Source organism: Sulfitobacter pontiacus, from assembly GCF_040790665.1.
GTDB lineage: Bacteria > Pseudomonadota > Alphaproteobacteria > Rhodobacterales > Rhodobacteraceae > Sulfitobacter > Sulfitobacter pontiacus.
On record NZ_CP160849.1, the window covers coordinates 1,945,548 to 2,174,653 of the forward strand.

General features: G+C 61.3%; 221 protein-coding genes, 2 tRNA genes, 1 other RNA gene and 2 pseudogenes (2 of these 226 cut by a window edge). 144 read left to right on the top strand and 82 right to left on the bottom strand.

The annotated features are described in order from the left end of the window. From AB1495_RS09520 to doeA, 4 genes are all read right to left on the bottom strand, one after another. A protein-coding gene (locus AB1495_RS09520) for a class I adenylate-forming enzyme family protein (RefSeq protein WP_074635272.1) crosses the window boundary here: on the bottom strand, window positions 1-144 show its beginning. The gene continues 1,458 nt to the left of window position 1, outside the view; 144 of the gene's 1,602 nt are visible here — the first part of the coding sequence; the start codon lies at window positions 142-144; its stop codon lies off the left edge, out of view. 138 nt (window positions 145-282) lie between these two features. Then, entirely contained in the window at window positions 283-1,656 is a 1,374-nt protein-coding gene (locus AB1495_RS09525) for an aspartate aminotransferase family protein (RefSeq protein WP_074635273.1), read from the bottom strand. Between the two features lie 27 nt (window positions 1,657-1,683). Further along, the gene (gene doeB / locus AB1495_RS09530; protein ID WP_074635274.1) at window positions 1,684-2,676 is read right to left on the bottom strand and encodes a N(2)-acetyl-L-2,4-diaminobutanoate deacetylase DoeB; all 993 of its coding nucleotides are present in this window, start codon (window positions 2,674-2,676) and stop codon (window positions 1,684-1,686) included. A 4-nt stretch (window positions 2,677-2,680) separates the two neighbouring features. Further along, the gene (gene doeA / locus AB1495_RS09535) at window positions 2,681-3,856 is read right to left on the bottom strand and encodes an ectoine hydrolase DoeA (RefSeq protein WP_074635275.1); all 1,176 of its coding nucleotides are present in this window, start codon (window positions 3,854-3,856) and stop codon (window positions 2,681-2,683) included. Window positions 3,857-3,974: 118 nt separating this feature from the next. Here doeA and AB1495_RS09540 point away from each other — a divergent pair, with 118 nt between their 5' ends. Beyond that, window positions 3,975-4,430, top strand: a complete 456-nt coding sequence (locus AB1495_RS09540; protein WP_005852003.1) for an Lrp/AsnC family transcriptional regulator — start codon at window positions 3,975-3,977, stop codon at window positions 4,428-4,430. Window positions 4,431-4,451: 21 nt separating this feature from the next. Here AB1495_RS09540 and AB1495_RS09545 read toward each other — a convergent pair whose 3' ends face one another. Further along, on the bottom strand, window positions 4,452-4,892 hold the full coding sequence (locus AB1495_RS09545; RefSeq protein WP_074635276.1) for a PACE efflux transporter: 441 nt from the start codon (window positions 4,890-4,892) through the stop codon (window positions 4,452-4,454). 279 nt (window positions 4,893-5,171) lie between these two features. Here AB1495_RS09545 and AB1495_RS09550 point away from each other — a divergent pair, with 279 nt between their 5' ends. The 4 genes from AB1495_RS09550 to AB1495_RS09565 all read left to right on the top strand — a co-directional run bounded on the left by AB1495_RS09550 (window position 5,172) and on the right by AB1495_RS09565 (window position 10,383). Next, window positions 5,172-6,689, top strand: coding sequence for an ATPase domain-containing protein (locus AB1495_RS09550; RefSeq protein ID WP_074635277.1), 1,518 nt, complete (start codon window positions 5,172-5,174; stop codon window positions 6,687-6,689). Window positions 6,690-6,697: 8 nt separating this feature from the next. Then, window positions 6,698-8,155 (top strand): sensor histidine kinase, encoded by a 1,458-nt coding sequence (locus AB1495_RS09555; RefSeq protein ID WP_074635278.1) that lies wholly within the window; start codon window positions 6,698-6,700, stop codon window positions 8,153-8,155. Window positions 8,156-8,203: 48 nt separating this feature from the next. Continuing rightward, on the top strand, window positions 8,204-8,584 hold the full coding sequence (locus AB1495_RS09560; RefSeq protein ID WP_037954204.1) for a response regulator: 381 nt from the start codon (window positions 8,204-8,206) through the stop codon (window positions 8,582-8,584). A 128-nt stretch (window positions 8,585-8,712) separates the two neighbouring features. Then, complete coding sequence (locus AB1495_RS09565; RefSeq protein ID WP_244268879.1) at window positions 8,713-10,383, top strand: mechanosensitive ion channel family protein; 1,671 nt, start codon at window positions 8,713-8,715, stop codon at window positions 10,381-10,383. Between the two features lie 104 nt (window positions 10,384-10,487). Here the strand turns inward: AB1495_RS09565 and AB1495_RS09570 are convergent, their stop codons facing one another. Continuing rightward, complete coding sequence (locus AB1495_RS09570) at window positions 10,488-10,982, bottom strand: ferritin-like domain-containing protein (RefSeq protein ID WP_037954206.1); 495 nt, start codon at window positions 10,980-10,982, stop codon at window positions 10,488-10,490. Between the two features lie 316 nt (window positions 10,983-11,298). On the opposite strand from AB1495_RS09570, the gene AB1495_RS09575 reads away from it, so the two are divergent. From AB1495_RS09575 to AB1495_RS09585, 3 genes are read left to right on the top strand one after another with little or no spacing between them, the layout of a single operon-like run. Next, window positions 11,299-11,859 (top strand): hypothetical protein, encoded by a 561-nt coding sequence (locus AB1495_RS09575; RefSeq protein ID WP_074635279.1) that lies wholly within the window; start codon window positions 11,299-11,301, stop codon window positions 11,857-11,859. Further along, the gene (locus tag AB1495_RS09580; RefSeq protein WP_074635280.1) at window positions 11,856-12,254 is read left to right on the top strand and encodes a phage holin family protein; all 399 of its coding nucleotides are present in this window, start codon (window positions 11,856-11,858) and stop codon (window positions 12,252-12,254) included. The genes AB1495_RS09575 and AB1495_RS09580 overlap by 4 nt, the downstream gene beginning before the upstream one ends. Continuing rightward, the gene (locus tag AB1495_RS09585; RefSeq protein WP_074635281.1) at window positions 12,244-13,467 is read left to right on the top strand and encodes a DUF3618 domain-containing protein; all 1,224 of its coding nucleotides are present in this window, start codon (window positions 12,244-12,246) and stop codon (window positions 13,465-13,467) included. The genes AB1495_RS09580 and AB1495_RS09585 overlap by 11 nt, the downstream gene beginning before the upstream one ends. A gap of 234 nt (window positions 13,468-13,701) precedes the next feature. Here AB1495_RS09585 and AB1495_RS09590 read toward each other — a convergent pair whose 3' ends face one another. From AB1495_RS09590 to AB1495_RS09605, 4 genes are read right to left on the bottom strand one after another with little or no spacing between them, the layout of a single operon-like run. Then, window positions 13,702-15,912, bottom strand: a complete 2,211-nt coding sequence (locus AB1495_RS09590; protein ID WP_074635282.1) for a xanthine dehydrogenase family protein molybdopterin-binding subunit — start codon at window positions 15,910-15,912, stop codon at window positions 13,702-13,704. Then, window positions 15,909-16,883 carry a xanthine dehydrogenase family protein subunit M gene (locus AB1495_RS09595; protein ID WP_074635283.1) on the bottom strand — a complete coding sequence of 325 codons (975 nt, stop codon included), beginning with the start codon at window positions 16,881-16,883 and terminating at the stop codon, window positions 15,909-15,911. The genes AB1495_RS09590 and AB1495_RS09595 overlap by 4 nt, the downstream gene beginning before the upstream one ends. After that, window positions 16,880-17,386 carry a 2Fe-2S iron-sulfur cluster-binding protein gene (locus AB1495_RS09600; protein ID WP_005852029.1) on the bottom strand — a complete coding sequence of 169 codons (507 nt, stop codon included), beginning with the start codon at window positions 17,384-17,386 and terminating at the stop codon, window positions 16,880-16,882. Before AB1495_RS09600 ends, AB1495_RS09595 begins: the two co-directional genes overlap by 4 nt. Window positions 17,387-17,441: 55 nt before the next feature. Beyond that, the gene (locus tag AB1495_RS09605; RefSeq protein WP_074635284.1) at window positions 17,442-18,383 is read right to left on the bottom strand and encodes a LysR substrate-binding domain-containing protein; all 942 of its coding nucleotides are present in this window, start codon (window positions 18,381-18,383) and stop codon (window positions 17,442-17,444) included. A gap of 117 nt (window positions 18,384-18,500) precedes the next feature. Between AB1495_RS09605 and AB1495_RS09610 the strand changes: the two genes are divergently transcribed. Together AB1495_RS09610 and AB1495_RS09615 are read left to right on the top strand one after the other, a co-directional pair. Further along, on the top strand, window positions 18,501-19,205 hold the full coding sequence (locus AB1495_RS09610) for an SDR family oxidoreductase (RefSeq protein ID WP_037943629.1): 705 nt from the start codon (window positions 18,501-18,503) through the stop codon (window positions 19,203-19,205). Continuing rightward, window positions 19,195-19,443, top strand: a complete 249-nt coding sequence (locus AB1495_RS09615; protein ID WP_009826291.1) for a DUF6552 family protein — start codon at window positions 19,195-19,197, stop codon at window positions 19,441-19,443. Before AB1495_RS09610 ends, AB1495_RS09615 begins: the two co-directional genes overlap by 11 nt. Window positions 19,444-19,792: 349 nt before the next feature. On the opposite strand, the gene AB1495_RS09620 is transcribed toward AB1495_RS09615, so the two are convergent. From AB1495_RS09620 to AB1495_RS09650, 7 genes are all read right to left on the bottom strand, one after another. Further along, window positions 19,793-19,867, bottom strand: a tRNA-Gln gene (locus tag AB1495_RS09620). 295 nt (window positions 19,868-20,162) lie between these two features. Then, window positions 20,163-20,762: a zinc-binding dehydrogenase gene (locus AB1495_RS09625; RefSeq protein WP_342005654.1), complete on the bottom strand. Its 600-nt coding sequence runs from the start codon at window positions 20,760-20,762 to the stop codon at window positions 20,163-20,165. Between the two features lie 292 nt (window positions 20,763-21,054). Next, window positions 21,055-21,891, bottom strand: coding sequence for a three-Cys-motif partner protein TcmP (tcmP, locus tag AB1495_RS09630; RefSeq protein ID WP_159431865.1), 837 nt, complete (start codon window positions 21,889-21,891; stop codon window positions 21,055-21,057). A gap of 59 nt (window positions 21,892-21,950) precedes the next feature. Continuing rightward, window positions 21,951-22,784, bottom strand: a complete 834-nt coding sequence (locus AB1495_RS09635) for a DUF5131 family protein (RefSeq protein ID WP_074635286.1) — start codon at window positions 22,782-22,784, stop codon at window positions 21,951-21,953. An 83-nt stretch (window positions 22,785-22,867) separates the two neighbouring features. Further along, window positions 22,868-23,668, bottom strand: a complete 801-nt coding sequence (locus AB1495_RS09640; RefSeq protein WP_074635287.1) for a hypothetical protein — start codon at window positions 23,666-23,668, stop codon at window positions 22,868-22,870. Between the two features lie 28 nt (window positions 23,669-23,696). After that, window positions 23,697-24,230, bottom strand: coding sequence for a YbjQ family protein (locus AB1495_RS09645; RefSeq protein WP_244268882.1), 534 nt, complete (start codon window positions 24,228-24,230; stop codon window positions 23,697-23,699). Next, the gene (locus AB1495_RS09650; protein WP_074635288.1) at window positions 24,221-24,970 is read right to left on the bottom strand and encodes a S24 family peptidase; all 750 of its coding nucleotides are present in this window, start codon (window positions 24,968-24,970) and stop codon (window positions 24,221-24,223) included. Before AB1495_RS09650 ends, AB1495_RS09645 begins: the two co-directional genes overlap by 10 nt. Before the next feature lie 95 nt (window positions 24,971-25,065). Between AB1495_RS09650 and AB1495_RS09655 the strand changes: the two genes are divergently transcribed. The 48 genes from AB1495_RS09655 to AB1495_RS09890 all read left to right on the top strand — a co-directional run bounded on the left by AB1495_RS09655 (window position 25,066) and on the right by AB1495_RS09890 (window position 59,608). After that, window positions 25,066-25,308 (top strand): hypothetical protein, encoded by a 243-nt coding sequence (locus AB1495_RS09655; protein WP_074635289.1) that lies wholly within the window; start codon window positions 25,066-25,068, stop codon window positions 25,306-25,308. Then, the gene (locus AB1495_RS09660; RefSeq protein WP_367581960.1) at window positions 25,308-25,535 is read left to right on the top strand and encodes a hypothetical protein; all 228 of its coding nucleotides are present in this window, start codon (window positions 25,308-25,310) and stop codon (window positions 25,533-25,535) included. Before AB1495_RS09655 ends, AB1495_RS09660 begins: the two co-directional genes overlap by 1 nt. Continuing rightward, window positions 25,526-26,047 (top strand): hypothetical protein, encoded by a 522-nt coding sequence (locus AB1495_RS09665; RefSeq protein WP_074635291.1) that lies wholly within the window; start codon window positions 25,526-25,528, stop codon window positions 26,045-26,047. Before AB1495_RS09660 ends, AB1495_RS09665 begins: the two co-directional genes overlap by 10 nt. A gap of 249 nt (window positions 26,048-26,296) precedes the next feature. Continuing rightward, window positions 26,297-26,533 (top strand): hypothetical protein, encoded by a 237-nt coding sequence (locus tag AB1495_RS09670; RefSeq protein WP_074635292.1) that lies wholly within the window; start codon window positions 26,297-26,299, stop codon window positions 26,531-26,533. Continuing rightward, complete coding sequence (locus tag AB1495_RS09675) at window positions 26,533-26,802, top strand: hypothetical protein (RefSeq protein WP_367581961.1); 270 nt, start codon at window positions 26,533-26,535, stop codon at window positions 26,800-26,802. Before AB1495_RS09670 ends, AB1495_RS09675 begins: the two co-directional genes overlap by 1 nt. After that, window positions 26,799-27,686: a ParB/RepB/Spo0J family partition protein gene (locus tag AB1495_RS09680; protein ID WP_074635294.1), complete on the top strand. Its 888-nt coding sequence runs from the start codon at window positions 26,799-26,801 to the stop codon at window positions 27,684-27,686. The genes AB1495_RS09675 and AB1495_RS09680 overlap by 4 nt, the downstream gene beginning before the upstream one ends. Next, complete coding sequence (locus AB1495_RS09685; RefSeq protein ID WP_074635295.1) at window positions 27,686-29,827, top strand: DDE-type integrase/transposase/recombinase; 2,142 nt, start codon at window positions 27,686-27,688, stop codon at window positions 29,825-29,827. The genes AB1495_RS09680 and AB1495_RS09685 overlap by 1 nt, the downstream gene beginning before the upstream one ends. Before the next feature lie 59 nt (window positions 29,828-29,886). Beyond that, complete coding sequence (locus AB1495_RS09690) at window positions 29,887-30,630, top strand: AAA family ATPase (RefSeq protein ID WP_074635296.1); 744 nt, start codon at window positions 29,887-29,889, stop codon at window positions 30,628-30,630. After that, a complete protein-coding gene (locus AB1495_RS09695; RefSeq protein WP_083350877.1) occupies window positions 30,627-31,238 on the top strand; it encodes a hypothetical protein in 612 nt (203 codons plus the stop codon). The genes AB1495_RS09690 and AB1495_RS09695 overlap by 4 nt, the downstream gene beginning before the upstream one ends. Next, window positions 31,235-31,606: a hypothetical protein gene (locus AB1495_RS09700; protein ID WP_074635298.1), complete on the top strand. Its 372-nt coding sequence runs from the start codon at window positions 31,235-31,237 to the stop codon at window positions 31,604-31,606. The genes AB1495_RS09695 and AB1495_RS09700 overlap by 4 nt, the downstream gene beginning before the upstream one ends. Beyond that, entirely contained in the window at window positions 31,603-31,956 is a 354-nt protein-coding gene (locus AB1495_RS09705) for a helix-turn-helix domain-containing protein (RefSeq protein ID WP_074635299.1), read from the top strand. Before AB1495_RS09700 ends, AB1495_RS09705 begins: the two co-directional genes overlap by 4 nt. Beyond that, window positions 31,953-32,177 (top strand): hypothetical protein, encoded by a 225-nt coding sequence (locus AB1495_RS09710; protein ID WP_074635300.1) that lies wholly within the window; start codon window positions 31,953-31,955, stop codon window positions 32,175-32,177. The genes AB1495_RS09705 and AB1495_RS09710 overlap by 4 nt, the downstream gene beginning before the upstream one ends. Further along, window positions 32,174-32,353, top strand: a complete 180-nt coding sequence (locus AB1495_RS09715; protein ID WP_074635301.1) for a hypothetical protein — start codon at window positions 32,174-32,176, stop codon at window positions 32,351-32,353. The genes AB1495_RS09710 and AB1495_RS09715 overlap by 4 nt, the downstream gene beginning before the upstream one ends. Continuing rightward, entirely contained in the window at window positions 32,340-32,990 is a 651-nt protein-coding gene (locus tag AB1495_RS09720) for a DUF3164 family protein (RefSeq protein ID WP_074635302.1), read from the top strand. Before AB1495_RS09715 ends, AB1495_RS09720 begins: the two co-directional genes overlap by 14 nt. Before the next feature lie 4 nt (window positions 32,991-32,994). Next, window positions 32,995-33,396 carry a helix-turn-helix domain-containing protein gene (locus tag AB1495_RS09725; protein ID WP_074635303.1) on the top strand — a complete coding sequence of 134 codons (402 nt, stop codon included), beginning with the start codon at window positions 32,995-32,997 and terminating at the stop codon, window positions 33,394-33,396. Then, on the top strand, window positions 33,393-33,845 hold the full coding sequence (locus tag AB1495_RS09730) for a gp16 family protein (RefSeq protein WP_074635304.1): 453 nt from the start codon (window positions 33,393-33,395) through the stop codon (window positions 33,843-33,845). Before AB1495_RS09725 ends, AB1495_RS09730 begins: the two co-directional genes overlap by 4 nt. Then, a complete protein-coding gene (locus tag AB1495_RS09735; protein ID WP_074635305.1) occupies window positions 33,842-34,096 on the top strand; it encodes a hypothetical protein in 255 nt (84 codons plus the stop codon). Before AB1495_RS09730 ends, AB1495_RS09735 begins: the two co-directional genes overlap by 4 nt. Next, a complete protein-coding gene (locus tag AB1495_RS09740) occupies window positions 34,093-34,464 on the top strand; it encodes a hypothetical protein (protein ID WP_074635306.1) in 372 nt (123 codons plus the stop codon). Before AB1495_RS09735 ends, AB1495_RS09740 begins: the two co-directional genes overlap by 4 nt. Window positions 34,465-34,566: 102 nt before the next feature. Beyond that, entirely contained in the window at window positions 34,567-35,433 is an 867-nt protein-coding gene (locus AB1495_RS09745) for an N-acetylmuramoyl-L-alanine amidase (RefSeq protein WP_074635307.1), read from the top strand. 18 nt (window positions 35,434-35,451) lie between these two features. Then, the gene (locus AB1495_RS09750) at window positions 35,452-35,670 is read left to right on the top strand and encodes a hypothetical protein (RefSeq protein ID WP_074635308.1); all 219 of its coding nucleotides are present in this window, start codon (window positions 35,452-35,454) and stop codon (window positions 35,668-35,670) included. A gap of 6 nt (window positions 35,671-35,676) precedes the next feature. After that, the gene (locus AB1495_RS09755; protein ID WP_074635309.1) at window positions 35,677-36,087 is read left to right on the top strand and encodes a hypothetical protein; all 411 of its coding nucleotides are present in this window, start codon (window positions 35,677-35,679) and stop codon (window positions 36,085-36,087) included. Further along, window positions 36,087-36,482: a hypothetical protein gene (locus tag AB1495_RS09760; protein ID WP_074635310.1), complete on the top strand. Its 396-nt coding sequence runs from the start codon at window positions 36,087-36,089 to the stop codon at window positions 36,480-36,482. The genes AB1495_RS09755 and AB1495_RS09760 overlap by 1 nt, the downstream gene beginning before the upstream one ends. Beyond that, the gene (locus tag AB1495_RS09765; RefSeq protein WP_074635311.1) at window positions 36,482-36,784 is read left to right on the top strand and encodes a hypothetical protein; all 303 of its coding nucleotides are present in this window, start codon (window positions 36,482-36,484) and stop codon (window positions 36,782-36,784) included. Before AB1495_RS09760 ends, AB1495_RS09765 begins: the two co-directional genes overlap by 1 nt. 20 nt (window positions 36,785-36,804) lie before the next feature. Next, complete coding sequence (locus AB1495_RS09770) at window positions 36,805-37,098, top strand: hypothetical protein (protein ID WP_074635312.1); 294 nt, start codon at window positions 36,805-36,807, stop codon at window positions 37,096-37,098. A 1-nt stretch (window position 37,099) separates the two neighbouring features. Beyond that, window positions 37,100-37,672, top strand: a complete 573-nt coding sequence (locus tag AB1495_RS09775; RefSeq protein WP_074635313.1) for a DUF3486 family protein — start codon at window positions 37,100-37,102, stop codon at window positions 37,670-37,672. Next, window positions 37,665-37,988: a DUF6527 family protein gene (locus tag AB1495_RS09780; RefSeq protein ID WP_074635314.1), complete on the top strand. Its 324-nt coding sequence runs from the start codon at window positions 37,665-37,667 to the stop codon at window positions 37,986-37,988. Before AB1495_RS09775 ends, AB1495_RS09780 begins: the two co-directional genes overlap by 8 nt. Further along, window positions 37,985-38,305, top strand: coding sequence for a hypothetical protein (locus AB1495_RS09785; protein ID WP_074635315.1), 321 nt, complete (start codon window positions 37,985-37,987; stop codon window positions 38,303-38,305). Before AB1495_RS09780 ends, AB1495_RS09785 begins: the two co-directional genes overlap by 4 nt. Then, entirely contained in the window at window positions 38,305-38,580 is a 276-nt protein-coding gene (locus AB1495_RS09790; protein WP_139283797.1) for a hypothetical protein, read from the top strand. The genes AB1495_RS09785 and AB1495_RS09790 overlap by 1 nt, the downstream gene beginning before the upstream one ends. Next, complete coding sequence (locus tag AB1495_RS09795; RefSeq protein WP_074635317.1) at window positions 38,577-40,274, top strand: hypothetical protein; 1,698 nt, start codon at window positions 38,577-38,579, stop codon at window positions 40,272-40,274. The genes AB1495_RS09790 and AB1495_RS09795 overlap by 4 nt, the downstream gene beginning before the upstream one ends. A 432-nt stretch (window positions 40,275-40,706) precedes the next feature. After that, window positions 40,707-42,350: a DUF935 domain-containing protein gene (locus tag AB1495_RS09800; protein ID WP_074635318.1), complete on the top strand. Its 1,644-nt coding sequence runs from the start codon at window positions 40,707-40,709 to the stop codon at window positions 42,348-42,350. Next, the gene (locus AB1495_RS09805; protein ID WP_244268885.1) at window positions 42,343-43,497 is read left to right on the top strand and encodes a phage minor head protein; all 1,155 of its coding nucleotides are present in this window, start codon (window positions 42,343-42,345) and stop codon (window positions 43,495-43,497) included. Before AB1495_RS09800 ends, AB1495_RS09805 begins: the two co-directional genes overlap by 8 nt. Before the next feature lie 4 nt (window positions 43,498-43,501). After that, complete coding sequence (locus AB1495_RS09810) at window positions 43,502-44,002, top strand: phage virion morphogenesis protein (protein ID WP_074635320.1); 501 nt, start codon at window positions 43,502-43,504, stop codon at window positions 44,000-44,002. Window positions 44,003-44,142: 140 nt separating this feature from the next. Continuing rightward, window positions 44,143-45,192, top strand: coding sequence for a phage protease (locus tag AB1495_RS09815; RefSeq protein WP_367581962.1), 1,050 nt, complete (start codon window positions 44,143-44,145; stop codon window positions 45,190-45,192). Further along, complete coding sequence (locus AB1495_RS09820; RefSeq protein WP_074635322.1) at window positions 45,192-45,629, top strand: hypothetical protein; 438 nt, start codon at window positions 45,192-45,194, stop codon at window positions 45,627-45,629. The genes AB1495_RS09815 and AB1495_RS09820 overlap by 1 nt, the downstream gene beginning before the upstream one ends. Window positions 45,630-45,641: 12 nt before the next feature. Beyond that, on the top strand, window positions 45,642-46,535 hold the full coding sequence (locus AB1495_RS09825) for a Mu-like prophage major head subunit gpT family protein (RefSeq protein WP_074635323.1): 894 nt from the start codon (window positions 45,642-45,644) through the stop codon (window positions 46,533-46,535). A gap of 12 nt (window positions 46,536-46,547) precedes the next feature. After that, on the top strand, window positions 46,548-47,102 hold the full coding sequence (locus tag AB1495_RS09830; protein WP_074635325.1) for a hypothetical protein: 555 nt from the start codon (window positions 46,548-46,550) through the stop codon (window positions 47,100-47,102). 81 nt (window positions 47,103-47,183) lie between these two features. Beyond that, window positions 47,184-47,612 carry a DUF1320 domain-containing protein gene (locus AB1495_RS09835; protein WP_074635712.1) on the top strand — a complete coding sequence of 143 codons (429 nt, stop codon included), beginning with the start codon at window positions 47,184-47,186 and terminating at the stop codon, window positions 47,610-47,612. After that, window positions 47,612-48,040, top strand: a complete 429-nt coding sequence (locus tag AB1495_RS09840) for a hypothetical protein (protein ID WP_074635326.1) — start codon at window positions 47,612-47,614, stop codon at window positions 48,038-48,040. The genes AB1495_RS09835 and AB1495_RS09840 overlap by 1 nt, the downstream gene beginning before the upstream one ends. Next, a complete protein-coding gene (locus tag AB1495_RS09845; RefSeq protein WP_159431869.1) occupies window positions 48,040-48,186 on the top strand; it encodes a hypothetical protein in 147 nt (48 codons plus the stop codon). Before AB1495_RS09840 ends, AB1495_RS09845 begins: the two co-directional genes overlap by 1 nt. Beyond that, window positions 48,187-49,119 carry a hypothetical protein gene (locus AB1495_RS09850; RefSeq protein WP_074635328.1) on the top strand — a complete coding sequence of 311 codons (933 nt, stop codon included), beginning with the start codon at window positions 48,187-48,189 and terminating at the stop codon, window positions 49,117-49,119. 19 nt (window positions 49,120-49,138) lie between these two features. Beyond that, window positions 49,139-49,468 carry a hypothetical protein gene (locus AB1495_RS09855; protein WP_074635330.1) on the top strand — a complete coding sequence of 110 codons (330 nt, stop codon included), beginning with the start codon at window positions 49,139-49,141 and terminating at the stop codon, window positions 49,466-49,468. An 86-nt stretch (window positions 49,469-49,554) separates the two neighbouring features. Then, window positions 49,555-49,821, top strand: coding sequence for a DUF1799 domain-containing protein (locus AB1495_RS09860; RefSeq protein ID WP_280137089.1), 267 nt, complete (start codon window positions 49,555-49,557; stop codon window positions 49,819-49,821). Further along, the gene (locus AB1495_RS09865) at window positions 49,818-52,592 is read left to right on the top strand and encodes a phage tail length tape measure family protein (RefSeq protein ID WP_074635335.1); all 2,775 of its coding nucleotides are present in this window, start codon (window positions 49,818-49,820) and stop codon (window positions 52,590-52,592) included. Before AB1495_RS09860 ends, AB1495_RS09865 begins: the two co-directional genes overlap by 4 nt. Next, window positions 52,589-53,011 (top strand): hypothetical protein, encoded by a 423-nt coding sequence (locus AB1495_RS09870; RefSeq protein WP_074635337.1) that lies wholly within the window; start codon window positions 52,589-52,591, stop codon window positions 53,009-53,011. Before AB1495_RS09865 ends, AB1495_RS09870 begins: the two co-directional genes overlap by 4 nt. Then, window positions 53,008-53,532, top strand: a complete 525-nt coding sequence (locus AB1495_RS09875) for a hypothetical protein (protein ID WP_074635340.1) — start codon at window positions 53,008-53,010, stop codon at window positions 53,530-53,532. The genes AB1495_RS09870 and AB1495_RS09875 overlap by 4 nt, the downstream gene beginning before the upstream one ends. Further along, the gene (locus tag AB1495_RS09880; protein ID WP_074635342.1) at window positions 53,529-53,945 is read left to right on the top strand and encodes a C40 family peptidase; all 417 of its coding nucleotides are present in this window, start codon (window positions 53,529-53,531) and stop codon (window positions 53,943-53,945) included. The genes AB1495_RS09875 and AB1495_RS09880 overlap by 4 nt, the downstream gene beginning before the upstream one ends. After that, complete coding sequence (locus AB1495_RS09885; protein ID WP_083350879.1) at window positions 53,942-57,250, top strand: hypothetical protein; 3,309 nt, start codon at window positions 53,942-53,944, stop codon at window positions 57,248-57,250. Before AB1495_RS09880 ends, AB1495_RS09885 begins: the two co-directional genes overlap by 4 nt. Before the next feature lie 9 nt (window positions 57,251-57,259). After that, window positions 57,260-59,608, top strand: coding sequence for a hypothetical protein (locus AB1495_RS09890; protein ID WP_074635344.1), 2,349 nt, complete (start codon window positions 57,260-57,262; stop codon window positions 59,606-59,608). 86 nt (window positions 59,609-59,694) lie between these two features. On the opposite strand, the pseudogene AB1495_RS09895 reads toward AB1495_RS09890, so the two are convergent. Both AB1495_RS09895 and AB1495_RS09900 read right to left on the bottom strand, forming a co-directional pair. Then, window positions 59,695-60,171, bottom strand: a pseudogene (locus AB1495_RS09895) (alcohol dehydrogenase catalytic domain-containing protein); the annotation flags it as partial. Between the two features lie 70 nt (window positions 60,172-60,241). Further along, window positions 60,242-60,748, bottom strand: a complete 507-nt coding sequence (locus tag AB1495_RS09900) for an SH3 domain-containing protein (RefSeq protein WP_005852039.1) — start codon at window positions 60,746-60,748, stop codon at window positions 60,242-60,244. 126 nt (window positions 60,749-60,874) lie between these two features. Between AB1495_RS09900 and AB1495_RS09905 the strand changes: the two genes are divergently transcribed. Then, window positions 60,875-61,861 (top strand): D-glycerate dehydrogenase, encoded by a 987-nt coding sequence (locus AB1495_RS09905; protein ID WP_037954222.1) that lies wholly within the window; start codon window positions 60,875-60,877, stop codon window positions 61,859-61,861. Between the two features lie 476 nt (window positions 61,862-62,337). Here the strand turns inward: AB1495_RS09905 and AB1495_RS09910 are convergent, their stop codons facing one another. Next, the gene (locus AB1495_RS09910) at window positions 62,338-63,369 is read right to left on the bottom strand and encodes an IS110 family transposase (RefSeq protein WP_074637878.1); all 1,032 of its coding nucleotides are present in this window, start codon (window positions 63,367-63,369) and stop codon (window positions 62,338-62,340) included. A gap of 201 nt (window positions 63,370-63,570) precedes the next feature. On the opposite strand from AB1495_RS09910, the gene ggt reads away from it, so the two are divergent. From ggt to AB1495_RS09930, 4 genes are all read left to right on the top strand, one after another. Then, a complete protein-coding gene (ggt, locus tag AB1495_RS09915; protein WP_367581963.1) occupies window positions 63,571-65,235 on the top strand; it encodes a gamma-glutamyltransferase in 1,665 nt (554 codons plus the stop codon). A 30-nt stretch (window positions 65,236-65,265) separates the two neighbouring features. Then, window positions 65,266-66,678: an FAD-binding oxidoreductase gene (locus AB1495_RS09920; RefSeq protein ID WP_074635347.1), complete on the top strand. Its 1,413-nt coding sequence runs from the start codon at window positions 65,266-65,268 to the stop codon at window positions 66,676-66,678. A gap of 206 nt (window positions 66,679-66,884) precedes the next feature. After that, window positions 66,885-69,377 carry an FAD-dependent oxidoreductase gene (locus AB1495_RS09925; protein ID WP_074635349.1) on the top strand — a complete coding sequence of 831 codons (2,493 nt, stop codon included), beginning with the start codon at window positions 66,885-66,887 and terminating at the stop codon, window positions 69,375-69,377. Window positions 69,378-69,439: 62 nt separating this feature from the next. After that, on the top strand, window positions 69,440-69,928 hold the full coding sequence (locus AB1495_RS09930) for a hypothetical protein (RefSeq protein WP_197145929.1): 489 nt from the start codon (window positions 69,440-69,442) through the stop codon (window positions 69,926-69,928). 42 nt (window positions 69,929-69,970) lie between these two features. Here the strand turns inward: AB1495_RS09930 and AB1495_RS09935 are convergent, their stop codons facing one another. The 13 genes from AB1495_RS09935 to xdhA form a co-directional block, all read right to left on the bottom strand. Continuing rightward, on the bottom strand, window positions 69,971-70,753 hold the full coding sequence (locus AB1495_RS09935; protein WP_074635351.1) for a GH25 family lysozyme: 783 nt from the start codon (window positions 70,751-70,753) through the stop codon (window positions 69,971-69,973). 4 nt (window positions 70,754-70,757) lie between these two features. Next, on the bottom strand, window positions 70,758-71,408 hold the full coding sequence (locus AB1495_RS09940; protein ID WP_074635352.1) for a DUF938 domain-containing protein: 651 nt from the start codon (window positions 71,406-71,408) through the stop codon (window positions 70,758-70,760). Further along, a complete protein-coding gene (locus AB1495_RS09945) occupies window positions 71,405-72,490 on the bottom strand; it encodes an FAD-binding oxidoreductase (protein ID WP_074635354.1) in 1,086 nt (361 codons plus the stop codon). Before AB1495_RS09945 ends, AB1495_RS09940 begins: the two co-directional genes overlap by 4 nt. A gap of 104 nt (window positions 72,491-72,594) precedes the next feature. Beyond that, window positions 72,595-73,209, bottom strand: coding sequence for a glutathione S-transferase family protein (locus AB1495_RS09950; protein WP_074635356.1), 615 nt, complete (start codon window positions 73,207-73,209; stop codon window positions 72,595-72,597). An 87-nt stretch (window positions 73,210-73,296) separates the two neighbouring features. Beyond that, window positions 73,297-74,682, bottom strand: coding sequence for a PepSY domain-containing protein (locus AB1495_RS09955; protein ID WP_074635358.1), 1,386 nt, complete (start codon window positions 74,680-74,682; stop codon window positions 73,297-73,299). Window positions 74,683-74,750: 68 nt separating this feature from the next. Next, window positions 74,751-75,116: a hypothetical protein gene (locus tag AB1495_RS09960; protein ID WP_074635360.1), complete on the bottom strand. Its 366-nt coding sequence runs from the start codon at window positions 75,114-75,116 to the stop codon at window positions 74,751-74,753. A 132-nt stretch (window positions 75,117-75,248) separates the two neighbouring features. After that, a complete protein-coding gene (locus tag AB1495_RS09965) occupies window positions 75,249-76,322 on the bottom strand; it encodes a BMP family ABC transporter substrate-binding protein (RefSeq protein WP_005852062.1) in 1,074 nt (357 codons plus the stop codon). 52 nt (window positions 76,323-76,374) lie between these two features. After that, window positions 76,375-77,295, bottom strand: a complete 921-nt coding sequence (locus AB1495_RS09970) for an ABC transporter permease (RefSeq protein WP_074635361.1) — start codon at window positions 77,293-77,295, stop codon at window positions 76,375-76,377. Then, window positions 77,295-78,377 (bottom strand): ABC transporter permease, encoded by a 1,083-nt coding sequence (locus AB1495_RS09975; RefSeq protein WP_009826323.1) that lies wholly within the window; start codon window positions 78,375-78,377, stop codon window positions 77,295-77,297. The genes AB1495_RS09970 and AB1495_RS09975 overlap by 1 nt, the downstream gene beginning before the upstream one ends. 87 nt (window positions 78,378-78,464) lie before the next feature. After that, entirely contained in the window at window positions 78,465-79,985 is a 1,521-nt protein-coding gene (locus AB1495_RS09980) for an ABC transporter ATP-binding protein (RefSeq protein ID WP_074635363.1), read from the bottom strand. Beyond that, the gene (xdhC, locus tag AB1495_RS09985; RefSeq protein WP_074635365.1) at window positions 79,982-80,953 is read right to left on the bottom strand and encodes a xanthine dehydrogenase accessory protein XdhC; all 972 of its coding nucleotides are present in this window, start codon (window positions 80,951-80,953) and stop codon (window positions 79,982-79,984) included. The genes AB1495_RS09980 and xdhC overlap by 4 nt, the downstream gene beginning before the upstream one ends. After that, window positions 80,943-83,348, bottom strand: coding sequence for a xanthine dehydrogenase molybdopterin binding subunit (gene xdhB, locus AB1495_RS09990; RefSeq protein WP_074635367.1), 2,406 nt, complete (start codon window positions 83,346-83,348; stop codon window positions 80,943-80,945). The genes xdhC and xdhB overlap by 11 nt, the downstream gene beginning before the upstream one ends. Then, window positions 83,345-84,763: a xanthine dehydrogenase small subunit gene (xdhA, locus tag AB1495_RS09995; protein ID WP_074635368.1), complete on the bottom strand. Its 1,419-nt coding sequence runs from the start codon at window positions 84,761-84,763 to the stop codon at window positions 83,345-83,347. The genes xdhB and xdhA overlap by 4 nt, the downstream gene beginning before the upstream one ends. Before the next feature lie 224 nt (window positions 84,764-84,987). Between xdhA and dnaE the strand changes: the two genes are divergently transcribed. Beyond that, window positions 84,988-88,521 carry a DNA polymerase III subunit alpha gene (gene dnaE, locus AB1495_RS10000; protein ID WP_074635370.1) on the top strand — a complete coding sequence of 1,178 codons (3,534 nt, stop codon included), beginning with the start codon at window positions 84,988-84,990 and terminating at the stop codon, window positions 88,519-88,521. Between the two features lie 45 nt (window positions 88,522-88,566). Here the strand turns inward: dnaE and AB1495_RS10005 are convergent, their stop codons facing one another. Beyond that, window positions 88,567-88,761: a SlyX family protein gene (locus AB1495_RS10005; RefSeq protein ID WP_037943646.1), complete on the bottom strand. Its 195-nt coding sequence runs from the start codon at window positions 88,759-88,761 to the stop codon at window positions 88,567-88,569. Window positions 88,762-88,919: 158 nt separating this feature from the next. On the opposite strand from AB1495_RS10005, the gene hisS reads away from it, so the two are divergent. The 3 genes from hisS to hisG are packed head-to-tail and all read left to right on the top strand — an operon-like array spanning window position 88,920 to window position 92,193. Further along, window positions 88,920-90,428, top strand: a complete 1,509-nt coding sequence (hisS, locus tag AB1495_RS10010; RefSeq protein WP_074635372.1) for a histidine--tRNA ligase — start codon at window positions 88,920-88,922, stop codon at window positions 90,426-90,428. Further along, on the top strand, window positions 90,428-91,507 hold the full coding sequence (locus tag AB1495_RS10015) for an ATP phosphoribosyltransferase regulatory subunit (protein WP_074635373.1): 1,080 nt from the start codon (window positions 90,428-90,430) through the stop codon (window positions 91,505-91,507). The genes hisS and AB1495_RS10015 overlap by 1 nt, the downstream gene beginning before the upstream one ends. Continuing rightward, window positions 91,504-92,193 carry an ATP phosphoribosyltransferase gene (gene hisG / locus AB1495_RS10020; protein WP_037963380.1) on the top strand — a complete coding sequence of 230 codons (690 nt, stop codon included), beginning with the start codon at window positions 91,504-91,506 and terminating at the stop codon, window positions 92,191-92,193. Before AB1495_RS10015 ends, hisG begins: the two co-directional genes overlap by 4 nt. Window positions 92,194-92,328: 135 nt before the next feature. Here hisG and AB1495_RS10025 read toward each other — a convergent pair whose 3' ends face one another. After that, complete coding sequence (locus AB1495_RS10025) at window positions 92,329-92,760, bottom strand: DUF1489 family protein (protein WP_005852088.1); 432 nt, start codon at window positions 92,758-92,760, stop codon at window positions 92,329-92,331. A 123-nt stretch (window positions 92,761-92,883) separates the two neighbouring features. Here AB1495_RS10025 and AB1495_RS10030 point away from each other — a divergent pair, with 123 nt between their 5' ends. Beyond that, complete coding sequence (locus AB1495_RS10030) at window positions 92,884-95,166, top strand: adenosylcobalamin-dependent ribonucleoside-diphosphate reductase (RefSeq protein WP_064217329.1); 2,283 nt, start codon at window positions 92,884-92,886, stop codon at window positions 95,164-95,166. A gap of 182 nt (window positions 95,167-95,348) precedes the next feature. Here the strand turns inward: AB1495_RS10030 and AB1495_RS10035 are convergent, their stop codons facing one another. Continuing rightward, a complete protein-coding gene (locus AB1495_RS10035) occupies window positions 95,349-96,128 on the bottom strand; it encodes a 3-keto-5-aminohexanoate cleavage protein (RefSeq protein WP_074635376.1) in 780 nt (259 codons plus the stop codon). Then, window positions 96,125-97,453, bottom strand: a complete 1,329-nt coding sequence (locus AB1495_RS10040; protein WP_074635378.1) for an aspartate aminotransferase family protein — start codon at window positions 97,451-97,453, stop codon at window positions 96,125-96,127. Before AB1495_RS10040 ends, AB1495_RS10035 begins: the two co-directional genes overlap by 4 nt. Before the next feature lie 174 nt (window positions 97,454-97,627). Here AB1495_RS10040 and AB1495_RS10045 point away from each other — a divergent pair, with 174 nt between their 5' ends. Then, the gene (locus tag AB1495_RS10045) at window positions 97,628-98,482 is read left to right on the top strand and encodes a MurR/RpiR family transcriptional regulator (protein ID WP_074635380.1); all 855 of its coding nucleotides are present in this window, start codon (window positions 97,628-97,630) and stop codon (window positions 98,480-98,482) included. A 191-nt stretch (window positions 98,483-98,673) separates the two neighbouring features. Here AB1495_RS10045 and AB1495_RS10050 read toward each other — a convergent pair whose 3' ends face one another. Then, window positions 98,674-99,579 carry a LysR family transcriptional regulator gene (locus AB1495_RS10050; RefSeq protein WP_074635381.1) on the bottom strand — a complete coding sequence of 302 codons (906 nt, stop codon included), beginning with the start codon at window positions 99,577-99,579 and terminating at the stop codon, window positions 98,674-98,676. 101 nt (window positions 99,580-99,680) lie between these two features. Between AB1495_RS10050 and AB1495_RS10055 the strand changes: the two genes are divergently transcribed. From AB1495_RS10055 to rlmF, 7 genes are all read left to right on the top strand, one after another. Next, window positions 99,681-100,676, top strand: a complete 996-nt coding sequence (locus AB1495_RS10055; protein WP_074635382.1) for a zinc-binding alcohol dehydrogenase family protein — start codon at window positions 99,681-99,683, stop codon at window positions 100,674-100,676. A gap of 161 nt (window positions 100,677-100,837) precedes the next feature. Further along, window positions 100,838-101,170 carry a helix-turn-helix transcriptional regulator gene (locus AB1495_RS10060; protein ID WP_005852102.1) on the top strand — a complete coding sequence of 111 codons (333 nt, stop codon included), beginning with the start codon at window positions 100,838-100,840 and terminating at the stop codon, window positions 101,168-101,170. A 103-nt stretch (window positions 101,171-101,273) separates the two neighbouring features. Further along, window positions 101,274-102,341, top strand: coding sequence for an ACR3 family arsenite efflux transporter (gene arsB, locus AB1495_RS10065; protein ID WP_074635383.1), 1,068 nt, complete (start codon window positions 101,274-101,276; stop codon window positions 102,339-102,341). Continuing rightward, a complete protein-coding gene (gene arsC, locus AB1495_RS10070) occupies window positions 102,338-102,760 on the top strand; it encodes an arsenate reductase (glutaredoxin) (protein WP_074635384.1) in 423 nt (140 codons plus the stop codon). The genes arsB and arsC overlap by 4 nt, the downstream gene beginning before the upstream one ends. Continuing rightward, a complete protein-coding gene (gene arsH / locus AB1495_RS10075; protein ID WP_074635386.1) occupies window positions 102,753-103,463 on the top strand; it encodes an arsenical resistance protein ArsH in 711 nt (236 codons plus the stop codon). The genes arsC and arsH overlap by 8 nt, the downstream gene beginning before the upstream one ends. Before the next feature lie 182 nt (window positions 103,464-103,645). Beyond that, the gene (locus AB1495_RS10080; protein WP_074635388.1) at window positions 103,646-104,188 is read left to right on the top strand and encodes a cytochrome b; all 543 of its coding nucleotides are present in this window, start codon (window positions 103,646-103,648) and stop codon (window positions 104,186-104,188) included. A 133-nt stretch (window positions 104,189-104,321) separates the two neighbouring features. Further along, window positions 104,322-105,248 (top strand): 23S rRNA (adenine(1618)-N(6))-methyltransferase RlmF, encoded by a 927-nt coding sequence (gene rlmF / locus AB1495_RS10085; RefSeq protein WP_074635389.1) that lies wholly within the window; start codon window positions 104,322-104,324, stop codon window positions 105,246-105,248. Between the two features lie 33 nt (window positions 105,249-105,281). Here rlmF and AB1495_RS10090 read toward each other — a convergent pair whose 3' ends face one another. From AB1495_RS10090 to AB1495_RS10105, 4 genes are all read right to left on the bottom strand, one after another. Then, on the bottom strand, window positions 105,282-106,061 hold the full coding sequence (locus tag AB1495_RS10090) for an ion channel (protein ID WP_037943672.1): 780 nt from the start codon (window positions 106,059-106,061) through the stop codon (window positions 105,282-105,284). Window positions 106,062-106,166: 105 nt separating this feature from the next. Then, window positions 106,167-107,051, bottom strand: a complete 885-nt coding sequence (locus AB1495_RS10095) for a hypothetical protein (RefSeq protein ID WP_074635391.1) — start codon at window positions 107,049-107,051, stop codon at window positions 106,167-106,169. 148 nt (window positions 107,052-107,199) lie between these two features. Continuing rightward, window positions 107,200-108,258, bottom strand: a complete 1,059-nt coding sequence (locus AB1495_RS10100; protein WP_005852113.1) for an ABC transporter ATP-binding protein — start codon at window positions 108,256-108,258, stop codon at window positions 107,200-107,202. 13 nt (window positions 108,259-108,271) lie between these two features. Continuing rightward, entirely contained in the window at window positions 108,272-109,057 is a 786-nt protein-coding gene (locus tag AB1495_RS10105; protein WP_074635393.1) for an IclR family transcriptional regulator, read from the bottom strand. A 177-nt stretch (window positions 109,058-109,234) separates the two neighbouring features. Between AB1495_RS10105 and AB1495_RS10110 the strand changes: the two genes are divergently transcribed. From AB1495_RS10110 to AB1495_RS10155, 10 genes are all read left to right on the top strand, one after another. Further along, a complete protein-coding gene (locus tag AB1495_RS10110; protein WP_181358628.1) occupies window positions 109,235-110,494 on the top strand; it encodes an ABC transporter substrate-binding protein in 1,260 nt (419 codons plus the stop codon). A gap of 113 nt (window positions 110,495-110,607) precedes the next feature. Next, complete coding sequence (locus AB1495_RS10115) at window positions 110,608-111,540, top strand: carbohydrate ABC transporter permease (RefSeq protein WP_005852117.1); 933 nt, start codon at window positions 110,608-110,610, stop codon at window positions 111,538-111,540. Next, window positions 111,540-112,388, top strand: coding sequence for a carbohydrate ABC transporter permease (locus AB1495_RS10120; protein ID WP_005852118.1), 849 nt, complete (start codon window positions 111,540-111,542; stop codon window positions 112,386-112,388). The genes AB1495_RS10115 and AB1495_RS10120 overlap by 1 nt, the downstream gene beginning before the upstream one ends. A 6-nt stretch (window positions 112,389-112,394) precedes the next feature. Further along, window positions 112,395-114,476 (top strand): alpha-galactosidase, encoded by a 2,082-nt coding sequence (locus AB1495_RS10125; RefSeq protein ID WP_074635395.1) that lies wholly within the window; start codon window positions 112,395-112,397, stop codon window positions 114,474-114,476. After that, window positions 114,473-116,182, top strand: a complete 1,710-nt coding sequence (locus tag AB1495_RS10130) for an IlvD/Edd family dehydratase (protein ID WP_074635396.1) — start codon at window positions 114,473-114,475, stop codon at window positions 116,180-116,182. The genes AB1495_RS10125 and AB1495_RS10130 overlap by 4 nt, the downstream gene beginning before the upstream one ends. Then, complete coding sequence (locus AB1495_RS10135; protein ID WP_074635398.1) at window positions 116,182-116,952, top strand: SDR family NAD(P)-dependent oxidoreductase; 771 nt, start codon at window positions 116,182-116,184, stop codon at window positions 116,950-116,952. Before AB1495_RS10130 ends, AB1495_RS10135 begins: the two co-directional genes overlap by 1 nt. An 11-nt stretch (window positions 116,953-116,963) precedes the next feature. Then, a complete protein-coding gene (locus AB1495_RS10140; protein ID WP_074635400.1) occupies window positions 116,964-117,878 on the top strand; it encodes a 2-dehydro-3-deoxygalactonokinase in 915 nt (304 codons plus the stop codon). Next, a complete protein-coding gene (locus tag AB1495_RS10145) occupies window positions 117,875-118,483 on the top strand; it encodes a 2-dehydro-3-deoxy-6-phosphogalactonate aldolase (RefSeq protein WP_074635401.1) in 609 nt (202 codons plus the stop codon). The genes AB1495_RS10140 and AB1495_RS10145 overlap by 4 nt, the downstream gene beginning before the upstream one ends. Beyond that, window positions 118,480-119,325: an SMP-30/gluconolactonase/LRE family protein gene (locus tag AB1495_RS10150; RefSeq protein WP_074635403.1), complete on the top strand. Its 846-nt coding sequence runs from the start codon at window positions 118,480-118,482 to the stop codon at window positions 119,323-119,325. The genes AB1495_RS10145 and AB1495_RS10150 overlap by 4 nt, the downstream gene beginning before the upstream one ends. 6 nt (window positions 119,326-119,331) lie before the next feature. After that, window positions 119,332-121,233, top strand: a complete 1,902-nt coding sequence (locus AB1495_RS10155) for a beta-galactosidase (RefSeq protein WP_074635404.1) — start codon at window positions 119,332-119,334, stop codon at window positions 121,231-121,233. A 65-nt stretch (window positions 121,234-121,298) separates the two neighbouring features. Here AB1495_RS10155 and AB1495_RS10160 read toward each other — a convergent pair whose 3' ends face one another. From AB1495_RS10160 to AB1495_RS10175, 4 genes are all read right to left on the bottom strand, one after another. Next, complete coding sequence (locus AB1495_RS10160; RefSeq protein ID WP_064217347.1) at window positions 121,299-122,075, bottom strand: MetQ/NlpA family ABC transporter substrate-binding protein; 777 nt, start codon at window positions 122,073-122,075, stop codon at window positions 121,299-121,301. A 49-nt stretch (window positions 122,076-122,124) separates the two neighbouring features. Beyond that, entirely contained in the window at window positions 122,125-122,799 is a 675-nt protein-coding gene (locus AB1495_RS10165) for a methionine ABC transporter permease (RefSeq protein ID WP_009826399.1), read from the bottom strand. Next, the gene (locus AB1495_RS10170; RefSeq protein ID WP_074635406.1) at window positions 122,789-123,844 is read right to left on the bottom strand and encodes a methionine ABC transporter ATP-binding protein; all 1,056 of its coding nucleotides are present in this window, start codon (window positions 123,842-123,844) and stop codon (window positions 122,789-122,791) included. Before AB1495_RS10170 ends, AB1495_RS10165 begins: the two co-directional genes overlap by 11 nt. 118 nt (window positions 123,845-123,962) lie before the next feature. Beyond that, complete coding sequence (locus AB1495_RS10175) at window positions 123,963-127,106, bottom strand: 2Fe-2S iron-sulfur cluster-binding protein (RefSeq protein ID WP_074635408.1); 3,144 nt, start codon at window positions 127,104-127,106, stop codon at window positions 123,963-123,965. 96 nt (window positions 127,107-127,202) lie between these two features. Here AB1495_RS10175 and AB1495_RS10180 point away from each other — a divergent pair, with 96 nt between their 5' ends. Then, a complete protein-coding gene (locus AB1495_RS10180) occupies window positions 127,203-127,676 on the top strand; it encodes a MarR family winged helix-turn-helix transcriptional regulator (RefSeq protein WP_074635410.1) in 474 nt (157 codons plus the stop codon). Between the two features lie 6 nt (window positions 127,677-127,682). Here AB1495_RS10180 and AB1495_RS10185 read toward each other — a convergent pair whose 3' ends face one another. Beyond that, window positions 127,683-128,141, bottom strand: coding sequence for an Lrp/AsnC family transcriptional regulator (locus tag AB1495_RS10185; RefSeq protein WP_074635411.1), 459 nt, complete (start codon window positions 128,139-128,141; stop codon window positions 127,683-127,685). A gap of 114 nt (window positions 128,142-128,255) precedes the next feature. Between AB1495_RS10185 and AB1495_RS10190 the strand changes: the two genes are divergently transcribed. Both AB1495_RS10190 and AB1495_RS10195 read left to right on the top strand, forming a co-directional pair. Continuing rightward, entirely contained in the window at window positions 128,256-129,176 is a 921-nt protein-coding gene (locus AB1495_RS10190; RefSeq protein ID WP_244268888.1) for a DMT family transporter, read from the top strand. Between the two features lie 5 nt (window positions 129,177-129,181). Continuing rightward, on the top strand, window positions 129,182-130,360 hold the full coding sequence (locus AB1495_RS10195; protein WP_074635413.1) for an aromatic amino acid transaminase: 1,179 nt from the start codon (window positions 129,182-129,184) through the stop codon (window positions 130,358-130,360). 35 nt (window positions 130,361-130,395) lie between these two features. Here AB1495_RS10195 and AB1495_RS10200 read toward each other — a convergent pair whose 3' ends face one another. The 4 genes and pseudogenes from AB1495_RS10200 to AB1495_RS10215 form a co-directional block, all read right to left on the bottom strand. Beyond that, entirely contained in the window at window positions 130,396-131,478 is a 1,083-nt protein-coding gene (locus tag AB1495_RS10200) for an SMP-30/gluconolactonase/LRE family protein (protein WP_074635414.1), read from the bottom strand. 166 nt (window positions 131,479-131,644) lie between these two features. Continuing rightward, window positions 131,645-132,802 (bottom strand): trans-acting enoyl reductase family protein, encoded by a 1,158-nt coding sequence (locus AB1495_RS10205; protein ID WP_074635416.1) that lies wholly within the window; start codon window positions 132,800-132,802, stop codon window positions 131,645-131,647. A gap of 163 nt (window positions 132,803-132,965) precedes the next feature. Then, window positions 132,966-134,398: pseudogene (locus AB1495_RS10210) on the bottom strand (alanine/glycine:cation symporter family protein). Window positions 134,399-134,553: 155 nt separating this feature from the next. Then, entirely contained in the window at window positions 134,554-135,504 is a 951-nt protein-coding gene (locus AB1495_RS10215) for an asparaginase (RefSeq protein ID WP_074635417.1), read from the bottom strand. 205 nt (window positions 135,505-135,709) lie between these two features. On the opposite strand from AB1495_RS10215, the gene AB1495_RS10220 reads away from it, so the two are divergent. Then, a complete protein-coding gene (locus tag AB1495_RS10220) occupies window positions 135,710-136,786 on the top strand; it encodes an alpha/beta hydrolase (RefSeq protein WP_074635419.1) in 1,077 nt (358 codons plus the stop codon). Here AB1495_RS10220 and AB1495_RS10225 read toward each other — a convergent pair. From AB1495_RS10225 to AB1495_RS10240, 4 genes are all read right to left on the bottom strand, one after another. Further along, a complete protein-coding gene (locus tag AB1495_RS10225; protein ID WP_074635420.1) occupies window positions 136,770-137,378 on the bottom strand; it encodes a poly-gamma-glutamate hydrolase family protein in 609 nt (202 codons plus the stop codon). The genes AB1495_RS10220 and AB1495_RS10225 overlap by 17 nt on opposite strands. Before the next feature lie 3 nt (window positions 137,379-137,381). Further along, complete coding sequence (locus tag AB1495_RS10230) at window positions 137,382-138,332, bottom strand: class II glutamine amidotransferase (RefSeq protein ID WP_074635422.1); 951 nt, start codon at window positions 138,330-138,332, stop codon at window positions 137,382-137,384. A gap of 110 nt (window positions 138,333-138,442) precedes the next feature. Then, window positions 138,443-138,748 (bottom strand): DUF6525 family protein, encoded by a 306-nt coding sequence (locus AB1495_RS10235; RefSeq protein ID WP_074635423.1) that lies wholly within the window; start codon window positions 138,746-138,748, stop codon window positions 138,443-138,445. A 66-nt stretch (window positions 138,749-138,814) separates the two neighbouring features. Further along, complete coding sequence (locus tag AB1495_RS10240; protein WP_139283799.1) at window positions 138,815-139,507, bottom strand: metal-binding protein ZinT; 693 nt, start codon at window positions 139,505-139,507, stop codon at window positions 138,815-138,817. 191 nt (window positions 139,508-139,698) lie between these two features. On the opposite strand from AB1495_RS10240, the gene AB1495_RS10245 reads away from it, so the two are divergent. The 11 genes from AB1495_RS10245 (at window position 139,699) to AB1495_RS10295 (ending at window position 149,578) form a co-directional block, all read left to right on the top strand. After that, window positions 139,699-140,829, top strand: coding sequence for a TRAP transporter substrate-binding protein (locus tag AB1495_RS10245; RefSeq protein WP_037943698.1), 1,131 nt, complete (start codon window positions 139,699-139,701; stop codon window positions 140,827-140,829). A 73-nt stretch (window positions 140,830-140,902) separates the two neighbouring features. After that, window positions 140,903-141,487 carry a TRAP transporter small permease subunit gene (locus tag AB1495_RS10250; protein WP_074635426.1) on the top strand — a complete coding sequence of 195 codons (585 nt, stop codon included), beginning with the start codon at window positions 140,903-140,905 and terminating at the stop codon, window positions 141,485-141,487. Beyond that, window positions 141,484-142,902: a TRAP transporter large permease subunit gene (locus tag AB1495_RS10255; protein ID WP_074635428.1), complete on the top strand. Its 1,419-nt coding sequence runs from the start codon at window positions 141,484-141,486 to the stop codon at window positions 142,900-142,902. The genes AB1495_RS10250 and AB1495_RS10255 overlap by 4 nt, the downstream gene beginning before the upstream one ends. A 4-nt stretch (window positions 142,903-142,906) precedes the next feature. After that, entirely contained in the window at window positions 142,907-144,253 is a 1,347-nt protein-coding gene (locus tag AB1495_RS10260; protein ID WP_074635718.1) for an amidase, read from the top strand. 12 nt (window positions 144,254-144,265) lie between these two features. Continuing rightward, entirely contained in the window at window positions 144,266-144,427 is a 162-nt protein-coding gene (locus AB1495_RS10265; protein ID WP_005852160.1) for a hypothetical protein, read from the top strand. Window positions 144,428-144,430: 3 nt separating this feature from the next. Continuing rightward, complete coding sequence (locus AB1495_RS10270) at window positions 144,431-145,390, top strand: D-glycerate dehydrogenase (RefSeq protein WP_074635430.1); 960 nt, start codon at window positions 144,431-144,433, stop codon at window positions 145,388-145,390. Between the two features lie 107 nt (window positions 145,391-145,497). Continuing rightward, entirely contained in the window at window positions 145,498-146,268 is a 771-nt protein-coding gene (locus AB1495_RS10275) for a GntR family transcriptional regulator (protein ID WP_074635432.1), read from the top strand. Next, the gene (locus AB1495_RS10280) at window positions 146,265-147,095 is read left to right on the top strand and encodes a tryptophan 2,3-dioxygenase (RefSeq protein WP_074635434.1); all 831 of its coding nucleotides are present in this window, start codon (window positions 146,265-146,267) and stop codon (window positions 147,093-147,095) included. The genes AB1495_RS10275 and AB1495_RS10280 overlap by 4 nt, the downstream gene beginning before the upstream one ends. Before the next feature lie 11 nt (window positions 147,096-147,106). Next, window positions 147,107-148,282: a kynureninase gene (gene kynU / locus AB1495_RS10285; protein WP_074635436.1), complete on the top strand. Its 1,176-nt coding sequence runs from the start codon at window positions 147,107-147,109 to the stop codon at window positions 148,280-148,282. A gap of 48 nt (window positions 148,283-148,330) precedes the next feature. Beyond that, window positions 148,331-149,083, top strand: coding sequence for a transcriptional regulator FnrL (fnrL, locus tag AB1495_RS10290; protein ID WP_083350880.1), 753 nt, complete (start codon window positions 148,331-148,333; stop codon window positions 149,081-149,083). A gap of 87 nt (window positions 149,084-149,170) precedes the next feature. After that, a complete protein-coding gene (locus AB1495_RS10295; RefSeq protein ID WP_037963283.1) occupies window positions 149,171-149,578 on the top strand; it encodes a universal stress protein in 408 nt (135 codons plus the stop codon). A 20-nt stretch (window positions 149,579-149,598) separates the two neighbouring features. Here AB1495_RS10295 and AB1495_RS10300 read toward each other — a convergent pair whose 3' ends face one another. Further along, window positions 149,599-150,483: a LysR family transcriptional regulator gene (locus AB1495_RS10300; protein ID WP_208856539.1), complete on the bottom strand. Its 885-nt coding sequence runs from the start codon at window positions 150,481-150,483 to the stop codon at window positions 149,599-149,601. Window positions 150,484-150,576: 93 nt separating this feature from the next. Between AB1495_RS10300 and AB1495_RS10305 the strand changes: the two genes are divergently transcribed. The 3 genes from AB1495_RS10305 (at window position 150,577) to AB1495_RS10315 (ending at window position 152,460) form a co-directional block, all read left to right on the top strand. Continuing rightward, window positions 150,577-151,074 (top strand): lactoylglutathione lyase family protein, encoded by a 498-nt coding sequence (locus AB1495_RS10305; protein ID WP_074635437.1) that lies wholly within the window; start codon window positions 150,577-150,579, stop codon window positions 151,072-151,074. 143 nt (window positions 151,075-151,217) lie between these two features. Next, entirely contained in the window at window positions 151,218-151,694 is a 477-nt protein-coding gene (locus AB1495_RS10310; RefSeq protein WP_074635439.1) for a DUF305 domain-containing protein, read from the top strand. A 7-nt stretch (window positions 151,695-151,701) separates the two neighbouring features. Next, window positions 151,702-152,460 carry a glutaredoxin family protein gene (locus AB1495_RS10315; protein WP_074635441.1) on the top strand — a complete coding sequence of 253 codons (759 nt, stop codon included), beginning with the start codon at window positions 151,702-151,704 and terminating at the stop codon, window positions 152,458-152,460. A 135-nt stretch (window positions 152,461-152,595) separates the two neighbouring features. Here the strand turns inward: AB1495_RS10315 and AB1495_RS10320 are convergent, their stop codons facing one another. Continuing rightward, a complete protein-coding gene (locus AB1495_RS10320; protein WP_244268890.1) occupies window positions 152,596-158,421 on the bottom strand; it encodes a GEVED domain-containing protein in 5,826 nt (1,941 codons plus the stop codon). A 267-nt stretch (window positions 158,422-158,688) separates the two neighbouring features. Between AB1495_RS10320 and AB1495_RS10325 the strand changes: the two genes are divergently transcribed. The 11 genes from AB1495_RS10325 (at window position 158,689) to AB1495_RS10375 (ending at window position 168,673) form a co-directional block, all read left to right on the top strand. Next, window positions 158,689-159,570, top strand: coding sequence for a hypothetical protein (locus AB1495_RS10325; RefSeq protein ID WP_244268892.1), 882 nt, complete (start codon window positions 158,689-158,691; stop codon window positions 159,568-159,570). Next, window positions 159,567-160,508, top strand: coding sequence for an adenosylcobinamide-phosphate synthase CbiB (cbiB, locus tag AB1495_RS10330; RefSeq protein ID WP_074635447.1), 942 nt, complete (start codon window positions 159,567-159,569; stop codon window positions 160,506-160,508). The genes AB1495_RS10325 and cbiB overlap by 4 nt, the downstream gene beginning before the upstream one ends. 12 nt (window positions 160,509-160,520) lie before the next feature. Further along, window positions 160,521-161,498 carry a threonine-phosphate decarboxylase CobD gene (gene cobD / locus AB1495_RS10335; protein WP_074635449.1) on the top strand — a complete coding sequence of 326 codons (978 nt, stop codon included), beginning with the start codon at window positions 160,521-160,523 and terminating at the stop codon, window positions 161,496-161,498. Then, window positions 161,495-162,349 (top strand): ABC transporter substrate-binding protein, encoded by an 855-nt coding sequence (locus tag AB1495_RS10340; protein ID WP_244268894.1) that lies wholly within the window; start codon window positions 161,495-161,497, stop codon window positions 162,347-162,349. The genes cobD and AB1495_RS10340 overlap by 4 nt, the downstream gene beginning before the upstream one ends. A gap of 3 nt (window positions 162,350-162,352) precedes the next feature. Then, window positions 162,353-162,976, top strand: coding sequence for a cob(I)yrinic acid a,c-diamide adenosyltransferase (cobO, locus tag AB1495_RS10345; protein ID WP_037943712.1), 624 nt, complete (start codon window positions 162,353-162,355; stop codon window positions 162,974-162,976). Between the two features lie 54 nt (window positions 162,977-163,030). After that, complete coding sequence (gene cobU / locus AB1495_RS10350; protein WP_074635451.1) at window positions 163,031-163,567, top strand: bifunctional adenosylcobinamide kinase/adenosylcobinamide-phosphate guanylyltransferase; 537 nt, start codon at window positions 163,031-163,033, stop codon at window positions 163,565-163,567. A gap of 50 nt (window positions 163,568-163,617) precedes the next feature. Then, window positions 163,618-164,643 (top strand): nicotinate-nucleotide--dimethylbenzimidazole phosphoribosyltransferase, encoded by a 1,026-nt coding sequence (gene cobT / locus AB1495_RS10355; protein WP_074635452.1) that lies wholly within the window; start codon window positions 163,618-163,620, stop codon window positions 164,641-164,643. Further along, window positions 164,643-165,395, top strand: a complete 753-nt coding sequence (locus AB1495_RS10360; RefSeq protein WP_074635454.1) for an adenosylcobinamide-GDP ribazoletransferase — start codon at window positions 164,643-164,645, stop codon at window positions 165,393-165,395. Before cobT ends, AB1495_RS10360 begins: the two co-directional genes overlap by 1 nt. A gap of 55 nt (window positions 165,396-165,450) precedes the next feature. Then, window positions 165,451-166,878 carry a DUF6880 family protein gene (locus AB1495_RS10365; protein ID WP_074635455.1) on the top strand — a complete coding sequence of 476 codons (1,428 nt, stop codon included), beginning with the start codon at window positions 165,451-165,453 and terminating at the stop codon, window positions 166,876-166,878. A gap of 67 nt (window positions 166,879-166,945) precedes the next feature. After that, window positions 166,946-167,419, top strand: a complete 474-nt coding sequence (locus AB1495_RS10370) for a CreA family protein (protein ID WP_074635457.1) — start codon at window positions 166,946-166,948, stop codon at window positions 167,417-167,419. Between the two features lie 93 nt (window positions 167,420-167,512). Beyond that, window positions 167,513-168,673, top strand: a complete 1,161-nt coding sequence (locus AB1495_RS10375; RefSeq protein WP_074635459.1) for a lytic murein transglycosylase — start codon at window positions 167,513-167,515, stop codon at window positions 168,671-168,673. Window positions 168,674-168,701: 28 nt separating this feature from the next. On the opposite strand, the gene AB1495_RS10380 is transcribed toward AB1495_RS10375, so the two are convergent. Next, entirely contained in the window at window positions 168,702-169,583 is an 882-nt protein-coding gene (locus AB1495_RS10380) for a hydrogen peroxide-inducible genes activator (RefSeq protein ID WP_074635461.1), read from the bottom strand. A gap of 164 nt (window positions 169,584-169,747) precedes the next feature. Between AB1495_RS10380 and katG the strand changes: the two genes are divergently transcribed. Further along, window positions 169,748-171,964, top strand: a complete 2,217-nt coding sequence (gene katG / locus AB1495_RS10385; RefSeq protein ID WP_074635462.1) for a catalase/peroxidase HPI — start codon at window positions 169,748-169,750, stop codon at window positions 171,962-171,964. Between the two features lie 81 nt (window positions 171,965-172,045). Here the strand turns inward: katG and AB1495_RS10390 are convergent, their stop codons facing one another. Beyond that, on the bottom strand, window positions 172,046-173,062 hold the full coding sequence (locus AB1495_RS10390) for a glycosyltransferase family 2 protein (protein ID WP_244268896.1): 1,017 nt from the start codon (window positions 173,060-173,062) through the stop codon (window positions 172,046-172,048). Window positions 173,063-173,276: 214 nt separating this feature from the next. Here AB1495_RS10390 and AB1495_RS10395 point away from each other — a divergent pair, with 214 nt between their 5' ends. From AB1495_RS10395 to AB1495_RS10415, 5 genes are all read left to right on the top strand, one after another. Continuing rightward, window positions 173,277-174,083, top strand: a complete 807-nt coding sequence (locus tag AB1495_RS10395; protein ID WP_074635464.1) for a hypothetical protein — start codon at window positions 173,277-173,279, stop codon at window positions 174,081-174,083. Between the two features lie 75 nt (window positions 174,084-174,158). Beyond that, window positions 174,159-175,913, top strand: a complete 1,755-nt coding sequence (locus AB1495_RS10400; RefSeq protein ID WP_074635465.1) for a glycosyltransferase family 2 protein — start codon at window positions 174,159-174,161, stop codon at window positions 175,911-175,913. A 118-nt stretch (window positions 175,914-176,031) separates the two neighbouring features. After that, complete coding sequence (locus tag AB1495_RS10405; protein WP_074635467.1) at window positions 176,032-177,477, top strand: hypothetical protein; 1,446 nt, start codon at window positions 176,032-176,034, stop codon at window positions 177,475-177,477. Then, entirely contained in the window at window positions 177,477-178,286 is an 810-nt protein-coding gene (locus AB1495_RS10410; RefSeq protein WP_244268898.1) for a hypothetical protein, read from the top strand. The genes AB1495_RS10405 and AB1495_RS10410 overlap by 1 nt, the downstream gene beginning before the upstream one ends. Continuing rightward, entirely contained in the window at window positions 178,283-180,583 is a 2,301-nt protein-coding gene (locus AB1495_RS10415) for a sulfatase-like hydrolase/transferase (RefSeq protein WP_074635470.1), read from the top strand. Before AB1495_RS10410 ends, AB1495_RS10415 begins: the two co-directional genes overlap by 4 nt. A gap of 43 nt (window positions 180,584-180,626) precedes the next feature. On the opposite strand, the gene AB1495_RS10420 is transcribed toward AB1495_RS10415, so the two are convergent. From AB1495_RS10420 to pcaC, 4 genes are read right to left on the bottom strand one after another with little or no spacing between them, the layout of a single operon-like run. Then, window positions 180,627-181,457, bottom strand: a complete 831-nt coding sequence (locus AB1495_RS10420; protein ID WP_074635472.1) for a 3-keto-5-aminohexanoate cleavage protein — start codon at window positions 181,455-181,457, stop codon at window positions 180,627-180,629. Next, window positions 181,450-182,055: a protocatechuate 3,4-dioxygenase subunit alpha gene (pcaG, locus tag AB1495_RS10425; RefSeq protein WP_074635474.1), complete on the bottom strand. Its 606-nt coding sequence runs from the start codon at window positions 182,053-182,055 to the stop codon at window positions 181,450-181,452. Before pcaG ends, AB1495_RS10420 begins: the two co-directional genes overlap by 8 nt. Then, window positions 182,055-182,786 (bottom strand): protocatechuate 3,4-dioxygenase subunit beta, encoded by a 732-nt coding sequence (gene pcaH / locus AB1495_RS10430; RefSeq protein WP_074635476.1) that lies wholly within the window; start codon window positions 182,784-182,786, stop codon window positions 182,055-182,057. The genes pcaG and pcaH overlap by 1 nt, the downstream gene beginning before the upstream one ends. Then, window positions 182,783-183,163 carry a 4-carboxymuconolactone decarboxylase gene (gene pcaC, locus AB1495_RS10435; protein WP_037963220.1) on the bottom strand — a complete coding sequence of 127 codons (381 nt, stop codon included), beginning with the start codon at window positions 183,161-183,163 and terminating at the stop codon, window positions 182,783-182,785. Before pcaC ends, pcaH begins: the two co-directional genes overlap by 4 nt. Window positions 183,164-183,397: 234 nt before the next feature. Between pcaC and AB1495_RS10440 the strand changes: the two genes are divergently transcribed. From AB1495_RS10440 to AB1495_RS10455, 4 genes are all read left to right on the top strand, one after another. Further along, window positions 183,398-184,510, top strand: coding sequence for an S-(hydroxymethyl)glutathione dehydrogenase/class III alcohol dehydrogenase (locus AB1495_RS10440; RefSeq protein ID WP_005852224.1), 1,113 nt, complete (start codon window positions 183,398-183,400; stop codon window positions 184,508-184,510). 176 nt (window positions 184,511-184,686) lie between these two features. Next, window positions 184,687-185,145, top strand: a complete 459-nt coding sequence (locus AB1495_RS10445; protein ID WP_005852225.1) for a (2Fe-2S)-binding protein — start codon at window positions 184,687-184,689, stop codon at window positions 185,143-185,145. 1 nt (window position 185,146) lies between these two features. After that, on the top strand, window positions 185,147-187,387 hold the full coding sequence (locus tag AB1495_RS10450) for a xanthine dehydrogenase family protein molybdopterin-binding subunit (RefSeq protein ID WP_074635478.1): 2,241 nt from the start codon (window positions 185,147-185,149) through the stop codon (window positions 187,385-187,387). Beyond that, a complete protein-coding gene (locus AB1495_RS10455) occupies window positions 187,384-187,995 on the top strand; it encodes a hypothetical protein (RefSeq protein ID WP_074635480.1) in 612 nt (203 codons plus the stop codon). The genes AB1495_RS10450 and AB1495_RS10455 overlap by 4 nt, the downstream gene beginning before the upstream one ends. On the opposite strand, the gene AB1495_RS10460 is transcribed toward AB1495_RS10455, so the two are convergent. Beyond that, the gene (locus tag AB1495_RS10460; protein ID WP_074635481.1) at window positions 187,996-189,510 is read right to left on the bottom strand and encodes a malonyl-CoA synthase; all 1,515 of its coding nucleotides are present in this window, start codon (window positions 189,508-189,510) and stop codon (window positions 187,996-187,998) included. Window positions 189,511-189,665: 155 nt separating this feature from the next. On the opposite strand from AB1495_RS10460, the gene AB1495_RS10465 reads away from it, so the two are divergent. The 5 genes from AB1495_RS10465 to AB1495_RS10485 all read left to right on the top strand — a co-directional run bounded on the left by AB1495_RS10465 (window position 189,666) and on the right by AB1495_RS10485 (window position 195,212). Continuing rightward, window positions 189,666-189,739, top strand: a tRNA-Gly gene (locus AB1495_RS10465). A 137-nt stretch (window positions 189,740-189,876) separates the two neighbouring features. Further along, entirely contained in the window at window positions 189,877-191,676 is a 1,800-nt protein-coding gene (locus tag AB1495_RS10470; protein WP_074635483.1) for an ABC transporter transmembrane domain-containing protein, read from the top strand. 67 nt (window positions 191,677-191,743) lie between these two features. Further along, window positions 191,744-192,175 carry a peptidoglycan-binding protein LysM gene (gene lysM, locus AB1495_RS10475; RefSeq protein ID WP_197145941.1) on the top strand — a complete coding sequence of 144 codons (432 nt, stop codon included), beginning with the start codon at window positions 191,744-191,746 and terminating at the stop codon, window positions 192,173-192,175. Window positions 192,176-192,393: 218 nt separating this feature from the next. Beyond that, window positions 192,394-194,271: an acyl-CoA synthetase gene (locus tag AB1495_RS10480; protein ID WP_009826457.1), complete on the top strand. Its 1,878-nt coding sequence runs from the start codon at window positions 192,394-192,396 to the stop codon at window positions 194,269-194,271. Beyond that, a complete protein-coding gene (locus AB1495_RS10485) occupies window positions 194,268-195,212 on the top strand; it encodes an alpha/beta hydrolase (protein WP_083350881.1) in 945 nt (314 codons plus the stop codon). Before AB1495_RS10480 ends, AB1495_RS10485 begins: the two co-directional genes overlap by 4 nt. 9 nt (window positions 195,213-195,221) lie before the next feature. Here the strand turns inward: AB1495_RS10485 and AB1495_RS10490 are convergent, their stop codons facing one another. The 6 genes from AB1495_RS10490 to AB1495_RS10515 all read right to left on the bottom strand — a co-directional run bounded on the left by AB1495_RS10490 (window position 195,222) and on the right by AB1495_RS10515 (window position 203,413). Beyond that, the gene (locus AB1495_RS10490) at window positions 195,222-196,058 is read right to left on the bottom strand and encodes an alkaline phosphatase family protein (RefSeq protein WP_074635487.1); all 837 of its coding nucleotides are present in this window, start codon (window positions 196,056-196,058) and stop codon (window positions 195,222-195,224) included. A 69-nt stretch (window positions 196,059-196,127) separates the two neighbouring features. Further along, entirely contained in the window at window positions 196,128-197,765 is a 1,638-nt protein-coding gene (locus AB1495_RS10495; RefSeq protein ID WP_367581964.1) for an ABC transporter ATP-binding protein, read from the bottom strand. Then, window positions 197,762-198,577, bottom strand: coding sequence for an ABC transporter permease (locus AB1495_RS10500; protein ID WP_009826461.1), 816 nt, complete (start codon window positions 198,575-198,577; stop codon window positions 197,762-197,764). The genes AB1495_RS10495 and AB1495_RS10500 overlap by 4 nt, the downstream gene beginning before the upstream one ends. A 133-nt stretch (window positions 198,578-198,710) precedes the next feature. Next, window positions 198,711-199,667 (bottom strand): ABC transporter permease, encoded by a 957-nt coding sequence (locus AB1495_RS10505; protein ID WP_005852247.1) that lies wholly within the window; start codon window positions 199,665-199,667, stop codon window positions 198,711-198,713. A 14-nt stretch (window positions 199,668-199,681) separates the two neighbouring features. Beyond that, window positions 199,682-201,286 carry an ABC transporter substrate-binding protein gene (locus AB1495_RS10510; RefSeq protein ID WP_074635491.1) on the bottom strand — a complete coding sequence of 535 codons (1,605 nt, stop codon included), beginning with the start codon at window positions 201,284-201,286 and terminating at the stop codon, window positions 199,682-199,684. A gap of 132 nt (window positions 201,287-201,418) precedes the next feature. Beyond that, window positions 201,419-203,413: a CocE/NonD family hydrolase gene (locus AB1495_RS10515; RefSeq protein WP_074635493.1), complete on the bottom strand. Its 1,995-nt coding sequence runs from the start codon at window positions 203,411-203,413 to the stop codon at window positions 201,419-201,421. Window positions 203,414-203,780: 367 nt separating this feature from the next. Between AB1495_RS10515 and AB1495_RS10520 the strand changes: the two genes are divergently transcribed. The 4 genes from AB1495_RS10520 (at window position 203,781) to AB1495_RS10535 (ending at window position 212,104) form a co-directional block, all read left to right on the top strand. Beyond that, a complete protein-coding gene (locus tag AB1495_RS10520; protein WP_074635496.1) occupies window positions 203,781-207,254 on the top strand; it encodes an Ig-like domain-containing protein in 3,474 nt (1,157 codons plus the stop codon). Window positions 207,255-207,360: 106 nt separating this feature from the next. Then, a complete protein-coding gene (locus AB1495_RS10525; RefSeq protein ID WP_244268900.1) occupies window positions 207,361-208,698 on the top strand; it encodes a TolC family protein in 1,338 nt (445 codons plus the stop codon). Then, window positions 208,695-210,917 (top strand): ATP-binding cassette domain-containing protein, encoded by a 2,223-nt coding sequence (locus AB1495_RS10530; RefSeq protein ID WP_074635500.1) that lies wholly within the window; start codon window positions 208,695-208,697, stop codon window positions 210,915-210,917. Before AB1495_RS10525 ends, AB1495_RS10530 begins: the two co-directional genes overlap by 4 nt. Next, on the top strand, window positions 210,914-212,104 hold the full coding sequence (locus tag AB1495_RS10535; protein WP_074635503.1) for an HlyD family type I secretion periplasmic adaptor subunit: 1,191 nt from the start codon (window positions 210,914-210,916) through the stop codon (window positions 212,102-212,104). Before AB1495_RS10530 ends, AB1495_RS10535 begins: the two co-directional genes overlap by 4 nt. Window positions 212,105-212,166: 62 nt before the next feature. Here the strand turns inward: AB1495_RS10535 and dtd are convergent, their stop codons facing one another. The 10 genes from dtd to AB1495_RS10585 form a co-directional block, all read right to left on the bottom strand. Continuing rightward, window positions 212,167-212,613 carry a D-aminoacyl-tRNA deacylase gene (gene dtd, locus AB1495_RS10540; protein WP_074635505.1) on the bottom strand — a complete coding sequence of 149 codons (447 nt, stop codon included), beginning with the start codon at window positions 212,611-212,613 and terminating at the stop codon, window positions 212,167-212,169. A 1-nt stretch (window position 212,614) separates the two neighbouring features. Next, window positions 212,615-213,289, bottom strand: a complete 675-nt coding sequence (locus AB1495_RS10545; RefSeq protein ID WP_074635507.1) for a nitroreductase family protein — start codon at window positions 213,287-213,289, stop codon at window positions 212,615-212,617. Continuing rightward, window positions 213,286-214,416, bottom strand: a complete 1,131-nt coding sequence (locus tag AB1495_RS10550) for a TFIIB-type zinc finger domain-containing protein (protein ID WP_074635509.1) — start codon at window positions 214,414-214,416, stop codon at window positions 213,286-213,288. The genes AB1495_RS10545 and AB1495_RS10550 overlap by 4 nt, the downstream gene beginning before the upstream one ends. Window positions 214,417-214,482: 66 nt before the next feature. Continuing rightward, window positions 214,483-215,037: a cytochrome b/b6 domain-containing protein gene (locus AB1495_RS10555; protein WP_074635511.1), complete on the bottom strand. Its 555-nt coding sequence runs from the start codon at window positions 215,035-215,037 to the stop codon at window positions 214,483-214,485. Between the two features lie 42 nt (window positions 215,038-215,079). Next, window positions 215,080-216,198 (bottom strand): SPFH domain-containing protein, encoded by a 1,119-nt coding sequence (locus AB1495_RS10560; protein WP_005852267.1) that lies wholly within the window; start codon window positions 216,196-216,198, stop codon window positions 215,080-215,082. A 33-nt stretch (window positions 216,199-216,231) separates the two neighbouring features. Beyond that, window positions 216,232-217,191, bottom strand: coding sequence for a DUF2927 domain-containing protein (locus AB1495_RS10565; protein ID WP_074635512.1), 960 nt, complete (start codon window positions 217,189-217,191; stop codon window positions 216,232-216,234). A 26-nt stretch (window positions 217,192-217,217) separates the two neighbouring features. Beyond that, window positions 217,218-218,393 (bottom strand): toxic anion resistance protein, encoded by a 1,176-nt coding sequence (locus AB1495_RS10570; RefSeq protein WP_005852269.1) that lies wholly within the window; start codon window positions 218,391-218,393, stop codon window positions 217,218-217,220. A 36-nt stretch (window positions 218,394-218,429) separates the two neighbouring features. After that, entirely contained in the window at window positions 218,430-219,317 is an 888-nt protein-coding gene (locus AB1495_RS10575; protein WP_009826473.1) for a 5-bromo-4-chloroindolyl phosphate hydrolysis family protein, read from the bottom strand. 3 nt (window positions 219,318-219,320) lie between these two features. After that, window positions 219,321-219,551: a hypothetical protein gene (locus tag AB1495_RS10580; RefSeq protein WP_005852271.1), complete on the bottom strand. Its 231-nt coding sequence runs from the start codon at window positions 219,549-219,551 to the stop codon at window positions 219,321-219,323. Between the two features lie 97 nt (window positions 219,552-219,648). Continuing rightward, window positions 219,649-220,656, bottom strand: coding sequence for a pseudouridine synthase (locus AB1495_RS10585; protein WP_005852272.1), 1,008 nt, complete (start codon window positions 220,654-220,656; stop codon window positions 219,649-219,651). A 64-nt stretch (window positions 220,657-220,720) separates the two neighbouring features. Here AB1495_RS10585 and AB1495_RS10590 point away from each other — a divergent pair, with 64 nt between their 5' ends. The 3 genes from AB1495_RS10590 to AB1495_RS10600 are packed head-to-tail and all read left to right on the top strand — an operon-like array spanning window position 220,721 to window position 222,234. Further along, window positions 220,721-221,176, top strand: coding sequence for a nucleoside deaminase (locus tag AB1495_RS10590; RefSeq protein ID WP_074635513.1), 456 nt, complete (start codon window positions 220,721-220,723; stop codon window positions 221,174-221,176). Window positions 221,177-221,182: 6 nt separating this feature from the next. Then, window positions 221,183-221,803 carry a DUF5671 domain-containing protein gene (locus AB1495_RS10595; RefSeq protein WP_074635514.1) on the top strand — a complete coding sequence of 207 codons (621 nt, stop codon included), beginning with the start codon at window positions 221,183-221,185 and terminating at the stop codon, window positions 221,801-221,803. Next, entirely contained in the window at window positions 221,800-222,234 is a 435-nt protein-coding gene (locus tag AB1495_RS10600) for a hypothetical protein (protein WP_074635516.1), read from the top strand. The genes AB1495_RS10595 and AB1495_RS10600 overlap by 4 nt, the downstream gene beginning before the upstream one ends. Before the next feature lie 6 nt (window positions 222,235-222,240). Here AB1495_RS10600 and AB1495_RS10605 read toward each other — a convergent pair whose 3' ends face one another. Continuing rightward, window positions 222,241-222,933 (bottom strand): metal-dependent hydrolase, encoded by a 693-nt coding sequence (locus AB1495_RS10605; protein WP_074635518.1) that lies wholly within the window; start codon window positions 222,931-222,933, stop codon window positions 222,241-222,243. Between the two features lie 188 nt (window positions 222,934-223,121). Here AB1495_RS10605 and gatC point away from each other — a divergent pair, with 188 nt between their 5' ends. The 7 genes from gatC (at window position 223,122) to AB1495_RS10640 (ending at window position 228,034) form a co-directional block, all read left to right on the top strand. Continuing rightward, window positions 223,122-223,409 (top strand): Asp-tRNA(Asn)/Glu-tRNA(Gln) amidotransferase subunit GatC, encoded by a 288-nt coding sequence (gene gatC, locus AB1495_RS10610; protein ID WP_005852277.1) that lies wholly within the window; start codon window positions 223,122-223,124, stop codon window positions 223,407-223,409. Further along, window positions 223,409-224,896 carry an Asp-tRNA(Asn)/Glu-tRNA(Gln) amidotransferase subunit GatA gene (gene gatA / locus AB1495_RS10615; RefSeq protein ID WP_064217402.1) on the top strand — a complete coding sequence of 496 codons (1,488 nt, stop codon included), beginning with the start codon at window positions 223,409-223,411 and terminating at the stop codon, window positions 224,894-224,896. Before gatC ends, gatA begins: the two co-directional genes overlap by 1 nt. Before the next feature lie 38 nt (window positions 224,897-224,934). Further along, window positions 224,935-225,681, top strand: a complete 747-nt coding sequence (locus tag AB1495_RS10620; RefSeq protein ID WP_074635520.1) for a hypothetical protein — start codon at window positions 224,935-224,937, stop codon at window positions 225,679-225,681. 5 nt (window positions 225,682-225,686) lie between these two features. Then, on the top strand, window positions 225,687-226,355 hold the full coding sequence (locus tag AB1495_RS10625) for an N-acetylmuramoyl-L-alanine amidase (RefSeq protein ID WP_074635521.1): 669 nt from the start codon (window positions 225,687-225,689) through the stop codon (window positions 226,353-226,355). A gap of 101 nt (window positions 226,356-226,456) precedes the next feature. After that, window positions 226,457-226,868, top strand: an RNA gene (rnpB, locus tag AB1495_RS10630) — RNase P RNA component class A. Window positions 226,869-227,049: 181 nt separating this feature from the next. After that, window positions 227,050-227,217: a 50S ribosomal protein L33 gene (gene rpmG, locus AB1495_RS10635; protein WP_005852281.1), complete on the top strand. Its 168-nt coding sequence runs from the start codon at window positions 227,050-227,052 to the stop codon at window positions 227,215-227,217. Window positions 227,218-227,344: 127 nt separating this feature from the next. Continuing rightward, a complete protein-coding gene (locus tag AB1495_RS10640; RefSeq protein ID WP_074635523.1) occupies window positions 227,345-228,034 on the top strand; it encodes a VIT1/CCC1 transporter family protein in 690 nt (229 codons plus the stop codon). Window positions 228,035-228,367: 333 nt separating this feature from the next. Here AB1495_RS10640 and AB1495_RS10645 read toward each other — a convergent pair whose 3' ends face one another. Continuing rightward, window positions 228,368-229,106 carry the 3' portion of a Bax inhibitor-1/YccA family protein gene (locus AB1495_RS10645; RefSeq protein WP_005852283.1) on the bottom strand. The gene runs 38 nt beyond the window's last position, so only the last 739 of its 777 coding nucleotides appear in the window; its start codon lies beyond the right edge, outside the window — the gene reads right to left on this strand; the stop codon is at window positions 228,368-228,370.

Below are 229,106 nucleotides of genomic sequence, written 5' to 3' on the forward strand. Positions count from 1 at the left end.
CTCTTGATCGGGGGCGCGGGCAAGGGCCGCGGCGAGCATGGCGTTCAGGTCGGCGGGGCGATCCTTGAAGCATTTGATCTCGCGACCGTCAAAATGGGTTTCTGTTTGTATGCGATCCGTGATCGCCTGTGACCAATGTGGCATCTGCGCTCCTCCCGTAGCTTGGGGTAGTCATTGCGCAAACAATCAGGGGCTGCAACGGCCAAGCGCCGTGTTAGCGCCCGCATTATGCCCCACCTGTTGGGGTCGGTTCGCCCTGCGAAACAAGGCGAACCGGGGCGTTTATCCCAGCACGGTTTTTACCGCATCCGCGGTCGCGGCGACGACGGTATCGACCTCTGCGCGGGTGATGCAGAAGGGCGGGGCAAAGCCGGTAATGTCGCCTTGGGGCATGGCACGGGCGATCACGCCGCGTTCCAGCATCGCGGCAGAGATCGCGGCTCCCACCTTGGCACCAGGATCAAGCGGGGTGGCGTCTGCCTTGTCGGCAACATACTCAACCGCGCACAGCAGCCCTTCGCCACGGATGTCCCCCACATTCGGATGATCGCCAAGCGCCTCTTTCATCGAGGCGTTCAGATATCCGCCCACCTCGGCCGCGTTGCTGACAAGGTTCAGGTCGTCGATCAGCTTGAGGTTCGCGACACCGGCCGCTGCACAGATCGGATGCGCCGAATAGGTCCAGCCGTGACCGATGGGGCCGTTCTCGTCCGTGCCCTGTTCCAGCACCTTCCACATCCGGTCCGATACGATCGACCCCGACAGCGGCGCATAGGCCGATGTCAGCCCCTTGGCGATGGTGATCAGATCGGGTTTCAGCCCATAGTGATCCGACCCGAACATCGTCCCCAGACGGCCAAAGCCGGTCACGACCTCATCCGCGATCAGCAGGATGTCGTGGCGGTTCAACACCTCTTGGATCGCGTCCCAATACCCGGCGGGCGGGGGCACGATGCCGCCGGTCCCCAAAACGGGTTCCCCGATAAAGGCCGCGATGGTGTCCGGCCCTTCGGCTTGGATCAGCGCCTCAAGCGCGTTGGCGCATTGCGCGGTGAATTCGGCTTCGGACTGGGTGCGGTCCTTGCGGCGGTAGTAATAGGGCGCGTCCGTGTGGATCACGGGGTTCATCGGCAGGTCGAATTTATCGTGGAACAGCGACAGGCCGGTCAGCGATCCGGTCATCAGCCCCGACCCGTGATAGCCGCGCCAGCGCGAGATGATTTTCTTTTTCTGCGGGCGACCAAGGATGTTGTTGTAGTACCAGACGAGCTTGATGTTCGTCTCGTTCGCGTCCGAGCCGGACAGACCGAAATAGACCTTGGACATATGCGCCGGTGCGCGGTCCATGATCATCTTGGCCAGCGTGATAGACGTCTCGGTCCCGTGGCCCACATAGGAATGGTAATAGGCCAGCTGATGCGCCTGTTCGGCGATGGCGTCAGCGACTTCGGTCCGGCCATAGCCTGCGTTCACGCAATAGAGCCCGGCAAAGGCGTCCAGCATCCGGTTGCCATCGCGGTCCTCGATATGAACGCCCGACGCCCCTGTGATCACCCGCGTCGCGGATTCACCCCGCGCATGCTGTGCCAGATGCGTAGAGGGATGGAAAAAGTTTTCGCGGTCCCATGTGGCGAGTTGATCATCATTGCGAAGCATAGGTCAGGCTTTCTGTTTAGGAGAGTTTCAGGTGAGTTCGGTGGCCAGCACGGCAAGGCAATCGCCCGGCTGTGCCAGTCCGGGGTGATGGCGGGCGATCACGATGCCCCCCATCTGGGCGCGGATTTCACGCGGGGGCAGGCCCGTATGCTGGCTGTCCCATAGACGCGCGATCAGGTCGCCTTCCGCCACTGTGTCGCCAAGGGTGACGTTGAAATCGACCAGCCCACCGTGGTTGGTGACGTGAAAACAACGGTCGTCGTCTTGCGACAGCATGCGCGATGGCGCAGTGACGGGCTGGCCTTGCAGGATACCGGCGTGGATCAGCAGGTTGCGCACGCCTTTGCGGGCGATCTGCGCGGTTTCAGGCGTGGCAGTGCCGCCGCCGCCCAATTCGGTGGTGACGAATGTCTTGCCCATCGTCTCAGCCGCGTCGTCATACATGCCAAGCGCGTCGATCTCGCGCATCTCTACACTGAAAGGCGCGTTGAACGCATCGCGCGCGGCGCGGCAGCGGGCCTGCTGGTCCGCATCCTCGAGCGTGTGACAGGCGGCGAAGGGCAGAAAATCCAGCGTCTTGCCGCCCGAATGGAAATCAAGCACGACATCCGCCAGCGGCAGCAGCACCCGTTGAAAGTAATCCGCGATCTTCTGGGTGGGGGTGCCATCGGGGCGGCCGGGAAAGCTGCGGTTCATGTTCACCCCGTCCAGCGGAGACACCCGCGTCCCCGCCATAAAGGCGGGGTGGTTCATGAAGGGGAGGATGATCACGCGACCCGTGACATCCTTGGCCTCCAAGGTCTGGGCGAGCTCGACCAAGGCCAGCGGCCCTTCGTATTCGTCGCCGTGGTTGCCGCCGGTCAGCAAGGCAGAGGGGCCGTCGCCGTTTTTCACGTGGGTCACCGGAATCTGGATCGCCCCCCAAGCGCTGTCATTGCGGCTATAGGGCAGGCGCAGATAGCCATGCTGCACGCCGTCGCAGTCAAAATCGATGGTGGCCGAGATAGGATTGTCCCGCATGGCGCTATTCCTTGATCACAAGCGCACGCGGGGTGGTGCACAGGCATTCGACACCGGTTTGCGTGATGACAATCGGCTCTGTGATCTCGATCCCGCCGTCGTCAAGCCAAAGGGCGGGCATGAAGTGAAAGGTCATGCCGGGTTCCAGCACGGTGGTATCTCCTGCGCGGAACGACATGGTGCGTTCGCCCCAGTCCGGAGGGTAGGACAGGCCGATCGCATACCCGCAGCGGCTGTCCTTCTCGAACCCGCGGTTGCGCAGGGTGGTGTTGAAGGCGCGGGCGATGTCTTCGCAGCGGTTGCCGGGTTTGGCCTGCTCTAGCCCGGCATCAATCGCTTCGAGCACGGCATTCTCTGCATGAAGATACTTCTGCGGAGGCTTGCCCAAGAACAAGGTACGCGACTGCGGACATTGATAGCGTCGGTGCGCGCCCGCGATTTCAAAGAACGTGCCTTCGTTGTTGCGCAGGGGAGCATCGTCCCATGTGATATGCGGCGCGGTGGCATCCAGACCCGAGGGCGTCATGGGCACGCAGGCGGGGTAGTCGCCCCAATGCCCTTCGGCCCCGCTGACCGAGGCGTGATAGATGTCCGCGATCAGGTCGTTCTTGCGCATCCCGACCTCGGCCTTTTCGCGGATCACCTCGTGCATCCGTTCAACGATCCGCGCGGCGCGGCGCATATATTCAAGCTCTGTCGGGGATTTCACCGCACGTTGCCAGTTCACCAGTGCCGTGGCGTTCTGGATATTGACGCCCGGCAGCCGCGTTTGCAGCGTCAGAAACGCCGAAGCGGTAAAGTAATAGTTGTCCAGCTCGAACCCGATGCGTGCATTCTCTAGACCGCGGTCCGCGATGAGACGGGCGAGTTCCTCCATCGGGTGTTTGTCGGGGTTCTGGACGTAGGTGTCATCGTAGCCGACGATATTGTCATCATCCAGATAGGTGGTGCGCTGGGCACCGGCGCTGTCCATGGCGCGACCCCACCAGACGGGCTGGCCTTCGTGGGTCAGCAGCACGCCTTGATGCACGTAGAACGACCACCCGTCATAGCCCGCCAGCCACGCCATATTGGACGGATCGGTGACAAACAGCGCGTCCAGCCCGCGGTTGGCCATTTCGGCGCGTGTTTTCGCCAGACGTGCTGCATATTCGTGCTGTGTAAAAGAATGGTCGATCATGTGGGGATTCCTGCCAGGGTATTGTGCGAGTTTAGCTTTTTCGCGCTGTGCATTTATGCGAATAATGCGGCTACGCGGGTAAAAGCTGCAAACTTGTGTAAGATATGGGGAATTTAGGATGATTGACGCGATAGACCGGAAAATCCTGCATCACGTGCAACGCGACAATCTGCTCACCAGCGCGCGCCTTTCCGAACTGGTCGGGCTGTCGCAAACCTCGGTCCAGCGGCGCCTTGCGCGGTTGCGAGCGACCAAGGCGATCGAGGCCGATATCGCCGTCGTCTCGCCCGAGGCCGTGGGCCGTCCCCTGACCATGCTCATCGCGGTGGAACTGGCGCGGGAACGGTCCGATATCATCGACCGTTTCAAGCGAGCGGTGCGGGAGCGGGCAGAAGTAATGAGCGCCTACTACGTGACCGGAGAGACCGACTTTATGCTGATCGTCAGCGCCAAGGACATGCAGGATTACGAGGCGTTCACCCGCGATTTTTTCTACAACAACCCCGATATCAAAGGGTTCAAAACCACCGTGGTGATGGACCGGATCAAGGCGTCATTCACCTTGCCGGTCTGATCACCACAATGGGTTGGTGGGCTAGGCGCTTTCCGCCTGCTTTTGCGACCACTCGGGTAGCGGAAAAAGCGTGTCGTAGATCAGGTTAAACACGTAGGAATAAACGAGGTAGAATGCCGCCAGTGCGATATCCAGCACGAAGGCATCCCACAGGCTGATCCCCAGATACCACGCGATGAAGGGCAACAGAACCATCAGCAGCCCCGCCTCGAACACCAGCGCGTGCAGCACCCGGACGATGCGCGATTTCAGGGTGGTTCCAGTCAGCCGTTGTAAGGCCAAGTCGAAAAGCACGTTATAGCCAAGGTTCCAAAGCGTCGCGAGCGTGGCGCTGACAATGCCCACGACACCAAAGTCATGTAGGGGCACGTCAAACAGGATCGCGCCTGCGGGGATCACAAGGATCAGCGCGATGATTTCAAAACTGATGGCGTGGCGAAGACGGTCAAATGCAGAGCGCATGTTATACCTCATTGAAGGGCCGGGTCGTCCCGACAGTTTTCCATTCAGGGGAGGTCGTCCTCACACTGCCATAGGTGGCAAAGCCGCGCGGGTTTTTCAAGAGCAATCGGGCCACCGCCCCTTTACCGAACAGTCCCGCGGGGCATCCGGCACTCTGGCGTTCTATCGATACAAATCGATTTGCTTGAATATTCATCATTGAGTAAAATACGGCGGATACATGGGCCCACTGCTGAAGTAAGGGCACCGTAAGAGTATGATACGAGTGGGGTGCAAGTAATGGGCGATCGTACCACTGGGGCGGCGCAGACGCGGCTGTCGACAGGGACGTCTGGTTTGGATGATGTGCTGTGTGGCGGGTTGACCCCGCATCGGCTGTATCTTGTCGAGGGGACGCCGGGGTCCGGCAAAACAACGCTTGCGTTGAAGTTCCTCATGAATGGTCGCGAAAATGGTGAGCGCGGGCTTTATATCACGCTTTCCGAAACGGTAGACGAGCTCACCGCTGTCGCACAGTCCCACTCCTGGACGCTAGACGATATTGATCTGTACGAGCTGGTCGCGGAAGACGAGTACAGCTCTGATCGGGAGCAATCCTTGCTGCACCCAAGCGAAGTCGAACTTGGGGAGACCGTGCGTGGTATCATCAATCTGGTGGAAGAGAATAATCCGACCCGTGTCGTTCTCGACAGCCTGTCAGAGCTGCGCTTGCTGGCGCAGAACCCCCTGCGCTACCGTCGGCAAATCCTAGCGCTAAAGCATTTCTTTGCGCGGCGTAATTGCACGGTCTTGATGCTGGACGACCGCACGGCTGAACCGGGGGATCTACAGCTTCACTCCATCGCGCATGGCGTCGTCTCGCTTGAACAACTGGCCAATGATTTCGGGTCGGAACGGCGCAGGTTGCGTGTGATCAAGATGCGCGGCCTGAAGTATCATGGCGGCTACCACGATTTTACCATCGAAAAGGGCGGGTTGTGCGTCTACCCGCGCCTGATCGCGGCGGATCACGCGCGCGATTTTTCGGCTGATGCGGTGACAACGGGGCTGGACGAGCTCGACGCTTTGCTGGGCGGGGGGCTTGTGCCCGGCACCAATGCGCTGCTGGCCGGTCCTGCTGGCGTGGGCAAGACAACGACGGCGGTGCGCTGCATGCTGGCCGCGCTGAACCGAGGCGAGAAAGCCGCGTATTTCCTGTTCGACGAGCGGCTGTCGACGTTGCTTACCCGCTCGCGGGCGCTTGGCATGGATGTGCAGCCGTTCATCGACAACGGGCAGTTGGAAATCCGGCAGATCGATCCGGCGGAACTGTCGCCCGGTGAATTCGCCAGCGCGGTGCGCACGACGGTCGAAAAGGACGGGGTAAGCGTTGTCGCGATCGACAGCCTCAACGCCTATTTGCACGCCATGCCAAGTGACAATTTCCTTGTGCTACAGATGCATGAACTGCTCAGCTATCTCGCGCAGCAGGGCGTGGTGTCGCTGATGATCCTTGGGCAACATGGTGTCACAGGGGAACTGCGGACCGACATCGATATCAGCTATCTTGCCGATACCGTCATGATGCTGCGGTTTTTCGAGGCCGAAGGCGAGGTGCGCAAATCCATCGCGGTGATCAAGACCCGTACGTCTGACCATGAACGCAGCATCCGTGAATTCAAGATCGACGCGACTGGTATCGTGATCGGCGAACCTATCCGCAGTTTCTCGGGTGTGTTGTCGGGGACGCCGGTGTTCACGCAGCGCACAGACGCGCTTTTGCAGCTCGATCCTCAAACCAGCGACGGTGCAAAGTGACACCACAAATGGCATCGTCATCCGAGCCAGAGACCCCGGATGATGCGCTTTTGGTCTCTGTCGGTATTCTCGCGCCACGCGGACGGGATGCGGCTGTCGCCGGGCAGTTGCTCGACCAGCATGATATTGCATCGACATCCGTCGCCTCCCTTGGGGAGCTTGCAGGCCTCATCGGGCGGCAAATCGGCGCGATTTTGGTGACCGAAGAGGCGCTGGCAGGCGTCGGGGTCGATACCTTGCAAGAGGCGTTGGCCGCGCAGCCCCCTTGGTCGGATGTCCCGTTTATCGTGCTGGCCAATGGCACGTCCTCCAGCCGCAGCAACGACGCAGCGGCAAGGATTGACCAGCTGAGCAACGCGGTGCTCTTGTCGCGCCCTTTGCACGCAGAGGAGCTGGTACGCTCGGTGCGCTCCGCGCTCAAGGCGCGGCGGCGGCAGCATGAGGCGCGCAAACATCTGGAGCAGCTTGAACTGCGGGAACGTCAGCTGTTCGAGAGTGAGGCAAAGTTCCACGCGATTGCGAATTCGGTCGATCAGATGATCTGGTCCACTTTGCCGGACGGGTTTCACGATTATTACAACGACCGCTGGTATGAATTCACCGGTGTGCCCGAAGGATCGACCGACGGCGAGGGCTGGAACGGCATGTTCCATCCCGACGATCAGGAAAAAGCCTGGGCGCGTTGGGGTCACAGTCTTGAGACCGGCGAGCACTATGAAATCGAATATCGCCTGCGGCACCGCACGGGGCAGTATCGGTGGGTGCTGGGGCGTGCCCAGCCTGTGCGCGACGAGGCCGGCCGGATCACGCGCTGGTATGGCACCTGCACGGATATACACGAGATCAAGGTCGCCGAAGAACAGCGGCAGTTGATGCTGGGCGAGATGAACCATCGGGTGAAAAATACCCTTGCGATGGTCAATGTCATGGTGTCGCAGACGCTGCGCCAGTCCGAAAACCTGAAGGATGCACAGGTCGCTATCCAATCGCGGATTGGCATGATGGCGCAGGCGCATGACCGTTTGATCAAGGCCGCATGGGCACAGACGCGCATCCTCGAGGTGATCGAGGCCGCGTTGGCCCCTCATCGGACGGGTGAGGGACGGTTCGCGATAGAGGGGCCGGACGTGCCCATCGGGTCCAAACAGGCGCTGGCCTTAACGATGGCGTTGCACGAACTGTCGACCAACGCCACGAAATACGGCGCTTTGTCCGGTGACGGGGACAACGGCAAGATTGCGGTGCGGTGGAAGGTCGCTCGGGCAAGCGATGGGGCAGAGGTGTTTCACCTTAGCTGGACCGAAAGCGGGGGCCCATTGGTGACACCGCCAAGCCGCAAAGGCTTTGGCAGTCGGATGATAGAACAAGCGCTCGCCGGATATTTTAACGGATCGGCGGAACTAAATTACGCGCCAGAGGGTTTGAGCTTTATGCTACAAGCTCCACTGGCAGGTTTGACGATCTAAGAATGGTGCTCTGCAAGCCCATTGATCATTAATGAAAGCTGTCCAAACGTGGATTATCAGAACCTACCCGCCGTGCTGATCGTAGAAGATGAACCGCTGATCCGTATGGGGGCCGTCGATATGATCGAAGAGGCCGGCTTTAAGACCTATGAAGCCGGATCGGCCGACGAAGCCATCGAAGTGATGCAGACGCATTCTGATATTGGCATCCTATTTACCGATATTGATATGCCCGGCACCATGAACGGGCTCAAACTGGCGGCCTATGTGCGCACAACCTGGCCTCCGGTGGTGATCATGATTGCGTCGGGCGTGATCGAGCTTGACGAAGCGGACGTGCCAAGCGGGGCTGCCTTTGTGCCCAAGCCCTATGCCACGAACCATGTGACCAAGATGTTGCACGAAGCCACAGGGCAGGTGGGGGCCTGATCTTGCGGTCACAGGCGTCTGGCTGCACGAATTCCCCGGATCAAAACTGGTAGAATGCGATAGCTGCGCTAGCTCAGTCACAACCCCGACATGTCACGTGATTTCGTGACGCCGGAATGGAGAGTGATTTGAGCAAACTACGATACCTCGCGGGTCTGATGGCCACCCTTCTGATTTTTGCGGCACCGCTTTGGGCGCAGGAGGAAGAGGAGGCCTGCGACACCGCCCGCTGGTATTGCGTCGAGGCATTGAACAGCGGTCTGCCCGCGGTCACGCCAGAAATCGACCGCGAAACACCCCGTGCGACGATGGAAAGCCTTGTGCGGGCCGTGCGCCGCGATGATTGGGTCGGTGCCGCGCATCTGCTTGACCTGTCCGATATCCAGCAGGATCGCCAGCAGGACGTGGGGACATCGCTGATCCGACAGCTTGAAACCGTGATCAGCCGGAAAACTGTGATCAACTGGGACAACCTGCTGGACCGGCCCGATGCGCTGGATGCGACATCCACCTCTGACAAGGCGATGGCGGGCACGCCGCGCAAATCGCTGTTGCTCTGGACGCTTGATATGGACGACTACCCCGCGTCCATCCGCCTGAACCGGATCAAGCCCGAAGGGGGCGACCCTGTCTGGGTGTTCTCGCGCCACACGGTGCAGAATATTCCGCGGCTCTACACCCGTTACGGGCCCGGCCGGCTTGAAACCATGCTGCCCGATGTGCTGACAGAAAACACGGTCGTTGACCTTGCGCTGTGGGAACTCATCGGCCTGCCGGTGCTGATCGCGCTGGCGATTTACGTGGCGCGACTGGTCTGGTTGCTGACAGGGTGGATCGCGGAGCGTGTGCCGTCGCAGCTGGCACGGCAGATATTCCGATCGGTACGCGGGCCCGCCTGCGTGGGCGTGTCGACCCTGTTCGTCATGGTGGTCGAGGCCAAGATTTTCTCTTTCTCGGCAGAGCTTACGACAGTGCTGGTGCCGACCGCATGGCTGGGGCTGATCGGGGCGGGGCTGTGGTTTGTGGTCAATTGCGTCGAGGTTATCCTGGATCACCTGACGCAGGTCGAGGAAACCGATCTGACCCTCAAGGAAGAGGTGCACAAACGTACCACCGCAACGCGGATCTCGGCGGCGCGTCGGGTCTTTGTTGTAGCTGTCGTGCTGGTCGGCGGCGGTATATTCCTGTCGCAGACCAATGTGTTCCAGAACCTCGGGCTGACGTTGCTGGGGACGGCTGGGGCGGTCACCCTTGTCTTGGGCTTTGCCGCGCGCAGCATATTAAGCAATATCATGTCGTCGTTGCAGATCGCCTTGAACGGGTCAGCCAAGATCGGCGACCGTATCGTGTTCAACGACGCGCTATGCCACGTGGAGCGGATCCATTTCACCTATGTGCAACTGCGCGACTGGGATGGCACGCGGCTGGTCGTGCCGGTGACCGAATTCGTCTCTACCCCGTTCAAGAACTGGACCATGCAGGAGCCGGAAATGTTGCGCATCGTTAAGATCAAACTGTCTCACACCGCAGATGTGGATGCATTGCGCGACGCTTTCGACAAGGTGATCGACGCGCTGGACGAGAACTACGTGGGTAATCGAGATGATGTATGCGTGCGGGTCGCGGGGCAGGACGTACTGGGCAAGGACGTCTGGTTCCTCGTGCCCTGTGCCGACCCCAACACGTCGTGGGAGGCCGCCTGCGACGCGCGTGAAGGCATCATGGCAGAGATCCACAAGCTCGCCGAGAAAGAGGGGGTCGATTACTTCCCCCAAGCGACCGCGGCAGAGGCAAGCTGAAGCCGCGACACGGTTTTTCGAGGTAGGCAGACATGAGAAAAGCCCCGCTGATCCAGCGGGGCTTTTGCATATTGAGTGGGGGCTACGCCCCAACTGTCGCAAACTTAGGCTGCGGCTTTGTTCACGCCACCTGTCGCGATGTCTGTCATGCGGCGGTCACCGTCATAGGTCTGGTCCAGACATTCCTGTAGGATGGCACCGTCTTCGTCTTTGCCCAGACGGTTGGCAAAGGCGACAAGGCAGCCGTATCCGGCCAGCGCGTAATGCACCATGCGCTGATACTGTGTGATGATCATGGCGTCGCGTACGTCGTCGTCGCCATAGTCTTCTTCCAGCGCGTGGGCCTTCGCCTCGGCCACAAGCCCTTCCATCCCTTTGCAATGTTCACCAGTAGGCGAAATACCGTGGGCGTTGCAGATCTCGGCAATCTTTTCCATGCCGTCGCTGATGCCGTTCGATCCGGCGATCAGGGCTTCGGAAAGCTCTTTATCCTTGGCGGCACGGCCTAGGGCGACGACCACATCCAGCGACTGTTTGTTCGCGCTGTACAGGTCTTGGAGTTGGTCATGGTACACGTCTTTAAGGCTGTTCATCGGCATGTCGATCTCCTTTGCGATGTGATTTGTATTCCCTGTCCAACGCGGCGATGCGCCAATGCGTTCCACGCTGTCTGCGTGCGCGGCGACTTCGCGCGTGCCTTTATATGCACCCCAAAATCACACCTGTTCCGACGCGAGTTTTATCGCCCCCAACGTCGGAAGCGGGGAACGAAATTCAACTCTGACGGTTGGGTCTTCAACAGCAGGAACGTGACAAAAAAGGAGAAATTGAATGCATGGAATTTTCTACCTCATCGGCCTGATCGTGGTCGTTCTCGCCGTTCTCAACCTCATCGCCTAACAAAAGGAGCGCATCATGACTGATACAAAAAATAGCAATCCTGCCGGCGCGCAGGACCTGAATGAAAAAGTAAAAGCCACCGCCGCTTCCGCTACGGATGAAGCCAAAGCGCGGGCGAAAGACGTGGCCGACACCGTTGCCTCCGATGCTGCGCGCTATGCAGACGAAGCCAAAGGTGCCGCTGCGAGCGAAGTCAAAGGCGTGGCCAGCGCATTGCGTACCGCCGCCGACGAATTGCGCAGCGGGTCGCCGCAAGAACGCACCTTTAGCCAGCTTGCAGACGGGCTTGCGGATGCTTCTGACTCCATGCGCGACAAGGATCTGGGCGAGATGGTCGACGCGGTAACTGACTTTGCCAAACGCAACCCCTTCGTGTTTCTGGGCGGTGCTGCCTTGGTCGGCTTTGCCGCAACACGGTTTGCCAAAGCGTCGAACACGGGCGCACGCGGCGAACGCTACGCCTACGAGGGCCGCGAGATGGAACGCCCCGTACCGGCAGAGCGCGCGCATAACCTTGATACAGGTGATGTCGCCAGCCCCGCCGTAAACACCACACCAAAAGGGAGCACAGTATGACCACCGATCCCAATAAATCCACCGGCAGCCTGCTGAGCGATGCGCTGACCCACGTCAGTTCGCTGGTCCGCAGCGAGGTCGATCTGGCCCGTGCCGAAGTAAACGAAAATCTGAAATCTGCGGGTGCGGCCATCGGTCTGATCGTCGGCGCTGTCGTCGTTGCCCTGACCGCATTGAACGTGCTGTCCGCGGCATTGGTCGCAGCGCTCACCGAAGCAGGCATCTCTGCGGGGTGGTCGGCCCTGATCGTCGGCGTTGCCTTTGCACTGATCGCTTATGTGATGGTCAACAAAGGGACCAATGCGCTGAAGCTCAGCAGCTTGGCACCGACCCGCACCACCAAAAACGTAAAACGTGACGCGCAAGCCGTGAAGGAGGTTTACGATGACAAGTAATAACCGCAGCCCCGAAGAAATCGAACGCGAGATCGAGCGCGAGCGCGCCGGATTGACCAGCACGCTGGATGATCTGCAAGACAAGTTTTCGGTCGAAACCATCGCCCGCCAATTCTCGGATCAGTTCCGCGAGCACGGGGGCGACATTGGCCGCTCTGTCACGGATGCGGTAAAGCGCAATCCGATTGCGCTGGCGCTGACCGGTGTTGGCCTCGCGTGGTTGATGGCCGGCGACAAGATGCCAAGCCGCGACCGCTATGTCTCGCGCGATGATCGCGATTATCGCGACACCCGCGGGCGTGCAAACTATTACGGTGTCCGCCACGACGACCACGACCTTCCGGTCAGCGCAGAACAGCATGGCGTTGTTCCCGTGGGCCAGCGTCGTGATTTGGGGCCACAGCCCGGCGATCCGTCCAAGCCATATTACTCGGGCGATGTTGCGCGGACGGGTGATGTGCCCTCATGGGCGCTTACCGAAGATGATGATCAGCCCGGTATCGCACAGCGTGCGGGCGACGCGGCATCGCGCGCCGGTGACCGTGTCTCGGGCGCGGCGTCCAGCGTAGCGGGGTCCGCCCAAAACGCAGGCTCTGCCGTGGCAGATAAAGCCAAGGGTGCAGCAGGTGCGGTGTCCGACGCTGGTCATTCCGTCGCATCGGGTGCCCGCGACTTTGCATCCTCCGCTTCCGAGCGCGCAGCGCAGTTGCGCCGCCGTCTGGCCGAGGGCACCGAAGACCTGTCAGAGCAAGCCCGCGAGCGCGTCATCGCCGCCCGTGAAAGCGCCGTTCGCGCCCGTGCGACAGCCGCCTCATATGGCCGCGAGGGTCGGGATCGTGCCGTTGATATGTATGAAGAGCAGCCGCTGATTGCCGGTGCGCTTGCGCTCGCCGTTGGGGCCGCTATCGGGGCCGCACTGCCCCGCAGCCGGACCGAGGACCGCTACATGGGGCAGCATAGCGACCAGCTGATGGCCGACGCTGAACGTATCTTCGCCGAAGAAAAGGCAAAGCTCGGCAAGGTTGCTCAGGCGGCCTCTGAAGAGGCGAAGAAGGTGTTGCGCGAAACCAAAGAGGACGCGGACGCCGCGGCCCCGGGTGATACAGCAGCAGATGCGATTGTTGAGAAGGCCAAAGCCTCTGGCCAACGTGTTGTCGACGCTGCCGAAGCCGAGGCGGATAAACAGGGTGTCGGAGAGGTCAAGAAGTCCTGATACTGCCGATATAGCTGATAAAAGCCCGCGCTTCATCGCGCGGGCTTTTTTGTGCCTTGTTGCTGGCGAAGGGGGCGGTAGGAACCGCAGATGCCCGACATGCTGAGATTGGTCGGTGCACAGTCCGCGGGTCTCTTTTCTTGCTGGGGCGGGTCCAGCCGTGATGCAGAAGCCCACAAAAAAACCGGCGCAAGCTTCCGCCGCGCCGGTTGCTCTGTTTGCGGATGCCGCCGCTTACATCTCTGGCAGGTCCGACAGGATCTTGTCCATCGTCGCGGGCAGGTCACGCACCCGCACACCGCAAGCGTCGTAGATCGCGTTGATGATGGATGCGCCTGCGCCGCAGATGCCCAGCTCTCCGATGCCTTTGGCCTGCATGGGGTTCGCCCAAGGGTCACGTTCCTGCACGAAGTTCACGGTCAGCTGTGGCACGTCAAGGTTTACCGGCACGTGGTATTCAGCCAGATCGTTGTTCACCAGATGGCCGTCGCGTTTGTCGAACATCAGCTCTTCGGTCAGCGCCATGCCGATGCCAAAGGTCATGCCGCCCAGACATTGCGAGCGCGCTGTCTTGGCGTTCAGGATGCGACCGGCGGCAAAGCTGCCGTGCATCCGGCGCACGCGCGTCTCGCCGGTGACGCTGTTGACACCGACCTCGGCAAAGAATGCACCGAAAGTGGCCTGGCGGCGGTCGGTCTGGGTGTCACCCTTCTTGATCGTGCCCCTGACCGTGAGCGGGCCATCCTTCGTGAATTCCGGCAGATCGGCGCGACGGTTGTTGGCGGTGGCGACACCATCTTGCAGGGTCAGGTCACATTCCTCTACGCCCATAGCCTTGGCGATCTTTTTGCGCAGGGCTTCGCAGGCGACAAAAACCGACCCGCCCGAGGATGCGGCCCCCCAGCTGCCACCGGATCCGGCGGCTTTGGGCAGGCTGCTGTCGCCCAAACGCACGGTCACACGGTCCGAGGGCACGCCCAGCATCTCGCCCGCAATCTGGGTGAGGATCGCATAGGTGCCCGTGCCGATGTCGGTCATATCGGTTTCAACGAGCAGGCTACCGTCCTGGTTCAGGGTCACGCGGGCGTGGCTTTCGCCCAGCATATTGACGCGAGTGGCAGAGGCCATGCCGTAGCCGATCAGCCATTCACCATCCGTCTTGCCGACCTCGCGGCTGTCCCAGCCAAAGGTCTTGGCCCCATCATCCAACGCCTCGGCCAGTTTGTGGGACGAGAATGCGCGCCCGTCTGACGGGTCGACATCCGGAATGTTGCGTTTGCGCAATTCGACAGGGTCGATGCCACTTGCGACCGCCAGTTCGTCCATCGCGATTTCAAGCGCGGTGATCCCAACCGCTTCCCCCGGCGCGCGGACAGAGCCTGCACACATGCGGTTGATCCGCTTGATGTGCATCCCGATCTCGCGGTTCTCACCACGGTAAAGGAATGGCGTGGCCTGGGCTACCGGCTCTGCAAAGCTTTCGTCCATCAGTTGTGACACGGTGGAATCGTGCCCGATGCCGGTCATGCGCCCGTCGGCATCCGCGGCGAGCTTGATGTGCTGCACGGTCTCGGATCGACGCATTGTCGCTTCTAGCACCTGCTGGCGCGTCAATACGACAGCCACCGGTGCCCCCAGCTCGCGCGCGGCGAGCGCCGCGGCCACGGCCTCGTGGCTGATCCCCAGTTTGGAACCGAAGCCCCCCCCCACGAACGGGGCCAGAATATGGACATTCTCTGGGTCGATCCCAAGGGCGTCGGCCAGTTCATTCACATTGTATTTGAGCATCTGGTACGACCCGCGCAGGGTCAGCTTGTCGCCGTCCCATTGCGCGATCGCGGCGTGGGGTTCCATCGCCGACGAGCTATGCCCGCCGGTGCGATAGGTTTCGTCCACGGTATAGGCAGCCTGCGACAGGGCGGCGTCCAGATCACCTTGGGAGGATTGTTTTTCCTTCGGTGTCTCGATCTCTGCCGTTTCCAGGTCGGTGACCGCATCGTCGGGCGTGATCTGAAGCTCGACCATATGGGCCGCGTGGCGGGCCTGCTCGAACGTATCGGCGACCACCAAACCCACGGGCTGACCGACATAGGAGATCTTGCCGTCTGGCTGCACCGGTGCTTCGTTCGCGGTGCCTTGGGCGGGATTACGCAGGAAGGTCTTGCCGTGGAACACACCGCGCACCCCATCCAGCTTGCGGATCGCCTCGGCGTTCAGGCCGGTGACCTGACCGCCCGCGACAGGGGCGCGGACCAAAACGCCTGTCATCATGCCTGTCGGCTGATCCTCATGCGCATAGGTGGCGCGGCCTGATACTTTCAGCGGGCCGTCAGGACGGTCCATGCCAGTGTGGATCAACCCCTGAACCGTGGCATCCAGCCGGTTGCGGTCATCGGGTTCATCCATCGTCAGTTCGGCGGTCGAAATATTGCTACCGTCGGTCATTGCTGTACCCCCGTGAGTTCCTTGAGTGTGGCGATAAGCGTGCGTCGCGCCAGCGGCACCTTGAACGCATTGCCCTCTTTCGGTGCGGCCTCCGCGACCAGAATATCGGCGGCTTTGCCGAACACCTCGCGCGCGGGTTCTTGCCCGATCAACGCGTCCTCGACCGCCGGATCGCGCCATGGCATTGATCCGATACCACCGCAGGCAATCGCGGCTTGGGTGATCTTGCCATCCGTCACCTTGATCCGCGCCGCGACCGATACCATCGCAAAGGCGTAGGACGCGCGGTCGCGTACCTTGCGGTAGGTTTGGCGACCCTCGGCGGGGGCGGGGAGGATCACGGCGGTGATCAACTCGCCCGGTTGCAAGACGGTTTCGACGGCGGGGTCGGTGGGGATCAGATAGAAGTCGGACAGCGGCACAGTGCGGGTCAAACCATCGGTGGTCTCGATCTCGACCTCGGCCCCTAACATCTGCATGGCCACCGCCATATCGCTGGGGTGGCTGGCAATACATTTGTCGGTCACACCAAGGATCGCGTGCAGACGGTTGGCCCCCTCCATCGCACTACAGCCGGAGCCGGGGTCGCGTTTGTTACAGGGCTGATCAGTGTCGTAAAAATAGTAGCAGCGGGTGCGTTGCAGCAGGTTGCCACCCGTGGTCGCCTTGTTGCGCAACTGGCCGGACGCGCCCGCCAGCAGAGCGGAGGAGAGTGCGGCATAATCCGACCGTACGGTCATATCCGCCGCCAGATCAGAGTTGGTGACCAAGGCACCTATGCGCAGCCCGCCGTCGCGGGTTGGGGTGATCTGTTTGAGGGCCAAACGCGAGATATCGACCAGCCGGTCCGGGGTCATCACCTCTAGCTTCATAAGGTCCAGCAGATTGGTGCCCCCGGCGATGATCGTGGCATCTGGGGTGCCGGTGACATCGCTATTCGCACCGGCGCGGATGTAATCGAACTGTTTCATGACTGCCCCTTCGCCGTTTCGCGGATCGCATCGACAATGTTGGGGTAGGCGGCGCAGCGACAAATATTACCGGACATCCGCTCTGATATCTCGTCGTCGGTCAGCTCGGGCGAGGCTGTCAGACTGCCGGATACGTTAGAGGGCCAGCCGGCTTTGAACTCTTCGAGCATGGCGGTGGCTGAGCAGATCTGACCCGGTGTGCAATAGCCGCACTGGAAACCGTCGTGTTTGACAAAGTTCTGCTGCATGTCAGACAGGTTGCGTTCGTCGCCCAGACCCTCGATCGTGGTGATCTCGTCGCCGTCATGCATACAGGCGAGCGTCAGGCAGGAATTGATGCGGCGGCCGTTGACCATGACGGTGCAGGCACCGCATTGGCCGTGGTCGCAGCCCTTTTTGGTGCCGGTGAGGTTCAGGTGGTTGCGCAGCGCATCCAGCAGCGACGTGCGGGTGTCGGCGTCAAGACTATGGTCTTCGCCGTTAACGGTCAGTGTCGTCTTCATGAGGAGGGGGCCCTTTGTCTTGTGACATCTATGAAGAAGAACCCCCGCCAGCGGGTCAGGGTTCCGCTATGGGAAGGTTGCTTTCGTCGTTTGGACGTAGGGCGGCCTCTGCCACGTCGTCGCGGGCGCGGCCCAGTAGCCAATCGCGGACATGGGCGGCACCGCTTGGGGAGCCTTGCCGTGGGGACAAAAGGTAAAACCCGCTACCACCGCTCAATGCGCCTTCAATCGGTTGCACCAGCCGTTTCGCACGCAGATCACGCTGGACAAGAAACCGGTTGGCAAGGGCGATCCCCTGACCGGCAAGCGCCGCATCAAGGCTAAGCGTCGTCTGGTTGAACCGCAGACCTCGCGCCGTCGGGACATCGCGCCCAAAGGCCGTTTTGATGAACTGCGGCCAAAGATCGTGCGTGTCATGCAGCAGTGTCGCCACTGCGATACCTGCCGCGTCCATCGGCGTGTTCAGCGCTTCTGCCAAATGGGGGGCGCAGACGGCGACGATCTGCTGCTCGAACAACAGATCAGCGCGCAGGCTCGCCCCGAACGGCGGATTGCCCTGCCGCACGGCAAGGTCGATACCATCCGCGTGAAAGCTGGACACTCTTTCGGTCGCGGTGATGCGCAGATCAATGCCGGGGTGCGCTTGGGTAAAGGCAGCCAGTCGGGGGATCAGCCATTTCGACGCAAAGGTCGGGGTGACACTGATCGTGACGTGGGACGGCGCGGTGCGCAGCGCATCTGTTGCATCGGCCATCTGGTCGAAGGCGCGGGAAATCGCGATGTGATAGGCGCGCCCCTCTTCGGTAAAGGCCAACCCGCGCGGCTCTCTGAGAAAGAGACGCAGGTTCAGGTGGTCTTCTAGCCCGCGCACCTGTTGGGCCACGGCACCTTGAGTCACGCCCAATTCATCAGCTGCGGCGCGAAAGGTAAGATGGCGGCCCGCCGCTGCAAAGGCGCGCAGCCCGTTCAGAGGGGGGAGGTCGTTCGAGGTCGGCACAGTAGAAATCCTATCGTCATGCAGCAGTATGTCTGGCTGGTCGAAGCATTGCAAAGCGCTTACCTGCTGTGAAGCAGACGCGCTAGCGCTGTCTAACACATATAGGAGGCAAACGTCATGAGTGTAGAAAAAGTAGCGTTAATCACAGCGGGCGGCAGCGGCATGGGGGCAGGGGCTGCCAAAAAGCTTGCCGCCGATGGGTTCAAGGTCGCGATCCTGTCGTCCTCTGGCAAAGGCGAAGCACTGGCCAAAGAGCTTGGCGGCTTCGGTGTCACCGGCACCAACCAGTCGGTTGATGATCTGGCGCAATTGGTCGATGGCGCTATGGAGCGGTGGGGGCGCGTGGATGTGCTGGTGAACTCGGCCGGTCACGGACCCAAGGGCGACATCTTGGAGATGACGGATGACGATTGGCATCAGGGCATGGACGTGTACCTGATGAACGTGATCCGACCCACGCGACTGGTGACCCCGATCATGGCAGCACAGGGCGGCGGCGCGATCATCAACATCTCTACCTTCGCGGCGTTCGAGCCCGACCCGCTATTCCCCACATCAGGGATTTTCCGCGCGGGGCTTGCAGGGTTCGCCAAGCTTTACGCCGATCAATACGCAGACAAGAACATCCGCATGAACAATGTCTTGCCGGGGTTCATCGACAGCCTGCCCGAAACAGACGACCGCCGCGCGCGCATCCCCATGGGCCGGTATGGCACCGAGGCAGAGGTCTCCTCCCTCATCGGGTGGTTGGCGTCCGACCAAGGCGGCTATGTCACCGGTCAGAACTGGCGCATCGACGGAGGGCTGACCCGTGCCGTCTGATCTGATTGCCTTGCGCAGCAGCACCCGACTTGCGTTCTGGATCAAATGGGCCGCGTCGATCGTGCAGATCCTCGGATACGCCGCAACGGGATTCGGCTGGACGCCATGGAACCTCTATCTGTTCATCGTCGGCGTCATCGGTTGGTTCATCGTGGGCACCCTGTGGAATGACAGGGCGATCATGCTGATCCACCTTGTCGCACTGGGGTCGATGATGGTTGGCATGGCCAGCCAATAGCGCGTTTGGCATCGCCCCTGCTGGCCGCATCGCCACCTGAGTATGTGAAGCCGTTGGGGCCATGCTAGCTACACAGACTTAAGACCCCTCCCCAAGGGTTCTTTATGCTGCCGCTCGGCCACCTTGGGTGGCTGGGTACGGCAGAGACTTCGAGGGGGGCGGGTGCCCCTGATCTCTTTCGGATGGTTTACCGCGACCAATGCCTATCTCCGGTAGCTCTCATCACCTCTGTCTCCCGTCGAGAACGAAGATTAGCCTGCTTGGGTATCGATCACGCTGGGGCGGAAACGGGGGCAATAATACCACCACCGGATGGGCCAAGTGCTTACGCTATTCATCTAAAGTGAAGTGGCTGGGATGGTAGGATTCGAACCTACGGTACACTGTACCAAAAACAGTTGCCTTACCACTTGGCTACATCCCAACGTGTGGGCGTAATTAGTCCGGAGTGCGGGGGGGTGCAATACCTTTCTGGAGAAAAAGTGGGGAGAATCTCGGAATTTATTCTTGAGCCGTGTTTGGGGCAGAGCAGGCTGTGTTCTATTGGGGAGGATCAGCGGGGTCGCTCGGCCGCAGGGGGCCTATTGCCGCTGTATGTCTTGCTGCTGATATCGTGCATCCGAGCTAACACGTGATTGCGCGAAAGGGGGGACGTGGGGGCGCACCGCCGCCGTCCTCCCTCGCTTCAACGGGGCGGTATGTGTCGCGTGCTAGGGCTGTCAGCCTTCGCAGTTGATCAAGATCGCACCGGCGCGGGCACCGGCTTCGACGGCTTCATGGGCTTTGACCGTGTCTGACAGCGCGAATGTCTGCTCGACCGGGCAGTGCAGCGCACCTTCGGCCAAGGCTTGATGGGTTTTCTTGATCGCGAGGGCACGTTCGGCCTCGGTCAGCAGGTAGACGAGGATGATGTCGATGGTCACCGCCTTAAAGAGCAGGGGCAGGAAGGGGAGCGTCGGCTCCATCACCTTGGCAGAGCCATAGGCCGCGATGCGCCCGTTGGGTTTGATCACTTCGGCATCCAGCGCGATATTGGCACCGAATTCGACCTCAATGATCTGGTCGATGGGGGCACCACCGTTGGCATTAAGCACCTGTTGCGCCAGATCTGGGGCGCTATAGTCCAGCACGACCTGCGCGCCTGCGGATTTTGCGCGCTCGACCCCGTTGGCTCCGGTGGTGGCGATAACGCGCGCCCCTGCCCAGGCGGCGAATTGCACGGCGAGATAGCCGACGTGTAGAGCGAAGGAAATGCTGGCAGAAACAGGGCTTTTAATCCGGAAGACCCAAGATGTGCCCGGAAGTTGCCGGATGACTATGCAGCCTTAAAAATATGGCGATTGAAGCGGGCGCGTTTAAAATCGTGAGATTGTCGCACTGCCAAATAAGCTTCGCACCCAAAGCGAAGAAGCAGATGGTGACAAAATGAGGTCCATAAAAATAAGGGATTCGCTGCATTAAGGTGGGACGGAGGTGGCGGTGGCACCTAGAAACGTCTCACCTTGTTCAAACCCCTGTTAAACATCGCTTCAACAGCGATCGCCGCGCGGAGTGCTCATATTAAGGTGGGACGTTTTAGGAAGATCGTTCAGTGGTAAAAATTGCTGCTTCTCACCAGGGCAGGTTCGCCTGTCCATCAGCGATCGTGCCCTCGACGGATCCGACTGTCTTCAAGTAGGCCCGCGTCATCAGCTTAGGTGCTTCTGGATGATCGCTGGCGTGAATAAGGTAAAATGATCTTTTCTTGCCTGTGTCTCTTTGGAAGATGGGAAACGCGTTGACGTGCTTGTATCCGAGTTCAAAGCTGAAGCGGGCAGCAACTTGGTCGACCATCCCGATCTGGGTCAGGTTCTTCAGCGAGGTCCACTCCGGTCCTCCCCACCATCTATCAATTTCTGCGATCCGATCAGGAGTTTTGGACTGGGTAAGTGATCGGTGCAGCCATGAAGCGCCGAGAAAATACATCAGTTCGATTTTTGTGCGACCGCCACGACCAGCCAATGCCTTGACTGTCGACCAATGGCACTCAGTATTTCGTTGATCCAACAGAGCGAAGATCGCCGCCCTTGGCGTAAAGCGGTCGCTCTTGAGTATGTCGTGGACAATCTCATTGAAATCACCTTCGTGGACAAAGACCCTTCTCGAACGCGGATCCCTATGATGCTGCGCCTTGAGAGTTCGAAGTTGCTTTATGCCTTCTGGATCAATGTCGCACAGCCAGAAATTTCTGATCCGCTTGGGTTCAATCTCCAATACGCGCCGCGCTGTCCAAGCCTCTTCGTGCCCACGGCTCTGTGGTGCGGCGAAGCCGTCGATGTACATGCCGCCGTTGGTCACTCTTTGGAAGTTGGACAAATACTCAGCGATTAGCTTGCTTTTCGAATTTGTCTGGCTGGGCGGCGGGCCAATGCCCCTCTCTGGAATCCTTCCCCCTTTGAAGACAAACACGCTCTTCGGGGCCTTCCCACCCAGTAGATCTATGGGGAAGAGTTCTGGCTGGTCTGAACTCAGGTCGCGACCCACTGTGGCAGTTGATCCCATTCCTGGCCATCCAATTTCCTGCCGGCAAGTTTTTTGCCGATGCGGATCATCTCTGTACCGTCAGCGGCCTTCGCCGTAGCCGTGCGTTTAGCGGTAAGCAGATTGATGCCATCACCAGGAGCCCAGTCGCCCCACTGCTTGAAGTGGAAAGCAACCTCTCGCTCCATGCACTGGGCGTGGAGATCGCGGAACCACAGCGGTGAAGCTGGACGCGCCTTTGGGCCACTTTCACCGCCGGTGATGACCCAGTCGATTGTGGAACCAAGCCATTTCTTCAGATTTAGCGGCCCTAGCAACGGCTCTGCCGAGATAAACCGAACCTTGGCAGGAATGCTCTCCAAGTACGGCAACAGCTCATCCGCGCGGGTCTGCAGCTCTACCGTTGTTCCAAGCCAGACGTTGTCGGGCCAGTTGTCCGTCCACCGCGCAAGGCGTGCGACATTCTGGGGACGCTTCGTGAGAAGAAGCCAGTCAAGATTGGGTGTTGCTTCGATCAGATCGAACAGCCGATCCCGTGTCTCAAGCAGTTCATCGCGGTCCTCGAACACATCCGCCATGGAGGCACAGAACACGCGCGGGCGCTCGGCTGCACCTTCTGCATCCCGGTTCCATTTCAAGGGCTGTCGCCAGTGGTTGTCACTGAGAAATCGACGTTCTGGCTTCGGTCCCCAGACATTTTGACCAACGCGCTTGGCCCATGCCTCGGCATAACAATGCTTGCAAGCCTCTGAGACCTTCGTGCAACCCCACCAGGGATTAAACGTATGCGTGGTCCATTCGATCTTGGAATTCGCGCCCATGGTGTTCTCCTTTGCGAAAGTTCTCGCATAGATATGCTTGCCTGGAAACCTTCGTTTGATCTGCAACAAACGAGCGGTTCTGCCTATGCATTCTTAATTTTAAGACACCAGTCCTGCTTCGCAACGGAAGTCACTCCACACGAGCATTCAAACTCATCACCCTCTTTAAGCACTTTCGCAGGGAAACTGTTGGTCTTGCCGCAACTCGGGCAGACTGAGTTATGCACCGCAGGTTCTCTCCGCCAAACTTCCCCAGTTTTCTCTACAAGCCAAATTCGGCCACAGTTCCCGCATTCTATTTGTCCGGCGCACTGAAGAAGCTCGACCCTGCGCTTCATTGGGGCACCACATTCGCATGAGAAAGTGATACCAACATTTAGGTTTATTGCATGGATGCTTGAGTCCAGAACCCGAGATATCTCGCCTGATATCTTGACCATTTTAATTCTAGCAGCTTCTGGGTCAAAGAAATTTTGGTCCCTGTGCTGGCGGACGGTCGGTTCGTGCAGGTAACTACCCAGTGCATTATAGCTTGCATTGAGCCACGAACCTTTGACCCGTTGGTCTACTCCAAGCGAATGCATTTCTTTAGCGGGCTCGTCCTGATTTTCCTGCCAGCCAATGGAGATATGGTGATCGCTTTCGACACCGCGGTCAATTTCTTTGAGTTCTTTGATCAGTTTTCCTGGCTGCCAAGTCTCCATACGCTCTTTGATCACATCTTCTTCAAAGGATTGGAGAATTTCGTATGCAATGCATTCAAGCGCCATTCGCAGCTTGAGTGCAGCAAAAAGAAGCAAATCGTCCTCATCTTTATCCATCAGCTCGAGCGCTGCCTTATGCTGCGCTTTCGCCCGCTTTCGAAATTCTACCTTCTTGTTCATTTTTCTTGGTCCCCACTGAAGACAAGACTTAGGCGGCGGCTGGTTTCTCGATCTTAACGGCCGTTCCAGACGCTACCAGCATAACCATGCTCCAACCGCCGTCGCCGATCTGCACATAGTCCAGGTCAACGGCCACGACTGCATCTGCACCAAGCAGGGACGCTTCCTGCTTCAGCTCATAGAGCACAGTCTCCCGCGCATCTCGCATGGTCTGCTGGATGGCCTTTGAGCGGCCACCAACGATGTTTCGAATGCCCGCAAAAACGTCCTTGAAGACATTCATGCCGTAGGCACATTCGGCGGTTACGATCCCAAGCCGAGCTGAAATGCCAATGTCTGGGTGGGTCTCAGTCGTGACCATGATCGCTTCGATCGAGGCTTTACGTTCTTTCTCAATGGCCTCTTCTTCTGAAATCTGTGGCTTGATAGCCGCTACGCGGTTGGGGTCTCTGTTCTCAAATTCAACCTTCGCGCAAGGGTAACACCTCTCTGCGGTCGATTTGTTCAGAAGTGTAAGTTTGGTGCCGCAATCAACGCAATTTGCCATCGTGATTAAATCCATTCATGCTTCATTGTGCGTCTTCGAGGAGTCTGACGGCTCGGGGTTTGACGGGATGTATCATAGCTGTGGCCAGACCAAGCCAAGGAACCGATGATCCGCACGCGGTTGGCGTCATCTCCGTGCCTCAGTTCAGTGCGGCAATCGGGGTTTTCTGATCTCAGCAACAACCCATCGTCGATCAGCTCAATCCTTTTGATCCTGGTATCGCCTTCGATATCAACGACGCCATAAATCTGCCCATCTCGGACATCCGTTTGCCGTCTGTCTAAGAGAACCAGATCCCCATCAAAAAGCATGGGTTCCATGCTGTTCCCCCGTACACTGCAAACAACGCATTTTTCGGCAACCAGTCCTCTTTCTATCATCCAGTCGCGTCTGAAGGCCACCGGGGCAAGCTGCTGGGCGTTTTCCCCGCTGGTACCCGGACCAGCTGAGAGACTGACATCAAAACGCTCAACAAATGCGAAGTCTTGAAAGAGTTCGACTTTCCGATGGCTGCTAATGTGGTCTGGCTCATTACTTGACCGTGGGGGGCCGATATACAGCTCCAATCCAAGGGCTTCACAAATTTTTAAAGCTTTATCTATCCGTGGCAGGGATCTCTTGCTGTCAGGACGGATCACACTTCGGATGGCGTCCTTGGTCAAGTTTGCAGATTGCTCGACCGCAAAGGCGTTCGTGCCAAGCTCTTCAAGCCTGTCAGCAATAATCTTCTCAAAGGATTTTTTCTCGAAGTCCATATTCGGGAAAATGCCCGATAAATTTATGTTTGACAATCGGGTAATCATCCGAATATAAATTCGGAAGAAAGCCCGAACAATCAAGAGGCGAGAGCATGAACACCGATACCCTCAATAGTCTTGCAAAAGCCTACGCAGCTCACAGCGGTCTCACTTTGGCGACCGTATCCACTTACGCCGCAAACGATGGAAAGTTCTTTCGGCGATTGGATGAGGGCGCAGGCTGCACGCTCAAGACTGCCGAGCGAGTTGTCGAATGGTTCAGCGAAAACTGGCCAGCAGACCTTGAATGGCCTGCTGATATTCCCCGCCCCCGCAAAAAGAAGGACGCCGCATGATGCGCGATCATCCTCCACTTCCGCTGGACGGGGTCGAAGTCGCCCGTGCAGCGCTTGGTCAGTTGACCGAGGCTCAGCGCCTTGCCCTGGCCATCGAAATTACCATCGGCGCGTCAGACCCGGCGTCGACCTTTCATCTGGTTCGTCTCGAACGGACAGCCGCAACCGCCGCCCAAGATCTGACCCGTGTTCAGTTCGTCAACGAGGAGATGCGCAAATGCCTGTGACCCGTGAAGAAGCCACAGAGATGCAAAATCAGATCAAGAAGGCTTACGCCGAGTTGCGCGCCTTCGGCTGGTTGAGAGAGGATTTTGGCCCGCTGCCACATCTCGCGCCTCAGGAACAGAAGGCGAAAGCCGTCTTGGCGCAGTTCGATCTTTATTATCTGCCCGGTGTCAGCAGCTTGACCGAAGGAATGAATATGGAGCCGTCGGAGCAGCCCCGTCCGTACCAAGCTGTGCGCCGTCATCGTGATGATGGTGAACGGGCTTGCCAGCGCATTGCACAGCTTGAAAAGCGCGTTGCGGGGATTGAGGTCGACCTAGTCAGTTTGCTCCGTGACCTCGCCACCAGCGGTGGTTACGAAGACAGGGGCGAGAAGATTGGAGAGATGCACCGCCAGTTCGAGATCCCTGGTGCCTTGAACGAGCGGCAGGCGCGCGTATTGCGCGCACTCCTTGCTGATTTCACGCAAGTCTACGACCTGCTCGTTTCCCAGTTTCAAGAGGAGGCTTCCTAAGATGACCTCCAAAGCTTTTATCCTCGCATGCAGTTCCGCGATTTCTGGGGGGTCGTCGTTCATAGTTTCTCTCCGTCGGTTGGTTTGCGTCTCCGACGGTAGGGGAGCGTCCGATGCGGTGCCAATGAAATCGGCACCGCGTCGTGACAGCTTCAAGTTGCCTCCGACGATTGTCGAAGATGCCATCGCAGGCATCGCGTTCGTCGTCATCTGCGTGGCGGGATACTTTCTTGCCTGGGGAGGTCTGACATGAGCCGCTCCCCGGTACAATCCTTTGCGGCGCTCAAGGATGCGCTGGCCCAGATGGTGTCGCTGAATGATGCGATGGATGATGACACGCTCGGCCAAGAGGTGGGGCTGATCAACAAGTGGGACGATCAGGCCAATCTCGCCATGGCGTCGTTTTCAGAGCTGGTTCAGCACGAGGATGCCTTGCGCGATATCGAAGCGCTGTTGGCGGCAACCTATGACGGGGTGCCCAGCTGATGCATGCCGCCACGATGTCCTCGGATCGATTGCGCCGGGTCAACAAGCTGTTGTCTGATCGCAAGCCGCATTCGACGCGAGAAATCACGCGCCGCGCCCATGTTTGCGCGATCAACAGCTGCGTGGCCGAGCTTCGCCAGCTTGGGGCCGAGATCGTCTGTGAGCGCCAGCATATCAACGGCAAGTTCATCTTCTTTTACACGATGCTCACCCCACCGGATGACGCCCCCGAGAACGACCAAACCCTAGATTTTACGGATGACGTATGACTGAGACACCCGAAAACCAGAATACCGACCAGCTTCGGAATATCGCGTTGGCGCCTGCGCAAATTGAAGTCGGGGACCGGCTTCGGCGGGCAAAATCGTCCCGTGTTGAGGCATTGGCCGCGGACATGCAGGTCCAAGGCCAATTGCAGCCAATCTTGGTTGTTGAGTCGGAGAAGCCAGGGAAGTTTCTTCTGATTGATGGTGGCCAAAGGCTCGCCGCGCTGCTGGTCTGCAAAGCTGCATTCGTAGACGCTGTCGTGTTGCCAAGCACTCACGGCCCAGAGCTTCGCAAGTACGCAGAGATTATGGCGAACGTAAATCGGCAGGAGCTCACTAAGCTTGAGCGAGCGGAATACCTGTGTGAATTGCGCGACGTTTGGCAGAAAATGAACCCTACGGCAAAACACGGAGGTGACCGTCGGAGTGCCCAGGTCAGAGCCGTTAAAGAGCTTAGATCTGAGGCAGAAAACAAGAGTCCCATTTTGGGACTTTCAGCGCAGGTCGCTGAAGAAGTTGGTCTTTCCCGCAGCGCTTTCTTCCGCGCAATCGAGATCGCCAACGGCCTTTTCCCCAAGACCAAAGACCGTATCCGCGATACGTGGATTGCCGACCATCAGGCGGGTTTGCAGGCGCTGGCCAAGGTTGCAGCGGATGTGCAGGAGCGCGCTTGCGATGCTCTTTTATCGGATCCGCCCCAAGCGACCAGTGTCGCCGACGCTCTACTGCTGGCCGAGGGCCGCGCCCTGCCGCGTAACGACGACAAGCATTATCACCGCGTCACGGCTACCTGGTCGCGCCTGTCCACCAAGAGCCGTCGCGCCTTCATTGATGAGCATAAGCGCGAGATCCTCGAGCATGCACGCGCACAGGGGTGGAGCCTCTGATGCTTTGGGTTTCGGCACAGCAGATTGCGGACGCGGCGGCGGCGGGGCTCATGCCCGGTCTGCCGACGTCCAAGCGGCGGGTGAATGCGCTCGCCGCGCGCGACCGCTGGGCTGAAACCGGACTTGCACGGGTCCGCGAAGGCCGCGAGGGCGGTGGCGGGCTTGAGTATCACGTCGATGCCCTGCCAGCCCCCGCACGGGCCGCTTGGCTGGCCAGCCATCTGACCCTCGAAGCGCGGGATCTTCGCCCCGTCGTTGCGGATGCCCCGATGGATCAGTCAGCGGATGCCCGCGCCCTGATACTCAGCTTGGTTCACAAGTTTCAGGCAGACAACGCTCTGCCGCAAACCGCTGCCGACGCGATGTTTGCAGAAATGTTTACGGGCGGTTCAATAGAACTTCCAACCTGGATTAAAACCGCTGTTCCGAGTGTGTCAGCGCGCTCTATCGCCCGCTGGCGCAAGGCGGCGCACGAAGGCACGGCGACATCCCGTAGGGGCCGTCCCAAAGGGTCAGGCGTGCTGGATGTGGCACATGACGGGCAGGTTCGCGCAATGATGCTGGCCGCAATCGCCAAGCAGCCGTTCCTTTCCGCCAAGCATCTGCGGATCCTGGTGAAGGACAAGTTCGGCAAGACGCTGGACGTCACCTGCGCCAAGACCGGTGAAATCAAGACAGCGCCGCTGCCCACCATCCGCATGTTCCAGACCGTCATCACGCGCTGGAAGACCGAGTATCGCAACGAGCTCATGCGCCTGACCAACCCGGATGGATACCGTTCCCATGTCCGCTTCGCCGCGACTGGAAGCCAGCGTGCGCAGCGCCTGAACGAGGTCTGGCAGGTAGATGCGTCGCCTGCAGATGTCATGCTCAAGGGCGGACGGCACTCGATCTACATGGCCGTCGATGTCTACTCCCGGCGCGCCATCGTGCTTGTGAGTAAGACACCGCGCGCCTCTGCCGTTGGCCTGTTGGTTCGCAAGTGCATTATGGCTTGGGGTGTGCCCGAGAAAATCCACACCGACAATGGATCGGATTTCGTCGCAAAGCAGACGAAGCGCCTGTTTGCAGCCTTGGAAATCGAGGTGGAGCTCAGCATCGCTTATGAGCCTACCGACAAGGGGATCGTCGAGCGCACGATTGGAACCTACCAGCGCGATATCGCGGTCTGCCCTGGCTTCATTGGCCACTCGGTCGCTGATCGCAAGATCATTGAGCAGCGCAAGGCATTCGACAAGCGCCTCGGTGCCACGGATGAGGCGCTCTACGACGTCGATATGGATTTCGCCGAGTTTCAGGAGTGGAGCGACATCTGGGCCCAGGACATGTACGGGCGGGATCAGCATTCTGCACTCAAGAAGCGAACCCCCTTCGAGGTTGCTGCGGCCTATGCAGGCCCGATCCGCAAGATTGAGCATGAGGCCGCGCTGGATGTGCTGCTCGCGCCGATCGCGTCCAACGGCGGCATGCGGACGGTAACCAAGCAAGGCGTGCGGGTCGATGGTGCATATTACCTGCCCATGTCCGCGATGCCAGGGGATGAAGTTCTCGTTCGGATGGATCCCGCAGATATGGGCCGGGTCATGCTCTTTGATCCGGAAACGGAGGCCTATCTCGGCGAGGCGTTGAATGCTGATCTTGCGGGTCTGAACCCTGCGGAAGTTATCGCCAAGGCCAAGGCAATGCAGCGCGCTTTCGAGGACGAAAAGCTTACGGATATCCGCCGCGCGAGCCGCAAGATCGGCAAGCGTGATGTCGCAGATGCGATGCGCCGTGATGCCGCCGAAAAGGCTGGCGTGATGGTCGCCTTCCCCAGGGCGCGCGAAGTCTACACCACACCGGCGTTGGAAGCTGCCAGAGACGCATCGGTTTTGGCACCTAAGGAAGCCTCCAAGAGCCGTGTGTCTGATGATCGTTTGGCGACGATGCGCGCCGAACATGAGCGCACAGCCGAGGTGGTGATCAAGCCGGAGACACCCAAGGAAAGGTTCCGTCGGTTCCTTGTCCTGGAGCAGCGGATCAAGGCGGGTGAGCCTGTCTTGCCCGAAGAGCAGAAGGCGCTCGCGGCCTATCAGCGCCAGCCTGAGTACATCGGGCACATGAAGATTTTTGAGGATTTCAGCTGGGCAATGTTCGGCTGATTTAGGTGCCCCCGGCAACGTTGCAGGCTGACCGGGGGCGATAACGAAGTGAGGATAGAATGACAGAAGAATTCAGGCATAACAACTCTGTTGCACCGCTGCGCAATGTCGTGGCTTTGGTGGAACTTATCGAGCGGGTCAATCAGCGTGGTCCGGGGCTTCCGGGGCTGGGCGTCTTCTACGGATGGTCCGGATACGGCAAGACGACAGCGGCAGTGTATGCGGCGAACAAGTTTCGGGCGTATCAGGTCGAAGTCAAATCGGTCTGGACCAAGAAGAAGCTTTGCACCGAGATCCTGCGCGACATGGGCGTACTGCCCGCCAAGACCATCTCGGATATGGTTGACCAGATCGCCCAGGAGCTCGCCCGCAACAGCCGGCCGCTGCTGATCGACGAAATCGATCACCTGGTCGACCGCAACATGATCGAGATCGTGCGTGACATTCATGAAAGCTCCGGCGCCACGATCATCCTGATCGGTGAAGAGAAGCTGCCGCGCAAGCTGATGGCTTGGGAACGGGTGCACGGGCGTATCCTTGACTGGGTCGCTGCTGAAGAAGGTCAGATCGACGATGTCGGCTATCTCGCGGCGATCTATTGCCCCGGTGTGTCGCTGGAAGAGGATCTGAAGCTCCAGGTGCTTGAGGAATCACATCGGTCAATCCGGCGTATTTCCATCAACCTCGAGCGGGTCAAGGAATTCGCCCAGACCCGGAACCTCAAGTCCGTCGGACGGAAGGATTGGGACAATCGTCCCTTCTTCACTGGCGAAGCACCCACGCCGCGGAGGGCTCCGAAATGAGCAGGATTTCAGCAACCGAAGCGGCCACGTCCCGTGAGCCACAAGGCCGTCAGCCGCTCTGGGATGAGATGGTGAAGTTCAAGGGTGCACCGTTCACGATCACCGATATCTTCGATCAAACATATATCAATCGCCACACAATCCGCAGCTATCTCAAGTCCCTGGCGCTGGCGAAGTATGTCGAGCGCATCGAACCTGAAGAAGGCGCTATCCGCGAGGACGCCGCGATCAAGTTCCGGATTATCGCGGATCCTGTCCCGTATCACGCTCCGCGCCTGAACCGGGACGGCAAGCCGGTCTCGCAGGGCGGTGGCGTCGAAAACATGTGGCGGACTATGCGCATGATCGGACAGTTCACACCCCGTGATATCGCAGCACATGCCACGACCGACATCGTGAGCGTGACAGACAACACGGCGAAGGCCTATTGCACCAAGCTGCTCAAGGCAGGCTTCCTGAAAGTCGTCAGCAAGGCCCAACCCCCGGCGAAACAGGCAGTGTATCGCCTGATCCGGAATACGGGGCCACAACCACCGATGATCCAGCGGACCCAGCAGGTGTTCGATCCCAACACGCGCAAAGCCTATCCGGTGGGAGGGCAATCATGAACGGACCCGTCGATATCGCAAGAGACGCCTGGGGCGATGACTTGCCGGACTGGGTGCTCGCTTTGGCCCAGGCGTGCGCCCTTACCAGCCAGAACCGCGTAGCCGAGGATCTCGGGAGATCAGCTTCCTTGGTCAGCACGGTGCTGCGCAAGAAATATCCAGGCAACATGGAGGCCATCGAAGAGCGGGTGCGCGGCGTCTTCATGTCGGCTGTCATCTCATGCCCGGTTCTCGGCGATCTGCCGACGGATGTCTGCCAGATGTGGCGACAGCGGGCCAATCGTTTGCAGACGCACAACACACACCGGGTGCGGATGTTTCGCGCCTGCAGAAAGTGTCCCCGCTACATCGGAGAGGAGCAGTCATGACCAACCGAGCCGCTGAAATCGTTTCGCTGGCATTGCAGCGCGTACCGCCAAAGGTCATTGCTCAGCGCCTCTGCGTGCATCCCAACACTGTCTACCAGCGGATCAGGGAAGCGCGTCAAGCCGGGGAGGTTATTCCCACGTTCAAGGCATCGTCAAAGGGGGCTGCTGGCGGATCTGAACATGTGGAAAGGTCTCAGAAGACCGAGGCGTCACCATCAACCAAGCAGATCGTGGTTCCGGTCCGTCTTTACTCCTTGCTGGCGTCTGATGCGGCACGCCGCGGCTTGACCCCAACAGAAGCGGCACAGCGGCTGCTGGAGAAGGCCCTTTTGGGCACGGTGGTGACATGACGGATCAGGTCGAACGGTTTTCAGGAGCCGAGATGGTCCGGCTTGCGGCCAGCGGCGTTGCCAAGGTGGATCTGCTGGGCCCGCGCGGAACGACCCTCTGCACAATGGATGAAATCGAGGCGATGGCTGCCATGATCGTGGCAGCAGGCGTTTTACCAGGGCATCCGTCCGATCCGGCACGCCAACCCTACTTTGTCGAAGTCGAAGGGAGCATCCGATGATCGACCCAACGCATTTCGCCGAAGGGCGACACGTGAAATTTCTGGCCGAGAACGGGGTCGTATTCGAGATCTGCACTGCTGACCCCAATCTCCCTTTTCCAGAGATTGTGGCTGCGACGATCGCAGACGCCCTCAACGCAAAATCCAAACAGGAGACATTCCATGACGAAGTTTGAACCGGCAGCACTTACCGATGGCCGCAAGGAGATCGACGGCAATGTCTTCATGCGTGATGGCAAAGGCGGTCTGCAGCCGATCGAGAATATCGCCGCGCGTGATTTGCTTCAGGATGAAACCACTCGCAAAATCATAGGCCACGCCATTCCGCTGTCTGACCAGGTGGCGCGGTTCAAGGAGCATACCTTTGATGACATCGGTGCTTTCGAGGCAATCCTTGCACAAGAATACGGCGCGACCTTCGGCGGCAAGAAGGGCAACAAGACACTGATGACCGTGGATCAACTCTACAAGGTTGAGGTCCGGATTGCGGATCAGATCAACTTCGGGCCTGAACTGCAGATTGCCAAGCAGCTGGTCGATGAGTGCCTCAATGAATGGTCCGCCGAGAGCCGTCCGGAGATCCGCTCGATCGTGACCCGTGCGTTCAACACGGACAAGGCCGGTCAGATCAATCGCGCCGAGATCTTCATGCTGCTGCGTCTCGAAATCACGGATGCCCGCTGGCAGGAAGCGATGCGCGCCATCAAGGATGCTATTCGCATTGTTGGGTCCAAAACCTATGTGCGCTGTTCCAAGCGTGACAGCCACGACGCGCCTTGGCAGGCAATCACGATCGATCTGGCCAAGGCTTGAAGCGATGTTTTACGAGCGATCATCACCCCCTCGGGACGTCCAGATACGGGACATCCGGTCCCACGTGGCCAAACATTTCGGAGTAACCGAGGAAGAACTGCTGGCACGATCGCGTAAGAGCGAGTTCGTGAACCGCAGGGCCATCTGCTACCAGCTGTGTCGGGAAATGTCGGATGCCAGCCTGGCACGGATCGGCAGGTACATGGCCAATCGCGATCACACGACAATCATTGCAGGTCTGAAGCGCAAGCTGCCGTTGGAAATGCAGGTCGCAAAAAACCATATCCGCTTTGCATTGGAGCAAGGATCACCACACTCACTTACGTTCGTGCGTGCTGCGCCGTTTCAAACCCGGCGGACCAAGTCAGAGCCTGTGTTCCGGTCCAGAAGAGGCACCACAGAATGAGCCGGGCGTTGCAGAGAACCATCCATGTCGCTTGCCGGGAACTCGGTATCGAGAGCGATGACCGGCGCGCACTTCAGCTTGAGGTATGCGGTAAAACATCCATGTCGGACATGACCGCCGCCGATCTGAAAAAGGTTCTCGAGCGTCTCAAGAAGGACGGGTTCAAGGGGGCTTCAACCAGCCCAAAAAAACGCCCTGCGGCGTCCCGGGCGGATCTGCGACTGATCCATGTGCTCTGGGGAAAGCTTGGAGCTGCAGGCGTTCTGGACAGGCCCGGCCGAGATGGTCTGAACGCCTTTATCCGAGCACGTTTCGGGGAAACATGGGAAATGGTGCCTGCTGACGTGGACATGTTGCGGGATCATTCGCAGATCGATGCAGTGATCTCGGCTTTGAAGGACTGGGGCAAACGCGCCAATATCGAATTTGACTGGAGCGGACGGAAATGAGCCGCCGCTCTGACATCGTCACTGATCACGCGGTGGTCCGTTATCTTGAGCGGGTATACGGCGTGGACGTGAAGTCCCTGAAGCGCCGGATCGAGCTGGTGACGCGAGAAGGCCGCGACCAGGGCGCGAATGCGGTCAACAGCGGCGGCGTCCATTATGTTTTGAGCAAGAGTGGCAAAGTCACCACGCTCTATGGCTGCAATGACACCGTCTCAAGACGCGGTCAGCGGTGGAGGGCGCGCCACAAATGACAAAGGCCCCCAAGACCCCTGCAAACGTCCAGGTCTACGAAGACATTCTCGGCACGGATGGCGCAGTCGAGTTCCTCCTGACCTTTGGCGGCGCGGAGCTCTACATGCCCACCGATCCAAAGGGTGGATCGAAGGTTGCTCAGCTGGTCGGTATCGAAAAGGCCCGCGCATTGGCCGATGCATCGCACGCCATGAAGGCCCGCATTCCGACCGCGAAAAGGTGGATCGCTCAGGTCCTTAAATCAAAAGGCTTGCCCGTTGCAGAAATTGCACGCAAATTGCACATGACCGATGTGACCGTGCGAAAGTATCTCGCGGACGAGTTCACATCGGAAGAGACCTTTTCCAAACAAATGAAGCTGTTCTGACGCCGCCCCGCAAGCGCTTGCGGATGTTTTGAACCCGCATCAAACGCCATTTTAGACCCCACAAGGTAGCGCGCCGCCCGTGCTTCGCGATTGGGGTCCACAATGAAATTCAAAAATCATATTGCCCAAGGCATCCCGTTTGATCGCGCACAGAACATTGGCGGCGTGATCACACCAACCATCGTCGTTTTGCATGACGCTGCCGGGCGCTTGGAACATGGCAACTCTGCCAATTACCTGCGGACTGCCCCGCGTGGCGTGTCGGTTCACTTCATCCTCGAGCGTGATGGCTCAATCTCTCAGCAGGTACCCACCAACCGCCGTGCCGGGCACGCCGGGACATCGCATTACCACGGGCGAGATGGTGTCAACGATTTCTCTATCGGTATCGAGATCGTCAATCCTGGTCGGATGACGGATGCGGGCAACGGGAAAGCCCGTGCGTGGTACAAGCAGGAATTCGACATCTCTGAGTTCGGCATCCAGGCTGTCACCACTCCTGAGCATGGCAGCGGGCTTTGGATGGATTATACCGAGGCGCAAATTGAGGCAGGCGAAGCGCTTTTGAATGGCCTGTTCGGATACATCCCCACACTGACCGACATCACCAGCCACTGGTACATCTCCCCAGGTCGCAAGGTCGACACCAATCCGCTGTTTCCCTTGGCGCAGATGCGTGCGCGGGTCTTGGGGCGTGACGATGTTCAGTCGGCGGAGGCGGATGAGGCGTCCGCGCCAGCACACCAGGAAGATGAAATGGTTGCGATCAACGTGCCCGGGAGCACGCTGAATATGCGCCGCTGGCCATCGTTTAATCCAAATGTGATCTCGACCATCGCTGACGACGTGGTCGTGCCCGTCATTCGCGAAGGAACCTTCGACGGTCGTGCCTGGCTGAAGGTCCGTCACGGCGGACTTGAGGGCTGGATCGTCAGATCTCACGCCGACCCGATCACCCAATCCAACTGAAACTCTGAGGAACTCGACATGTTTAAAGAAACGAAATCCCCCTTCCTGTCTCTGGGCGTCCTTGGCGGCGGCGGTGCCATCATCACCGGTCTTGCCCAAATCGCAGGCTACGCTGTCACACCCGCTGATGCCGCTGATCTTAGCACGGCCGTGACAGGTCTGATCACATCCGCTGCGGGTCTGATCGCCGTGATTGGCCGGATCCGTGCGACCAAGCGCGTTTCGCTGCTGGGCTAAGCTTCAATGAGCCTGGAATGGTCCGCCATCACGCTTGCAAGTCACGCGAGCCTTGTGCTTGCCACCGTGTTTGCGTTTCTCAACGCAATTACGGTGCGCAGGTTCTGGGTTGCACAGCCTTCACTTGCAGTTTTTGAACGCCTGGAAAGTCCGATCTTTGCAATCGCCGCCGCTTTGATGGTTGAGCGCAGCTACTACGTTTGCGCCAGACTGTTCGTAAAGACGGACCTCAATCTCTGGGAGGCACATCCGGCACCGGAGGTCCTTGCGTTCATGCTGGCGGCAAGCATGTTCTGGCTGGCAATCTCAATCCGCACGATGGGCGAGATCGGCGGCCTCGGCGCAAAGCGTGCCTTGATCGTTCAATCTGGCACGATGGTGGCGTTGTTCACGCTGCTCTCCTGGGGGCTTTGGTAATGGACTGGTTGTCGTGGCTCTCGGAGGGCCAAAAGCTCCTCGGCTTTGTCGTGCTGGTCGTCACCTCTCTGGCGGCCTTGGGGCGCTGGTTCTGGGGCCGTGTCTCGACACGCGTCAATGATGGCATGTCGGGTCTGCAGGTGGGTCATCAGAGCATCGAAAAGCGCTTGGTCGCCGTCGAAGGCAGTCTGGGAAAAGTGAACGATGATCTTGGCCGAGTTCGTGTTCGCATGTCGACGATCGAGTCCCGGATCGATCTGCTGGCTACAGCCCGAGAACAACATGATCTCGCCATTCTGGTCGCACGCATAGGCGCAAGTCAGGAAGCCCAGGGCAACATGGTCCGCATGCTTTATGAGGCGGCACAGCGCGCGGGCAAAGGCGGAGACAAGTGATGTTCAAGGCCTGGCCAATCGAAACCGTCGAGACCGAATTCCGGCGCCTGAAGGTGCTTCAGTATCTGGCGGGCATTCCCGGCTATGAGGCCGCGGCATCGGTCATGCGTTTACACTGCGGTCGCATCGGTGTGCCGACCAACGCCGACCAGGCAGTCGCGGCAATCGCGTGGCTTGACGAAATGGAGCTGGTCACGACCCGCGACTATCAAGGCGAGCCCATCGCACGCCTGACCAACAAGGGCCGTGAGGTCGCGACCGGCGCGACCAGTATGCCCGGCGTAATCCGTCCCGACCCATAACCTTCTTTGGAGCCTGACCCATGGCAGACAGCACCGAGACCGAACACCGTCGCCTCGCGATCCTCAAGCATCTTGAGCGATCTTCCGAGTTCACATCCAATGCGTCAATCCTGATCGATGTCGTGCGCGGCGTCGGCATCGCCTCTTCGGACGCGCAGATCCGGGGAGCATTGGCGTGGCTGGACGAACAGGAACTGATCGAGATGACCGATCACGGTCATGTTGTGATCGCGACAGCAACCGTGCGGGGCGCAGAGGTTGCGCGCGGCCTTGTCCAACATCCAGGCGTCAAGCGTCCAACGGCACGGCGCTGACATGCCGCCGCCCCGCAAGATCGACCTCATTCCGCAGGAGATCAGACTGCGCCTTCAGGACCTGCTGAAGGAGCGCGGCTTCTCTGACTATGTCGCGGTAACCGAAGATCTGAACTTCTGGCTTGAAGAGGCCGGTCTCGAAATGCGCGTGGGCAAATCGGCGGTCCATTCCTTTGGCCAGGAATATGAACAGATGGCCCGCGCCCAAGAAGAGGCATCCGCTTGGGCCGTGAGCTGGATGGAGGGCAATGGTCTCGAGGAAGAGGCCAAGCGCCACAATGTGTTGTTCCAGATGATCACCACGCTCGCCTTCAAGGTCATGAAGTCAGCGATGCTGAAGGAAGGTGATGAGATCGATCCGAAAGAGCTGCACTTCCTGGGCAAGATGCTCAAGGACGTGATGAGCAGCTCCGGCATTCGCGAAAAGCTGACCGCTGATGAGCGTTTGCGAATTGCCAAGGAAGAACGCGCCAATGCCGCAGAGACGGCAGTCAAGGCAGCGCGCCAGGCGGGCATGTCCTCAGAGACGGCCGAGAAGATCAAAGCCGATATCTTGGGGGTTTCAAATGGGTGATCTGAAGGCGGCAAAAGCCAGTGGTTCATTGCGCGCAATCAACATAGTTGATTTTGATGCATTCAAGAAGCACCGGCATCCCGGAAGCTACCATGTTGTTCCCGGAGAGACGCGTGGAGAATGGTTCTTCTGGTATTGCTGCCCCTGTGGCTGCGGCTTGATCGCACCCATCACTGTCGGCGCAAACTTCAAACCACCACAAAGCCCCAGTTGGAACTGGAACGTCTCCACGACTGAACCGACGCTGACGCCTTCGGTCCATCACAAGGGGCATTGGCATGGCTGGTTGACCGATGGCTACTGGAGGTCGGTATGACATTGCCCCGCTTCAAGAGCGATGAAATCCGAGGTTTCAAGGTTCATGTCGATAGTCTGCTTGGGGTTCTGAGTGTCTCGCATGATGGTTTGATCACCTGGGACGATCTGCAGTACATCAAGAACATGGTCTGGGGTGATCTGATCCGGGCGATCGAGGTCTACCCGGCGCAGGCCGATGTCGTGAATTCGTGCAACATGCGTCATCTGTGGCGGCTCGGGGCACATGATTTCTGTCCGGACCTGCTGGGAAATGACGATGGCAGCGACAGCCTTCAGGGGCGACATGCCGTTGCCTGGGCGGAGGCACGCGGCTGATGGCAACTCCAGCTGAAATTGCCAATGACATGGCGGCACATGCCGACTACTGGCAGAAACGCGACCGCAAGACCTTTGAGACCTGCAACGACGCCGCACGGGTCATCCGGATGTTTCTTGGTGGGCAGAATGTTGATGGGCGCACATATTACGGACTGCATCGACGGCTGCTTGATCTGACTTCCAGGTACTCTGCCGGCAGGGTTGCTGGAGCACCGAACTTCGATCGCGCGTTGCGGATTTTGCATCAGCTGCGCGCGGAGGCCACCAAATGACCGCACCCATTTCCAAAGCCGACTGGGAACGCCAGCGACGCGAGGCGACTGATGTTATGCCTCAGCTGGTGGGTAGCGTTGGTTTGCCAAAGGTTCTTCTGCCATATCAGGCCAAGACGGTCGGCCTGCTCGACACGGTATCGACGAAGGTGCTGTTCGTCGAGAAGTCGCGCCGGATCGGGCTGACATGGGCCCTGGCAGCCTATGCTGTGCTCAGGTCGGCACGGGCGAAGTCAGCACGCGGCATGGACGCGATGTATATCTCCTACTCTCAAGAGATGACCCGCGAATTCGTGGATGCCTGCGCGATGTGGGCCCGCGCGTTCAACATCGCTGCTTCAGCCATCGAGGACGGATTGTTCGAAGAAGGCGATGACGAAGGAGACAAGTCGATCCAGACGTTCCGCATCCGCTTTGCCTCCGGCTACCAGATCAAAGCGCTCAGCTCGGCTCCCCGTGGCTTGCGCGGCAAAGAGGGTGTGATCATCATCGATGAGGCCGCTTTCGTCGATAGCCTGGGCGAATTGATCAAGGCGGCAATGGCGTTTCTGATCTGGGGCGGTCAGGTCATCGTCTGCTCGACGCATGATGGCGCGGACAATCCCTTCAATGAAAACATCCAGGACATTCTTGGCGGCCGGCTGCCCTATGAGCACCTGCACATCGATCTGGATGAAGCGTTGACCGATGGGCTTTATGAACGGATCTGCCTTGTAGGCGGCAATGACTGGTCGCCAGAGAGCGAAGCTCAATGGCGACAGGATCTGATCGACTTCTATGGGGATGGTGCCGACGAAGAACTGTTCTGCATTCCGTCCCTCAGCTCTGGTGCCTGGTTGCCCGCCCCGCTGATCGAGGCGCGCATGACTGCCACAGCTCCGGTCCTGCGCCTGGAACTGCCCGGTGACTATCTGCACATGAACGATCTGCAGCAAAAGGCGCTCATGGCCCCATTCCTCGAAAAGCTCGAGGACGTGCTTGGGCAGATCGACATGGATTTGCGTTACGCGGCCGGGTTCGACTTTGCGCGCGTCGCGGATCTGAGCGTTATGCCCGTGCTGGCGATCGAGCAGAACCTGAAGCGGCGTGAAGTGTTCTCGATCGAGATGCGCAATGTGCCTGGGGACGAGCAGAAGCTGGTCGTTGGTATGGTGCTGGAAAAGCTACGAGAACGGCTACTGGGCGCTGCCTTTGACGCCACCGGCATGGGTTGGACCGTGGCTGAAGACATGGGCCGCAAGTTCGGCCTGCGTGAGGCAGAGGACGGATCAGGTCTCATCTGGGCGATCAAGTTCACAGAGGACTGGTACCGGATCAATATGCCGCCGCTTAAAACGGCCTTTGAAGACGACATGATCGCGATAGGTGCCGACGAGGATCACCTGAGCGATATGCGCTCGGTCAAGCTTGTGCGGGGCATTCCTCGTGTCCCGGCGATCCGGACCAACGAAAAGGGCGAAGCAAAGGACAAGAAGGGCAAGAAGCGGCACGGCGACTATGCCATCGGACTGGCGTTGGCACATTTTGCTGCCCGCATGCGGTGGGTCGAATACGGCTACCGGGCGGCTAGTTCGGGTTTGCGCCACCAACGTGCTGAAGGCCGCATGCGCGATACGCCCAGCAACGACGATGGGTTGGGCCGCCGGAACGCTTTTGATGGCCCACTTGGGGCAAGACTGAGGGGAAGTGTCTGATGGGTACACGTAGCAAACGCATAGTCCGAAATCGAAAAGCATGGGATGGACCCTACGTGGCAAGGTTCGGTGACGGCTGGGTCGCATTCCGGATTGGAAAAACCCTCCATTCCGCTTCGCGCCAAGTGACCCTTTACCATAGATCTCGTCGGTGGCGGCGCTCTCACGAATTTACTGGAATTCTCGGAAGAACACCTTTCGAAGCCCTCAGTCGGTACCGACAGCAGGAAGCGAGATAGCAATGGGAGCGAGATAGCAATGGGAGCGATCTTCATCGGGATTATCATAATGCTTGTCGGCGGCATCATTATGGCAAACGCAGCTTTCTCTGATCGTTCGCAGAACGGCTTTCTAGTTTGCCTCGCTGGTCTCGGATTGCTGATCGGTGGCATCATCGAATTGATCTTTTAGGATCTGAGAAGGAGCCTTTAAATGGCAAATAAGCCTGTTTTACTCGACCGCTGGGGCCAGCCCGTCAAGCGCGCCGCCCTGACCGAAGAAGTTGCCGCAGCCACTCTCGGCGGCGTGCGGTCGCCGCTATCCGGTCACCCGGGCGACGGGCTGAACCCCATTCGCCTGGCAAACATCCTGCGCGAAGCTGACCAGGGCGACCCGGTGCGCTATCTGGAGCTCGCAGAGGTGATCGAGGAGCGCGACCCTCATTACCTTGGCGTGCTCGGGACGCGCCGCCGGTCGGTCAGCCAGATCGAGATCACGGTCGAAGCGGCATCGGATGAAGCGTTCGACGTTGAGATGGCCAACATGGTGCGCGAATGGCTGGATCGTGACGAGCTGAGCGACGAGCTCTTCGATATTCTGGACAGCATCGGCAAAGGCTATTCGTTCACTGAAATCATCTGGGACACGTCAGAGGGCCAGTGGCAGCCTGCGCGCCTGGAATGGCGAGACCCGCGCTGGTTCCGGTTCGATCGCGTCAATCTGGCCACGCCCATGAAGCTCGATGACCACGGCCAGGAGGTTCCTCTCGAGGCGTTCAAGTTCATCTATGCCAATGTGAAGGCCAAGTCCGGTCTTGCGCTCCGGTCGGGTTTGGCGCGGGTCGCCATGTGGGGCTGGATGTTCAAGGCCTTCACACAGCGCGACTGGGCCATCTTCAGCCAGACCTATGGTCAGCCCCTACGGTTGGGCAAATGGGGGGCTGGCGCCAGCGAAGCGGACAAGAACACGCTTTTTGATGCCGTCGCGAATATCGCAGGGGATTGCGCGGCGATTATCCCCGAGAGCATGTCGATCGACTTTGTGGAAACCAGCAATGTCGGGGCCTCGGCCGACCTCTATGAAAAGCGCGCCGACTGGCTGGACAAGCAAATCTCGAAGGCGGTGTTGGGTCAGACGGCAACGACCGATGCCGTCACGGGTGGCCTTGGCTCAGGCAAGGAGCATCGTCAGGTCCAGGAGGACATCGAGCGCGCGGATGCCAACGCATTGGCAGCGATCCTCAACCGGGATCTCATCCGCCCGTGGATCCAACTCGAGCACGGGCCTCAGAAGCGGTATCCGCGGCTGAAGATCGGGCGTCCGGAACCAGAGGATCTGAAGCAGATCGCAGACGCGCTCGGCGTGCTTGTGCCAATCGGCTTGCAGGTCAGCGAGAGCGAGATCCGCGCCAAGTTCGGATTTGCGGATCCAAAGCCGGGTGACCGGATCCTGATGGCGTCCAAGCCAGATATCACGCCACCAGCCGCATCGGTCGGGACCGCTGGGACCGAAACCGCCCCTCAGAGCAAATTTGAATACCGTTTGAATACCCTTCCGCCTAAATCCGGCGTCCTTGCCCCTCAGGCGGAGCAATCGCCCTCAGAGGCGATTTCTGGCGCTGAGCCGGTTGACGCGCTGACGGCCCAGCTTCAGGAGGCAGCAAAGCCCGCTGTTGCAGCGATGATTGCGCAGGTCGAAATCATGCTCGAGAGTGCGGGCTCGATCGAGGAACTGCGCGAGATGTTCTTCGCGGCATATCCCAATCTGGACGCCAGCGCTATTGGTCGTGCGATTGCCGATGCTATGGAGGCCGCAGACGCAGGTGGGCGGGCACTGGCGGAGACCACAAGTGGCTGACACGGTCCGCGCCACCTTTCGCCAACCGTTCAAGGAGCAGGTCGCAGCCTTTCGGCTGAGGTTGGGTGATCTCGTTCCGACATCGAGATGGGATGACATCTCCAAGGCCCAGCACGATCGTGCCTTCATGGTTGCGGGCGCGGTAAAAGCCGATCTGCTGGCTGACCTTGGTGCCGCTGTCGACAAGGCGATTTCGCAAGGGACCGGACTGGAAGAGTTCCGGCGCGACTTTCGCCAGATCGTGGAGCGTAGGGGATGGCATGGGTGGACGGGTGAAGGTAGCCTCAAGGGAGAGGCCTGGAGAACGAAGATCATCTACAGAACGAACATATTGACGACGATGGCAGCTGCGCGTCATGCCCAGCACATCGACGGCAATTTTAAATTCTGGGTCTACGAGCACAGTGGCGCAGCGCATCCGCGTCTCGATCACTTGTCCTGGAACGGGCTGATACTGCCTTCAGATCATCCTTTCTGGGCCACGCACTATCCCCCAAACGGCTGGGGCTGCGGTTGTAGGGTGCGTGGTGCCCGCACCTTGGCTGGTGCGATCCGCGTGGGCGGCGATCCTTCGAAAACATTGCCCGACGATTGGGAGGCAATTGACCCACGCACAGGCGCTCCGACAGGGATCGACAGCGGTTGGGATTACGCTCCAGGCGCGACCGTTAGCGACGTCGTACTTGCGATGAAGAACAAGGTGTCAGATCTGCCCAGACAGCCCTCCATCGATATGATCCAAGACTGGCTCTCCGGCAGTGGCTTTGAAAGCTGGGCCGCCGAACCGGTAAACTCTTGGCCACTCGCCCGGCTAACCACCAAAGACGCTGATCGGTTCGACCTGGTCAATCCGGTCGCGTGGCTGTCGGCGGAAACGATCGCGCGCCAGGGCCGACGCTACCGTGACCTCACGCCACGCGATTATCAACTGGCGCAGACCGTCATCGACAGGGCGAGCCAGAATGTTGCAAAGCGTGGCAACACGCTGATCTTCCTGCAGCCCGATCCAAGCCAACCCGGATATGTTCTGGTTCTCACGGCGACGGTCCGAAACGGTGAACTTTACCTGACCAGTTTTCGCCGCCTGACCGAAGCTCAAGTCAAAGCAAACCGGCGCTTAGCCCCGTTGCTCAGACAGGAGGGGTGATACGATGATCACCGTAGAGCTGGAAGACGCAGACGTAGAGCGGATCCTTGCCAGACTTTCTGCCAGCCTGTCTGACATGTCCGAGGTCATGAATGAAATCGGTGAGCAGCTCGAGTTCGAAACCGTAAAGCGCTTTGAAGATGGGGTCGCTCCGGACGGCACATCGTGGGCCCCGAAATCCCCGACCACGATCGCGGCCTATGAACGCCGGGGGCAGACTGTCGATGTACGGCCGCTTTTTGGTCCCAATGTTGATGGGCAACCTCTGCGCTCGAGCTTCTTTCGTGACTATGGTCCTGACTTTGTCGAATTGGGCACCAACAAGATCTACTCGGCAGTCATGCAGTTTGGTGCTGCCAAAGGTGCATTCGGAACGGATGCGCGTGGTGGCTCAATCCCTTGGGGAAACATCCCCGCGCGTCCCTTCCTCGGGATCTCTGATCAAGACCGTCTCAACATCGCCGCGATCGTCGAGGAATGGCTCGAGGACATCGTAGAGGATTGACCGAAGCCGCCCGTCGCGCCTAGTCTGCCCTCAATTCCCGACAACATCTGAACCACCCCGCAAGCGCTTGCGGATGTTTTGACGTGTCCTCCTGCGGCAAATATCGCTGCATGAATGTAGCCCCTCAATTCACAGCGCTTATGAGCGCCCAGGCTCTGCCCGATGTCGCAGTTCTTGGCGGTGCGCCCGAATGGATCCACCTGCTTCCTGCGGGCCTGATCCAGACGGGCGACAAGCGCGGTCCCTATCTCGCTGCGAATTTCGAACAGATCATTTCCGAGAGCTTCCTCCACACCCCCAAACTCCCCATCGACATCAATCACGCCATCCACCTGCGCGCGCCAAAAGGCGAAGAAGCCCCGGCGTTCGGCTGGATCGTGGCCATGCAGGCGCGTGAAGACGGTCTGTGGGGCAAGGCGGAGTGGACAACGGCTGGCGCTGAGCTGGTCACATCACGGGCCTACCGCGGCATCAGCCCCGTTATCCGGCACAGGGCAGACAAGACGGTCACGTCGATCGAATGCGTCAGCCTGGTCAATAAACCCAACCTGCGCGGTCTGACTGCGCTTCATCAACAACAGGACATTCCCCCAATGGATTGGACGAAATTTCTGGCCGACATGCTCGGCCTGCCGGAGACGGCAACCGATGAGGAAATCAAAAAGGCGCTGAAGGGCAAGATGTCCGGTGGCGAAGACAAGCCCGCGCTGCAGTCGCAGATGTCGGAAATCGGGGTAGCACTTGGCCTCAGCGCAGACAGTGCGCCAGCCGACATTCTGATTGCGGCGCAGAGTGCATCGAGTGACCAGGGCGCGGACGAAACCATCGTCGCACTGCAGGCCGAAATCACCACGTTGGCAACCTCGCTGAATGAACTTCGCGATACCGGTGCCAAGACCGCAGCCACGGCTTTTGTCGATGACGCGATCAAAGCAGGCCGCGTGGGCGTCAAGCCAATGCGCGATCGCTACATCTCCATGCACATGAAGGATGCGTCTGGGACCGAAGAGCTGATCGGCGCGATGCCCGTGCTCAGCAGCTCTGGCACCTCGATCATCGCACCTGCCCGCAAGGATGGTGAGCTCTCGCTGAACTCCGAGCAGCTGAGCATTGCCAAGATGCTGGGGCAGGATCCCAAAGACTATGCCGCCACGCTCGCTGAAGAGCAGGCCAACTTGGAGGACAACTGATGACCGCACTGACCGCAGGGCGCAACACGCCCCAGATCGCCGGTGATATCCGCAACGGTCTTCTGGCCGCTTCGACCACCGTTTTTGCGGGGTCGCTTCTGATGCGCAACGCTGCCGGATTTGTCGTCAAAGGTGCGACTGCCACAGGCCTCGTGGGCATTGGTCGCGCAGAAGACGCTGGTGACAATTCCACGGGCAGCGCCGGAGACGCAGCGGTGCTCTACCGCCCCGGTGTCTTCCGCTTTGCGAACTCCGCTGGAGCGGACGAGATCACCGTCGCCGAAATCGGCGATGTGGTCTTCGCGGTTGATGATCAGACCGTCGCCAAAACCGATGCAACGGCATCGCGCTCTCCGGCCGGGTTTGTCGACGATGTCGATGCCCTGGGCGTCTGGGTGCGCTTTGACGAAGTCCTCACCAAAATCGCTACGGCGTAAGGAGACCATTCAATGCTCATCAATACTCCAAATCTAGAAGCCATCCGTGTCGGCTTCAACACCGCTTACAAGCGGGGTCTTGGACAGGCCGAGACGCAGTACACGCGGATCGCGACTGTGGTCCCCTCGTCGACGCGCGAAAGCCGCTACGGCTGGCTCGGCAAAATGCCAAACATGCGCGAATGGCTTGGCCCCCGCCTGATCCAAGGTCTTGCCGAGCATGACTACGCGATCAAGAACAAGGATTTCGAACTGACCATCGGCGTTGATCGCAATGACATCAAAGACGACAACCTCGGGATCTACGAGCCCATGTTCGTCGAGATGGGCGAAAGCACGGCTGCTCACCCTGATCTGCTGACCTTCGGTGCGCTGGCAGGTGGCTTCGCAACCGAATGCTACGATGGCCAGTATTTCTTCGACACCGATCACCCCGTGATCAACGAAGATGGCTCGATGGGTACGGTCGCAAACACCGACGGCGGTTCCGGCGCGCCCTGGTTCCTGCTCTCAACCAACCGGTCGCTGAAGCCGATGATCTTCCAGGATCGTGAAAAACCCATGTTCGTGGCCAAGGATAACCCGAAAGACCACAACGTCTTCATGAACAAGGAATTCGTCTACGGCACCGATGCCCGCTACAATGTCGGGTACGGCTTCTGGCAGATGGCATGGGGATCCAAGCAGACCCTGAACGCCACACGCTACGCCGCCGCTCGCGCCGCGTTGCGGGGCATGAAGGGCGACCATGGGCGTCCCTTGGGTATCAAACCAAACCTGCTGGTTGTGCCGCCCTCGATGGAGCAGGCAGCGCTCGAGCTGCTGAATGCCGAGCGCGATGCCGCCGGTGCCACAAACGTCTGGAAAGGCACTGCGGAGCTGCTCATCGTTCCGTGGCTGGCATAAGGAGCTGAACGGATGGCACGTACCAAAAAAGCACCCGCCAGCAAGGCCAGCGACACCAAAGGCACCGGGGCGGAAAACCAAGCGGCTCCGGTGGTGGAAAACGCCCCTGAACCCTCGCAGCCCACGCCTGAAAACGGCGCGGATGAGACCAAGGGAGCCGAAGCCCCCAAGCCTCTGTCTCTTGCGGCAGACCAAGCGTCTGAAGTCGCGCAGTCCGTTGCCGGAAATGGCGCGGATGAGAGCAAGGCAGCCGAGGTCCCAAACGTGTCTGGCACTGATCTGGAAGGCCTCTCTGCAGCCCTGACGTCCGACGCAAAGCCTTCCCCTCCGGCGGAGACCCGTGCCGAAGCGGTAGGCTCCCTGGCGGCAGCGTTGCAGCCGCGGGATGAGGAAGATCTGATCGTAGTGGTCATCGGACCAAAGGGTGGTTTCTGGCGGGCCGGTCGGCACTTCACACCCGAACCGACACGCATCATGGCGTCAGAGCTCAGCGATGAAGAGGCCGCCATGCTGCGCGATGAGCCCAAGCTCGCGATCAGCCTGATGAAAGCTGACGCCGCCGAGTAAGGCGGCAATCGCCCAACCTTTGACCGGCGGCGGGTTTGTCGCCGCCGGTTGTTCACATTCAACCCGGATGGTGCCTTCCCCGTGTCTTACACATCTCTTGCAAAACTGACTGCGAAGTTTGGCGAACACATGCTGATCTCACTGACAGATCGGGGCGATGTGGCAACTGACGCTATTGATACGGACGTGATTGACCAGGCGTTGTCCGACGCGGATGCGATGATCGATGGTTACGTGGGGGTCCGTTACGCGCTCCCTATGGAGACCACGCCGCCCCTGATCGGAAGCCTTGCGCTCGCAATCACGATCTACAACCTCCACGTGGCCAGCCCGGATCCCAAGATCGAAGAAGACTACAAGGCCGCCTTACGCACCTTGCGGGATATTTCCAGCGGTGGTGTCCGCTTGCCCATCGCGGGGGCTGATGCGCCCGGTACCGGAAGCTCCGGGGCACGGCTGACTGATCGAGAGCGTCCCCTCACGCAAGCCAGCATGAAGGGCTTCATCTGATGATCGAGAGCATCATCTCCCGTCTCTCATCGGAGGTCGCCATCCTCGAGCATCGCGTAGAAGGCGCAGGCAATTTCGCCGATCTGATGCAGCGCAATGCTTTGCCCCAGCACACTCCCGCAGCGCATGTGCTGCCTCTGGGATTGATCGGTCGTCAAGCTGACGCAGGTGCCGGTGCCTTTACCCAAGGGATCGAAGAGGCCATCGCGGTTATCCTGACCATCCGCAATCACACGCCCGCGGGCCAAAAGGCCTTGGCAGAATTGCGCGATGTGATCTTTGCGATCGTCAACGCCATCGCCGGATGGGCCCCGTCTGATGAGATCGGCGTGTTTCGTCTGACCCGTGGCTCCATTTTGAACGCCTCCAAGGGCACCGTCGTCTACCAGATCGACTTTGCCATCACTGATCAGCTGAGGATCCTCTGATGAAAGCACCAATCCTTCCGTCCCGTGGGGGCAGCTACACCCGCAGCAAGAATGGCAAGCTGACCCGTAAGGAGGGACCGGTCACCCCGGACCCCGAAGAAGTGGTTGCTGAGCCTGCTGAAGAAACATCGGAAAAGGAGGCTTAAATGGCCCTTAAATGGAAATCCAAAATCCTGCTGGCAAAGCTGGAGACAACGTACAACACCGACGCTGAACCAACCGCGGCGGCAAATGGCATCCTCGCCACGGAAATCACCCTGACACCGATGGAAGGCAGCGACGTCAGCCGCAATCTGGAAATCCCCACTTTGGGCGCTCAGGGGTCGGTGCCGATCGATGTCCATGCCAAGCTGACCTTTAACGTGGAACTCGCCGGGTCCGGTATCGCCGGTACCGCGCCCGCCTGGGGGCCGCTGATGCGTGGTTGCGCCGTGGCCGAGACCATCACGGCCGACACGTCGGTCACCTATAATCCTGTAAGTGATGATCACGAGAGCCTGTCGGTTTATTTTCTGATCGAGGGCACGCAGTTCGTCCTGACCGGCGCGCGCGGCAATTGCACGATCGACTTCACGACCTCGGCCATCCCCTACCTCAAGTTCGAATATTGGGGACTGTTCAATCAACCGAGCGAAGAGACGCGGGTGAACCCCACGCTGACGGCGTTCAAAAAGCCACTGGCTGTGACCAAGGCCAACACGCCGACATTCACGCTGGCCGGTGTGCCGCTCGTGATGCGGTCCCTGATGCTTAATCTCGGCAATGCGGTCGAACCACGGTTTCTGGTCGGGTCGGAAGGCATTCTGATCACCGACAAGGAAGAGAGCGTCGAGACGAAGGTGGAGGCTGTCCCACTCGGTACACTCAACCCGTTCACGATGGCGGCTGATCAGACAGACGTTGCAATCAACCTTGTGCACGGACTGACCGCTGGGAACATCGCAACCCTCGCGATCGCCAAAGCGCAGATGCAACGGCCTCAGGGTCTCGAGAATGCTCAGAACATCGTGGAGTGGCCGCTCCGCCTGGTCCCGATCCCGACGGTTGGCAACGACCAGTGGTCTCTCACTCTCACGTAATTCGAAAGGAACTCTTCCCATGTTCAAGATCAATCAGGCCCCGACATTCACCCGCGATGTGTCGATCCAGATCCCCGACGGTGAAGGCTTCACCGAAGCGGAGCTGAAGACCACGTTCCGCGCTATGCCGATCTCGGAAGCCGACGGGTTCGACCTCAGCACAGGTTCGGGCACGCTCGACTTTCTGAAGGCCGTCGTCGTGAGTTTCGACAATCTGGTCGATGACGATGACAACCCCGTGCCGTCGACACCCGAACAGATCAGCCAGGAACTGGACAAGGCCTATATTCGGCTCGGTCTGGTCAGTGGATATTTCAAAGGGCTGCACAAGGGCACGCTGGGAAACTGAAGGCCGCGGGGGCTGCATGGGCAAAAGGATCGCCCAATGAGACCCCGCGGCAAGACGATGCGAGTTCGGATGCAGCACAGCTTGGGATCGATCTCGGACAGTACCAGGACAGCACCGGCACCGAAGAGCTCGAGCTGTGGCCCTGGCATCTTGAGGCGCTCGAAGCCTTCTTCAGCATCTGCTCGCAATGGCGGGTCGTTGCCGTCGGTGCCCGGATCATGCCCATCGGTCTCGACTACACTGCCGCCCAGTCCGGGCTGCAGCTGGCAGGCCTCACCGTCGACGCAGAGATGTGGGGCGACATCAGAACCATCGAGCAAGGTGCTTTGGCTGAAATTCGGAGAATGATGTGAGCGGCTTCAAGACCAGTCTTTATGTCGGAGGTGATGCGACCGGGGCCAAGAAAGCCCTGGCCGAAACCACGTCCGCATTGGCCGGTACCCAGAAGGCCACAGACAGTCTGAACAAGAGCACCGCCGCGCTGGATCAATCGACCAGATCCGCCGCGAACGAAAACAGCAACTTTGCGACCGGCGAGAAAGCGGTTCAGCAGGCCGTCACGAGATCCAACACCGCCGTCCAGCAGCGCATCGAGCGCCTGACCGGCTACGGTGCCGCGACCAACAGTGCGCGCCAAAGTGCGGCAGCATTTGGCGGCACGATTGATCAGAACAAAGCCAGCTTCGATGCGACGCGCATGTCGATCGATCCGGTCTATCGCGCTTCCAGGCAGTACGAAGCCGTCGTTGACGAAACCCGTCGCTCAGTCGCCGCCGGTGCTGCAACTCAAGCCGAAGCGAACCGTGTCCTTGCGCTGGCTGAAGCCCAGTATCTGGCGACCGGTCAAAGCGCCCAGGTCATGGGGCGCTCAAACAATGCGGCAGCGGGCCAGATGGGTAACCTGGTTGCGCAGTTCAACGACATCGGCGTGATGATGGCTGCGGGGCAGAACCCGCTGACCCTCGCGCTCCAGCAAGGTACCCAGATCAGCCAGGTCATCGGCCCTATGGGTGCCGCCGGTGCGGTGAAGGCGCTGGGCGGTGCGTTCTTGGGCATGCTGAACCCGGTCAGCTTGATCACGATCGGGTCGATCGCTGCGGGTGCGGCCGTCACCAGCTGGCTGACATCCTCAAAGGGCGACACCAATGAGCTTGAAGAGGCCTTGGAAGAGCTGACCAATCAGGTCGACAGCTTTGTCGCATCTGCCAAAGAAGCGAACTCAAGCACTTCCGATCTCGAGGAACGCTTCGGCAAAGGTGCTGAAGCAGCAAGGAAGTATCTTCTCCTCTTGGCGCAGATTAGCGAACGAGAGGCAAAGAACGCGACGCGCAGCGCGGCTTTGTCGCTTACTGATGATATCGACACGAGCCGTCCAAACACTGCGAACAGACGCAAGCTGGCAAACGAATTCGACCTCTCGCTCTACGGTGCTGCTAGATCTCAAAACCGCCAGCTGATTGCCGAAGTAGAGAGATCCTATGTTCTTCTTGAGACTTCGGTCAATGGTTCAATCGAGAGGCAGATTTCTGCACTGGAACGTGTGCAAGCTGCCTATTTGGCAGCTGCAGAAGCGTCTGGAGGCGTTAATGCAGAAGAGAATGATCGACTTCGAATAATCACTGAGCAATTGGTCCTTCTACAGGAGGTCGCTCAAGCCAATGAGCAGCTGAACGATACGGCTGAGAACTCCGCTACGATTGAACAGCGTAAATTGCTGGCAATTCAGAACTTCCGCACTGAGAGGGCCATTCTCGCGCGCGATGCTGCAAGCGAAGCCTGGGTGGAGATCGCGCAGCTCACCGAGCAAGCCGATCTTCAGGCCTTGATTGCACAACATGGCGAAGACAGCCGCCAAGTAACAGAGGCACGCGCAGAGGCTGAACGGAATGCCTTTATCCAACAGGTCAACAGCCGAGATATTTCAGAGGAACTAAAGGAAGAATTGATCGCCGCCTGGGACGCGGCCAATGCTCTCTCGCTGGTAGATATCGCAGCAGGCATTTCCCCGGCGGTGGCACAGGCTGCAGCTCTTGCCCAGAACCTCGGCATTGCGCTGAACGAGGCACTGTCGCTGCAAAACATGCAGGCCGGTGCTGTCTACAGTGGGCGTGGCGATGGCATGGCCGAGGTGCGTGCGCGTAGAGGCGAGACCAATAAGACCGACGGCCGCTTCGTTTATACCGGTCCCCGCCTGGACGCGAACAACAACCCCATCATCAACAAAACGCGTTCGGGTGGCGGCGGAGGCGGAAGCGCAGCCAACGCTCTCAAGAAAGAGCGCGAAGCCGTCACGGATCTGATCAGCGGTCTGGAAGACGAACTGGCGATCCTGCGCGAGAGCGACCCGGTTCAACAGGAGATGCTGCGCCACCGCGAAAAACTTGCCGGCGCAACTGAAGCCGAGCGGGCCAAGATCAGCGAATTGATCGCAACCCGCAACCGCGAGAAGACCGCTGTCGAAGAGCAGAAGGCTGCTTGGGACAGCTACCGCGACATCGCCCATGGCACCTTTGAGGATCTCCGGCGCAGTGGAGGCGACCTTGGAGGCGTGCTGGATACTTTGTCGGACAAGATCCAGGACATGGCGTTTCAGGCGCTCCTCTTGGGAGAAGGGCCTCTCGCGCAGATCTTGGGCACCTCAGGCGGCGGTGGCCTGATTGATCTGGCCTTGGGGGCCATTTTTCCCGGCCAGAAGCCCGCCGGTCAAAAGCTTGCTGTTGGCGGCATGGTCTATGGTCGCGGCGGCGGAAAGTCGGATCAGGTGCCGCTCTGGGGGTCGCCGGGCGAGTACATGGTTAACGCCAAAGCGACGGCAAAAAACCGGACGCTTCTGGAAATGATCAATGCCGGGGCTGACATTCCCGGCTTTGCAAACGGCGGCCAGATCGGCGGCGCATCTGGCGGGCTTGGTGGCATCGACATGCGCCCCCAAATCACCATCGAGAATCATTCAAGCTCCCCGATCACCCAGACCCGCCAAGACAGCGTTGACGGCCAAGGTCGGCGTAGCACCAAGCTTGTCCTGGCGGACGCCGTCGGCGACGCGATGACCCAGTCCGGTGGCGGGGCAAAGCGGGTGCTGAGCAACCGCTACGGTCTGCGGCAGAAGGGAGCGCTGAGATGAGCGTTCCGACATGGCCAACAGATCTGCCCAAACCCCAGCGGGAGGACCTTCAGGTCCAGATCAATGATCCCCGTCTGCGCAAGCCAACCGAGACAGGCCCCCCAGGCTATCGGCGGCGCTGGTCCAGTGTCGCGCGCACGGTCACCTTGTCGATCGATGTGCCGCGCAGCCTGAAAGCCGTCTTCGACGGGTTCTATGAGTACGAGACCAAGTTCGGTAGCTTGCCCTTCTGGATGCCCGATCCGATGACCGACGGCTGGCCGCTGCTGGACGCGTCAGGCGCGCATCTGCTGACCAACGACGGCTCCCCAATCTTACTCTCCGCGCAGTGGCTCTGCCTGTTCGGAGAAGAGACACCGGTGCAAAGCATACGGGGCATCCGGTTCGTCATCGCCTTTTCCGTGACGGTGATGCCATGAGACGGGTCTCCCTGAACGCGCGCACGGCCTTTGATGCGCCTACCACGGCCGAGATCGAGATCGCGCTGATCATGATCGAGCATCCTGAGCTGGATACCCCTGTGCGTCTCTCTACGGATCCGACCGAACGACTATGGGTTGACCCTTTGATGTACGGGACGCGCTCAACTTGGATGGACAGCGACCCAGCCACCGAACCCTTTTTGTTCATTCTCGCGTCAACGGATATTCCTAGTGATCTGGAAGATGCACCTGCGGCCGCCAATATCGTCGTCGAGAATGTGGACAGCGACATCGCCGCTCTGCTTCGGTCTTTCACCGATCGTCCAACAGTTCACATGGCTGTCGTGCTCGCGGGATCACCGGATCTCGTTGAGGTGGAGTTTCGCGGGATGGTGATGGTTGCGGCTGATGGCAACGCAGGCTCGATCAGCCTTCAGGTCAGCCGCGCACCGGTCGAGGAAGAAAGCGTTCCCATGGACCGTTTCACCAAAGACCGCTTTCCGGGGCTGTTTCGATGAGCTGGTCAAACACATATGTCGGCATCCCTTACAAGGACCTCGGCCGGTCGGTCACCGGATGCGATTGCTGGGGACTGGCCAAGGTCGTTTATCAGGCCGAACTTGGTCTGACTCTGCCCGACTATCGCGATGGATACGTGAGCGCCGAGGAACAGGCCGAGGTCGCATCCCTGATTGGTAAGGAGACCGCGACATCGATCTGGGCGTTGGTCGAAGCGCCCAAAGAATTCGACATCCTTCTGTTTCGGCACGGCCGTCTTGAAAGCCACGTAGGGATCTATGTGCAGCACGGCGTGATGCTGCACATGGCAACCGAAGATCAAGCCAAGCATGAGGACTATCTCTCGCCCCGCTGGCACCGTCGTCTTGCAGGGATATTCCGGTTTACAGCCGGTTTGAAGGAGGCTTCATGAGCGCTTCAAACGTCTCGGTGATGGCGGCCCCGCTCTTCGATCCCGGTATGGCGCGGGTCTCGCTCGACGTGCCACCTGGTCTGACCATCGACGAGATCGTTACGCGGGCCTTGCCGCATGCCCGTCCGGCATTCGGACTGTTGCGCGTCATCTTGGTCAACGACCGCGGCGCGTCTGTTGCAGAGGAGAAATACTGGTCGCGGCTGAGACCAACGGCGGGCACGCAGGTGGTGATCCGTGCCATTCCAGGCAAGAACGCGCTCCGCTCTGTGCTCTTGGCGGTTGTCTCGGTTGCTGCTCTGGCCTTTGCCCCCGCTGTTGCAGGCTTTCTTGGTGTCACCAGCAAGATCGGAATTGCACTTGTCGGGGCCGGTCTGAGCATCGTGGGACAGCTGCTGGTCAACGCCCTCATTCCGGTCCAGACGCCGGATGCGCTCGAGAAAAAGAACGTTTACCGGATTGAAGGATGGCGCAACGAGCTGCGCCCCGGTTCGCCCATTCCCTTTGCCGTGGGCAAACATCGCTATGCACCGCCGTTCGCGGCTCAGACCTACACCGAAGTGGTCGGAGATGATCAGTATGTCCGCGCGCTGTTCTGTTTCGGGTACGGCCCGTTGCGGATCTCCGATCTGCGGATTGGCGAAACATCGATCGAGGATTTCGAGGACATCGATATCGAGATCCGCGAAGGCCGCGACGGCGACGGCCCGCTGACACTCTATCCGGAGCAGGTGCTTCAGGAGAACGATGGTGCCGAATTGGTCCGACCGTTGCCGCGCGGTGTGGATGGTGAGGTTGTAGCAGGCCCCAGCATAGAAACTCCGGTCATTCGGTTCACCTCGACCAATGCCGCACGCGCTTCGGTCATTCTCGGTTTTCCAGGCGGGCTGTTTTCAATCGACGATAAAGGGCGGTTGAACGGCTATAGCGTCTCCGTTCGGATCAGGGCGCGGCTCAACGGTGTCGGTGTCTGGACTGATGTCGTGACATTGAACCTGAACGCTGCAAAGCAGGAGAGTTTCCTGCGCCAGCACACTTGGACTTTGCCGACGCGTGGTCGCTGGCAGATTGAAGTGACCCGCCTTTCGGAAGACAACCTCAGCACGCAGGTATCTGACAAGGTCGTATTGTCTGCAGTCCAGTCGATCCGGCCCGAATATCCGATCAACCTTGATAAGCCGGTTGCCTTTGCAGCGATCCGCGTGCGCGCAACCTATCAGCTGAGCGGACCTCTCAATGCGTTCAACGCGCTGATCGAGCGGGAAGCTCAGGTGCGGGTCGATCAACAATGGGCGCTGGGCTATGGCAGAACACCGGCGACAGCCTATCTGGCAGCCCTCACGGGCCCACAGAACCCATATCCGGCATCGAACACCGAAATCGATATGGATCAGATCGCCGACTGGCACGACTGGTGTGTCTCGAAAGGGCTGAAATACGACCGTGTTCATGACACTCAGGAAGCCTTGGGCGAGATGCTCAACGCGATCTGTGCTGCTGGCCGCGCGACGCCCCGCCATGATGGCATCAAATGGGGTGTCGTGATCGACCGGCCAGAGACGTTGGTCATCGACCACATCAACCCGCGCAACAGCGACCAGTTCGAATGGTCACGATCCTACTTCGATGCACCCGATGGCATGCGGATCACTTTCCTGGACGAAACCAACGACTATGTGCAGGCCGAGCGCATTGTGCCGTGGCCAGGTCACGACGGTCCGGTCAACCTGACAGAAGCGATCGAGCTGCCCGGCAAGACCGATCCTAATGAGATCTGGGTTGAAGCACGTCGCCGGATGTATGAGCTGCAGTATCGCGCAGACAGCTTCTCGGCCATGCAGTCCGGCCGTGCCCGCGTCGTCACGCGCGGGGATCTGGTGATGGGCAGCTTTGACGTGCTCAGCCGGACACTCGTAGCGGCGCGTGTCACCCACGTCTCCGGCAATTTGGTCGAGATCGATGAGGAGGTCAGCGTGGGCGAAAACTTTGGTGTTCGGTTCAGAGCCTTTGCTGATCGGGAGGATGTCATCGGGGCTTCAACCGTGCGAGCGATTGCTGCGGCGTCGGAGCCATCCCGAGCATTGCTGCTGACGGGCACCGGTCCACTACCGAGTGTTGGTGAGGCCGTCCACATCGGGCCAATCGCGACGGAAAGTCTCGCCTTGAGGGTGAGAGGCATCGAGGCCGCAGAAGACTTCCAGGCGCGCATTCTCATGGTCGCAGCGGCTCCAGAAATCGATACGCTGACCGATGCTGAAGAGCCACCCACATGGGACGGCCGTGTGGGTGCGGAGGTTGATCTGGCAGCTGCGGTTCCGGCGGTTCCAGTATTTGTCTCGATCGCCAGTGGCGTTGCCGGGACGGGCGATCCGGACGGCCTCGAAGTTATCCTACGTCCCGGAACCGGCTCGACAGCTGGCGTCACGGAGTTTGAGCTTGATCACCGTCTTCAGGGGGCCAGCACCTGGGCAACGGTCATCATTCCGGCAGCTTCAGCTGGCGCGTCCTTGGACGTCTATTCAGCCACCGATCAGGTTGAGCTTCGCGCGCGGGCCTTGGCCTCTACCACGCCAGGAGACTACACCGACATCGCGCCGATCACAGTGGGTGGCAACGATCCTGCGATCCCACCCGCCCTGGCTAGCGATGCCGTCACCGTGATGGGCGTGCTTGGTTACGCAACGCTTACAATATCTGTGCCGACTGCGGGTGCACCATCCCAAATTCAGATTTACCGCGTCCCAGCTGGCAATCCACTGGACCGTGAGGCCCATGCAGTTGGATTGCCAATCCTCGTCGCCGCTGGATCGACAGTTTCCTACATTGATGGCGACGGCACACGTACCAACCTGATCACTGACAGCGCGTTCAATTCAGGTTCGGCTTGGACGCCAGGAGATGGCTGGACAATCGCAGGCGGCGTAGCGACCCACGTGCCTGGCACCGCTGGGACGCTGTCTCAGGCGCTGGGCATGGACGCAGGCAAGACATATCGAACGGCCTTCACCGTCACAGATTTCGTTGCCGGTACAGTCACCCCGCGCCTGACCGGTGGAACTGATGTGAGTGGCGTTGCCGTCGGCTCGGCCGAGTTGGTCCTAGACCGTTTGACGGCAGTAAGTGGCAACACTGCATTCGCAATCGACGCGGCCTCAGCCTTCGACGGCGCGATCGATGACCTGATTGTATTTCTTGAAACAGCCACATGCGTTGATGCTGGCGCTTGGGACTACTGGGTTGAGCCCCAGAATGACGAAAACATCGCAGGTCCGGTCTCCGGTCCTTTCGAAACAACCATTTTCTAGGAGACAGCCATGGCAGAAAACGGCGTCAAAACCACATTGTTGGATCGTGCATCAGCAATTGATAGTGTCATCGGAAACAAAGACGGAAGCACGTCTATTGTGCCGTTCTTTGACTTCGCAAGGCAACTGTCTGGCTTGGGACTGGAAGGGACTGATGAGTGGCTGCTTGCACAAAAATTTGCAGAGAACCCCGAGGACGACCCAGTGCTGGAGGGGCAATTTTCTGCGCGACATTATTCCAAGAAATCAGAAGCATTTAGCCTAACTTCCCAAGGAGCGGCCAACAATGCTGCCGACAACGCCGATGAGGCAAATACGGCTGCATCCGAATCTCAGGCTGCACGTGTTGCGTCGATCCTCGCAGCAAGCGTGTCTGGACCATCCGCTATACACAACACCAAGGCTCAGGCCGTCGCCGCTGTAGGGGGTCTGATCGCAGGAAGTATCGTTGATGTGGTGAATGATGAGAGCCGCAACGGCGGATGGTCGCGCTACGAAGTGGTCGCGGGGGCGTTTGTGTTCCGACGTGACATGACGAGCCTAAGCATTGTGACGCCGGAGATGTTTGGCATCGTCGGCGCGGGTGCAAACGACAATGCCCTCTTTATTGCGGCTGAGGCGACAGGCATGCCGGTATATGCGTTTGGGCCGCTCTATAGGCTGGCGGGGGTTGTCTTTGATGATGTGACACGATCCACGCACATCATTTTCAGTTTGTTAACGGAAGTGCGAAACGTCCAGACGAGTGGAACAAAGGTTCCTGCGATTACCGTGAAGGGAAATAAAAGCGCGACGATTTACCAGATCAACTCCTTCGAGAAGTATACCAAAACAAACCCGCCAACTTACGGGCCGACGCTTACTGATATCAGCAATTCTCAGGCTTTGTCTCTGACCGTCAATCTGGAAACGGCACCGTCTGATGTGGAGGCAGGCGACCGGGTGGAGATTTACGAGGACAATGGCCTCACGCTTGAGACGCGATTTGGCACGACATCAGCAGAGATGTCCGACCAAAATTACCGTCAATTCCTGACTGTCGATTCAGTATCCGGTACTCAAGTGTTCTTCAGGGAGTTTCTTGTCTACCCGTTCAAGCCAACAGGAAGCGGCAACATCCTGCGGATGCGCAAGATTAACTTCAAGGAAAGTCCGGTTGTTCTTGGCGGGATGTACACGGGCGGTGTCCCGGCTGGCGGGGGCGTGGCCTTAGAGCTCTGTCACAAAGGGGTCGTCGGTGATTGCAAGGGTCGTGGCAATGCGGTTGATGATCAGCTTTGGGGCGCTCCGGTGTATATGAAGGAGTGTTGGGAAACAGAGCGCAAGCCAACATATGCTGAAAATTGTCTTTTTGCTGCACATACAGTGAAAAATCAGGAATGTCGATTTGGCGCAGCTGGGGGCAAGTCCACAAGCAATGGCGGTCATGTCACTACTGGCGACCACATGTCTCACTACGATGAGATTGTGCTGTCATCGCCCGGTATCTTTTCAGGCGACGCCATGAGCATCGGATCGGGTTTTCGTCGGAATACAGTGGCCAGTTTGATCACGGCGGCGGGCAATTGCTATGGGGTTTGGTTACGCCAATCGAGCGATGACAACGTCTTCTTGTCGGTGCAGTCTTATAACATGATCACGACGATCATTCAGGATTTCGGCAACAGGAACCAGTGGAAGGTAAAGTCTCGCGGCCATCCAGCAGGCGGCGTTGTTGTGGCTGGCGATGATACCGTCATGGACTTGGATATCGAGTGCTTGGGTTTGGCGGTTCAGGTTCGCGGCGGTGTTAAGAGACCGCGTATTCGTGGCCGCGCAGTTTCGACTGGCACAGACTTTACCAGCTTTGATCTGCAGCTTGGCGCTGGCATTGAAGATCCGATCATTGACCTGATGGGTGGACCACGCGGGGTGCAGTTTATTTCGGGGTACACTGCTCCAATCCATGCGGATATCCAGCTGCGCGGGGAAAACCCATTCTCCCTAAGAACTTTCAAAAATGTCGTCGGAGGGTCCGGCGGCCGGAGCATCTCTGGCGTTACAAACACTCCGCAAACGCTGATGATCCCCGGTTACACAGGTGGTGCGCCTGCGCTGGTTCCTTTGCCAGTAATCGCTGGTGATGCGGCTCGAGTATACAACATCGAGCTGCATGCGTCGGTTGGTTTGACAGGCACTCAAACGGCAGGATCCTCTTACCGCGTCCACACCCGCCAAAACACATGGTATGTGCAGACACTATACGAGGGCACCCATCCATTTGCGCCGCGCCTGACTGTCGATGGCACAGAGCTGAAAATTGCCCTGGCAGGGAGCAGTACTCAGACTGTCTATCAGTACATTCAAAGGCTGGCATAGAGGGCCAGACCGAGCGACAAGGGGCATCGAAGAAAGCGCTGACAAATAAGCTTCGTTTTTCTGCCAACATTTTCTTCGCGCTACACGACGGTGCCCGCGCCCCCCTGGATCAGCAGCGTTTGCCCCGCGACATCACCGCCGTTGAACACGGCGTGGGCCGCGGTCAGCCCGGGGATGCCAAGGCTGGCGGCAGTGTCAAAGCTCACGTCATCGGGCAGCGGGACGGCCTGCGCTTGCGGCAGGGCGATATGGGTCGCGGCAGTGCCGAAGGGGCGCTGCCATTGCCCGTTCCAGATCCAGACGCGCTGGCCCACGCGGGCGTGGTCCACACCGTCGCCCACGGCCTCGATCACGCCGGCACCATCGCTATGTGGGATCACTGTCTCGAAGGGGGGATGGGTCATGCCGGGGCGCCCGCGTCGGGATTTCACATCGGACGGGTTGACGCCCGACACCGCCAGACGCACCAGCACCTCGCCCGCAGCGGGGGCAGGGGTTGGCATCTCGGTCAGGGTCAGCACGTCGCGTGCTTCGCCAAGGGTGGAATAGGTGACTGCGCGCATGAGAGCTCCTGATCATGGGGACGGTGTTGTGCCACCTAAGCCCAAGACCGTGGCATGTGCAATTGCGCGGTCAGTCGCGTAGCTCTTTCGGGCCCACACCCCAGAGCCGCGCTTTGGGGGCCCAGCCTTTATAGCCGCCGACCCGCAGGAAACACCATTCAAGGTCGCAGGCCCCGAGCCGCGCGATCACGCCCAGTTCAAGCTCTGCTTCGACGGGGGCTTTGGGGTCGGGGCGGACAAGCAGCTGCAGACGGTCCTGTTCCACCAGAACGGTGCGCGTGCCCGACAAAAGCGAATAATGCACCCAGCCGCCCATACCGTCGCGGTCTTCGACGCGGCGCCAATGGCCATGCTCTGCCGTGATGCGCAGGGGGAGGTCGCGATGTTTGAACACCCAATCGATCCGGTGCGTCAGTGACGGCCCGCGCCGCACGTTCCCCTCGCTCGCTTTCATGGACACGAAACGGGGCACCGGCAGGTTGGTCACCTGGCCGACTTCTTGTGCGAAAACCGGGGTGGTGCACAGGTGAACGGCTGCAAGGGCGCCCAAAAGGACGGAACGTAACATCGGTTTCATGACTGCCTGTCTGGTCTGTTGCCGTTGATTTAATGCAGTTTTGCCCTGCGAGGTTCTTGTGCCTCGTCTCTGCTTGGGACACCATGCCACCAAGCACAGTGCAAAGCCATATTTGGGAGGCCCACAATGTCAAAGCAACCGCTAAGTGTTGTAGTCACGCGACGGTTGCCGGAAGTCGTCGAAAAGCGATTGACGGAACTGTTTCATGTGACGTTGCGCGCGGATGACACGCCGATGACCCGCTCTGAACTGGGCGAGGCGATGAAAACTGCGGATATTCTGGTGCCCACCGTGACCGATGAAATCGACGCGGCACTGATCGGGCAGGCGGGGGACCGGCTGAAACTGATCGCGAACTACGGGGCGGGGGTCGATCATATTGATGTGATGACAGCGCGGCAACGCGGGATTCTGGTGTCCAATACCCCCGGTGTGCTGACGGAAGACACCGCCGATATGACCATGGCGCTGATTCTCGCGGTCACACGGCGCATGTCCGAAGGCATGGCGCAGATGCAAAAAGGCGATTGGCAGGGCTGGGCCCCGACTGCGCTGCTTGGCGGGCGCGTCAGCGGCCGCCGTTTGGGTATTCTGGGGATGGGCCGCATTGGTCAGGCCGTCGCACGGCGCGCGGCTGCCTTTGGCATGCAGGTCCACTACCACAACCGCCGCCGTCTGCGCCCCGAGATCGAAGAGAGCCTTGGCGCGACCTATTGGGAAAGCCTGGACCAGATGGTGGCCCGCATGGACGTGATGAGCATCAACTGCCCGCACACCCCGAGCACCTTCCATCTGATGAACGCCCGCCGCCTGAAGCTGATGAAGCCCGACGCGGTGATCGTAAACACCTCCCGGGGGGAGGTGATCGACGAAAACGCGCTGACGCGGATGCTGCGCGCGGGCGAGCTGCAAGGCGCAGGGCTGGACGTGTATGAACACGGCACCGACATCAACCCGCGCTTGCGCGAACTGACCAATGTCGTGCTCTTGCCGCATATGGGGTCTGCGACGCTCGAAGGGCGGGTAGAGATGGGCGAGAAGGTCATCATCAACATCAAGACCTTCGAAGACGGGCACCGTCCGCCGGATCAGGTCGTGCCCTCGATGCTTTAGGCGCAGCGCCTGTGCGGTTCAATTTGCGCTGGCGCTAAAAACAAGTAGGTTGACCCCGAGCACCGGAACGGGGAGGGGACCATGCTTGCACAGCACATTGTGAAACACATCGGGCGGACCTGCGCAGCCATCGCCATAGGTGGTTGTCTAATCGCAAGGCCGCAGTCAAGCCTTGATGCAAAAGCACGGCCTATCGAAATGCCTTTAGAGCATTTCGGCCTCCGGTTCTTGCTCAGTTCGCTCTCAGCACGTTTATGTTATCGAGGTCATGCGTGTGTCCGGGGCATGGTTGTCTCCGCGGTCAGCACTTGGCTGCCGCATTTTGGGTTCCGCAGGTGAAGCCTTCCATTGTTTTGCACGCAGTCTGTAATAGCTGCTGCCACGTCTTTCGGATTGGCCTGACCTCCGTCCACGACAGGGACGCCTCCTCGCATCAAGTTATGATGCGCTGAGCTCGGTGTGCGAGGGACAATGCATTAGGCGAGTTCCTCGCGCGTTGGAATAAAGGTTTGACCGGTCTTCAGCATGGAATGCATGATGACGGCGAGTTTGCGAGCAACGGCGACCGCCGCCCGCTTGAAGCCAAGGCGTTCGCGCAATTGAAGCCCCCAGGTTTTTAGATCACTGACCGTTTCGGCTCGTGTCCTCGTAAGCAACGAGGTCGCAGCCTCGTAGAGGAGCCCACGCAATCGTTGATCCCCCCTTCGAGAGATGTGGCCGTTAAAATCCATCTCTCCCGATTGGTATCGGCGTGTAGTGAGGCCAAGCCATGCGCCGACAGATCGGGACTTCGGAAAGTTCTTCGGGTCTTCGATAGCGGCCACATAGGAAACTGCTGTGATCGCCCCAACGCCTGGTATCGTCATGAGCAAACGCGTGCTTTGGCACTGTCGCGCCGCCAACAAGAGCTGGCGGCTGAGCGTAGACGCCCGCTCCCTGACAGCTTGCCAAGCTTCAAGCAGCGGATAGATGATCCCTTTCAACTCGACGTGTCCGTCCAGTAGATCGTTAACCTTTTCTATGAACACCCGGCCTTTGCTCTTGGGCACGACAAGACCGAAAGTCTTCATCAAACCACGGATCTGATTGGTCAATTGTGTCGTGATGGCCAAGAGTTGGGTGCGGGCTGCAACCAATGACCGGATCAGCATCGCTTCGAACGACTTGACCCTGACAGCCTTATAGAAGCCGGTTTCGGCAAGTTTGGCCAATCCCTCAGCATCGTTTGCATCGGTCTTGTTCAGCGTCTCACCCAGAATTTTCTGAGCATGCCGCGCCTCAATGCAGATCGCCCGGAGTCCTTCCCCCGTTAAGGCATGAAAGAACCAAGTGGCGAGTGGGCCAGTTTCGAAAACGACGCTCAGGGGGTCGTCCGCATGCTTCCGAACCGCCTGCGCAATAATTCCCGGGTCGGAGGGACATTTCCCGCGCCATATTCTTTTGCCGTCTTCTCGGATTGAGATCGCGGTATCCTTCAACGAAACGTCAAGCCCTATGTACTGGCCCATGCTCAATCTCCATCTGTTGCTTCGAACAAGACCCTTTCGGATCACGCTCTGGATCATACCGGAGAAAAAACATTTCGATGCCATGACGAAACGCGGAGTGACAGAGCGATTACCCCATGTTTTGTAAGCGGGGCCGCTTTCGCGCAACAGGCCGCCGATAGTGTCGCGCCCGAAGGTGCCAGCCAAGGCAGCTTTACCGGCATGTCGCCGCGGATCACCGCCGCCTTCGAGGCTAAGGATGCTGGCAAACCCGTCATCGCCCAGAACTGGATGGTCGCCGCCGCCAACCCTCATGCGGTTCAGGCGGGGGCGGATGTGCTGGCACGGGGGGGCACCGCTGCCGATGCGCTGGTCGCCGTCCAAGCGATGCTGGGGCTGGTGGAGCCGCAAAGCTCTGGCCTGGGCGGCGGGGCGTTTCTGGTCTGGTATGACGCCGCATCGGGCAGGCTGACCACGCTGGACGGGCGCGAAACCGCGCCGCTGGCGGTCACGCCGCAATTGTTTCAGGACGACCAAGGTGTGCCGCTAGGGTTCTTTGACGCCGTCGTTGGCGGGCGGTCGGTCGGTACGCCGGGCACCCCTGCATTGATGGCCGCAGCGCATGAGAAATGGGGCAACCAGCCCTGGGCCGAGCTGCTGGCCCCCTCTGTCGCCTTGGCCGAGAAGGGCTTTGCCGTGTCCCCACGTCTTGCGGGGCTGGTGGCTGATGACGCCGAACGGCTGGCAACGTCGGAAACGACAGCATCCTATTTCATGCCGAACGGCACGCCGGTTCAGGCGGGCGATACGCTCAAGAATCCCGATTATGCCCGCACGGTCGCGGCGATGGCTGAACGCGGGGTGGAGGCTTTCTATACCGGCGACATTGCGCGCGACATCGTGGGGGCTGTCCAAGGGGCTAACAACCCCGGTGTGCTGTCAGAGGTCGATCTGTCGATCTATCGGGTCAAGGAACGCGACGCCCTTTGCGCGCCCTATCACGGGCATGAGGTCTGCGGCATGGGGCCGCCGTCCTCTGGCGCGCTGGCCGTTGGGCAAATACTGGGGCTGCTGGAAAACGCGGACCTGAGCGCCGGACCGGCGGACGCAGATGTGCTGCGGCTGATCGGCGATGCCTCGCGGCTCGCCTTTGCGGATCGGGGGCGCTATGTGGCCGATACCGATTATGTGCCCGTGCCGGTGACCGGTATGCTCGACCCATCCTATCTGGCGGAACGCGCCAAGCTGTTGCAGGGCGACGATGCGCTGCCGGAAGTCACCGCGGGCGCGCCCGCTTTCGACCATGCCCTAAACTTTGCCGATGATATCTCTATCGAGCTGCCATCGACCTCGCATGTGTCGATCGTGGACAGCATGGGCAATGTCGCGAGCATGACCACCACCATCGAAAACGGCTTTGGGAGCCGACTGATGGTGCGCGGGTTTTTGTTGAACAACGAGCTGACGGATTTCTCTTTCCGGTCGCATACCGATGGCGTGCCGATTGCCAATCGGGTCGAGCTGGGAAAACGCCCGCGCTCGTCGATGGCACCGACGATTGTGATGAAGGATGGCGCGCCGGTTCTGGCCGTGGGCAGCCCCGGTGGCAGCCGCATCATCGGCTATGTCGCGGGCGCGATCATTGCGCATCTGGATTGGGGGATGGATGTGCAACAGGCCGCCGCACTGCCCCATGCGATCAACCGGTTCGGCCCCTACGACCTTGAGGAAGGCACCGACGCCGCCGCGATGGCCGATGCGCTGATGGGGCTTGGCTATGAGGTGAACACCCGCGCGCTGACCTCGGGGTTGCATATGATTTCGATTGGCGATGACCTGCGCGGCGGGGCTGACCCGCGCCGCGAAGGCATTGCCCTTGGCGAGTGATCGCCCATTCTGAACCAAAGGAAAGACCATATGGCACAGGCCACCGACATGCCCCGCAACGAGACCGGGATCGACACCGCTTTGGGTATCCTCAAGCAGCAATTCGGCGAACGCTTCCAGACGGGCGAAGCGATCCGCGAACAGCACGGGCATACGACGACCTGGATCAGAAATCAGGCCCCCGATGCCGTGATCTTTGCCCGTTCGACCGACGATGTCGCGGCTGTGGTCAAGGTCTGCGCCGCGCATAAGGTGCCGGTCATCGCCTTCGGCACCGGCACCTCGCTTGAAGGGCATGTGAATGCGCCCGCGGGGGGCGTGTCGATTGACGTCACGCAGATGGACGCGGTGGTCGAGGTCAACGCCGGCGATCTGGATTGCCGCGTGCAACCCGGCGTCACCCGCGAGGCGCTGAACACCCATTTGCGGGATCAGGGCCTGTTCTTTCCCATTGATCCCGGGGCCAATGCCTCGCTTGGCGGGATGACGGCGACGCGGGCCTCGGGCACCAACGCGGTACGCTATGGCACGATGAAGGACAACGTGCTGGCGGTCGAGGCGGTGATGGCCGATGGCACGGTGATCCGCACCGGGGCACGGGCCCGCAAATCATCTGCGGGTTACGATCTGACGCGTCTGATGGTGGGCTCTGAAGGGACATTGGGCGTGATCACCGAAATCACGTTGAAGCTACAAGGCATCCCCGAGGCGATCAGCTCTGCCCGCTGTTCCTTCCCCACGGTCGAGGCGGCCTGCGAAACGGTGCAAAACGTGATCCAATACGGGCTGCCCGTCGCACGAATAGAGCTGCTGGACGCGATGGTCGTGCGCGCGGTGAATGGCTATGCCAAACTGTCGCTGCCCGAAACGCCGATGTTGCTGCTGGAGTTCCATGGCTCTGACGCTGGTGTGGTCGAACAGACCGAAACATTCGCCGCACTCGCCGATGAAAACGGCGGCACCGACTATCAGGCGACCACCACGATGGAGGAACGCAACAAGCTGTGGCAAGCGCGGCATGATGCCTATTGGGCGATGCTGGCCCTGCGCCCCGGCTGCAAGGCGGTGGCGACCGACGTTTGTGTGCCGATCTCAAGGCTGGCCGAAGCGGTCGGCCGCGCGAACGCCAAAGCGGCGGAGCTGGGTCTGATCGCGCCCATCGTCGGCCACGCAGGCGATGGCAATTTCCACGCCTCGCTGCTTCTGGATATGGACGACGCGGATGAAGTCGCCCGCGCCGAAGATTTCATTAGCTGGCTCAACGAGCTCGCGATCTCGATGGAGGGGACATGCACCGGAGAGCATGGCATCGGACAGGGCAAACGCCCCTATCTGGTCAAGGAACTGGGAGCGGCCGTGGGCGTCATGGGCGCGATCAAACAGGCGCTGGACCCCGATAACATTATGAACCCGGGCAAGATTCTTCCCGAATCCCTGGCGTAGTCGGGGCGGCGCGGGCGGTATATCGATCCCTGCCACGGGCAGGGATGCGATGCCTCCGGCGGGGATTTTTAACCATTTGGAAGCGGCCTGCGCGCGAGTTTTTCGACGTTGGTCGCATTTGTGCTGTCTTTGGTCGGCTGGGTTCTGCGTTTTGCGCGGGGGCTGCTAAATGTCGCTAAGACCTATTCTGGCGGAGCATTGGATTCATGAAAACTCAAGTCAAAGCACTGGTTGTGGGCGGCGGTGCCGTTGGCACGTCGATTGCCTATCATCTGGCCCGCGCCGGATGGGATGATGTGATGTTGCTTGAGCGGGACGAGCTGACCTCGGGGTCTACATGGCACGCGGCAGGGTTGCTGCCCTATTTCAACATGTCCTATGCGACGACCCACATCCACGACTATTCAATCAAGTTCTACAAGACGCTTGAGGAAGAGACCGGCCTGAACGCGGGCTTTGCCGTGGTGGGGAACCTGCGTATGGCGCAGACGGACGAACGCATGGACGAATACATGCTCTATGCCTCCACCGCCGAGACCTGCGGCGTGCCCTATACTTTCATGACGCCGGACGAGATCAAGGCAAAATGGCCGCTCATCAAGACCGACGATCTGAAAGGTGCGCTGTATCACGAAACCGATGGCTACATTAATCCCGCCGATGTCACCATGGCGATGGCCAAGGGCGCGCGGCAGCGGGGCGTGGCGATCGAGCGTAAGTGGCAGGCGGATGCCTTTCACTGGAATGGCGCGGCATGGGAAGTGACCGTCACCAAGATGGTCGAGAAGGGCGGGAACCTTGTCCCCTCGGACGAGCAGGTCGTGATCACCGCCGAGCACGTCGTCACCGCTAGCGGCAACCACGCGCAGCGCACCGCCAAGATGCTGGGCATCAAGATGCCTGCCATTCCGGTTGAACATACGTTTATCGTGATGGATCAGGACCCCGAGCTGGTCAAATGGCGCGCCGACGGCAATCCGGAGCATCCGGTCGTGCGCGACGCCGACAATGAATCCTACGCCCGCGAAGAGCGGGGCGGCTGGATTTTGGGCATCTATGAGCGCGGCGCGCCTGCACGGTTCGAATATGGGGTGCCGGACAGCTTCCGGGCCGATCTGTTTCCGCTGGATCTGGACCGGATCGCGGATCAGTATATGGCCATGGCCGACCGCGTCCCGTCTTGTGCGGACTCCGGCCTCAAGGACGATTTCAACGGGCCGATCTGCTATACGCCCGACGGCAACCCGCTGGTTGGTCCGGCACCCGGCCTGCGCAATATGTGGCTGGCCGAAGGGTTCTCTTTCGGGATCACGGCTGCGGGGGGCACGGGCTACTACCTTGCGCAGATGATGGTCGAGGGCGAGGCCGAGATCGACATGGCGTCGCTGGACCCCAAACGCTATGGCGACTGGATGACCACCGAATATGCCGCGCGCAAGAACGAAGAGGCCTATGAGCACGTCTATATCCTGCACCACCCGGATGAGGAGCGCCCCGCGTGTCGGCCCTTGCGCACCTCGCCTGCCTATGACCGTCAGGCCGCCCGTGGCGCACAGTTCGGCCATGTGAACGGGTGGGAACGCCCGAACTACTTTGCGCCGCTGGGGTTCAATGACCACGACAGCCGGTCCTTCCGGCGCGGCGGCTGGTGGCAGCATGCGGTCGATGAGGCCAAGGCGATCCGCGAGGGCGTGGGCCTGATCGATGCGACCGCCTTTACCAAACATCTGGTCAAGGGGCCGGGGGCCACTGCCTTTCTGGATTGGTTCACCTGCAACAAGTTGCCCTCCGTCGGGCGCATCAACCTGACCTATGCGCTGACAATCAACGGCACCACGCGCACCGAATATACCATCGTGCGGCTCGCTCAGGATGAATACTACCTTGTGTCCGCCGGGGCCTGGACGGCCTATGACAGTGATTTCCTGCGCAAGGCCATCGCCGATAAAACGCCCGAATTCGGGTATGTCGAATGCCATGACGTGACCACTCAATGGGGTGTCTTTGCCATCGCGGGCCCCAAATCGCGCGATGTCCTGAACGAGGTCATCAAGGATGCGGACCCCGAGACGGTGCTGAGCAATAAGCGGTTCCCTTGGCTGACCATGCGCAATATCGAGCTGGGGATGGTCCCCGTCCGCGCCATCCGCGTCGCTTATACCGGAGAGCTCGGCTGGGAACTGCACCACCCGATAGAGATGCAGAACCACCTGTTCGATCTGCTGGAGAAGGCGGGCGAGAAACACGAGATGAAACTGGTCGGCGCGCGGGCACAGAACTGGCTGCGGCAAGAGAAATCCTACCGCGCTTTCGGCAATGAACTGGGCCGCGATGCCACCCCGCTAGAGGCCGATCTGCCGCGCTTTGTCGACCTGTCCAAGGACTTCCACGGCAAGGACGCAATGCAAGCCCATGGCATTCGCAGCAAATGTGTGACCTTGCTGATCGACGGGCCCGACGACGCAGACCCTTGGGGCCGCGAAGTGCTGTATCACGGCGACACCCGCGTTGGCCGCCTGACCTCGGGCGGGTATTCGGTGGCCTTCGGGAAATCCATCGGCATGGGCTACGTCAAACCCGACATCGCGGTGGTTGGCACAAAGCTGAAGGTCAAGATGTTCGACCAGCTATGGGACGCCGAAGTGGTGGAGGACAGCCCCTACGACCCAAAAAACGCAACGATCCGTGTGGATGGGTGACGCTTAATGGTTTCTTAATTAAAGGCGCTCATTGTCGTATTCGAAGTAATATCAGGTACGGCATGATAACAGAACTTGAACACAAATCGGTTTCCGACCTGCTTGCTCTGCATGCAGAAGTGTCGGCAAGGCTAAGGTCAAGCGGCGCAGTACGGTCATCCAACAACCCTGCGGGCGACTATGCGGAAACGCTGTTTTGTCGCGCTTTTGGCTGGGACATGGCTGCCAGTTCCGAGAAGGGCTATGACGCGCTGGACAGGGACGGCTTACGTTACCAAATAAAATCGCGCCGGTTGACGGCCTCGAATACCTCGCGGCAATTGTCTGCACTGCGCAATCTGGAAGCCAAGCCGTTTGACTTCTTGGCCGGTGTGCTGTTCTCTTCGGATTATTCCGTTTTTAAGGCGGCGATTATTCCGCACGATCTAGTTCTGAAAAATACCCGTGTTTCAACCCATACTAACAGCCGTTTATTTTATCTTCGCGACGCGGTGTGGGCATGGCAAAACGTGCGCGACGTTACCTTAACTTTAACTCGTGTGAAAATTTAAGGCGGAAATCTTCTCGTCAGTCCGATGCTCTCAGGCGTTCCCTTACCGCACCTGACGCCGCGAAAGCCAGTTGTCCCAGCTGCTGGGGCTACCGGCATAGACGTTGATGTCGATGTCTCCGGCGGCTCCGGGGACGCGGCCGGTGCTGGTGTATTGCCAGAAGGTCCAGCGCTCGTCGGGGTATTTCTCGGACGGGTGGGCGGCGGTGGAGCGGAGCCAGAATTCAACACCGCGCAGACGCCCCATGTCATTCTGGGCATAGAACTCCGGCGTGGTGTAGACGACGGGCTGCTGCCCGTAATGCGCGCGCAGGATGCTTAGGAACGTCTGCGCGTTGCGGCGGACGGTATCGGCGGGCGGGCGCAGGGTGCAGGTGGGGGAAAAGGGGTTCCACTCCAGATCCAGCACGGGGGGCAGCATGCCCGGCGCTTTGGGCACGTTTTCGATGAACCAGCGGGCCTGTTTCTCGGGCGTCGTGCAGAAATAGTAGAAGTGATAGGCCCCGCGGGCGACACCGGCGCGGCCGGCACCCTCCCAGTGGTTCTGGAACATCGGGTCCAGCAGATCGCCGCCTTCGGTGGCTTTGATGAAGGCGAAGTTCACGCCGGAGACGCGGGCCTCGCCCCAGTTCAGCGGTTGCTGGAAGCGCGCCACATCGATGCCGTGCACCGCATAGCGGTCGGGGCTTTGGCCGGGCCAGTCGAACGGCTTGCGGTCGCCGAAATTGGCCGCCGTCACATCCCCCACAGGGACCGAGAGTTGCGGCGCACCACAGGCCGAAAGGGCAAGGGCAGAGAGGAGGGCAAGAACGCGAAGTCGGGGCATAGGGTCACGGCTTTCGTGCGATAAAGGCCAGATTATTGGCGGGCATGTCGATCCTGTCGATCGGGCTTAGTGCAGCATCGCTGAGCCAACGCGTGATGTCGACCGTATCCTTGTACCCGATCGCAGGATCGGCGGTGCGCAGCTCGGCGTCGAATTTCGCATCTCCGTCGGAGGTGAGCACACCCTGCCGGCGGAACGGACCATAGAGGATCAACGTGCCACCGGGGGCGAGCGCAAGCGCGGCTTCGGTGATGAGCATCTGTGCGGCCTCTGTCGGGATCAGATGTAGCAGGTTGGCGAGGAAGATCAGGTCTTGCGGTGGCAATGGCTTGTGCCAACCCGCCGCTGTTGCATCCAGCGGGGCGGCGGGGGCGACGTTGGTCAGCCCGGCCTCGGCGATATAGGCGTCGATGCTGGCGCGGCGGTCGGGGGCGGGCTCGGTCGGCTGCCAGTGCAAATCGGGTAGGGCGCGGGCGAAGGCGGCAATATGTTGCCCCGTCCCGCTGGCAATCTCGAGCGCGCGACCTGTCTGAGGTGCATGGTCACGCAGCAGGTCACACAGGGCGTCTTTGTTCCGGTCGGCGGCGGGGGCGTGCAGCATGGCACCGCGGGTGGGCAGAGCGACGCTGGCGCTTGGGGGAAGCTTGGCTGTCATGCGCGCAGCCTATCGGGGCGCAGTGCCTCGACCACGGGATCGGGTAGCGACGGCGCGTTGCCGAGGGTCAGATCGGCCACCAGTTGCGAGGCGGCGGCGCTGGTCTGGAAACCGTACCCGCCTTGTCCCGCGCTCCAGATGAAGTCGGGCTGGGCGGGATCGGGACCCAGCACCAACGTGCGGTCCACGGCAAAGCTGCGCAGCCCCGCCCATGTCGCGATGGGTTTCGTCAGCGGCACGGCGACCATGTTCTGATACCGCTCCAGCCCTTCGGCCAGCACCATGTCGTCGGCCCATGCGTCCTGCGGTTCGGTCGCGTCCTCATCGGCGGGCGAGATCAGCAGCGCGCCCGCGTCAGGCTTGGCGTACCATGTTTCGCCCACGCCAAAAAACATCGGCCAGCGCGACAGGTCATGCCCGCCCGGTGCCGCAATGCGGGCCATGGACCGGCGGTAGGGGGTGATGCCGATGGGGGGCACACCAGCCAGAATGGCGATCTGGTCGGCCCAGGCTCCGGCGGCGTTGACCAGTTTTGCGGCGTGATGGATGTGCGGGCCTGCGGTGACCTTCCACGTATTGCCCGTGCGGGTGATGGATGTGATGGGATGCCCGGTTTCAATCCGCCCGCCATTGCCGCGCAGCTCCTTGGCGAAATCCTGCAGCAGACGGTCGGTATCAATATCATGGGCGTCAGCGTGGTAGCCGGCAAAGGCGATGCGCTCGGCGGCCAGGATCGGCACAAGGCGGAGCGCATCGTCGGGGGTGATCTGTTCGACCCCCATATGGGCGAGATCGCTGTGAAACGCCTCTTCCTCGTGGCGGTCGGCGATGATCATCAGGCCGCGCGGGGACAGGTAGCCGCCGTCGCGCAGATAGTCGACGGTGGCCTTGTTCAGCGCCTGCACAGAGGGCGCACCGTAATTCTCTTCGATCAGCGCGGCCGACCGGCCAGAGGCGTGATAGCCAAGCGCTTTTTCCCCTTCAATCACCGTGACTTTTGCATCACCAGACAGGCGCGCCGCGGCCGAGATGCCCGCGATGCCGCCGCCGATGACAAGGATATCGGATGTGCTTTCTGTCATAGGTACCCCCTGTCCCTTGCACTGGTTTCGCGCAGGCCTGTCCCGCCGGCCCCAAGCTCTTTGATTATGGGTGACATGGGCCGGTGGGACGTGCAACCGCGCGGTTAGGCATCGGTCTTGCCGCGCGCGGTGGCGCGACCATAGGCGGGGCGCGCGTGGATCATCTCGACAAAGCCAGCGAGTGCGGGATAATCCTTGGCGCGGCCCTGCTGCATCGCGATCTCTGCCGGAAAGCTGAGCATGATATCCGCCGCCGACAATGTATCCTGCACAAAATGCCCCGAGGCCCGCACGCGGCTGTTCATATAGCGATAGTGGTTGTCCAGTTCAGACGCGATGCGCGGATGCAGCGGTGCACCGGCGTCGCCCAAACGGCTGACATAGAGGTTCAGCAGGATCGGCGTCATCGCGGACCCTTCGGCGAAATGCATCAGTTCAAGGTGCTGCAAATAGGCGGCGCTGTCACGATCGGGGATCATCTGCGGCGCGAAACGGGTGCAAAGCACCTCGGTGATGGCCGCGCTCTCGGCGATCAGCGTGCCGTCGATCTCGACCATGGGGGATTTGCCCAAGGGGTGCACGAGCTTTAGTTCGGGCGGGGCGAGGTTGGTCTTGGCATTGCGGGTATAGGGGATGACATCATAAGGCGCGCCGATTTCTTCGAGCAGCCACAAAATGCGATGAGAGCGGGACCGGTTCAGGTGGTGGATTTTGATCATGACGCTGATGATAGCGTGTTGCAGGCGGATGGGTAGTGGGCATGCATCCCCCGCGCCGTATTTGACAAGCGGCGCGGGGGCTTGAGGTCAGGTCAGACGGTGGCGCAGCGCGGGTAGGCGCGACAGGATCAACACATCGACCGCCAGCACGCTCAGCAGCACGGCCCCGGCCATGGGGAAGGCCATCGACACGAACAGCCCGACCAGCACGGCACCCTGCCACAACGGCAGCTCTGACGGCATGGGCGGGGCGGACAGGCGGCCAGCGGCGGTAGGGCGACGCTTCCACCAAAGCACCAGCGCACTGACGCAGAGGAACAGCACCGACAGGCAGACCAGCGTATTGGCCAGCACGCTCAGCAGCCCCAAGGTGCCCATGTGCAGCGCAATCCCCACTGCCATGGCTTTGCCCGCAAGCGAATAATCGGCATAGCGCACATCGGCGAGGATATTGCCGCTGTGCTGGTCGATATGCACGGTGCGGTCCGCCATCGGGTCGGTGCTGTCGGTGTTCATGGAATCGCGGCTCAGCGTCCAGACGCCGGTATCGTTCTGCGGCAGGTTCATCTGATAGCGCGCGTCAAAGCCGATCTCGCGCGCCAATGCATCGATGCTGTCAATCGTGACGGCCCCTGCAACCCCCGCAGCCCCAGCCGCGCTGCCAGAGGCAGGCATCGGCGTCTGTTCCAGCGCCCAAGGCACCTCGCGGCGGTGGTGGTTCATGCTGGCGTGGATGTCGTCCGAGAGGGGCACGGCATCCCATTTCTCGGCGGGGAACTGGCTCCAGGCTTGCACCATCTTGCCGCCCCAGATGCCCGCCCAGGACAGGCCCGAGATCAGGAACAGCACCAGAAAGGCCGATACCCATATGCCCACAACACCATGCAGCGACTTCCACATCGCACGGCCCTTGGTGAAACGTGGCACCAGCGTTCCGCGCCAGCCTGCACCACGCGGCCACCACATATAAAGCCCCGTGGCAATCAGCACCAAGGCGATCGAGGCCGCGGCTTCAATCATGCGATCACCGGTCACCCCCAGCATCAGATCACTGTGGATGCCATCCGCGAAATCGTACCAGCCGGACCGACGCGGAAAGCTCTCGATCACCTTAGCCGTATAGGGATCAACCGCAACCATCACCGCATCCCCATCGTGGTCCACGCGGAACAGGGCCGCCAGATCAGGCGCGCGTGGGGCCACATATTGCACCAGCGTGCCGCCGGGCACGGCCTCGACCGCGGCTTGCGACTGTGCCGAGACCGACAGAACGGTTTCCTGCACGGTCACCGGGGTAAATTCACCGTCGCGCCCGTCAATCCAGGCGATCCACAGCATTGCCATGCCGGTTATGGCAAGAACCGACAGAAAGGGCAGCACGAACAGCCCGGCATAGAAATGCCAGCGCCATGCAGCAAAGTAGAGTTTGTTCACGCCGCCGTCGGGTTGCGTGGTTTGGGTGGGGGTCGTCATATGAGGGCTCCAAGCCTAAGGGCCTGCATCATCGGCAGGCGGAAAGAATGAACAGATGGGATGGATGTTCAGACTTGGGGCGGGGCGCGGGTCAGCCGGCTGGGGTCAGGCTTGCGCGTGTGCAGCAGCCGTTTCGCCACAAAGCGCAGGGTTTGCGTTTTCTCAAGCACCGGAACGGGCAGGCCGACGACTGCCTTGGGCAGTGCCATGGCACCGATCAGACGGCAGGTCTTGCAATCGGCCATATTGCCTGAGTGCGGGCTATCACCAGTGCCGCAGAGGTCCGCCAGCGCGCCGCCATTCGCAACATAGGCTTGCAGCTCGGGCGACAGGTCTACGGGCGCGAAACGATGCGCAAACCCCGATGTCGCAAGCGACAGCAGCACCAGAACGGTGGCAAGCAGCTGGCAGGGGAAGGCGGGCAGAAAGCGCATGTACCTTCTGTAGGCAGCTTGAATGCCCCGCACCAGATGCGTTTTGTCGGAAGACGGGGCACCGCGCTGATTTCGCAACAAAAAAGGCCCCGCGGATGCGAGGCCTTTGATCGTGTCAGGTCAGTGTCCGGCTTAGTTCGGAATGTCGCCCTTGATGCCTTCGACATAGAAGTTCATGCCCGCCAGCGTGCCGTCATCGGCTGTTTCGCCTTCCGCCAGGAAATCGGAACCGTCCTGCTTTTTCAGCGGGCCGGTGAACGGGTGGTAGGACCCATCCGCGATCGATGCTTTCAGCGCCAGCGCTTCTTCTTTCACGTCAGCAGGCACGGCGTCCGTAATCTCGCCGATACCAACCATGCCGGCACCGATGCCGTCCCATGTGTCTTTGCTTTCCCATGTGCCATCCATGACCGCTTTGGTGCGGGCGATGTAATAGGGGGCCCAATCGTCAATGATCGACGAGACGCGCGGCTTGGGCGCGTATTGCGCCATGTCGGACGCCTGACCAAAGGTGATCACGTCGCCCGCTTCTTGCGCCGCCGCCTGAGGTGCTGTGGAATCGGTGTGCTGCAAGACAACATCCGCACCCTGTTCGATCAGAACCTTGGCGGCGTCTGCTTCTTTGGCGGGGTCAAACCATGTGTAGGCCCAGACGATCTTGAACTCGACATCGGGGTTCACCTTCTTGGCGTGAATATAGGCCGAGTTGATGCCCCGGATCACTTCGGGGATCGGGAAGGACCCGATATAGCCGATAATGTTCGATTTGGTCATCTTGCCCGCGATGTGACCCTGAATGGCGCGACCTTCGTAGAAACGCGCGGAATAGGTCGACACGTTGTCGGCACGCTTGTAGCCGGTGGCGTGTTCGAATTTCACATCCGGGAATTTGCCCGCGACGTTGATGGTCGGGTCCATATAGCCAAAAGACGTGGTAAAGATCAGGTCCGCGCCGTCCAACGCCATCTGCGTCATCACACGCTCGGAATCGGGGCCCTCGGCCACGTTTTCAACAAAGACGGTTTCGACAGCGTCGCCGAATTCTTTCTCGACTGCCAGACGGCCCTGGTTGTGTTCATAGGTCCAGCCGCCATCGCCGACGGGGCCAACAAAGACAAAACCGACTTTGGTCTTGTCTTGGGCATATGCGCCGCCCGCAAGCCCAAGCGCCAGTGCCGCGCTGGCCATAAGTGTGGTGAATTTCATAACGTAGTCCCCTGAGTAACGCGCCTTTTATCCGGCGCTTGAAGATAGGCCCCTAGTGAGAGGCGTGGAAAGTGCGGCCCAGCGATGCCGGCGCAGCGCTTTTATCCGCGGAAAGGATCACCAGCACAAGGATGGTGATGATGTAGGGCGACATTGCCAGATACTCGACCGGAATGGCAACGCCCGCGCCTTGCAGATTCAGCTGAAGCTGCGTGATACCGCCAAAAAGATAGGCACCCAGCAACAGCCGCCAGGGCTTCCAGCTGGCAAAAACCACCAGCGCAAGGGCGATCCAGCCCACACCTGCGGTCATGCCTTCTGTCCATTGGGGCACACGGATCAGGCTGATGTAGGCCCCGCCCAGACCGGCACAGGCCCCGCCGAACATGATCGCCAGCGTACGGATGCGCACCACCTTGTAGCCAAGGGCGTGGGCCGCCTCGTGGCTTTCGCCGACAGCGCGCAGGATCAGCCCCATGCGGGTGAATTTCAGCACTGCCCAAACGGCGACGACCAGCGCAAAGCCCAAGTACAGAATAATGTCATGGGAAAAGAAGATCGGCCCGATGACGGGGATGTCATGCAGCGGGCCAAAGTTCACATCCGGCAGGCGCGGTGGTTTGATCCCGACATAGCTTTGCCCCAGCAATGCCGAAAACCCCAGCCCGAACAGCGTCAGCGCCAAGCCCGATGCGACCTGATTGGCCAATGTGATCTGCGTCAGGAAGGCGAACAGCAGGCTCAGCAACGCGCCCCCCACGGCCGCGGCGGCAAAGCCCAATAGGGGCGATCCGGTCTCAACGGCGGTCGCAAAACCGCAGATCGCGCCGATGATCATCATCCCTTCGACCCCAAGGTTCAGCACGCCGGATTTCTCGACCACCAACTCGCCCAAAGCGGCAAAGATCAGTGGCGTCGCCGCTACCAGAAAGCCAGCGACAAAGAGCACCGGATTGATTGCAGACAGATCCATTACGCGACCTCCGTCCGGCCAAGGCGCAGCCGGTAATGGGTGAAAAGATCAAAGGCGAGCAGGAAGAACAGCAACATCCCCTGAAACACCTGAATGGCGGCGGCAGGCAATCCCAACTGGCTTTGCGCGATGTCACCCCCGATATAGGTCAGCGCCATCAGGCCACCGGCCAGCAGGATACCCACCGGATGCAACCGCCCCAGAAAGGCGACGATGATCGCGGTGAACCCGTAGCCCACGTTGAAATCGATGGTGATCTGCCCCGCAGGGCCCGCTACCTCGAACATCCCTGCCAGACCGGCCAGCAGACCCGACATGCCCATGCAGAACAAAACCAGTCGCGTCGGGTTCACGCCAGAAAACCGCGCCGCCCGCGGTGCCTCGCCGGTCACGCGGATGGCAAAGCCCAACCGGTGCCGCGCCAATAAGACATAGGCAAAGATCACCGCGATCAGCGCCGCAACCACCCCCCAATGCATCCCCGATCCCGCGATCAACTCGCCATTATGGGCCGATGCATATTGCTGCAGGTTGCGGCTGCCCGGAAAGCCGAAGCCTTCGGGGTTTTTCAGCAACCCAAGGCTGACAGAGGCGAGGAATTGTTCCGCCACATAGACCAGCATCAATGACACGAGAATCTCGTTCGTCCCGAACTTGACCTTGAGCACGGCAGGGATCATGGCCCAGACCCATCCGCCAAGCGCGCCTGCAAGCACCATCACCGGAAAGATAAAAACACTCTCCGCGGGGTAGAAGGCCAGACCTGCACCGGCACCGCAAATGGCCCCCATGATGTACTGGCCCTCGGCCCCGATGTTCCATATCCCCGCCTTGAACCCCAGCGACAGGCCAATGGCGATCAAGACCAAGGGTGCTCCTTTCACCAGCAGTTGCGGGCGATAGTAAAAGGCGAAATCGCCGAACAGCGGCTCCCAGAAAATCGTCATGATCGACGCGACAGGGTCTTTGCCAAGCACCGCGAACAGCGCGCCGCCAAAAACCATCGTGGCAATCACCGCCAGAACCGGCGTTGCATAGGAAAACGCCCGGCTGGCCTGCGGCCGTTTCTCAAGCCGCATCATGCCGCGCCCCAGTTCTTGTCATCTGCTTCATTTTGCAAGGTAAACTCCACGGGGGTGTGGGGGTGTGAAACCCCCGCAAGCAACGCGTCAAACATGCGCCACCTCCATCCCGTGGGCCCCGCCCATCATCAATCCGATCTCGTCCACCGTCAGCCCTGCCGCGGCGCGCGGCTCCGACAGGCGGCCCTCGTTCAGCGCGGCGAAGCGGTCCGAGATTTCCATCAGCTCGTCCAGATCCTGACTGATCACGATCACTGCGGTGCCATTTTCGGCCAGATCCAGCAGCGCCTGCCGGATCGCCGCCGCGGCAGAGGCATCGACCCCCCATGTGGGCTGATTGACCACTAGCACCTGCGGATTTTGCAACACCTCGCGGCCGATGACGAATTTTTGCAGGTTCCCGCCCGACAGCGACCGCGCGGCATTGCCGGGGCCGGGGGTGCGCACGTCGAAATCCGCGATGATACGTTCGGCAAACCGTTTGGCGGCGGGCCAGTTCAACATGCCACGCCGCTCCAGCTTTTCGCGCACGGCACCGGTCAGCATCGCATTCTCGGTCAGGGACATATCAGGGGCGGCGGCATGGCCAAGCCGTTCCTCGGGCGCGGTCAGGATACCCAGACGGCGGCGCGCGGTGGGACCAAGCTGGCCCACGTCCTGACCCTCGAACCCGATCATGCCAGCGGCGGTCGGCAGCTCGCCCGACAGGGCTGACAGCAATTCATCCTGCCCGTTGCCCGCCACGCCACCGATGCCCAGAATCTCGCCCGCGCGGACTTGCACGGTGATGTCACGCAGCGGCATGCCAAAGGAACTGGGCGAGGGTGCGGACAGTCCCTTCAGGTCCAGCTTGACCGCGCCGGGGGTCTTGCCTGCGCGGGTCGGCGTCTTGAGCGTGCTGCCCACCATCATTTCTGCCATATCCCGTGCCGTCGTCTCTGACGGGGTGCAATGGCCCACCACTTTGCCCAAACGCAGGATCGTGGCGCTGTCACACAGGCTGCGGATCTCTTCGAGCTTGTGCGAGATATAGAGGATCGCGGTGCCCTCGGCGCTGAGCTTGCGCAGGGTTTTGAACAGGATTTCAACCTCTTGCGGGGTCAGAACGCTGGTGGGTTCATCCATGATCAACAGTTTGGGGTCTTGCAGCAGGCAGCGGATGATCTCGACCCGCTGGCGTTCACCGGCCGAAAGGTCGCCGACGATGCGGTCGGGGGCCAGCGGCAGGCCGTAGGCCTCGGACACGTCGCGGATCTGCTTGCTGAGGGTGCGCAGCTTGGGCGCGTTCTCCATCCCCAGTGCGATGTTTTCGGCCACGCTGAGTGCGTCAAACAGCGAGAAATGCTGGAACACCATGCCCACACCGGCGGCGCGTGCGGCGCGGGGCTCGTGCGGGGCGAAACTGGCTCCGTGCATCTGCATCGTGCCGCTGTCGGGTTTGACCAGCCCATAGATCATCTTGACCAGCGTCGACTTGCCCGCGCCGTTTTCCCCCAGCAGCGCGTGGACCTCGCCCGGCGCGATCCGCAATGACACGTCATCATTGGCGACAACACCGGGGTAGGCTTTGGTCAGCCCGGAAAGCGCCAGAAGGGGCGTGTCGGTCATGCGCAGCGTTCCTTTTGTGTCAAACGAACCTTTTTATTCGTGCGGGCGGGTTCAAATTGCAAGAGTTGCGTGGCCACCCCAAGCGCAATCGCTTGAGGATGCTTGCCAAATTGCCGCGCGCCGATGGGGCAGGTGATGCGGGCGATCTGTTCGGGGGCATGGCCAAGGGCGGCCAGACGGCTGCGAAACCGCGCCCATTTTGTGTCTGACCCGATCAACCCGCCAAAGGCGAAATCGCGTTGCAGCAAACGGTGGCAGAGGTCCAGATCGTCGTCATGGGCCGGTGTCATGATGAAATGTGCCGCGTCATCTTCGGCGCTGTGCAGCGCGGCACCCCAAGGGGCATCGACGCCGCTGACGCCCGCTGGCAGATCGTCCAGATACAAGGGGCGCGGGTCGGCGAGTATGACACGAAACTGCGGCAGCGGGGCCAGAATACGCGCCAGCGCGCTGCCGACATGGCCTGCGCCGTGGATGACCACTTGCCGCGAGGGCTGCCACAGCGGCTCTGCCAACCAGCCGCCGTGCAGGGTAATGGCGAGCGGTGTCGTGCCGCCACTGGCACGGTCGATCTTGGCGCGAAAACTGTCCGCAAGGGGCGGGGCCGCCGGATCAACAGCGCGCAGGTAGATGTCGGGGTAGGTGTCGGGCAGGGCTTCGACTGTGGCGGCGTCGAAACGCTCTGTCACCACCGTCACCGCCCCGCCGCAGCATTGGTTCATCGCGGGGCCAAGGGCGGCGCGGGTCAGCTTGCTGCGCGGGCCACCCGCGAGCATGGCGGCGGCGTCGCGCATCGATTGCAGCTCAAGCTGGCCGCCGCCGATTGTGCCGGACGCACCGCCCGCCCAGACCAGCATCGACGTCCCCGCCGGACGCGGGGCAGAGCCTTTGACCTGCACCAGAACGACGCGCGCCACCGTGCCATGCGCGGCAACGGCCTGCGCCAGGGCTGCGCGGTCAAAGGGCATTGCGGGCCTTCCCGATGGCGGTCAGCACTGCTTCGGCCGTGGCGGGTGTTTGCAGGTCGCCAAACCCGTCCCCACAGGCGCGTACCGCATCCGACAGCGCCATGAAGGCCGAGATTCCCAGCATCAGCGGCGGCTCCCCCACCGCTTTTGACCGGTAGATCGTCTGTGCGGGGTTGGGTTCATCCCAAAGCGCCACGTTGAACACATCGGGCCGGTCCGAGATGGCGGGGATCTTGTAGGTCGACGGCGCATGGGTTTTCAGCGTGCCTTTGGCGTCCCAGACGAGTTCCTCGGTCGTGAGCCAGCCCGCGCCCTGCACATAGCCGCCTTCGATCTGGCCGATGTCCAGCGCGGGGTTCAGCGATGCGCCCGCATCGTGTAAGATGTCCGCGCGCAAAATGCGGTTTTCGCCCGTTAGCGTATCGATCACCACTTCGGTGACGGCTGCGCCATAGGCAAAGTAGAAGAACGGGCGGCCGCGGCCCTTGATGCGGTCCCATTCGATTTCGGGTGTCTTGTAGTAGCCGGTGGAGGACAGCGACACGCGGTTTTCATAGGCAGAGGCGGCGGCTTGGGCAAAGCTGATCACCTCTTCCCCGATATGAACCTGGCCTTGGGCAAAGCGTATCTGGTCTGCGGTGGTCTGATAACGCTCGGCCAGATGGTCGGCGATGCGGTCGCGGATCGTGTCGCAGGCCGCTTGCACCGCCATGCCGTTCAGGTCCGTCCCCGAAGACGCCGCCGTGGCCGAGGTATTGGGCACCTTGCCCGTATCCGTCGCGGTGATCTTGACGACCGAGAGGTCAACGCCAAAGCGGCTGGCGGCGACCTGCGCGACCTTCTGGAACAGGCCTTGTCCCATTTCCGTGCCGCCGTGGTTCAGGTGGATCGACCCGTCTTGATAGACATGCACCAACGCCCCCGCCTGATTAAGGTGGGTGAGGGTGAAAGAGATGCCGAACTTGACAGGCGTCAGCGCGATGCCGCGTTTCAGAACCGGCTGTGTTGCGTTCCAGTCGGCAATGGCGGCGCGGCGGGCGGCGTAGTCTGATGTCTTGGCCAGCCGGTCGGTCAGCGCGTTGATGATACAGTCCTGCACCGGTTGGTGGTAGGGGGTGGTTTGCAGACCCGTGGGCTGGGGTGGCGTGCTCTCTTGTGGTGCGGGCGGTGCCCCGCGAGAGGCAAGATCCGCCTCGGTGTCATGGGGCAGGGCGCGGTGGTCATGGGCCTGTCCGGTTGCGTCAGGCTGCATTACATCGGCATAGAAATTGGCCCGCCGCACAGCCAGCGGATCAAACCCGAGTGACTGCGCGATATGGTCCATGACCCGTTCGATGCCCACGATCCCCTGTGGCCCGCCAAACCCGCGAAACGCCGTGGCGCTTTGCGTGTTGGTGCGCAAGCGGTGCGAGGTGATGCGGATGTTATCGAGGTGATAGGCATTATCCGCATGCAGCATCGCACGGTCGGCCACGGGCAGGGACAGGTCCATCGCCCAGCCACAGCGGGTGTAATGGGTGAAATCCAGCGCCGAGATGCGGCCAGTGGCGTCGAAGCCAGCGGTATAGTCGATGCGGAAATCATGGCGTTTGCCTGTGACGATCATATCGTCATCGCGGTCATAGCGCATTTTGCAGGGGCGTCCCGTGCGGGCAGCGGCGACGGCACAGGCCACGGCGAGCGCGTTGCCCTGGCTTTCCTTGCCACCAAAACCACCGCCCATGCGCCGCGTCTCTACCCGCACGGCGTGCATCGGCGTGCCAAGCGCCTCTGCCACCTTATGCTGGATCTCGGTCGGGTGCTGGGTCGAGGAATGGACGACCATGTCGCCATTATCTTGCGGCAGGGCGAGGGCGGCCTGACCTTCGAGGTAGAAATGCTCTTGCCCGCCGATATTGATCGTCCCGCTGAGGCTTTGGGCGGCGGTGGTCAGCGCGGCTGCGGCATCGCCTTTTTGGTAGATGCGGGGGCCATCCTCGAACCGAGCATCGGCGGCTAGGGCCTCTTCTATGGTCAGGATCGGGGTGGTCGGGGTGATGTCCACCGCCCCAAGCCGCGCGGCGTGGCGAGCGGCAAGGTGGGTTGTCGCGATGACCATGAACACGGGTTGGCCCGCATAATGTACCGCGTCGGTGGCCAGCAGGGGTTCGTCATGGTTTGACGGCGATACGTCATTGTCAAAGGGTAAATCCGCTGCCGTCAGCACCGCCACCACCCCGGGGGCAGCAGCGACATCGCGCAGGTCCATGCCGTTGAGCGTGCCCGCGGCCACCGTGCTCAGTCCAAAGGCGATATGCAGCGTTGTGGCCGGTGTCGGGATGTCGTCAACGTAACGCGCAGCCCCCGTGACATGGAGCTTGGCTGCATCATGGGGGAGGGGTTTGGCAACGCTCATGCTGTCACCTCGTGCAGGTTCGTGGGCAGGCCGTTCACGTCATGCAGATAGCGCAGCAGCAGGTTCTGGGCGGTCAGCAGGCGATACTGCGCCGAGGCGCGCATGTCGGTCATCGGCTGATAATCCAGTGCCAAGGCATCCATCGCGCGGCGGATCGTCGCCGCGTCAAAGGGTTGATTGATTAACAGGGCTTCGGTCTGGCTTGCCCGTTTCGGTGTGCCTGCCATGCCGCCAAAGGCGATGCGTGCGTCAGTGATCACATCGCCCGCGCGGGTGATGTTGATACAGCCGCACAGGGCCGAGATGTCCTGATCGAAACGTTTGCTGATCTTGTAGCAGCGCAGGGTGTCGTCGCTGCCGGTGGGGAGTTTCGGTGCGGTGATCGCCTCGACAAATTCTCCGGGGGCGCGGTCCTGTTTGCCGTAGTCGATAAAGAAATCCTCAAGCGGCAGGCTCCGGCGGGTGTCGCCGTGACGCAGGTGCAATGTTGCCCCCATCGCGATGAGCGCCGGAGGGCCGTCCCCGATGGGCGAGCCATTGGCGATGTTGCCCCCGATGGTGGCCGCATTGCGCACCTGCGCGGATCCGTACCGCCGGAGCATCGCGCCCAAGCTGGGGTAGAGCGGGGCAAAATGCGCGGTAAGCGTGGCAAGGGTGGTGGCTGCGCCGATGCGCCAGTGATCCCCGCCATCGGTGACGCCGCGCAGGTCGGGGATCTGGTTGAGAAACACGACCGGCCCCAGATCGCGGAATTGTTTGGTGACCCAGAGGCCGACATCCGTTGCCCCCGCAATCAGGGTCGCATCGGGGTGGTCGGCGTACCAGTGGGCCAGTTCATCCGTGGTCGTGGGAAGCGAGGTCGCAGGGGGCTGTCCGCCCCCGTCCGGCTGCGCCGGCCCCCCCGAGGATTTAGGGCCATCTGGAAGTTTGAGGTTGCGCAGATGCGCGGGCACGGGGGCGGCCTCGGCGGCTTTGGCGGCGCGGATGATGGGTGCGTAGCCGGTGCAGCGGCACAGGTTGCCGGCGAGCTGCGTGTCGTGGTCGGTGGCGCCGTTCAGATGGTCGGTGGCCATGGTGACGGCAAAGCCCGGCGTGCAAAAGCCGCATTGGCTGCCGTGATAGTCGACCATGGTCTGCTGCACGGGATGCAGGCTGCCGTCAGACGCTGAGAGCCCTTCGACGGTGGTCACGGATTTGCCGTTGATCTGGGGCAGGAACAGGATGCAGCCGTTCAGGGCGCGGTGGCCCTGATCGTCGCTGATCATGACGGAGCAGGCACCGCAATCGCCTTCGTTGCAGCCTTCCTTGGTGCCGGTCAGATGTCGGGTTTCGCGTAGCCAATCCAGCAGCGTCATGGTGGGGGAGACGCCGGTCAGTGACACGACTTCCCCGTTGAGGAGAAAAGTGATGTCCATAGGGTTCGTTCCGCCGCGGTACCTCAGCCCGTGATCTGCGCGGCGTTCGATGCGACGTAGAACGCGGCGCGGGCAAATGTTGAACGAGGCTAGGCGGGGGCAAGGGGGCTTGGCAAGAGATTTCGTGGCGTCCTGCGCTCAAGGGCGTGTCGTGTTGCTGGAAAAACGGGCGCAGGGTGCCGGTGGGACTGGTGACTGCGGGTGGGCTTGGGTAAGTTGGCCTCATGGCACAAGCACCCCGATTCATTCACCTGCGCACGCACTCCGAATATTCGTTGTTGGAAGGGGCGTTGCGGCTGAAAAAGCTGCCCGATCTGTGCAAGGGGGGCGATATGCCGGCGCTGGCCCTGACGGATACCAACAACATGTTCGCCGCGTTGGAATTCTCGGTCGCCATGGCGGGGGCGGGTGTGCAGCCGATCATCGGCTGTCAGGTGGATCTGGCCTATGTGAAGGTGCAACCGGGGGAAAAGCCGCGCGATCCGGCCCCTGTGGTTTTGCTGGCCCAATCCGAGGCCGGGTATGAAAACCTGATGAAGTTGAACTCCTGCCTTTATATCGACAAGGGCGGGGCGCTGCCGCAGGTCACCCTAGAGGAGCTGGAGGCGCTGAACGGCGGGTTGATCTGTCTGACCGGCGGGGCGGGCGGCCCCGTGGGGCAGCTGTTGCAGGGCGGTCAACGTCCCGCGGCAGAGGCATTGATGGCGCGGCTGCACGGGGCTTTTGCCGACCGGCTTTATGTCGAGTTGCAGCGCCACCCCGGCGAGGATGGCCAGCCCGTAGCCGAACAGCTGACCGAACGGGGCTTTGTCGAGATGGCCTATGACATGGGCATCCCTTTGGTCGCGACGAATGACGTCTATTTCCCCAAGGCCGATATGTACGAGGCCCATGACGCGCTGATCTGTATCGCGGATGGGGCCTATGTCGATCAGCAGCACGAACGCCGCAGGCTGACCGCGCAGCATTACTTCAAATCGCAGGCCGAGATGGTGACGCTGTTCGCCGATCTGCCCGAAGCCATCGAGAATACGGTCGAGATCGCCAAGCGCTGTGCCTTCATGGCGTATCGCCGTGATCCGATCCTGCCGAAGTTTGCGGATGACGAGATCGAAGAGCTCAAGCGGCAGGCGCATGAGGGGCTGAAAAACCGGCTCAAGGTGATCCCCCATGCCACCACCGTCGAGGAATATGAAAAGCGGCTGGATTTCGAGCTGGGCATCATCGAGGGCATGGGGTTCCCCGGCTACTTCTTGATCGTTGCTGATTTTATCAAATGGGCCAAGGACAACAATATTCCCGTCGGGCCGGGACGGGGCTCGGGGGCGGGTAGTCTGGTGGCCTATGCGCTGACGATTACCGATCTGGACCCGCTGCGCTATCAACTGCTGTTTGAACGGTTCCTGAACCCCGAACGGGTCTCGATGCCCGACTTTGACATCGACTTTTGCATGGATCGCCGGGAAGAGGTGATCCAGTATGTGCAGCGCAAATACGGGCGCGACAAGGTGGGGCAGATCATCACCTTCGGGGCGCTTTTGTCCAAGGCGGCGGTGCGTGACATCGGGCGGGTGTTGCAGATGCCTTACGGGCAGGTGGATCGTCTATCCAAGATGATTCCTGTCGAGGGCGTGAAACCTGTCAGCATCGAAAAGGCGCTCGCGGACGAGCCACGCCTGCGCGAGGAGGCCAAGAACGAGGAAGTCGTCGCGCGGCTGTTGAACTATGGCCAGCAGGTCGAGGGGCTGTTGCGCAACGCATCGACCCACGCGGCGGGTGTTGTGATCGGGGACCGGCCGCTGGACGCGCTGGTGCCGCTTTATCAAGACCCGCGGTCCGATATGCCCGCGACGCAATTCAACATGAAATGGGTTGAACAGGCCGGTCTGGTCAAGTTCGACTTTCTGGGCCTCAAGACCCTGACCGTCATCCAGAACGCGGTAGATCAGATCAAATCTTCGGGCCGCCACCTGCATGTGGCCGCCGACGGGACAGAGCTGTTCGAGCCGCCCGAGGGGCTGATCGACGATATCGCCACCATCCCGCTGGACGACGAGGCATCTTACAAGCTTTATGCCAGTGCCAAGACGGTGGCGGTGTTTCAGGTGGAATCCAGCGGCATGATGGATGCGCTCAAACGGATGAAGCCGACCTGTATCGAAGACATCGTCGCCTTGGTCGCGCTGTATCGGCCCGGCCCGATGGAGAATATTCCGGTCTATTGCGAGGTCAAGAACGGCCAGCGCGAGCGGGAATCCGTGCATCCGTCGATTGACCACATCCTGGAGGAAACGCAGGGCATCATCGTCTACCAGGAACAGGTTATGCAGATCGCGCAGGTCATGGCGGGCTACAGCCTTGGCGGCGCTGACCTGCTGCGCCGTGCGATGGGTAAGAAGATCGCCGAGGAAATGGCCAAGGAACGCCCCAAGTTCGAAAAGGGCGCGATGGCCAACGGGGTCGACAAGAAAAAGGCGTCCGAGGTTTTCGACCTTCTGGAAAAATTCGCCAACTATGGTTTCAACAAATCCCACGCCGCCGCCTATGCGGTGGTCAGCTATCAGACCGCATGGCTCAAGGCGAACCATCCGGTCGAATTCATGGCTGGTGTGATGAACTGCGATATCCATCTGACCGACAAGCTGGCGGTCTATTTCGAAGAGGTCCGCAAACGGCTGGAACTGCCCTGGGTGCCGCCTTGTGTGAACCGCAGTGATGCGACGTTCAAGGTGGTCGAGGGCGCGTTGGTCTATGCCTTGGGCGCGCTGAAAAACGTCGGGGTGGAGGCAATGAAGCTGATCACCGAAGGCCGCAAGGTGGACGGTGTGGACAAGCCCTTTGCCACGCTTTTTGATCTGGCGCGGCGGGTTGATCTGAAACGGGTGGGAAAACGTCCGCTTGAGATGCTGGCCCGCTCCGGAGCGTTCGACCAGCTGGACAACAACCGCCGCCGCGTCTGGCAGTCGCTGGACGGGTTGGTCAGCTATTCCGCCGCAATCCACGAGCAGAAAGCCTCTAATCAGGTGTCGCTGTTTGGCGAGGCGGGGGATGACTTGCCAGAGCCGCGCATCGTGCCTTGCGACGATTGGGAGGCCGCCGAGCGTTTGACCGAAGAGTTCAAGGCCGTAGGCTTCTATCTGTCGGGCCACCCGCTGGACGATTACATGGGGCCGATGAAACGCAAATCCGCAACAGGCGGTGTGCCGTTCCTGACGCTGGACGAGTTGACCGAGAAAGTCTCGGTCAAAGGGGCGATGAACGCCCGTCTGGCAGGGATCGTCGCCGGACGGCAGGAACGTAAATCGGCGCGCGGCAACCGCTTTGCCTTTGCGCAACTGTCGGACCCGACGGGCGCTTACGAGGTGACGCTGTTTTCGGACACGCTGGAGCTGGCGCGCGACCACCTTGAAACAGGGTCGAAGGTCGTGGTCATGGTCGAGGCGACGATGGAAAGCGACCAGTTGAAACTGCTGGGCCGGTCCGTGGTGCCGATCGATACGTTGGTCGAGGATGCGGGCAATATGGGGCTGCGGATCTTTGTGGATGATGCGGGGGCTATTCAGGCGGTCGCCGATGTGCTGGCCGGTGCCCGATCCGCGGCGCGCAGCGCGGGCAAGGGGCCGGTGCAACTGTGCCTGATGGACCCGACCCTGCCCGGCGAGGTGGAGGTCGATCTTTGCGCCGAATACCCTGTCACCCCCAAGATCAAGGGGGCCATCCGGTCCCTGACCGGCGTGATGGAGGTAGAGGAAATCTGACGCGGCCCATCGGGGCGGCGGCAGCCTCCTGGATGAGGCATCCGATCAATAGTGCGGCGGGCGTTCGTTGCCGATGACAACCCCGTCGGAGCCCGCTGCCTCGCGTTCGCCCTCGCGCTGCATCAGCATATGAACCCGCCGTGTCAGGGTCGCGATCTCTGTCTCCTGACGGGCGACGACATCGGACAGGTCATCCACCGTACGGATCAGATGGGCCATTTGTTCTTCGAGCTTATCCATGAGGGCACCTTGCAGCTTGCGCGTTTGCCGTCCTCCTAACAGGTTGTCGCGCATTCGATAAGGGGGCATGCGTGCCGCGGCGGGGCCGCGTCGCTTGCCCTTGGCGGGGGGTTGGGCTAGACGCGAAGCGCGATATTCAGCCCACAGGATGTGATCCAATGGCCAAGCCAAAAAAGACCCCCCGCCCCAAGGCCGAAACGCCAAAGGGGTTTCGTGACTATTTCGGTGCAGAAGTAACACAGCGTGCCGAGATGCTGCATAAGATTGCGCAGGTCTATCATCGCTATGGCTTTGACGCGCTGGAAAGCTCCGGGGTCGAGACGGTGCAGGCCTTGGGCAAGTTTCTTCCCGATGTGGACCGCCCCAATGAAGGCGTCTTCGCGTGGCAAGAGGATGCAGAGGCGGACAAGCCCGGCGACTGGCTGGCCCTGCGCTATGACCTGACAGCACCGCTGGCACGCGTCTATGCACAACACCGCAACGATCTGCCCACGCCCTATCGGCGCTATGCGATGGGGCCGGTCTGGCGCAACGAAAAGCCGGGGCCAGGGCGTTTCCGCCAGTTCTATCAATGCGATGCCGATACGGTCGGCGCACCGTCGGTCGCAGCGGATGCAGAGATCTGCGCGATGCTGGCGGATTGTCTGGAAGAAGTCGGGATTGATCGCGGCGATTACATCGTGCGGGTGAACAACCGCAAGGTGCTCAACGGTGTGATGGAGGTCGCAGGCGTGCTTGACCCTGCCAACCCCGACAATTTCGCCCACGAGCGCGGCATCGTGCTGCGTGCGATTGACAAGCTCGACCGGCTGGGTCTGGACGGCGTACGCGCATTGCTGGGCGCGGGCCGCAAGGATGACAGCGGCGACTTTACCGATGGCGCAGGGCTCAGCGATGAACAGGCCGATGTGGTCATGGGCTTTATGCAAGCCAAACGCGACAGCGGTGCGGAAACCGTCGCGCGGCTGCGTGAACTGGTCGCGGGTTCCGAGACAGGCGCGCAGGGCGTGGACGAGCTGGAAACCATCGCCGATCTGATGGCGGCCGGCGGCTACGGCGCTGACCGCGTAGAGATCGACCCCTCCGTGGTGCGCGGTCTTGGCTATTACACCGGTCCGGTGTTCGAGGCGGAACTGACCTTCGAAATCCAGGACGAAAAAGGCCGGCCCCGCAACTTTGGCTCTGTCGCAGGGGGCGGGCGGTACGACGATCTGGTCAAGCGCTTCACCGGTCAGGAAGTCCCTGCAACGGGCGTCTCTATCGGCGTCGACCGGCTGCTTGCAGCACTGCAGGCCAAGGGCCGGATGTCGGCGCAGGCCGAAGGGCCCGTGGTGGTGACCGTGATGGATAAGGCGCGCATGTCCGACTATCAGGCGATGGTCGCCGAATTGCGTCAGGCGGGCATCCGGGCCGAGGTTTATCTGGGCAACCCAAAGAACTTTGGCAACCAGCTGAAATATGCAGACCGCCGCACCAGCCCGGTGGCGGTGATCGCGGGCGGGGATGAATTTGACAAGGGTATGATCCAGATCAAGGACCTGATCCTTGGCGCGAAAATCGCTGAAAGCGCCACGCTCGAGGAATGGAAAGACCGCCCCAGTCAATATGAAGTGGCGCGTGGGGATCTTGTCTCCAAAGTGCGCGAGATACTGGAGCTTAACCGCTGATGGCTACACGATCCGACATCCTCGCCAAGGCCGCAAGCCTGCGCGCCTTGTTCGAGGCGCAGGGGGCTGCGGTGGTGGAACCCCCGATCCTGCAACCCGCCGAGACCCTGCTGGACCTTTATGGCGAAGACATCCGCGCGCGCGCCTATGTCACCTCGGATGCGATGCGGGGCGAACAAATGCTGCGCCCCGATTATACCTTGCCCGTGGTGCAGATGCATATGGCCCATGGGGCGGACCCGGCACGCTACACCTACGCGGGCGAAGTGTTCCGCCGTCAGGAACGTGACCCCAACCGCGCCAATGAATATATTCAGGCGGGCTACGAAGTCTTTGACCGTGGCGATCCCGCGGCAGCCGATGCCGAAGTCTTTGCCCTGATCCAGGGCGCGTTGGAGGGGCTTCCGGTCACTGCCGTGACGGGGGATATCGGTATCTTGATGGCTGCGGTTGCGGGGCTGGATACATCGGCATCGCGCAAGGCGGCATTGATGCGGCACATCTGGCGGCCCCGCCGGTTCCGTGCGTTGCTCGACCGCTATGCTGGCAAAACGCCGATGCCCGCGACCCGCGCGGCGCTCTTGGCCAGTGACGGTGTAATCACCGCACCACTGATCGGCCTGCGCAGTCTGGACGAGATTGAAACACGCATCGCCGCCCTGCGCGCCGACGCCACCGAGCCGGCCCTGTCGCGGACGCAGGTGTCCTTGCTGCTGGCGCTGCTGGATGTGCGTGAAACCATGCCCAATGCGATCAGCCAGTTGCATGACCTTGCCGTCGATATGCCCGCGATCTCTGATGCGGTGGACCGTGTCGCGGCGCGGGAAAAGGCGCTTGCCGGCCGCGGTGTCGATACCGGTAACCTGATGTTCGAAGCCAGCTTTGGTCGCGTGTCGATGGAATATTATGACGGGTTCGTCTTCGGCTTCCGCGCGGCGACACGGCCCGACCTGCCCACCATCGCCACAGGCGGACGCTATGACGCGCTGACACGGCGGCTGGGGCAGGGCGGGGAAATCCCCGCGGTGGGGGGCGTCATGCGCCCCGGGCTGATGCTGGAACTGGAGGCAGGCCAATGACGATCAAACTCGGTGTGCCCTCGAAAGGGCGTCTGATGGAGAAAACCTTTGAATGGTTTGCCGCGCGCGGGATCACCTTGCAGCGCACAGGCTCCGAACGTGAATACGCGGGGGCCGTCGAAGGTATTGAGGGCGTGTCGTTGATCCTGCTCTCTGCGGGCGAAATTCCCCGCGAACTCGCCGCTGGCCGTATCCATCTGGGCGTCACCGGCACCGATCTGGTGCAAGAGAAACTGGCGCTGTGGGATCAGCTTGTCGCCCCGGTAGAAGAGCTCGCCTTCGGGCATGCCGATCTGATCATTGCTGTGCCTCAGGCCTGGATCGATGTTGATACGCTCGATGATCTGGATGCCGCCGCCTCGGCGTTCCGCGACAAGCACGGGTTCCGCCTGCGCATTGCGACGAAATACCACCGGCTGGTGCGGGAATTCCTGCGCAGCACCGGTGTCGCGGATTATGCGCTGGTCGACAGCCAGGGGGCGACCGAAGGCACGATCAAGAATGAAACCGCAGAGGCCATCGCCGACATCACCTCGAGCGGGGAGACATTGCGCGCCAATCACCTCAAGATCCTGTCCGACGGGCTGATCCTGCGGTCACAGGCGACGCTTTGGCGAAGCCGGATGGCAGAGATGGATGATGCGGATCGCGCGACGATGACGGCCCTGCTGGCGCGACTGTCCTGACGCGCATGCGCGTGGCATCCTGCGGATGCGCCTCCGGCGGGAGTTTAAGGGCAAAATGAAGAGGCACGCGCGGCCCTGCTTCATTTTGCCAAGTAAACTCAAATCCCGCGGGGGATGCGCGCGCAGGGGCTGCTGCTAGAGCACGCCGATCTCGGCCAGCGCGCGGTTCAACTCGATGGGCAGAGGCTCTTCGTGGTCGCGGCCTTCGGGCAGATCGGCAGGGGCATCCTGCGGCGCAAGGTAGCGCCACCCCTGAAACGGGCGTTTGAGGCTGCCTTGCACGCGGATGATCTTGGGGTCCAGCACGATCGCGCAGCGGCGCACGCCGTCCGCGCCCGACGTCTCGTCCAGACGCAGGATTTTCTGACGACACTGGATCACTCCTTTGATCACCCAGAAGATCGACCCGCCGTTCAGAATCTCGGGTTCGCGTTTGGGCCACATGCGCGTCACGTGACGGGGAAAACCGTCCTCGGTTTGCACGCGTTTTTTTTCCTGCCATGCGGCCAGATCATCGACGGTTTCCGTGCCGACGGACAACTTGATGAGATGTATATGATTTTTCACAGAATCCTCCGTCGCTGCTACAGCATCATGTATTCTAATACACACTTTCTTCAACCTGTTGTGCTTGCGCTTTGATTTGGGGTATGGTGAACACCTTCCCAAACAGCCCTCAAGGAATCGAATATGTCACGATTTGCCGCCCCCATTGCCGAACAGATTTGGGACATGAAATACCGTTTTAAAGATGCCGACGGCACGCCGCGTGATGTGACGGTAGAAGACAGCTGGCGGCGAATCGCCCGTGATCTGGCACAGGTCGAAAAAGCACCGGAAAAATGGGAAGAGGCATTTTACGAAGCGCTGGAGGATTTCAAATTCCTCCCCGCGGGCCGCATCACTGCCGGGGCAGGTACTGCGCGCCGTGTGACATTGTTCAACTGTTTCGTCATGGGGACCGTGCCTGACAGCATGGCCGGCATCTTCGACATGCTCAAAGAAGCCGCTGTGACCATGCAGCAGGGGGGCGGGATCGGCTATGACTTTTCCACCATCCGGCCCCGTGGCGCGGATGTGCTGGGGGTCTCTGCTGACGCCTCCGGCCCGCTGAGCTTTATGGATGTCTGGGATGCCATGTGTCGGACGATCATGTCCGCCGGTTCGCGCCGTGGCGCGATGATGGCCACAATGCGCTGTGACCACCCTGATGTCGAAGACTTCATCGCCGCGAAATCCGACCCCGCGCGGCTGCGGATGTTCAACATGTCCGTGTTGATCACAGACCCTTTCATGGATGCGGTCAAGGCCGATGCCAGCTGGGATCTGCAGTTCAACGGCAAGGTCTATCGCACCGTTCAGGCCCGTGACCTGTGGAACCGGATCATGAAAGCCACGTACGAGTTCGCCGAGCCCGGTGTGATCTTTATCGATCGCATCAACGAGGCCAACAACCTGAGCTATTGCGAAACCATCGCCGCCACAAACCCCTGTGGGGAACAGCCGCTGCCGCCCTATGGTGCCTGTTTGCTGGGGTCGATCAATATGGCGCGGATGGTATCCGATCCGTTTGGCGACAACCCTCAGCTGGATGTCGAGGCGCTGAACAAGCTGGTCGCGACCGCTGTGCGCATGATGGATAACGTCGTTGACGTGTCGAAATTCCCGCTTGACGAACAGCAGGCAGAGGCGAAAGCCAAGCGTCGCATCGGGCTGGGTGTCACCGGTCTGGCGGATGCCTTGTTGATGGTCGGGCTACGCTATGGCTCGGACGCGGCGGCAGAGCAGACCGAGGCGTGGCTCAAGGCGATTGCGCGGGCGGCCTATCTGGCCTCCGTCGATCTGGCGAAGGAAAAGGGGGCCTTCCCGCTGTTCGAGGCGGACGCCTATCTGGCGTCCGGCACCATGCAGCAGATGGATGAGGATGTGCGCGACGCCATTGCCGAAAACGGCATCCGCAACGCGCTTTTGACCTCGATCGCGCCCACAGGCACCATCAGCCTTTATGCAGGCAACGTCAGCTCGGGGATCGAGCCGGTCTTTGCCTATGCCTACACCCGCAAGGTTCTGCAAAAGGATGGCAGCCGGACGGAGGAAGAAGTCGTCGATTACGCCGTACAGATGTGGCGCGATCTGAAGGGCGACGCGCCCTTGCCCGACTATTTCGTTAATGCGCAGACGCTGGCCCCTCTGGATCACGTCAAGATGCAGGCCGCGGCACAGAAATGGGTCGATAGCAGCATCTCGAAAACCATCAACTGCCCCGAAGACATCAGCTTTGACGCGTTCAAGGATGTTTATATGGCCGCTTGGGATCAAGGCTGCAAAGGCTGCACGACCTATCGTCCCAATGACGTGACCGGATCGGTTCTGTCGGTGTCAGAAAGCGCCGATACAGCCCCGGGCGAGGTGGCGGCCCAAGCCACCGCTGAGGAAGGCGGCGAGGTCGTTTATATGTCCGATCCGCTGGACCGTCCGGAAGAGCTTGAGGGCTCCACCTACAAGATCAAATGGCCCGACAGCGAGCATGCGCTGTATATCACCATTAACGATGTGGTGATCGGCGGGCATCGTCGTCCGTTCGAGGTCTTTATCAACTCCAAGAACATGGAGCATTTTGCCTGGACCGTGGCGCTTACCCGCATGATCTCTGCCGTGTTCCGTCGCGGTGGTGATGTGTCCTTTGTCGTCGAAGAGCTGAAGGCCGTCTTTGACCCGCGCGGCGGCGCCTGGATGCGCGGCAAATACATCCCCTCGATGCTGGCCGCTATCGGGGGCGTGATCGAACAACATTTGATCGCAACCGGTTTTATCGCGGGCGAAGGGCAGGGGCTGAAATCCGACCCGCAAGCCAAGGTCGTCGGCCTGGACGCCCCCCGCGGCAAAGCCTGCAGCAGCTGCGGCCAATACGACCTGCGCATGGTCGAAGGCTGCATGACCTGCGGTAGCTGCGGCCATAGTAAGTGTGGCTAATTGGAGTTGGGGGTGAGGTTTCAAAACCTCACCCTTATTCCTCAAACCATTGCGTCCAATTTTCGGATCCCCAAGATCTGCAGATGAATCCACAATCAAGGCCGCGCGCCTGTGTGGTGTTGCTTCGAGTCAGCGATCAACACGCTCACCGAACCCGCTTCACTTGCGTCTTACGATAAGGGTCACGCAAATCCGGCGCGCTTGGCCTGTGTCACCAGTTCCGTGACCCTCTCGGCATTGTTTGCCGCGACTTGTCCGTCTGCGTTCAAGCGGTTGTTCTCGAATCCGATCCGGGTCTTGCCGCCGTGGCGCATGGCCTCGATCAGGCAGGCGGTTTCTTGGGGGCCGAAGGCGCAGGCGGCCCAGTCGGCGTCCGGCAAGGCCGATTTTAGCCTTTGTGCCAGTGCTGCGACTTCCGCGGGTGTGCTGGTCTGGCCGCTGGTATAGCGCCCCAGAACGATCAGGGTCTTCAGCCTGTCGCGGGGGACATCGCCTTGTGCGACAAGCCGGGCAAGATGGGCGATATCCGCAGTGTCATAGAGGATGTGTTGAACGTCGATCTTCGCTTCGGCGCACATGGCAAAGAACCGTCGGGTGGCGGCATTCTCTTGATCGGCCGTGACCTCGTGCAGCGCGACCGACACGGCGCGCGGTTTCAGGGTTTCGACCAGATGGCGTTGTTCTGCGGGGGTAAAGCGGCCCGCGGCCTCGCTGGTGATCTGAACATAGAGGTCAGGGGCGCGCTGGCCGAGCTCGCTCAGAAGCTCGGCATAAAGCCCGAGGTCCAGAACATGCCGTTGCTCGGTATCGCGCACATGCGCATGAAGGCCATCGGCACCCGCAGCATGGCAGGCTAGCGCGCAGGCGACCGTCTCTTCTATGGTGACGGGGAGGGCGGGGTGATCCGCCTTGGTCAGCCGCGCCCCATTCGGCGCGACCATAAATCTGGGCAATGCGGTCATGCGGCAAGCGCCTTGTCGATGGCTGTTGATAGCTTGCCCACCAGCTCATCAATCTGCGCATCCTCGATGATAAACGGCGGCGCGAGCAGCACGTGGTCGCCATGTTGGCCATCGATTGTGCCAGACATCGGATAGCAGATCAGACCGGCGGCAAAGGCCTCCTTCTTGATCCGCGCGGCAAGGCCACGGGACGGATCGAAGGGTGCTTTGGTGCTGCGGTCGGCAACCAGTTCGATCCCGCGGAACAACCCGCGCCCGCGTATATCGCCAATGTTGTCATGATCGCCGAACTGCGCCTTTAGTGCTGCGTCAAGCTTGTCGCCCTGGGTGGTGACATGGGACAGCAGATCGCGGTCAAGGATTTCGCTAAGCACGGCATTGGCCGCCGTGGCCGCTAAGGCGTGCCCCATATAGGTGTGGCCGTGCTGGAAGAAACCGGTGCCCGCTGCAATCGCATCATAGATGGCGGCCGAGGTCAGCAGCGCGCCGATCGGTTGATAGCCCGCCCCAAGTCCTTTGGCGATGGTGATCATGTCCGGGGCGACGCCGTCCTCGGTGCAGGCGAATAGTTTGCCGGTACGGCCCATGCCACACATCACCTCGTCCAGGATCAGCAGCACGCCATATTGGTCGCAAATCTCGCGGATGCGCTTGAGATATCCCGGCACGGCAGGAACCGCGCCGGAGGTTGCACCCACGACAGGCTCCGCGAGGAAGGCCATCACCGTATCAGGGCCAAGCCGCAGGATTTCGGTTTCCAATTCATTCGCCACGCGCAGGCCGTAGGCCTCTTGCGTTTCGCCGTCCTGCCGGTCGCGGTACTCATAGCAGGGGCTGATATGGGTGGTGTCGGCAAGCAGGGGCGCGAACTGGGTGCGACGCCACGCATTCCCCCCTGCTGCCAAAGCGCCCAATGTATTCCCGTGATAGCTTTGGCGGCGGGCAATGACGCGGTGGCGCTTGGGCTGCCCGATTTCCAGAAAATACTGCCGCGCGAGCTTGATCGATGCCTCGACCGCTTCGGAGCCCCCAGAGACGAGATATACCCGATCAATGCCCGCAGGCGCGTTCTCGACCAAGCGATCGGCCAAACGCTCTGCCGGATCCGACGTGAAAAAGCCGGTGTGCGCGAAGGCAAGCTGGTCAATCTGGGCGTGCAGGGCAGCGCGGACGGCCTGATTTGAATGCCCCAGACAGGAAACAGCAGCGCCGCCCGAACCATCAAGATATCTACGTCCATCCGCATCGATCAGATAGCAGCCGTCCCCCTTGGTGGCGACCGGCAGCGCGCCTTTGGTGGATCTGCCGAAGATACGACTTTTCATGACTGTAGTCCTTGCTTGAAGACGCGCTTTGGGTGACGTGACATCAGCACTTGTTTGCGCGATGATGCGTTTGTATTATTTTATTGCAATAGATTAAGCAAATGTATTTTTGCAGTGCATTGGGTGTGACAGCGGCGTGAACGCCGGCACGCATTAACAGAAGGTAAGGGTTTGATGAGCAACGATGAAACGCTGAAAGACCGCTTGTCACAGGTAAGTGCGCAAGGTACGCCCGCGCTTCGGTCCTTTGCGCGGTGGCTTCTTGATAACCTTTCGCTCGTGGCCTTTAGCTCGATTCGCGGGCTGGCCAAGCAGGCAGGGGTCAATCCGAATACCGTGACCCGTATGGCGAAGGAGCTTGGCTATACCAGCTTTGACGCCTTCCGCACGGATGTGCAGGCAACGATCCAGACACCTGCGCCAAACTACGGCGCGCGTGCCCAGACACTAAGACACGAACATCGCGACAGCGCGTTCGCCGCGCTCATGGAAGCGCATGGTGAAAACACGGCGATGCTTTTCTCGGCAGATATTCTGGACACGCTTAATGCGTGCATCGACCCGTTGCTCGGGGCGCGCAAAGTCTATGTGGTCGGCGTGCGCAGCTGCTATGCGATCGCGCATTATTTCTCGTATGTGGGCGGCATGGCCTTCTCGAATTTCGTAGACGTGCCGACCCTGCCGGGGGGCATTGTCGATGTCCTGTCTCAGGCCACGTCCGAGGATATTATCGTCGGGATCACCTATGAACACTACGCGGCAGAGGTGGTTCAGGCCTGCCAGATCGCCCAGTCCCGCGGCGCGCGGGTTCTGGCGCTGACGGACAGTCATGGCTCCCCAATCGCTGTTGGCGCTTGGAAAGTGGTCCCGCTGCCGATGGCCGGACCTCATTTCCTGCCGTCGCTCAATTCGGCGTTTCTAGCGGTGGAGATGCTGCTGGTCGGCATGGCCGCGCGTTCGGATGACGCGGCAGAGCGGGTATCGAGCTTCGAGGACCGTATCCGGCAGTATGGCGGCTACAACGTGTGAGGTGTCTTGCGCGGGTGAAAATCATCCGGCAGGCCCAATGCCACGCCAGAGCCACCGGTGATCAACCCCGTGGACCGCAGGTCGCTTTCGTCCAGCGCGACGGTGACCGCATAGGATAAGCCTTGGGCCAGTTCGCGACATGACTGACGGTTATACCGATAACGGGCGTGTTGTGGGCGCGGGTCTGGCTGCTACGCGCCCCACTCTGCATGTGACCCAAGATGCGCGATGAGAAAGTCGATCAGGATGCGCGTCTTGGGGGTAAGCACGTTTGAGCGCGGGTACATCAACCACAAGACCGAACTGTCGTTCAGCTTCCATTTCGGCAGGACACGGATCAACCGGCCCGAGCGCAGCTCGTCCGAGACGCTCCAGAGGGAATTGATCGACAGACCGGCCCCCGCAAGGGTGGCCTCACGCTGAGCGTCACCATCGTCAACGATGGTCCGGCAGATCATCTGGGCGGGGTCAAGCGGCGCGGTTTCGCCCTCTGGGCCGATCAATTCGCGCGGCTCAAGGTCGATCCATGCCAGAAACCGATGCCCCCGAAGCTCTGCCGGTGACTGCGGTACGCCGTGTTCCTCAAGATATGCAGGAGAGGCACAAAGAACGCGGGTATCATCCGCCAGCTTGCGCCCCTTGAGGCTGCTGTCGGTCAGGGGGGCCGCGCGCAACGCCAGGTCAAAACTGCCCTCGATCGCGTCAAACCGTGCGTCAGACAGGCGAAGTTCGAGCGTAAGGTCGGGGAACGCCGCGTGAAACTGCGGCAGAAGGGGCATAATGTGACGCTGCGCGAAACTGCTTGGCGCGGCAAATCGGATGGTGCCCTTGGGGCTGGTTTCATGGCTGCCAAGAACGGCCATCGCCGCCTCTGCCTGCGCCAGTATCTCCCGCGCGTAAGGAAGGAAGTCGGACCCTTCGAGCGACAGCGACACTTTACGGGTGGTGCGTCGCAGCAGCTCTACGCCAAGCTCCTGTTCCAGTTTGGCAAGGCGGGCGCTGGCGACCGCAGGGGCAAGACCCAGATTCCGTCCGGCAGCAGAGATGTTTAGCCGGTCGGCGGCCATTACAAAAAGGCGCAGGTTGTCAGTATCCACCGCTATTATCTCCGCTATCCGAATAATCAAATCGGAAAAATGCCGGTTTTCTACCGTTTCACAAGACCTATTTTTCAGCGACACAATGAAGGAACAAAGAAATGAAAGCCATTGGATATAGCGCGGCGGGCCCTGCGGACACGCTCGATATGATTGAAATCGACCGGGCCGCGGTGGGACCGCGTGATCTGCTGGTCGCGGTGAAAGGCATCTCGGTCAATCCGGTCGACGTGAAGCTGCGCGCCGCCACCCAACCCGAAGGCGCGGCGCGCGTTCTGGGCTTTGACGCGGCAGGCGTCGTGGCCGAAGTAGGCGCGTCGGTCACCGGCTTTAAGGTCGGCGATGAGGTCTTCTATGCGGGCGACGTCACGCGCGCGGGCACCAATGCGGAATTCCATGCCGTCGATGAACGGATCGTCGGGCGCAAGCCGGCCAGCCTCGACTTTACCGAAGCGGCGGGGCTGCCGCTGACCTCGATCACCGCGTGGGAGATGTTGTTCGACGCATTCCGCCTGACCGAAGGGGGCGGCGCGGAGCAAAGCTTGCTGGTGATCGGTGGCGCTGGCGGCGTCGGCTCTATCCTTATCCAGTTGGCCAAAGCGCTGACCGGGCTTACCGTCATTGCGACGGCCTCTCGGCCCGAGACCGAGGATTGGGTGCGCAAGATGGGGGCGGATCACGTGGTTGACCATCGCGGTGACCTAGCCGCGCAGCTGGCAGAGCTGAGCCAGACCCCAAGCTATGTCGCCGCGTTGACGGCGACGGATCAGCATTGGCCCGCAATCATCGACTTGATCGCGCCCCGCGGCCAGATCGCGCTGATCGACGACCCCGAGGCGCTGGATATCAAGGCGGCCAAGCCCAAGGCGTTGAGCATCCATTGGGAATTCATGTTCACCCGTTCGATGTTCGCGACCGACGATATGGATGCCCAGCAAGACCTGCTGAACCGCGTCGCAGCGATGATCGACGCAGGCACATTGCAGTCGACAGTCACCGAGCGCGGCGAGGCGCTGACCGTCGAGGCGCTGCGCGCAGCGCATCTGCGGCAAGAAAGCGGTCGCGTGATTGGCAAACAGGTGCTTGGCGGACTTTAAGTAATAGAGATCACGCGGGGGCGTCGTGCCATGTTCACGCCACGCCCCCGCGTCCCTTCCGCCTTTGAAGGGGCGCGTAGATTGCCCATAGGTTCGCGTAAGCGCAACGAGTTGCTGATCAGGGCTTGACCTGCGTCAAGTGAATCAATAATTCCCGATATATGGATAAGAATCACGCTCTCGACGCTTTTGCGGCGCTCAGTCAGGTCACCCGCCTTGATGTCTTCCGTCTTCTCATCACAGCCGGAGAAGGGGGAATGTCGGCAGGCGATATCGGCGACACCTTGGGGGTGCGACAGAACACGATGTCGACCAACCTCGCGATTCTGGCACGTTCGGGCCTTATTCGCAGCAAGCGCGAAGGGCGAAGCATTCGTTACTTTGCCGATATGGAGGGGCTGCGCGGTTTGCTCGCCTTTCTGATGGAGGATTGCTGCGGCGGGCGCCCGGAACTCTGCCAGCCCATCATAAACGAGCTCGCCTGCCCCTGTTAGACGCGCATGGGGGAGGTGCCGCATTGGTCCTGTAACATTCCTGTGCTGACATCGGGCAACCACATATTCACGGCCAAGGGGCTGCAATTTTTGAAGGTTCGACATGACTGATACGACACTTCCCGCGGCGGCGGGTCTGGGCACGTTTGAAAAATGGCTGTCCGTCTGGGTGGCGCTGGCGATTGGCGCGGGGCTGCTGCTTGGCAATCTGTTTCCGACTGCCTTTGGCATGCTCGCCGGGCTTGAGGTGGCGTCGGTGAACCTGCCCGTTGCGGTGCTGATCTGGGCGATGGTGTTCCCGATGATGGTCGGTGTGGATTTCGGAGCCTTGCGTCAGGTGGGGGACAAGCCGAAAGGGTTGGTTGTCACGGTGGTGGTGAACTGGCTGGTCAAGCCCTTCACCATGGCCGCCCTTGGCGTGTTGTTCTTTAACTATTTTTTCGCAGGTCTGATCCCGCCGGATGACGCGCAGGCCTATCTTGCGGGCGTTATCCTGCTGGGGGCCGCACCCTGTACCGCGATGGTGTTCGTCTGGTCGAACCTGACGCGGGGGGATGCGACCTATACGCTGGTGCAGGTGAGCGTGAACGACGTCATCATGGTGTTCGCCTTCGCGCCCATCGTTGCCTTCTTGCTGGGGGCCACGGATATCGTTGTGCCTTGGGATACGCTGCTGTTGTCCGTGGGCCTTTACGTAATGCTGCCGCTTTTCGTGGGATATCTGACGCGCCAGCGGCTGATTGCGCAAGGCGGCGAAGCGGCGGTGGATCGGTTCAAGGCGGGTGTGCAGCCGTTTTCGATCATCGGTCTGCTTGTGACGGTGGTCTTGCTTTTCGCGTTTCAGGGCGAGGTGATCCTGGACCGGCCGCTGGTGATTGCCCTGATCGCTGTGCCGCTTCTGATCCAGTCCTACGGGATATTCTTTCTGGCCTATGGGGTCGCGCGGGCCTGGGGTATCCCCTTCAACGTCGCGGCACCCTGCGCCTTGATCGGCACCTCCAACTTTTTCGAGCTGGCGGTCGCGGTTGCGATCAGCCTTTTCGGGCTCGGATCCGGTGCAGCATTGGCGACGGTGGTCGGTGTCTTGGTTGAAGTGCCTGTCATGCTGTCGCTTGTCGCTTTTGCAAACAGAACCCGCCACTGGTTCCCTGCCTCGGAGGGGTCAGCGTGAGTGTTGTCATTCATCATAACCCCGACTGCGGCACGTCCCGCAATGTGCTGGCCATCATAAAAGCATCGGGCGTGGAGCCCGTTGTGATCCCCTATCTTGATACCGGCTGGACGCGCGAACAGCTTTTGGGGCTTTTCGCGGCGGCGGGTTTGACGCCGCGCAGCGCTTTGCGGGTAAAGCGATCTCCGGCAGAGGCATTGGGGCTGCTGGATCCTGACGTGGGCGACGAAGCCCTTCTGGCCGCCATGCTGGAACACCCCATTCTGGTCAATCGCCCCATTGTCTGCACACCCAAAGGCGTCCGGCTGTGCCGCCCAAGCGAGGCCGTGTTGGACTTGCTTGACCACCTCCCACAGGGGCCGCTGACCAAGGAAGACGGCTCTTTACTGATTGACGCGGAAGGAAACCGAGTTGCCTGATACCCCGAACCTTGATGACACCCATTTCAAAGCGATTGATGCGGCGCGTCTGCTTGAGCCCGCAGCAGACGCGGATCGCCCGCGTATTTTGTTGCTTTACGGATCATTGCGGGACCGGTCGTTCAGCCGGCTCATGACAGAGGAAGCCGCGCGCATTCTGACACGGCTGGGGGCCGACACGCGTACCTATTCGCCGTCTGGCCTGCCGCTGCCGGATGATGCCGACGCCAGTCACCCCAAAGTGCAGGAGCTGCGCGATCTGGTCACGTGGTCGGACGGTATGGTCTGGTGTTCACCCGAACGCCACGGGGCCATGACCGGCATCATGAAAACCCAGATCGACTGGATTCCGCTGTCCTTGGGCGGTGTGCGCCCGACGCAGGGCAAAACGCTGGCCGTGATGCAGGTCAGCGGGGGGTCACAAAGCTTTAACGCCGTGAACCAGCTGCGCATTCTTGGGCGTTGGATGCGGTTGCTCACGATCCCGAACCAGTCCTCCACCCCCAAAGCCTTTCTGGAGTTTGACGACGCGGATCGGATGAAGCCATCGCCGTTCTATGATCGGGTCGTTGATGTCATGGAAGAGCTGGTGAAGTTCACGGTGCTGACCAAAGACAGGAAAGACTACCTGCTGGATCGCTATAGCGAGCGTAAGGAAAGCGCCGCCGAGCTGTCGAAGCGCGTGAACCAGAAATCGATCTGACCGATTTGTCGACCGCAGGGGCAGAAATATCCGTATGTTGAACGGGACGCGGCTTGAATGATTTGCGCGACAGCTGCGGTGGATGGTCTGTTAAAGCTTCATCCAGCGCAGTTGCCTGCCTAAGGTGACCGCGCAGCGGCTGCATATAATGATCGTGATATCGCCAGAGACAGGGGCATTTTGTGACACAACTATCTGATACACCAACCCGTTACGGCGCCGTAAGCCGGCTGCTTCACTGGGGCATGGCTGCATTGTTTGCGGCGCAGTTTATCTCCGCCGCGGCGCATTGGGCGCTTCCGCGAGAGAACACCCTGCGCGAGCTTCTTTGGGGCTACCATACGACGCTGGGGGTGACGCTATTCGCGCTGATCCTGGTGCGCGGTTTGTGGGGGCTGGCGAACATCCAACGGCGGCCTGCGCATGCCGGTTTGATGGGGCAGGCGGCTGTCGCGGGTCATGTGGTTCTATATGCCTTGATGGTGATCGTCCCGGGCGTACGGCTCTTGGCCGCAGCGGGCGGCACCCGTGGCCTGAGCTATTTCGGGGTGCAGATATTCCCGCCCCAAACCGCCGAGGTCGCCTGGATGCAAGCGCCCGCGGAATGGCATGGAGAGCTGGGCTGGATCCTTGCCCTTGTGGTGCTTGGGCATATCTTCATGGCAGTCGTTTGGCATCGCCTGATCCAGCGTGATGATGTCCTGTCCACGATGGCGGGGCGGTAAGACGCTGAAAATAGGGAACTTGGGTCTTTCCCGAGGTCAATGCCCGCGTCTTCGGTTTTACTATGGGGCCTTCAGGGGGTAAGACAGGCCAACGGCCTGGCTGCTTTTCACCACTTTCAACAAAGGCTTTCCCATGGCCACCAAAACCAACTTGCACCCCCGCAACCTCCACAACGAGGGGTATGATTTCGCGCGTCTGATTGCGGCCCTCCCCGAGCTAGGGCCGTTTACCGGCCCTAATCCAGCAGGTCAGACCACCATCGATTTCCGGGATGTAGCGGCTGTGCGTATGCTCAATCGAGCGCTGCTCAAGGCGGACTACGGCATTGATTTCTGGGACATCCCGCCGAACTATCTTTGCCCGCCCATTCCGGGGCGCGTCGATTATATCCACCATCTGGCCGATCTGCTTGCGCGCAGCAACAACAACGAGATTCCGCGCGGGCCGCAGATCAAGGCGTTGGACATCGGCACCGGCGCGAGCCTGGTCTACCCGCTGACGGGGCAAAGCGCCTATGGCTGGCAGTTTACCGGTGTCGATATCGACCCTGTGGCCATCAAGTCTGCGCAACAGATTGCAAAGGCCAACGCGCTGGACGTGGACCTGCGGCTGCAAGAGAACCGCGAGGATATTTTCGACGGGGTGATCCATCCTGACGACCGTTTCCACGTCACCCTGTGCAACCCGCCCTTTCACGCCTCAATGGAAAGGGCGACGAAGGGCACGCAACGGAAATGGGCGAACCTTGGCAAAGGGCGCTCAGGCAAGCTCAATTTCGGCGGGCAAAACGCCGAGCTCTGGTGCCCTGGCGGCGAGATCAAGTTCATCGCCAGCATGGTCGACCAAAGCCGCGCGATTGCGGGGCAATGTCTGTGGTTTACGTCGCTTGTGTCAAAAAAGGACAACGTGCAGACGCTGTATAAAATCCTGAAAAAGGCCAAGGTCGCCAACTGCGATGTGGTCGAGATGGCGCAGGGGCAAAAGACAAGCCGGTTCATCGCCTGGACATTCGTCAAGAAAGATCAGCGTGCGTCCTTTATGAAGGAAACCGCGCGCTAGAACAGCCACGCGCGTGTCTGATACCCCGCGACATTAACCGCCCGTATCGCCCTTCGTCTCGATCTTGAGCGTGGTGCCGCAGTGTTTGCAGTGAACGGCGTCTGTCTCGTGACGGTTCAGGCCACATTCGGGGCAGGTGTGCTTGATCTTGGAGGGTTGGAAAATCGTGCGCGCCAATTGCACGAACAGCGCGACCCCGACCACCATGATGAACACCGACAGCAGTTTGCCACCCGTCGTCGTCATCGTGATATCGCCAAAACCCGTTGTCGTCAGCGTCGCCACTGTAAAGTACAGTGCATCGACATAGCCCGCGACGCCCGCGTCCTCTTCAAAGGTCAGCACAAACACCAGCGATGTGATGACAAAGATGAACACCAGCAGGTTGACCGCGGCAAGGATCGCGTCCTCGTGTTTGCGGAAAAACGCGCTTTCGCGTCGCAGATCGTGCAGCAGGTGATAGGCATGGATCAGCCGCAAACCGCGCAAGACCCGCAGGAACGCAAAGCTTTCGGCCATAAGCGGTGCCAGCACCAGCGATATCACCACCACCAGATCAGCAAGGGTGTAGATGCGCGTCAGCTCTTTGCGCAGGTTCGTAGAGATCCAAAGACGCGCGGCAAGGTCAAACAGGATGAACAGACCAAAGAACGCATTGACCGCCGTAATCACCGGCGTTGACGGCAGCGCGGCGGTGGCGATGAAATAGATGATCGTCAGGGAATCAAACAGGATCAACCCGTAACGAAACCGGCGCGAGCGCGTGTTTTGCCCATCGTATAAAGCTTTAATCGTACTGCGTAGACTGTTCATTGATCGGACATACCGCTTCCCTCAGGGTCGTCATCGTCAACAACCGCTGAGGGGCAAGATGGCGCAAGGCGCGCCAATATCAATGGTTTGCGTGAGGCGGCGGGATTACTCAGCCGTGGGCTCGTCTGTCCGGGTCAGGCGGCGCACAAAGCTGACGCCCGTTTGACGGCGCAGCATGCGACGGGATTTATGCTTTAGGCCGACTTCTTCCAGCACCTTGGGGTTGCGGTAATGCACCGTGAAGATATCGCGATCTTCGGGCAGGGGCTCCCCCCGTATCTTGCCGCCCAGGATATAATGTTGCTCTTCCGCCAGCGGGTTCCATGTCAGGCCCGCACGGCGGATGGCGACAGGAAGGCTCATCTGATCCAGATAGGGGCGTCGCTTTTCCAGCGTGTCGATCTCGTCAATCCGTCGGGCCGTTTCGTACCAGACATCGGCAAACCGGCCCTGTGGTCCTTCGGCTTCGGGGAAAAGGACGAAACCGGACGAGAAATAGGGCACTTTGGGGCGGCGCGACTGGCGCATCAGGTACACGCGCTCTTCGGGGATCTCCATATCGAAGGCCCCGTAGATCAGGTCCCAGATGTCTTTCTGCGCCCAATACATACTGGCCGCGACAGAGCAGGAAACATGGCTGGATTTCACGATATTGTCGATTGTATTGGGGCGGATAAACAAGACGTCGGAATCCACAAAGGCGGAAAACTCGCTCTCGCGGGGCTGCATCGCGGCGATGATCTTGTTGCCGTGGGGATAGGGCTCGCGCCACATGCCTTCCGTTTTCATCGGGCGCAGCTCCGCGCCCATTTTCTCGTGTGCGATGAACACCGAGGGGTGAACGTCGTTCATGCGATGTTCGGGCACATAGCCGATGCAGGCCACGTCTTCGGAAAACTGCTCGCGTACAGAGGCAAGCAGGCTACAGGCCATGATGTCGTAAGAGGGCGGTTCCACGATATAGGTGAGCGTAAGTCTCGGTTTCGCCATTAATCTGCTTCCCTATCTACGGTGCCCGTCCCGCCCGGGCGGTCGGCTCCGGCGGGGCTGTCGCGCAAGGCTCGCTTGCACGCCCCAACTGTTTTTCAGGAATGTCTGGTTGTGTCTAGGTTTACGTGACCGGTGACCCGCATGCGCCTTAGCGCAGACGTTGTTCCGTGTTGGCGTCAAACAGCATCGCCCGCTCGGGTGGGATTTTCACGCCAACCTGCGCCCCCTCGCGAGACCGGTCGTCGCCGCGTTCCTCGACGATGATCTTGGCACCGGTGTCGGACAGCAGGTGAACGTAGGACACGCCGCCAAGGGCCTCGGTCATTTCGACGGTGAAGCCTTTGCCTTGGGGGTCAATTTCGATGTGTTCCGGCCGGATGCCGAGGGTGATGTCCCGGCCGTCTTCGGGTGGGGTCACGGGCAGGGCATAGCTGCCGTCCAACCCGTCCAGCACGACCTTGCCGCCGCTGGTGGTGCCATCCAGAAAGTTCATCGCGGGAGAACCGATGAAGCCGGCGACAAAGCGGTTGTCAGGATCGCGGTACAGGTCAAGCGGTGCGCCGACCTGTTCGATCCGGCCCTTGCGCAGCACCACGATCTTATCGGCGAGGGTCATCGCCTCTACCTGATCGTGGGTGACATAGACCATCGTCGCCCCGATTTCCTTATGCAGGCGGGCGATCTCGACGCGCATTTCGACACGCAGCTCGGCGTCGAGGTTGGATAGCGGTTCGTCGAACAGAAAGACTTCGGGGCCGCGTACGATGGCGCGCCCGATAGATACGCGTTGCCGCTGGCCCCCTGACAGGGCGGCGGGCTTGCGGTCAAGATACTCTTCCAGCTTCAGGATCCGCGTCGCCTCGGCCACCTTCTGGGCGATCTCGGCTTTGGGGTGGCCGTTCATTTTCAGGCCGAACCCCATGTTGTCGCGCACGGTCATATGCGGATACAGCGCGTAGGTCTGGAACACCATCGCGACCCCGCGCTCTGCCGGGTCCATGCGGGTCACATCCCGGTCGCCGATGCTCATGCTGCCTTCGGTGGTTTCTTCCAGCCCGGCAATCATGCGCAGCAAGGTCGACTTGCCGCAGCCTGACGGGCCGACAAAAACGCAAAACTCGCCATTTTCGATTTCAAGGTCGATCCCGTGTATCACCTGAACACCGCCATAGCGTTTCACGACATCTTTCATGACGACACCGGCCATATACGACTTCCTTTTATGAGGGGACAGAGGGGGACTGCCAGGACTGCGCCTCGGCCCCGATGCGGGTGGCACACTCAAGCAGGGCAGGGCGGAACGCATTCAGACCGTCCAGCGTATGACGGTGTGTTGCGGTTGCAATGGATACGGCACCCACGACGCGGCCCGCGTCGGTCAGAATGGGGGCGGCGATGCTGATGATGCCGGCCTCGTGTTCCTCGCGGTCAAAGGCGACGCCCTCGGCGCGGATCTGTTCCAGCTCGCGCACAAGGGTTTCGGTGCTGGTATGGGTCGCATCGGTATATTTCAAAAACGCCTGCTGCTGTAGCGCCTGCGCCTGTGCCTCGGGTTCAAGATGCGCGAGAATCGCCTTGCCGACTCCTGTGCAATAGGCAGGGGCGACCTGACCGGTGCGCGCCAGCGTGGCAAAGCGGCTGCTGGCCTGACGCTTGTCGACGAACACGACCTGACCGTTGTCGATTTGCGCAAGGTGGATCGCCTCGCGCAGGCGTTCGCCGAGGGCGCTGATATAGGGGGCGGCAATCGGTGCAAGCGAGGCTTGCGACCATGCGGAATGGGCAAGGCTGACCAGACGGATGCCCGGCGCATAGGTCTGCTGATCCTTGTCATAGCTTAGCATACGTTGACTGGTGAGCGTCTGAAGTAGCCGGTACAGCGTCGGTTTTGGAAACTCCGATGTCTCCAGCAATTCGCGCATGCGGACAGGGCGGCCCATTGCTGTCACCTGATCCAGCACGCTCAGCGCCTTTGCAACAGTACCGTCGCTGTTCACCACATTCATATCGTTCTCCGTCCCTCAGGGCGCTGCATCCTGTGGGGTCTTTTGACTGACCTTTCCCCTATGCGGCGCACCAAACTGTTGACAAGGCTAGCGAGCTTGATCTTATATATCAATATACAAAACTAAGTTTCAAATAATGAGACAGTTTTGGATTGCGGAAGCATCAGGGAGGATACCATGCATTCCATTCTCAAGAGGTCACTCGCGGCTGTTGTCGCTGCGGGCTTTTCAACATCGTTTGCTGTCGCGGACGAAAGCCAGCTTTCAGGGGAACTCAAGATCACCTCTGACATGTCGAACCCCGCGCCGCGCGCGGTGATGGAGAGCTTGGCAGCCGGTTTCGGAGAGCTGCATCCGGACGTCGATATCGAACTGACGATCGTCGACCGCGAGGCGTGGAAAACGCAGATCCGGAACGCCTTGGGGGCGAACCCGCCCGATGTGGTCAACTGGTATGCCGCGAACCGCATGGGCCCTTATGTCTCTGCCGGGTTGTTCGAAGACATCTCCGATATGTACGCCAACGGTGATCTGCCCGGGCTTGAGTCCGTCAAAGGTGCGCTGACCATCGACGGCAAGCAATATGGTGTGCCCTATACCTACTATCAGTGGGGCATGTACTACCGCGAAGATATCTTCAAGGAACTGGGACTGACCGAGCCTGAAACCTTTGAACAAGAGCTTGCGAACTGCGAAAAGATCGTTGCCTCGGGCCGTGCGTGCTATGCCATCGGGACCAAGTTCCTGTGGACCGCTGGCGGCTGGTTCGACTATCTGAACATGCGCACCAACGGCTTCGACTTCCACATGGAACTCGCCCGTGGCGAGGTGCCCTGGACCGATCCGCGCGTCCGCGAAACCTTTGCCAACTGGCGCAAGATCATCGACATGGGTGGCTATGTCGCCGATCACCAATCCTATTCCTGGCAGGAAGCGTTGAACTTCATGATCGAAGGCGAGGCGGTGGCCTATCTGATGGGGAACTTCGCCGTTGCCGCGATGCGCGAAGGCGGCCTGGACGACAGCCAGATCGACTTCTACCAGTTCCCGAAGATCGCGGATGTGCCACAGGGCGAGGATGCCCCGACCGACACGTTCCACATCCCGTCAGGTGCCAAGAACAAGGAAAACGCCCGCGCGTTCCTTCAGTATGTGACATCGGCTGATGTGCAGACCAAGATCAACGCAGGCGACGCCTTGGGGCAGCTGCCCATCAACTCTGAATCCTCGGTCGATAAGGACGAGTTCCTCGAGCAGGGGTTCGAGATGCTGAACACCAGCGCCAAGGGCGGTGTGGCCCAGTTCTTTGACCGCGACTTCAGCGCCGAGATGGCCAGCGTCGGCATGGAGGGGTTGCAGGAATTCATGGTGGTTCCCGACAACCTTGACGACATTCTCGAGCGTCTCGAAGAAACGCGTCAGCGCATCTACGAATAACGCTAAAGCGTCGCGTCCTCCCGCATTGGGGGGGCGCAACCCACCGCCTCAATCCATTCGCAAGCCCGCCGACGGCCGGTTTTCGCATGTGTTGATTTACCGGAGACCACGGCATGGCAGCAACAACACCGCCCCCCGCGCGCAGTTGGTACAAACGCAACGAGATCGCGCTGACGCCGTGGCTTTTCCTGCTGCCGGCGATGCTGTTCTTTGCGGTCTATGTGATCATTCCCATCGGCCAAAGCGTCGCGATCAGTTTTTATCAGTGGGACGGACTGGGGGAAAAGACCTTTGTCGGCACCGCGAACTATGAAAGGTTGCTGGGGATCGGCGACCAGAAGATGGACCGCAAGTTCGAGATTTCGTTCTGGAACAACCTCAAATGGCTGGTGCTGTATTTGCTGGCGGTGCCCGCGGGGCTGTTCATCGCCTTGTTCCTGAACCAGACCGTGCGCGGCATCCGTATCTACAAGTCTTTGTTCTTCTTTCCTTTTGTCATTTCCCAGGTGGTCGTCGGGCTGGTGTTCTCGTGGTTCTACCTGCCACGCGAAGGGCTGCTGAACGCGATGCTGGCGATTTTCGGGGCAGGGCCGGTGAATATCCTGGGCGATCCGTCTACGGCAACCTACGGGATCATCGCGGCGGGGCTGTGGCCGCAGACGGCCTATTGCATGATCCTTTATCTAACGGGTCTGAATGCGGTGGACCCCGAACAGATCGAGGCCGCGCGACTGGACGGGGCCAAGGGGCGCAAGATGCTGTGGTACATCATCCTGCCCCAGCTCAAGCCCGCGACGTTCATCGCCTTTGTCGTCACCATCATCGGCGCGCTGCGGTCGTTTGACCTGATCAGCGTCATGACCAACGGCGGCCCCTTCGGATCGACCCGCGTGCTGTCGTTCTACATGTTCGAAGAAGCGCTGTCCGAGTTCGGCTTCCGCATGGGCTATGGCTCTGCCATCGCAGTGATCCTGTTCCTCATCATGCTCGGGTTCATCGCCTATTTCCTCTATGCCATGTGGCGCGAAGAGCGGGAGGCTCGCTGATGTTCCCTACACCGATCGCCAAACAATCGCGCAGCCGCCAGCTGACCTATCAGACGTTGCTGCCCGTCGCGCTGATCCTGTGGCTCTTGCCGCTGATCGCGGTGGCGCTGTTCTCTATCAAACCGGGGTCGGATTTCGCCGCCGGGAACTACTGGGGATGGCCGTCCAGCTTCGAGGGGCTGACGAACTACGGCAAGGTCTTCTTTGAAAGCAATATGCCGCGCTATCTGATGAACTCGGTCTTTATCACGCTGCCCACCGTGCTGGGGGCGATTGCGCTGTCCAGCATGGCGGGGTTCGCCTTGGGGATCTACAAGTTCAAGGGCAACCTGCTGATCTTCTTCATGTTCATCGCGGGGAACTTTGTCCCGTTCCAGATCCTGATGGTGCCCGTGCGCGACCTGACCATATCGCTGGGGATGTATGACAGCATTCAGGGGCTTGTCCTGTTTCACGTGGCGTTCCAGACGGGCTTTTGCACGCTCTTCATGCGCAACTTCATCCGCGCATTGCCCTTCCCCTTGATCGAGGCCGCCCGCGTCGAGGGCGTGGCCGAATGGCGCATCTTCTTCTTTGTCGTGCTGCCACTGATGAAGCCCGCGCTGGCCGCACTGGCGGTTTTGGTCTTTACCTTCATCTGGAACGATTATTTCTGGGCCGTCGTGCTGACCCAAGGGCCAAGCGCGCAACCTGTCACCGCGGGCATCACCGAATTCAACTCGCAGTTCCGCGCAGCCTATCACCTGATGAGCGCGGGATCGATTGTCGCCGCCTTTCCGCCGGTCGCGATGTTCTTTCTGATGCAAAAACACTTCATCGCCGGTCTCACGCTTGGCGCAGTAAAGTAGAGAGTTATGACACAGACCTACCGCCTTGATGACGGGCACCAGACGCTTGTTCTGGCCTCTGCGCACGACCGCTTGCCGCAGGTGGTCTATTGGGGCAGCCCGCTGCCCGACGGCGAAAATCTGGAAGAGATCTGCGCCGCCCATGCCATCGACGTGACCGGCGGCATGCTGGACGAGACCCCTGATCTGTCGCTGTGCCCCGAAGCCGGGCGTAGCTTTCCGGGGCAGGCGGGGATCGCGGTTGCGCGCGCCGACGGCACGCCGCTGCGCCCCGTGTTTCACCTGCGCAACGTGGTGCAGGATGCAGGGCTGCGGTTCACCTGCGCGGCACCGGACGAGGGGCTGACGCTGACCTTTGACTTTGCGGTTGATGCGGGAACCGGCGTGATCACCTGCCACACGACACTGGAGGCCGCGCAGCCCGTGCGCCTGCACTGGCTTGCCGCGCCGGTCATGCCCGCGCCGCAGCCGAGTACAGAGATGATCGACGTCTCGGGCCGGTGGTGCGGTGAATTCCAGTTGAACCGCACCCCGTGGCGGGCAGGCATCCACGCGCGCGACAACCGCACGGGTCGCACGGGCCACGAACACTTCCCCGGACTGCTGATCCCGACCACGGGGACCACAAACACCCAAGGGACGTGCTACGGGTGCCACTATGGCTGGTCGGGCGGTCATACGATGATCGCCGAAGAGCTTCCGGACGGGCGGCGGCAGGTGCAATGGGGCCATGCGGCTGGCACCCAGGACGCCCCCGCGACGCGGTTCCAGACGGCACCGCTTTACCTGACCTACTCAGACACCGGCCTGAACGGCTGTGCCGTCAGCTTTCAGCGTCATCTGCGCGACCGCATCGTGACATGGCCCAAGCCCGAGACCCCGCGCCCCGTCCATTACAACTGTTGGGAAGCGGTGTATTTCGACCACGACTGGTCTGTCCTGACCGATATCGCCGACCGTGCTGCCGCTTTGGGGGCAGAGCGTTTCGTGCTGGATGACGGCTGGTTCGGACAGCGCGACGACGACACCAGCAGTCTGGGCGACTGGATCATTGATCCGCGCAAATACCCCAAGGGGCTGACCCCGCTGATCGACCATGTTCAGGGCTTGGGGATGCATTTCGGCCTCTGGTTCGAGCCCGAGATGATCTCGCGCGATAGTGACCTCTACCGCGCCCACCCCGATTGGATTCTGGGCCCGCAGGACCAGATAGAGGGGCGTCAGCAGTTGGTGCTGAACATGGCGCTGCCGCAGGTCCAAGAACTGCTCTACGACCGTATCGCCACGGTGCTGCGCGACAATGCCATCGACTATATCAAATGGGACCATAATCGCGTGTTGCCCGCACCCGACGCGGCGCAGACACGGGGCGTCTATGCGCTGCTGGACCGGTTACGCGCCGATTTCCCGCTGGTCGAGATTGAAAGCTGCGCGTCAGGCGGAGGACGGATCGATTTCGGGATCATGGCGCGGACCCAGCGGGTCTGGCTGTCGGATAGCAACGACGCGCTGGAACGGCTGCGCATTCAGCATGACGCTGCCTTGTTCCTGCCCGCTGCCGTGACCGGCAGCCATGTCGGGCCCCGCCACTGCCACACCTCTGGCCGCACGCTGGACATCCGCTTTCGCGCCTGGGTCGCCGCGCAGCGCCACATGGGCTTCGAGATGGACCCGCGCGAGCTCGACGCCCGCGAAACCGATGTGCTGAAACAGGTCACGCAGTGGTGGAAGGACAATCGCGGATGGATGCGCACCGCGGATATCCTGCGGCTCGACAGCGCTGACCCAGCGGTGATCGCAGAGCAGCAACAGGCCACCGATGGGATGCGTTTCGTGGTGTTCGCAGGCAAGGCCGCGACCTCGGCCCAGATCTCATCGCGCCCGCTGCGGCTGACCGCACTTGACCCGCAGGCGCGCTACCGGATCACGCTGGCAAACCGCGACGATGCGGTCGCGCTGTCACGGGGCGATGCCGCGCTCAAGACCCGCGATCTGGTGCTGTCGGGCCAGTACCTCATGAACCATGGCGTGACCCTGCCATGGTCGTTCCCTGAACGCATGTGGGTCATTGAAGGAACACGGCTATGACAAAAGAGAAACGCAACCGCGCTTGGTACGGCAAGAATGATCGGGACGGGTTCATTCACCGCAGCTGGATGAAAAATCAGGGCTTTCCCGACCACGCGTTTGATGGCCGCCCCATTATCGGTATCTGCAATACATGGTCCGAGCTGACCCCGTGCAATTCCGGTCTGCGCGATCTGGCCGAAGGGGTGAAGCGCGGCGTGTGGGAGGCAGGGGGCTTTCCGGTCGAATTTCCGGTGATGAGCCTTGGCGAGACCCAGATGAAGCCGACCGCCATGCTGTTTCGCAACCTGCTGGCGATGGACGTCGAAGAAAGCATCCGCGCCTATGGTATCGATGGGGTGGTTCTGCTGGGCGGCTGTGACAAGACCACGCCGGGTCAGCTGATGGGCGCGGCAAGCGTCGATCTGCCGACGATCGTTGTCAGCTCCGGCCCGATGCTGAACGGCAAGTGGAAGGGCAAGGACATCGGCTCTGGCACGGATGTGTGGAAGTTCTCGGAAGATGTGCGCGCGGGCGAGATGACCTTGCAGGATTTCATGGCCGCTGAATCAGGCATGAGCCGGTCCAAGGGCGTGTGTATGACGATGGGCACGGCCTCTACGATGGCAAGCGTGGTAGAGGCGATGGGGATGTCGCTGCCCACCAACGCCGCGCTGCCTGCCGTTGATGCGCGCCGCATGGCGCTGGCGCATCTGACCGGCAAGCGCATCGTCGAGATGGTCGAGGAAGATATCAAGCTGTCGCAGGTCGTTACCCGTGCCTCTATCGAGAACGCCATTCTGGCCAATGCCGCTGTCGGCGGGTCGACCAATGCGGTGATCCATCTGCTGGCCATCGCGGGCCGCGTTGGCATCGACCTGACGCTCGATGATTTCGAGCTTGGGTCGGATATCCCGCTGCTGGTCAACTGCATGCCCTCGGGTAAATATCTGATGGAGGATTTCTGCTATGCGGGCGGGATGCCCGTGGTGCTGTCCCATCTGCGCGACAAGCTGCGGCCCGCGCAGACCGTCATGGGTGGGGATATCCTTGCCTATGCCGAAGGGGCTGAATGCTACAACGAGGATGTGATCCGCCCGCTGGATAATCCGCTGCGCCCTGCGGCCGGGTTGAAGGTGCTGCGCGGCAATATCGCGCCCAATGGGGCGATCGTGAAGCCCTCGGCGGCGACGGACGCGTTGCTGGAACACGAGGGCGAGGCATATGTCTTTGAGAATATCGAGGATATGAAAGCCAATATCGACCGCGAGGATCTGCCGGTGACCGCGGATACGGTTCTTGTGCTCAAGGGCTGCGGGCCAAAGGGGTACCCCGGTATGCCCGAAGTCGGCAATATGCCGATCCCCGCGCGTCTGGTCAAAGAAGGCGTGCGCGACATGGTCCGGGTGTCCGACGCGCGTATGTCCGGCACCGCCTATGGCACCGTGATCCTGCACGTCAGCCCTGAATCCAACGCAGGCGGCAATCTGGGGCTGGTACAGACCGGCGACCGTATCCGGCTGTCGGTGGCGCAGGGCACATTGGACGTGCTTGTCTCTGACGAGGTGCTGGCACAGCGCCGCGCTGCCTGGGTACCCGAACCGCCCCGATACGACCGCGGCTATGCCAAGCTCTATACCGAGACGGTGTTGCAGGCAGACAAAGGCGCGGACCTTGATTTTCTGGTGGGTAAAGACACCCGCCCCGTCACACGGGAGAGCCACTGATGACCCTGAACGCAACATTTCCCGATCTGCGCGACCGGTCGGTGTTCATCACCGGCGGCGGCGCGGGGATCGGTGCCTTTCTGACCGACGGCTTTCTGGCGCAGGGGGCCAAGGTCAGTTTTGTCCAGCGCAGCGACGCCACCGCGTTTTGCAACGAGATGGAAGAAAAACACGGCCAGCGCCCCTTTGCGCAGACCTGCGATATCTCGGATATTGCTGCACTTCGGTCCAGTCTGGCCGCGGCTGCCGATGAGCATGGCCCTGTCACGGTTCTGGTGAACAACGCCGCCAATGATGCCCGTCACACCGCCGAAGAGGTCACCGAAGACTTCTGGGACCAGTCGCAGGCGATCAACCTCAAGTCCTATTTCTTCGCTTGTCAGGCCGTGGTCGCAGGGATGCGCGCCGCGGGCGGCGGGGCCGTGGTGAACATGAGCTCGATCTCGTATATGATGGGAAATGCGGGCTATCCTGCCTATACGACCGCCAACGCCGGCATCAACGGGATGACCCGTTCGCTGGCGCGGGAATTCGGGCCGGACAAGATCCGCTTTAACGCGCTGGCACCGGGGTGGGTGTTGACGGAAAAGCAGATCGAACAATGGGTCACGCCCGAAGCGCTGGCGGCGCATATTGACCGGCAATGCCTTAAGGATACGTTGAAGCCGCACGACATCGTGGATGCGGTGCTGTTTTTATCCTCTGCCTCCAGCCGCATGATGACGGGGCAATTGATGGCCGTCGATGGCGGCGTCGTGGTCACCGGATAGGAAGGGATACCGTGCAACACTACGCTGAATGGATCGCTGTCGATTGGGGCACGTCAAACCTGCGGGTCTGGATGATGGGGGCCGATGGCAAGCCTTTTGCCTCTGACAGGTCTGACAAGGGGATGGCGGGGCTGACGCAGGACGGGTTCGAACCTGCCTTGCTTTCGTTGATAGACCCCTACCTAAATCCGGACCATGTGACCCCAGTGATCTGCGCGGGTATGGTGGGCGCCCGCGAAGGCTGGCGCGAGGCCGCCTATGTCGCCACGCCCTGCGCGCCTCCGGATGCGCGGGCGGCGGTTGCGGTACAAGCCCATGACCCGCGGATCGCAGTGCACATCCTGCCCGGCGTGAAACAGATGGCTGCCCCTGACGTGATGCGCGGCGAGGAAACCCAGATCGCAGGGGTGCTGCACAGTCAGCCGGCGTTTGACGGCATCCTCTGTCTGCCCGGCACCCACACCAAATGGGTCCACATCAGCGCGGGCGAGATCGTGAGCTTCCAGACGTGCATGACCGGCGAGATGTTCGCGCTGCTGGCCAGCCAGTCGGTCCTGCGCCATTCGGTGACCACGGCAGAGTGGGACGAGGACAGCTTTATCGACGGCGTCACGCAGGCGATGGACAGCCCGCAAAGCTTCGCCTCCAGACTGTTCGGCCTCCGTGCAGGGGGGCTGTTGCAGGGCACACCCGCAGGGTCGGCGCGGGCGCGGCTGTCAGGGCTGCTTGTGGGGCTGGAGCTGGCCGGCACGCGCCCCTATTGGCTGGGCCGCCATGTCGCCATTCTGGGCGCAGACAGCGTCGCGGCGCATTACCGAAACGCTTTGGCCGCACAGGGGGTGCAGGCCGAAACACTGGATAACGCGGGTCTGACGCTGGCGGGCCTGACCTCTGCCTATCGTTCATTGAAAGGGGCCCTTGTATGAGCCGCAATATCATCGCCATTCTGCGTGGCATCCAGCCGCATGAGGCCGCCGACATCTGCGCCGCCTTGATCGACGCAGGCATCACCCGCATCGAGGTGCCGCTGAATTCGCCAGAACCGCTGAAATCCATCGAAACGATGGCCCAAACCTATGGGGCCGACGCGTTGATCGGTGCGGGCACGGTGCTGGACGTTGAAAACGTCGCGGCTGTGGGGGCTGTGGGGGGGCGGATGATTGTCTCTCCGAATGCGGACCCTTCTGTTATCACGGCAAGCAAGGCGGCGGGCATGATGTCCTATCCCGGTGTGATGACGCCCACGGAATGTTTTGCCGCGCTTAAGGCCGGGGCCGATGGGCTCAAGCTGTTTCCGTCGTTCCTGCTGGGGGTCGAAGGGCTCAAGGCGATCAGGGCGGTGCTTCCGGCGCAGACCGAAACCTATGCGGTTGGCGGCGTCGGCCCGTCGAATTTCGCGGAATGGCTTGCGGCAGGGGTGACGGGCTTTGGCCTTGGGTCCAGTCTGTATAAACCGGGGCAAAGCGCGGCTGATGTGGCGCAAAGCGCGCGCGCGGCGGTAAGGGCCTATGACAAGGCGGCCCTCTCTTGAACGCCACACTCTTTGATGCGCGGGCGTGCGCGTTGGGCGAGGGGCCGCTGTGGCACCCCGAACGCGGCCAGCTGTTCTGGTTCGACATCCTCGGCAAAACCCTGATGTCGCGGCAGGGCGACAAAACGCTGTCGTGGCAGTTTGACGAATGCGTCTCTGCCGCCGGGTGGATCGATAGGGATACCCTGCTTGTCGCGTCCGAAACCGCGTTGTGGCGGTTCGACCTAAACGGAGAGGAGCGTTCCCTCGTCGTGCCACTCGAGGCGGATCAGCCGCTGACCCGATCCAACGACGGGCGCGCCGACCCGTGGGGCGGGTTCTGGATCGGGACAATGGGCTTCAACGCAGAGCGGGGGGCGGGGGCGATCTACCGCTACTACAAGGGCGCGCTGCGACTGCTTTTCGCGGAGATTACCATTTCGAACGCGATCTGCTTTTCGCCCGATCGACGATTTGCCTATTACACCGACACGCCCACGCGCCAGATCATGCGCGTGCCCCTTGATGCGACAGAGGGCTGGCCCTCGGCCCCGCCAGAGGTGTTCGTCGATCTCAAGAAAGACAAGCGTAACCCCGACGGCGCGGTTGTCGACAGCGACGGCTGCCTGTGGAACGCGCAATGGGGGGCCGCGCAGGTCGCCCGCTACAGCCCCGATGGCACCTTGTTGCAGACCGTTGATATTCCCGCAGCGCAGGCCACCTGTCCGGCCTTTGGCGGTGCGGATCTGCGGACGCTCTTTGTCACCTCAGCCGCGCAGGGCCGCGACGGGGCGGAGGATGGCCAGACCTTCCAGCTTGCCTCGGACGTGCGAGGCCAGCGGGAACACCGGATAATTTTGTGAGGCGTGATGAAACGAACCCTAGGGACTTGCTATTACCCTGAACAATGGCCCGAAGAGATGTGGGAAGCCGACGCCCGCCGCATGGTCGAAGCGGGCCTGACATGGGTGCGCATCGGCGAGTTTTCATGGAGCAAGCTAGAACCGCAACCCGGCCAGTATGACTGGGCGTGGCTGGACCGCGCGATCGAGGTTTTGGGGGCTGCCGGTTTGCGGGTTGTGCTGGGCACCCCCACCGCCACCCCGCCCCGCTGGATGCTGAAACGCCACCCCGACATGCTTGCCGTGGATATTGAAGGGCGTCCGCGCAAATTCGGGTCGCGCAGGCACTACTGTTTCAGCCACGAAGGCTATCAGCAGGAATGCGTCACGATTGCCACGTTGATGGCCAAACGCTATGGCGCGAACCCCCATGTGGCGGCGTGGCAGATCGACAATGAATACGGCTGCCACGACACGGTGATCTCTTATGGTGATGCGGCAGCCCATGCTTTTCGGGGCTGGCTGGCACAACGCTATGGTACCCCAGCCGCGCTGAATGCCGCGTGGGGGAATACGTTCTGGTCGATGGACTACGACAGTTTCGACGACATCGACCCGCCCAATCTGACCGTGACCGAAGCCAACCCTGCGCATCGTCTGGCGTTCCGGCGGTTCAGCTCGGATCAGGTGGTGGCATTCAACCGGCTTCAGCTTGACGTGATCCGCGCGCACAGCGCCGCCCCCGTGAGCCATAATTACATGGGCCGGATCACTGACTTTGACCATTTTGCGGTGGGGGAAAATCTTGATATCGCCACATGGGATAGCTACCCGCTGGGTTTCCTCGAGGATCGGGTCGGCGCGGATGCGGCGCAACAGCACCGCTATGCGCGGCAGGGCGACCCCGACTTTCAGGCGTTCCACCACGATCTTTACCGCGCCGTGGGCAAGGGGCGCTGGTGGGTGATGGAACAGCAGCCGGGGCCGGTCAACTGGGCCCCGCACAACCCCGTGCCACTGGCCGGTATGGTGCGTCTGTGGACATGGGAGGCCTTCGCCCACGGGGCCGAAGCGGTGTGCTATTTCCGCTGGCGACAGGCCCCTTTCGCCCAAGAGCAACTGCACGCTGGCTTGCTGCGCCCCGACAGTGCCGACGCCTTCGCGATGGCGGAGGTCCGGCAGGTCGGCGCAGAGATGGCCAAGGCTCCGGATGTGCAGCCCGCGCAGGCACCGGTCGCGCTGCTGTTCGACTATGACGCGGATTTCGCATGGGCGACCCAGCCCCATGGTGCGGATCTAAGCTATTTCGGGTTGGTCTTTCACACCTACAAGGCGCTGCGGCGTCAGGGGCTGTCGGTCGATATCCTGCCCGCCACCTGCCGCGATTTTGACGGCTACGGGCTGGTGATGGCACCGGGGATGATGCACATGCCGGACGCTCTGAAGCAGGCGCTGGCGCGCAGCGCGGCGACGGTCGTCTATGGCCCCCGCAGCGGCGCGCGCACGTCCGAGATGGCAATCCCCGTGCCGCTGCCCCCCGCAATCGACGGGTTGGACGTGACGGTCACGCAGGTCGAAAGCCTGCGGCATGACATCTTCGTGCCGCTGGAGGGCGGTGGGAAAGTGATCCGCTACCGTGATGTGCTGGACGGCACGGCAGAGGTGATCTTGCAGACCACTGACGCAGAGCCGGTTGCCATGCGCGACGGGCAGCAGATCTATCTGGGGGGCTGGCTGGATGAGGACACGCTCGACCAATTCATCAGCGGTCTGTGCGGCGAGGCAGGGATTGACCTGCTGCCGATGCCCGAAGGGGTACGTACCCGCACGACGGGGGGCGAACGGTTCTGGTTCAATTATTCAGATACAAAAGTGGCCTGCCACGGTGTCGAACTGCCTGCCGCAGGTGTTCTGCGTGTGCCGGTCTGACCACGGGGGGCGCACCCCAAGATACCGGATACCGCCCTATCATTGGCGGTATCCGGCGCGTCATTTTACCACGATGTAATGACTGTCCCGTGGTAGCTTTCGTCGATGAAAGCTTTGATTTCGTCCGAGTGATACGCCTCTAGCAGGGTCTTGACCCAAGGCGCGTCTTCCTTGCCCTCTTGCACAACAATCACGTTCACATAGGGGTTGTCGGCGCTTTCCATCGCGATGGAATCTTCCTTGGGGCTAAGACCCGAGGCGATGGCGTAGTTGGTGTTGATCAGCGCCGCATCCAGATCGGCCAGCGAACGGGGCAGCTGCGCTGCGTCGAGTTCTTTGAACGACAGGTCTTTGGGGTTCTCGGTGATGTCCAGAACGGTGGGCACCAGACCCGCAGCGGGGTCGACCTTGATCATGCCAAGCTGTTGCAGCACCAGCAACGCGCGCCCGCCATTGGTGGGGTCGTTCGGGATGCCAAAGGTCGCGCCTTCTTCAAGCGCGGCAATATCGGTGATTTTGTCCGAATAGATGCCCATCGGCGTGGTGATCGTGTTGCCCACAACAGCCAGCGCAAAGCCGCGGTCTTTCATCTGTGCTTCAAGGTAAGGCACGTGCTGGAAGGAGTTCGCCTCGATGTCGCCATCGGCCAGCGCCTGGTTCGGCACCACATAGTCAGAGAATTCGACAACGTCGATCTCAAGGCCCATGGGTTCGGCCACACGGGCGACCTCTTCCATGATCTCGGCGTGCTCGCCGGGGGAAACACCGACTTTGATCTGCTCGGCCATCAGCGATGTCGCCATAAGCGCGAGGGTAGAGGTCAGGGTCGCAATGCGTAGCATGTATATGCTCCTTTAACTGGGAAACGAAATTGGGAGGAGGAGACGGGCGCTATTGCCCGCCGCTTTTGGTGGCGCGTTTGTCGACAGCGGCTGCGATGCGTTCGCCGATCGATTGCACAAGCTGCACCAAGACGATGAGGATGATCACGACAACAGCCATAACGTCGGGCATAAACCGTTGATACCCATAGCGAATGCCCAGATCGCCAAGGCCTTCGCCGCCCACGGCACCGACCATGGCGGAATAGCCGATCAGGCTAACAATGGCGAGTGTAAGGCCAAGCGTGATACCGGGCAGCGCTTCGGGCAGCAGCACCTTGCGGATGATCTGCAACGGGGTCGCGCCCATGGCGCGCGCCGCCTCGATCAGGCCGGAGTCAACCTCGCGGATCGCGTTTTCCACCAGGCGCGCGATGAAGGGCACCGTGGCAATCGTCAATGGCACAATCGCGGCTGTCGTGCCGATCGACGTGCCCGCAACCATCCGCGTGAAGGGGATGATCGCGACCACCAGAATGATGAACGGCACCGACCGCGTGGCATTGACCACCAGCCCGAGCACCTTGTTGACCCACGGGGCCGACAGCAGTTCGCCGCGTTGCGAGGTCGCCAGAAACAACCCCAAGGGCAGGCCAAGCAGCGTCCCCAGCAGCGCCGAGATGGCGACCATATAAAGCGTCTGGCCCGTGGCCTCGATCAGTAGGTTGATAAGGTTAGCCGACATAGCCAAGCACCTCCGTCATAAGCCCGTGGCTTTCCAAAAATGAACGCGCCTCTGCGGCTTTGGCCACAGGCAGCGATACCAGCAGATTGCCGAAGGGGCGGGTGCCGATTTCCTCGACCGCGCCGGCAAGGATATTGACCGGAATGCCCATGTCCTGCGTTAGCCGCGCCAGCATCGGGTCGGTGGCGTGCTGGCCTGCAAAAGTCACGCGGATCACCTCTTCGCCGCCCTGCGCGGGGGCGTTTGGGACCAGACGATCCTTGACGAAAGCGGGCAGGGTGACGCCGGTCACCCCCGACAGGAAAGACCGTGTGGTCGCATGCTGAGGCGCGGTGAATATATCGTAGGTCTCGCCATGTTCGACGATGCGGCCCCCGTCGATCACGGCGACGTGGCTGGCGATGTCACGGACCACGGCCATCTCGTGGGTGATCAGTAGGATGGTCAGCCCCAGTTCGCGGTTGATGTCCTTGAGCAGCGACAGCACCGTTTGCGTCGTTTCAGGGTCCAGCGCGGATGTCGCCTCGTCCGACAGCAGCACTTTGGGGCCGGTGGCGAGGGCGCGGGCGATCCCGACGCGTTGCTTTTGCCCGCCCGACAGCTCTGCCGGATAGCGTGTGGCGTGCGCGCTAAGTCCGACGCGTTCGATCAGGTCGGCCACGCGGGGTTTGATTTGCGAGGACGGCACACCGGCGATTTCCAGCGGCAAGGCGATGTTGCCCGCCACGCTGCGCGAGGCCAGCAGGTTAAAGTGCTGAAAGATCATCCCCACATCGCGACGGATCGCACGCAGCTTGGACCCTTTTGCAGCCCCCACATTCTGCCCGCCCACCAGAACCGAGCCCGTCGTGGGCTGTTCGATCCCGTTGACCATGCGCAGCAGCGTCGATTTGCCAGCCCCCGACCGTCCGATGATGCCGGTAATTGATCCCGGCTCCATCGCCAGAGAAACGCCTTCAAGCGCCGTGACAGTCGTGCCGCCGGATTTGGAATAGGCTTTGCCCACGTTCTCGAACGTGATCGAAGCGCCGTTGGGTTCTGTCATGATCGGTCCAGCCTGCGGTCGGTTGCGGTGGCGCCCGTAGACAGAAAGGCAGGGGGTATTGCAAGCGCAGTTTTCGCATACCCGCCCTGACTTTACCGATGTGCTGAACGCTAGGTTTTCACAGGTCCAGCACCAGATGCCCCCCCGCTGCCGCCGCGCGCGACTGGCAGGTGATCAACGTGGTTTCACGCTGCGCCTGTGACAGCACATAATCGCGGTGATCGGCGTCACCCTCGACCAGCCCGCAAGCGCAAACCCCGCAGATCCCGTCGGCGCATTTCACATCCACGGGCACGCCTGCCTCTGTCAGCATATCGGACAGGCTGCGGTCGGCGGGGACGTGGATGTCTTTGCCGGTCTTGGCCAGATGGACCGTAAAGCTGTGGTTCTCGCGCGGGGGGGCTTCGGGGACGGCGAAATATTCGATGTGACACTGATCCTCGGCCAAGCCCGCGCGGGCGGCGGCGGTCATTGCGGCCTCCATATAGGCAGGGGTGCCGCAGGCGTAGGCGTGACTGCTCGCAGGATGGCCCGACAGGATCGTGTCAAACTCTGCCCGACTGCCCTGATCGCTGACGTGCAGCACGGCATGGGCGGCCCAAGGGGCGGCAGCGATCTCGGTCGCAAAGGCCAGATCAGCGGCGGTGCGGGCAGAATAATGCAGCGCGAAGTCACGGCCCAAATAATGCAGGCGGTGCGCCATAGCGATCATCGGGGTGATACCGATGCCACCGCCCATCAACACGCTGAAGGGGGCGTCTTCGGTCAGGGGGAAATGGTTGATCGGGCGGGCGGCGAAAATCTTGCGCCCCTGCGTGAAGATACGGTGCATCAGGGCGCTGCCGCCGCGGCCCTGATCCTCGCGCTGGACGGCAATGACATAGCGCGACCGGTCCGAGGGATCGCCGCACATGGAATACTGGCGCAGGTATTCGGGCGCGATCACCACATCCAGATGCGCCCCTGCCTGCCACAGGGGCAGATCGGCCCCGTCGGGATCGCGCAGTTCATAGCGCGTGATGCCGTCGCTTAACACATCGGCGCGGGTGACGGTCAGCGGCAATACCGGACTATCCGCCAAGGGCTTGAGCGCAGGGACCAGCCCCTGCGTGTCTCCGCTTGCGACCCGCGCGCGGTGTGTGGCGGCGGGGATCATCGCGCCATAGGCGCGGATACCGGCCTCGCGGTCCATCGTGTCGGGGTAGGGGTAGGGATGCGGGGCAAGCGGCGCAGGGTAGACGGCCAGCGTCTGGTCCTGCGCGCGCAGCTTCAGGTCTTTTTGCAGACCGCGGGTGTTCACCGGCTTGTCCGTGGGGCGGTAGCCGCCGTCGTCCTGCATCTCCAGATCCCACCACCATTTCTTGACGGGGTTGATGTCGCCACGGTCCAGCAGATCGTCGAGCTTGGCCAGCGCTGGCGCGGTGGCGGGCAGCTTCATCGCGGTCCAGCGCCACACGCTGTCGGCCAAGATCCCCTCAAGGTTCCACGGGCAGGTCTTCATGCAGCGCCCGCACATGGCGCCGCCCTCGGTCGTGATCCGGTAGGTGGCGCATTTCTGGCTGTCGGATTTCCAGATCTCGTAGCCGTTGAACATCAGCTTCGGCCCCGCCGTGATCGCCCCCGAGGGACATTCCCGCGCGCATTTCTGGCAGCTTTCGCAGAATTTCTGCAGGCCGAAGTCGATCGGCTTGTCATGGGTCATCGGGAGGGTGGTCGTCACCGCGCCCGATTTCAGACGCGGGCCAAGATAGGGGTTCAGGATGACTTCGCCGATGCGGCTGACCTCGCCCAAGCCCGACAGCAGCAGCAGCGGGGGTTGCAGCACATCGCCATCCATCACCGTATGCGCCTTGGCCGGATACCCCAGATCGCGGATCAACTGCGCCAGCACGCCGCCCACAAGGCTGAACCGCAGATAGGCGCGCATGGATTGCGCCACGCTGATCCAGTCATCGCCCGAGGCCCCCTCCATCGTGTCGAAACCCTGATCGATCACGAGGCTGATCGCCTGATCATGGGGCGGGTCGATCGCGGTGCCGGTGGCGTCATGGCTGTACCATGCCCAATCGGGACAACGGCTGACGCCCACGGCATCGGCCGCCAGGAAATAGGCAACCGCCTTGACCATCTCTGCCGCCTGTTGCGGGGCGAGGGCGGTTTGCGTCTCGGCAGCTTGCCCGTCTTGCAGCAGACCAAAGGCCCCAAGCGCGCGCCGCTGCGCCATAGAGGTTGGCGTCTTGCGGATGTAGCGCCCGCCGGTGGCCCCGTCCTGCAGCTTTTTGCCCATGTCCCCGAACAGCGCACGGCTGAACATATCGGTGCGCTTGGGCAGGCGCGGGATGCGCGGTTCGTCCATATAGGTCGTGGGGCTGTCTACACGTTTAAGCTTTTCGAAAGGCTGCGCGCCATCGACAAAGCGCCGTGTTGCATAGGCGGGCGGCGTGCGGGGCAGGGCAGCGGTGGCCAGAGGGCGGTCACAGGCCAGATCCATCGCCATGGTAACGGCGGCCAGCGAAAAACGCGTGCCGACAAAAGGGGCGGTCAGCTGCCCGTCTTGGGGCAGCGCCTGACCCGCCGCGACCGCCAGCTGGTTCAGGTCCACATCGCTTGCCGTCATCGTATGCCCGCGTGCCGGACGCCCCAGCAGGCGGATGTAATTCGACAATACCGCCGCCGATTCCGCGGCCAATAGGGACGACCGGTGATCCTCCATCCCCGCGATCCATGTCGCACCGGGTTCATCCTGCTCGACCGTGCGAGGATGCGCGACAAGCAGCACCAGCGCATGGGTATGGCCTGCGATATCCGTCTCGGGTGCGGTGACGGAGTCGCGCAGGTCGGCCATGATCGCATCCACACCAGAGGCGAGCGTTTTGACCTGACGCGTCTGCAAATCCTGCGCCAGCCGCGCCACATCCGCATTGCGCAGGGGCTGTGCCAGATGGTGGTCGGGGGCAAGTTTGCAAATCCCCACCATCGTCGCATCGTTGAAATGGGCAAACGCCTTGAGGTGCTGCGCCCGCTCGGTCAGATCGGCGGGGATCTCGGCCAAAGCCTTGTTCACCAGACCCTCGCGGATCGCATCCAGCATGGCGCGGTGATCCCGCGTCGCTTGGGCCAGCGGACGCGCGTCGCCCGTCACCCCCAAGGGGGTGAAGGCCGGCACCGGCCCTGCAACACCCTCCGCCCGCCGCAGCTTTTCAGTCGGGTAGGCACCCATATGGATGGGGCGGTTTTTGCGGGAACGCAGCCGTGGGGTCATGGGTATTGCCTCTTAATTCGGCGCTATAGTTGCCATAGATCAACTATTTTGCAAGCAAACAGTAGCGGTGCGGCAAAAATGAAGTATTCATGCCTTATGACCGGACCCGAGAACACCTCTGCCCCTGCCTCCTATCGTCTGCACGACAGGCTGGGCTTTCGCGTGTCGCGGCTGGCCGCGGTTATGCGTGCCAGTCTGGATGCAGAGCTTTCGCAGCTTGGGCTGACACGGTTGGAATGGTGCGTCTTGGCCAGTATCGCGCTGGAAGGCATCACCGCGCCCTCCGGTATCGCCGAGAATATCGGCATCACCCGCCCCACGGCGTCGCGGACGTTCAAGCAGATGCGCGACAAAGGCTGGCTGGTGCAGAACCTGACAGAAGGCGACGGGCGCGCCCGTGCGATCACGCTGACCGGGGCGGGGCAAGACCTATTGGCGCGTGCGCGGGTGCTGGTTGACGCGCATCAGGCGCGGTTTCTGGGTAAGCTCGACCCCCAAGCGGCGGCGCATTTCCTATCCGCGCTGGATACGCTGCTTGAAGGGGTTCACGACCGGTTCGACGATCCGTAGGGTGGTTCAGGTCACCACGGGAAAGACGTTCGACTGTTTCAGCACGCCATAGGCAAAGCTGGAATCAATCGACGCGATGCCGGGGATGTTGTGCAGCTTGTGGCGCACGAATTCCTCGTAGCTTTTCAGATCCTCGACCAGCACGCGCAACAGATAGTCCTCGCTGCCGGTGATGACATAGCAATCGAGGATCTGTTCGGTCTCGTGCACCTTCTTCTCGAACAGTTTCACCACGTCGCCCGTGTGGCTGCTTAGCCGGATGCGCACCAGCGCCGTCACGGGCAGCCCGTAAGCGCGTTCATCAACAATCGCGGTATAGCCCTTGATCACGCCCTTTTCCTCAAGCGCGCGGGTGCGCCGCAAACAGGGTGAGGGCGACAGATTCACCTGAGCCGCCAGATCCTGATTGGTCAGCCGCCCGTTACGCTGCAGCGCTTTGATGATCTCGCGATCTTTGATGTCCATATTGGCCCTCTAAGGGCAGGATATGCCCGAAATTCATAATATCGCGCAATCATTAGCAAGCATCTGCCCGTGGTTACAGCGTAAAACAGCGCAGATACAACGCGCAGGACGAATATGCTCAGTTCCCCCTCACTGCCCGCCGCGCATGGACTTGGTCCGCGGCAGATCCCCCTTCGGCCCCTGGTTGGCTATCTCGCGATTGCGGTGACCGTGCTGGTCTGGGCGGGGTTCGCGCTGTCCACCCGTGCCGCCAGCGGGGCGCAGCTGACGTTTGGCGATGTGGCGCTGATCCGGTCGGGTATTCCGGCGCTGTTCTTTTTACCCTTCCTGCCGAAACGTATCGCTGTGTTAAGGCAGTTGCCCGCGCATCGCTGGCTGATGATCGCGGCGGGGGCAGGGCTGCCGTTCTTTTGGCTCGCGGCTATGGGCGGGGCGCAGACCTCGGCCACGCATGTGGGGGCGTTGATTGCCGGGACGACACCGGTGTCGGTGGCTGTTCTGACGTGGGTGATCTACCGCCAGCGCCCTGCGGTGCTGCTGCCGCTGGGGATCATCCTTGTGGGGGTGGCGGCGCTGATCGGGGCCTCGGGCAATTTGGCCGCAGGCAGTTTGACCGGCGTGGCGCTGCTTCTATCCGCCAGTCTGCTGTGGGGATGCTATACGTTGGGGCTGCGGGGCAGCGGGTTGGACCCGATCGGCTGCGCGCTGGTGCTGGCGCTGCCGTCCACGCTGGTGCTGCTGCCGCTGCTCGCCACGGGGGTGTTGCCCAGTAACCTGACGCAGGTGCGACTGGCCGAGGCGATGCCGTTCATCCTTGCCCAAGGGGTCGGCGTCGGCCTTGTGTCGAGCCTGACCTACGCCATCGCCATCGCCCGCCTTGGTGTCGCGAAATGTGCCGCGATCGGGTCGCTCGCCCCTGCGATTGCGGCAGTGCTTGCCGTGCCGCTGCTGCACGAGGCCCTGACGCTTGGCACGATTTTGGCCGTTCTCATCATTTGCGCTGGCGTCATGCTGGCCAACCGCCCCAAGGAGTAACCCCGATGCTCGACGCGCTTGCCGCCCTTCCCGAAGACCCAATCTGGGGACTGACCTCTGCCTTTCGCGCCGATCCGCGCAGCCACAAGATCGACATGGTCATCGGCGTCTACCGCGATGACAACGGGGCCACGCCGAATATGAAAGCGGTGCGCATGGCCGAGCGCGCTTTGGCGCAGGACAGTGCCCCCAAAACCTACCGCGCCTTGGCGGGCAATGCGGTGTTCAACGCGGGCATGGCGCGGCTGGTCTTGGGCGATGCGCCCGCGCGGATCGCGCGCAGCCATGTGATCCAGACGGTCGGCGGGACAGGAGCCTTGCGCGTGCTGGGAGATATGCTGGCCAGCCTGCGCCCCGACACCACGGTCTGGAGCACGGACCCCGGCTATGTGAACCATCGTCCGATATTCGAGGGGGCCGGGCTGACGCTGCAGCTATATCGCTGGCAGGCCAAGGGCGACGCGCTGGATCTTGACCGCGTGCTCGCGGATCTGGCGGCGGCGAAGCCGGGGGATGTGGTGCTGCTGCACGGCTGCTGCCACAACCCCACGGGCATCGATCCTGATGCGGATATGTGGCATGCGCTGGCCGGATTTTGCGCGGCGCGGGGGCTGATCCCGTTGATCGACATTGCCTATCAGGGCTTTGGCCGCGGGCTTGACGCAGATGCGGCGGGGCTGCGGGTGATGGTCGATGCGGTGCCCGTGGCGATGGTTGCGGCAAGCGGGTCCAAGAACATGGGTCTATATTGCGAACGTATCGGGGCGGCGATGGTGCTGGGGCCGGATGCGGCCTCCATCGCCCATGTGGGCCGCCACCTAGAGACATTGACCCGCGCGAATTATTCGATGCCCCCCGAACATGGTGCCGCTGTCGCCTGCCACGTCTTTGACACCCGCGCCATCTGGGAGGAAGAGCTCAATAGCATGCGCGCCCGTGTCCAATCGCTGCGTCAGCAGTTGGCCGATGCGCTGGCCGCGATTGATGCGGCCCCCGCGTTTCAGGCGCTGCGGCACCATCAGGGCATGTTTTCCCTGCTGCCCCTCGCGCCCGACCAGATGGAGAGGTTGCGCCGTGACCACGCGATCTATGGCACGGCCACCGGTCGGATCAATATCGCCGGTCTGCGCAGCACGCAGGTCGAACAGGTCGCGGCGGCGCTTCGGGATGTGTCACAGGCGTGAGACTGGCCCGTCCCTTGGGACGGCGTCTGTAGGCCTTAGCGCGGAGCGGCGTCGAGCATCCCCAGACGCGGCTCTGTCAGGGAGGTCACGGCAATACGCCCGTCGGGCAGGGTCACGGCACCCGTGGTCAACGCATAGTCCCCTGCCGGATCCTGAAGCGTTTCCAGCACTTTGCCCGAGGCATCCATTCGCAGGACAAAGCCATAGCGCAGCGGTGCGGGTTTCATCGCGTCGGGCAGGCGCATGATCACGCGGCGCAGGAAGGGGCTGTTTGCCAGTTGATCCATGACGGGGTTGCGCGGGCTGACCAGACCGACCCAGAATGTGCCATCGGGGGCGTTGTTGATATTGTCTGGAAATCCCGGCAGGTTCTCTAGCACCACCGTTCCTGCGCTGCCGTCCATGGGGAAGCGCCAGACGCGGTAGTTGCCGGTTTCGACCACAAATACCGCGCTGTTCGCGTCATCCACCGCCACCCCGTTGGCAAAGTTCAGACCGTCGGCAAAGACAGTCGTTTCGCCCGATGCGGGGTCGTATTTCAGAATGCGGCCGTTCGACGAATGCTCCACCAGATCCAACACGGACGCCGCCAGCGTGCCGCCGTTCTCCTGAGCACCAAAGCGGGTCGAGGCATCCGAGAAATAGACGCTCCCATCGGCGGCGATATCCACATCATCGGCGTAAAGGATCGGGCTGCCGTCCTTGGTCGTCTCGGCCAGCAGGGTCACCTTGCCGCCGCGGTCCACCGACAGTAGGCCACGATAGGCGTCGGCGACGTAAAGCGTGCCGCTGTCGTCAAATTCGATCCCAAGAGGGCGGCCCCCGGTCTGCGCAAAGACGGTGATGGCCCCGTTCTCTTCGATCCGCAGGATTTCACCATCGTGGGTGGCGACATGCACCAGCCCGTCCGGGCCGATATCGGCATCCTCTGGCCCGCTGCGGCCCTCAAGCTCGACGATCTTCAACGCGGTCAAACGGTCGTTGGCCGCGAAATCACCGGTGTAGCCCTGATCGGGCGGTGCCTCCCATGCGACGGGGGCGACGGATACGGGCCAGAACGCGAGGTAGGCAAGCAAGGCCAGCAGGGCGATGCCCAGTAGTGTAAATAGTTTTTTCATCGGTGATCTCCTCCCCAAAGTTCGCGCCAAAGTAGTGGCGCACAGCGTAGGGTTGCCGATCCCTCGGGCGGGTGCAAGAGGCTACGCCGCGCGGTTTGTGTAAGGCGCTTTGGCCCGCGCCGAGGTCGCATCCCCCGCAGTGGTGACCACCGCGAGGGGGTGCTGCTTAGCTCTCTACCTCGAACGTCAGCCCGGCATTGGCTGTGAGCCGGTCAATGATCGCACCACCAAAGGCAGGGGCCGCCGTCAGCACGCCGCCGGGGGTGTCGGCGGCTTCCTCGATCAGGCAAAGCGCCGCTTCGGTCAGCATTTTGGAGGTGGAGCCATAGCCCGGATCGCGGTCGCCCTTGACGCCAACGGTCAGCCGCTCTTTGTCAGCGGAGGTGCCGGTGAACATCAGGTCATAGCTGCCGTTGTCGCGTTCTTCTTTCGATGGGCCTTCGCCGGGTTTGATATCATCGTCGCCCATAGGGTTGGATTTGGCGATGCTCTTGGCGATCGCCTCGCCTTTTTCGCCCTTGCCGGTGAACATCATCTCTTCATAGGTGAAATCCGTGCCGTAGGGGTGGCCCATCAGCATATTGGACCGGTGCACGTTCTTGGTATTGATCGACGCCATCACGAAAGGGGCGACCCAGATGCCGAAATCGGGGTCTTCGTAGGGCTTGTTGCCGTAAGGCTGTGTCGGCCCCTCAAACCCCGGTGTCAGCGCGAAGGACGAGACCAGACGTTTCATCACATCGGGATCGCCCATGGCCAGCTTCATCGTCTCTTTACCCGACGCCGCCGTCCCGCCAGAAAACGTACCCTTCATCCCGCGCACGCGTCCTTTGACGTCTTTCAGCGGCGCGCCAAAGCGTTTTTGTGCCTCTTGCTGCAAGAAATAGACGCCCATATCGAAGGGGATGCTGTCAAAGCCGCAGGAGTGTACGATCCGGGCCCCGCTGGCCTTGGCGGCGTCGTTGTACTTTTCGATCATGTCCCACATGAAGGGCGGCTCGCCCGACAGATCGACGTAATCGGTGCCCGCCTTGACACAGGCTGCGACCAGCGGCTCGCCGTACAGCAGATAGGGGCCGACCGTGGTGATGATCACCCGCGCCCGCGCGACCATCGCGTCAAGCGAGGCCGGGTCAGAGGCATCGGCCTCGATCAGGGGGGTGTCGGCGGGCAGGCCCATCTCGTCGCGCACCTGCGCCAGCTTGGACGCGCTGCGCCCTGCCATCGCCCAGGGTCGGTCCGGATAGGTCGCGTGGATGTATTCCGCGACCAGCCGCCCCGTAAACCCAGTCGCGCCGTAGATGATGATATCGAATTCAGCCATGTCCCGTTCCTCCCCGATTGGTTGCATGTCTTTGCGCCGACTATGGGACAGCGCAGACGGTATTGACCATTACCGAGTTTCAGAACGCTGCGTCGGGGGGCAAAAGAAACGGGCCGCAGCAGATGCTACGGCCCGTCTCGAATTCAGGTAAGATGCGTCCGGATCACTCCGCCGGGAGCTTCCATGCTTCGCGGTCGATATCCAGATCGGCATAATCGTCCGGGTTCAGCACGGGGCGTTCGACGCCTGCCTTCAGCTGACGACGGAAGTCGCGCAGCAGGCGCATGGCCACGGGGAAGAGCATCATGATCGCCAGCAAGTTGACCAACGCCAGAATACCCATCATCGGATCCGAGAAGAAGAACACCGCAGTCGCCGCCGGTGCTGTCGCACCCAGGAAGACAATCGCGATGATCGCGATCCGCAGGCCGAGGATGCCCAAGGGGCTCTTGGTCAGTACCGTCATCGCGTTTTCACCCAGATAGTAGTTGTAGATGATCGACGAGAACGAGAAGAGCAGGATCGCGCCGCTCAGGAAATACTGCACCCATGTGCCCAGATGCGACACCATGCTTTGCTGTGTCAGGGCCACACCGTCGATGCCTTCGGCACCGGGGACATAGACATCCCCCAACAGGATCACGAAAGCCGTGCACGAGCAAATGATGATCGTGTCGATAAAGACCGAAAACGACTGCGTGATGCCCTGGCTGATGGGGTGACGCACCTCGGCGGTGGCCGCGACGTTCGGGGCAGAACCCAGACCCGCCTCGTTCGAGAACAGACCGCGCCGCAGGCCTTGCGCAACCGCAGCACCCATACCGCCACCAACGGCTTCTTGCAGGCCGAAGGCATTGGTCACGATGTCATAGATCACGCCGGGCAGGCTGGTAATGTTGAGCAGGATCACGATCAGCGCCATTGCCAGATAGCCGATGGCCATGATCGGCACGACAACGTCCGACACTTTGGCAATGCGGTGGATGCCGCCAAAGATGATAAAGCCCGAGATGACCGCCAGCGCGATCCCGGTCCACAGACGGTCAATGCCAAAGCTGTCCTGCATCGACCCCGCAACCGTGTTGCCCTGGAACGCGTTGAAGCCCAGACCGAAGGCCGCAATCAGGCAGATCGCATAGATCACTGCCAGCCAGCGGTATTCCTTGCCCAACCCGTGGATGATGGCCGCCGCAGGGCCGCCGCGGTAGCTGTGCTCTCCGACTTTGCGTTAAAGAGCTGTGCCAGCGAACATTCGACAAGGCTCGTGGCCATACCGACCAACGCGATGGCCCACATCCAGAAGACCGCACCCGGGCCGCCAAGGGTGATCGCAACCGCGACGCCCGCGATGTTGCCGCCACCGACACGTCCACCGACCGACACCAGCAAGGCTTCGCGCGCTGAAATCTGGTTGGAATCATCCGCGTTGTTCTTGTTCGACAGCACGCGGAACATGCGGCCAAAGTATTCGATCTGCACAAAACCGGTGGCAATGGTGATGAAGATACCGAAAATGACGAGGATCGGGATCAGCGACCATCCCCAGGTGAAGTCTCCGATCCAGCCGAAGAGCGTTTGTAGAAATTCCATATACATGTCCCTTTGTTTTGCCGCGTTTTACGGTGTTCTTGGCCAAAGCGTAAAGCCGAATGACGCAGCGCGAAGCACGCAGCCCCTGTGCGACGTCTAGTGCGTTGATCCTTATACAGGTTATTTCGCAATTCAACTCTAGCGGGTTGGCCCTTCGCGCGTTAATCGGCCATTTCTCCGCATTGATCCGCAGCCAGATAGGCGTGTTGCGCGTCAAACTGCGCAAAGCAGCTCAGCGCGAGGTGGATTTTGACGAAGGCCGCCTCGGCTGTCATCTGGCCGCCGTCGACCACCCCGCTGTCGCGCAGCGCCTTGCCCGCGGCATAGGTGCCGATCTGCATGCCGCCCTCGGCGCATTGGCTGACGGCCACGACAGGCACGCCCTTGCCTTGCGCCTTGCCCAAGGCGGCACGCAGGGCGGGGCTGTCGGGGACCGTGCCCGCGCCAAAGCAGCGCAGAACGATCCCGTCGCAGGTGGTCGCCGCATGATCCAGCAGGGCGGCGCTGAAACCGGGGGTGACGGTCAGAAGGGCAACATCGTGGGGGCGCAGGGGGCTGAGCTGCGGGTCGGGGGCGGTGACACGCGGTTCCCTGTCGGTTGGCGCGGCGGTGAAGGCGTCCAGCGCTTGCGAATGGGCCTTGCGCACCCGCCCGCCATGCAGCCGTTTGCCGCCAAATTGCACCCAGACCCCCGCCGGTGCGGTACGCGCTGCGGCAAGCGCATCGATCAGATTGGCCGTGCCGTCCGTGTCAGCCACAGTCAGCGGTCGCATCGCGCCGGTCACGATCACAGGCTGCGCCAGACCGGGCAGCGCAAGGCACAGGGCGGCGGCGGTATAGGCCAGCGTATCCGTCCCGTGGGTCACGACGAAGCCGTCAAAGCGGCCCCGATGCTGATGGATGGTCTGCGCGATGCGTGCCCAATCCTGCGCCGTGGCAAGGGCGGAATCGATCAGCGGATCAAGGCGCAGCACCTCGACCTCTCCGGTGACCTTGCCGCTGGCCACCAGCGCTGCGACCGCATCTTCGACCACCCCGTCGCGAGGGGCGAAGCCGTCGGAGGTCTGGGCCATGCCAATCGTGCCGCCCGTGTGGATCAAGAGTGTCGCCATGCTGCGCCCTTTGTGTTGATTGCCGCCCAATATGCCCCGTCCGGAGCCCTGCGAAAACTGCCGCAGGCGGACCAGAAGCGCCCGTCGCTGTCAAGCCTGCTGACCGTCGGCGCATGGGGCCAAAGCCGCCATGACGTGACATCCGGCTTGACGGGCAGGGTGCGGCGGCGCGTATATACGCCCGACACGACCGGAAGGCCCTCTGATGCGCACACCGACCCGCCGCCACTTTATCGCCCTTGCCAGTGCGGGTGCCGTCGCCGGATGTGGCGGGCAGGGCGGGTTCTCTGTCGTTGATCCGGACCACGCCAGCGCAGGTACCGGGGCGGATGTGGGCGCAGGCGTGCAAAAGCTGCTCGTTGCGACCACACGCACCGCCGATCCCGCGCCGATCGCCTATGGGGCGGGGCGGGCCAAAACGCTGGATTTCGCGCGGCTTGCCATCTCGATCCCGCCGAACCACGCGGTCGGGCAGATCGAACGCAGCCGCGGATCGCGGGCCGACCCCGCCCGCCATTTCGCCCTCACCGGGGCAGAGACCTTGCCGGATCTGGAGGCGCTGGTCACCGCCGCCCGCGCCGCGTCGACACCGGGGCAAGAGGCGGTGGTCTTTGTGCATGGCTATAACAACGGCTTTGCCAAAGCCGCATACCGTCATGCGCAGGTGGCGTGGGACTATGAACTCAAGGGGCCGCAGATCCACTTTTCGTGGTCCTCAGCAGCGAACCCGTTCGAATATACCTATGACCGCGACAGCGTGCTGATCGCCCGCGATGCGCTGGCGACTTTGCTGCGGCGCCTGCTGCGCGAGGACGGGGTGCGCGTGTCGCTGGTGGGGCATTCGATGGGCGGGCTGCTGATTATGGAGACGTTGCGCCAGATCGCGCTGAGCGGAGACCGCGCCCTGCTGGATCGTTTGTCTGCGACGACGCTGATTTCGCCCGATATCGATATGGACCTGTTCCGCGCGCAGGCCCATGCGCTTGGCCATTTGCCGCAGCCCTTTACCGTGGCGATCGCGCAAAACGACCGGCTGTTGCGCCTGTCGTCGGGCTTGTCAGGGGGGGCTGCGCGTCTGGGATCGGTAGAGGATCTGGACCAGCTTGAAGGGCTTGGCGTCTTCGTGGTGGATATGACGGGCATCGCCGACACGGGCAGCAATCACTTCCTGCCGGGCACCTCGGCCTCTGCCATCGCGCTGATAAAGGGGTTGCGAGACGCCGATGCGCTGGCCCCGCAATCCCTGTCGGTCGGACCGGTGAGCATCAAGCTCGGCGGGTAGCCCCGTCGCCGTCCAGACCCGCCGCTGAAATGGCCGCCCGAAACGCTGCACCAAAGCGCGCCATCATCCTGCCATCCTCTGCCAAGCTGCGCCGCAGGGAACGGGGCAGTTCCAACTGCACGCCCGCGCCGCTGCGGGTGCGGTTGCAGATGTTGCCGGGGTGCACGCCGGGCAGCGCCGTATTCAGCGCGGCCCCGAACCCCGCCGCGCGCAATGCGTCGCCAACAGCATCCCGCAGGGTTTCGTCGCGCCCACCCAGCCAGACCGTGTCGGTGCCATCATCCTTGCGCCCGTGAATAGCAACCGACGTGTCCGCCCCTGCCACCAGCGCCAGCGCCCGAGGTTCATCGAACCGATGCGAGGTGATGTGGAAATCACCATGCGCCCCGGCGTGCAGCGCCTCGAACAGATAGAACGACAGATCATCCCCGGCGACAGCCCGCGCGATGCTTGCCGTTTCGGGCTCAATGCTCCCTCCGTGGGGCGCGAGGACCACAACGCGCGTGCCGCGATCCTGCACGGTGATACGGTAGTCCCTGTCCTGCTCATGCGCCGCGGCGAGCGTGGCGAAATCGGGGTAGCGGTCGGCCATAGTCTATACGTCCAGCTTGGTGATCGTCTTGCTGATCTTGCCGCCGCCGCGACGCAGGCTTACCATCTCTCCGAAGCGGATGTGCAGCCAGTCTGACCCATCCTCGGTCAACGGCTCCGACGCGAAAATGGCCGAGGTCGCTTCGCCTTCGGGGCTGGCATCGACCTTGTAGCTGTCGGCGTAGTCCTCAAAATTCTCGCCCATTAACAGGTACATCGGTTCAAGCAGCATTGACAGGGAATAGTCATCGGTGCCGGGGCCGGCTTTGCGCAGCTCTTGCCAGTCGCCTTCGGGCGCGGTTTCGCCCTTGTGGCCGGCCCCGTAGTTCACGCCGATGATCCGGTCGGTGGACACCAGCGCGATCTTCAACTTGGTCAGGGCGACCAGATCCAGTTTGCGCATCGCCTGCAATACGGCATCAAGCAGCTTCTCGAACGCCGCCTGCACGTCGTCATCGCTATCGCCTTCCAGTAGGGACAGCAGCAGCACGTAGAAGAATTCCGTGTCTGTCGTGCCTTTCATCTGCCGTAGGAAATCGTCTTTGCACAGGGGCAGCAATTCGCGCTGCAGCAGCCGCCAATGGGGCAGGGCTCCGTTTTGCGCGATGATCCACGGGGTACCCTTGAACGAGAACGGGTGGCAGTTCTCGTCCGCGAGCACATTGCGTGCATCATAGGCCGCAGCGCGGACATGGGCGAGCATGGTGCTGGCCTGTAGGCTGGGGATGATGCCGGGGGCGTTGTCATCGTGGAACGCGGCCATGGGGCGGTGATACAGCAGCGGTTCCTCGGGCTTCAGCAGATGCGCGCTCCATAATCCGAAGCCCCAACCGGCGAGCTGCAGGTTCGGGTGCAGCTCGGGGTCAAGGCTTTGGTTGATCAGACTGTTCTCCGGCTTGATCAGCAGGCTTTCAAGCGGGATTTCAGGCCCGATATAGGCGAGAACGCGGCACATAGCTTTCCTATCACATCAAGGGTCGATCACGGGCACCACCAAGCGGCGGCATCCCGTATCATTCTGTCAGCTCAGGTAGGGCGGCGCGGGTCAAAGGCCAGATCAGCGGATCAGAGGGGGCGGACACCTGCGCATGTGGCAGGGCCGTCCGGCATATGCAGACGGTCGCGGGTCAGCGTGTTGCGCTCACAGCGCGATAGGTGCTGTTTTGCGGCATCCGTATCGCCACTGAACCGCTGCAAGGCGCGCTGCCACGCCCGCAGGGCAGAGCGTGCGGACCAAGGCAATGCCGCTTGGGCCAGCCAGCCGCGCAGTTCCGGCGGCAAGCGGTCATAGGCGGCCATCGGGTCTTGTGTGCGACGGCGTGCGGCAAGGCTGCTGCGGCAGTTGGGCTGGCGGAGGGTGGTTTTCGGCATGGTACTTTTGTCGCTGAAAGCAAGGGGTGCGCCGCCCCCCGTCAAGGCAGGCAGCGGCGCAGGATGTCAGTGCGCCTGCATCTCGTCAGAGATGTCAGCGGGGCTGAGGGCCGCGGGGTAATATGTCGGCCAGTTGGTGACCTCTTGCAGCAGGGCCGCGCGATCATCCCCCCAATAAAGGTGATAGTGATCCGCCTTGGCGGGCGCGATCTTGTGGTCGCTGAACTGGAAGAACATCGGGGCCTCGGCGTCGCCGCTGACCTTTTCAAAGATATAGCGCACACCGCGATTACCCTTTTCATAGGTCAACACCTCGAAGCCATCGCTTTCATACCGCCCCTGCACCGATGTCTCGCCCGTGTAGAAGGTTGCGGTATCGCCCGAGAATACGATCCGGTCGACATCGGTGGCATAGCCGGTGGCGTAATAGGCTTTGTATTCCGCGGCGGTTTTGTCACCCTTGGCCTCCTTATGCGCCATCACCGCGTCCAGATCACCGCTTTGCAACAGCGGGTAGACGGACTGCCAGTCACCCTCCCAGTCGGCCAGCGGGCGCGGTTTGATCTGCGCATCGTCGAAATAGCCTTTGTAGATGTCGTCGTCGCCGTGGTCGTGTTTGTGGTCATGGTCGTGGCTGTGATCATGGGCTTCGTGGTCATGCGCCTTGTCTTTGGCGTGATCCGCAAGGGCGGGCAGGGCTGTGGCGGCAAGAGAGGTCGCGGCCAGAGCGGAAAGAAATGCGGTGTGGATGCGGGTCATCATGGGCTCCATTCAGGTCGGTAGGGAAATGATTCGTTATGTTATAACGTAACCATTTCCCTAAAGGCAATCTGCGCGGAAAACAATGATCAGAATTCTTGATTAAATCAGTCAAGGCAGTAAGGTCGGGACACGATTGCCGGTAGGGAACTTGAAAAAGGACCGCGCAGTCGCTCTGGGAGGAGAACAAAATGAAGACTAATAATAGTATTAATCGACGTTCGTTTTTGACCAAATCGGCCGTCGCTGGTGGGGCTGCGGCTGGCAGCATGCTGGCGGCTCCGGCGGTTCTGGCGCAAGCGCCATTGGTTATCAAAATGCAAACGTCATGGAATGATGCCAACATATGGCAGGACTTCGCACGCGACTATGCCACCCGCGTCGAAGAAATGTCGGGCGGGCGCGTCAAGGTCGATGTGCTGCCTGCGGGCGCGGTTGTTGCGGCGTTCCAGGTGCTGGACGCTGTGAATGACGGCTTGATCGATGCCGCGCATTCGGTGCCTGTCTATTGGTACGGCAAAAACAAGGCCGCGTCGCTGTTCGGCACAGGTCCGGTTTTCGGCGGCTCGGCAACGACCATGCTGTCGTGGTTCTACGAAGGCGGCGGCCAAGAGCTGTATAACGAGCTGACACAGGACATCATGGGCCTCGACGTGGTTGGCTATATGGGTTTCCCGATGTTTGCGCAGCCCTTTGGCTGGTTCAAGGAAGAGGTAAATTCGGTCGAGGATCTTCAAGGGTTCAAATATCGCACCGTGGGTCTGGCGGCCGATCTGATGGCCAAGCTGGGCATGTCCGTCGCTCAGTTGCCGGGCGGCGAAATCGTGCCCGCGATGGAGCGTGGCGTGATCGACGCCTTTGAATTCAACAACCCCTCGTCGGACAAGGACTTTGGCGCGCAGGACGTGGCAAAGAACTACTATCTGTCGTCCTATCACCAAGCGTCCGAAAGCTTTGAGTTCCTGTTCTCGCGGACCTTCCTTGAAGATCTGGACCCGGATCTGCAGGCGATCCTGAAATATGCTGTCGAAGCGGCCTCTACCGCGAACACAGCCAAGGCGATGAACCGCTATTCTGCGGATCTTCAGTTCTTGCAGGATGAAGCAGGGGTCACCGTGCGCCGCACCTCGAAAGAGATTCTAGACGCACAGCTGAAGGCATGGGACGAACTGATCCCCGAGCTGGAAGCCGATCCGTTCATGAAAAAGACCCTCGACAGCCAGCGCGAGTGGGTCAGCCGTGTGTCGTATTACGAGCTGATGAACTCGCCCGACTACGGTCTGGCCTACGAGCATTACTTCCCTGGCAAGATCAAGCTCTGATCCCGCTGACAGGTAAAGTACAGAACCCCGGCACCTTCGTGTGCCGGGGTTTCAGACGAGGCATGGGGACATCATGATTTCATTTATACGGTTCGCCGACAGCCTGTCGGCATGGTTTGGCAAGTCATTCGCGTGGCTTATCCTGCTGATGTCTATCGGCACGGGCTACGAGGTTTTCGTACGCTATGTGCTCAATAGCCCGACGGCCTGGGCGCTGGACGTTTCCTTTATCATGTACGGCACGCTGTTCATGATGGGCGGGGCCTATACGCTGTCGCGTGGCGGGCATGTGCGGGGCGATTTCCTGTACCGGCTGCTGCAACCCAAGACCCAGGGCAAGATCGATATCGTCCTGTATATCGTCTTCTTTTTCCCCGGTGTGCTGGCCCTGATCCTGTCCGGCTGGAAATACGCCGCGCGGTCCTGGCAATACGGAGAGGTTTCCGTCAACAGCCCCGCGGGTGTGCCGATCTACCAGTTCAAAGCGGTGATCGTGGCGGCGGGCATATTGCTGTTTATCCAGGGGATCGCGCAGGTATGCCGCTGCATCATCGCGATCCGGGACAATTACTGGCTTGAAGCGGACGAAGACGTTTTCGAGACCGAAGACCTTCTGATCCAGCAGGCCAACATGGCCGAGAAAGACCATATCACATGACTGATCCGCAAATCGCCCTGATGATGCTTGGGCTGTTCATCATCTTTGTCTTCCTGGGCTTCCCGATCGCCTTTACCCTGATGGCCATGGGCATCGGCTTTGGCTACTACGCCTATTTCGACGCGCGCCGCATGTGGCGCGGTTTTGACCGGCTGGATGAAACCGCCGGACAATGGGAACAATGGTCGAGTTGGATAGAGGGATTCTATAACAACCGAATATTTGACCTCTTCGTGAACCAGACCTTTACCGTGATGTCGAACGAGGTGCTGACGGCCGTGCCCTTGTTCCTGTTCATGGGCTATATCGTCGAACGCTCCAACATCGTGGACCGTTTGTTCACCACGCTGAACATCGCGTCCAAGAATGTCCCCGGATCGATGGGGGTGGCGGCGCTGATCACCTGCGCGCTGTTTGCGACGGCGACAGGGATCGTGGGCGCGGTTGTGACCTTGATGGGCCTGCTGGCGCTGCCGGCGATGTTGAAAGCGCGCTATGACCCGTCCTTCGCGGCGGGCATCATCTGTGCGGGCGGCACCCTGGGCATCCTGATCCCACCGTCGATCATGCTGATCGTCTATGCGGCGGCGACCAACGTGTCGATCGTGCGTCTCTATGCGGCGGCGCTGCTGCCGGGGCTGACGCTGGTGGGGCTGTATCTGGTCTATATCGTCGGGCGGTCTTTGCTGCAGCCATCGTCGGCACCAAAGCCTACGGCGGATGAGGTGCCGGACATGCCGATGGGCAAGCTGGTGATGATGATCATCACCTCTTTCGTGCCGCTGGCTTTCCTGATCTTTGCTGTGCTCGGGTCGATCCTTTTCGGTCTCGCCACCCCGACAGAGGCGGCGTCCATCGGTGCATTGGGCGGTATCTTCCTCGCCTTTATCTACCGCGCGATGACATGGCAGCGTTTGCGTGAAAGCGTCTATCTCACCGTGCGCACAACGGCGATGGTCTGCTGGCTGTTCGTCGGCTCCTACACCTTCTCTGCCGTGTTCTCCTACCTCGGGGGGGAGCATGTGATCTCGGAGTTCGTGCAATCCATGAACCTGTCGCCGATCCAGTTCCTGATCATGGCGCAGCTCATCATCTTCCTGCTGGGCTGGCCGCTGGAATGGTCCGAGATCATCATCATCTTCGTGCCGATCTTCCTGCCGCTGCTCGCGGTGTTCGAGATTGATCCGCTGTTCTTCGGTATCCTCGTGGCGCTGAACCTGCAGACCAGTTTCCTGACCCCGCCGATGGCGATGTCGGCCTATTACCTTAAGGGCATCGCGCCGCCGTCGCTCTTGTTGACGCAGATCTTCAAGGGGGTCATGCCGTTCCTTTTCTGCGTGATCCTGTCGATGGTGCTGATGTATGTCTTCCCGCAGATCGTCTTCTATTTGCCGGAGCTGTTCTATGGACGGTAATGGGATGACAGGTCACGGGGTGGACGGCACCCCCAGCGTGACGCTGCTGCGCGACAGGCTGGCGTCCGGTGCGCTGGATGCGCTGGCGCTGGTCGACAGCTATATCAAGCGGATCGAGGCGCGCGAGCCGCAGGTGGGTGCATGGGCGTGGTTCGATCCCGAATTCGCGCGCGCACAGGCCCGCACGCTGGATGCGCATCGCCGGGCAGGGCGTCCCTTGGGGCGGCTTCACGGGTTGCCGGTCGCGCTGAAGGACGTGATCGACACCCAACGCATCCCCACGGAAAACGGCTGCGTTCAGGATGCGGGGCGCGTGCCCCTGCGCGACGCTTTTGTGGTAGAGCGGCTGCGCAAGGAAGGGGCGATCCTGATGGGCAAGACGGTCACGACCGAGCTTGCCTTCATGCAGCCCGGCAAGACCGCGAACCCGCATAATCTGGCACATACGCCCGGCGGATCGTCCCAAGGCTCTGCCGCGGCGGTGGCGGACGGGATGGTGCCGCTTGCCATCGGCACCCAGACCGGCGGGTCGGTGATCCGCCCGGCGTCCTTCTGCGGGGTGACCGGATATAAACCCACCTTCGGCGCGATCCCGCGGCGGGGGGTGCTGACGCAATCGCCCTCGCTTGATACGATCGGGGTCTTTGCCGGCGATCCCGCAGGGGCAGCACTGCTTGCCGAGGTGCTTTTCGGGCAGGATGACGAAGACAGCGCGACCACGCTTTGCGCCGCACCCGCCTTACATGCCGCGGCGACCTCGGCCCCGCCGCTGCCGCCCGTGTTCGGCTTCATCCGCCCGCCGGGATGGGAGGATGCGGAGCCGCAACTGCATGACGCCTTTGCCGAGCTGCTGGACGCGCTTGGCGATCAGGCGTTCGAGCTTCCGTTGCCAGCGGTGTTCGACACGGCAGCAGACCAGCGCAAGCTGATCAATCTGGCCGAGATGTCCTATCACTACTACCCCTATTGGCACCGGGGCGCGGACAAGCTGGGGCCGATCACCCGCGACGCGATAGAGCAAGGCAACGCCGTGCCCGCCCGCGACTACCTGTCGGCCCGCGACATGCCCAAGGTGCTGAACGCCGCGCTGGACGAGATGTTCACCCGCTGCGATGTGATCCTGTGCCCCTCGGCCCCCGGTCCGGCCCCCAAAGGGTTGGAAACCACGGGCGATCCGGTGTTCAACGGGCTGTGGACCTTCTGCGGCACACCCTGCATCAACCTGCCGCTTTTCACCTCGACCGAAGGGCTGCCCATGGGCGTCCAGCTGGTCGGCGCACGCCACAATGACGCGCGGTTGCTGCGCACGGCACAATGGCTGACCGACTGGGCCGCTGGTGCCTCTGCATAAAGGATATCTGATATGAACCGACTTCTCGCACTTGTGGCGTTTGCGACCATCACTACCTTTCTGCTGATCCTGGCCGTCAAGGTGCCCAGTCCCGATCTGGTGATCATCGTGGCGATCACGCTGGCGTTCATCGCCTTTGATCTGTTCACCTCCAGTCGCAACAAGAAAGACTAGCCGATGTCCAAACCCGTGATCTGGATCACCCGCACCCTGTCGAATGCCACGCTGGAACGCGCCCGCCGCGACTACGAGGTGATCTGGGATGCCGCCGACACCCCCGGCAGCGCAGAGGATATCATCAGGATGAGCGCATCCGTCGACGGGATCATCCCGTGCCACTCCGAACATTTCAGCGCAGATGTCGTGACGCAGCTCGACCCGCGGCTGAAAATCGTCGCGAACCATTCGGTCGGGGTGGACCATTGCGATCTGGACGCGCTGCGCGGCAAGGGGATCGTTGTGACCAACACGCCCGATGTGCTGTCGGATGCCACGGCAGAGCTGGCGATGATGCTGATGCTGGGGGCTGCGCGCAACGCGGTCGCTGGGGACCGGACTGTGCGGTCCGGCACATGGGATTTCTGGTCGCCGGCCTTTCTAGTGGGCAAGCAGCTGACCGGTGCGCGGCTGGGGATCGTGGGGATGGGCGGTGTGGGCCGTGCCTTTGCCCGCAAGGCGCGCGGCTTTGACATGGAGATCCACTATCACAACCGCAGCCGTCTTTCGCCCGAGGATGAAGTGGGCGCGGTCTATCACGAGACGCTGGAAAGCCTGCTGGCGGTGTCCGACTTCCTGTCGCTCCATTGCCCCGCAACGCCCGAGACGGTCGGGCTGATGAATGCCGACCGTTTGGCGCAACTGCCCAAAGGGGCAGTGCTGGTCAACACGGCCCGCGGCAATCTGATCGACGAGGCCGCTTTGGTCGACGCTCTGGATGCGGGGCATATCGGGGCGGCGGGGCTGGATTGCTTTGTCACCGAACCGGGGGGCAATCCGGCCTTCGCATCCTATGACAACGTGATGATGATGCCCCATGTCGGCAGCGCCACGGTGCAGACACGCGATGCGATGGGGTTCAAGGCGCTGGACAATCTTGACGCGTTCTTCCGTGGAGAATCCCCGCCGAACGCGCTCTAGTCTATAAACGGTCCGAAGAACTCAATGCGAACCTACGCTGGAAAGAATCGTATACGATTTACATGATCGTATTTATTTGTCATGGTGTGTTTCGAAAGGGGCGCATCATGACACTTCGACAATCGAAATCGGACATTCTATTCGACCGGCTTCGCCACGATATCCTGTCGCTGGATCTGCCACCGGGCATGGCGCTGCGCCTACCGGCCCTGTCGGAACACTATGGCATCGGCCTGACGCCGCTGCGCGAATGTCTGAACCGGCTGGCGGCTGAACAGCTTGTCGTGCCCGAGCATAACAAGGGCTTTTGCGTCACCCCGCTGACCCGTGCCGATCTTCTGGACCTGGAACGCAGCCGCGATGCCATCGAAGGCGCGATGCTGGCCCATTCCGTCAGCCACGCCGATGACGCGTGGGAGGCAGGGGTGATCGGCTCCTATCACCATCTGTCGCAAACGCCCGTGCCTTCGGTGATCCATAATGACGAGGCACTGGCCCAATGGACGCGGCGGCATCTGGCCTTTCATCAGGCATTGGTGGCGGGGGCGCGGTCAGAATGGATGGCGCGGTTTGCGGGGCAGTTGCAGGATCAGTTGGGACGCTACCACCGTTTTATTCAGGCAGGCCTGCGCGATCTGACCCAAAGCGCCCCCCCGCTGGCGGCCAAAGCGGCAGAGGTATTCTCTGCCAGTATGGCGCTAGAGCCGCATCGCGCGCTCTATCAGGCAGCAGTTGATCATGATCCGGCGGCGGCGCTTGCGGCCTTTCGCCATCACACCGGCCTGAGCATCGCCGCCTTCGAGGAGCTTTCGACGCTGATGCCGGCCCATTCGCCCTTTGCAAGAACCCTCGGCCCCCAATCGGAGACACCCGCATGACCGGCTACAACCCCGCTGACGAAGGGGCGCAAATGTCCTTTGCCAAGGATATGTCCTATACCGATTACCTGTCGCTCGACCCGATCCTCGGGGCGCAGAATTGCAAATCCGACGCCCATGACGAGATGCTGTTCATCATCCAGCATCAGACCTCAGAGCTATGGATGCGCCTGTGCCTGCACGAGCTGTCGTCGGCGCGCACCCATCTCGCGGCGGGTGATTTCGCGCCTGCGATGAAGATGTTGACCCGTGTGGCGCGCATTTTTGAACAGCTCAACAGCGCGTGGGATGTGCTGCGCACCATGACCCCCAGTGAATACAGCGATTTTCGCGACGACCTCGGCGCGTCCTCGGGGTTTCAGTCGCATCAATACCGGCTGATCGAGTTCATCCTCGGCAACCGCAACCGCGCGATGATGAAAGTGCATGAACATCGCCCCGAACTGCACCGCATGCTGACGCAGGAACTGGGGACAAAATCCCTGTACCATGTGGCGCTTGATCTGCTGGCAGAGGCAACGGGGCAAAGTTTTGACCCGCAAGCCTATGCGATGGACACGCCCCATGCGGCGGATGACGCGGTGATGCAGGCATGGGTGCGCGTCTACCAAGACCCGCGCGCCCATTGGCAGCTGTACGAGCTGGCCGAAAAGCTCGTCGATCTCGAAGACTATTTTCGCCGCTGGCGTTTCAACCATGTGACCACGGTGGAACGCATCATCGGCTTCAAACGCGGCACGGGCGGCACGTCGGGGGTGAAATACCTGCGCCGGATGCTCGAGGTCGAACTTTTCCCAGAACTCTGGAACGTACGAGGTGCCCTGTGACCCGATTGCCGATGAAAGACCGCTTTTCCTTGCCCGACGGCATGATCTACCTTGATGGAAACTCGCTTGGGCCTCTGCCTGTGGGGACGGCCGAAAGGGTGCAGGATGTGGTGCAGGCGCAATGGGGTGCGCATCTGATCAAGGGCTGGAACCTTGACGGCTGGATGGCGCAGCCCGCACGGGTCGGCAACCGCATTGCCCGCCTGATCGGCGCGCCCGAGGGGTCGGTCACCATGGGCGACACGCTGTCGGTGAAAGTGTTTCAGGCCCTGTCTGCCGCTCTCAAGATGCGCCCCGACCGGCGGGTGATCCTGTCGGACAGCGGCAACTTCCCGTCGGACCTGTATATGGCCGAGGGGCTGATCCAGCAGTTGGGGCAAGGCTACGAGCTGCGCATCGTCGCCCCCGAGGATGTCGCCAGCGCCATGACCGATGACGTGGCTGTCGCGATGATAACCCAAGTCGACTACCGCACGGGCCGCATGCATGACATGGCGCAGGTGACTGCGGCGGCTCATGGGGCTGGGGCGGTGATGCTGTGGGATCTGGCCCATAGCGCAGGCGCGGTGCCCGTCGATGTGGCGGCCTGCGACGCGGAATTCGCCGTCGGCTGCACCTATAAATACCTCAACGGCGGGCCGGGGGCCCCTGCGTTCATCTATGCGCGCCCCGATATCGTCGCGGACATCCAGCCCGCTTTGGCCGGATGGCTGGGTCATGACGCGCCCTTCGCCTTCGAGACCGGATACCGCCCCGCTGCGGGCATCGAGCGCATGCGCGTCGGCACGCCCCCCGTGATCCAGATGACCGCGCTGGAGCATGCGCTTGGGCTTTGGGACGCGGTGGATATGGCCGAGCTGCGTGCAAAGTCTGTCGCGTTAAGCGAGCTGTTCATCGCGCTGGTCGAAGAAAAATGCCCCGAGCTTGTGCTCGCCAGCCCACGGGATGCAAACCAGCGCGGCAGTCAGGTGTCTTTCGCGTCAAAGAACGGGTATGCGGTGATGCAGGCGTTGATCGCACGCGACGTGATCGGTGATTTCCGCGCGCCTGACATCATGCGCTTTGGCTTCACGCCCTTGTACATCGACGAAGGTGACGTGCGCGGCGCGGTCGACATCCTTGCCGAGATCCTTGCGACCCGCAGTTGGGACCGGCCCGAGTATCACCAGAAGCGCGACGTGACCTGAAGGGGCAAGCGACATCGGGACACAGCGCGGTGGCGGTGCGTCTTGGTGATGGTGGTCCACGCGAATGAACGCTATGATCACGCCATGCTTGATCTTCAGTCGCGCCCGAAATGCAGTGAATGCCCGATCCGCCACCGCGCCGTTTGTGCGCGGTGCGATGATGATGAACTGCTGATGCTGGAGCAGATCAAGACCTATCGGTCGTTCAAGGCGGGTGATCCGATGCTCTGGCGTGGCGACGGGCTGACCTATGTCGCGTCGGTTGTGTCGGGCGTCGCGAGCCTTGGCAAAACGATGGAGGACGGGCGCACCCAGATGGTGGGGCTGCTTTTCCCGTCGGATTTCATCGGCCGTCCGGGCCGCGCGGCGATCGACTTCGACGTGGTCGCCGTTACCGATGTGACGCTGTGCTGCTTCCAGCGCAAACCCTTCGAGGCGCTGATCGAGACCACGCCGCATATCGCCCAACGGTTGATGGAGATGGCCCTCGATGAACTGGACGCGGCGCGTGACTGGATGCTGTTGCTGGGCCGCAAAACCGCGCGCGAAAAGATCGCGACCTTCATTGAAATGCTGGCGCGGCGACAGCAATTGGCCAATGCGGATACCCCTAGGCAAGAGCTGGTCCTGCCTCTCACACGGTACGAGATCGCCAACTATCTGGGGCTCACGCTTGAAACGGTCAGCCGCCAGCTTGGCGCGATGAAGAAAGAGGGTATCCTGAGCTTTGTCGACCGTCGCCGTTTTCGCGTGGCCGATGTGGACGCGCTGCACGCGGCCTCGGGCGATGATTGCGACTAGGGAAATATTCCCTTTGATTTGATCTGTATCAATGCCGCAGGGCACCCCAAGGCGTTCCTTGTCTGCACCTTCATAGGAGAGTGCAGCATGTACAAGAATATCCTGATCCCCGTTGTTTTCGAGACCCCCGAGATCACCCAGACCGCTTTTGATGCGGCGCAGGCGCTGGCGGCACCGGACGCCAGATTGACCCTGCTGCACGTGATAGAGGCGGTGCCGGTCTATGTCGCCGAATACATCCCCACCGACATCGTGACCTCCACGCGCGAGGCGGTACAGGCGCGGCTGGATGCGCTGGCGCTAAGCGTGCCGGGGGCCGCGACAGCGATTGCGGACGGGCGCGCCGGGCCACGGGCGACACGCTGGGCCGAGGAAAACGGGACCGACTGTATCGTGATCGCGTCGCATCAGCCCGCGTTGTCTGACATCCTGCTGGGTTCGGTCGCGCAATATGTGGTGCGTCACGCCAAATGCGCGGTGCATGTGGTCAGATAGGTCGGGGCACCGCCAACGCGCTATTGCAGCCCGAGTATGCCGTCGGCGGTGGCAGCGACGCGGGCGAATGCCGCGCGGTCTTTACGTGCGATCAGCCACAGGTCGTGAAACCGTCGTTGGGGCAGGGTATGCACCGCCAGTGCGTCGCGGTGCGCAAACCCCTCCACCCCTGATCGCGGCAGGATGGTATACCCCAGTCCTTGGGCCACGGGCAGGGGGATTTGCCCGATCTGGTTGATAAAACTGCGCAGCCGCAGATGCTCTGCCCCGCGGTAGTCATCAAAGTTGCGCCCGAGAAGATCATCGGCATAGGCATTGCCATCGGGATGCGCGATGAACCCCAAGTCATCAAGCTTCTGCAGGGTCAAATCCGCCGCGTTAAAGGTGGCGGGCAGCACGAGGCAAAGTTCCTCTTGCGACAGGGGCGTAGCCTGAACGCGGGGCATATCGGGCACCGCGGTCACCACGCCCAGATCAAGCGTCCCTGCCAGTATATCCGCCAGAATACGCGCCTGCGGCGCGGCGCTGAGGTGCATTTCCAGCTTCGGGGCCTGCTGCATCCGCGCGATCAGATGCGGATACAGCCGTAACGCAAAGCTGCCAGAGCAGCCGATCCTGACCGTGCCGGATAAAGGATCATCGCGCTGCATCCTTTCGCGCAAAGCGCGCTCCTCTGTCCGGCGGGCACGTCCGATCGACAGCAACTCTTCTCCGGCGGGGGTGAGGGTGAACGACTTTCCCTCGCGCAGGATCAACGGCTGGCCGACCTGTTGTTCCAGCTTGCGGATATGCTGCGATACCCCCGGCTGGGTCATGGCCAGCCGGTCTGCGGTGCGGGTGAAATGCCCGATGTCACATAGGGTCGTGAAGGTTTCGAGCCATGAGGCGTTTAGCACGCGGACCATTCCATAAAGTTATCAATTTAATTCCATATGATAATTTTATGTTTGCGCGCGGTCCACCTAAATCACGGGGTATCACAGAACAAAGGATAGACCATGACACCGACACCACGCAGTTTCTCTCACATCGGGCTTTCCGTGCCGGATCTGGACCAAGCCGTAAAATTCTACGCCGACGTGCTGGGGTTCTACGTCATCATGCAACCGACAGAGGTTGTCGAAGACGGCAGCGATATCGGGCAGATGTGTACCGATGTCTTTGGCGAAGGCTGGGGCCGCCTGCGTATCGCGCATCTTGCCACGGCAGACCGTATCGGGATCGAATTGTTTGAATTTGACGGCAACCACGCGCCCGCAGACCCGCTGAATTTCCGCCAGCACGGCACGTTCCATTTCGCCATTCAGGATCCCAACCTCGAAGACCTGCTGGCCAAGATTGTCGCGGCAGGGGGCAAGCAGCGGATGCCGGTGCGCGAATACTTCCCCGATGATAAACCCTATCGCATGGTCTATGTCGAAGACCCCTTTGGCATCGTGTTCGAGCTGTATAGCCACAGCTACGAGCTGACCTATTCCGCCGGTGCCTATAGCTAATCCCAAGTCTGTTCTGCGGGCGAGGGCAGGGCTTTCGCCCGCAGTCATTAGCGCAAGATATGTCAAATAATGCAGGTCGGCGGGAACCCTCCTGCGAGGGAAGGCGGTTTTGTTGTCATAGCAACATCACGAAAGGTCATCCCATGTCATACTGGCGGTTCTTTGCAATGATCATCACCTCTACCGTGGTGATGTTCGGCTTAATGTATCTGAACACCTACGCAATCGATCACGTGTTCTTTAGCGAAACCCGCAGCTATATGGCGCTGTATATGGGCGCGGTGATGGCGGTCATCATGCTGGCGTTCATGCTGGGGATGTACAGCAACCGTGGGGTGAATATCGCGATTTTTGCAGGCAGCGCGCTGGTTTTTGCGGTGTCGCTGTTTCTGGTGCGCAGCCAGTCCACGGTCGATGATACGGCGTGGATGCATGCGATGATCCCGCACCATTCCATTGCGATCCTGACGAGCGAGCGTGCCAATATCTCGGACCCGCGGGTGCGCAAGCTGGCGGACGATATCATCGAAGCGCAACGGCTTGAGATCGACGAGATGAAGGCCCTGATCGCGGATCTTGAAGGCGGGCCAGCCGCAACACCGGAAATCGACGGGAAGTGAGGACACAATGACGCAACAGCAGACACAACCGGCAAAACTCTACCGTATGGTGATGCCCGACCACACCTGTCCCTACGGTCTGAAATCGAAAGACCTGCTGGAGCGTCAGGGCTTCGAGGTCGAGGATCACCACCTGACAACGCGCGAAGAGACAGACGCGTTCAAGGCGAAGCATGATGTCGAAACGACGCCGCAGAGCTTTATCGGCGGGGAACGCATCGGCGGCTATGACGATCTGCGGGTCTATTTCGGTTTGGACCAACCCAAGGATCAGCGATCTGACACGTCGTACCAGCCGGTGATCGCCATCTTCTCGGTCGCCTTTCTGATGGCGCTTGGCCTGTCGTGGTTTGCGTTCGAAAGCATCTTTACGGTGCAGGCGTTCCAGTGGTTTATCTCGATCTCCATGTGTTTCCTCGCCGTGCAGAAATTGCAGGATATCGAGAGTTTCTCGACCATGTTCCTGAACTATGACCTGCTGGCAAAACGCTGGGTGCCCTACGGTAAGATCTACCCGTTCGGAGAGGCCTTTGCAGGCATCGCCATGACCGCAGGGGCGCTGCTGTGGCTGGCGGCACCGATCGCGATCGTGATCGGTGGTATCGGGGCGATCTCGGTGATCAAGGCGGTCTATATCGACAAACGCGAGCTGAAATGCGCCTGCGTGGGCGGCAGTAGCAATGTGCCGCTTGGCTTTGTGTCCCTGACCGAGAACGTGATGATGCTGGGCATGGGGCTTTGGATGCTGGTACGGCTCTTCGGGTGATCTTTTGGCACCTGCTCAGCGGGCTTAGTGCCTATTCCTATTGCAAATCCCCCCGCGCCGCATCCGCGGTATGGGGGGATTTTCGTTCGTGTGGGGAGAGGGAAGCACCCCCTTCCGTGCCTGACAAGCGCCGCCTTAGGGGGCGATCCGCACCTCAAAGGACACAGACCCCGTTGCACCCGGTTCATGTGATCCGGTGCAATCCCATTGCAGCGCCCCCGCATAGCCCGCCGTATCCGCCCCGGGCGTGGTCATCGTGCAGACCACATTGCCGCCGATGGAGACGGGGCTTGGGATGGCGGATGCCAGTTCTGTGTAGGGCGGCGTGCGGTCGTGGATCACGATGTTGGTCGCGGGCAGTTCGCCAGGGTTATCGAGGAAGATGCGATATTCAAGCACATCCCCCGCAGCGGCACCGTTGCTGACGCCTTCGGGCGTGCCTTGGGTGACGTTGCGGACCGTCTTGCGCAGTTTCAGTACCCCTTCGGAGGATTCTACCCGCACCAGATCGGTGTTGCGGTCCTGCTCGGTCGCGCCGGTCGCGCCATAGGTCGTGTCGGCGACCACATCAAAGGCGATGGTCGACCCCGGTGCCGCCGCACCCGAGGCGGCGACACGAGCCACCAGACAGATACGCGTGTCAGGGGTCACGGGCAGGGCGGTGGTGATGGGGCTGGTGGCCGTCCCGTCGCAGGCGGCATCCTCGAACAGGGCGACGGAAAAGAGCCCCGGCGCGGTGATCGACTGGATATCGGTGTCAAACACCACAGAGCCTTCTGCATCGGCAAGATACTCATGCCGCAGGGTCACCACCTGTGCCGGACGGATCGCGCTTTGCTGGCTTTCGCTCAGCCGGGCGTCCTCGATCAGGCCGACATCCAGATCAGGATAGGATGTCCCCGCCGCAGGCGTGAAGGTAAAAGTGCCATCGCCGCTGGCCGGGTTGACCAGGCCGGGCAGGGCACCGGGGTTTTCCGACACGGTGAGCAAGCCGTTGTCCGGGACCACGGTGATGGTGACGTCATCGGCAAAGCCTTCGGGCAGGGTCAGGCTCCAGCTGCCATCGCTGGCAACCTGCGGCGACCCGATCAACGTGCCGCTGCTATCGGTGATCCGGACTTCGGCCGCACCAGTGTCGGCTTCCGAGGCCCCTTGCAGCGCGTCATAGGCTGTGTCGGAACCTGCACCATTGTCGATAAAGACCTTACCAGACAAGCTTGGGCCGGACCCGGCAAAACTCACGCTCACGGCGGCTTCGTCGTCATCGGCAACCCCGTCGCCCAGATCGTCCGTCAGCGGGCCCACCAGCGGATCACTATCGGGATCCGGCAGGTCAGAGGCGATGATCTCGGCCACGTTGGTATGCTCGCCTGTGGCGTTCATCGTGACGCGCACGGTCAGGGTCTCGCTCGCGCCATTGGCCACCTCGCCGACGTCCCATGTACCGGTGTTGGCGTCATAGGTATCGGTGCCATCCGCCGGTGTGGCAGAGACAAAGGTGAACCCGTCGGGGATCAGATCACGGACCCGCACACCGGTGGTGCCGTCAGGGCCGTCGTTTGTCACGGTGAGCACGAAATCAAGCTCTGTGCCCGGGCCCGCTTGGGTCACCGGCTGGCCGCTGGTGTCGAACACGCCCTTGGTCAGGGACAGATCCGCCGTCGCCCCGCCGTTCACAAACCCGAAATCAAGGGTGCGCACGCTGCCGGCGGTGATTGATACGCCCGTCTGCGGGTTCACGGTACCGGCCACAAGCCCGGGGGGCATGTCGGGATCGGCTGCGTCGACCTCTACGCGGTAGGTCGCTGTGGCAGACAGGTCAGAGAAGAGATAGGTGCCGTTGCTGGCTGTCTCTACGCTGGTCAGGAACGTGTCATCCGCGATGTCAGCTGTGCCATTGTCGTCGTACAGTGACACGGTCACGGCGCTGAGCACGGTTTCACCGGGCTGGTAGCTGTCCGAGTAGTTGGTGTCGCGGTAGACGACGCCGGACAGGTCACCTTCGGGCGGCAGCGGGCCAAAGCGTGACGGGCAGGCGGCACCGTCGTTCAGGCCACCCTCGCCGACAGGCACCGTATCGATCAACTGACCCCCGCCCGAGCCGGAACCCTGAAGTCCCACGTCGGCCTCATAGACCTCGTTTGTGACGTTCTGGTTGATGTACATGCGGCCGTAGAAATCGAACCACACGGCGCCATAGGACCCTGTCCAGGCGGTCGGGCCGAATTCAACCGGCGCGCGGGTGCCCGACGTACCATCCGCAGGGTCGATATAGAACAGACGGTCAGAGGCCTCGTTGACACCGTACAACATGCCGTCGTTCGGATTATAGGCGATGTCCGACGGTTCAACCGCAGCCGACAGCGTGATCAGGCCCAGATCAACGGGGGCGGACGGATCGGAAAGATCCAGCAACTGCAACGCGTTGGCCCCGTTCACACGATAGACCATCACCCCGTTGGGCAGAATGTCGCCCGCGGTGGAGCCCACCGCCGCCGACGCGGGGAGGGTCGAGACGACCTCGTAGTTGCCGGTGGAGTCCAGGCGGATCAGCTCGCGCGTGGCGGCGCGCACCCCGTAGAACAACCCATCGAGCGCATTATAGCCCCAGCCGCCGTCATACTGCACGCCCGCAGGGGCACCGATGTCGGTCGCGGTGATGCTATACACGCCAGCGCTTTCCGTAAAGCTAAGCCGCTGCAGCTGCGTATCCGTCTGCGTCACACGATAGAGCGAGCCATCGCAGGTAAAGGGCACCGCCCCGGCCGAGAGGATCACTTTGTAGTCCTCGACCTCACCGTCGAAATTCAGACCATCAAAGGGGTCCGCTGCGACGGCGCTGGAGGTCGACCAGCGGATACGTGCATGGGTAAAGCCACTGGTGATATTCGCAGGGACAGGAATGTTCAGGGTGATCTGGTTGTTGAACACCCCATCTGTATCGCCCGCGCCCCCATCACGGTAGTCGACCGCGATGTGTTCGGAAGGATCGAAGGTGCCGCTTTGGTCAAAATCGACCCAAAGCTGCAGGTTTGTGATCCCAGCGGTTACCGGGATGCCCAAGGCGAGTTGAGCGCTCAGGGTTTCATGGGTCACGATGGTCAAGGGCACGGTTGTGCCGGCCTCCAGAATGGGAAAGACGGCGATGGAATCCTCGTCGTCAAAGCCCGACAGGTCATCCGCATCGGAATCGGGGCTATGCTGAGGGGTCTGTTCGGTGTCAGGTTCACCGGCACCCAGATAGATGTCCTGGACCACGATGTGACGCGGATCGCCATAGGTCGCGGGCGCATCGCCGCGGTCGGACAGATCAGCAGCCGCAATGACCAGCGAATAATCCTCTACCTCGCCATCCACGGCAAAATCCGATGTGCTCAACCCCGTCTCGGAGCCGTAGCGGAAGCGCGCGTAGGTGGTCGATGTGGTCGCATCCGACGGCACGGTAACGTCGATCTGGATCACGCCATCGCCCGCGACATTGTCGAATTGCGTGCCGTCATCCTTTAGGTCAAGCGCGATACGCTCGCCAAGTGTCTCTTCGAACAGACCGTCGCCATTGAAATCGATCCAGGCTTGCAGGTTACCATTGCCTGTTACGGTCACGTCGAGCGTGCTGATCGTGCCTTGGGTCAGGACGGGAAAGGTGATCCCGTCTTCGTCGTCGGTGCCGATCAGGTCATCCGCCGTTGCCGTGGCATCCGATTGTGCAACCAGTTCGATATCCGGCTCGATCAGGCCCAGATACACACCCGGAGACCCATCTACGCCGTGGGTCGGTGTGAGGTAGCTAAGCGGTGCATCGCCAAAGTCCACACCCAGCCCGGCAAAGACCGCCACCGTGACCAACGCGCGGTCACAATCTGCGGGGTCCAGCGCATCGCAGAGCTGGTATTCGATGGTGTAGACGCCAGCGGGAACGCCCGCGGGCACAATAACGCGACCGGCTTCGGCACCGGCTGTTTCCAGAATCGGCACAGGATCGCCCGTGTTCTGCGGCACGGCTTCGGTCAATACAGTCAGTGTCGCGGTCGGGAAGGCGGCGGGCAAGCCGTTGATTGTGTCATTCGACATGACTTCGCCTGCGGTGCCGCCCAGCAGGGTGTTCACGGGCGACGCGGTATAGTCGTCGTCTTGCGCAACAATATCGGGCGAGGTGTTCGAGATTGCGCAAAGCTGGATGCCGGACCCGCGCGTCGCGCTACGGTCGGATGTCCCCGTGTAGCCGTGGATGAATTCAGCTTCGACGAAGGTGTTGAATTCATAGGTGGCGTAGTTGTCAAAGCTCGATTCATTCGGCTCGTCTTCCCAATCAAACGGGTCGCCCACCTTTGCAGGATCCATCGCGATCGCGTTCGGTCCGGCGGGAAAGGAGGACAAGGGCGCGGTGTTGAAGAAGGAGGTCACCGTCGGATTGGTGAGCGAGCCCACCACATCCGAAGAATCATCGCCCGTGCCGCGGCTGTCGACATCCGTTTGCTGGACAATGACACCGTTAATCCGGCTTTGGTCAATGGCCAGACCTTGCGGGTTGGCCGCCGTGGCCGTGCCATCCTGGACCAGTCGCAGACGGTAGGTGATGTATGCGTCGTCCTCTGGCGTCATGCGCGCCTCAAGCGAGGTGTCCAGCTCAAGCGCGGTTGCATTGTTGATGCTCGTGACCTGCATGACGACATCGATCGGGTTGCCGTTGATATCGGTTGTCACGTCGTCGAACAGGAAGATGTCTGACGGGGTTACATTCGTCCGGCTGCCGGACCCTGCCAATTGGGTCGATGGCTGGCGGAAGACGGACTGAGGCGTGCAGCTTTGCGAACCGGTCTCGCCTGACAGCACGCTGCTGACGATGGACAGGGATTCAGAATTCGACTGCAACCGTGAAACAAAAGGCTGGCCGATACGGCCAATGCCCGCAACCGCGTTGCTGTCCACAGACCCCGTCAGCACATCGGCCGCCTGAATGGTGTAGTCCTCCTGACAGACGACCGTTCCACCCGGGGCGACAGGCGTGGTGATCGCGGGGCAGAGCACAGGCCCCAGCAGATCGTCGTCGATCACAATGTCCTGCCCGGTGTTGAACGGCAGCGCGCCGGTGTTTGTGACCGTGTAGGTATAGGTCACAGTCTCACCCTGCGTCCCTGTGCTGGGGCTGGCGGTACGTGTCAATGAAATGCTTTGATCCACATTGAACGTTGCCGCACCAAACATCCCGATACCCCGCGGGGCGGGGTCATAATTGGTGAACTGGCTATAATTGCGCACGTTGCCGATCGTTTCATCATACCAGAAGGTGACCGTCGAGGTGCTGTCAGGGAAGGTCGCCCGCACGGTGCCAGTGTCATCATTGTTCGATGTAGGCGAGGCCCCGAACCCTTCGACATAGATACATTGCGCCTGGTTCGCGCCGATGGTGCCGGTGAAGCCAGATCCGGGACCGGGACCGACAAGCACCGCGGGTGCGGCGCTTACAGGTGCCAGCGTCGGATTGCCGTTGTCACCAAAGGCGGTTACAAAATCGCAACGGTCAGACCCGGCGTTGCTATCGCTGGCGTCAATATCCAAAATGTCGATCTGCAGATTGTCGATCGGAAAGGCGACCCCGCCCGAGCTGGTGGAAATAGAGGAAGTCGTCCGCGCATCCCCGAAACGCCCGCGGTTTCGCGGCGCGTCCGAAATGACCACGAGCGATTCCACATTGCCCCCAAAGATAGCAGAATCGTTGGGTGTCCCTTCCCCGCTGAAGGCGGTGTAGTTGCCTGTATGTTCAAAGGTCAGGTCAACCTCGAACCCGTATTGGTCCCGCAGGGTGCGTGTCAGCGGGCCAAGATTGCCGCCGGGCCAGTCGTAGGTGCCCCAATCGAGTTCGAACTCGCCGGCATCAGCTTGGCCAGCGCCTGTAACGACCAGAGCCGCCAAAGCGGCGGCACAATTCAGTTTTGTAAAGGTTAACTTTGAAATCGACATCAGACGGACCTCTTGTTGCGGTGTCCCAAACACCTTGTACATTGGCCGGAGACGACCTCGCCGTCTTTCCTGGCCCCCGGGATATGTCTAAAGTTCTCATACAAGGTTAACGCGAGCGACAATGCGCAGGTACAATCCCCCTGCCTTCCAGAATAGCGCCCTATACTTTCGAGAGCGTCCCACCCAGAATCGGTAGGCGGCGCGATGCGAAAAAGCCTTTAATCCATAGGCCCTTGCTCTGTTGCCGTTTGCCCGCGGATGGTGAATATGTCGGCACCAATTCTCTCGCGCCGCACGAAAGCCAGTATTTTGCAGACAATTTTCGACAAATCAGGGGCGTCTGCAGAAACTCCACCTGTTTTCGGACACTTCGGTGAATGGGTGCAGGGGCGGTTGGGGCCGGAGGGCCCTGTGGTTCTGGTCACGATGCTGTGCCGTGCACATGCGGTGCGGGCGCGGTTTACCCGCGGGGGGGCATTGGGCCTGACGCAGGATGAACCCGCAGCGGTCAGCCTCGCGCAGCTTCGACAGCTGCTAGAGGCCGCAGGGGAAGATGCGGGCAGTTTTACCTTGTCTGGTAACCTTCCTGTCGGGGTTGGGGCAGGTGCATCCACTGCGGCGCTGGTGGCTTTGGCGCGGGCTACGGGTATTGCCGAGGACCGTTTGCCGTCGCTGTGTCTGGCGGTGGAAGGGGCCACCGATCCGTTAATGTTACCGCATCCGGACCGCGTGATCTGGGCCTCGCGGTTGGCACAAAGTAAAGGCGCGCTGGGCGCGCCGCCACGGGCTGACATCATCGGCGGCTACTTTGGCGAACCGATCCGAACCGATGCGGCGGACAGCGGTTTTGCGGATATTGCCGACCTGTTGCCAGCCTGGGAAAGCGCCGTGGCGCGGGGTGATTTGCCTCAGGTGGCGCGGTTGGCGCGCATCAGCGCAGACCGCACCACCGCGTTGCGCGGCCCTCTGAACGACCCAAGCACGATACTGGCGCAGCGGCTCGGTGCTTTGGGCTATGCGCGCGCGCATACAGGGTCCGCGCGCGCGTTCATCTTTGCACCGGGCACCGCCCCCGATGATGCTGAACAGCTGTTGTCAGACCACGGGCTGACCGGTGCGATGCGGTTCACAACCGGAGGAGACGCATGATCGGCGCGGCGGGCATCCTGCTGGGGTTTGTGATCGAGGCGGCTTTGTCCTGGCCTGCGCCGCTTTATGCGAAAATCGGCCATCCGGTGTCCTGGATCGGCCACGCCATTCGCATGATCGAGGCGCGGTTGAATGGCGCTGATACATCGCCCGCACGGTTGCGCCTGTTGGGCGGTGTCGGGGTCTGCCTTGTGCTTGCGCTTGCCGTCTTGCCTGCGATTGTGGTCACCGCATTGCTGCCGTCTGGCTGGGCGGGCTACGTTGTCGGCGGGCTGCTGGCGTGGCCCTTTCTGGCACCGCGGTCGCTGTTCGACCACGTTCAGGCCGTGGCGACGCCTTTGATACAGGGCAATATTGCAGGGGCACGCTATGCCGTCTCGATGATCATCGGGCGCGATCCTGATCAGCTGGACGCTGCCGCGATTGCCCGTGCTTCTATTGAAAGCCTGGCCGAGAATGCCTCGGACGGGGTGGTGGCTCCGGTGTTTTGGGGCGTGCTGCTGGGGCTGCCGGGGCTGGTGGCCTATAAGGCGATCAACACGATGGATTCGATGATCGGGCACCGGTCGACACGCTACCGTCACTACGGGATGGTGGCTGCGCGGCTCGACGATCTGGTAAATTTGATCCCGGCGCGGGCTACGGGGCTGCTGTTCGTGATCGTGTCGGGCCAGCCACGGCGCGCCGCCGCCGTGATGCTGCGCGATGCGCGCCACCACCGGTCCCCCAATGCCGGTTGGCCCGAAGGAGCGATGGCCGGTGCGCTGAACGTGCGCCTGTCCGGCCCGCGTGTGTACGGCGAAGAGATCGCGGATGAACCGTGGCTCAATGCGGAAGGCTCCGAGGCCGATGCGACCAGCCTGCGACGGGCGCTGACGCTTTACCTTCGCGCCATGTTCGTATTAGCAGTCGTGCTGGCGCTGGTGGCGCTGATCTGACAGGGGCAAGCGATGCGGGACCACGGCGGCAATCTGGATGGGGCGATCAAGGCGTTCGGCGGCGACCGCGCCGATTGGATCGATCTGTCCACGGGGATCAACACGGTGCCCTATCCGGTGGGGCCGATCTCGCCAGAGGCATGGACCCGTCTGCCCGAACGCAGTGCCCTTGGCGCGCTGGAAGACGCCGCGCGGCGGGCCTATGACGCAAGCTGTGCTGTTGTGCCTGTGTCAGGGGCGCAGGCGGCGATCCAGCTGGTGCCGCGCCTGATCGCGCCGGGACAAGCCGCGATCCTGTCGCCCACCTATAACGAACATGCCGCCGCACTACGGGCCGAAGGCTGGCAGGTCACCGAGGCCACGGATCTTGCCGCGCTTGAAGGGTATGCCCTTGCCGTGGTGGTCAACCCCAACAACCCCGACGGGCAGCGCCACGCTCCTGACGCCTTGCGCGCGCTTGCCGAAACGGTCGAACTGTTGATCGTGGATGAAAGCTTTGCCGACCCTGATCCAGAGGTGTCGCTGGTCTGCGGCGCGGCCGAACTGCCGAAAAATATCCTTGTGATGCGGTCCTTTGGCAAGTTCTACGGGCTGGCGGGGCTGCGCTTGGGTTTTGTGCTGGCGGCAGAGCCTTTGGCCGAAAGGCTGCGCGCGATGACGGGACCATGGCCGGTTTCCGGCATGGCGATAGAGGTCGCCTTGCGCGCGCTGAACGACACGAATTGGGCGGCGCAGACCACCGCGCGCCTGCAAGGCGAGGCGGCGCAATTGGATGCGATGGCGACACGGGCAGGGTGGGGGCTGGTAGGCGGCACCCCGCTGTTTCGCACCTACGCGACGCCGGATGCCACGGCTGCGCAAAACGCCTTGGCCGCACATCACATCTGGTCGCGGATCTTCCCCTATTCCGACAGCTGGATCCGTCTGGGCCTGCCCGGACCGGCCGGTGATTGGGCCCGGCTCGAAACCGCCTTGAAAGACGGCGCGTGATCCAGCGCATCACAATGAGAGGGCGGCGGGTGCTGCTGGGGCTGATAGCCGCCCTGATAGCCGTCACTCCAGCCAGCGCCGCAGACCTGCCCCGTGTGGTGTCGATGAACCTGTGCACGGACCAGATGGTACTGCTGCTGGCGGATCCTGATCAAATCACCTCCCTTTCCCGTCTGGCGCGCGATCCGCGGTCGTCGTCCCTAGCGCAGGAAGCCGCAGCACATCCGCAGAACGCAGGCGGCGCTGAAGAAATATATCTCTCCGCGCCGGATCTGGTGTTGGCGGGGCAATACTCCGACAAAGCGACCCTCGCGATGCTGCGCCACCTCGGCCTGCGGGTAGAGCAAATGCCGATCACCAAGGCGCTTGACGATATTCCCGCGCAGATCCGGTGGATGGGCGACCTCTTGCAACAGCCCACGCGGGCAGAGGCGCTGGCCCGCGACGTGGAACAGACATTGGCCGCGCAGCCCGCACTGGCCTCCGATGCCCCTGTTGCGGCGTTCTATTACCCGAACGGCTATTCGCTGGGGGTGGATACTTTGGGCCACGACATCGTGACCACCGGCGGACTGCGCAACCTCTCGCAGAAACTCGGACGCCGGAACAGCGGGCGTCTGGCCCTGGAAGACCTGGTGATGAACGCCCCCGATGTGCTGGTCACCACGACACCCTATCCCGGAGGTTCCCGATCCGAAGAGATCATGCTACATCCTGCGCTCGCACAATACGCCAAGACCGGCCGGATGGTGTATAGTTCGCCCGATTGGGTCTGCGGCACGCCGCTGGCGTTGCGGGCGGTGCAAGACGTTCGCAGGGCAGGCAACCAGATACGCCACGAGGAGAGATAACAGATGACCGACAGCACCCCAGACCAGAACAAGCGCCACGCCGAAAAGATGGCGAAGGTCCAGACGGCCCGCGCCAAGATGATGGCGGAAAAGACCGTGACCAAGGGGTTGATCATCGTCCACACCGGGACCGGCAAGGGCAAAAGCAGCTCTGCCTTCGGGATGATCATGCGCTGCATCGGGCACGGGTTCCCCTGCGCGCTGGTGCAGTTCATCAAGGGCGCACGGGTGTCTGCGGACCGTCAACTGCTTGAGGACCGCTTTAGCGACATCTGTCAGGTCTATGTGATGGGCGAGGGCTTTACCTGGGACACGCAAGATCGCGAACGCGACATCGCCGCCGCCGGACGCGCATGGGAAAAAGCCAAAGAGCTGATCCGCGACCCCAACAACCGCATGGTGCTGCTCGACGAGCTCAACATCGCGCTGCGCTATGGCTATATCGACGTGCAGGATGTGGTCGATTTCCTGCAGGCCGAGAAGCCGCATATGACCCATGTGGTGATCACCGGCCGCAACGCGCCCGACGCCTTGATCGAGATTGCGGATCTGGTGACCGAGATGAAGGAAATCAAACATCCTTTCCGCAAACAGGGTATCGCCGCACAGGCCGGTGTGGAATTCTGATCGCCACCGGGGCAGGGCATTCGCCCGCGGTTCGCTTGGCAAAGGGCGGATATCATGGATAAGATCACGCTGGTCACCGGCGGTGCAAAATCGGGCAAGAGCCTTTTTGCCGAAAACCACCTGCGCGCCTACGGGCTGCCGCTGGTCTATATTGCCACCAGCCAGGCCTTCGATCCCGAGATGGAGGACCGCATCGCCGCACATAAGGTGCAACGCGGTGACGGTTGGGACACGGTAGAGGAGCCGCTTGATCTACGCGGCGCGCTGATGCGCACCGATGGGACGGGCGCGCGGCTGGTCGATTGCATGACGCTGTGGCTGTCCAACGTGATGCACGCCGAACGCGACTGGCAGGCAGAGCTTGAAAAAGTGCTGGACAGCTTGCGTGCACAGTCCTCTCCGGTGGTGCTGGTCACGAATGAGGTGGGCGGTGGCATCGTGCCGATGTCCGCGCTGGCACGGCGCTACCGCGATGCCTCGGGCCTGATGAACCAGCGCATTGCAGCGGTGGCGGGGCATGTCGTGTTGGTCAGCTGTGGTCTGCCCCTGACGCTGAAGGGCAGTGCGCAGGCTCCGGCCTCGCTTGCCTGACCCATGAACCCGACATACGATAGATTTCCAAACGAAAGAGACCCCTTTGCATGGCGCATGTGACTTTTCCCCTGACTTCCCTGTCCGACCTTGACGCGCTGACCCGCGATTTGCCTCAGGTTGATGCCGTCGCTCAAGACGCCGCGCGCGACCGGCAGAATGCGCTGACCAAACCGCCCGGATCACTGGGCCGGCTGGAGGAGCTGGCGGTGTTCATGGCGGGGTGGCAGCAAGAGGCGGTGCCGCAGATCGACATGGCGCAGGCCCTCGTCTTTGCCGGTAACCACGGGATCTGCGCGCAGGGGGTGAACCCTTTCCCGCAAGAGGTGACAGCCCAGATGGTGCAGAACTTCAAGGCGGGGGGCGCTGCGATCAACCAGCTGTGCCGCACCAATGACGCGCAGCTGTCGGTGATTGACCTGGACCTTGACCGCCCCACTGCCGATTTCACGCAAGGCCCCGCGATGACCGAGGCGGATTGTGTCGCGGCCCTTAACGCAGGGGCGGCGGCGCTGCATCCCGCGGCCAGTGTCTTGATCCTGGGCGAGATGGGGATCGGTAATTCCACCGTCGCCGCAGCGCTGACGGCGGCGGTCTTTGGAGGGGCTGTGCAAGATTGGGTCGGACGCGGCACCGGTTCGGACGACGAAGGTCTGCGCCGCAAGGTCGACGCCATCACCCGCGGACTTGCCCGCCACGCCGCCATCCCGCAGGATGGGGCGTCTATCCTGATGACCTTGGGCGGGCGCGAGCAGGCGGCGATCTGCGGCGCGGTGCTGGCCGCACGGCAACGGCGTATTCCGGTGATCCTTGACGGGTTCATCTGCACCGCCTCTGTCGCACCGCTCTTCGCCCTGGCCCCTGCGGCGCTGGACCATTGTCTGATCGGGCACCTGAGCGTCGAGCCCGGGCATAAACGTCTGCTGGATGCGATCGGCAAGACGGCCGTGCTCGATTTCGACATGCGGTTGGGCGAAGGATCGGGCGCCGCGCTGGCGCTTGGTATCCTGCGCTCGGCGCTGGCGTGCCACAGCGGCATGGCGACCTTTGCCGAAGCCGGCGTGGCGGACGGCTGATGCTGCGCGCCCGGGTGGCAGAGGCGCGGCTGGCGATGCTGCTGCTGACCCGTATCCCCGTGGGATATCTGCGCGATCCGATCCCGGAGACAGGAGCCTCGGCCTGGGGCTGGCCCTTGGCGGGGGCGGTCGCGATGCTGCCTGCCGCTCTGATCTACTGGGCGCTGCACGCGGCGGGCTTTGGCCCGACGGTTGCGGCCCTTGGTCTGATCTTTGCCACGACACTGCTGACCGGCGCGATGCACGAAGACGGGCTGGCCGATATGGCCGACGGGTTCGGCGGCGGGCAGACCCGCGCGCGCAAGCTCGAGATTATGCGCGACAGCCGCATTGGCAGCTACGGGGTGATGGCCCTGATCCTGACGGTGGCGCTGCAGGTGGCGCTGATCGCGCGGCTGGATCATCCTGCACTGGTCGTGCCTGCCGCGCTTGGTCTGTCGATGGCCAGCCGCGCGATGCTGCCGTTCTGGCTGGCGCGGATGCCTGCCGCGCGGGCCGACGGGCTGGGGCACGGCGCGGCGCAGGTGCCGGCGACTTGCGTCTATATCGCGGTCGCCTTTGGCTTGATTGGGCTGCTGCCCCTGGGCTTTGGCGCGGCGGCGGTGATCTTTGCGGGGATCGTTGTGGCCACCGCGCTGGTGGCCGCGCTGGCGCTGCGGCAAATCGGCGGGCAGACCGGCGACGTGATCGGCGCGATGCAGAAACTGGCCGAACTGTCGGGCTGGGGCGTCACCGTCTATCTCTTTGCCTGACGCGTCCGAGCCGCGTGCCCTTTGACCGGCCGCAAATCCGATGTAGCAAGGGCCCATGTCGAAAAAGACCCTGAACACCGCAAATCTTGCCGCCCTCGGGGCGGAGCGGCTGGCCGAACTGTTGATCGAGGTCAGCACCGGCAGCGCCGATATGAAACGTCGTCTGCGGCTTGAGTTGAGCCACAACCTCGGCCCTGCTGAACTCGCGCGTGATGTGCGCAAGCGGCTGGTCACGATCCGGCGGGCCAAAAGCTATGTCGGGTGGCGCAAGCGGACGGCGCTGATCAAAGACCTGCGCACCCAATCCGCGATGATCATCGACAAGATCGCACCAGACGCCCCCGCCGACGCCTTCGATCTGCTGTGGGAGTTTCTGGAGCTCGCTCCTTCGGTCATGGACCGGGTGGACGACAGCAAGGGGGACGTGGGGGCCGTCTTTGCCGATGCGCTTGCTGAGATCGGCCAGATTGCCGCCCGCGCCCCGCTGGACCCGATCGCGCTGGCGGAACGCACGTGGGAGGCGGTGCAGGGGAATACGGATGGCGCATTTGACGGGATTATCTCACGCATGGCCCCGTCCTTGGGCGACAGCGGGCTCGCACATCTGAAGGGGCTGATCCAAAGCTTTGACGCGGCACCGCTGGACGCGACAGAGGATCACCCCGCCTTGCAATTCCTGCGCGAGCTGCGCGGGCGCAATGCGAACTACGCCGCGCAACGCAAGAAACGCTTTGTCCAGATGCACCTGCGCGAGGTGGCCTTGGCGCAGGGGGATACGGAGACCTACATCTCGCTGTTCTCTCCCAGCGATCTGGCGCGGCCCACCGTTGCGGTCGAGGTGGCGGCGCTCTGGTCGGCCGCTGGCAATCACGATGCCGCGCTTGATGTTCTTGAGGGCGCGCGCCCCAAGGGGAAAGAGGCGGGGCGGCAGGCGTGGGACCCGGCCTATATCCACGCGCTGATCGCATCGGGGCGCGAGGACGAGGCGCAAGCCCACCGCTGGCGCTGTTTTACCGAAACGCTCGACCCAGAGATGCTGCGGGCGCACCTCAAACAGCTACCGGATTTCGATGATCTTGAGGTAGAGGAGGCCGCCAAGGCCCATGCGGCCACGTTCAAGGATCTCAACGCGGCGATCGCCTTTTTCCTCGCGTGGCCCGACCTGCGCGGGCTCGCAGCGATGATTGAAACGCGCGCCGAGACGTTGAACGGCACCCATGTCGCCCCTCTCTCTGATGCCGCCGATGCGCTGCGGGCGCGCCATCCTCTGGCGGCAGCGCTGTGTTGGCGCGCCATGATCGAAGCCGCGCTGTGGGAAAGCGCCAAGTCGCGCTACGCGCTGGCGGCAGATCACCTGATGGACTGCGCCGCCGCGGATATCGAGATCGAGGATTACGGAGCTTTCGAAAGCCACGACGCCTTTGGCCGGCGCCTGCGCAAACGCTATGCCCATACGGCGGGGTTCTGGACGCGGGTCACCTGATCTGCGCGTGCTGGGTCTTTTCTTGCCGCGACGCGGGAACCAACAGGCACGCCGCGCGTATGGATGCATGAGTATTTTCAAACGCGCCGCCTTCGCCCCCATTGCCGCCCTTGGCTTTGCCCTTCCTCTTGCAGCTGCCGCTGATGTGGTGGGCAATGTCGATGTGGACTGGCTGGGCAATGACATCGTGGTAGAGGCGGTCCAAGACCCCGAGGTCAAGGGGGTCACCTGCCATCTGGCCTATTTTGAACGGGGTCTGATCGACCGGCTGCAAAAGGGCAATTGGTTCGAGGATCCGTCGAATTCTTCCATCTCTTGCCGCCAGACCGGCCCGATCGAGATTGGCGACATCTCGCGCGACGACGAGGGCGAGACGGTGTTCAGCGAACGCCGGTCCGTGATCTTCAAGACGCTGAAGGTCAAACGGATTTTCGACGAGGAAAACAACACCTTGGTCTATATCAGCCACGCGCGCGATGTGCAGAACGGATCTGCCAAAATGTCGATGTCGACCGTGCCGCTCTTTGTGCCGACCAAATAGGCAAAGCTTTGCCAAGGCGTATCATCCGCTTTGCCCGCCCCCGTGCTTCGGCTATTCTATGCCGAAGTCATAACAAACAAGGGCGCGGGCAGTATGAGCATTTCTCGAAGAAGTTTCACCGTCGGAGTGGCAGCATTGGGCCTTGCGGCCTGTAGCACCGGCAACAGGGCAGGCAGCTTTGCGCCGCGCAGCGATGCGGGGCTGGCACCGGACCTGCAACCCCAACCGAACGCGGGCTATGACGCGTGGGTTTCGTCGTTCAAGTCACGCGCTGCGGCGCAGGGCATTTCCGACAGCACGCTGCGTCGCGGCTTTGCGGGGGCGGGCTATCTGCCGGGGGTGGTCAAACGGGACCGCAACCAGACGGAATTCAGCCGCTCGCTTGAAGATTACCTTGCCATTGCAGCATCGGACGAACGTGTCACCAAAGGACGCGCAGCATTCGCGCGCCACCAAGGCGTGTTGCGCCAGATAGAGGCGCGCTACGGCGTGCCTGCCGAAGTCGTCACCGCCGTGTGGGGGCTGGAAAGCTTTTACGGGGAACGGCGCGGGAATGTGCCGGTCGTGTCGGCGACATCGACGCTGGCCTATGACGGGCGTCGCGGGGCCTTTTTCGAGAAACAACTGATCGCGGCACTGCGTATCCTTGAGCGCGGCGATGTCTCGGCTGCCGGTCTGACCGGAAGCTGGGCCGGTGCCATGGGCCACACGCAGTTCATCCCCACATCCTATCAATCCTTTGCGGTAGATTTCACCGGCGACGGCAAACGCGACATCTGGTCTGACGACCCGTCGGATTCGCTGGCCTCCACCGCCGCCTATCTGGCGAAGTCGGGCTGGAAGTCCGGCCAGAAATGGGGCGCAGAAATGGGCACCGCGGCGGCAAGCTCTGCCACGCCGGTGCAGATCCTCCAGCCGGATGCGGGCGGGCCGCGCTTTGCGATCTTTAACAACTTCAAGGCGATCAAGCGCTATAACAACTCGGACAATTACGCGATTGGCGTCGGGCATCTGTCGGACCGTATCGCTGGGGGTGGGCCTATTCAGGCCAGCTTTGGCCCCGATAAATACGGGCTGACCATTGACGACCGCAAGGCGTTGCAAGAACGGCTGACCGCCCGCGGTTTTGACACAGACGGCACCGATGGTGTGATTGGCCCGAACAGTCGCAAGGCGATCACCGCCTATCAGCAAAGCCAAGGGCTGCCCGCAACCGGTGACCCGTCGCGCGAGCTGCTGGCGCGGTTGGGCTGATACCGCGATGAAACGATGATCCGCCCGCTTAGGTCGGGCGGATCAGATCAGCGATTTCGGACAGTTTGCTGGCCAGCGGGCTGGTCTTGCGCCAGATCATCCCCACACGGCGCGTCGGTTCCGGCGCGGGGAAGGCGTTGACCGCCACCTGCGCGGACCGCGTTTCCACGGCGACGGCCATCTCGGGGATCAGCGTCACGCCGATGCCCGCACCGACCATTTGCACCAGCGTGGACAGTGAGCTCGCATCCAGCCCCTCGCGTGCGGTTTCCGACTGCATATCGCAAAACGACAGCGCCTGATCGCGAAAGCAATGCCCTTCCTCAAGCAGCAGTAACTTCATCTCGTTCAGATGTGCGCTGCTGGGGATCGGCTTGTTGCGATCAGCCTCGGGGCGCACCAGCATGAATTTCTCGTCGAACAGGGTGACTTCGGTCAGGGAGGGTTCTGACACGGGCAGGGCGACGATGGCGGTGTCGATGCGCCCCTCGGTCAGCTCGGTGATCAGCCGCGGGGTCATGGTTTCGCGCACGTGGATATCCAGCGCGGGGTTCATCCGGGTCAGCTTGGTGATGATCGAGGGCAGCAGATAGGGGCCGATGGTGGGGATGATCCCGATTCTCAACCGGCCCATCAGCCCGTCTTTGGAGGCGCGCGCCATATCCTGAAGCTCATCCACCCCCTGCAAGATCGCCCGCGCGCGCGGCGCGAAATCGACGCCAAAGCTGGTCAACGTGATATTCCGCCCGCCGCGATCAAAGAGGGGCGTTTGCAAGTTCTGCTCCAACTCCTTGATTTGCACGGATAAGGCGGGCTGCGAAATCGCGCAGGCCTCGGCGGCGTGGCCAAAGTGACGGTGATGGGCAACGGCTTCGAAGTAGCGAAGCTGCTTAAGGGTGATGTTGGTCATAGTTTATTTTTATCAAACTGATAGGAAATGCCAACTTAAACTAATCAATAACTGCTGTTAGAACAATTCCAGAAAGACGGGGCAGACCGTATCGCGCCCCCGACATCCATCCCCCGTGACGCGGTGCAAAACCGCGCACCAGACAGACAATATCGGAGACCACCATGGACGGAAATGACGTCGAAAACATCAGCAAATGCCCGGTCGTCGGCAGCCACGGCCGCAACTCAAAGCGCGGTGCGCGGTCGTTGAACGAATGGTGGCCGAACCAGCTGAACCTCAAGCTGCTGCACCAGAACACCATCGATTCGAACCCGCTTGGGCCGGACTTTGACTACGCCGAAGAGTTCAAGAAGCTCGACGTTGACGCGGTCAAGGCTGACCTGCATGCGCTGATGACGGATTCGCAAGACTGGTGGCCTGCGGACTACGGTCACTATGGCCCGTTCTTCATCCGTATGGCATGGCACGCGGCAGGCACCTACCGGACGGCGGATGGCCGTGGCGGGTCCAGCACGGGCACGCAGCGTTTCGCGCCTCTTAACAGCTGGCCGGATAACGCCAACCTCGACAAGGCGCGCCGCCTGCTGTGGCCGATCAAGCAGAAGTACGGCAACCAGATTTCATGGGGCGATCTGATCATCCTGTGCGGGAACATTTCGCTTGAATCCATGGGGCTGAAAACATTCGGCTTCGCCGGTGGCCGCGTGGACCGTTGGGAACCCGAAGAGGACGTTTACTGGGGCCCCGAAGACGAATGGCTGGGCAGCAAGCGTTATAGCGAAGAGCGCGCATTGGAAGACCCGCTGGCCGCCGTGCAGATGGGCTTGATCTATGTGAACCCCGAAGGGCCAGACGGCCAACCCGATCTGCAAGGCTCTGCCAACGACATCCGCGACACCTTTGGCCGGATGGCGATGAATGACTATGAAACCGTGGCGCTGATCGCGGGTGGTCACACATTTGGTAAGGCGCATGGTGCCGTGGGCGGCGAGAATGCCGGCCCCGATCCAGAAGCCTCGCCACTGGAAAGCCAGGGCTTTGGCTGGACCAACAAGCACGAGACCGGCCACGGCATCCACGCCCTGACCAGCGGGCTTGAAGGCGCATGGTCGCAAACCCCGATCAGCTGGGACATGACCTATTTCGACAACCTGCTGGGGCTCGATTGGGAAATGACCAAAAGCCCTGCCGGAGCGATCCAGTGGACACCGAAAAACGCGGACGCCGCAGGGACCGTGCCAGACGCGCATGACCCCTCCAAACGTCACGCGCCGATGATGTTCACCTCAGACCTCGCGCTGCGCGAAGACCCCGATTATTTCAAGATTGCCACGCGCTTTCATGAAAACCCCGAGGAATTTGCCGACGCATTTGCCCGTGCATGGTTCAAGCTGACCCACCGCGACATGGGACCGATTGCCCGCTATCTGGGCAAGGACGTCCCCAGCGAAGAGCTGATCTGGCAGGACCCGATCCCCGCCGTGACGCATACGCTGGTCGATGACGCAGATGTGGCATCGCTGAAAGCCAAAGTGCTGGAATCAGGGCTGAGCGTTCAGGAACTGGTGGCCACCGCTTGGGGCTCTGCCGCGACCTTCCGCGGGTCCGACAAGCGCGGCGGTGCCAATGGCGCGCGCATCCGTCTGGCACCGCAGAAAGACTGGCCGGTGAACGAACCCGATCAGTTGGCCAAAGTGCTTGGCGTGCTGGAAACGATCCGCGCAGACTTCAACAACGCGCAGTCGGGGGACAAAGAAATCTCTGTCGCTGACCTGATCGTGCTGGCCGGTGCCGCCGGGATCGAGAAAGCCGCCAAGGACGCGGGCCACGACGTGACCGTGCCCTTCGCACCGGGCCGCGGCGATGCCTCGCTTGAACAGACCGAGGTTGCCTCCGTTGCCTATCTTGAACCCGTCACCGACGGTTTCCGCAACTTTGCCAAGACCCGCTATTCGGTCACCACGGCAGAGCTGCTGGTCGACCGCGCCCAGCTTCTGACGCTGACCGCGCCAGAGATGACGGTTCTGGTCGGGGGGATGCGTGCACTGGACGTGAACGTGGGTCGCGCCAAACACGGCGTGTTCACCGATGCGCCCGGCACGCTGAACAACGACTTCTTCACCACGCTGCTGGATATGGGCACCGTGTGGTCGAAGGCGGAAGAGACCGCGACGGACGACATCTATGAAGGCCGCGACCGCGCCACGGGTGAGCTGAAGCACACCGGGACCGCTGTTGATCTGCTTTTCGGGTCGAACTCGCAGCTGCGCGCGATTGCAGAGGTCTATGCAGGGGATGTCGCGAAAGACAAATTCGTGACCGATTTCATCGCCGCCTGGACGAAGGTGATGAACCTCGACCGTTTTGACCTCGCCTAAGGGTAGGTAACGAGTGCCAAGGGCGCGGCCGGTATTCGGTCGCGCCCTTTTTTTGTGTCGTGGTGTCAGATGAAACAGGGCTTAGCTGCCCGCGTGGCGCAGCAGATGGGCCTGTGCCTGCTTTGCCGTGGGTGGGGTGCTGCCGCCCAGCAACAGCAGATGCCAGTAGAATTGCACTTCTGCCGGATCGGTCATCAATGCGGCAAAGCTGTCATGGTGCCACTGCACCGCCTGCGCGTGCGCGTCGGCCACACCGGGCAGGGCGCGCAGGCGGGTGACCTCTGCCATTGTTGCGTCCAGCATCGGGTCAATCATCGTGTCAGTCACGGTGTTGAAATTACGCTCCGCCCAGTAATGCAGATCCAGGCGCTTTGTCGTCCGGTTGGGCAGGCCGCGCCCGCGTTTGACCATAAACTCGCCCGCCGAGCGCAGGGAATAGTGGTTCAGCCGCGCGCGAGCTTGGCTCTGCATCACGCCGAACAGGTTGATCCGGTTGTCATTTTCGGCAAAGCCCCCGGGGGCGGCCTGAACACCGCCGAGATTCCACTGCGGGCTGGCACCGCGCTTTTTCTTGGGCCGATGCACGCCGAGCTTCTGAAAGGCAGCGGGCCGGTGCAGGGTCTTGAAGAAGCTTCCCGCAGGCAGAAAGAACGGATCAGGGGCCGCATGGCGAAACCGCAGCGGGGTGAGCGTATCTTGCAACGCCTCTTGCCCGTCCGCGCCGAAAAACCGCCACGGCAGGGCAATCGCGTCGGTATCCGCGGGGACCGACGCGATCAGATCGGGCAGCCCACGCATCGGTGCTGCGAGGGTTAGAAACTCGTCCGCGTCGAAAAACAGCGCCCAATCGGCCTGTTTCATCAGGTCATGGCGGTCGGCCAGACGCATGGCCTGCCATTGCACCGATGTGTCGCCCTCCGGGGTGAAGGGCACATGGGTCACATCATCCAACAGGTCCAGTAGGGCCGGCGTGCCATCGGTGCAATCATGGGTAAAGATCAGAAAATCCGTCACCCCCGCCGCGCGGTGATGTGCGATCCATTCAAGGCAATAGGGCCCTTCGTTGCGCATGCAGGTTACGGCAAGGATACGTGTCACGGGCGGGCGGTCCCTTGGGTCAGGGTGGCAAAGGTTGGGTAAATGACTCTCATGCGGTTCAGGGCAAGTCAATCTTTGCCACGGGCGATGCTGCGCCGGCTTAGGATTGTTTACAAGCTGGGGTCGGCTAAGCTATCGTTCTGCCAATGTATTTGAAAACACCACGGTGCATTTCAGCCCCGCGTTTCGCGCCACCAGAGAGGCCCCATATATCATGAACACCCGTCGCCCTGTCGCCTCCCTTTGGATTGGCGAAAAGCTTCATTATCTGAACCAGCTTTGCCTCAAGTCCCATGTCGTTGCGGGTCATAAAACGATCCTTTACTGCGCCGATAAAGTGGACAACGCCCCCGAAGGGGTCGAGGTGCGCCCCGCGTCCGAGATCATGGAGATTGACCGCGAACTGGTCGCCGCGACCAGCGCGTCTTTCCTGTCGAACGTGTTCCGCTACAAGATGATCCAGAAGACCGGCGCGATCTGGATCGACTGCGACGCTTTCTGTCACCAGCCTTTCCCCGAGGATCAGGAATATATCTTTGGCCGCCACGGCATGTCCGGCGCGCTCAACTGTGGTGTGGTGGGACTGCCGCAGGAATGCGAGTTGATGGATCAACTGCTGGATTACTACGATAACCTGCCGGACTATCCCGCATGGTGGAACAAGAACCAGCGCAAGAAATACGACCGCCAAGACCCCAAACTGACCCACGCGCACCGCATTTATAACGCCGAGCGTACGGCCTTTGGCCCGCAGGCGTTCACCTATTTCGCCAAGCAGACCGGCCAGTATGAAAAAGCCAGCGAACGCGAGGTGCTGTATCCGGTGCCGTTCCAGTTGAACGACATCTTCTATGACCCGCATGGCCGCGTCGAAGGGCATTTCACCGACAAAACCCTGTCTGTGCACCTTTATACCAATGGCACGAAACCGTGGTGGGAAAAGAACGAACCTCTGCCCGGTTCCTATGCCGCGCGGATGTGCGAGAAGATCGGGATCGACCCGTCCAAAGCGCTGCGCTAAGCCGCGTTACGAAGGGCCTTTGCCATCAATCTGAAACCGCACACCAGCCGGCACGGCAAGCTGCTGGCCATCTCTATGATGAAGGACGAGGCACCATTCCTGCTGGAGTGGTACGCCCATCACCTTGCCGTGGGGTTCACCAAGATACTCGTTTACACAAACGATTGTTCCGACGGCACCGATGACATGCTGATCCGGCTTGAAGAGCTGGGTCTGGGCTACCACCGGCGCAACGACATCCCCGAAGGGGTGAAGCCGCAGCCATCTGCGATGAAATACGCGCAGGCCGAACCCAAAGTCGCCGAGGCCGACTGGATCTTGATGTTCGATGCCGATGAATTTCTCTGCATCAACTATGGCGACGGCACGTTGGACCCGATGCTGGACGCGGCAGGGGATGCCAATGGGATCGTGATCACCTGGCGCATCTTCGGCTCTGGCAATGTGGTCGACTGGTCCCGCGATCCGGTGACCGAACAATACCTCTATGCGGCACCGCCAACGTGGAACAAGGGCTGGGGCGTCAAGACGCTGTTCAAGTTTGACCCTGACAAATGGAAAATCGGAATCCATCGCCCGTCGATCAAGAACAAGCATCTGGAAACCGGCTTTCCCGACACTGTGAAATGGCTCAACGGGTCGGGTCAGCCGATGGAGGATTACTTCAAGTTTCGCGGCTGGCGGTCGATCCGGCGCACCGTGGGCTATCAATGGGCGCAGATGAACCACTATGCGGTCAAATCGATCGACAGCTATGCGATCCGCAAGTTCCGCGGCAATGTGAACAACAAGAAAGACAAGTATAACGCCGACTACTGGTCGCTGCAGGACCGAAACGAGGTCTATGACGACAAGATCCTGCGCTATACCGAACGGCGCAAGCAGATCATGGACGAGCTGCTGACTGATCCGGTTCTGTCGCGTCTCCACTATGCCGCCATCGAAAAGGTCGAGGCGCGGCTTGAAGAATACCGCGCGACCGACGCCTATGCGGAACTGAAGCAATCGCTGCTTGAGGCATCCGAGGTGCCGATCACGCAGATCGTGGCCAAGCCGCCTAAGGCCCGCGACCCCGAAGAGATCGCCAAGCTGATGTCTCAGGTCGAGAAAAACGTCGCCGACCGCCCCGCCGAGGAACGCCGTAGCGTGCCGGAAGCCGCGTTCGCGGATGTCGCAGAGGGCGGCGACGGGTTCGTTCCGGGCGACATTGACGTATCGGTTCAAACGGCGGTGGACTGGGTGCCCAACCACGACGTCGCCCTGCCTGCGGATGTGCGTATCTTTGCGCAAAGCACGCTCGAGCTTGTAATGCGCGGCAAATACCAAAGACGTATGGCGCGCATGACCGGGCGTATGGTCGAGGATGGCCAAAAGGTGCTCGACCTTGGTGCGGGGATCGGTTTTCTGTCGATCCATGCCGCGCAAACGGTGTCAGGTGCGACGGTTTTGGCGCAAGAGGATAACAGCTCGCGGTTGGCGATCATGCGCGACGTGTTGGACCATAACGCGCTGGAACTGGGCGACCGTTTGTCCATGATCAACGCGTCGGTGATCTGCGACAACGATGCCGAAACCCTTGCGCGGGTGAACCAGATAATCGCGGACCATCAGCCGGATGTTCTGCGCATCAGCTACGAGGAACTGGGCGGCGGATTGCTTAGCCGGGTGACGCTTGGCCCTGTGACGCGTGTCGTGTTGTTCGGGCCTGCCGTGGCCGCGTTCCACGCACAACGGAGCAAGGTCAAAGACCCGAGCCTGTCGCCCGACCAGGACCAAAGCATGCCCGAGTTTGTTATCATCGAGCCAAAGCAGGCTGCCCATGCGACCTGAGACGGCTTTCCCGAAGGGGATGCCGGCTGCGGTGCTTTTGCCGCCTCGGGGATGGTGACATAAACGATGCTGAAGGGGGCGCGAAACGGCGTCCGACCCGCCAATAGGAACGTATCAAATGCCAGACCACGCCCCCAGTAAACGCGGTGTCCTTCTTCGGGCAAAGAACGGCGACGTGATCGGCTTTGACGAAACGGGCCTGCGCCTGAACCTCTCGGACAGCGTCATCGCCGACATCCACCGCCGCCTGCCTGCCGGAGCGCAGGTGCTGCCCGTCGATGCGGCTGTGTTGGGCGATGTCGATGCGTGGAACCTTCGAGAGCAGGGGGAATGGTACGTGTTTGACGCGAACCTGCCCGGTGCCCAAGGCACGCGGCAATTTCGACGCAAAATCACCGCTGCCCCGGACGCCAGCGCGCCTGACATTATTGCCGACACGTCGGGCGCGGTCTTTGGTGTTCTGGCCATCGGGGGCACGCGGCGGGCGGTGACTGCAGATGAAACACTGTCCTTCCCCTACCATGTGGTGACCACCGGTGATGACCTGGGGCCCGCTGGGGCTGCGGGGACAGAAACGCTGGCACCCTCTGACCTGATGCAGCGCCTGACCGAACAGACCCGCGACAGCCTGATCGCCGACGAAATTCTGCGTCGCAGGCACGCGGAGCACCGGGCCCTGCCACTGCTTTATGCGCGCACCGAAACCGACAGCAGCGCCAGCATCAGCGCGTTGATCGACGGGGCCGCCTTTACCAGCTTTCATCAGACTGTCGCCAACCTTTGTGCCGCGGCGCGCGCATTGGGTAAACCGGCCAAGGTCCTGTCTGTGGGGCTTGATTTCACGCTCGAAGATGTTCTGAGCACCGGGCCCGAATGGTGCGCCGCCATGCACGCGCTGATGCGCCGTATCACGGATATCTTCGCCGACCACGGATTGCGCAAGCCGCTGTTTACGGCTGTCTTTGATGCAGGGACGCGGGATGTATCGGACTCGGACGTGCTGCGCGCGCAGTGGGATTTGGCATGGAACAAGGGCGGGCACGATCACGTCTACGCGGCACCGGGCTATATGTTCGCGCTGGATGAATTTGGCCGGCCCACAGATATCGCGCGGCTGCAAATGGCCGAGATGGAGGCCTGCGCGATCGAGGCGCGCAACAGCGACCAACCGTGGAACTGTCCCGTTCTTCTGCTGGCAGAGCGTGAGCCCGACAACCCCAGCGTGATCCGTTGCCGCGGGGAGGGGATGGGCCCCTTTGTGCTGGATGCCGCCGACCCGCTGAATGCCGGTAGTGCTTGTGGTTTCCGCCTTGAAGGGGACAGCGCCGGTGCCAAGATTACCAGCGTGCAAGTTGATGCCAAAGACCGTAACGATCTGCTGATCACCTGTGACAAGCCTCCGACGGGGGAGGGGCTGACGCTGTGTTACGCCATCGGGGCCGCACCCAGCGACGACGGGATGCCCGCCAATCGCGGGGCGCTGCGCGACGGGTTCTGCTATGCCAGCCGAACCGGAGAGATGTTACACCGTTGGGCGCTGCCAGCCGCGCTGCCGGTGCACTGATGCAAGATTTTACGCCCCTTTATGTCGATATCGACCTGCCCGAAGGTGCCTTGTTGCGCGATGACGCAGCGCAGGCCAGCGTCGTGGACGCCTGTCATCCCAATGATGCGCAGGCGATCTGGTACCACGCCCATGCCCCCGCCATGACCTTCAATGCGCAAAAGGCGATGACCCTATGGGCCGTCGAGAACGGCCTTGGCTCGCCCGCGCGCCCTGTCGATCCGAACGACGACAATGGCACACTGCTGGAGGGCGGCGGGGTGGCATTCACGCGCGGGGTGAACTGCGGCTTTGTCGTTGATGCGGCACTGGTCGAGCAGGACTGCTTCTGCCTTGCCATCCGCGTCACTTCGCCCGACGCAGAGGCGCGTAGCCTCCTGACGGTGAACCCCGACGCCAGCGACAACTACCTGTTTCTCAGCGAAAGCGAGGGCCGCCTGATCTGGCGGGATGATGCGGGTATGGTCGAGGTCTCTATTCCCGCACCGGGTAAGGACTATTGGGTGCTGGCAGGTTTTGACCAAGGGCAGTTGCACCTGACCGCCGCACCGGTCGGGGATGTGTTTCCAATCCCGCAGAAGAGCACCCGACCAAGCGCTGAACTGGCAGCAGAGTTGAACGGTGTGGCCGATCTGTTCATCGGCTGCCGGTCCCACCGCAAGGGAATCCTCAAGACCCTGGGCACATCGGTGGTGCATGACGTGCTGGTCTGGCTTGATCATGGCGCCAGCACGCCCGCCGCCCTTGAACAGGTCGCGCGCGCTTGCCGCTATGCCGAAGCGCCCGGAAACACAGGGGAACGCCCATGAGCTTTACCAGAGCCGACACCGCTGGCGGCAATATCTGTGTCATCTGGATCGATGACATGATCGATATTTTCACGTGGCGAACCGCCTTCGGGCTGCAGATCAGCACGCCCAATATCGACCGCTTCATGTCCGAGGGGACGCGGTTTTCCAACGCCTATGCCACCGTGCCGCTTTGTGCGCCGTGCCGGGCGGAACTGGCGACGGGCTTGTCACCGTTTCGCACGGGGCTGGTCGATCTCAATCGGTTTTGGCGCGATATCTTGCCGCCAACGGCGGGCTGGCAATACGATCTGCGCCGCAACGGGTTCCGCACGTTCACAACGGGCAAGGTCGACAGCAACTACAAACCCATGCCCCATGAATATGCGCGCATCCTCTTTCATGAACAGCCTGAGGCAAAGGATGCGGGGCGGCGATCCAAGGTCAAGAAATACCTCGACAAGGGGCCGGGGATCGCGGGCGTGAACCATCCCGATGACGATGGCAGCCAGGATGACCGCTTCTACGACAATAGGGTGGCGCAGAACGCCATCGACTTTCTGGATCGGGCCGACCCTGCGCGGCGGCACCTGATCCAGCTGGGCTTCAAGCACCCGCATTACAACTTGCAATGCCCCGACCGCTTCTATCAGCAGTATGATCCCGACCAGATTGTCTGGCCCAATTCTGCCGCGCCGGAAGATTACTTTGGCCCGCAGGAGGGCATGGCCGTTTACGAGGCCGCCTATATCGCCAACGGTCCCTGGACCCCGGAGAAGTCGGGCGATCATGCGTGGCGACAGGTTGTGCGCGCCTATTTCGCGGCCATCAGCCATGTGGATGCGGAAATCGGCCGCTTCATGGACGCCTTGCGCGGCTCGGAGCTGGCGCAAAATACCACCGTCCTGTTGCTGTCAGACAATGGGTTCAACCTTGGCACCCACGACAGTTTCCACAAGATGAGCCAGTGGGACAGCGCCGCCCATGTGCCGCTGGGGATCTGGCACGCGGGCATGACGCAGGGCCGCGTGGTCGAGATGCCCGTATCGCTGCATAATGTGCCCAAGACGATCATGGACCTGGCAGGGCTGCCATACCGACCCGACTGGACGTCGGGCCAAAGCCTGCTGCCGCTGATCGATGACAGTTTCGGATCGTATGACGACAGCAAATCTCCGGTGACGAGCGTTTTCGGCACGCTCTCCGTGCGCGCCGCCGATCCCGATCTGAGCCAATACCGCTACTTCCGCTACCCCAACGGCGAAGAGCATATCTATGATCTGGTCGCCGACCCCGGCGAGACGACAAATATCGTGGAAACGGCCCCGCTCGACGTGTTGCGCCGCACTATGGTGGATAATGCGCTCGACCTCGGGCTTGACCTGCGCGGGTTCGAGAACCCGCAGCGCGGGGTCAATGCGATGATGGCGCTGGACGGCTCTGTAGTGCTGGCGGGGGGCACGGCGGATAATGATTATTGGGCCTATGGGGCCAATGCCGAAAAGATTTCGGAAGATGAAGACGGCGGCAATGACACGTTGTGGTATATGGCGGGGCCAGATGACTATGTGCTACATATGCCCGCCTATATCGAGAATATCCGCATCGCCACTGTCGTCGCCCGGGAAGAGCAAGACCCCTCGAAGGGCAAGCCCATTGCGGTTGTGGCGCATCCCGATACCCCGATGAACTTCGAAACCTCCGAAAGGGTCGCGGTGAACGTCCAAGGAAGCCGCGGGGCCGATGTGATGATCGGTGCAAAATACGCGGGCGCGACCTTCTATGGCGGTGCCGGCGACGATATGTTGATCGCCAAATCAGGGCGCGGCAAGGATGTGCATCTGTTCTACGGCGGCGCGGGCAATGACACGCTGATCGGCGGCAATGGGCGCGACATCCTCGACGGGGGCGCGGGCAACGACGTGATCCGTGGCGGGGCAGGGCGCAGCAAGATCTACGGCGGGCCGGGCAATGACGATATTTCCGACGGCGACGGCGGGTCCGAAATCCACACCGGCCCCGGCCGTAACCGCGTGAAATCCGCAGGCGGGGATGATACGATCTATATCGGCAGCGGATATAACACGATTGAACCCGGCAAGGGGCGTGCGACCTTCCACGTGGCCTATGGCGGCGTGACGACACTTACCGGATGGGAGGACGACTATACGCTCGACCTATCCGACTGGCCGGCCGCCCCGACCATCATAATCGACGAAGGCCGTGGTGCGGAACTGAGGCTCGGCGTCGCCGTCGTGCGGATCAACGCCGCCGTCAGCGCCAGTCAATTACAGTCGCAAATCCAGCAAAGCCGATGAAAGCGCTGTCGCCCGGCGAAAGCCCGGGGCGACAGCGGATGTCTTAGGCGCTGCGCAGCCCCAGAATATCGCGCGCCTGCTGCCAGGTCGCCACGGGGCGTTCGTATTTCTCGCATAGATCCGCCGCGCGTTTGATCAGCGCCGCGTTGGATGGGGCGAGCGTGTTACGGTCCAGACGCACGTTGTCTTCCAGGCCGGCCCGCGTGTGACCGCCCGCTGCAATCGCCCATTCGTTCACGACGATCTGGTTCGGCCCAATCCCTGCGGCACACCACGCGGCCTCGGGCGCGCGGGCCTTCAACTGCGCGACGTAGAAGTCAAAAACCTCTTTATCCGCTGGCATGGCGTTTTTCACCCCCATGACGAATTGCACATAAAGCCGCCCGAACAGCTTGCCGTCCTTGTGATGCTGGATCGCCTGCAGGATGTGGCTCAGATCGAAGGCTTCGATCTCGGGCACAACCTCATGGGCGCGCATTTCGGACGCCAGCCAATCCACCAGATCCGGCGGGTTCTCGTAGACGCGGGTGGGAAAGTTGTTCGACCCCACCGACAGGGAGGCCATATCGGGCCGCAGTGACAGCATGCCGCCGCGCGCCTTGCCCGCACCTGACCGCCCGCCGGTCGAGAACTGGATGATCATCCCGGGGCAGTGTTTCTCCAGCCCCTCTTTCAACCGCGCAAATTTCTCTGGGTCAGAGGAGGGCGTCTCGTCTTCATTGCGCACATGGGCGTGGCAGATGCTTGCCCCGGCTTCAAAGGCTTCATGCGTGCTTTCAATCTGCTCGGTGATCGTGACGGGTACGGCGGGATTGGCGGCTTTGGTCGGTACGCTGCCGGTGATGGCAACGCAAAGAATGCATGGATCAGACATCTAGGAACACTGTTTCTTTCTCGCCCTGAAGGTAAATATCAAACCGATAGACGCCATCGGTTTCTTTCTCCGCGATCAGGGTCGCAACGCGGTTTTGATGTTCAATACGGGTCAGCAGCGGGTCGGCGCTGTTATCGGCATCGGGGAAATACATACGTGTATTCAAGCCGATATTGATCCCGCGCGCGACGATCCACAAGCTGATATGCGGGGCCATCATACGCCCGTCGGGAAAGGGCACGGCACCGGGGCGGATGGTGTCGAACTGCCATTCGCCGGTGTCATAATCGCCCGCCTGGCGGCCCCATCCGGTAAAGTTCGGATCGGCGGCACCACGGGGGTCGTTGCCCGGATAGAGCCCCGCCGCATCGGCCTGCCAGATCTCGACCAGCGCGTCTTTCAGCGGCGTGCCGGTGCCGTCATAGATCGTGCCCTTCACCGTGATCCGTTCGCCTTTGGTCTCGGCATTGACCATATGCGCGCCCAGATCCTCGGGGTAGACGCCGGTGATGTCGCAAAAATTCGGCACGCAGCCGATATGCACATAGGGCCCTGCGGTCTGCGACGGGCTTTCTTTCAACTGGGTCAGCTCTTGCATCAGTTCCCCTCCATCCGGTTTTCAAACATGGTGGACCGGTGCCCCCTGAGCACGATGTCGAATTTATAGGCCCGCGCATCCATAGGCACGGTATTGTCCATGTCCAACGGCGCGATCAACTGCTCTACCGCGGCGCGCGACGGGATCGTCTGTACGATGGGGCATTTCCAGATCAGCGGGTCACCCTCAAAATACATCTGCGTGATCAAGCGCTGCGCAAAACCCTGTCCGAAAACGGAAAAGTGGATATGCGCAGGGCGCCAGTCATTCACCCCATTGGGCCAGGGGTAGGCACCCGGTTTGACCGTGCGCAGGCTATAGCCGCCGTTCTCATCGGTCACAGTGCGGCCACACCCACCAAAATTGGGGTCGAGCGGGGCCAGATATCCCTCTTTCTTGTGGCGATAGCGCCCGCCCGCATTGGCTTGCCAGAATTCAAGCAACACACCAGGCACACCGCGCCCGTTCTGGTCGAGCACACGACCATGCACGATGATCCGCTGGCCAATCGCCATCTCGCCCTCGGCGGCGTAGTTGAGGATCAGGTCATTATCCAGCGCCCCCAACATATTGTGGCCAAAGACCGGGCCGGTCTGCTCGCTCAGCGTGGTATTCATCGAGATCAGCGCCTTTTGCGGCGACCGCACCACCGATGTCTTATAGGCCGGTGCCAGCGCGGGCGGGTGCCAGCTCCGGTCACGGTGAAAGAACGCTCCGTTCTGATCGGTCATTCGGCGGCTTCCATTTCCTGATAGGTCTGTTTGGCGAGCTTAAGCGCATGGTTCGCCTTTGGCACCCCCGCGTAAATGGCAACATGCTGGAACGCCTCGATCACATCGGATTTGCTGGCACCGGTATTGGCGGTGGCGCGGATGTGCATGGGGATTTCCTCGAAATTGCCGGTCGCCGCCAGCAGTGCCAGCGTCAGCATCGACCGTTCGCGGCGGCTGATCTTGTCGCTGGCCCAGACGGTGCCCCAGGCCGCTTCGGTGATCAGACTTTGGAACGGCGCGTCCAGCTCGGTCTTGGCGGCTTCGGCGCGGTCCACATGGGCATCGCCCAAAACGGCGCGGCGGGTGGTCATACCGATCTCGGTTCGGTCGGCCATGTTCTTCTCCTCGGTCACGGTGGGTGTTCATTGTCGCGCTGCCGATTGGACAGGAAAAACACGCGGCGCGCAAACGCATATCCGCCCTTCCAAATGGATGAAAATCCCGGGGGAGGGGCCGCAAAGCGGTGCCGGGGGCAGCGCCCCCTTATGCCTGTCCGGCCTCCCCCTGACCTTGACATCGCAGCGCTTTTTCGTCCTTTTGGCCGAAACAGCAAAAGGACGCTTCTTATGATGAAAACACGCGCCGCCGTCGCCGTTGCCGCAGGGCAACCGCTTGAAGTGATGGACGTAAATCTCGAAGGCCCCAAGCGGGGTGAAGTCCTGATCGAAATCAAGGCCACCGGCCTGTGCCACACCGATGAATTCACCCGTTCGGGCGACGACCCCGAAGGGATTTTCCCGGCCATTCTGGGCCACGAGGGCGCAGGCGTCGTGCTTGAAGTCGGCGAGGGCGTCACCACGCTCGAGGTCGGCGATCACGTGATCCCGCTTTACACGCCCGAATGCCGCGAGTGTGAATATTGCCTATCGGGTAAAACCAACCTCTGTCAGGCGATCCGCGTGACCCAAGGCCAGGGGCTGCTGCCCGATGGCACCACGCGGTTCTCGATGATGGATGGCACGCCGATCCACCACTACATGGGCTGTTCGACCTTCGCCAATCACACGGTCATCCCTGAGATCGCCCTTGCCAAGGTCCGCAAGGACGCGCCCTTTGACAAGATCTGCTATATCGGCTGCGGTGTGACCACGGGCATCGGCGCGGTGATCAACACCGCCAAGGTGGAGATCGGCGCGCGCTGCGTGGTCTTTGGCCTGGGCGGCATCGGGCTGAACGTCATTCAGGGCCTGCGCATGGCGGGGGCCGACCAGATCGTCGGCGTCGATCTGAACGACGACAAGGAAGAGACAGGCCGCTACTTCGGCATGACCGACTTTGTGAACCCCACCAAGGTCGAGGGCGATATGGTCGCGCATTTGGTCGAACTGACCAAAGGCGGTGCGGATTACACCTTTGATGCCACAGGCAATACCAAGGTCATGCGGCAGGCGCTTGAAGCCGCGCATAAGGGCTGGGGGGAGTCGATCATTATCGGTGTCGCACCGGCGGGGGCCGAAATCTCGACCCGTCCGTTCCAGCTGGTCACGGGCCGCGTCTGGAAAGGCACGGCATTCGGCGGGGCCAAGGGCCGCACCGATGTGCCCAAGATCGTGGATTGGTACATGAACGGCAAGATCGAGATCGACCCGATGATCACCCACAAGCTGACGCTGGACCAGATCAACGAAGGGTTCGAATTGATGCACAAAGGTGAATCCATTCGCGCCGTCGTTGAATTCTAGGCGCGAATTCGTAAAACTTGCGACAAACGCCGTCCTCACGGGGGCGGCGTTTTATGTTTTCTGAAACCCCTCGTGACACGATGTTTTGACGTGAGGGCACGAAGGGCTGCGGGACAGATTGGGTTTACCACCCCGATCCCGCTAGTATTTATAGAGTGAACGTCGGGAGACAAGGCATGAAACTTACAGTGAATGGCGTGACCCATGATGTGGACGTCGAGGAAGACATGCCCATGCTCTGGGTCTTGCGCGACGTTCTGGGGATCACCGGCCCGAAATACGGCTGCGGGATCGCGCAATGCGGGGCCTGCACCGTGCATATGGACGGGATCGCGGTCCGGTCGTGCCAGTTGGCTGCGGGCGATGTCGAGGGCGAGATTACCACCATCGAAGGGTTGGGCTCTCCGGCGGTGCGCCATGCGGTGCAGGAGGCCTGGATCGACCTGCAGGTCGCGCAATGCGGCTACTGTCAATCGGGGCAGATCATGCAGGCGGCCTCTTTTCTTGAGCTGAACCCGACCCCTACGGATGACCAGATTGACGCCGCGATGAGCGGGAACCTCTGTCGATGCGGCACCTATCCCCGTATTCGCGAGGCGGTGAAATCCGCCGCGATCAAGCTGAAGGCGGTGTGATATGGGACGTGTGAAAACAATTGCGCGCCGCAGCTTCCTGATCGGCTCTGCCGCTGTTGCAGGCGGCGTCGTCTTTGGCACCTATCTTTACAAACGCGAGGGGGAGAACCCGCTGCTCGACGGGTTGAAACCCGGCGAAACCGCGATCACCCCCTACGTTAAAATCGACGCTCAAGGGATCACGCTGATCACGCCGCGCGCGGATGTGGGGCAGGGCGCGTGGTCGATGCAGGCGCATATGATCGCCGAAGAGCTCGACATTGACCCGCGCAGCGCCAAGCTGTCGCCCGGTCCGGCGGATGCGATTTATTACAACGGCGTTGTCGGGGCAGAGGCGCTGCCGATTGCCGCGACCTCTGACACGATGCTGGCACGCGGCGGGCGCGGTGCGGTCGATGTCATGGGCAAGCTGATGGGGCTGCATATCACCGGCGGCTCGTCCACTGTGCCGGATATGTATGACCGCCTGCGCATGGCCGGTGCCGTCGCACGCGAGACGCTGATCAAGGCCGCGATGAAGCAGACCGGCCTGCCGCGCGACCAACTGGGGACAGAGAACGGCTGCATCGTGCTGCCCGATGGGTTGAAGATCGAATACATCGACCTTGCCAGCATCGCCGCCGAGATCGAGCCGGTACAGGATGTCACCCTGCGTGATCCGTCGGAATGGCGCTATCTGACCAAGCCGCAGAAGCGGACCGATATCGTGGCGAAATCCACCGGTCGGCAGATCTACGGCATCGACATGCAGATGGACGGTATGGTGATCGCCACGACCCGCACCAATCCGGCGATTGGCGGCGGGCTGAACGGGTTTGACGCCGAGGCCGCACGCCAGATGCGCGGGGTCAGCGCGGTCTTGCCCATCACCGGCGGCATCGCTGTGGTGGCGGATAACACATGGCGCGCGTTTCAGGCGGCGCAGGCGGTTGAATGTGACTGGGGCCCTTCGCCCTATATCGGTGACAGCGCCGACCAGTTTGCCGCTGTGGCGGCCTCTTTCACCAACGATCACCGCGACAGCCGGTTCAAGGATGAAGGCGATGTAGAAGAGGCGTTGCAAGATGCCTCGGTCGTCGAGGCGGAATACCGCATCCCCTATCTGGCCCATGCGCCGATGGAACCGATGAGCGTCGTGGTCAAGCTGACCGAGGGGCGGCTGGATATCTGGACCGGCACGCAAATCCCCCGTTTCGTCAAGGCGAATATGGCGCGGCTGACAGGGTTGGACGGTGATGACATCCACGTGCATGTGCTGATGTCCGGTGGCAGCTTTGGCCGGCGCCTTGAGGATGATTATATCGCCCAAGCGGTCGAGATCGCGATGCAGATGCCTGACACGCCGATCAAGATGATCTGGCAACGCGAGGAAGACTTCACCCATGATTTCCCCCGCCCGCTGGCCATTGCGCGCGGGCGCGGTGCTGTGGCGGATGCCGGTATCGCAGCGTTTGATCTGTCGATCGCCGCCCCCTCGGTCGCTGAATCCTCGCTCGCAAGGTTGAACCAGCCCGCCTTCGGCCCTGATGTGGCGATTGTCGCGGGGGCGTGGGACCAGCCGTTCCAGATCCCCAACTACCGCGTCACCGGCTACCGCACGCCAGCGATGGTGCCCATCAGCTCTTGGCGGTCGGTCGGGGCGTCGGGCAACGGGTTCATGCACGAAAGCTTCATGGACGAGATGTGCCACGCCGCGGGTGCAGATCCGTTGCAAGAGCGGCTGCGCCTGTGTTGGCACGACGCATCGCGCAAGGTGCTGGAGGCCGTGGGCGAGATGTCGGAATGGGGCAGCGATCTGGGGCCGAACCGGGGGCGGGGGCTGGCGTTTACGCTGGCCTTTGGCGTGCCCGTGGCCGAGGTGGTCGAGGTCACCAACACCCCCGACGGCATCCGTATCGACAAGGTGTTCGTCGCCGCCGATGTGGGCCGCGTGCTTGACCCCGTGAACTTTGAGGCGCAGCTGCAAGGCGGTGTGATCTTTGGCCTGGGCCACGCGATGAACTGCGAGCTGACCTATCGCGACGGCGTGGCAGAGCAGGATAACTACCACGCCTTTGAGGGGATGCGCCTGCACCAGACGCCTTTGATCATGGTGCGCGGGCTTGAGAATGGCGACAAGATCAGGGGTATCGGTGAACCCGCCGTCCCCCCCGCAGCACCCGCTTTGGCCAATGCGATCTTTGCCGCGACGGGGCAGCGTATCCGCGAACTGCCGCTGTCCAAGTCGATCGATTTTGTATGACCTCCCTTCGCGGGGCGATCACCGGCGGGATCATTGCACTGGTCTGCGCGGGCGGTGCTTTTGCGCAAGAAGCACCTGATCGCGCGGCGGCGCTGGCGGCGTGGGATGATATCCACACGGTCGTTTCGCATCCGCGCTGTACCAATTGCCACGTGGGCCCCGCTGGCGTGCCGCTCTGGGAGGGGTTGGGCCACGAGGAGGCTGCCGACCAAGCGCCCGTGCACGGCATGAACATCCTTGCCGACGAAAGCCGCATCGGGGCCGAGACGATGCCTTGCCGTACCTGTCACATCAGCGCCGCGTCGGAAAACAACGTCCCCCACGCGCCACCGATGATTGCGGACGCATGGCGGCTTCCCCCGATAGAGATGGCGTGGAAAGGCAAGACCAGCGCCGAGATATGTGTGCAACTGCGTGACCCCGACAGCAACGGTGCCTTTACGCCCGAAGACCTGTCCGATCACCTGCGAACGTCGGCCTTTGTGGCATGGGGCTTTGATCCCGGCGCAGGGCGCGCGGCGGCCCCCGGTAGCATCCCCAAGATGCAGGAGGCGCTGGCGATCTGGGTGGCAGGCGGCACGCCCTGTGCGGGCGATCCGCACCCCTAGTCAGCCCTTGAACAGATCCGCATAGGTTTCGCGCAGCAGGTTCTTTTGCACCTTGCCCATCGTATTGCGGGGCAGGGCATCAACCACCACCAGCTTGCGCGGACATTTGAACCGCGCCAGCGATTGCGCGACGGTCTGCGACAGCGCCTCCAGGTCCAGATCACGGCTGCCATCGGCGACCAGCACACCAACCGGTGCCTCGCCCAGATCCCCATGAGCCACGCCGATCACGGCGCTTTCCAGCACGCCGGGTTGATCGTCCAGCACCTGTTCGACCTCTTTGGGATAGATGTTATAGCCGCCGGATATGATCAGATCCTTGCCGCGCCCGACGATCTGCACATAGCCGTCTTCGTCAATCAGCCCCAGATCACCGGTGATAAAGAATCCGTCCGCGCGCAGTTCAGCGGCGGTTTTTTCGGGCATCTGCCAATAGCCTTGGAAAACATTCGGCCCGCGGACCTCGACGACGCCGATCTCTCCCTGTGGTAGGGTTTCGCCAGTATCGGGGTCGCAAATCTTGAGCTCGACCCCCGGCAGGGGCGTGCCGACAGTCCCGCCGCGCCGCGGCCCGTCATAGGGGTTCGACGTGTTCATATTGGTTTCCGTCATCCCGTAGCGTTCCAGAATACGGTGGCCTGTGCGTTCCTCGAACTGCTTGTGCGTCTCGGCCAGCAAGGGGGCAGAGCCCGAGATGAACAGACGCATATGCGCCGTCAATCCGGCGGTGAAGTCATCAGAGCCCAGCAAACGGGTGTAGAAGGTCGGCACGCCCATCAACGCGGTGGCCTGCGGCATGAAACGGATCAACTGATCGATATCGAGCTTGGGCAGGAACACCATCGCGCCACCGCTAAGCAGCATGATATTGGTCGCCACGAACAGCCCGTGTGTGTGGAAAATCGGCAGCGCATGCAGCAGCACATCGGCCTTGGTAAATTGCCAGACATCAACCAGCGTTTCGGCGTTGCTCAGCAGGTTTCGCTGGCTCAGCATCGCGCCTTTTGATCGGCCCGTGGTGCCCGAGGTATAGAGGAAGGCGGCCAGATCCTCGGCCGTTCGGTCGACGGTATCGAAGGTGTCGGGCAGGGTGGCCGCCAGATCGCGCAGCGTGCCGCGGCCGGTGTTGTCCATCGTCTCTACCGCAGCACCGGCGGCGGCAGCGACCGGCGTGAGTTCGGGAACATCGGCGGGATCGCAAACCAGCAGACGCGCGCCCGAGTTGCCGACGAAATAATCCACCTCGGACGCGGTGTAGCCGGGGTTGAGCGGCAAGAACACCAGCCCTGCCTGTACGCAAGCGGCATAAAGCGCCAGCGCATCCGGCGATTTGCCGACCTGCACCGCGACACGGTCGCCCGCTGTCAGCCCCTTGTCCGAAAACGCATTGGCATAGCGCGCGGCAGACCGGATGAATTGGTCATGGCTGATGGTGCGCCCGTCCGGCAGGATCAGGAACGGCGTGTTTTGCCCGATGTGGCGACCGAATAAAGCGTCGTAAAGCGGGTTGGGCATCGTCGTCTCCTTCTGACCTTTGGTAGCGCGGAATTTGCGCCATCGGCAGGGCCAGGTAAAGGGCGGCAAATGGCGCATTTTGATCTTTGCTGCATTTCGCGCGTGCAGACGGCCTTGACGACCCGCAACGTATGACTTACCCCTCCTCCCGTAGCGCGGGCGTTGTGTAATGGTAAGACCTCTGCCTTCCACGCAGAAGACGCGGGTTCGATTCCCGCCGCCCGCTCCACTCCTTTCCCGACATCCTTTTGATTTTGACTATTTGCGCTGGATCAATGCGCTTTTGTCGCAAGCGCCCTAGGGGTGCAGCCCTTGACCCCGCGCGATGTGCGGGCGATGACACGGCAGCACTCCAAAGGATATCTCATGGCACGTACCCCGACGCCCGGCCCCGGCACCGAAGAACGCGAAAAATCGCGTGAGTTGGGGGCCCTGCGCGCGCTGCTGCCGTTTCTTGCGCCCTATCGCGGATTGATGATCGCGGCCATTCTGGCGCTGGTCCTCACGGCGATGATCTCTTTGACGCTGCCGCTGGCCGTGCGCCGCGTGATCGATAACTTCGGCACCGGCGAGGCCGAACTGCTGGACCAGTACTTCGTCGCCGCCCTGATCATCGCGGCCCTTCTGGCCGTGGGCACGGGGCTGCGCTATGCGCTGGTGACGCGTTTTGGCGAACGGGTCGTTGCCGATATCCGCAAGGCGGTGTTCGATCGCGTGATCTCGATGAGCCCGGCGTTCTACGAGAACCTGATGACCGGCGAGGTGCTGAGCCGGATCACCACGGACACCACGCTGATCCTGTCGGTGATCGGGTCGTCCGTGTCCATCGCGCTGCGCAATATGCTGATCGTGACCGGTGGGCTGGTGCTGATGTTGTTCACCTCGGCCAAGCTGACGGCGATGGTGTTGTTGATCGTACCGGCGGTAATTGTGCCGATCCTTGTTCTGGGGCGGCGCTTGCGGGTGCTGAGCCGTGAAAATCAGGACTGGATCGCGGCAAGCTCGGGCAATGCGTCCGAGAGTTTGGGCGCGGTGCAGACCGTGCAGGCCTTTACCAACGAGGCCGCCAGCCAATCGCAATTCGCACAGATGACCGAAGCGTCCTATGACGCGGCGCAGCGTCGGATCAAGACCCGCGCGCTGATGACGATTATTGTGATCTTTCTGGTATTTGCCGGCGTCGTGGGCGTTTTGTGGATGGGCGCGCGGGATGTGCGTGCCGACCAGATGACCCCCGGTGCCTTGGTGCAATTCGTGATCTATGCCGTGATGGTGGCAGGCGGGGTCGCGGCGCTGTCCGAGATCTGGGGTGAACTTCAACGCGCCGCCGGTGCCACCGAACGTCTGGTAGAGCTATTGCGGACCGAAGACACCGTGCAAGACCCCGCTGCGGCCATCGCCTTGCCCAGCCCTGTCGCCGGTCGGATTGGCTTTGAGGACGTGCATTTCAGATACCCTGCGCGCCCCGATGTGCAGGCACTGGACGGGGTCAACCTGTCGATCAACCCCGGTGAAACGGTCGCGTTCGTCGGGCCCTCGGGTGCAGGCAAAACCACGATCATCCAGTTGATTCTGCGGTTCTATGATCCTGCTTCGGGACGGATCACCCTTGACGGGGTCGATCTGCGCGATGTCTCGCGTGCGGCCTTCCGCCGGTCGGTCGCCTTGGTGCCGCAAGACCCGGTGATCTTCGCCGCCTCTGCCCGCGAGAACATCCGCTTTGGCCGCCCCGACGCCACAGACGCCGAGATTGACGCCGCCGCCGAGGCCGCCGCCGCCCACGGGTTCATCAGCGCATTGCCCGACGGCTACGACAGCTATCTGGGCGAACGCGGGGTGATGCTGTCGGGCGGGCAAAAGCAGCGTATCGCCATCGCCCGCGCCATCTTGCGCGACGCGCCGGTGCTGCTGCTGGACGAAGCCACAAGCGCCTTGGATGCCGAAAGCGAACGCGCCGTGCAGGCCGCCGTGGATCGGTTGAGCGCGGATCGCACCACCCTGATCGTCGCGCACCGTTTGGCGACGGTGAAAAAGGCCGACCGCATTGTCGTGCTGGAAGCAGGGCGGATCGTCGATATGGGCACCCATGACGAGCTGGTCACCAAGGGGGGGCTTTATGCGCGCCTGGCGCGGCTGCAATTCACCGATGGGCGCGCGGACGTATAAAAAACCTTGTGAATTTTACGGTTAAATGGAAACAATCACACCCGAATGGATCCAGAAGGAGAACAACATGGGTTTGTGGAGTTTCGTAAAAGACGCCGGCAAGAAAGTGTTTGGCGGCGGTGATGATACCGAAGTCACCGGAGCCGCGCTTCAGGATGAATTGAAAGACCTCGGGCTTGATGCCGAAGGGCTCGATATTTCTGTCGAAGGCGACAAGGTCAAGGTTTCGGGCAAGGCGGCGAGCCAAGAGATGAAAGAAAAGGTCATTCTGGCCGTGGGGAACGTCGAAGGCGTTGCCGAGGTCGAAGAAGACATGGACGGCGGCGAGGGGGACGGCACCTTCCACACCGTTGAAAAGGGCGACACGCTTTGGGCCATCGCGGCCAAGACCCTTGGCAATGGCGCGCGCTATGAAGAAATCTTTGAAGCGAATAAACCCATGCTGACCCACCCCGATAAAATCTATCCCGGTCAGATGCTGCGTATTCCTGCCAAGTAAACGCACCACACATAAGGGGTGCGCCACGCGCTTTTACCCCATAAAAGAGAGCGGCAGGCGGCGTCTGCCGCTCTTTTTCAAGCCTTCCGTTGGGTCAGTGGGCTTGAACGCAGCGTTTGAGCGCCTGCAAATGCTTGCGAAAGCTGGAATTAGCAATCATCTTTGACAACAGGGAATAACGGGATGCGGGCAAACCGCACCACTAAGGGAGGAAAATAATGTCATTTGCCGGTGTAGAAGACCGTAACGCAATCGAAGCAGAAATGCCGTGGGCTGACCGCGACGTGCCCAAAACACTTTGGAGCATGTTGAGCGAAACCGCCGGAAAGTTTCCAAGCCACGACGCAATCAGCTACCAGATTTTCTCTGGGCCGAAAGATCACGCGGAAACCCTAAGCTGGTCGCAGCTGCGGGGGCAGGTGGGTCGTGCGGCCAATCTGTTCCGGTCGCTGGGTGTGGGGCCGACCGATGTGGTCGCCTATGTCCTGCCAAACTGTAACGAGACGGTCATCACGCTTCTGGGCGGTGCCGTCGCAGGGATCGCAAACCCCATCAACCCGCTGCTTGAGGCAGAGCAGATCGGATCGATCCTGCGTGAAACCAATGCCAAGGTCGTTGTGACCCTGCGGCCTTTCCCCAAGACGGATGTGGCCGAGAAAACCGCCGAGGCGGTCAAGCTGGCACCGAATGTCACGACCGTGCTCGAAGTGGATCTGTGCCGCTATCTGACCGCGCCAAAGTCGTGGATCGTGCCGCTGATCCGTCCGAAGCTGAAGGTCACCAATCAGGCGACCTACAAGAATTTCAATTCCGAAATCGCCAAGCAACCGGCCGAGCTGACATTCGACGATCCGCAAGAGGATCGCGTCGCCTTCTACTTCCACACCGGGGGGACAACGGGCATGCCCAAAGTGGCACAGCACAAGTATTCCGGCATGGTCTATAACGGTTGGCTGGGACACACGCTGCTATATACGGAAAACGACAACATCATGTGTCCGCTGCCGTTGTTCCACGTTTTCGCCTGCCACGTGATCCTTATGGCTGCCGTGAAATCTGGTGCGCATGTGGTTTTCCCGACGCCTCAGGGCTATCGCGGGGACGGGGTCTTCGACAACTTCTGGAAGCTGGTCGAACGCTGGAAAATCACCTTTATCATCACTGTGCCTACGGCGATTTCCGCCAAGATGCAGCGCCCGATCAACGCTGATATTTCGACCGTGAAAACCGCCTTCTCCGGCTCGGCACCATTGCCGCTGGAACTATTCCGCCGCTTTGAAAAGGCCACCGGCATCACGCTGATCGAAGGCTACGGCCTGACAGAGGCGACCTGCCTTGTGTCGTCGAACCCGACGGACGGCGTGCGCAAGGTGGGCAGCATCGGCATCACCTTCCCCTATACGGATGTGAAGATCGTCAAAAGCACCAGCGACGGGCTGGTCGAGGCGGAGGTCGACGAGATCGGCGAGATCTGTATCTCGAACCCCGGCGTCTATGCGGGCAATACCTATACCGAAGCCGATAAGAACAAGGATCTCTACTATCAGGGCACGCACCTGCGGACAGGGGATCTGGGCCGTATCGACAGCGACAAATACCTCTGGATTACGGGCCGCGCCAAAGACCTGATCATCCGTGGCGGTCACAACATCGACCCCGCCGAGATCGAAGAGGCGCTTCTGGGTCACGAGGCGGTCGCCTTTGCCGGTGCCATTGGCCAGCCGGATGCCCACGCGGGCGAGGTGCCTTGCGCCTTTGTCGAACTGGTCGCAGGTGCGTCGATCACCGAAGCCGAACTGCTGGAGTTCTGCAAAGAGCACGTGCAGGAACGCGCGGCGCAGCCCAAGCACATGACCATCATGAGCGAACTGCCCAAAACCGCCGTCGGTAAGATCTTTAAGCCCGACCTGCGCAAAAACGCGATCACGCGCGTCTATGACGAGACGTTGGAAGCCGCCGGTCTGCCCGCGCGTGTTGCCTCTGTCACCGATGACAAGAAACGCGGTCTGGTTGCGCAAATCGCCATGAATGGCGCAAGCGAGGCTGATGTCGGCGCGTCGCTGGACGTCTTTACCTTCGGTTGGGAGGCCGCGTGATCCAACCCGACTACCGCGTTCTACTGGATGAGGAAATCTGGGCCTATATGGACCGCTCGGACAGTTTCTATCCACCGGACGCGGTGTCACTCACCATCGACCAGCAGCGCGCTGTCTATAACCGGATGTGCGCTGCTTTTCACCAACCCCACCCTGATGGGGTCCGCACATGGGACGTGGCCTTCGGCGGCGTCCCATGTCGCGTTTACGAGGCCGAGACATCTGATATCACGGTCGTCTACTATCACGGCGGCGGGTTTGTTGTTGGCGGGCTCGAAAGTCACGATGATGTCTGCGCCGAAATTTGCGCCGCGACCGGCTACCGTGTGATCTCTGTCGACTACGTGCTCGCCCCCGAGGTCGTCTTTCCAGCTTGCTTCAACGACGCATGGGCCGCGTTTCAGGCGATTGCAGCCGCATATGACGGCAGGGTTGTATTGGCGGGGGACAGTGCGGGCGGCAATCTTGCTGCCGCCGTCGCCCATACCGCGCGAGGATCTTTTCAGGGGCGCATAGCGGGTCAGGTTCTGATCTATCCCGGACTGGGCGGAGATCGCAGCAAGGGCAGCTATATCACCCACGCCAACGCGCCGCAGCTGACGGTTGCGGATATGGAGTTTTACCAGCAGGTGCGGTCCGGTGGGGCACCGCCTGTGGACGATCCACGCTACGCGCCGCTGCACGATACCGATTTTACCGACCTGCCGCCTACGGTGATCCTCACGGTCGCCTGTGACCCGCTGTCGAGCGATGGGGAAGCCTATGCCGCCGCGATCAACGGGGCAGGCGGGCAGGCCCATTGGCACGAGGCCGCGGGCCTTGTCCACGGCTGTCTGCGCGCGCGGGTGATGTCACGCAAGGCGGCGGCGTTCTTTGATCAAGTGACAGCGGCGATCGGCGCTGTGGGGGCAGGGAAGTGGCCTGCGATCAGCACGGGCTAAGAAACGGCATCATTTCAGGAAAGACTGCGCCTTCATCGTATCGGCCACAGGCGCACCCAACCGGCCAAGGATCGTCGGCGCGAGCTGCAGCTGGTCGATCACCGTATCCTCCGACGGCCCTTCGGCATCGCCAAAGTAATACAGCGCGGTTTCCTGCTGCAACGCACTGCGTCCGCCGTGATGGCCGCGTTCGTCTTGCCCGTGATCTGCTGTGACGATCACCTCATACCCCAGGGCGCGCCATTTCGGGATGAAGGGGGCCAGCATCTCGTCCATGACGGCGCAGGCGTGGTCCATTTCCTGACAGTCGTGGAAGAAACGATGCCCCATGCTGTCCAGCGTGCAGGTGTGCAGCATTCCGTAGTTCAGCCCGAACCGCAGCGCCAGATTGGTGAGGGAGCCAAACAGATCCACATCCGAAGGGGTCATCTGGTTCACCAGCCCGTAGCCGGTCATCGTGTGAAACCGCCCGTGGTTGATCGTGTCGCTTTCAGGTTCGTCGTATTCCACATCGCGCACATAGTCGAAGGGGTGGCGGTTGAAGAATTGCGACCAGAAAGAATGGGCCACGGCCCCTGTCACACCGCCCGCCGCACGGGTCTGGGCGAAGACGTCCTTGTGCTTTAGCCGGAACACATTGCCGTTGCCGGTACAGCCATGTTCAGCCGGTGCCACACCCGTGTGGATCGAGGCATAGCAGGAGGCAGAGATTGACGGCAGCACCGCACGGTGGGTCCAGACCCGCGCCTCGCCACTATCGACCCAGCCTTCCAGATTGCCGAACAGCCGACGGAAATTGCGGTAGGGCACACCGTCTAGGATGATCAAAAGCAGCTTGTTCTTCATGTCGATACCTCTTCGGCGGGCCACAGCGCTTGTATTTGTCCGATACAAACCGCCTCGTTGCCCACAGGCTTAATTGCCAGCACTTTCCATTTTGCGATGTGCGATGGTTTCGTCCAGCCAGCCGATCTTCATCTCGGGGACAGAGCTCAGCAGCAGGTCGGTATAATCGTCAAAGGGCGGTGACAGCACCTGACTTTTGGTGCCATACCGCACCACTTCACCCTGATACATCACAGCGATACTGTCTGCGATGGCTTTTACCGTCGCGAGGTCATGGGTGATGAACAGATAGGCGACATCCTCGATCTTTTGCAGGTTCAACAGCAGCTTGAGGATGCCATCTGCCACCAGCGGGTCCAGCGCGCTTGTCACCTCGTCGCAGATGATCAGCTTGGGCTTGGCGGCCAGCGCACGGGCGATGCAGACACGTTGTTTCTGCCCGCCCGACAGCTCTGCGGGATAGCGGTCCTGAAACCCGTCGCCCAGTTCGATCTCGTCCAGCAGTTCCTGAATACGCTTCTGCTTTGCCTTGCCTTTCAGCCCGAAATAAAACTCGAGCGGGCGACCGATGATGGTGCCCACGGTCTGGCGCGGGTTCATCGCGGTATCGGCCATCTGGTAGATCATCTGCATCTCGCGCAGGTCTTCGATGGGGCGTTGCGCCAGGGCGGGGGCAAGCTCGCGCCCGTCAAAGGTGATCGTCCCGTCGCTTGGGGGCAGCAGGCCGGTGATCACGCGGGCCAGTGTGGATTTGCCCGAGCCGGATTCCCCCACGACAGCCAAGGTCTGGCCCGGGTGAATATCGACGTTGATCTTCTTGAGCACATCAAAATCCGTGCCGGCATAGCGGGCGGTGACGTTTTCGACCCGCAGAACAGGGGTATCGGTCGGTGTCTTTTCCTCGTGGCGGATCGACCGGACTGAAACCAGCGCCTTGGTGTAATCTTCCTTGGGCGCGTTGATGATCTGATCAACGGTGCCGTATTCGACCATATCCCCTTGTTGCAGCACCATAATATGATCGCTGACCTGTGCCACAACCGCGAGGTCATGGGTGATATAGAGCGCGGCAACGCCGGTGGCGGCGATGGCTTCTTTGATGGCGGCCAGCACGTCGATCTGCGTGGTCACATCCAGTGCCGTGGTGGGTTCGTCAAAGACCACCAGATCGGGCTGCGGACACAGTGCCAGCGCGGTCATGCAGCGCTGCAACTGCCCGCCAGACACTTGGTGCGGGTAGCGGTTGCCGATGGTTTCAGGGTCCGGCAGACCAAGCTTGCGGAACAGATCAACCGCGCGTTCCTCGGCCTCGGCCTTGGTGAACTTGTTCCGATAGATCGCGGCTTCGGTCACCTGATCCATGATCTTTTTCGCGGGGTTGAAAGACGCCGCGGCGGATTGCGAGACATAGGTCACCTCGGCGCCGCGCAGGCGGCGCACGGCGCGTAGACGCTCCTTGAGGATGTCGCGCCCATTGACCCAAACCTCGCCGCCGGTGATCTCTACCCCGCCGCGGCCATAGGCCATAGCGGCCAGCCCGATGGTGGATTTGCCCGCGCCGGATTCCCCGATCAGCCCCAGCACCTTGCCGGGTTGCAGATCAAAGTCGACGCCGTGCACGATCTTGATATCAATCGGCTTTTCGCCGGGCGGATAGGCGGTCGCGCCGATTTTCAGGCCGCGTACCTTGAGAAGTGGCTCGGTCATCCGCGGCCCCCTTTCAGCGATGTGGTGCGGTTCAAAATCCAGTCCGCAACAAGGTTGATAGAGATGCAAAGCGTGGCGATGGCATAGGCCGGGTAGAGCGCCGCCTGAATACCATAGTTGATGCCTTCCTTGTTCTCTTTCACGATGCCGCCCCAGTCGGCTTGAGGGGGCTGGACGCCCAGACCCAGAAACGACAGCGTCGACACAAAGAGCACCGCGAAGATAAAGCGCAGGCCCATCTCGGCGATCAGCGGCGACAGCGCGTTCGGCAGGGTTTCACGGAAAATGATCCAGCCGATCTTCTCGCCGCGCAGGCGGGCGGCCTCGACATAGTCCATCACGGTGATGTCCACGGCCACGGCGCGCGCCAGACGGTAGACACGGGTGCTGTCCAGCAGACCCATCAGGATAATCAGGATCGGCACGGTGGTCGGCATCACCGACAGCACGACAAGCGCAAAGATCAGCGACGGGATCGACATGATCAGATCGACAAAGCGCGAAATGGCTTGGTCGACCCAACCGCCGGAGACGGCTGCGAAGAAGCCCAGAATGGACCCCAGCGTAAAGCTGAGGATGGTGGCTGCAGTGGCGATAAAGATCGTGGTGCGCCCACCATAGATCATACGCGACAGCAGATCGCGCCCGATGCTGTCGGTGCCCAGCAGGAACTCCGACGACGAAGGCTCCCAAACGTCGCCGACGATTTCAGCCATGCCATAGGGGGCGAGCCAAGGGGCAAAGACGGCCATGATGAAATAGACGCTGGTAAAGAACAGGCCGATCATGGCGGAGATAGGAATGTTTTTCATGGGTTCGCTCCCAAACAAATGAATGGGTCAACGTCAGGTGGCGATACGGGCATGCGGCAGGGGGTCGCGTTGATGCGACGCTGAACTGCGGCCCCGTGCGTCGCGCATTGCCTCGGGGGGAGATGCGCGGCGCTCATTTGGGATGCCTCAGGCGCGGGTTGGCAAGGATCGACACGATGTCGGCCACAAGGTTCAACCCGATATAAACGGCCGCAAAGATCAGACCGCAGGCTTGCACCACGGGCACGTCACGTTTGCTGACGTGATCGACCAGATATTGCCCCATGCCGGGATAGGCAAAGACGACCTCTACCACCACGACGCCGACGACCAGATAGGCGAGGTTCAGCATCACCACATTGACGATTGGGGCGATGGCGTTGGGGAAGGCGTGCTTGCGGATAATCTTCAGCATGCCCAAGCCCTTAAGCTCGGCTGTTTCGATATAGGCCGATTGCATCACATTCAGGATCGCGGCGCGGGTCATGCGCATCATATGCGCCAATACGACCAGCGTCAGCACCATCACCGGAATAGCAATCGCGTTCAGCTTGGCCCCGAGGCTCATGCTGTCGTTGATGATCGCCACCGACGGAAACAGCCGCCATTTGATCGCCACCCAATAGATCAGCACATAGCCGATCATGAATTCCGGGATAGAAATCGTGGTCAGCGTGACGGCCGAAATCAGCTTGTCGGGCCAGCGGTCCTTGTAGCGCACGGCCAGCAGGCCCAGAAAGATCGCCAGCGGCACAGAGATTGCAGCAGCCCAGAAGGCAAGGAAAAGCGTGTTCTTCAGACGCCCGCCAAGGCTTTCTGCGATGTCGCGGCCATTGGTCAGCGCGGTGCCCAAGTCTCCTTGAAGCACGCCGCCCAGCCAGGCGAAATAGCGGGTCATGGCGGGATCGTTCATGCCAAGCTCTCGGCGCAGGTTCGCAAGCGCTTCGGGCGTGGCGGATTGACCTAGGATGGATTGTGCCACGTCGCCGGGCAAAATCGAGGTGCCTACGAAGATCAGGATCGACGCGGCAAAGAGGAGAAGAAGGCCCAACGCTAAGCGTTGGGCGATCAGTTTGACGATGGGATGCATAAGCTGGGTTTACCTTATGCGTCTTTGACCCAGCATTTGATCCCGGCTTTGTTGTTGGACAGTTCCGCGTTTGGATCTTCGACCCAGCCGCCGACATTGTTGGCGACACCATCCACAAAGTCGTTGAACATCGGCAGGATCAACCCGCCTTCGTCGCGGATCATCTGACCCATCTTGGAGTAGGTCTCTTTGCGCTTGGCCTCGTCCAGTTCGGCGCGGGCCGACAGCAGCATCTCGTCGAACTCGGGGCGTTTCCAGCGGGTGTCGTTCCAGTCCGCGGTCGACAGATAGGCGGTCGAATACATCTGGTCCTGCACCGGACGGCCACCCCAGTAAGAGGCGCAGAAAGGCTGTTTGTTCCAGACCTCGGACCAGTAGCCATCGTTCGGCTCGCGTTTGATCTCAAGCGGGATACCGGCGGCTTTGGCGGATTCCTGGAAAAGGGATGCCGCATCGACCGCACCGGGGAAGGCACCGTCTGCAACGCGCAGGACGATCGGGCTGCCATCATGACCGGAGGCGGCGTAATGCTCTTTCGCCTTCTCGATGGAATGTTCACGCTGCGGGATCGATTCATCGAACAGCGGATAAGAGGCGTTGATCGGCATGTCGTTCCCGATGGTGCCGTAGCCGCGCAGGATCTTGTCGACCATTTCCTCGCGGTTGATCGCATATTTCAGCGCCAGACGCAGGTCGTTGTTGTCGAACGGTGCGGTGTCGACATGGGCGATAAACACATAGTGGCCCCGACCGGCAACGGATTTCACCGTCAGGTTGGGCGCGCGGTCCAGCAGGGCGGCAACCTTGGGATCAACGCGGTTGATCATGTTGACCTGACCCGACTGCAGCGCCGCGGTCCGTGCAGTGGCATCGTTCAGCACCAGCACTTCGTTATAATCGGTGTGGCCGCGGTTGTCGGCGTCCCAGTAGTTTTCGTTGCGCTTGAAGCCGTGGCGCACGCCGGGCTCGTCGACTTCCAGTGTGTAAGGGCCGGTGCCGATGCCCGCGCCCGGGTTGTCCATGCCGCCATCGGGCTGGATCATCAGGTGGTAGTCGGCCAGCAGGTAGGGAAGGTCAGCGTTGCCGACGCCCAGTTCAACGATGAAGTTGTCGCCATCGACCTTCATGTTCTCGATACCGCGCATGATGCCCAAAGCACCGGATTGGCTGTTCTCATCCGAATGGCGCTGCATGGTTTTCAGCACGTCTTCGGGTGTCATTTCCTTGCCGTTGTGGAACTGGATGCCCTTGCGGATCTTGAACGCCCAGGTTTTCGCATCGGCCGAGGCCTCGTAGCTTTCGGCCATGCGGTTTTCAATTTCCCCGTTGGGATCGACCTCTACAAGGCTTTCGTACAGGTGGCGCAGGTTGTTCAGCGGCACTTCGGAGGCGGTCAGCGCAGGATCGAGCGTGTTGGTGGACTCACCGCCCGACGACCCGATTTTCAGTGTGCCACCGCGAATCGGTGCTTCGTGGGCTGCAGCCTGCGCGTGGTTCGCCAGCATCGAGTTGGCGACGGCGGCTGTCACGCCCAATGCAGCGGCACGCCCGACGAATTCGCGGCGTGTCATAGTGCCCTTGGCCACTTGGCCGGTCATATGTTTCAGTTGATCATCCATGATGAGAACTCCCTGTTTTAGGTGATACTTCCGCGCATTGGTGCGCAGGTTTTTTTATTGACTGGTGGCACAACGTTAAGCATTTCAGCCCGTGTCGCAAGTGGTAATACCGGCGGCCATGTGACGAGTTTGTTACATAAAGTGTCGCTTAATGTCTTCCGTCACGTCGCGTTCATAGATCAATTTGTCGTTTTCGTACGCTTCAAGACGGGCCGTCAGATGAAAATGGGTCGCGTCCGACCACATCTGCGACCGGGTTTCTGTGCGCAGGATGATGTCGTCCCGCTCCAGCTCTTCGGTCCAGTGACAGGTGCCTTTTGCGGACAGCGGATCGTCGGGGTGAATGCGCCACACCTCCCGCGCGACAGAGCCCGCGATCAGCCCGTGATCGGCATCGCGCAGTTTGCCGAAGTCATCCTCGATGATCAGAGAGACGATGCCCGTGACGCGGTCGATCTCTTGCCGGCGGATGTGGTTTTCGGGGCGCAGTGTCTCTGTCTCCCACGGGGGGGCAGAGGTGGGCGGGGCAAAGCTGTATTCGTCCCCGCCGCTGGTCGGGCGCTGCGGCAGGTCGATCTGGCCTGACGACAGCGTGACCTCTGCCGCTTCGGGCGCAGGCCAGAGCAGGGGCCAATAGGCGGTAGAGATCGACACCCGCAGCCGGTGCCCCTTGGGGATGCGATAGGCGATGTGGTCAAGGTTCAGCGTGATGTCGGTCATGGCACCGGGCGCCATCGCCTGCGGATTTTCGGCGCTGTCGCGATGGGACAGGTTCAGCACGCCATAGGTAATCCGCGCCGAGGCCCCATCAGGGTGGATATGGTTCAACCGCACCGCGATCTGGCTCTGTGGTTTGTCGCAGGCCAGACGCAAGTGCAGACGCGGCGCGCCAAGGATATCCATCTGCTGCGCCAAGGGTCCGCTGTCAAAACAGACGGACAGCGCATCGTCCTGCCGTTGGTCCCCCGGCATCTCGGGGCCAAGCCAGATCGCGCAGTATTCACCGCCATCCGCCCCGCAATGCGCGGGGGAGGCGACGCTGCGGTCCAGCGGGCCAGCGGTGTCGTGCAGGCCCTCATCCGTCAGATGCAACGTCTTGACGGGCAGATGCGATGTCGCGCCTGTGGGTTCGGTGATCCAGCGGCCGGGGCGTTCATGTGTCCACGTGGCGGGGCGCATGCCGTCCATCAGATACGCGCGATAATCGGGGTCGTCCTCGACGCCCGTGTCGATCCCCTTGAGCCACCTATCCCACCAGCGCAGCGCCTCTTGCAGAAAGCCGATACGGGGTTCGGGGATGGCGAAATGCGGGTATTTGTGCACCCAAGGCCCAACGATCCCCTTTGCACCGGGCAAGGCTTCAACCAGCTGAGGGACCGCGTTCTTGTAGGAATCGCCCCAGCCGCCAATCGCCAGCACTTTGGCCTTGAGCGCGCTATACTCCTCGATCACCGACCCTTGCTTCCAATAGGCGTCGCGTGATTGGTGGCGCAGCCAAAGTGCGGGGAGAAACGGTTCTGCCTCTAGCCGCTCCAGCCACATTTCGCGCCAGTCAGGGCGCAAGGCGGGATCGGGCGGGCGGCTGGAATAGGCCCACATCGTCGCGCCCCAGCCAAGGTTCTCGTTCAACAGGCACCCGCCCTTGTAGTGGATGTCATCGGCAAAGCGGTCGACGGTGGAACATAGCGTTATCACCGCCTTAAGCGGCTCTGGCGCATGGGCTGCGACCTGCAGCCCGTTAAAGCCGCCCCAGCTGATGCCCATCATGCCCACCGTCCCGCTGCACCACGGTTGCGCGGCAAGCCAGTTGATCACCTCTATGCAATCGGCCTGTTCTTGGGGCGTGTATTCATCCTCCATCACGCCATAGCTGTCGCCATTGCCGCGCATATCGACCCGCACGCAGGCATATCCGCGTTGGGCAAACCAAGGATGGGTCAGCGCATCCCGTGCGGTGGTGCCGTCACGTTTGCGGTAGGGGAGGTATTCCAGAATCACGGGCACGGGGGCGGTATCGGAATTTTCAGGCCGCCAGACTCGAGCGGAAAGCCGGCATCCATCCGAGAGGGTGATGCCCATGTCGGGGTCTTCGATCAGTGATAGCGGGGTGTTCTGGGCGGTATCCATGCCGCAAAGGTCAGGGGGGAGCCCGGTATTGTCAACCGTTTGCAAGGGCTTGCGGTGTGGCGCCTATGGGGATTTTTCCTGAGTGAAATGAGGTGGTTAATTATCTGGCAACGTTAACTATTATTAACGCTTTCCCGCAGTGGTAGAAACTGTGGCCGTGTTGCACTGTTGAAATAAGGCAAGAATGTGGCGTTCCACTTTAACCTTGGCTTTTATGTGTCTAAGCGGCTACCTTCTGCCTCAATAATACGTTTCGTTTTTTACGACGGACATAATCAGGCGGCTGCACGATGCGATCAACGCGTTGGCGGTCATAAAATTTCTCAGGTGTCGCGCGCAGAATGCGCACCGAGGTGGAGCAGATATTATGAAGACGATAGATTTCGTCGTTCGCGATCAAGCGGGCGCATTGCAGCGTGGCACGGTTGCGGAAAACGCAAACTTCCATGTTATCCAGGCGACATCAGGTCAGGAAATCTCGCTGAACCTGCGTCAGACCGATTTCCAGTCGCACCAGCGGTCGGGCAACGATCTTGTGCTCACGCTGAATGACGGGTCGGTCATCACCATCGAGAATTACTTTAACGAAACCGGTGCCGCGAACCGCCTGTTCATTTCGTCAGATGGCTATCTGAACGAAGTCGCATTCGTCGAGGCCGAAGGCGGCGGGCTTTATGCGCAATACGGCCCGACCGAGCAGTGGGGCAAATGGAGCCCCTCTGACGATCTGATCTATCTGGGCCGCAGCGATGTGGCGTCTGTGCCGGGCGGTGTCATGCCGGGCGCGGGTGACGACGAAGTGTCGATGTTGGCAGCGCCCTTGCTGGGCGGCGTCGTTGGCGGTGGTGGTGCCGCGGCAGCAGCCGGTGCGGCGGTTGTCGGTGGTGCAGCTGTCATCGGTGGCGGCGGCGGTGGTGGCAATGGCGGCAGCCCTTCGGTCGCACCTCCGTTCGTGAATGAGCCCGACGCAACCGGCACGGTCGGCGGCGACGGCGCGGTAGAGCAGGTCGTTGTCACCGGCGGCGGCGAGCCCGGGTCCGAGGTCGTAGTCACCATCGGCGATAAAGAAGTCACAACAACAGTTGGCGACGACGGCACATTCGAAGCCGTGTTCGAAGGCGATAACTTCCCCGACGACGGCACCTATGAAGCCGAGGTCGTCGTGACCACGGACGGCAATGAGATCGTGCTTGACGGGCCGAGCTTTGTCATCGACACCACAGCGCCCACGGTCACCATGTCCGAAGGCACGCAGAGTGTCGGCGACTTCTTTAACGGTGACTCCTTTGCGAATGGCGTCACGCTGACCGGGAACGGTGAAGCAGGCGCGACCGTTGACGTGACCGTCGCGGATGTCACACGCAGCACCACGGTCGGCGAAGACGGCACATGGTCCGTCACATTCGAACCCGGCACGCTGCAGGGGGGCGAATACGAGACAGAGGTGCTGATCAAGACCACCGATCAATACGGCAATACCTCCACCACCACCGAAACGCTGGTGGTTGATACCATCGCACCGACCGTCGCTGTGACATCGGGCACGCAATCCGTGGGCGACAGCTATAATGCCGCCTCGTTTGGCAACGGTGTCACCCTGAACGGCACGGGGGAGCCCGGTTCGACCGTGCAGCTGACCATCGGTGGCATCACCCGCACCGCAACCGTGGGCGACAACGGCACATGGTCCGCGACATGGCAGGCGGGCACCTTGCCCGAAGGCGAATACGTCAGCGATGTCACCATCGTGACCACCGATGCTTTCGGCAACAGCTCCACCTCAACCGAGCAGCTGGTCGTCGATACCGTCTCTGAAGTCGCGATTGCGGCGGATACTGTCGAAGTTGACGGCGTGATCAACGCGGCAGAGCGTGGCGACGGCGTGACGCTGACCGGCACATCGCAGCCCGGGTCGACCGTTCAGGTCACCTTTGGGGGGGTGACCCGTGACGCGGTGGTTGACGCAAACGGCAACTGGTCCGCAGATTTCGCGGCCTCCGAAATCCCGACGGGCGAGACAACGGCGACAGTGACCGCAGTCGCGACCGATGCGGCGGGCAATACGGCCACCGCAACCGGCCAAGTCGATGTCGATACTTTGGTCAACAACCTTGCCTTCACCGGCCAAACCGGCGGCAGCGACGGGGTCGTGAACGCGGCAGAGGCGGCGCAGGGCATCGTGATGACCGGCACGGTTGAACCCGGCTCGACTGTTATGGTCCAGCTTGGCCAGGTGTCGCGTGCGGCCACGGTTGCGGCGGACGGCACATGGACCGTCAGCTTCGCCCCCAGCGACATCCCCGCAGGCACCTACACCAGCACAATGACCGCCACCGCCACCGACGCGGCAGGTAACGTTGATAGCGTATCGCAGTCTGTATCAGTCGATACCGAAGCCGGTTCGCTGACCATCAGCCCGCTGCCCGTTGAGGGCGACGACGTGGTGAACGCGGCCGAGGCAAGCGACGGTGTGGCCATCTCGGGCACCGCCGATGCGGGCGCCGTTGTGCAGGTCACGCTGGCGGGTGTTACCCATACGGTTGTGGCTAATGGGAACGGTCAGTGGACCGCCTATTACGCCGCGGGCGAAGTTGCCCAAGGCGTTTATACCGCCGACATCACCGCAACCACGACCGACGCGGCGGGCAACAGCCGCAGCGCCTCTGACAGCGTGCGCGTGGACACGCGCGTCGACAACCTGTCGCTGAACACCGTCGAAGGCGATGACATCATCAGCGGAGCAGAGCGTCTGGCGAATGGCGGCGTTCTGGTCACCGGCACCTCTGAAATCGGCTCGTCCGTTGTCGTGTCGCTTGGCGCGGCATCGGTGAACGGAGCGGTGGATGCGAATGGCAACTGGTCCGTCACCTTTGCGCCGGGTCAAGTGCCCGAGGGCACGATCAACACCACCGTTTCGGTCAAGGCAACGGATGCCGCGGGCAACTCTGCCACGGCAAGCCACGCGGTGCTGATCGATACGGTCGTGGATCCGCTCGATCTGAACCAAGCGGGCGGCAGCGACGCTGTGGTCAGCGCACGCGAAGCCCAGACCGGCATTGATCTGAACGGTCAGGTCGAAGCGGGTTCTAGCGTTGTGGTCAACTTTGACGGCACCAACTACACCGCGTTTGTGGACGGTGCGGGCAACTGGTCGGTCACGATCCCGCCTTCGGAAATCCGTCAGGGCACCTATGACGCCGACATCTCTGTCACCGCCACGGACCATGTGGGCAACATCGCGTCGATCACCGACACGCTCGCAATCGATACCTACGCACCCGAAGGCCCCGTCATCGCGTCCTACACCCGCGACGGTGACGGTATCCGCGGCATCTCGACCGAGATCAGCCCCGATACACTGGACGTGCATCAGGTGAACGCAGACCGCTCCGTTTCCGAAGTTGAATCGACCAGCTTTGACATCGACGCCATTGGCGAGCGTAACTTCCAGTTCGAAAGCAATGTGCCAGACGGGTCCGATTTGATTGTCACGGCCACTGACGCTGCGGGAAACTTTTCCGGCACGTATCTGGCGCTGGATGATGAAGCGGCGAACACGCAGTTGAGCCTGACCAACCCGAACCTGGGAAACTACAACATCGAAACCGTTGATCTGCAGTTCGCCGAAGAGGCGCATCTGACGATCACGGAAACCGCGCTGGTCAACCTGTCGAGCAACACGAACGAGCTGATCATCGACGGGCATAACGACGACACCGTGACGATCACAGGCGCGGTACGAGGCGGTTCAGAGGTGCGTGGGGATCAAACCTATGACATCTATACACTGGGCGACGAAGCCACGCTGATGATCGACAACGATATCAACGTCATCGTCTAAAGATTGCACCGCGCCCTCTGTTCAAGGGGGCGCGGTTGGCACACGCAGGCGGCAACGACCGCAGGCGTTTCCAGAATAAAAAAACCGGCACGTTAAGGGCAGGATAATGAGGCAGAGTGTAAAACGGGCAGGGGGCATGTGCGCAGCAGCGCTGGCCCTATCCGGCTGCATGTCGGGTTTCGGCAGCGGCATGATGCCCGGTGACCTGATGCAATCTGACATCGTGTCCCGGTTCCGCACCCCCGATGCCTCGCAGGCGATCAAACCCACCTACGCCGAAAAAATCACCGCAGACAGCCAGATCATCCAGGGTCTGGCGCTGCGGTCTTCTGTTCTGCCCGATGACACCGTGTCGGATCAGGTGGCCTCTGCCGTGCTGGCCGCCAACAGCCGCACCGCCGAGGCAGAGCTGCGCGCCGCCACCCTCCGCTCGGAAGCCGCAAGCAAGAACTGGTTGCCCAAGATCGGGCCGCAGGTCAGCCTGACATCCTTGGGGTCGCTGGCGGCCAATCTGGTGGTGGATCAGGTGCTGTTTGATAATGGCCGCCGTGCGGGTGAACGCGCCTTTGCCGTGGCCGATGTCGAGGTCGCTGCCGTGTCGCTGGCGCAAGATACGAACGACCGCGTGGCGACCGCGCTGAAGCTCTACACCAATGCGATCGAGGCGCGCGATACCGCCGCGCTGAACCGTGTCGCGCTTAAGGATATGACGCATTTCGAATGGGTGATGCAGGAACGGGTCAAAGGCGGCGTGTCCGATGTGTCCGACCTGACGATCCTGCGCCAGAAGCTCCTTGAAATTCGCGCCACGCTTGATGCCTCCGTCGAACGCGAAGCCACGTCGATGTCCGAGCTGAACGCCATGTCGATCCGCCCGCTGGATACACTGCACGGCTTGCCCGAAGTGCCCGTGAACAGCTTTGCCGGTGCGCCTTTGTCCGTGGTGCGTGCCGAGGCCGAAAAGACCCGCGCCATCGCCGCCGCCAAGGTTGAACGCGCCGGATTGCTGCCGGGGCTGTCGGCAGGTGCGACCATCGGTGAAGGGGGCGGCGCAGGGCTGAGCCTTGAATCGGATCAGCTTCTGGGTCTGGGCACCAAAGCCTCGCTTGATGCGTCGGCCATGGCCGAGGAAACCGCGACCCGCAAGGTCCGGCAATCGGTCGAGGATGCCAACCGCGCGCTGCTCCGTCTGGAGAAACAGCTTGCCGCCAAGACCCGTCAGGCCGCCGAAGCAGCGACCCTTGCGGCACAGGCCAAACGCAACCTTGACCTGTTTCAGGAACAATATGACGCCGGTCAGCGTCAGGTTATGGATGTTGTCGGCGTCTACGAGACCTATTCGCGTCAGCAGCAGTCGCAGATCAGCCTCAAGTACGAGGCCGTGCGTCTGAAAATCGAGATGGCGCAGATACAGGGTGTGTTGGCGGACGGGAGCGCGATTTGACCCAGAAGCCGACCTTTACGCTGACAATCACCAACGGCAATCAGGGTCGGATGGCGGCGGCGGATGCCCCCCAGCCCAAGGCAGAGAACGCCAACCGCCCCGAAGACCGTCTGATGGCGCGGGCCAAACTGGCCGCGACCTATGCCGGATTGCTGGGCGTCACCACCGCGCCACGCGACATCTTTGACATCGTCGCCACGGCCCCCTTGCAGGGCAATGATCCGCAGGTAGAAGCCGAAGCACTGGCCCGCGGGATGGAAAGCGCAGGGCTGGTGACACAAGTCAGCCGGGCGCGGGGGATTTCCAAGGATATGTGGCCTGCGCTGGCCTATATGACCTCGGGGCAGGTCTTGCTTGTCATGGGGCAGCAGCGTGGCGATCTGATCCTGTATGACACGACATGCACCGACAATCGCGCGATGGTGCCGATCAGCGATTTCAAACCCTTCTTTGCGGGGCTGATCCTGCGGGCCGAAGCCTCGCTGAAAACCGTGGCCGAAACCCATAAGACCGATGGCGCGCCTGCGCATTGGTTCTGGGGGCAGTTTCCGCGCTTTCGCCGCCAGCTGATAGAGGTCGCGACGGGGTCTTTCGTGGCCAACCTGCTGGCCGTCGCTGTGGCGCTGTTTTCCTTGCAGGTCTATGACCGCGTGATCCCGCATCAATCCGAAGCGACGCTTTGGGTGCTCGCCGCCGGTGCGGGGCTCGCGTTGCTCATGGAAGCTTTCCTCAAGATGGCGCGGGCGCGTCTGATGGATGGGGCAGGGCGGCAGATCGAGCTGTCGGTGCAGGACATCCTGATGCGCCGGTTGCTGGGGATGCGGTCCGACACGCGCGGCCAAGCCCCGAACCAGCTGTTTTCCGCGATGCGCGAATTCGGGTCGGTGCGTGAATTCTTTACCGCGTCGACCATTGGCACGATCGCGGATATCCCCTTTATCTTCGTGTTCCTCTTCCTCGTGGCCAGCATAGCGGGGAATGTCGTCTGGGTGCTGGTGCTTGGCGGTATCCTGATGCTGGTGCCGGGGTTCTTTCTGCAAAAGAAAGCGATCCAACTGACGCAGGAGACCCAAGGCGCGTCGACCAAATCCTCGCGGCTGCTGCACGAGGCGATATTCGAGCTTGATACGGTCAAGACCCAAAGGGCAGAGGACCGCGTGCTGCGCCTGTGGACCGAGCTGAACACCCTGTCGTCCGTCAAATCGTCAGAACAACGCAAGCTCGCGTCCTTCCTCACGTTCTGGAGCCAAGGGGTCCAGCAGGCCACCTATGTCGCGGCGGTCATCGTGGGCACCTATCTGGTGTTTGCGGGGGAATTTACCGTGGGGTCGATTATCGCGGTCGGTATCCTGACGGGCCGGACGCTGGGGCCGCTGACGCAGCTGTCGGGCACGATGGCGCGGTGGGGCAATGTCAAAGGCGCGCTTGACGGGCTCGACGCAATTGTCGCCGCGCCGCAGGACACCGCAGAGGCGCGCACCTATCTGCGCCGTGAAAAGCTGAAAGGCCAGTTCGAACTGCGCGACGTGATCTTCCGCTACGAGGATGACGGCGCACCGACGGTGGACATCAAAGCCATGTTGATCCAGCCGGGGCAGCATGTCGCCGTGCTGGGGGCCAATGGATCGGGCAAATCGACACTGCTGAAGATGCTCTGCGGGCTTTATGCCCCGACCGAAGGGCGCATTCTGGTGGACGGCACAGAGCTGGGCCAGATTGAGCCGCGCGACCTGCGCCGGCTGATCGGCTATCTGGGACAGGACGTGCGCCTGTTCTCGGGCACGCTGCGCGACAACCTGAACCTCACCATGCTGGAACGCGACGATGACCGCCTCCACGCCGCCCTTGATTTCGCAGGGCTGGGGCCGTTCGTGCGCAACCACCACAAGGGGCTGGACCTGGAGATCAAGGACGCGGGCGCGGGCCTGTCCATCGGGCAGCGTCAATCCATCGGTTGGGCGCGCCTGTGGTTGCAGGATCCGGCGATCTGCCTGCTGGACGAACCCACAGCCGCGCTGGACCAAAGGTTGGAGGCAACGCTGGTCTCGCGGTTGCAAAGCTGGATGGCCGGACGCACCGCGATCATCGCGACCCACCGCGCCCCGATCCTTGCGCTGACCGAACGCACGCTGGTGCTGCAAGATGGCCGTATGACCGTTGACGGGCCAAAAGAAAAAGTGCTCGCCCATCTGGCGGGTCAGAAGGGGCACGTCGCATGAGCAGTCTTAGCACCACGCCACTGGGCGCGCAGATGACGGGGCAGATGCGCGGGCCGTCCATTGTGATCTGGCTTTGCGGCGCGTCCGTGCTGGTCTTCCTGCTGTGGGCTGCCTTTGCTTGGGTCGACGAAATCGTGCGCGCCGAAGGGTCGATGATTTCCAGCTCGCGCCCCCAGATCATCCAGAACCTTGAAGGCGGTATTCTGGCAGAACTTGCCGTGGGCGAGGGCGATCATGTGGAGAAGGGCGACGTGTTGGCCCGTCTGCATGGCACCCAGTTCCAATCTGCCGTGGACGACCTGCGCGACCAGATCAGTGCCTTTGAAATCCGCCGTCTGCGTCTGGAGGCAGAGCTGGCCGGACAGTACGACTTTGACGTGCCCGACGCCTATGCCACGCGCACGCCCGATATCGTCGCCTCTGAACGGGCATTGCTGAAAGCGCGGCAATCTGACTTTGTCTCGCGCTCCGAAGGGGCGGGGCGGGTGCTGACCGAAGCCACGAAAGAGCGTGAGCTGCTTGAGAATATGCTCAAGAAAAAGATCGTTTCGCTGATCGAGGTGACGCGCGCGCGCAAGACCCATGCGGATGCGCGGATCAAGCTGGACGAGATCGTCACCGGCACAGAACTGGACCGTGCGCAGGAATATTCCGATGTGCTTAAGGAACTGGCGACGCTGAAACAGAACCTCAAGGCGAGCACGGACCAGTTGAACCGCACCGTCCTGGTCAGCCCCCTGCGCGGCATCGTCAACAACCTGAGCGTGACCACCATCGGCGGCGTCGTGCGCCCGGGCGAGGAGATTTTGCAGATCATCCCGTTGGACGAAGAGCTTTTCGTCGAGGCCCGCGTCAAGCCCGAAGACATCGCCGGCGTGCGCCCCGGCCAAGAGGCGACGGTCAAGCTGTCGGCCTATGACTATACGATTTATGGCACGTTGAAGGGCACGGTCAAATTGATCTCGGCCGATACGTTCAAGGACGAACGATCCCGCGCGCCGGATGGGGATCCGCACTATAAGGTCACGTTGCAGGTGGACACAGAACACCTGACCCCGCGGCAGGCGTCTTTGCAGATCCGACCCGGCATGCAGGCAAGCGTGGAACTGCACACAGGGTCAAAGACGGTTTTGCAGTATCTGTTGAAGCCGCTTTACAAGTCCAAAGAGGCGTTTCGGGAGCCGTAGGCGGGACAAGGGGGGCTGTCTGCCCCCCTTGTCCCGCCGAGGATTTTGGACCATTTGGAAGATCAGGGGTTTTCTGTGTCGAGCCAGAGGGTGACGGGGCCGTCGTTGGTGAGTGCGACGGACATATCGGCTCCGAAAGAACCGGTTTGGACATGAATGCCAAGGGCGTCGACGCAGGTGACGAAATCTTCGTATAGCGTTTTGGCGTGATCGGGCTTGGCGGCGCGCGAGAAACCGGGGCGGGTCCCGCGGGAGGTATCGGCGGCAAGGGTGAACTGGCTGACAATCAGCGCGCTGCCGCCCGTATCCGGCAGGCTCCGGTTCATTTTGCCAGCATCATCTTTGAACAGACGCAGCTTGGCGATCTTTTGTGCCAGTCCTTGCGCGGTCGCATGTGTATCGTCGGGCATCGCGCAGACGAAGATCAGCAGCCCGTGTTCAATTTGCCCGATGATCTGGCCGTCGACAGTGACGGAGGCGTTGCTGACGCGTTGTAGGAGTGCGCGCATATCAAGATTTCCAATCGATTATGTCTTCAGGGGTGGCCCGCTGCGTGCGGAAGCGGTTGATCGGTGCCGTGTCATCCGCATAGCCAAAGGAAATCGCGCAAAGGATCAGGCGGTCTTGCGGCAGGTCGAAATGCTGTCGCACGGTGGGCGCATAGGCAGCGATGGCGGCCTGGGCGATGGTGGCCACCCCAAGCGCCGTTGCCGCCAGTGTAAATGCCGTGACAAAGCCGCCGCTGTCCATCGCCCCGTAGGCCCCAAGCTCTGCCGGGGAGGTCACGATCGCCACATGGGGCGCGTCAAACAATGCATAGTTCCGCATCATCTGCGCCATGCGGCCCGCATGGTCCGATTTCTCGACCCCGACGGCGTCATACAGCTGGAACCCGCAGGTCCGCCGTCGGTCGCCGTAGACGCCGCTGTAAGACGTCGGCCAGTCCAGATCGGGGGCGGGGGGGGTGCCTTTGGCAATCTCTAGCGCCAAGGCGTCGCGGAAGCGGTCGGTCGCGGCCCCCTTGGTGATGGTGAGTTGCCAAGGCTGCGCATTGCACCACGACGGCACGTGGCGCGCTGCGTCGACGATACGGGTGATGATCGCGTCGTCGACCGGATCGGGGCGAAAGGCGCGGCACGAAGAACGCGCGCGCAGGATGTCGGTGAATGTATCGATCTGGGTCATTTTTGGAGCGCCATAAAATAGCCAACGACCCCGGCGACAATCAGGCCAAGGATCACGGCAAAGGTGATTTTCACAGCGGAATAGGGGCGTTCGCCCTGTACGCTGCCTGTGCGGCCGTTGACCACAAAACGATAGGTCTTGCCGCGGTACTTGTAAGCTGCCAGCCAGACCGGCAGCAGGATATGTTTGAACGTCACATCGCTGACCTGCGTCTGGATATTGTGGATGCGCTGACGGTCGCCGCCGATATCAAAACGCACATCGCGCTGGATCATCGCGTCCATCACCTCGCGTGCCTGTGCATAGCCTTCATCAAGCGTCACCGCATAGGCTTCGGCGCGAAACCCGGCGAGGTATTCCGGGGCATAGGGTTCAAGGGCCGCCAGATCCCACGGGGCCAACGCATCGGTGAACCTTTTGGGAAGCGATTTCGACGCCAGTACCAGCACATCATCAAAGAACCGCGCGACCCGACCCGAAGTCGCCCGCCAGCGGATTTTCGGCACCTGCTGCTGCACCCGTTTGCCGTCGCGCATGACGGTCTGGGTGACGTAATAGACCGTGCCCCTTTCGCCCGAATAGCTGGAGCGCGTGTCGGCGTCATAGGTCCAGTAGGGCACATAGATGCCTTGCATCTTGCGGCCCTTGCGCGCGTATTCCTGCAGGCCATTGGGGGCAAACCACAGGCTGCCCAGCCAGTCGGTCATAGCATCGCGTGCTGTATCCTCGGTCAGGCCAAAGGGCAGCACGGCACGGGGTTTGATATGGCGGTTCACCCCTGTATCGATCACCACAGGGGTGGCGCAGAACGGACATTCGGTGGCGTGTTTGCCGGGGTCGAACTCTACCTGTGCGGCGCAGTTGGGGCAGGTTGTGACCCGTGTATCCTCCATCTGCGATTGGGGGAGAGCGCTGGCCAGTGCGGCCTGGAAATCCAGCTCGGCGATCGGGTTATGCAGGCCGCGCGTGCCTGAAATCTCTTCGGTATTACCGCAGTGGTCGCAGACCAGCAGATATCTTTCGGGATCAAACCGCAGATCGGACCCGCAGGTGTCACAGGGGAACCGGTGTTCCTCGGTCGGTGGGGGGGGCAGGTCGGGGTCGTCAAAGCCGGTGCTGGCGGGCATAGAGCTGTCCTTTGGTCAGGCCTGCCCCAGACATAGGGCAGTGCGCCCCCTGCCGCCAGAGCAGGGTCACAAAAAACGGTGCAGCACTTTCGGAGCCATGATGCGCAGGGCATTGTCGCGCAGACGAAGGTGACGCCAGATGTGAAATGCGGCATGGGCCAGCGCGATGCCTGCAAGAGCGTAGAATTCGATGCTGTGGATCAGCCCGACGAGGTCGTTGGCGCGCGGCATATCAAGGGGCACGGCAATCGGGACAATCCCACCGGCCCAAAGCTGCACGGTCGAGGTCACCCCGATCAGCAGCCCTGTGAGGGCGACGCCAAAGATACCCCAGATCAGGGTCTTATGCAGCACCGGATGCATCCAACGGGCCCAGCCCCGAAGCTTGGGGCCGGGGCGCCCCAGCAAGCCGCGCCGTATGTAGGACACCCACCACAGCAGGGCCGCGCTGACAAAGACCAAGCCCATGACCGAATGGAACCGCACCGCCGCAGGCCCGATCCGCGCCACATCCGCCGGTTGCACCAGCAGGAACCAGACAAACAGCGGCACCATGCCCCAATGCAAAAGCTTCATCAGGGTCCGACGGTGGGGCAGCAAGGGGCGACGGCGTGAGGTCATAGCCTAGACACGCGCCTTGCCCGTTCCAAGTTTCACAGAGCCTTACGCAGGCGGCGGCGGGGGCGGCAGCACGGTAAAGAGTTGCGCCAGCTCGGCCACATCGTCTGCTTTAAGCCAGCCATCCTGACCGGGGGTCCAGACATAGGTCTCGCGGGTCAACCCGCCATCCGTGGCCATGCGGCCCAATGCGGCCTTTGAAAACGGGCCCTTGGTCTGGCCGTTCTCTGCCAGATGCCAGACCTTTTCAGGTTGCGGCGGGGGCGGTGGCGTCTGTGCAGCGGGGGCCGCAGCCGCGGGGCGCGGGCCCCACGGGCCTGCCTGCGCGGCGGCGGCCTGGCCCATCTGCATGCCCAATCCGGCACCCAGACCGGTCTGCATTGCTGCGCCGGCGGCGCCCTCGCGGCCCAATGCCTCTGCCGCCTGGAACTGCGTGAACTTGTTCAAATCCCCGATCACCCCCATCGACGACCGCTTGTCCATCACTTCCTCCACGGCGGGGGGGAGCGAGATGTTTTCGATGTAAAGTTCGGGGATGGTCAGCCCGTATTCTGCAATGGTGGCCGAGATTTCGGTGCTCACCAGTTTGCCCAGCTCACGGGTATTGGCGGCCATATCCATGACCGGAATATTGGACAGCGCGATGCTGCGCGAGAATTCCTGCACGATGATATTGCGGATCTGATAGCTGATCTCGTCCATGGTGAATTCACCATCGGTGCCCACGATTTCGGTCAGGAACCGCGCGGGGTCCGACACTTTGACAGAGTAGGTACCATATGAACGCAGGCGCACGGGGCCGAACTCGGGGTCGCGCACGATGATCGGGTTCTTGGTGCCCCATTTCAGATCGTTGAAACGGGTGGTGTTGACGAAATAGATCTCGGATTTGAAGGGGCTTTTGAAGCCGTGATCCCAATGCTGCAGCGATGTCATGATCGGCATGTTGTTGGTTTCAAGCATATAAAGGCCGGGCGTGAACACATCCGCCAGTTGACCTTCGTGGACAAAGACCGCGGCTTGCCCTTCGCGGACCGTCAGCTTGGCCCCGTATTTGATCTCGTGGCCTTCGCGCTCGAACCGGGACACCATCGTGTCGCGTGTGTCGTCCGTCCAGTGGATAACGTCGATGAATTGGCCAGAGAGAAAATCGAGAATACCCATGTCTTGGTCCTTTCGGGGGAGGTCGGTGGCGGGTTAAACGGGCCCGCCGATCAGTTCGAACGCGATCTTGCGGGCCACGGGGGTTGCCTCTTCGGCGGTCATGCCGGCGTGCAAGCGCGGGTCATAGAGCATTTTCAGCAGCAGCTCGTCGTGACGGGTGAGCAGCGCGAATTCATCGTCATCATTAAAGATCGACGGGCGTGCGGTGGGGCTGTCGTTGGCAAGGCCAAGGCCCTGCGCAAGTTCTTCATGGATACACGACAGCCGCATGAGCGAGGGGTTCTCGGCACGGATGACGGCGACGGCAGCGGTATAGGTGCTGGGGTCCGCGCCACCGGCATAAGCGGCGACAATGCAATAGGTATCGCGGCGCAGATCGCTGAGCGCGGCAAGGCTTTCGGCGGTCACACCGGGGATGCGTTCGGCGGCTTGGGCAAGGGCGGCGGGGCGGTCATCCTCGCCCGCGATGATCACCATAAAGTTCGGCTTGCCGCCCACGGTGATGGAATGCTGCGTCGTGGCGGCGAGGCGGGTGGCATAGTCGCGGATCGAGGCCGCATCGCGGTCACGTTCGGACGGGGGAACGCTGTCGCCAAAGACGACCTCCATCCGGACGGGGCGTTCCCAGCGGCGCATGGGGGTCTTATCGCCGCGTCCGGTCAGGGTGGCGTTATATTCGTTGTAAAAAGCGATCTGTTCAAAGTTGCGCACCAGCATGTCGGCGGTAAAGGGCGTGTCCTGCCCGCCACCATCCCGGCGCAGCAACCCTTGGCTCAGCTGGGCCTGCTGCACCTGGTTGAAATAGCTGCGCAGCTTGGCGCTTTTTTGCGACGTCGGCTTGGCCACCACGGGGGGCGGGGCCGGTGGCGCGTCGGGGCGCGCAATGGGTTTCAGCGTTGGTTCAACAGGAGCCTGCGGGGTGCAGGCGGCCAGCGCGGCGACCACAGCCGCCGTGCCGATCCATCCTGTTCGCCCCAACCGTTGCCATACCATATCGCGCGCTCCAGGTTTTGACGGGGTTACGCCGCAGGGGACGCGGGCTTGGCCGCTTTGGCAGAGGCCAGCGTGTCGCGCAGGTTGGCCTCCATCTCTTGCAGGTCTTTCTCGGCAGAGGCACGGCGCGCCTTGCCTTCGTCGGCGATCTGCAGCGATTCCTGAATGGTCCCGATCAGGTCGGCATTGGCCTGTTTGACGGCCTCGATGTCGAAGACGCCGCGTTCCATCTCGGTCCGGATGACCTTGTTGCTTTCGCGCAGGTTCTGCGCGTTAGAGGTCAGCAGCTCGTTCGTCAGGTCATTGGCGTCACGCACGGCGGCGGCGGCTTCGACGCTGCGCTGGATGGTGACCGCCTGCGCCAGCTGGGTTTCCCACAGCGGCACGGTGTTCACGAGGGTCGAGTTGATCTTGGTCACCAGCGACTTGTCGTTTTCCTGCACCAAGCGGATCGAGGGCAGCGATTGCATCGTCACCTGACGGGTCAGTTTCAGGTCGTGCACACGGCGCTCCAGATCGTCCCGCGCGGCGCGGATGTCGCGCAGTTCCTGGGCGACCATGACCTGATCCGCCTCTGGTGCGGCGTCTACCTCTGCCTGTTTGGCGGGGATTGTGGTCGCGTCCAACTCTGCCAGCTTGGCCTCGCCCGCGGCGATATAAAGCGCGAGCTCATCATAGAACTGCAGCGTCTTTTCGTACAGCATATCAAGAGATTTGATATCCTTGAGCAGGGTATGTTCATGGGTCAGCAGCTCGTCCGTGACGCGGTCGATCTGACCCTGTACCTTTTCGAACTTGGCGGTGAATTTGGCAAAGGGGGCCGCGCGGCCCAAAAGGCGTTCCCACCAGCTGCGTTCACGGCGCACGTCCAGCTCGGACACGGAAAAGCCGCGGATGGTTGTCACGATCGTGCGCAGGCTGTCACCGGCGGGGCCCACATCCTTGTTGCGCACGTCCTGCAACATCGCCTGACTGATCTCCTGCAGCTCGGCCTGAGCGCCGGACCCGAAACCGATGATCGACTGCGTGTCGCCCATGTCGATCTCTGCCATGCGGCTTTTGATCTCTGCCGATTGTGGCGCATCGGCTTTCTCAAGCGAGACGACGGCATCCGCAGGGGCGGGGTCGGGCAGGATCTGCGCGTTGACCTCTTCCACCAGCGCTACGGATTGGGTCGCTTTGTCACGAACGGTATCAGACATGTTTCAAGTATTCCTATGCTCTTGGGGCGGGGCGCGTCAGTCGAGACGCACGCCTTCTCGGGAAAGCCGCTCGCGCAGCACGTCGATTTCGATGTTCAGGTCGGTCTTGTCTTCCAATAGCGATTTTTGGGTGCGCGCGGCAAAGTTTTTGTCCAGATCATCCAGCAAAGCCAGATAATCGGCGCGTGCCTGCGCATCGCCGGTGCTGGCGTAGATATCCGCAAACTTGATTGTCGCGTCACGCGCGCCCAGCAGATAGACCGACAGGTATTTGCGCGCACCGGTCAGATCACGCGGATCATCCTGCACGGTGCGGATCAGCGTGCGTGCGGTGTCCTGAAACTGCGCCAGCCGGTCGCGCGCCTTGCGATCGCCCGCGCGTGCAATGGCGGTGTTCATCGCGGCAAGGTGTTTTTCCGCCTCGTCCACGACACGGGCAACGCGGTCTTTCTGGAAGCTGTCCACGCCCTCCATCCCTTTGGATGTCAGCGGATCGATGCCAAAGGCCGACACATGCAGCCCCATCGCGGCCAGCGCATAAAGCACAGGGGCGGCCAGTCCGGGGTCATTCTTATAGGCTGCAAGCGCCACGCCGGCACCGGTCAGAAGGCTGGCGATGATCTTGCGCGGCAGGGCGGGACGTTCGGCAACCTTGCGCGCGGTATAGGCGGCTTCGGCTTTCAGCCCCTCGCGCAGCATCCATGCGGCACCGGTCAGCGTCGCCGCCGCCAGCAGCCCCAATGCAAGCCCCTGCGCCCCGTCGTTCAACGACATGAACACAAGCGGAATGGCGGGGATGAACAAGATTTTGGCCCGCCCGCTTGCGGGGTCGACCTCTATACGTTTGGCACGGGTGCCCTGCGGAGGCGGCGTGCTGCCGTTCGTGTCATGATTGCTGTATTTACCGCCAAAGCGCTGCGCCATGGATCAAAGCCCCCCGAGCCAGCCGGTAGAGACACCGAACAGCAAGACAACAAGCGCGGCATAGGTGATTTTCTGAAACGGTGTCGGTGCCATGGGGCGATAAACCTCCTGTCCATGCGCTGGTGTCGATGCACGACGGCCCGCGTCCAGAATCCTTGCGATGATTGTCACCAAAACGGCGACAAACGCAACAATCAGCGCCAGCGTGGCGACAAAGACAAGCAATCGACCCATCGGACCTTCCTTTGCACGACATATAGTCGCAGTGCCCGCCACCCGCTAGGGTCACGTACGCAAAAGTAGCGGCCAAAGGGCCGTAAACCCACAGAAATCAGGGTTTACGGGTGGATTTTACGCGGGTGCCGAACTTGCGCGGCGCGGGGTCGGACGCGGGGCGTGCGGGCTTGGACTTGCCATAGCCGGGCTTGGGCTTGCCGGGGATGGTCTTGCCTGTCGCGGTCTTGTCACCGGGTTCCTTGGGCAGGCCGGGGCGACCGGGGCCCGGCTCTCCGGGTTTGCGGGCCTTGCGCTTGATGATGCGCGCGGGCTTTTTCTTGATCGCGGTGCCAGTGGTATCGGCAATCTCGAGGCCCAGCTGGTCACGGACCACCTTGCGCTTGAGTTCCTCGACCTCGCCGGTTTTCAGCTCGCCAAGCTGGAACGGGCCATAGCTGGTGCGGATCAGCCGGTTCACCGACAGGTTCACCGCCTCCATCGCGCGGCGGATCTCGCGGTTCTTGCCTTCGCGCAGCCCGACGGTCAGCCAGGCGTTCGCCCCTTGTTGCCGGTCCAGCGTGACCGTCATCGGCTGAAAATCCTCGCCATCCACGGTGATGCCCTTGCGCAGCGGTTCAAGCATATCGTCGGTGGGGCGGCCATTGACCCGCACGCGGTAACGGCGCAGCCAGCCGTTCGAGGGCAATTCGAGGCGGCGCTTGACCTCGCCATCATTGGTCAGCAGCAGCAACCCTTCGGAGTTGAGGTCAAGCCGACCGATGCTCATGACGCGGGGCATGTCTTCGGGCAGATCGTCAAAGATCGTGCCGCGGCCCTTTTCGTCGCGGTTGGTGGTGACCAGCCCCGTGGGCTTGTGGAACAGCCAGACGCGGGGCGGTTCGGGCTCGCCCACCGGTTTGCCGTCGACGGTGATCGCGTCCGAAGGCGTCACGTTCAACGCAGGCGAATCGATCTGCGCACCGTTGACGCGCACGCGACCGGCCTCGATCATGCGTTCGGCCTCGCGGCGGCTGGCGATGCCGGCACGGGACAGGACTTTGGCAATGCGGTCACCGGGAGGGGTGCCGGATTTCGGGGGCTGGGAGGGTGTATCTGCGCTCATCCTTCAGCGCTTACCCTGTTTCCCGCGCTTGCGAAAGGGCGGCGTTTGCGGGCAAGAGAGGTGTATGAGCTTTACGTCCTATATGTCCCAAGCGCTGGAAGAGGCCCGCGCCGCCGCCGCCCGTGGTGAAGTGCCCGTGGGCGCGGTCATCGTGGCACCCGACGGACAGGTCGTCGCGCAGGCGGGCAACCGGACGCGCGAGCTGAACGATCCCACCGCCCATGCCGAGGTGCTGGCGATCCGTGCTGCCTGTGCGGCGGCGGGGTCCGAAAGGCTTGGCGGGCATGCGCTTTATGTGACGCTGGAACCCTGCGCCATGTGTGCCGCCGCGATCTCTGCCGCGCGGGTGGCACGCTTGTACTACGGCGCGTCAGACCTCAAGTCTGGCGGTGTGGCGCAGGGTGCGCGGGTGTTTTCCCATGCACAATGTCACCACGCCCCCGACGTCTATGACGCCATCGCAGCCCCCGAAAGCGAACAGCTGCTAAAGGCGTTTTTTGCAGAGAAACGAAAAGGATAGACCCATATGGCCCAACGGGACGAGCTGAGCATTTTTGTGCGCGACGCCTTGGCCGCGGGCAAATCACGGGCCGAGATCACAGCCGCGCTGACCCATGCCGGATGGCGCAGCGCAGAGGTCCAGGATGCGCTGAACGGCTGGGACGAGATGCCGTTCTCTCCGCCCATTCCGCGGCCTGTGGCGACGGTGTCTGCGCGGGACTTCTTTACCTATGCGCTGACGTTCTGCGTCTTGATCCTTGGCGCGTTCAATCTGGTTGTCGTGTTACAGGCGCTGGTCGATGTGGTCTTTGCCACGGACGACGGCGGCAGCGACCGGTCGATCCGCTGGGGTGTTGCGGTGCTAATCGTGACCGGACCGTTGTACCTCTGGCTGACCTTGCGCGAGCGGCGGAAACTGGCGCGCGACCCTGCGCTGTACCGCTCTGCGATCCGCAAATGGATGATCTACATCGGCCTGCTTTTGGCGGCGCTGACGATGTTAGGGGATTCGATTGCCACCATCTATGCGCTGCTGACCGGTGATCTGACGCTGCAATTCGTGCTCAAGGCGCTGGTAGTGCTGGTCGTCGCAGGGGGCATCTTTGCCTATTATCTGCGGGACCTGCGCGAAGAGGCCCCGGCGTGAACAAGCTGCTGCTGATCTGCATGTCTGTGCTGGTCGGTGGTGCCATCATTGGCGGCTTGGTCGTGGTGGGCGGCCCGCAACACGCGCGGTTCGCCCAGCAGGACAGGCAGCGCGTAAGCGATCTGCGGATCTTGCACACGCATCTGATGTGCCTTGGTCACCCGCGCAAACCATTGCCGCAAGCGCTTGCGGATGACAGCTATTGCCCCGGCGCGCGGCCCGGTCTGCGCGATGTGCTGACCCAAGGCGATCCCGCAACGGGCGCGCCTTACGTCTATCACCGCCTCAATGATACCGCGTTCGAGGTCTGCGCCACGCTGGCGCTTGATCCGGCAGAGGCGCGCAAAGCTGCGTTTGATCATGACACCATCGCCCTGCGCGCCAACGATACCCTCTGTTTTATCGGGGATCGCGCTGTTTCTGCCGATTAGGCCGGTTTACAGGCTGATCGGTTTAAGCACCTCGGGCTCGATCACATCCACGCCGGGCAAGCCGTCGATCAGCACCTGCGCCGATTGTTCAAGCGCGTCGAAGGTGCGGTAGTGGCAGGGGATGACGGTCTTGAAGTCAAAATACCGTTTCGCCGCATAGGCCGCACCTGCCATATCCATGGTGAAATGGCCGCCCGCGCTGAGGATGCCGATATCGGGTTTGTGGTAATCGCCCATCCAATCCATATCCGCCATAATATCCGTATCACCCGAGACATAGATCGTGCGGCCTTCGCCCTTGATCATAAAGCCGATCTCGGCCCCCATATAGACTGGCCCCGCGTCCCCATCGACGGAAGAGGAATGTGACGCCGGCACCATGGTCACATCGACCTTGCCGCAGCGTATGGTGCCGCCTTTGTTGAAACCGGTGGTGCCTTCCACGCCCTGCGCGCTGAAATAGCCCATCACTTCGACCATGCCTGCAACCGGCGCGCCGGTTTTCTCGGCCACCATCTTGAGGTCCTGGGTGTGGTCGAAATGCCCGTGGGTCACCAGGATTTGCGTGACGCCTGCCAGTGCGGCCTCGTGCTGCGCGTCGTCCAGCATCGGATTGCCGGTGAGCCAGGGGTCGATCAGCAGAATCTGATCCTCGATCTCGATGCGAAAGCTGCCGTGGCCTAGCCAGATGATATCCATTTGGGTCTCCCTTATTCCGTGTCTTTAGCGGACTGTAGCGCGTGATGCCGCTTTGGGGAGCCTCCGGCGGGAGTTTATTTGGCAAAATGAAGGATCAACCGGCGCGATTGCGGGTCAGAGGCAGCCCCCAGACTTGCGGGGGCGGGCAGGGGGCGATAAACGGCACCCAATCAGATGAAGGAGCGCCCATGTCCATTGACGAGTCCACAGCCGCACGGGTGGCGAAACTGGCCCGCATCAAGGTCGAACCCGACGCCTTGCCCGCGCTGGCGCAAGAGTTCAACAATATCCTCGGCTTTATCGAGCAGTTGAACGAAGTCGATGTCGACGGGGTAGAGCCGATGACATCGGTCACGCCACAGGTGTTGAAAAAGCGCGAGGACGTGGTTCGCGATGGCGACCAACAGGCCAAGGTGCTGGCCAATGCGCCCGACGCGCGCGAAGGATTTTTTGCGGTTCCGAAGGTGGTTGAATAATGGCTGATCTGAATAAACTGGGCCTTGCCGATGCACGTGACGCGCTGCGCAAGGGGGATGTGACCTCGGCCGAGCTGACGGCGGCATGTCTGAGCGCGATCGAGGGCGCGGGCGCGCTGAATGCTTTTGTCCACCACACCGGTGATCTGGCAATGGATCAGGCCAAGGCAGCCGATGCGCGGATCAAATCCGGCGATGCCCCTGCCATGTGTGGTCTGCCCATCGGCATCAAGGATCTGTTCTGCACCAAAGGGGTGCCGTCGCAAGCGGCGTCGCGCATTCTTGAAGGCTTCTTGCCCGAGTATGAAAGCACCGTATCGCAGAACCTGCTGGACAGCGGGGCCGTCATGTTGGGCAAGCTCAACATGGATGAATTCGCGATGGGATCGTCCAATGAAACCTCCGTGTATGGCAATGCCGTCAACCCGTGGCGGCGTTCGGGCGATGAGACAGCGCTGACACCCGGCGGGTCTTCGGGCGGGTCGGCGGCAGCTGTGGCGGCGGATCTTTGTCTTGCGGCCACCGGCACCGATACCGGCGGCTCGATCCGCCAGCCTGCGGCCTTTACCGGCACCGTGGGGATCAAGCCGACCTACGGCCGCTGCTCCCGCTGGGGCGTCGTGGCCTTTGCCTCGTCGCTGGATCAGGCGGGCCCGATGACCAAGACCGTGCGCGATGCGGCGATCATGCTGGGTGCCATGGCGGGGTATGACCCCAAGGACAGCACCTCCGCCGAGCTGGCGGTCCCTGATTTCGAAGCCGCCTTGACCGGCGACATCCGTGGCAAAAAGATCGGCATCCCGCGGGAATACCGCATCGACGGTATCCCTGCCGAGATCGACAAGCTGTGGCAGGACGGTATCGCCATGCTGCGCGACGCCGGGGCCGAGATCGTTGATATCTCTCTTCCGCATACGAAATACGCCTTGCCTGCCTATTACGTGATCGCACCGGCGGAAGCCTCGTCGAACCTCGCCCGCTATGACGGGGTACGCTATGGTCACCGCGCCAAGCTGGACCACGGCGACGGCATCACCGAGATGTACGAAAAGACCCGCGCCGAAGGCTTCGGGGCCGAGGTGCAGCGCCGTGTCATGGTCGGTACCTATGTGCTAAGCGCGGGCTTCTACGACGCCTACTACAACCGGGCGCGCAAGGTCCGCACGTTGATCAAGAAAGACTTCGAAGACGCCTTTGCGGCCGGTATCGACAGCATCCTGACCCCGACCACGCCCTCGGCGGCCTTCGGTCTGGGCGAGATGACGGATACGGATCCTGTGGCGATGTATCTGAACGACGTCTTCACGGTTACCGTGAACCTCGCGGGGCTGCCCGGTATCGCATTGCCCACCGGCACCAGCGAGACCGGCCTACCGCTTGGCTTGCAGCTGATCGGCCGCCCATGGGAAGAGGCCGATCTGCTGTCTACCGCCTATGCGCTGGAGCAGGCGGCGGGCTTTGTAGCCAAGCCGCAGAAATGGTGGTAAACCCCCGCCGATAAACCAGAGCAGATAAAGCAGGTCCGATGATGATACGTTGTTCAATTGTTGCAGCCTTGGGGCTCGCCCTGGCGGCCTGCCAGCCCGCAATCCCCGACAGTGGACGGGGTGTCGGTTTTGACGGGTCGTTCGACGCCGCGCAATCCCAGCGGGATACAGCTTTGGCAGGCGGGGCGGTGGCAACGATGCCAGCACCCGCCACGGTGGACGCCACGCCGCTGGACGCTGTCGATGATGGCTCCGCTGCGGCGACGGCTGCGGAAACGGCACGTATCCTGGATGCCACGCGCCCCGGTGGGCTTGGCAATGATGCCGCGACCAATTCGGGCGTGGCCCCTGTGAACGCCAGCCCGTCCAACCCTGCGCCACCGGTGCTGGGGGCAGGGGGAATCTCGCAAGAGAACAACTTTGACGCCGTGGCCGATGAGCGCAGCATCGAAGGCGACGCGGCCCGCATCGCGGCCAACCGCGCGCAATACCGTGTGGTGCAACCCGAAGCCCTGCCGGACCGCGCCGATGCCGGGCCCAATATCGTAGCCTATGCTTTGCAGAACAATCACGCCGTCGGCACCCCGATCTACACCCGTCGGGGGTTCAACAAGCAGCGCAAATTCGCACGGGCCTGCGCTCAGTATTCGCACCCGGATCAGGCGCAGATCGCCTTCCTCAGTGCGGGCGGCCCTGAAAAGGACCGCTCTGGCATGGACCCTGACGGCGACGGATACGCCTGCAACTGGGACCCGAGCCCATATCGCAAAGGGGTGCAGGGCTAGGCCCCATGGCAGACGCGCCTGACCGCTACCTTTCCCCGAACCATGGGCCGCGCCGCAACGGGTTGCGGCCCTCTTTGATCGTGCTCCACTATACCGCGATGGACAGCGCAGAAGCGGCCTGCGCGCGTCTTTGTGACCCTGCGGCCGAAGTCTCGGCCCACTATCTGATCACGGGCAAGGGCGAGACTGTACCACTTGTCCCGGAAGACCAGCGTGCCTGGCACGCCGGTGCAGGGGAATGGCGGGGTCAGGATGACATCAATTCACGCTCTATCGGGATAGAGCTGGATAACCGCGGCAATCACCCCTTCTCCGAACCGCAGATGGTCACGCTCGAAACCCTGCTGCGCGGGATTATGGAGCGGTGGTCGATCCCGCCCGAAGGGATCATCGGCCATTCGGATATGGCCCCCGGACGCAAGATCGACCCCGGACCGCGATTCGACTGGCCACGTCTGGCGCGTCAGAACCTTGCCGGCAAAGGCCGTCAGTACGCGGAGAAAAACCGCGGATCCGACCCCACACCGGCGGCCTTTATCGCGGCGGCACATGCGGCAGGCTACACCGCCACCGATGATATTGACCTCCTTCTGCACAGCACGCGTCTGCGGTATGCCCCCTGGCGCAAGGGGCTGCTCTGCGCCGCTGATATGACCCTCGGGCATGATCTCTAGCACCACACCCGTTTCCAAATGGTTAAAAATCCTCGCCGAAGGCATCGCGGCGGGTGAAACTGATTGACCCCACCTGAAGTTAGGCGCTAGGCGTGCAGCGCGCGGAAGGCTGGGTGGCCGCGGTCTTGGCAACAAGGTCGAGGAAAGTCCGGACTCCCAGAAGAAACGGTGCCGGGTAACGCCCGGGCGGGGTAACCCGACGGAAAGCGCCACAGAAAACAGACCGCCGCTTCGACGGGTCGGGCAACCGATACCACCGGGGAGGTAAGGGTGAAACGGTGCGGTAAGAGCGCACCGCGGAGGTGGTAACATCTCTGGCAAGGCAAGCCCCACCGGGAGCAATGCCAAATAGGGACCGCGCGCCGCGTCTGGCAACAGGCAAGGCGGGGCCACTTCTGCCCCAGCAGGTCCGGGTTGGCAGCTGTAGCTGTGCAGGCAACTGCATGGTCAGAGGAATGGTCATCCCCTGTCGCAAGGCGGGGACAAAATCCGGCTTATAGGCCTTCCGCGCATAATCATGGTCTTTATCCCTGTTCTTCGGGGGCTTGGTCCGGAAAACTTCAATTTTTCCGGTTCGTTTGGGCCATGGGCGGGAAATAGCGGTTGACTCAGGCGCAGGCGTGACTAGAACCCAAAACTCAGGATTTCACGAGCGGTCGATCAGCGGCCTGCTCGTCGTTGCAGGAGAACGACTATGGCGAAGCCAACCACGATCAAGATCCGTCTGAACTCGTCCGCGGGCACAGGCCATTTCTACGTAACCAAGAAAAACGCACGTACCATGACCGAGAAAATGGTCATCAAAAAGTACGACCCCGTTATTCGTAAGCACGTTGAATACAAAGAAGGCAAGATCAAGTAAGATCTTACCGTCGACGCGATATGAAGGCCGCGCCTCGTGCGCGGCCTTTTGCGTTTTTCTACCTCGGACATGGGAACAGCCCTGCTGTCGCGGCTAAGTACCGGATGTGATCGCAAGGAGACGGGCAATGCCCAAAGAAGGCCATTACATCAACCGGAGTAACTGGTTGCGCGCTGCTGTACTGGGGGCGAATGACGGGATTGTTTCCATCTCTAGCCTTCTGGTCGGCGTTACCTCGGCGGGGATGGCGACCGGAAATGTCGCCCTGACCGGTTTCGCCGGATTGACCGCGGGCGCACTGTCCATGGCCGCGGGGGAGTATGTCTCTGTCTCGGCGCAGGCCGATGTGGAAGCCGCGGATCTGGAGCGTGAGCGTATCGCGCTGGAGGAAGACCCGGACTACGAGCTGGAAGAGCTTGCCGAAGGGTTGGAGAACCGCGGCGTCGATGCCGCGCTCGCCGTTAAGGTTGCCACGCAGATGACCGACCACGACGCTCTTGGTGCGCATGCGCGCGAAGAGCTCGGCATGTTTGGCCTGGCAGGGCAGGCGAATCCGCTGCAGGCCGCCGGGGCCTCAGCGCTCGCCTTCGCTCTGGGAGGGGCCTTTCCGTTGATCGCAGCACTTGTCGCCCCTGCCGGATACGCTTTGATCGCGATTGCCGTGACCGCTGTGCTCGCTCTGGCACTGCTTGGCGGCGGCGGTGCACGGCTTGGCGGTGCGCCCCTGCGTTCGGCGATTATTCGTGCGGTGGTCTGGGGCGCACTTGCGATGGCCGTGACCGCTGCGTTGGGGCAAGCCTTCCATGTTGCGGTTTAGCTTGGTCGGGGGTGAGCTGGTGCCTAAGCTGAGACCTCTGGAATCATCACTTCAGTGAGCATTTCGAGAGGAGGTTCGCTCCTCTGCGGGTGTGCTTTTCTGCGCGCCCGACTGGAAGACGTACAGTCGCAAGGTCGTGTCAGCATGCTTGTTGAACCGAATGTTACTGAACAGACTGCGTAAGGCGGATCGCAGTTATACGGAAGCGTCGCGGGCAGATTAGGTAGTCGGGCCGACGGTTGTGATAGCGCCTAGGGCAAAAGAAAGCGCCCACCGAACGGATGTCGATGGGCGCTCGTTCTCAGGTATTTTCCCGCGTCGTGGGGCAGTGTGTTATTCGCGGTTGCCGAACAATTGCAGCAACATCATGAACATGTTGATGAAGTTCAGGTACAGGCTCAACGCGCCCATGATACCGGACTTCTGCAGCCATTCTTGGTCACCGTGATGCGCATGCGCCAAGTAAGTGTTCTTGATGTTCTGCGTGTCATAGGCGGTGAGTCCAGCGAAAATCAGAACGCCGATAGCCGAGATCGCGAATACCAGGGCAGGGGAGGCGAGGAAGATGTTCACGATCGACGCGACAACCAGGCCAATGACGCCCATGATCAGGAAGCTACCCCAGCCAGAGATGTCCTTTTTCGTGGTGTAGCCCCAAAGCGACAGGCCTGCGAAAGCGATCGAGGTGATCAAGAAAATCTGGATGATGGAATAACCCGTAAAGACCAGAAAGATCGAGCTGATCGAAACGCCCATGACGGCAGCGAAAACATAGAACAATGTCTGCGCAGTCGCGGCCGAGATTTTATTCATCGCGGCACCCAAGCCGAAGACAAACGCCAAAGGTGCAAACATCACAACCCATTTCAGCGGCGACATATACAGCGCAGAGCCGAAGGAAGTCAGGTACTTGTCCGTGCCAATCTGCGCAACCGCGCCGGAAGGATCGGTCGTCACGGCCAAGCCGGAAATGGCCCAAGCCGCTGCAAAGGTGATCAACATGCCAATCGACATGGTGCCATACACCTTATTCATATGGGTGCGCAGCCCTTCATCGATAGCGGCGGCGCGG

Coding starts and splice junctions, on each gene's coding strand:
- AB1495_RS09525 (WP_074635273.1), bottom strand. CDS start 1,656: ATGCTTCGCAATGATGATCAACTCGCCACATGGGACCGCGAAAACTTT.
- doeB (WP_074635274.1), bottom strand. CDS start 2,676: ATGCGGGACAATCCTATCTCGGCCACCATCGATTTTGACTGCGACGGC.
- doeA (WP_074635275.1), bottom strand. CDS start 3,856: ATGATCGACCATTCTTTTACACAGCACGAATATGCAGCACGTCTGGCG.
- AB1495_RS09540 (WP_005852003.1), top strand. CDS start 3,975: ATGATTGACGCGATAGACCGGAAAATCCTGCATCACGTGCAACGCGAC.
- AB1495_RS09545 (WP_074635276.1), bottom strand. CDS start 4,892: ATGCGCTCTGCATTTGACCGTCTTCGCCACGCCATCAGTTTTGAAATC.
- AB1495_RS09550 (WP_074635277.1), top strand. CDS start 5,172: ATGGGCGATCGTACCACTGGGGCGGCGCAGACGCGGCTGTCGACAGGG.
- AB1495_RS09555 (WP_074635278.1), top strand. CDS start 6,698: ATGGCATCGTCATCCGAGCCAGAGACCCCGGATGATGCGCTTTTGGTC.
- AB1495_RS09570 (WP_037954206.1), bottom strand. CDS start 10,982: ATGCCGATGAACAGCCTTAAAGACGTGTACCATGACCAACTCCAAGAC.
- AB1495_RS09575 (WP_074635279.1), top strand. CDS start 11,299: ATGACTGATACAAAAAATAGCAATCCTGCCGGCGCGCAGGACCTGAAT.
- AB1495_RS09580 (WP_074635280.1), top strand. CDS start 11,856: ATGACCACCGATCCCAATAAATCCACCGGCAGCCTGCTGAGCGATGCG.
- AB1495_RS09585 (WP_074635281.1), top strand. CDS start 12,244: ATGACAAGTAATAACCGCAGCCCCGAAGAAATCGAACGCGAGATCGAG.
- AB1495_RS09590 (WP_074635282.1), bottom strand. CDS start 15,912: ATGACCGACGGTAGCAATATTTCGACCGCCGAACTGACGATGGATGAA.
- AB1495_RS09595 (WP_074635283.1), bottom strand. CDS start 16,883: ATGAAACAGTTCGATTACATCCGCGCCGGTGCGAATAGCGATGTCACC.
- AB1495_RS09600 (WP_005852029.1), bottom strand. CDS start 17,386: ATGAAGACGACACTGACCGTTAACGGCGAAGACCATAGTCTTGACGCC.
- AB1495_RS09610 (WP_037943629.1), top strand. CDS start 18,501: ATGAGTGTAGAAAAAGTAGCGTTAATCACAGCGGGCGGCAGCGGCATG.
- AB1495_RS09635 (WP_074635286.1), bottom strand. CDS start 22,784: ATGGGCGCGAATTCCAAGATCGAATGGACCACGCATACGTTTAATCCC.
- AB1495_RS09640 (WP_074635287.1), bottom strand. CDS start 23,668: ATGAACAAGAAGGTAGAATTTCGAAAGCGGGCGAAAGCGCAGCATAAG.
- AB1495_RS09645 (WP_244268882.1), bottom strand. CDS start 24,230: ATGGATTTAATCACGATGGCAAATTGCGTTGATTGCGGCACCAAACTT.
- AB1495_RS09650 (WP_074635288.1), bottom strand. CDS start 24,970: ATGGACTTCGAGAAAAAATCCTTTGAGAAGATTATTGCTGACAGGCTT.
- AB1495_RS09655 (WP_074635289.1), top strand. CDS start 25,066: ATGAACACCGATACCCTCAATAGTCTTGCAAAAGCCTACGCAGCTCAC.
- AB1495_RS09660 (WP_367581960.1), top strand. CDS start 25,308: ATGCGCGATCATCCTCCACTTCCGCTGGACGGGGTCGAAGTCGCCCGT.
- AB1495_RS09665 (WP_074635291.1), top strand. CDS start 25,526: ATGCCTGTGACCCGTGAAGAAGCCACAGAGATGCAAAATCAGATCAAG.
- AB1495_RS09670 (WP_074635292.1), top strand. CDS start 26,297: ATGAGCCGCTCCCCGGTACAATCCTTTGCGGCGCTCAAGGATGCGCTG.
- AB1495_RS09675 (WP_367581961.1), top strand. CDS start 26,533: ATGCATGCCGCCACGATGTCCTCGGATCGATTGCGCCGGGTCAACAAG.
- AB1495_RS09680 (WP_074635294.1), top strand. CDS start 26,799: ATGACTGAGACACCCGAAAACCAGAATACCGACCAGCTTCGGAATATC.
- AB1495_RS09685 (WP_074635295.1), top strand. CDS start 27,686: ATGCTTTGGGTTTCGGCACAGCAGATTGCGGACGCGGCGGCGGCGGGG.
- AB1495_RS09690 (WP_074635296.1), top strand. CDS start 29,887: ATGACAGAAGAATTCAGGCATAACAACTCTGTTGCACCGCTGCGCAAT.
- AB1495_RS09695 (WP_083350877.1), top strand. CDS start 30,627: ATGAGCAGGATTTCAGCAACCGAAGCGGCCACGTCCCGTGAGCCACAA.
- AB1495_RS09700 (WP_074635298.1), top strand. CDS start 31,235: ATGAACGGACCCGTCGATATCGCAAGAGACGCCTGGGGCGATGACTTG.
- AB1495_RS09705 (WP_074635299.1), top strand. CDS start 31,603: ATGACCAACCGAGCCGCTGAAATCGTTTCGCTGGCATTGCAGCGCGTA.
- AB1495_RS09710 (WP_074635300.1), top strand. CDS start 31,953: ATGACGGATCAGGTCGAACGGTTTTCAGGAGCCGAGATGGTCCGGCTT.
- AB1495_RS09715 (WP_074635301.1), top strand. CDS start 32,174: ATGATCGACCCAACGCATTTCGCCGAAGGGCGACACGTGAAATTTCTG.
- AB1495_RS09720 (WP_074635302.1), top strand. CDS start 32,340: ATGACGAAGTTTGAACCGGCAGCACTTACCGATGGCCGCAAGGAGATC.
- AB1495_RS09725 (WP_074635303.1), top strand. CDS start 32,995: ATGTTTTACGAGCGATCATCACCCCCTCGGGACGTCCAGATACGGGAC.
- AB1495_RS09730 (WP_074635304.1), top strand. CDS start 33,393: ATGAGCCGGGCGTTGCAGAGAACCATCCATGTCGCTTGCCGGGAACTC.
- AB1495_RS09735 (WP_074635305.1), top strand. CDS start 33,842: ATGAGCCGCCGCTCTGACATCGTCACTGATCACGCGGTGGTCCGTTAT.
- AB1495_RS09740 (WP_074635306.1), top strand. CDS start 34,093: ATGACAAAGGCCCCCAAGACCCCTGCAAACGTCCAGGTCTACGAAGAC.
- AB1495_RS09745 (WP_074635307.1), top strand. CDS start 34,567: ATGAAATTCAAAAATCATATTGCCCAAGGCATCCCGTTTGATCGCGCA.
- AB1495_RS09750 (WP_074635308.1), top strand. CDS start 35,452: ATGTTTAAAGAAACGAAATCCCCCTTCCTGTCTCTGGGCGTCCTTGGC.
- AB1495_RS09755 (WP_074635309.1), top strand. CDS start 35,677: ATGAGCCTGGAATGGTCCGCCATCACGCTTGCAAGTCACGCGAGCCTT.
- AB1495_RS09760 (WP_074635310.1), top strand. CDS start 36,087: ATGGACTGGTTGTCGTGGCTCTCGGAGGGCCAAAAGCTCCTCGGCTTT.
- AB1495_RS09765 (WP_074635311.1), top strand. CDS start 36,482: ATGTTCAAGGCCTGGCCAATCGAAACCGTCGAGACCGAATTCCGGCGC.
- AB1495_RS09770 (WP_074635312.1), top strand. CDS start 36,805: ATGGCAGACAGCACCGAGACCGAACACCGTCGCCTCGCGATCCTCAAG.
- AB1495_RS09775 (WP_074635313.1), top strand. CDS start 37,100: ATGCCGCCGCCCCGCAAGATCGACCTCATTCCGCAGGAGATCAGACTG.
- AB1495_RS09780 (WP_074635314.1), top strand. CDS start 37,665: ATGGGTGATCTGAAGGCGGCAAAAGCCAGTGGTTCATTGCGCGCAATC.
- AB1495_RS09785 (WP_074635315.1), top strand. CDS start 37,985: ATGACATTGCCCCGCTTCAAGAGCGATGAAATCCGAGGTTTCAAGGTT.
- AB1495_RS09790 (WP_139283797.1), top strand. CDS start 38,305: ATGGCAACTCCAGCTGAAATTGCCAATGACATGGCGGCACATGCCGAC.
- AB1495_RS09795 (WP_074635317.1), top strand. CDS start 38,577: ATGACCGCACCCATTTCCAAAGCCGACTGGGAACGCCAGCGACGCGAG.
- AB1495_RS09800 (WP_074635318.1), top strand. CDS start 40,707: ATGGCAAATAAGCCTGTTTTACTCGACCGCTGGGGCCAGCCCGTCAAG.
- AB1495_RS09810 (WP_074635320.1), top strand. CDS start 43,502: ATGATCACCGTAGAGCTGGAAGACGCAGACGTAGAGCGGATCCTTGCC.
- AB1495_RS09815 (WP_367581962.1), top strand. CDS start 44,143: ATGAGCGCCCAGGCTCTGCCCGATGTCGCAGTTCTTGGCGGTGCGCCC.
- AB1495_RS09820 (WP_074635322.1), top strand. CDS start 45,192: ATGACCGCACTGACCGCAGGGCGCAACACGCCCCAGATCGCCGGTGAT.
- AB1495_RS09825 (WP_074635323.1), top strand. CDS start 45,642: ATGCTCATCAATACTCCAAATCTAGAAGCCATCCGTGTCGGCTTCAAC.
- AB1495_RS09830 (WP_074635325.1), top strand. CDS start 46,548: ATGGCACGTACCAAAAAAGCACCCGCCAGCAAGGCCAGCGACACCAAA.
- AB1495_RS09840 (WP_074635326.1), top strand. CDS start 47,612: ATGATCGAGAGCATCATCTCCCGTCTCTCATCGGAGGTCGCCATCCTC.
- AB1495_RS09845 (WP_159431869.1), top strand. CDS start 48,040: ATGAAAGCACCAATCCTTCCGTCCCGTGGGGGCAGCTACACCCGCAGC.
- AB1495_RS09850 (WP_074635328.1), top strand. CDS start 48,187: ATGGCCCTTAAATGGAAATCCAAAATCCTGCTGGCAAAGCTGGAGACA.
- AB1495_RS09855 (WP_074635330.1), top strand. CDS start 49,139: ATGTTCAAGATCAATCAGGCCCCGACATTCACCCGCGATGTGTCGATC.
- AB1495_RS09870 (WP_074635337.1), top strand. CDS start 52,589: ATGAGCGTTCCGACATGGCCAACAGATCTGCCCAAACCCCAGCGGGAG.
- AB1495_RS09875 (WP_074635340.1), top strand. CDS start 53,008: ATGAGACGGGTCTCCCTGAACGCGCGCACGGCCTTTGATGCGCCTACC.
- AB1495_RS09880 (WP_074635342.1), top strand. CDS start 53,529: ATGAGCTGGTCAAACACATATGTCGGCATCCCTTACAAGGACCTCGGC.
- AB1495_RS09885 (WP_083350879.1), top strand. CDS start 53,942: ATGAGCGCTTCAAACGTCTCGGTGATGGCGGCCCCGCTCTTCGATCCC.
- AB1495_RS09890 (WP_074635344.1), top strand. CDS start 57,260: ATGGCAGAAAACGGCGTCAAAACCACATTGTTGGATCGTGCATCAGCA.
- AB1495_RS09900 (WP_005852039.1), bottom strand. CDS start 60,748: ATGAAACCGATGTTACGTTCCGTCCTTTTGGGCGCCCTTGCAGCCGTT.
- AB1495_RS09905 (WP_037954222.1), top strand. CDS start 60,875: ATGTCAAAGCAACCGCTAAGTGTTGTAGTCACGCGACGGTTGCCGGAA.
- AB1495_RS09910 (WP_074637878.1), bottom strand. CDS start 63,369: ATGGGCCAGTACATAGGGCTTGACGTTTCGTTGAAGGATACCGCGATC.
- ggt (WP_367581963.1), top strand. CDS start 63,571: ATGTCGCCGCGGATCACCGCCGCCTTCGAGGCTAAGGATGCTGGCAAA.
- AB1495_RS09920 (WP_074635347.1), top strand. CDS start 65,266: ATGGCACAGGCCACCGACATGCCCCGCAACGAGACCGGGATCGACACC.
- AB1495_RS09925 (WP_074635349.1), top strand. CDS start 66,885: ATGAAAACTCAAGTCAAAGCACTGGTTGTGGGCGGCGGTGCCGTTGGC.
- AB1495_RS09930 (WP_197145929.1), top strand. CDS start 69,440: ATGATAACAGAACTTGAACACAAATCGGTTTCCGACCTGCTTGCTCTG.
- AB1495_RS09935 (WP_074635351.1), bottom strand. CDS start 70,753: ATGCCCCGACTTCGCGTTCTTGCCCTCCTCTCTGCCCTTGCCCTTTCG.
- AB1495_RS09940 (WP_074635352.1), bottom strand. CDS start 71,408: ATGACAGCCAAGCTTCCCCCAAGCGCCAGCGTCGCTCTGCCCACCCGC.
- AB1495_RS09945 (WP_074635354.1), bottom strand. CDS start 72,490: ATGACAGAAAGCACATCCGATATCCTTGTCATCGGCGGCGGCATCGCG.
- AB1495_RS09950 (WP_074635356.1), bottom strand. CDS start 73,209: ATGATCAAAATCCACCACCTGAACCGGTCCCGCTCTCATCGCATTTTG.
- AB1495_RS09955 (WP_074635358.1), bottom strand. CDS start 74,682: ATGACGACCCCCACCCAAACCACGCAACCCGACGGCGGCGTGAACAAA.
- AB1495_RS09960 (WP_074635360.1), bottom strand. CDS start 75,116: ATGCGCTTTCTGCCCGCCTTCCCCTGCCAGCTGCTTGCCACCGTTCTG.
- AB1495_RS09965 (WP_005852062.1), bottom strand. CDS start 76,322: ATGAAATTCACCACACTTATGGCCAGCGCGGCACTGGCGCTTGGGCTT.
- AB1495_RS09970 (WP_074635361.1), bottom strand. CDS start 77,295: ATGGATCTGTCTGCAATCAATCCGGTGCTCTTTGTCGCTGGCTTTCTG.
- AB1495_RS09975 (WP_009826323.1), bottom strand. CDS start 78,377: ATGATGCGGCTTGAGAAACGGCCGCAGGCCAGCCGGGCGTTTTCCTAT.
- AB1495_RS09980 (WP_074635363.1), bottom strand. CDS start 79,985: ATGACCGACACGCCCCTTCTGGCGCTTTCCGGGCTGACCAAAGCCTAC.
- xdhC (WP_074635365.1), bottom strand. CDS start 80,953: ATGCCCTTTGACCGCGCAGCCCTGGCGCAGGCCGTTGCCGCGCATGGC.
- xdhB (WP_074635367.1), bottom strand. CDS start 83,348: ATGAGCGTTGCCAAACCCCTCCCCCATGATGCAGCCAAGCTCCATGTC.
- xdhA (WP_074635368.1), bottom strand. CDS start 84,763: ATGGACATCACTTTTCTCCTCAACGGGGAAGTCGTGTCACTGACCGGC.
- dnaE (WP_074635370.1), top strand. CDS start 84,988: ATGGCACAAGCACCCCGATTCATTCACCTGCGCACGCACTCCGAATAT.
- AB1495_RS10005 (WP_037943646.1), bottom strand. CDS start 88,761: ATGGATAAGCTCGAAGAACAAATGGCCCATCTGATCCGTACGGTGGAT.
- hisS (WP_074635372.1), top strand. CDS start 88,920: ATGGCCAAGCCAAAAAAGACCCCCCGCCCCAAGGCCGAAACGCCAAAG.
- AB1495_RS10015 (WP_074635373.1), top strand. CDS start 90,428: ATGGCTACACGATCCGACATCCTCGCCAAGGCCGCAAGCCTGCGCGCC.
- hisG (WP_037963380.1), top strand. CDS start 91,504: ATGACGATCAAACTCGGTGTGCCCTCGAAAGGGCGTCTGATGGAGAAA.
- AB1495_RS10030 (WP_064217329.1), top strand. CDS start 92,884: ATGTCACGATTTGCCGCCCCCATTGCCGAACAGATTTGGGACATGAAA.
- AB1495_RS10035 (WP_074635376.1), bottom strand. CDS start 96,128: ATGACCGCATTGCCCAGATTTATGGTCGCGCCGAATGGGGCGCGGCTG.
- AB1495_RS10040 (WP_074635378.1), bottom strand. CDS start 97,453: ATGAAAAGTCGTATCTTCGGCAGATCCACCAAAGGCGCGCTGCCGGTC.
- AB1495_RS10045 (WP_074635380.1), top strand. CDS start 97,628: ATGAGCAACGATGAAACGCTGAAAGACCGCTTGTCACAGGTAAGTGCG.
- AB1495_RS10055 (WP_074635382.1), top strand. CDS start 99,681: ATGAAAGCCATTGGATATAGCGCGGCGGGCCCTGCGGACACGCTCGAT.
- AB1495_RS10060 (WP_005852102.1), top strand. CDS start 100,838: ATGGATAAGAATCACGCTCTCGACGCTTTTGCGGCGCTCAGTCAGGTC.
- arsB (WP_074635383.1), top strand. CDS start 101,274: ATGACTGATACGACACTTCCCGCGGCGGCGGGTCTGGGCACGTTTGAA.
- rlmF (WP_074635389.1), top strand. CDS start 104,322: ATGGCCACCAAAACCAACTTGCACCCCCGCAACCTCCACAACGAGGGG.
- AB1495_RS10090 (WP_037943672.1), bottom strand. CDS start 106,061: ATGAACAGTCTACGCAGTACGATTAAAGCTTTATACGATGGGCAAAAC.
- AB1495_RS10095 (WP_074635391.1), bottom strand. CDS start 107,051: ATGGCGAAACCGAGACTTACGCTCACCTATATCGTGGAACCGCCCTCT.
- AB1495_RS10100 (WP_005852113.1), bottom strand. CDS start 108,258: ATGGCCGGTGTCGTCATGAAAGATGTCGTGAAACGCTATGGCGGTGTT.
- AB1495_RS10105 (WP_074635393.1), bottom strand. CDS start 109,057: ATGAATGTGGTGAACAGCGACGGTACTGTTGCAAAGGCGCTGAGCGTG.
- AB1495_RS10110 (WP_181358628.1), top strand. CDS start 109,235: ATGCATTCCATTCTCAAGAGGTCACTCGCGGCTGTTGTCGCTGCGGGC.
- AB1495_RS10115 (WP_005852117.1), top strand. CDS start 110,608: ATGGCAGCAACAACACCGCCCCCCGCGCGCAGTTGGTACAAACGCAAC.
- AB1495_RS10120 (WP_005852118.1), top strand. CDS start 111,540: ATGTTCCCTACACCGATCGCCAAACAATCGCGCAGCCGCCAGCTGACC.
- AB1495_RS10125 (WP_074635395.1), top strand. CDS start 112,395: ATGACACAGACCTACCGCCTTGATGACGGGCACCAGACGCTTGTTCTG.
- AB1495_RS10130 (WP_074635396.1), top strand. CDS start 114,473: ATGACAAAAGAGAAACGCAACCGCGCTTGGTACGGCAAGAATGATCGG.
- AB1495_RS10135 (WP_074635398.1), top strand. CDS start 116,182: ATGACCCTGAACGCAACATTTCCCGATCTGCGCGACCGGTCGGTGTTC.
- AB1495_RS10145 (WP_074635401.1), top strand. CDS start 117,875: ATGAGCCGCAATATCATCGCCATTCTGCGTGGCATCCAGCCGCATGAG.
- AB1495_RS10155 (WP_074635404.1), top strand. CDS start 119,332: ATGAAACGAACCCTAGGGACTTGCTATTACCCTGAACAATGGCCCGAA.
- AB1495_RS10160 (WP_064217347.1), bottom strand. CDS start 122,075: ATGCTACGCATTGCGACCCTGACCTCTACCCTCGCGCTTATGGCGACA.
- AB1495_RS10165 (WP_009826399.1), bottom strand. CDS start 122,799: ATGTCGGCTAACCTTATCAACCTACTGATCGAGGCCACGGGCCAGACG.
- AB1495_RS10170 (WP_074635406.1), bottom strand. CDS start 123,844: ATGACAGAACCCAACGGCGCTTCGATCACGTTCGAGAACGTGGGCAAA.
- AB1495_RS10175 (WP_074635408.1), bottom strand. CDS start 127,106: ATGACCCCACGGCTGCGTTCCCGCAAAAACCGCCCCATCCATATGGGT.
- AB1495_RS10180 (WP_074635410.1), top strand. CDS start 127,203: ATGACCGGACCCGAGAACACCTCTGCCCCTGCCTCCTATCGTCTGCAC.
- AB1495_RS10185 (WP_074635411.1), bottom strand. CDS start 128,141: ATGGACATCAAAGATCGCGAGATCATCAAAGCGCTGCAGCGTAACGGG.
- AB1495_RS10190 (WP_244268888.1), top strand. CDS start 128,256: ATGCTCAGTTCCCCCTCACTGCCCGCCGCGCATGGACTTGGTCCGCGG.
- AB1495_RS10195 (WP_074635413.1), top strand. CDS start 129,182: ATGCTCGACGCGCTTGCCGCCCTTCCCGAAGACCCAATCTGGGGACTG.
- AB1495_RS10200 (WP_074635414.1), bottom strand. CDS start 131,478: ATGAAAAAACTATTTACACTACTGGGCATCGCCCTGCTGGCCTTGCTT.
- AB1495_RS10205 (WP_074635416.1), bottom strand. CDS start 132,802: ATGGCTGAATTCGATATCATCATCTACGGCGCGACTGGGTTTACGGGG.
- AB1495_RS10215 (WP_074635417.1), bottom strand. CDS start 135,504: ATGGCGACACTCTTGATCCACACGGGCGGCACGATTGGCATGGCCCAG.
- AB1495_RS10220 (WP_074635419.1), top strand. CDS start 135,710: ATGCGCACACCGACCCGCCGCCACTTTATCGCCCTTGCCAGTGCGGGT.
- AB1495_RS10225 (WP_074635420.1), bottom strand. CDS start 137,378: ATGGCCGACCGCTACCCCGATTTCGCCACGCTCGCCGCGGCGCATGAG.
- AB1495_RS10230 (WP_074635422.1), bottom strand. CDS start 138,332: ATGTGCCGCGTTCTCGCCTATATCGGGCCTGAAATCCCGCTTGAAAGC.
- AB1495_RS10235 (WP_074635423.1), bottom strand. CDS start 138,748: ATGCCGAAAACCACCCTCCGCCAGCCCAACTGCCGCAGCAGCCTTGCC.
- AB1495_RS10240 (WP_139283799.1), bottom strand. CDS start 139,507: ATGACCCGCATCCACACCGCATTTCTTTCCGCTCTGGCCGCGACCTCT.
- AB1495_RS10245 (WP_037943698.1), top strand. CDS start 139,699: ATGAAGACTAATAATAGTATTAATCGACGTTCGTTTTTGACCAAATCG.
- AB1495_RS10250 (WP_074635426.1), top strand. CDS start 140,903: ATGATTTCATTTATACGGTTCGCCGACAGCCTGTCGGCATGGTTTGGC.
- AB1495_RS10255 (WP_074635428.1), top strand. CDS start 141,484: ATGACTGATCCGCAAATCGCCCTGATGATGCTTGGGCTGTTCATCATC.
- AB1495_RS10260 (WP_074635718.1), top strand. CDS start 142,907: ATGACAGGTCACGGGGTGGACGGCACCCCCAGCGTGACGCTGCTGCGC.
- AB1495_RS10265 (WP_005852160.1), top strand. CDS start 144,266: ATGAACCGACTTCTCGCACTTGTGGCGTTTGCGACCATCACTACCTTT.
- AB1495_RS10270 (WP_074635430.1), top strand. CDS start 144,431: ATGTCCAAACCCGTGATCTGGATCACCCGCACCCTGTCGAATGCCACG.
- AB1495_RS10275 (WP_074635432.1), top strand. CDS start 145,498: ATGACACTTCGACAATCGAAATCGGACATTCTATTCGACCGGCTTCGC.
- AB1495_RS10280 (WP_074635434.1), top strand. CDS start 146,265: ATGACCGGCTACAACCCCGCTGACGAAGGGGCGCAAATGTCCTTTGCC.
- kynU (WP_074635436.1), top strand. CDS start 147,107: ATGAAAGACCGCTTTTCCTTGCCCGACGGCATGATCTACCTTGATGGA.
- fnrL (WP_083350880.1), top strand. CDS start 148,331: ATGGTGGTCCACGCGAATGAACGCTATGATCACGCCATGCTTGATCTT.
- AB1495_RS10295 (WP_037963283.1), top strand. CDS start 149,171: ATGTACAAGAATATCCTGATCCCCGTTGTTTTCGAGACCCCCGAGATC.
- AB1495_RS10300 (WP_208856539.1), bottom strand. CDS start 150,483: ATGGTCCGCGTGCTAAACGCCTCATGGCTCGAAACCTTCACGACCCTA.
- AB1495_RS10305 (WP_074635437.1), top strand. CDS start 150,577: ATGACACCGACACCACGCAGTTTCTCTCACATCGGGCTTTCCGTGCCG.
- AB1495_RS10310 (WP_074635439.1), top strand. CDS start 151,218: ATGTCATACTGGCGGTTCTTTGCAATGATCATCACCTCTACCGTGGTG.
- AB1495_RS10315 (WP_074635441.1), top strand. CDS start 151,702: ATGACGCAACAGCAGACACAACCGGCAAAACTCTACCGTATGGTGATG.
- AB1495_RS10320 (WP_244268890.1), bottom strand. CDS start 158,421: ATGTCGATTTCAAAGTTAACCTTTACAAAACTGAATTGTGCCGCCGCT.
- AB1495_RS10325 (WP_244268892.1), top strand. CDS start 158,689: ATGTCGGCACCAATTCTCTCGCGCCGCACGAAAGCCAGTATTTTGCAG.
- cbiB (WP_074635447.1), top strand. CDS start 159,567: ATGATCGGCGCGGCGGGCATCCTGCTGGGGTTTGTGATCGAGGCGGCT.
- cobD (WP_074635449.1), top strand. CDS start 160,521: ATGCGGGACCACGGCGGCAATCTGGATGGGGCGATCAAGGCGTTCGGC.
- cobO (WP_037943712.1), top strand. CDS start 162,353: ATGACCGACAGCACCCCAGACCAGAACAAGCGCCACGCCGAAAAGATG.
- cobU (WP_074635451.1), top strand. CDS start 163,031: ATGGATAAGATCACGCTGGTCACCGGCGGTGCAAAATCGGGCAAGAGC.
- cobT (WP_074635452.1), top strand. CDS start 163,618: ATGGCGCATGTGACTTTTCCCCTGACTTCCCTGTCCGACCTTGACGCG.
- AB1495_RS10360 (WP_074635454.1), top strand. CDS start 164,643: ATGCTGCGCGCCCGGGTGGCAGAGGCGCGGCTGGCGATGCTGCTGCTG.
- AB1495_RS10365 (WP_074635455.1), top strand. CDS start 165,451: ATGTCGAAAAAGACCCTGAACACCGCAAATCTTGCCGCCCTCGGGGCG.
- AB1495_RS10370 (WP_074635457.1), top strand. CDS start 166,946: ATGAGTATTTTCAAACGCGCCGCCTTCGCCCCCATTGCCGCCCTTGGC.
- AB1495_RS10375 (WP_074635459.1), top strand. CDS start 167,513: ATGAGCATTTCTCGAAGAAGTTTCACCGTCGGAGTGGCAGCATTGGGC.
- AB1495_RS10380 (WP_074635461.1), bottom strand. CDS start 169,583: ATGACCAACATCACCCTTAAGCAGCTTCGCTACTTCGAAGCCGTTGCC.
- katG (WP_074635462.1), top strand. CDS start 169,748: ATGGACGGAAATGACGTCGAAAACATCAGCAAATGCCCGGTCGTCGGC.
- AB1495_RS10395 (WP_074635464.1), top strand. CDS start 173,277: ATGAACACCCGTCGCCCTGTCGCCTCCCTTTGGATTGGCGAAAAGCTT.
- AB1495_RS10400 (WP_074635465.1), top strand. CDS start 174,159: ATGATGAAGGACGAGGCACCATTCCTGCTGGAGTGGTACGCCCATCAC.
- AB1495_RS10405 (WP_074635467.1), top strand. CDS start 176,032: ATGCCAGACCACGCCCCCAGTAAACGCGGTGTCCTTCTTCGGGCAAAG.
- AB1495_RS10410 (WP_244268898.1), top strand. CDS start 177,477: ATGCAAGATTTTACGCCCCTTTATGTCGATATCGACCTGCCCGAAGGT.
- AB1495_RS10415 (WP_074635470.1), top strand. CDS start 178,283: ATGAGCTTTACCAGAGCCGACACCGCTGGCGGCAATATCTGTGTCATC.
- AB1495_RS10420 (WP_074635472.1), bottom strand. CDS start 181,457: ATGTCTGATCCATGCATTCTTTGCGTTGCCATCACCGGCAGCGTACCG.
- pcaG (WP_074635474.1), bottom strand. CDS start 182,055: ATGCAAGAGCTGACCCAGTTGAAAGAAAGCCCGTCGCAGACCGCAGGG.
- pcaH (WP_074635476.1), bottom strand. CDS start 182,786: ATGACCGATCAGAACGGAGCGTTCTTTCACCGTGACCGGAGCTGGCAC.
- pcaC (WP_037963220.1), bottom strand. CDS start 183,163: ATGGCCGACCGAACCGAGATCGGTATGACCACCCGCCGCGCCGTTTTG.
- AB1495_RS10440 (WP_005852224.1), top strand. CDS start 183,398: ATGAAAACACGCGCCGCCGTCGCCGTTGCCGCAGGGCAACCGCTTGAA.
- AB1495_RS10445 (WP_005852225.1), top strand. CDS start 184,687: ATGAAACTTACAGTGAATGGCGTGACCCATGATGTGGACGTCGAGGAA.
- AB1495_RS10450 (WP_074635478.1), top strand. CDS start 185,147: ATGGGACGTGTGAAAACAATTGCGCGCCGCAGCTTCCTGATCGGCTCT.
- AB1495_RS10455 (WP_074635480.1), top strand. CDS start 187,384: ATGACCTCCCTTCGCGGGGCGATCACCGGCGGGATCATTGCACTGGTC.
- AB1495_RS10460 (WP_074635481.1), bottom strand. CDS start 189,510: ATGCCCAACCCGCTTTACGACGCTTTATTCGGTCGCCACATCGGGCAA.
- AB1495_RS10470 (WP_074635483.1), top strand. CDS start 189,877: ATGGCACGTACCCCGACGCCCGGCCCCGGCACCGAAGAACGCGAAAAA.
- lysM (WP_197145941.1), top strand. CDS start 191,744: ATGGGTTTGTGGAGTTTCGTAAAAGACGCCGGCAAGAAAGTGTTTGGC.
- AB1495_RS10480 (WP_009826457.1), top strand. CDS start 192,394: ATGTCATTTGCCGGTGTAGAAGACCGTAACGCAATCGAAGCAGAAATG.
- AB1495_RS10490 (WP_074635487.1), bottom strand. CDS start 196,058: ATGAAGAACAAGCTGCTTTTGATCATCCTAGACGGTGTGCCCTACCGC.
- AB1495_RS10495 (WP_367581964.1), bottom strand. CDS start 197,765: ATGACCGAGCCACTTCTCAAGGTACGCGGCCTGAAAATCGGCGCGACC.
- AB1495_RS10500 (WP_009826461.1), bottom strand. CDS start 198,577: ATGAAAAACATTCCTATCTCCGCCATGATCGGCCTGTTCTTTACCAGC.
- AB1495_RS10505 (WP_005852247.1), bottom strand. CDS start 199,667: ATGCATCCCATCGTCAAACTGATCGCCCAACGCTTAGCGTTGGGCCTT.
- AB1495_RS10510 (WP_074635491.1), bottom strand. CDS start 201,286: ATGGATGATCAACTGAAACATATGACCGGCCAAGTGGCCAAGGGCACT.
- AB1495_RS10515 (WP_074635493.1), bottom strand. CDS start 203,413: ATGGATACCGCCCAGAACACCCCGCTATCACTGATCGAAGACCCCGAC.
- AB1495_RS10520 (WP_074635496.1), top strand. CDS start 203,781: ATGAAGACGATAGATTTCGTCGTTCGCGATCAAGCGGGCGCATTGCAG.
- AB1495_RS10525 (WP_244268900.1), top strand. CDS start 207,361: ATGAGGCAGAGTGTAAAACGGGCAGGGGGCATGTGCGCAGCAGCGCTG.
- AB1495_RS10535 (WP_074635503.1), top strand. CDS start 210,914: ATGAGCAGTCTTAGCACCACGCCACTGGGCGCGCAGATGACGGGGCAG.
- dtd (WP_074635505.1), bottom strand. CDS start 212,613: ATGCGCGCACTCCTACAACGCGTCAGCAACGCCTCCGTCACTGTCGAC.
- AB1495_RS10545 (WP_074635507.1), bottom strand. CDS start 213,289: ATGACCCAGATCGATACATTCACCGACATCCTGCGCGCGCGTTCTTCG.
- AB1495_RS10550 (WP_074635509.1), bottom strand. CDS start 214,416: ATGCCCGCCAGCACCGGCTTTGACGACCCCGACCTGCCCCCCCCACCG.
- AB1495_RS10555 (WP_074635511.1), bottom strand. CDS start 215,037: ATGACCTCACGCCGTCGCCCCTTGCTGCCCCACCGTCGGACCCTGATG.
- AB1495_RS10560 (WP_005852267.1), bottom strand. CDS start 216,198: ATGGGTATTCTCGATTTTCTCTCTGGCCAATTCATCGACGTTATCCAC.
- AB1495_RS10565 (WP_074635512.1), bottom strand. CDS start 217,191: ATGGTATGGCAACGGTTGGGGCGAACAGGATGGATCGGCACGGCGGCT.
- AB1495_RS10570 (WP_005852269.1), bottom strand. CDS start 218,393: ATGTCTGATACCGTTCGTGACAAAGCGACCCAATCCGTAGCGCTGGTG.
- AB1495_RS10575 (WP_009826473.1), bottom strand. CDS start 219,317: ATGGCGCAGCGCTTTGGCGGTAAATACAGCAATCATGACACGAACGGC.
- AB1495_RS10580 (WP_005852271.1), bottom strand. CDS start 219,551: ATGGGTCGATTGCTTGTCTTTGTCGCCACGCTGGCGCTGATTGTTGCG.
- AB1495_RS10585 (WP_005852272.1), bottom strand. CDS start 220,656: ATGAGCGCAGATACACCCTCCCAGCCCCCGAAATCCGGCACCCCTCCC.
- AB1495_RS10590 (WP_074635513.1), top strand. CDS start 220,721: ATGAGCTTTACGTCCTATATGTCCCAAGCGCTGGAAGAGGCCCGCGCC.
- AB1495_RS10595 (WP_074635514.1), top strand. CDS start 221,183: ATGGCCCAACGGGACGAGCTGAGCATTTTTGTGCGCGACGCCTTGGCC.
- AB1495_RS10605 (WP_074635518.1), bottom strand. CDS start 222,933: ATGGATATCATCTGGCTAGGCCACGGCAGCTTTCGCATCGAGATCGAG.
- gatC (WP_005852277.1), top strand. CDS start 223,122: ATGTCCATTGACGAGTCCACAGCCGCACGGGTGGCGAAACTGGCCCGC.
- gatA (WP_064217402.1), top strand. CDS start 223,409: ATGGCTGATCTGAATAAACTGGGCCTTGCCGATGCACGTGACGCGCTG.
- AB1495_RS10620 (WP_074635520.1), top strand. CDS start 224,935: ATGATGATACGTTGTTCAATTGTTGCAGCCTTGGGGCTCGCCCTGGCG.
- AB1495_RS10625 (WP_074635521.1), top strand. CDS start 225,687: ATGGCAGACGCGCCTGACCGCTACCTTTCCCCGAACCATGGGCCGCGC.
- rpmG (WP_005852281.1), top strand. CDS start 227,050: ATGGCGAAGCCAACCACGATCAAGATCCGTCTGAACTCGTCCGCGGGC.
- AB1495_RS10640 (WP_074635523.1), top strand. CDS start 227,345: ATGCCCAAAGAAGGCCATTACATCAACCGGAGTAACTGGTTGCGCGCT.